General features: G+C 44.9%; 232 protein-coding genes, 9 tRNA genes, 1 other RNA gene, 1 pseudogene, 3 riboswitches and 3 other annotated features (1 of these 249 cut by a window edge). Of the genes and pseudogenes, 97 read left to right on the top strand and 146 right to left on the bottom strand.

Annotated features, from left to right (window positions below):
• Positions 1-1,668, bottom strand: the 5' portion of a protein-coding gene (locus ACSNJE_RS01215; RefSeq protein WP_495251771.1) for an S-layer homology domain-containing protein. Its footprint begins 1,230 nt before the window's first position; only the first 1,668 of its 2,898 coding nucleotides appear in the window; the start codon lies at positions 1,666-1,668; its stop codon lies off the left edge, out of view.
• A gap of 956 nt (positions 1,669-2,624) precedes the next feature.
• Between ACSNJE_RS01215 and ACSNJE_RS01210 the strand changes: the two genes are divergently transcribed.
• Positions 2,625-2,747 carry a hypothetical protein gene (locus ACSNJE_RS01210; protein ID WP_083779284.1) on the top strand — a complete coding sequence of 41 codons (123 nt, stop codon included), beginning with the start codon at positions 2,625-2,627 and terminating at the stop codon, positions 2,745-2,747.
• The gene (locus ACSNJE_RS01205; RefSeq protein WP_013121694.1) at positions 2,723-3,055 is read left to right on the top strand and encodes a nucleotidyltransferase domain-containing protein; all 333 of its coding nucleotides are present in this window, start codon (positions 2,723-2,725) and stop codon (positions 3,053-3,055) included. The genes ACSNJE_RS01210 and ACSNJE_RS01205 overlap by 25 nt, the downstream gene beginning before the upstream one ends.
• 35 nt (positions 3,056-3,090) lie before the next feature.
• Here the strand turns inward: ACSNJE_RS01205 and ACSNJE_RS01200 are convergent, their stop codons facing one another.
• The 62 genes from ACSNJE_RS01200 to ACSNJE_RS00895 form a co-directional block, all read right to left on the bottom strand.
• Positions 3,091-3,402, bottom strand: coding sequence for a hypothetical protein (locus ACSNJE_RS01200; protein ID WP_495251770.1), 312 nt, complete (start codon positions 3,400-3,402; stop codon positions 3,091-3,093).
• A 596-nt stretch (positions 3,403-3,998) separates the two neighbouring features.
• A complete protein-coding gene (locus ACSNJE_RS01195; protein ID WP_495251769.1) occupies positions 3,999-4,394 on the bottom strand; it encodes an AbrB/MazE/SpoVT family DNA-binding domain-containing protein in 396 nt (131 codons plus the stop codon).
• 67 nt (positions 4,395-4,461) lie between these two features.
• Positions 4,462-5,565: a polysaccharide pyruvyl transferase CsaB gene (csaB, locus tag ACSNJE_RS01190; protein ID WP_495251768.1), complete on the bottom strand. Its 1,104-nt coding sequence runs from the start codon at positions 5,563-5,565 to the stop codon at positions 4,462-4,464.
• Positions 5,566-5,582: 17 nt separating this feature from the next.
• A complete protein-coding gene (locus ACSNJE_RS01185) occupies positions 5,583-6,566 on the bottom strand; it encodes an LCP family protein (protein WP_495251767.1) in 984 nt (327 codons plus the stop codon).
• A gap of 190 nt (positions 6,567-6,756) precedes the next feature.
• Positions 6,757-7,500 (bottom strand): S-layer homology domain-containing protein, encoded by a 744-nt coding sequence (locus ACSNJE_RS01180; protein WP_495251766.1) that lies wholly within the window; start codon positions 7,498-7,500, stop codon positions 6,757-6,759.
• Between the two features lie 51 nt (positions 7,501-7,551).
• Positions 7,552-7,764, bottom strand: a complete 213-nt coding sequence (locus tag ACSNJE_RS01175) for a hypothetical protein (protein WP_013121700.1) — start codon at positions 7,762-7,764, stop codon at positions 7,552-7,554.
• Between the two features lie 100 nt (positions 7,765-7,864).
• Complete coding sequence (locus tag ACSNJE_RS01170) at positions 7,865-8,818, bottom strand: LCP family protein (protein ID WP_495251765.1); 954 nt, start codon at positions 8,816-8,818, stop codon at positions 7,865-7,867.
• Positions 8,819-8,913: 95 nt separating this feature from the next.
• Entirely contained in the window at positions 8,914-9,294 is a 381-nt protein-coding gene (locus tag ACSNJE_RS01165; RefSeq protein WP_495251764.1) for a rod-binding protein, read from the bottom strand.
• A 10-nt stretch (positions 9,295-9,304) separates the two neighbouring features.
• Positions 9,305-10,393 (bottom strand): flagellar hook-basal body protein, encoded by a 1,089-nt coding sequence (locus tag ACSNJE_RS01160; protein WP_013121703.1) that lies wholly within the window; start codon positions 10,391-10,393, stop codon positions 9,305-9,307.
• A 155-nt stretch (positions 10,394-10,548) separates the two neighbouring features.
• Complete coding sequence (flgF, locus tag ACSNJE_RS01155; protein ID WP_052219002.1) at positions 10,549-11,304, bottom strand: flagellar basal-body rod protein FlgF; 756 nt, start codon at positions 11,302-11,304, stop codon at positions 10,549-10,551.
• 83 nt (positions 11,305-11,387) lie between these two features.
• Positions 11,388-12,416, bottom strand: a complete 1,029-nt coding sequence (locus ACSNJE_RS01150; RefSeq protein ID WP_013121705.1) for a rod shape-determining protein — start codon at positions 12,414-12,416, stop codon at positions 11,388-11,390.
• A gap of 115 nt (positions 12,417-12,531) precedes the next feature.
• Positions 12,532-12,786 carry a sporulation transcriptional regulator SpoIIID gene (gene spoIIID, locus ACSNJE_RS01145; protein WP_013121706.1) on the bottom strand — a complete coding sequence of 85 codons (255 nt, stop codon included), beginning with the start codon at positions 12,784-12,786 and terminating at the stop codon, positions 12,532-12,534.
• A gap of 78 nt (positions 12,787-12,864) precedes the next feature.
• Positions 12,865-13,860 carry a stage II sporulation protein D gene (gene spoIID / locus ACSNJE_RS01140; protein ID WP_052219000.1) on the bottom strand — a complete coding sequence of 332 codons (996 nt, stop codon included), beginning with the start codon at positions 13,858-13,860 and terminating at the stop codon, positions 12,865-12,867.
• A 106-nt stretch (positions 13,861-13,966) separates the two neighbouring features.
• The gene (locus tag ACSNJE_RS01135; protein ID WP_052218999.1) at positions 13,967-14,377 is read right to left on the bottom strand and encodes a F0F1 ATP synthase subunit epsilon; all 411 of its coding nucleotides are present in this window, start codon (positions 14,375-14,377) and stop codon (positions 13,967-13,969) included.
• 2 nt (positions 14,378-14,379) lie between these two features.
• Positions 14,380-15,804 (bottom strand): F0F1 ATP synthase subunit beta, encoded by a 1,425-nt coding sequence (gene atpD / locus ACSNJE_RS01130; protein WP_013121709.1) that lies wholly within the window; start codon positions 15,802-15,804, stop codon positions 14,380-14,382.
• A gap of 27 nt (positions 15,805-15,831) precedes the next feature.
• The gene (atpG, locus tag ACSNJE_RS01125) at positions 15,832-16,683 is read right to left on the bottom strand and encodes an ATP synthase F1 subunit gamma (RefSeq protein ID WP_052218997.1); all 852 of its coding nucleotides are present in this window, start codon (positions 16,681-16,683) and stop codon (positions 15,832-15,834) included.
• A 79-nt stretch (positions 16,684-16,762) separates the two neighbouring features.
• Complete coding sequence (gene atpA, locus ACSNJE_RS01120) at positions 16,763-18,265, bottom strand: F0F1 ATP synthase subunit alpha (RefSeq protein ID WP_495251763.1); 1,503 nt, start codon at positions 18,263-18,265, stop codon at positions 16,763-16,765.
• 1 nt (position 18,266) lies between these two features.
• Positions 18,267-18,833 (bottom strand): ATP synthase F1 subunit delta, encoded by a 567-nt coding sequence (gene atpH / locus ACSNJE_RS01115; RefSeq protein ID WP_495251762.1) that lies wholly within the window; start codon positions 18,831-18,833, stop codon positions 18,267-18,269.
• Positions 18,827-19,333 carry a F0F1 ATP synthase subunit B gene (atpF, locus tag ACSNJE_RS01110; protein WP_052218994.1) on the bottom strand — a complete coding sequence of 169 codons (507 nt, stop codon included), beginning with the start codon at positions 19,331-19,333 and terminating at the stop codon, positions 18,827-18,829. Before atpF ends, atpH begins: the two co-directional genes overlap by 7 nt.
• A 128-nt stretch (positions 19,334-19,461) precedes the next feature.
• The gene (atpE, locus tag ACSNJE_RS01105) at positions 19,462-19,698 is read right to left on the bottom strand and encodes an ATP synthase F0 subunit C (protein WP_013121714.1); all 237 of its coding nucleotides are present in this window, start codon (positions 19,696-19,698) and stop codon (positions 19,462-19,464) included.
• 53 nt (positions 19,699-19,751) lie between these two features.
• Positions 19,752-20,441, bottom strand: coding sequence for a F0F1 ATP synthase subunit A (gene atpB, locus ACSNJE_RS01100; RefSeq protein ID WP_013121715.1), 690 nt, complete (start codon positions 20,439-20,441; stop codon positions 19,752-19,754).
• An 84-nt stretch (positions 20,442-20,525) separates the two neighbouring features.
• Positions 20,526-21,044, bottom strand: a complete 519-nt coding sequence (locus tag ACSNJE_RS01095) for a hypothetical protein (protein WP_495251761.1) — start codon at positions 21,042-21,044, stop codon at positions 20,526-20,528.
• 3 nt (positions 21,045-21,047) lie between these two features.
• The gene (locus tag ACSNJE_RS01090; RefSeq protein WP_013121717.1) at positions 21,048-21,275 is read right to left on the bottom strand and encodes an AtpZ/AtpI family protein; all 228 of its coding nucleotides are present in this window, start codon (positions 21,273-21,275) and stop codon (positions 21,048-21,050) included.
• A 283-nt stretch (positions 21,276-21,558) separates the two neighbouring features.
• Complete coding sequence (gene wecB, locus ACSNJE_RS01085; RefSeq protein WP_495251760.1) at positions 21,559-22,719, bottom strand: non-hydrolyzing UDP-N-acetylglucosamine 2-epimerase; 1,161 nt, start codon at positions 22,717-22,719, stop codon at positions 21,559-21,561.
• Positions 22,720-22,732: 13 nt separating this feature from the next.
• Positions 22,733-23,176 (bottom strand): deoxycytidylate deaminase, encoded by a 444-nt coding sequence (locus tag ACSNJE_RS01080; RefSeq protein ID WP_013121719.1) that lies wholly within the window; start codon positions 23,174-23,176, stop codon positions 22,733-22,735.
• Positions 23,177-23,196: 20 nt separating this feature from the next.
• Positions 23,197-24,444 carry a serine hydroxymethyltransferase gene (glyA, locus tag ACSNJE_RS01075; protein WP_474659006.1) on the bottom strand — a complete coding sequence of 416 codons (1,248 nt, stop codon included), beginning with the start codon at positions 24,442-24,444 and terminating at the stop codon, positions 23,197-23,199.
• Between the two features lie 17 nt (positions 24,445-24,461).
• The gene (gene rpiB / locus ACSNJE_RS01070; RefSeq protein ID WP_495251759.1) at positions 24,462-24,911 is read right to left on the bottom strand and encodes a ribose 5-phosphate isomerase B; all 450 of its coding nucleotides are present in this window, start codon (positions 24,909-24,911) and stop codon (positions 24,462-24,464) included.
• A gap of 89 nt (positions 24,912-25,000) precedes the next feature.
• The gene (locus ACSNJE_RS01065) at positions 25,001-25,477 is read right to left on the bottom strand and encodes a low molecular weight protein arginine phosphatase (RefSeq protein ID WP_495251758.1); all 477 of its coding nucleotides are present in this window, start codon (positions 25,475-25,477) and stop codon (positions 25,001-25,003) included.
• A gap of 14 nt (positions 25,478-25,491) precedes the next feature.
• Positions 25,492-26,034, bottom strand: a complete 543-nt coding sequence (locus ACSNJE_RS01060) for a manganese efflux pump MntP (RefSeq protein WP_495251757.1) — start codon at positions 26,032-26,034, stop codon at positions 25,492-25,494.
• A 102-nt stretch (positions 26,035-26,136) separates the two neighbouring features.
• The gene (locus tag ACSNJE_RS01055; RefSeq protein WP_495251756.1) at positions 26,137-27,222 is read right to left on the bottom strand and encodes an L-threonylcarbamoyladenylate synthase; all 1,086 of its coding nucleotides are present in this window, start codon (positions 27,220-27,222) and stop codon (positions 26,137-26,139) included.
• Between the two features lie 6 nt (positions 27,223-27,228).
• Positions 27,229-28,446: a cation:proton antiporter gene (locus tag ACSNJE_RS01050; protein WP_495251755.1), complete on the bottom strand. Its 1,218-nt coding sequence runs from the start codon at positions 28,444-28,446 to the stop codon at positions 27,229-27,231.
• A 23-nt stretch (positions 28,447-28,469) separates the two neighbouring features.
• Positions 28,470-29,321 carry a peptide chain release factor N(5)-glutamine methyltransferase gene (gene prmC, locus ACSNJE_RS01045; protein ID WP_474773521.1) on the bottom strand — a complete coding sequence of 284 codons (852 nt, stop codon included), beginning with the start codon at positions 29,319-29,321 and terminating at the stop codon, positions 28,470-28,472.
• Between the two features lie 42 nt (positions 29,322-29,363).
• A complete protein-coding gene (gene prfA, locus ACSNJE_RS01040; RefSeq protein ID WP_495251754.1) occupies positions 29,364-30,431 on the bottom strand; it encodes a peptide chain release factor 1 in 1,068 nt (355 codons plus the stop codon).
• Between the two features lie 34 nt (positions 30,432-30,465).
• Positions 30,466-31,362 (bottom strand): DUF1385 domain-containing protein, encoded by an 897-nt coding sequence (locus ACSNJE_RS01035; protein ID WP_474658999.1) that lies wholly within the window; start codon positions 31,360-31,362, stop codon positions 30,466-30,468.
• A 122-nt stretch (positions 31,363-31,484) separates the two neighbouring features.
• Positions 31,485-31,682: a 50S ribosomal protein L31 gene (gene rpmE / locus ACSNJE_RS01030; RefSeq protein WP_013121729.1), complete on the bottom strand. Its 198-nt coding sequence runs from the start codon at positions 31,680-31,682 to the stop codon at positions 31,485-31,487.
• A gap of 108 nt (positions 31,683-31,790) precedes the next feature.
• Complete coding sequence (locus ACSNJE_RS01025) at positions 31,791-33,050, bottom strand: radical SAM family protein (RefSeq protein ID WP_495251753.1); 1,260 nt, start codon at positions 33,048-33,050, stop codon at positions 31,791-31,793.
• A 490-nt stretch (positions 33,051-33,540) separates the two neighbouring features.
• Positions 33,541-34,371 (bottom strand): peptidoglycan DD-metalloendopeptidase family protein, encoded by an 831-nt coding sequence (locus ACSNJE_RS01020; RefSeq protein ID WP_013121731.1) that lies wholly within the window; start codon positions 34,369-34,371, stop codon positions 33,541-33,543.
• Between the two features lie 343 nt (positions 34,372-34,714).
• The gene (locus ACSNJE_RS01015; RefSeq protein WP_282432173.1) at positions 34,715-34,849 is read right to left on the bottom strand and encodes a hypothetical protein; all 135 of its coding nucleotides are present in this window, start codon (positions 34,847-34,849) and stop codon (positions 34,715-34,717) included.
• Between the two features lie 192 nt (positions 34,850-35,041).
• Positions 35,042-36,199, bottom strand: coding sequence for an acyltransferase (locus tag ACSNJE_RS01010; protein WP_495251752.1), 1,158 nt, complete (start codon positions 36,197-36,199; stop codon positions 35,042-35,044).
• A 247-nt stretch (positions 36,200-36,446) separates the two neighbouring features.
• On the bottom strand, positions 36,447-37,688 hold the full coding sequence (gene rho / locus ACSNJE_RS01005; RefSeq protein WP_052217813.1) for a transcription termination factor Rho: 1,242 nt from the start codon (positions 37,686-37,688) through the stop codon (positions 36,447-36,449).
• Positions 37,689-37,753: 65 nt separating this feature from the next.
• Positions 37,754-38,224 carry a DUF2062 domain-containing protein gene (locus ACSNJE_RS01000; protein ID WP_013121735.1) on the bottom strand — a complete coding sequence of 157 codons (471 nt, stop codon included), beginning with the start codon at positions 38,222-38,224 and terminating at the stop codon, positions 37,754-37,756.
• Positions 38,225-38,675: 451 nt separating this feature from the next.
• Positions 38,676-39,641 (bottom strand): class II fructose-bisphosphatase, encoded by a 966-nt coding sequence (glpX, locus tag ACSNJE_RS00995; protein WP_474660566.1) that lies wholly within the window; start codon positions 39,639-39,641, stop codon positions 38,676-38,678.
• A gap of 89 nt (positions 39,642-39,730) precedes the next feature.
• Positions 39,731-40,378 carry a fructose-6-phosphate aldolase gene (gene fsa, locus ACSNJE_RS00990; RefSeq protein WP_052217809.1) on the bottom strand — a complete coding sequence of 216 codons (648 nt, stop codon included), beginning with the start codon at positions 40,376-40,378 and terminating at the stop codon, positions 39,731-39,733.
• 107 nt (positions 40,379-40,485) lie between these two features.
• Positions 40,486-41,688, bottom strand: coding sequence for a DUF6612 family protein (locus ACSNJE_RS00985; RefSeq protein WP_474660564.1), 1,203 nt, complete (start codon positions 41,686-41,688; stop codon positions 40,486-40,488).
• 224 nt (positions 41,689-41,912) lie between these two features.
• Positions 41,913-42,767, bottom strand: a complete 855-nt coding sequence (locus tag ACSNJE_RS00980; RefSeq protein WP_013121739.1) for a class II fructose-1,6-bisphosphate aldolase — start codon at positions 42,765-42,767, stop codon at positions 41,913-41,915.
• A 91-nt stretch (positions 42,768-42,858) separates the two neighbouring features.
• Positions 42,859-43,557 (bottom strand): hypothetical protein, encoded by a 699-nt coding sequence (locus ACSNJE_RS00975; protein WP_052217805.1) that lies wholly within the window; start codon positions 43,555-43,557, stop codon positions 42,859-42,861.
• Positions 43,558-43,738: 181 nt separating this feature from the next.
• On the bottom strand, positions 43,739-44,122 hold the full coding sequence (locus ACSNJE_RS00970) for a response regulator (protein WP_052217803.1): 384 nt from the start codon (positions 44,120-44,122) through the stop codon (positions 43,739-43,741).
• 182 nt (positions 44,123-44,304) lie between these two features.
• The gene (locus ACSNJE_RS00965; RefSeq protein WP_495251751.1) at positions 44,305-44,988 is read right to left on the bottom strand and encodes a Yip1 family protein; all 684 of its coding nucleotides are present in this window, start codon (positions 44,986-44,988) and stop codon (positions 44,305-44,307) included.
• 14 nt (positions 44,989-45,002) lie between these two features.
• Positions 45,003-45,950 carry a signal peptide peptidase SppA gene (gene sppA / locus ACSNJE_RS00960; protein ID WP_474660559.1) on the bottom strand — a complete coding sequence of 316 codons (948 nt, stop codon included), beginning with the start codon at positions 45,948-45,950 and terminating at the stop codon, positions 45,003-45,005.
• Positions 45,951-46,076: 126 nt separating this feature from the next.
• On the bottom strand, positions 46,077-47,702 hold the full coding sequence (gene pyrG, locus ACSNJE_RS00955) for a CTP synthase (RefSeq protein WP_052217797.1): 1,626 nt from the start codon (positions 47,700-47,702) through the stop codon (positions 46,077-46,079).
• A 118-nt stretch (positions 47,703-47,820) separates the two neighbouring features.
• Positions 47,821-48,108 carry a DNA-directed RNA polymerase subunit delta gene (rpoE, locus tag ACSNJE_RS00950; RefSeq protein WP_052217795.1) on the bottom strand — a complete coding sequence of 96 codons (288 nt, stop codon included), beginning with the start codon at positions 48,106-48,108 and terminating at the stop codon, positions 47,821-47,823.
• Between the two features lie 115 nt (positions 48,109-48,223).
• On the bottom strand, positions 48,224-49,909 hold the full coding sequence (argS, locus tag ACSNJE_RS00945) for an arginine--tRNA ligase (protein WP_474660557.1): 1,686 nt from the start codon (positions 49,907-49,909) through the stop codon (positions 48,224-48,226).
• Positions 49,878-50,333, bottom strand: coding sequence for a YwiB family protein (locus ACSNJE_RS00940; protein ID WP_013121747.1), 456 nt, complete (start codon positions 50,331-50,333; stop codon positions 49,878-49,880). Before ACSNJE_RS00940 ends, argS begins: the two co-directional genes overlap by 32 nt.
• 119 nt (positions 50,334-50,452) lie before the next feature.
• A complete protein-coding gene (locus ACSNJE_RS00935; RefSeq protein WP_474660555.1) occupies positions 50,453-51,031 on the bottom strand; it encodes an indolepyruvate oxidoreductase subunit beta in 579 nt (192 codons plus the stop codon).
• A complete protein-coding gene (iorA, locus tag ACSNJE_RS00930) occupies positions 51,024-52,799 on the bottom strand; it encodes an indolepyruvate ferredoxin oxidoreductase subunit alpha (RefSeq protein ID WP_052217789.1) in 1,776 nt (591 codons plus the stop codon). Before iorA ends, ACSNJE_RS00935 begins: the two co-directional genes overlap by 8 nt.
• Positions 52,800-52,831: 32 nt before the next feature.
• Complete coding sequence (locus tag ACSNJE_RS00925; RefSeq protein WP_474660553.1) at positions 52,832-54,133, bottom strand: phenylacetate--CoA ligase family protein; 1,302 nt, start codon at positions 54,131-54,133, stop codon at positions 52,832-52,834.
• Positions 54,133-55,677: a sodium/proline symporter gene (locus ACSNJE_RS00920; RefSeq protein WP_495251750.1), complete on the bottom strand. Its 1,545-nt coding sequence runs from the start codon at positions 55,675-55,677 to the stop codon at positions 54,133-54,135. The genes ACSNJE_RS00925 and ACSNJE_RS00920 overlap by 1 nt, the downstream gene beginning before the upstream one ends.
• Positions 55,678-55,808: 131 nt before the next feature.
• Positions 55,809-56,975: an aminotransferase class I/II-fold pyridoxal phosphate-dependent enzyme gene (locus tag ACSNJE_RS00915; protein ID WP_013121752.1), complete on the bottom strand. Its 1,167-nt coding sequence runs from the start codon at positions 56,973-56,975 to the stop codon at positions 55,809-55,811.
• The gene (locus ACSNJE_RS00910; protein WP_052217832.1) at positions 56,972-57,463 is read right to left on the bottom strand and encodes an Lrp/AsnC family transcriptional regulator; all 492 of its coding nucleotides are present in this window, start codon (positions 57,461-57,463) and stop codon (positions 56,972-56,974) included. The genes ACSNJE_RS00915 and ACSNJE_RS00910 overlap by 4 nt, the downstream gene beginning before the upstream one ends.
• A 68-nt stretch (positions 57,464-57,531) precedes the next feature.
• Positions 57,532-57,748: a binding site (T-box leader), on the bottom strand.
• Between the two features lie 111 nt (positions 57,749-57,859).
• Positions 57,860-59,497: an ABC1 kinase family protein gene (locus ACSNJE_RS00905; RefSeq protein ID WP_495251749.1), complete on the bottom strand. Its 1,638-nt coding sequence runs from the start codon at positions 59,495-59,497 to the stop codon at positions 57,860-57,862.
• Positions 59,498-59,548: 51 nt separating this feature from the next.
• The gene (locus ACSNJE_RS00900) at positions 59,549-59,755 is read right to left on the bottom strand and encodes a heavy-metal-associated domain-containing protein (protein WP_013121755.1); all 207 of its coding nucleotides are present in this window, start codon (positions 59,753-59,755) and stop codon (positions 59,549-59,551) included.
• Positions 59,756-59,943: 188 nt separating this feature from the next.
• A complete protein-coding gene (locus tag ACSNJE_RS00895; protein ID WP_495251748.1) occupies positions 59,944-61,428 on the bottom strand; it encodes a two-component system sensor histidine kinase NtrB in 1,485 nt (494 codons plus the stop codon).
• A gap of 368 nt (positions 61,429-61,796) precedes the next feature.
• Between ACSNJE_RS00895 and ACSNJE_RS00890 the strand changes: the two genes are divergently transcribed.
• A complete protein-coding gene (locus ACSNJE_RS00890; RefSeq protein WP_495251747.1) occupies positions 61,797-63,755 on the top strand; it encodes a transglycosylase domain-containing protein in 1,959 nt (652 codons plus the stop codon).
• A gap of 10 nt (positions 63,756-63,765) precedes the next feature.
• Here the strand turns inward: ACSNJE_RS00890 and ypeB are convergent, their stop codons facing one another.
• The 3 genes from ypeB to ACSNJE_RS00875 all read right to left on the bottom strand — a co-directional run bounded on the left by ypeB (position 63,766) and on the right by ACSNJE_RS00875 (position 66,381).
• The gene (gene ypeB, locus ACSNJE_RS00885) at positions 63,766-65,133 is read right to left on the bottom strand and encodes a germination protein YpeB (RefSeq protein WP_495251746.1); all 1,368 of its coding nucleotides are present in this window, start codon (positions 65,131-65,133) and stop codon (positions 63,766-63,768) included.
• 18 nt (positions 65,134-65,151) lie between these two features.
• Positions 65,152-65,841: a spore cortex-lytic enzyme gene (gene sleB / locus ACSNJE_RS00880; protein WP_013121759.1), complete on the bottom strand. Its 690-nt coding sequence runs from the start codon at positions 65,839-65,841 to the stop codon at positions 65,152-65,154.
• Between the two features lie 81 nt (positions 65,842-65,922).
• Positions 65,923-66,381, bottom strand: a complete 459-nt coding sequence (locus ACSNJE_RS00875) for a demethoxyubiquinone hydroxylase family protein (RefSeq protein ID WP_052217777.1) — start codon at positions 66,379-66,381, stop codon at positions 65,923-65,925.
• Between the two features lie 280 nt (positions 66,382-66,661).
• On the opposite strand from ACSNJE_RS00875, the gene hcp reads away from it, so the two are divergent.
• Positions 66,662-67,951 (top strand): hydroxylamine reductase, encoded by a 1,290-nt coding sequence (gene hcp, locus ACSNJE_RS00870; RefSeq protein WP_052217828.1) that lies wholly within the window; start codon positions 66,662-66,664, stop codon positions 67,949-67,951.
• 171 nt (positions 67,952-68,122) lie between these two features.
• Here hcp and ACSNJE_RS00865 read toward each other — a convergent pair whose 3' ends face one another.
• From ACSNJE_RS00865 to ACSNJE_RS00790, 16 genes are all read right to left on the bottom strand, one after another.
• Positions 68,123-68,791 carry a DUF1638 domain-containing protein gene (locus ACSNJE_RS00865; protein WP_052217775.1) on the bottom strand — a complete coding sequence of 223 codons (669 nt, stop codon included), beginning with the start codon at positions 68,789-68,791 and terminating at the stop codon, positions 68,123-68,125.
• Between the two features lie 40 nt (positions 68,792-68,831).
• The gene (locus ACSNJE_RS00860) at positions 68,832-69,503 is read right to left on the bottom strand and encodes a DUF1638 domain-containing protein (protein WP_474660536.1); all 672 of its coding nucleotides are present in this window, start codon (positions 69,501-69,503) and stop codon (positions 68,832-68,834) included.
• A gap of 302 nt (positions 69,504-69,805) precedes the next feature.
• On the bottom strand, positions 69,806-70,450 hold the full coding sequence (mtgC, locus tag ACSNJE_RS00855) for a glycine betaine-specific corrinoid protein MtgC (RefSeq protein ID WP_052217771.1): 645 nt from the start codon (positions 70,448-70,450) through the stop codon (positions 69,806-69,808).
• A gap of 40 nt (positions 70,451-70,490) precedes the next feature.
• Entirely contained in the window at positions 70,491-71,942 is a 1,452-nt protein-coding gene (gene mtgB, locus ACSNJE_RS00850) for a glycine betaine--corrinoid protein methyltransferase (RefSeq protein ID WP_495251847.1), read from the bottom strand.
• Between the two features lie 70 nt (positions 71,943-72,012).
• Positions 72,013-73,509: a glycine betaine uptake BCCT transporter gene (locus ACSNJE_RS00845; RefSeq protein ID WP_495251745.1), complete on the bottom strand. Its 1,497-nt coding sequence runs from the start codon at positions 73,507-73,509 to the stop codon at positions 72,013-72,015.
• 25 nt (positions 73,510-73,534) lie between these two features.
• Entirely contained in the window at positions 73,535-74,455 is a 921-nt protein-coding gene (gene mtgA / locus ACSNJE_RS00840; protein ID WP_474774154.1) for a [methyl-Co(III) glycine betaine-specific corrinoid protein]--tetrahydrofolate methyltransferase MtgA, read from the bottom strand.
• A gap of 3 nt (positions 74,456-74,458) precedes the next feature.
• Positions 74,459-75,958, bottom strand: a complete 1,500-nt coding sequence (locus tag ACSNJE_RS00835) for a glycine betaine uptake BCCT transporter (RefSeq protein WP_495251744.1) — start codon at positions 75,956-75,958, stop codon at positions 74,459-74,461.
• 421 nt (positions 75,959-76,379) lie between these two features.
• Positions 76,380-78,161, bottom strand: a complete 1,782-nt coding sequence (locus tag ACSNJE_RS00830; protein WP_495251743.1) for an ASKHA domain-containing protein — start codon at positions 78,159-78,161, stop codon at positions 76,380-76,382.
• Between the two features lie 71 nt (positions 78,162-78,232).
• Positions 78,233-78,895: a cobalamin B12-binding domain-containing protein gene (locus ACSNJE_RS00825; protein ID WP_052217757.1), complete on the bottom strand. Its 663-nt coding sequence runs from the start codon at positions 78,893-78,895 to the stop codon at positions 78,233-78,235.
• Between the two features lie 23 nt (positions 78,896-78,918).
• On the bottom strand, positions 78,919-80,253 hold the full coding sequence (locus tag ACSNJE_RS00820) for a PocR ligand-binding domain-containing protein (RefSeq protein ID WP_495251742.1): 1,335 nt from the start codon (positions 80,251-80,253) through the stop codon (positions 78,919-78,921).
• Positions 80,254-80,467: 214 nt separating this feature from the next.
• Positions 80,468-81,214, bottom strand: coding sequence for an SDR family NAD(P)-dependent oxidoreductase (locus ACSNJE_RS00815; protein ID WP_052217756.1), 747 nt, complete (start codon positions 81,212-81,214; stop codon positions 80,468-80,470).
• A gap of 25 nt (positions 81,215-81,239) precedes the next feature.
• A complete protein-coding gene (scfB, locus tag ACSNJE_RS00810) occupies positions 81,240-82,625 on the bottom strand; it encodes a thioether cross-link-forming SCIFF peptide maturase (RefSeq protein WP_052217754.1) in 1,386 nt (461 codons plus the stop codon).
• Between the two features lie 109 nt (positions 82,626-82,734).
• A complete protein-coding gene (gene scfA, locus ACSNJE_RS00805; protein WP_013121773.1) occupies positions 82,735-82,875 on the bottom strand; it encodes a six-cysteine ranthipeptide SCIFF in 141 nt (46 codons plus the stop codon).
• A gap of 74 nt (positions 82,876-82,949) precedes the next feature.
• Positions 82,950-83,024 (bottom strand) — tRNA-Gly (locus ACSNJE_RS00800).
• 498 nt (positions 83,025-83,522) lie between these two features.
• Positions 83,523-83,598, bottom strand: a tRNA-Glu gene (locus tag ACSNJE_RS00795).
• A gap of 8 nt (positions 83,599-83,606) precedes the next feature.
• Positions 83,607-83,682 (bottom strand) — tRNA-Lys (locus tag ACSNJE_RS00790).
• Between the two features lie 151 nt (positions 83,683-83,833).
• Between ACSNJE_RS00790 and ACSNJE_RS00785 the strand changes: the two genes are divergently transcribed.
• The 4 genes from ACSNJE_RS00785 (at position 83,834) to ACSNJE_RS00770 (ending at position 85,907) form a co-directional block, all read left to right on the top strand.
• The gene (locus ACSNJE_RS00785) at positions 83,834-83,971 is read left to right on the top strand and encodes a hypothetical protein (protein WP_495251741.1); all 138 of its coding nucleotides are present in this window, start codon (positions 83,834-83,836) and stop codon (positions 83,969-83,971) included.
• Between the two features lie 178 nt (positions 83,972-84,149).
• The gene (locus ACSNJE_RS00780; protein WP_495251740.1) at positions 84,150-84,296 is read left to right on the top strand and encodes a hypothetical protein; all 147 of its coding nucleotides are present in this window, start codon (positions 84,150-84,152) and stop codon (positions 84,294-84,296) included.
• Positions 84,297-84,410: 114 nt separating this feature from the next.
• Positions 84,411-84,881, top strand: coding sequence for an IS21-like element helper ATPase IstB (gene istB, locus ACSNJE_RS00775; RefSeq protein ID WP_495251739.1), 471 nt, complete (start codon positions 84,411-84,413; stop codon positions 84,879-84,881).
• A 447-nt stretch (positions 84,882-85,328) separates the two neighbouring features.
• On the top strand, positions 85,329-85,907 hold the full coding sequence (locus ACSNJE_RS00770; protein ID WP_495251738.1) for a tyrosine-type recombinase/integrase: 579 nt from the start codon (positions 85,329-85,331) through the stop codon (positions 85,905-85,907).
• 318 nt (positions 85,908-86,225) lie between these two features.
• Here ACSNJE_RS00770 and ACSNJE_RS00765 read toward each other — a convergent pair whose 3' ends face one another.
• The 6 genes from ACSNJE_RS00765 to ACSNJE_RS00740 form a co-directional block, all read right to left on the bottom strand.
• Positions 86,226-86,912 carry a DUF3800 domain-containing protein gene (locus ACSNJE_RS00765; protein WP_495251737.1) on the bottom strand — a complete coding sequence of 229 codons (687 nt, stop codon included), beginning with the start codon at positions 86,910-86,912 and terminating at the stop codon, positions 86,226-86,228.
• Between the two features lie 388 nt (positions 86,913-87,300).
• On the bottom strand, positions 87,301-88,335 hold the full coding sequence (locus ACSNJE_RS00760; RefSeq protein WP_495251736.1) for an S-layer homology domain-containing protein: 1,035 nt from the start codon (positions 88,333-88,335) through the stop codon (positions 87,301-87,303).
• Positions 88,336-88,507: 172 nt separating this feature from the next.
• On the bottom strand, positions 88,508-89,125 hold the full coding sequence (locus ACSNJE_RS00755) for a reverse transcriptase domain-containing protein (RefSeq protein ID WP_495251735.1): 618 nt from the start codon (positions 89,123-89,125) through the stop codon (positions 88,508-88,510).
• The gene (locus ACSNJE_RS00750) at positions 89,107-89,478 is read right to left on the bottom strand and encodes an RNA-directed DNA polymerase (RefSeq protein ID WP_495251734.1); all 372 of its coding nucleotides are present in this window, start codon (positions 89,476-89,478) and stop codon (positions 89,107-89,109) included. The genes ACSNJE_RS00755 and ACSNJE_RS00750 overlap by 19 nt, the downstream gene beginning before the upstream one ends.
• Positions 89,479-90,079: 601 nt before the next feature.
• Positions 90,080-90,820, bottom strand: a complete 741-nt coding sequence (gene istA, locus ACSNJE_RS00745) for an IS21 family transposase (RefSeq protein ID WP_495251846.1) — start codon at positions 90,818-90,820, stop codon at positions 90,080-90,082.
• Positions 90,821-91,096: 276 nt separating this feature from the next.
• Positions 91,097-91,372, bottom strand: coding sequence for a TetR/AcrR family transcriptional regulator (locus ACSNJE_RS00740; protein WP_495251733.1), 276 nt, complete (start codon positions 91,370-91,372; stop codon positions 91,097-91,099).
• A 152-nt stretch (positions 91,373-91,524) separates the two neighbouring features.
• Between ACSNJE_RS00740 and ACSNJE_RS00735 the strand changes: the two genes are divergently transcribed.
• Positions 91,525-92,253, top strand: coding sequence for a putative ABC transporter permease (locus ACSNJE_RS00735; RefSeq protein WP_495251732.1), 729 nt, complete (start codon positions 91,525-91,527; stop codon positions 92,251-92,253).
• Positions 92,204-92,746 carry an HD domain-containing protein gene (locus ACSNJE_RS00730; RefSeq protein ID WP_495251731.1) on the top strand — a complete coding sequence of 181 codons (543 nt, stop codon included), beginning with the start codon at positions 92,204-92,206 and terminating at the stop codon, positions 92,744-92,746. The genes ACSNJE_RS00735 and ACSNJE_RS00730 overlap by 50 nt, the downstream gene beginning before the upstream one ends.
• Before the next feature lie 3 nt (positions 92,747-92,749).
• On the opposite strand, the gene ACSNJE_RS00725 is transcribed toward ACSNJE_RS00730, so the two are convergent.
• From ACSNJE_RS00725 to ACSNJE_RS00540, 38 genes are all read right to left on the bottom strand, one after another.
• Positions 92,750-93,421 carry a LexA family protein gene (locus tag ACSNJE_RS00725; protein WP_495251730.1) on the bottom strand — a complete coding sequence of 224 codons (672 nt, stop codon included), beginning with the start codon at positions 93,419-93,421 and terminating at the stop codon, positions 92,750-92,752.
• A 376-nt stretch (positions 93,422-93,797) separates the two neighbouring features.
• Complete coding sequence (hypD, locus tag ACSNJE_RS00720; protein WP_495251729.1) at positions 93,798-95,054, bottom strand: hydrogenase formation protein HypD; 1,257 nt, start codon at positions 95,052-95,054, stop codon at positions 93,798-93,800.
• Positions 95,055-95,096: 42 nt separating this feature from the next.
• A complete protein-coding gene (locus ACSNJE_RS00715) occupies positions 95,097-95,885 on the bottom strand; it encodes an ATP-binding protein (RefSeq protein WP_013121775.1) in 789 nt (262 codons plus the stop codon).
• A 93-nt stretch (positions 95,886-95,978) separates the two neighbouring features.
• Positions 95,979-97,889, bottom strand: coding sequence for an anaerobic carbon-monoxide dehydrogenase catalytic subunit (cooS, locus tag ACSNJE_RS00710; protein WP_495251728.1), 1,911 nt, complete (start codon positions 97,887-97,889; stop codon positions 95,979-95,981).
• A gap of 16 nt (positions 97,890-97,905) precedes the next feature.
• On the bottom strand, positions 97,906-98,478 hold the full coding sequence (locus tag ACSNJE_RS00705) for a 4Fe-4S dicluster domain-containing protein (RefSeq protein WP_474660421.1): 573 nt from the start codon (positions 98,476-98,478) through the stop codon (positions 97,906-97,908).
• Positions 98,465-98,848, bottom strand: coding sequence for a hydrogenase maturation nickel metallochaperone HypA (gene hypA, locus ACSNJE_RS00700; RefSeq protein WP_495251727.1), 384 nt, complete (start codon positions 98,846-98,848; stop codon positions 98,465-98,467). The genes ACSNJE_RS00705 and hypA (ACSNJE_RS00700) overlap by 14 nt, the downstream gene beginning before the upstream one ends.
• Positions 98,849-98,898: 50 nt before the next feature.
• A complete protein-coding gene (locus tag ACSNJE_RS00695) occupies positions 98,899-99,981 on the bottom strand; it encodes a hydrogenase large subunit (RefSeq protein WP_474660417.1) in 1,083 nt (360 codons plus the stop codon).
• Positions 99,978-100,514: an NADH-quinone oxidoreductase subunit C gene (locus ACSNJE_RS00690; protein WP_495251726.1), complete on the bottom strand. Its 537-nt coding sequence runs from the start codon at positions 100,512-100,514 to the stop codon at positions 99,978-99,980. The genes ACSNJE_RS00695 and ACSNJE_RS00690 overlap by 4 nt, the downstream gene beginning before the upstream one ends.
• 1 nt (position 100,515) lies before the next feature.
• A complete protein-coding gene (locus ACSNJE_RS00685) occupies positions 100,516-101,040 on the bottom strand; it encodes a 4Fe-4S dicluster domain-containing protein (protein ID WP_013121781.1) in 525 nt (174 codons plus the stop codon).
• Positions 101,041-101,052: 12 nt separating this feature from the next.
• The gene (locus tag ACSNJE_RS00680; protein WP_013121782.1) at positions 101,053-101,484 is read right to left on the bottom strand and encodes an NADH-quinone oxidoreductase subunit B family protein; all 432 of its coding nucleotides are present in this window, start codon (positions 101,482-101,484) and stop codon (positions 101,053-101,055) included.
• A gap of 16 nt (positions 101,485-101,500) precedes the next feature.
• A complete protein-coding gene (locus ACSNJE_RS00675) occupies positions 101,501-102,463 on the bottom strand; it encodes a respiratory chain complex I subunit 1 family protein (protein ID WP_495251725.1) in 963 nt (320 codons plus the stop codon).
• Entirely contained in the window at positions 102,438-106,286 is a 3,849-nt protein-coding gene (locus tag ACSNJE_RS00670) for a proton-conducting transporter transmembrane domain-containing protein (protein WP_495251724.1), read from the bottom strand. The genes ACSNJE_RS00675 and ACSNJE_RS00670 overlap by 26 nt, the downstream gene beginning before the upstream one ends.
• A 156-nt stretch (positions 106,287-106,442) precedes the next feature.
• Positions 106,443-107,108: a Crp/Fnr family transcriptional regulator gene (locus ACSNJE_RS00665; RefSeq protein ID WP_013121785.1), complete on the bottom strand. Its 666-nt coding sequence runs from the start codon at positions 107,106-107,108 to the stop codon at positions 106,443-106,445.
• A gap of 86 nt (positions 107,109-107,194) precedes the next feature.
• On the bottom strand, positions 107,195-108,046 hold the full coding sequence (locus ACSNJE_RS00660) for an aminotransferase class IV (protein ID WP_052217733.1): 852 nt from the start codon (positions 108,044-108,046) through the stop codon (positions 107,195-107,197).
• Positions 108,039-109,574: an anthranilate synthase component I family protein gene (locus tag ACSNJE_RS00655; protein WP_495251723.1), complete on the bottom strand. Its 1,536-nt coding sequence runs from the start codon at positions 109,572-109,574 to the stop codon at positions 108,039-108,041. The genes ACSNJE_RS00660 and ACSNJE_RS00655 overlap by 8 nt, the downstream gene beginning before the upstream one ends.
• 106 nt (positions 109,575-109,680) lie before the next feature.
• Positions 109,681-110,964 carry an adenylosuccinate synthase gene (locus ACSNJE_RS00650; protein ID WP_013121788.1) on the bottom strand — a complete coding sequence of 428 codons (1,284 nt, stop codon included), beginning with the start codon at positions 110,962-110,964 and terminating at the stop codon, positions 109,681-109,683.
• A gap of 284 nt (positions 110,965-111,248) precedes the next feature.
• The gene (gene dnaB / locus ACSNJE_RS00645) at positions 111,249-112,589 is read right to left on the bottom strand and encodes a replicative DNA helicase (RefSeq protein WP_495251722.1); all 1,341 of its coding nucleotides are present in this window, start codon (positions 112,587-112,589) and stop codon (positions 111,249-111,251) included.
• A 24-nt stretch (positions 112,590-112,613) separates the two neighbouring features.
• A complete protein-coding gene (lonC, locus tag ACSNJE_RS00640; RefSeq protein WP_474660407.1) occupies positions 112,614-114,563 on the bottom strand; it encodes a Lon family ATP-dependent protease in 1,950 nt (649 codons plus the stop codon).
• A gap of 35 nt (positions 114,564-114,598) precedes the next feature.
• Complete coding sequence (gene rplI / locus ACSNJE_RS00635) at positions 114,599-115,042, bottom strand: 50S ribosomal protein L9 (RefSeq protein ID WP_013121791.1); 444 nt, start codon at positions 115,040-115,042, stop codon at positions 114,599-114,601.
• Between the two features lie 29 nt (positions 115,043-115,071).
• Positions 115,072-116,046, bottom strand: coding sequence for a YybS family protein (locus tag ACSNJE_RS00630; RefSeq protein WP_495251721.1), 975 nt, complete (start codon positions 116,044-116,046; stop codon positions 115,072-115,074).
• A gap of 6 nt (positions 116,047-116,052) precedes the next feature.
• Positions 116,053-116,370 (bottom strand): MazG-like family protein, encoded by a 318-nt coding sequence (locus tag ACSNJE_RS00625; RefSeq protein ID WP_013121793.1) that lies wholly within the window; start codon positions 116,368-116,370, stop codon positions 116,053-116,055.
• Between the two features lie 191 nt (positions 116,371-116,561).
• A complete protein-coding gene (rpsR, locus tag ACSNJE_RS00620; protein ID WP_013121794.1) occupies positions 116,562-116,792 on the bottom strand; it encodes a 30S ribosomal protein S18 in 231 nt (76 codons plus the stop codon).
• Positions 116,793-116,813: 21 nt separating this feature from the next.
• On the bottom strand, positions 116,814-117,215 hold the full coding sequence (locus tag ACSNJE_RS00615) for a single-stranded DNA-binding protein (RefSeq protein ID WP_495251720.1): 402 nt from the start codon (positions 117,213-117,215) through the stop codon (positions 116,814-116,816).
• Between the two features lie 36 nt (positions 117,216-117,251).
• Positions 117,252-117,539, bottom strand: a complete 288-nt coding sequence (rpsF, locus tag ACSNJE_RS00610) for a 30S ribosomal protein S6 (protein ID WP_013121796.1) — start codon at positions 117,537-117,539, stop codon at positions 117,252-117,254.
• A 142-nt stretch (positions 117,540-117,681) separates the two neighbouring features.
• Positions 117,682-118,776, bottom strand: coding sequence for a redox-regulated ATPase YchF (gene ychF / locus ACSNJE_RS00605; RefSeq protein WP_013121797.1), 1,095 nt, complete (start codon positions 118,774-118,776; stop codon positions 117,682-117,684).
• Positions 118,777-118,848: 72 nt separating this feature from the next.
• Positions 118,849-119,052 (bottom strand): DUF951 domain-containing protein, encoded by a 204-nt coding sequence (locus tag ACSNJE_RS00600; RefSeq protein WP_013121798.1) that lies wholly within the window; start codon positions 119,050-119,052, stop codon positions 118,849-118,851.
• Between the two features lie 24 nt (positions 119,053-119,076).
• Positions 119,077-119,982 carry a mechanosensitive ion channel family protein gene (locus ACSNJE_RS00595; RefSeq protein WP_495251719.1) on the bottom strand — a complete coding sequence of 302 codons (906 nt, stop codon included), beginning with the start codon at positions 119,980-119,982 and terminating at the stop codon, positions 119,077-119,079.
• Between the two features lie 10 nt (positions 119,983-119,992).
• Positions 119,993-120,907 carry a HEAT repeat domain-containing protein gene (locus ACSNJE_RS00590; protein ID WP_495251718.1) on the bottom strand — a complete coding sequence of 305 codons (915 nt, stop codon included), beginning with the start codon at positions 120,905-120,907 and terminating at the stop codon, positions 119,993-119,995.
• 150 nt (positions 120,908-121,057) lie between these two features.
• Entirely contained in the window at positions 121,058-122,515 is a 1,458-nt protein-coding gene (locus ACSNJE_RS00585) for an aminopeptidase (RefSeq protein ID WP_013121801.1), read from the bottom strand.
• A gap of 87 nt (positions 122,516-122,602) precedes the next feature.
• On the bottom strand, positions 122,603-123,322 hold the full coding sequence (locus ACSNJE_RS00580) for a CvpA family protein (RefSeq protein WP_013121802.1): 720 nt from the start codon (positions 123,320-123,322) through the stop codon (positions 122,603-122,605).
• A gap of 143 nt (positions 123,323-123,465) precedes the next feature.
• Positions 123,466-123,621: a hypothetical protein gene (locus ACSNJE_RS00575; protein ID WP_495251717.1), complete on the bottom strand. Its 156-nt coding sequence runs from the start codon at positions 123,619-123,621 to the stop codon at positions 123,466-123,468.
• Positions 123,622-123,783: 162 nt separating this feature from the next.
• Positions 123,784-124,431, bottom strand: coding sequence for a hydrogenase nickel incorporation protein HypB (gene hypB, locus ACSNJE_RS00570; RefSeq protein WP_495251716.1), 648 nt, complete (start codon positions 124,429-124,431; stop codon positions 123,784-123,786).
• Complete coding sequence (gene hypA, locus ACSNJE_RS00565; RefSeq protein WP_474660583.1) at positions 124,421-124,774, bottom strand: hydrogenase maturation nickel metallochaperone HypA; 354 nt, start codon at positions 124,772-124,774, stop codon at positions 124,421-124,423. The genes hypB and hypA (ACSNJE_RS00565) overlap by 11 nt, the downstream gene beginning before the upstream one ends.
• Positions 124,775-124,922: 148 nt before the next feature.
• On the bottom strand, positions 124,923-125,549 hold the full coding sequence (gene cybH / locus ACSNJE_RS00560; protein ID WP_495251715.1) for a Ni/Fe-hydrogenase, b-type cytochrome subunit: 627 nt from the start codon (positions 125,547-125,549) through the stop codon (positions 124,923-124,925).
• Positions 125,550-125,811: 262 nt separating this feature from the next.
• Positions 125,812-126,546: an NADH-quinone oxidoreductase subunit B family protein gene (locus tag ACSNJE_RS00555; protein WP_495251714.1), complete on the bottom strand. Its 735-nt coding sequence runs from the start codon at positions 126,544-126,546 to the stop codon at positions 125,812-125,814.
• Positions 126,547-126,863: 317 nt separating this feature from the next.
• Positions 126,864-128,186, bottom strand: a complete 1,323-nt coding sequence (locus tag ACSNJE_RS00550) for a nickel-dependent hydrogenase large subunit (RefSeq protein ID WP_495251713.1) — start codon at positions 128,184-128,186, stop codon at positions 126,864-126,866.
• Positions 128,179-129,237 (bottom strand): hydrogenase small subunit, encoded by a 1,059-nt coding sequence (locus ACSNJE_RS00545; protein WP_495251712.1) that lies wholly within the window; start codon positions 129,235-129,237, stop codon positions 128,179-128,181. Before ACSNJE_RS00545 ends, ACSNJE_RS00550 begins: the two co-directional genes overlap by 8 nt.
• 28 nt (positions 129,238-129,265) lie before the next feature.
• Entirely contained in the window at positions 129,266-131,461 is a 2,196-nt protein-coding gene (locus tag ACSNJE_RS00540; RefSeq protein WP_495251711.1) for a sigma 54-interacting transcriptional regulator, read from the bottom strand.
• A 201-nt stretch (positions 131,462-131,662) separates the two neighbouring features.
• Here ACSNJE_RS00540 and yyaC point away from each other — a divergent pair, with 201 nt between their 5' ends.
• The 3 genes from yyaC to ACSNJE_RS00525 are packed head-to-tail and all read left to right on the top strand — an operon-like array spanning position 131,663 to position 132,914.
• Entirely contained in the window at positions 131,663-132,247 is a 585-nt protein-coding gene (yyaC, locus tag ACSNJE_RS00535) for a spore protease YyaC (protein WP_461570258.1), read from the top strand.
• Positions 132,248-132,299: 52 nt separating this feature from the next.
• A complete protein-coding gene (locus tag ACSNJE_RS00530) occupies positions 132,300-132,695 on the top strand; it encodes a hypothetical protein (protein ID WP_052217693.1) in 396 nt (131 codons plus the stop codon).
• A 30-nt stretch (positions 132,696-132,725) separates the two neighbouring features.
• Positions 132,726-132,914 carry a hypothetical protein gene (locus ACSNJE_RS00525; RefSeq protein WP_052217691.1) on the top strand — a complete coding sequence of 63 codons (189 nt, stop codon included), beginning with the start codon at positions 132,726-132,728 and terminating at the stop codon, positions 132,912-132,914.
• A 19-nt stretch (positions 132,915-132,933) separates the two neighbouring features.
• On the opposite strand, the gene ACSNJE_RS00520 is transcribed toward ACSNJE_RS00525, so the two are convergent.
• The 3 genes from ACSNJE_RS00520 to ACSNJE_RS00510 form a co-directional block, all read right to left on the bottom strand.
• The gene (locus tag ACSNJE_RS00520; RefSeq protein WP_495251710.1) at positions 132,934-133,578 is read right to left on the bottom strand and encodes a phosphoribosyltransferase; all 645 of its coding nucleotides are present in this window, start codon (positions 133,576-133,578) and stop codon (positions 132,934-132,936) included.
• Positions 133,579-133,582: 4 nt separating this feature from the next.
• Positions 133,583-133,873 (bottom strand): YkuS family protein, encoded by a 291-nt coding sequence (locus tag ACSNJE_RS00515; protein ID WP_013121814.1) that lies wholly within the window; start codon positions 133,871-133,873, stop codon positions 133,583-133,585.
• 107 nt (positions 133,874-133,980) lie between these two features.
• Positions 133,981-134,481: a DUF4446 family protein gene (locus tag ACSNJE_RS00510; protein ID WP_495251709.1), complete on the bottom strand. Its 501-nt coding sequence runs from the start codon at positions 134,479-134,481 to the stop codon at positions 133,981-133,983.
• 164 nt (positions 134,482-134,645) lie between these two features.
• Between ACSNJE_RS00510 and larE the strand changes: the two genes are divergently transcribed.
• The 3 genes from larE to larC are packed head-to-tail and all read left to right on the top strand — an operon-like array spanning position 134,646 to position 137,448.
• Positions 134,646-135,476 (top strand): ATP-dependent sacrificial sulfur transferase LarE, encoded by an 831-nt coding sequence (larE, locus tag ACSNJE_RS00505; RefSeq protein WP_495251708.1) that lies wholly within the window; start codon positions 134,646-134,648, stop codon positions 135,474-135,476.
• Positions 135,458-136,219 (top strand): nickel pincer cofactor biosynthesis protein LarB, encoded by a 762-nt coding sequence (gene larB / locus ACSNJE_RS00500; protein WP_495251707.1) that lies wholly within the window; start codon positions 135,458-135,460, stop codon positions 136,217-136,219. The genes larE and larB overlap by 19 nt, the downstream gene beginning before the upstream one ends.
• Complete coding sequence (gene larC, locus ACSNJE_RS00495; protein ID WP_495251706.1) at positions 136,216-137,448, top strand: nickel pincer cofactor biosynthesis protein LarC; 1,233 nt, start codon at positions 136,216-136,218, stop codon at positions 137,446-137,448. Before larB ends, larC begins: the two co-directional genes overlap by 4 nt.
• Before the next feature lie 153 nt (positions 137,449-137,601).
• On the opposite strand, the gene ACSNJE_RS00490 is transcribed toward larC, so the two are convergent.
• The 5 genes from ACSNJE_RS00490 to ACSNJE_RS00470 form a co-directional block, all read right to left on the bottom strand.
• Positions 137,602-138,744, bottom strand: coding sequence for an aminotransferase class V-fold PLP-dependent enzyme (locus tag ACSNJE_RS00490; protein WP_013121819.1), 1,143 nt, complete (start codon positions 138,742-138,744; stop codon positions 137,602-137,604).
• Position 138,745: 1 nt separating this feature from the next.
• Positions 138,746-139,960, bottom strand: coding sequence for a [FeFe] hydrogenase H-cluster maturation GTPase HydF (hydF, locus tag ACSNJE_RS00485; protein ID WP_495251705.1), 1,215 nt, complete (start codon positions 139,958-139,960; stop codon positions 138,746-138,748).
• 1 nt (position 139,961) lies between these two features.
• On the bottom strand, positions 139,962-141,242 hold the full coding sequence (gene hydE / locus ACSNJE_RS00480) for a [FeFe] hydrogenase H-cluster radical SAM maturase HydE (protein WP_495251704.1): 1,281 nt from the start codon (positions 141,240-141,242) through the stop codon (positions 139,962-139,964).
• 24 nt (positions 141,243-141,266) lie between these two features.
• Positions 141,267-142,682 carry a [FeFe] hydrogenase H-cluster radical SAM maturase HydG gene (gene hydG / locus ACSNJE_RS00475; protein WP_083436841.1) on the bottom strand — a complete coding sequence of 472 codons (1,416 nt, stop codon included), beginning with the start codon at positions 142,680-142,682 and terminating at the stop codon, positions 141,267-141,269.
• Positions 142,683-142,812: 130 nt separating this feature from the next.
• Positions 142,813-143,112: a zinc ribbon domain-containing protein gene (locus ACSNJE_RS00470; RefSeq protein ID WP_495251703.1), complete on the bottom strand. Its 300-nt coding sequence runs from the start codon at positions 143,110-143,112 to the stop codon at positions 142,813-142,815.
• Between ACSNJE_RS00470 and ACSNJE_RS00465 the strand changes: the two genes are divergently transcribed.
• A complete protein-coding gene (locus ACSNJE_RS00465) occupies positions 143,002-143,259 on the top strand; it encodes a hypothetical protein (protein ID WP_495251848.1) in 258 nt (85 codons plus the stop codon). The two genes, ACSNJE_RS00470 and ACSNJE_RS00465, sit on opposite strands and share 111 nt — an antisense overlap.
• A 662-nt stretch (positions 143,260-143,921) precedes the next feature.
• On the opposite strand, the gene ACSNJE_RS00460 is transcribed toward ACSNJE_RS00465, so the two are convergent.
• From ACSNJE_RS00460 to rpmH, 10 genes are all read right to left on the bottom strand, one after another.
• The gene (locus ACSNJE_RS00460) at positions 143,922-144,788 is read right to left on the bottom strand and encodes a ParB/RepB/Spo0J family partition protein (protein WP_495251702.1); all 867 of its coding nucleotides are present in this window, start codon (positions 144,786-144,788) and stop codon (positions 143,922-143,924) included.
• Entirely contained in the window at positions 144,781-145,542 is a 762-nt protein-coding gene (locus ACSNJE_RS00455; RefSeq protein WP_495251701.1) for a ParA family protein, read from the bottom strand. The genes ACSNJE_RS00460 and ACSNJE_RS00455 overlap by 8 nt, the downstream gene beginning before the upstream one ends.
• A 340-nt stretch (positions 145,543-145,882) precedes the next feature.
• Positions 145,883-146,617: a 16S rRNA (guanine(527)-N(7))-methyltransferase RsmG gene (gene rsmG / locus ACSNJE_RS00450; protein WP_495251700.1), complete on the bottom strand. Its 735-nt coding sequence runs from the start codon at positions 146,615-146,617 to the stop codon at positions 145,883-145,885.
• On the bottom strand, positions 146,610-148,514 hold the full coding sequence (mnmG, locus tag ACSNJE_RS00445; RefSeq protein WP_474773845.1) for a tRNA uridine-5-carboxymethylaminomethyl(34) synthesis enzyme MnmG: 1,905 nt from the start codon (positions 148,512-148,514) through the stop codon (positions 146,610-146,612). Before mnmG ends, rsmG begins: the two co-directional genes overlap by 8 nt.
• Positions 148,515-148,528: 14 nt before the next feature.
• Positions 148,529-149,905: a tRNA uridine-5-carboxymethylaminomethyl(34) synthesis GTPase MnmE gene (gene mnmE, locus ACSNJE_RS00440; RefSeq protein WP_495251699.1), complete on the bottom strand. Its 1,377-nt coding sequence runs from the start codon at positions 149,903-149,905 to the stop codon at positions 148,529-148,531.
• Positions 149,906-149,990: 85 nt separating this feature from the next.
• Positions 149,991-150,614, bottom strand: coding sequence for an RNA-binding cell elongation regulator Jag/EloR (jag, locus tag ACSNJE_RS00435; protein WP_495251698.1), 624 nt, complete (start codon positions 150,612-150,614; stop codon positions 149,991-149,993).
• On the bottom strand, positions 150,580-151,266 hold the full coding sequence (locus ACSNJE_RS00430) for a YidC/Oxa1 family membrane protein insertase (RefSeq protein ID WP_242843604.1): 687 nt from the start codon (positions 151,264-151,266) through the stop codon (positions 150,580-150,582). Before ACSNJE_RS00430 ends, jag begins: the two co-directional genes overlap by 35 nt.
• Before the next feature lie 37 nt (positions 151,267-151,303).
• Complete coding sequence (gene yidD / locus ACSNJE_RS00425) at positions 151,304-151,510, bottom strand: membrane protein insertion efficiency factor YidD (RefSeq protein WP_052218928.1); 207 nt, start codon at positions 151,508-151,510, stop codon at positions 151,304-151,306.
• Positions 151,507-151,860 carry a ribonuclease P protein component gene (rnpA, locus tag ACSNJE_RS00420; protein ID WP_052218927.1) on the bottom strand — a complete coding sequence of 118 codons (354 nt, stop codon included), beginning with the start codon at positions 151,858-151,860 and terminating at the stop codon, positions 151,507-151,509. Before rnpA ends, yidD begins: the two co-directional genes overlap by 4 nt.
• Positions 151,861-151,982: 122 nt before the next feature.
• On the bottom strand, positions 151,983-152,117 hold the full coding sequence (gene rpmH, locus ACSNJE_RS00415) for a 50S ribosomal protein L34 (RefSeq protein ID WP_013121832.1): 135 nt from the start codon (positions 152,115-152,117) through the stop codon (positions 151,983-151,985).
• Positions 152,118-152,760: 643 nt separating this feature from the next.
• On the opposite strand from rpmH, the gene dnaA reads away from it, so the two are divergent.
• The 30 genes from dnaA (at position 152,761) to ACSNJE_RS00265 (ending at position 183,486) form a co-directional block, all read left to right on the top strand.
• Positions 152,761-154,113: a chromosomal replication initiator protein DnaA gene (gene dnaA / locus ACSNJE_RS00410; protein WP_427916566.1), complete on the top strand. Its 1,353-nt coding sequence runs from the start codon at positions 152,761-152,763 to the stop codon at positions 154,111-154,113.
• A gap of 191 nt (positions 154,114-154,304) precedes the next feature.
• Entirely contained in the window at positions 154,305-155,417 is a 1,113-nt protein-coding gene (dnaN, locus tag ACSNJE_RS00405) for a DNA polymerase III subunit beta (protein ID WP_495251697.1), read from the top strand.
• 17 nt (positions 155,418-155,434) lie between these two features.
• Positions 155,435-155,659: an RNA-binding S4 domain-containing protein gene (locus tag ACSNJE_RS00400; protein ID WP_013118928.1), complete on the top strand. Its 225-nt coding sequence runs from the start codon at positions 155,435-155,437 to the stop codon at positions 155,657-155,659.
• An 18-nt stretch (positions 155,660-155,677) separates the two neighbouring features.
• Positions 155,678-156,790, top strand: a complete 1,113-nt coding sequence (gene recF / locus ACSNJE_RS00395) for a DNA replication/repair protein RecF (protein ID WP_052218924.1) — start codon at positions 155,678-155,680, stop codon at positions 156,788-156,790.
• 10 nt (positions 156,791-156,800) lie between these two features.
• The gene (remB, locus tag ACSNJE_RS00390) at positions 156,801-157,055 is read left to right on the top strand and encodes an extracellular matrix regulator RemB (RefSeq protein WP_474773849.1); all 255 of its coding nucleotides are present in this window, start codon (positions 156,801-156,803) and stop codon (positions 157,053-157,055) included.
• Between the two features lie 219 nt (positions 157,056-157,274).
• The gene (gyrB, locus tag ACSNJE_RS00385) at positions 157,275-159,182 is read left to right on the top strand and encodes a DNA topoisomerase (ATP-hydrolyzing) subunit B (protein WP_052218923.1); all 1,908 of its coding nucleotides are present in this window, start codon (positions 157,275-157,277) and stop codon (positions 159,180-159,182) included.
• Between the two features lie 177 nt (positions 159,183-159,359).
• Entirely contained in the window at positions 159,360-161,804 is a 2,445-nt protein-coding gene (gyrA, locus tag ACSNJE_RS00380) for a DNA gyrase subunit A (protein ID WP_052218922.1), read from the top strand.
• Positions 161,805-162,004: 200 nt separating this feature from the next.
• Positions 162,005-162,889, top strand: coding sequence for a pyridoxal 5'-phosphate synthase lyase subunit PdxS (pdxS, locus tag ACSNJE_RS00375; RefSeq protein WP_013118935.1), 885 nt, complete (start codon positions 162,005-162,007; stop codon positions 162,887-162,889).
• Positions 162,890-162,906: 17 nt separating this feature from the next.
• Positions 162,907-163,470 (top strand): pyridoxal 5'-phosphate synthase glutaminase subunit PdxT, encoded by a 564-nt coding sequence (pdxT, locus tag ACSNJE_RS00370; protein ID WP_474773851.1) that lies wholly within the window; start codon positions 162,907-162,909, stop codon positions 163,468-163,470.
• Between the two features lie 118 nt (positions 163,471-163,588).
• Positions 163,589-163,688, top strand: a riboswitch (glycine riboswitch).
• Positions 163,689-163,699: 11 nt separating this feature from the next.
• A riboswitch (glycine riboswitch) is annotated at positions 163,700-163,809 on the top strand.
• Positions 163,810-163,904: 95 nt separating this feature from the next.
• Positions 163,905-164,132: a binding site (T-box leader), on the top strand.
• A gap of 189 nt (positions 164,133-164,321) precedes the next feature.
• Positions 164,322-165,410, top strand: coding sequence for a 3-phosphoserine/phosphohydroxythreonine transaminase (serC, locus tag ACSNJE_RS00365; protein ID WP_013118937.1), 1,089 nt, complete (start codon positions 164,322-164,324; stop codon positions 165,408-165,410).
• A gap of 52 nt (positions 165,411-165,462) precedes the next feature.
• Entirely contained in the window at positions 165,463-167,034 is a 1,572-nt protein-coding gene (gene serA, locus ACSNJE_RS00360; protein WP_052218920.1) for a phosphoglycerate dehydrogenase, read from the top strand.
• 242 nt (positions 167,035-167,276) lie between these two features.
• Positions 167,277-168,548: a serine--tRNA ligase gene (serS, locus tag ACSNJE_RS00355; RefSeq protein ID WP_495251696.1), complete on the top strand. Its 1,272-nt coding sequence runs from the start codon at positions 167,277-167,279 to the stop codon at positions 168,546-168,548.
• 76 nt (positions 168,549-168,624) lie between these two features.
• Positions 168,625-168,714, top strand: a tRNA-Ser gene (locus ACSNJE_RS00350).
• Positions 168,715-168,871: 157 nt separating this feature from the next.
• A tRNA-Ser gene (locus tag ACSNJE_RS00345) sits at positions 168,872-168,966 on the top strand.
• A 6-nt stretch (positions 168,967-168,972) separates the two neighbouring features.
• A tRNA-Arg gene (locus ACSNJE_RS00340) sits at positions 168,973-169,049 on the top strand.
• A gap of 211 nt (positions 169,050-169,260) precedes the next feature.
• Positions 169,261-169,335: transfer RNA gene (locus ACSNJE_RS00335), tRNA-Arg, on the top strand.
• Positions 169,336-169,403: 68 nt separating this feature from the next.
• Positions 169,404-169,871 carry a tRNA adenosine(34) deaminase TadA gene (tadA, locus tag ACSNJE_RS00330; protein WP_052218918.1) on the top strand — a complete coding sequence of 156 codons (468 nt, stop codon included), beginning with the start codon at positions 169,404-169,406 and terminating at the stop codon, positions 169,869-169,871.
• 72 nt (positions 169,872-169,943) lie between these two features.
• Positions 169,944-170,038: transfer RNA gene (locus tag ACSNJE_RS00325), tRNA-Ser, on the top strand.
• Between the two features lie 486 nt (positions 170,039-170,524).
• Entirely contained in the window at positions 170,525-171,502 is a 978-nt protein-coding gene (bioB, locus tag ACSNJE_RS00320) for a biotin synthase BioB (protein ID WP_495251695.1), read from the top strand.
• 142 nt (positions 171,503-171,644) lie between these two features.
• Complete coding sequence (locus ACSNJE_RS00315) at positions 171,645-172,022, top strand: GntR family transcriptional regulator (protein WP_495251694.1); 378 nt, start codon at positions 171,645-171,647, stop codon at positions 172,020-172,022.
• Complete coding sequence (locus ACSNJE_RS00310) at positions 172,019-172,915, top strand: ABC transporter ATP-binding protein (RefSeq protein ID WP_013118943.1); 897 nt, start codon at positions 172,019-172,021, stop codon at positions 172,913-172,915. Before ACSNJE_RS00315 ends, ACSNJE_RS00310 begins: the two co-directional genes overlap by 4 nt.
• The gene (locus ACSNJE_RS00305; protein WP_052218914.1) at positions 172,893-175,016 is read left to right on the top strand and encodes a DUF6449 domain-containing protein; all 2,124 of its coding nucleotides are present in this window, start codon (positions 172,893-172,895) and stop codon (positions 175,014-175,016) included. Before ACSNJE_RS00310 ends, ACSNJE_RS00305 begins: the two co-directional genes overlap by 23 nt.
• A 150-nt stretch (positions 175,017-175,166) precedes the next feature.
• A complete protein-coding gene (locus tag ACSNJE_RS00300; RefSeq protein ID WP_495251693.1) occupies positions 175,167-176,651 on the top strand; it encodes a S41 family peptidase in 1,485 nt (494 codons plus the stop codon).
• A gap of 337 nt (positions 176,652-176,988) precedes the next feature.
• Positions 176,989-177,822 carry a pyrrolysine--tRNA(Pyl) ligase large subunit gene (pylSc, locus tag ACSNJE_RS00295; RefSeq protein WP_495251692.1) on the top strand — a complete coding sequence of 278 codons (834 nt, stop codon included), beginning with the start codon at positions 176,989-176,991 and terminating at the stop codon, positions 177,820-177,822.
• 135 nt (positions 177,823-177,957) lie between these two features.
• Complete coding sequence (locus ACSNJE_RS00290) at positions 177,958-178,914, top strand: phosphotransferase (protein ID WP_474773856.1); 957 nt, start codon at positions 177,958-177,960, stop codon at positions 178,912-178,914.
• Between the two features lie 276 nt (positions 178,915-179,190).
• On the top strand, positions 179,191-180,282 hold the full coding sequence (gene pylB / locus ACSNJE_RS00285) for a methylornithine synthase PylB (protein ID WP_495251691.1): 1,092 nt from the start codon (positions 179,191-179,193) through the stop codon (positions 180,280-180,282).
• Between the two features lie 13 nt (positions 180,283-180,295).
• Positions 180,296-181,480, top strand: coding sequence for a 3-methylornithine--L-lysine ligase PylC (gene pylC / locus ACSNJE_RS00280; protein ID WP_495251690.1), 1,185 nt, complete (start codon positions 180,296-180,298; stop codon positions 181,478-181,480).
• Positions 181,481-181,485: 5 nt separating this feature from the next.
• Positions 181,486-182,313, top strand: a complete 828-nt coding sequence (pylD, locus tag ACSNJE_RS00275; RefSeq protein WP_495251689.1) for a 3-methylornithyl-N6-L-lysine dehydrogenase PylD — start codon at positions 181,486-181,488, stop codon at positions 182,311-182,313.
• Between the two features lie 38 nt (positions 182,314-182,351).
• Positions 182,352-182,711 carry a pyrrolysine--tRNA(Pyl) ligase small subunit gene (gene pylSn, locus ACSNJE_RS00270; RefSeq protein WP_495251845.1) on the top strand — a complete coding sequence of 120 codons (360 nt, stop codon included), beginning with the start codon at positions 182,352-182,354 and terminating at the stop codon, positions 182,709-182,711.
• Between the two features lie 139 nt (positions 182,712-182,850).
• Positions 182,851-183,486, top strand: coding sequence for a cobalamin B12-binding domain-containing protein (locus ACSNJE_RS00265; protein ID WP_013118952.1), 636 nt, complete (start codon positions 182,851-182,853; stop codon positions 183,484-183,486).
• Positions 183,487-183,578: 92 nt separating this feature from the next.
• Here the strand turns inward: ACSNJE_RS00265 and mttB are convergent.
• Both mttB and ACSNJE_RS00255 read right to left on the bottom strand, forming a co-directional pair.
• Positions 183,579-185,039 (bottom strand): annotated as a pseudogene (mttB, locus tag ACSNJE_RS00260) ([trimethylamine--corrinoid protein] Co-methyltransferase).
• Positions 185,040-185,344: 305 nt separating this feature from the next.
• Positions 185,345-186,769 (bottom strand): sigma-54 interaction domain-containing protein, encoded by a 1,425-nt coding sequence (locus ACSNJE_RS00255; RefSeq protein WP_474774056.1) that lies wholly within the window; start codon positions 186,767-186,769, stop codon positions 185,345-185,347.
• Positions 186,770-187,211: 442 nt separating this feature from the next.
• Between ACSNJE_RS00255 and ACSNJE_RS00250 the strand changes: the two genes are divergently transcribed.
• The 50 genes from ACSNJE_RS00250 to ACSNJE_RS00005 all read left to right on the top strand — a co-directional run bounded on the left by ACSNJE_RS00250 (position 187,212) and on the right by ACSNJE_RS00005 (position 230,110).
• Positions 187,212-188,420: a phosphotransferase gene (locus ACSNJE_RS00250; protein ID WP_495251688.1), complete on the top strand. Its 1,209-nt coding sequence runs from the start codon at positions 187,212-187,214 to the stop codon at positions 188,418-188,420.
• Between the two features lie 102 nt (positions 188,421-188,522).
• Positions 188,523-190,202 carry a sodium:solute symporter family protein gene (locus tag ACSNJE_RS00245; protein WP_052218669.1) on the top strand — a complete coding sequence of 560 codons (1,680 nt, stop codon included), beginning with the start codon at positions 188,523-188,525 and terminating at the stop codon, positions 190,200-190,202.
• A gap of 42 nt (positions 190,203-190,244) precedes the next feature.
• Entirely contained in the window at positions 190,245-190,466 is a 222-nt protein-coding gene (locus ACSNJE_RS00240; protein ID WP_052218670.1) for a hypothetical protein, read from the top strand.
• An 84-nt stretch (positions 190,467-190,550) separates the two neighbouring features.
• Positions 190,551-190,901 (top strand): ethanolamine utilization microcompartment protein EutS, encoded by a 351-nt coding sequence (eutS, locus tag ACSNJE_RS00235; RefSeq protein WP_052218671.1) that lies wholly within the window; start codon positions 190,551-190,553, stop codon positions 190,899-190,901.
• Positions 190,898-191,335, top strand: coding sequence for a EutP/PduV family microcompartment system protein (locus ACSNJE_RS00230; RefSeq protein WP_013118958.1), 438 nt, complete (start codon positions 190,898-190,900; stop codon positions 191,333-191,335). Before eutS ends, ACSNJE_RS00230 begins: the two co-directional genes overlap by 4 nt.
• A 24-nt stretch (positions 191,336-191,359) precedes the next feature.
• Positions 191,360-192,724, top strand: a complete 1,365-nt coding sequence (locus ACSNJE_RS00225) for an ethanolamine ammonia-lyase subunit EutB (protein ID WP_474774058.1) — start codon at positions 191,360-191,362, stop codon at positions 192,722-192,724.
• Between the two features lie 16 nt (positions 192,725-192,740).
• Positions 192,741-193,646, top strand: coding sequence for an ethanolamine ammonia-lyase subunit EutC (gene eutC / locus ACSNJE_RS00220; protein ID WP_013118960.1), 906 nt, complete (start codon positions 192,741-192,743; stop codon positions 193,644-193,646).
• A 15-nt stretch (positions 193,647-193,661) separates the two neighbouring features.
• Positions 193,662-195,137: an ethanolamine ammonia-lyase reactivating factor EutA gene (locus ACSNJE_RS00215; protein WP_495251687.1), complete on the top strand. Its 1,476-nt coding sequence runs from the start codon at positions 193,662-193,664 to the stop codon at positions 195,135-195,137.
• A gap of 36 nt (positions 195,138-195,173) precedes the next feature.
• On the top strand, positions 195,174-195,836 hold the full coding sequence (eutL, locus tag ACSNJE_RS00210) for an ethanolamine utilization microcompartment protein EutL (RefSeq protein ID WP_013118962.1): 663 nt from the start codon (positions 195,174-195,176) through the stop codon (positions 195,834-195,836).
• Positions 195,837-195,875: 39 nt separating this feature from the next.
• Positions 195,876-196,643, top strand: a complete 768-nt coding sequence (locus ACSNJE_RS00205) for a cobalamin adenosyltransferase family protein (RefSeq protein WP_052218675.1) — start codon at positions 195,876-195,878, stop codon at positions 196,641-196,643.
• 20 nt (positions 196,644-196,663) lie between these two features.
• Positions 196,664-197,491, top strand: coding sequence for an ethanolamine utilization protein EutJ (gene eutJ / locus ACSNJE_RS00200; RefSeq protein ID WP_474660212.1), 828 nt, complete (start codon positions 196,664-196,666; stop codon positions 197,489-197,491).
• A 10-nt stretch (positions 197,492-197,501) separates the two neighbouring features.
• Positions 197,502-197,816, top strand: coding sequence for a BMC domain-containing protein (locus ACSNJE_RS00195; RefSeq protein ID WP_052218677.1), 315 nt, complete (start codon positions 197,502-197,504; stop codon positions 197,814-197,816).
• Between the two features lie 21 nt (positions 197,817-197,837).
• A complete protein-coding gene (locus ACSNJE_RS00190; protein WP_013118966.1) occupies positions 197,838-198,116 on the top strand; it encodes a EutN/CcmL family microcompartment protein in 279 nt (92 codons plus the stop codon).
• Positions 198,113-199,450, top strand: coding sequence for a 4Fe-4S dicluster domain-containing protein (locus tag ACSNJE_RS00185; protein ID WP_495251686.1), 1,338 nt, complete (start codon positions 198,113-198,115; stop codon positions 199,448-199,450). Before ACSNJE_RS00190 ends, ACSNJE_RS00185 begins: the two co-directional genes overlap by 4 nt.
• Entirely contained in the window at positions 199,447-199,995 is a 549-nt protein-coding gene (locus ACSNJE_RS00180; RefSeq protein WP_474774062.1) for a BMC domain-containing protein, read from the top strand. The genes ACSNJE_RS00185 and ACSNJE_RS00180 overlap by 4 nt, the downstream gene beginning before the upstream one ends.
• A 57-nt stretch (positions 199,996-200,052) precedes the next feature.
• Positions 200,053-200,742, top strand: a complete 690-nt coding sequence (locus tag ACSNJE_RS00175; protein WP_495251685.1) for a cupin domain-containing protein — start codon at positions 200,053-200,055, stop codon at positions 200,740-200,742.
• A 79-nt stretch (positions 200,743-200,821) separates the two neighbouring features.
• Entirely contained in the window at positions 200,822-201,103 is a 282-nt protein-coding gene (gene eutM / locus ACSNJE_RS00170; protein ID WP_242653755.1) for an ethanolamine utilization microcompartment protein EutM, read from the top strand.
• Between the two features lie 21 nt (positions 201,104-201,124).
• Positions 201,125-201,772 carry a BMC domain-containing protein gene (locus ACSNJE_RS00165; protein WP_052218680.1) on the top strand — a complete coding sequence of 216 codons (648 nt, stop codon included), beginning with the start codon at positions 201,125-201,127 and terminating at the stop codon, positions 201,770-201,772.
• Between the two features lie 53 nt (positions 201,773-201,825).
• The gene (locus ACSNJE_RS00160; protein WP_013118972.1) at positions 201,826-203,283 is read left to right on the top strand and encodes an acetaldehyde dehydrogenase (acetylating); all 1,458 of its coding nucleotides are present in this window, start codon (positions 201,826-201,828) and stop codon (positions 203,281-203,283) included.
• Positions 203,284-203,301: 18 nt separating this feature from the next.
• The gene (pduL, locus tag ACSNJE_RS00155; RefSeq protein WP_013118973.1) at positions 203,302-203,958 is read left to right on the top strand and encodes a phosphate propanoyltransferase; all 657 of its coding nucleotides are present in this window, start codon (positions 203,302-203,304) and stop codon (positions 203,956-203,958) included.
• Between the two features lie 61 nt (positions 203,959-204,019).
• Positions 204,020-205,213, top strand: coding sequence for an acetate/propionate family kinase (locus ACSNJE_RS00150; RefSeq protein ID WP_052218681.1), 1,194 nt, complete (start codon positions 204,020-204,022; stop codon positions 205,211-205,213).
• Positions 205,214-205,268: 55 nt separating this feature from the next.
• Complete coding sequence (locus ACSNJE_RS00145) at positions 205,269-205,937, top strand: UbiX family flavin prenyltransferase (protein ID WP_495251684.1); 669 nt, start codon at positions 205,269-205,271, stop codon at positions 205,935-205,937.
• A 29-nt stretch (positions 205,938-205,966) separates the two neighbouring features.
• A complete protein-coding gene (locus ACSNJE_RS00140; RefSeq protein WP_495251683.1) occupies positions 205,967-207,262 on the top strand; it encodes a PocR ligand-binding domain-containing protein in 1,296 nt (431 codons plus the stop codon).
• A gap of 21 nt (positions 207,263-207,283) precedes the next feature.
• The gene (locus ACSNJE_RS00135) at positions 207,284-207,919 is read left to right on the top strand and encodes a cobalamin B12-binding domain-containing protein (RefSeq protein WP_461567776.1); all 636 of its coding nucleotides are present in this window, start codon (positions 207,284-207,286) and stop codon (positions 207,917-207,919) included.
• Between the two features lie 314 nt (positions 207,920-208,233).
• Positions 208,234-209,439, top strand: coding sequence for a homoserine kinase (locus ACSNJE_RS00130; protein ID WP_495251682.1), 1,206 nt, complete (start codon positions 208,234-208,236; stop codon positions 209,437-209,439).
• A gap of 66 nt (positions 209,440-209,505) precedes the next feature.
• A complete protein-coding gene (locus ACSNJE_RS00125; RefSeq protein WP_013118982.1) occupies positions 209,506-210,951 on the top strand; it encodes a trimethylamine methyltransferase family protein in 1,446 nt (481 codons plus the stop codon).
• Positions 210,952-211,007: 56 nt separating this feature from the next.
• Positions 211,008-211,634, top strand: coding sequence for a corrinoid protein (locus tag ACSNJE_RS00120; RefSeq protein WP_461567767.1), 627 nt, complete (start codon positions 211,008-211,010; stop codon positions 211,632-211,634).
• 57 nt (positions 211,635-211,691) lie between these two features.
• A complete protein-coding gene (locus tag ACSNJE_RS00115) occupies positions 211,692-212,489 on the top strand; it encodes a methyltetrahydrofolate cobalamin methyltransferase (protein WP_013118984.1) in 798 nt (265 codons plus the stop codon).
• 159 nt (positions 212,490-212,648) lie between these two features.
• The gene (locus ACSNJE_RS00110) at positions 212,649-213,287 is read left to right on the top strand and encodes an HAD family hydrolase (RefSeq protein WP_052218687.1); all 639 of its coding nucleotides are present in this window, start codon (positions 212,649-212,651) and stop codon (positions 213,285-213,287) included.
• A 41-nt stretch (positions 213,288-213,328) separates the two neighbouring features.
• A complete protein-coding gene (locus tag ACSNJE_RS00105) occupies positions 213,329-214,954 on the top strand; it encodes an ASKHA domain-containing protein (RefSeq protein WP_495251681.1) in 1,626 nt (541 codons plus the stop codon).
• A 106-nt stretch (positions 214,955-215,060) separates the two neighbouring features.
• Positions 215,061-215,170, top strand: a riboswitch (TPP riboswitch).
• A gap of 184 nt (positions 215,171-215,354) precedes the next feature.
• Positions 215,355-215,642: a thiamine-binding protein gene (locus tag ACSNJE_RS00100; protein ID WP_013118987.1), complete on the top strand. Its 288-nt coding sequence runs from the start codon at positions 215,355-215,357 to the stop codon at positions 215,640-215,642.
• Positions 215,617-216,426, top strand: a complete 810-nt coding sequence (locus tag ACSNJE_RS00095; RefSeq protein WP_013118988.1) for an ABC transporter permease — start codon at positions 215,617-215,619, stop codon at positions 216,424-216,426. Before ACSNJE_RS00100 ends, ACSNJE_RS00095 begins: the two co-directional genes overlap by 26 nt.
• 30 nt (positions 216,427-216,456) lie before the next feature.
• Positions 216,457-217,479: an ABC transporter substrate-binding protein gene (locus ACSNJE_RS00090; protein ID WP_013118989.1), complete on the top strand. Its 1,023-nt coding sequence runs from the start codon at positions 216,457-216,459 to the stop codon at positions 217,477-217,479.
• 68 nt (positions 217,480-217,547) lie between these two features.
• Entirely contained in the window at positions 217,548-218,360 is an 813-nt protein-coding gene (locus ACSNJE_RS00085) for an ABC transporter ATP-binding protein (protein WP_495251680.1), read from the top strand.
• A complete protein-coding gene (locus ACSNJE_RS00080) occupies positions 218,336-218,980 on the top strand; it encodes a thiamine diphosphokinase (protein ID WP_013118991.1) in 645 nt (214 codons plus the stop codon). The genes ACSNJE_RS00085 and ACSNJE_RS00080 overlap by 25 nt, the downstream gene beginning before the upstream one ends.
• Positions 218,981-219,087: 107 nt before the next feature.
• Positions 219,088-219,540 (top strand): hypothetical protein, encoded by a 453-nt coding sequence (locus ACSNJE_RS00075; RefSeq protein ID WP_495251679.1) that lies wholly within the window; start codon positions 219,088-219,090, stop codon positions 219,538-219,540.
• Positions 219,541-219,735: 195 nt separating this feature from the next.
• Positions 219,736-219,829 (top strand) — tRNA-Ser (locus ACSNJE_RS00070).
• Between the two features lie 191 nt (positions 219,830-220,020).
• Positions 220,021-220,286, top strand: an RNA gene (gene ffs / locus ACSNJE_RS00065) — signal recognition particle sRNA large type.
• 197 nt (positions 220,287-220,483) lie between these two features.
• The gene (gene dnaX, locus ACSNJE_RS00060; RefSeq protein ID WP_495251678.1) at positions 220,484-222,097 is read left to right on the top strand and encodes a DNA polymerase III subunit gamma/tau; all 1,614 of its coding nucleotides are present in this window, start codon (positions 220,484-220,486) and stop codon (positions 222,095-222,097) included.
• 25 nt (positions 222,098-222,122) lie between these two features.
• Positions 222,123-222,446 (top strand): YbaB/EbfC family nucleoid-associated protein, encoded by a 324-nt coding sequence (locus ACSNJE_RS00055; RefSeq protein ID WP_495251677.1) that lies wholly within the window; start codon positions 222,123-222,125, stop codon positions 222,444-222,446.
• Between the two features lie 47 nt (positions 222,447-222,493).
• On the top strand, positions 222,494-223,090 hold the full coding sequence (gene recR, locus ACSNJE_RS00050; protein ID WP_013118995.1) for a recombination mediator RecR: 597 nt from the start codon (positions 222,494-222,496) through the stop codon (positions 223,088-223,090).
• Positions 223,091-223,162: 72 nt separating this feature from the next.
• Positions 223,163-223,480, top strand: a binding site (T-box leader).
• Between the two features lie 118 nt (positions 223,481-223,598).
• Positions 223,599-224,618 (top strand): 3-deoxy-7-phosphoheptulonate synthase, encoded by a 1,020-nt coding sequence (aroF, locus tag ACSNJE_RS00045; RefSeq protein ID WP_474774075.1) that lies wholly within the window; start codon positions 223,599-223,601, stop codon positions 224,616-224,618.
• Positions 224,615-225,778 (top strand): prephenate dehydratase, encoded by a 1,164-nt coding sequence (gene pheA / locus ACSNJE_RS00040; RefSeq protein WP_474774076.1) that lies wholly within the window; start codon positions 224,615-224,617, stop codon positions 225,776-225,778. Before aroF ends, pheA begins: the two co-directional genes overlap by 4 nt.
• A 71-nt stretch (positions 225,779-225,849) precedes the next feature.
• Positions 225,850-226,155: a DUF2508 family protein gene (locus tag ACSNJE_RS00035; protein ID WP_052218694.1), complete on the top strand. Its 306-nt coding sequence runs from the start codon at positions 225,850-225,852 to the stop codon at positions 226,153-226,155.
• 62 nt (positions 226,156-226,217) lie between these two features.
• The gene (locus ACSNJE_RS00030; RefSeq protein WP_013118999.1) at positions 226,218-226,478 is read left to right on the top strand and encodes a pro-sigmaK processing inhibitor BofA family protein; all 261 of its coding nucleotides are present in this window, start codon (positions 226,218-226,220) and stop codon (positions 226,476-226,478) included.
• A gap of 181 nt (positions 226,479-226,659) precedes the next feature.
• Complete coding sequence (locus tag ACSNJE_RS00025; RefSeq protein ID WP_083436944.1) at positions 226,660-227,352, top strand: hypothetical protein; 693 nt, start codon at positions 226,660-226,662, stop codon at positions 227,350-227,352.
• 75 nt (positions 227,353-227,427) lie between these two features.
• Complete coding sequence (locus ACSNJE_RS00020; protein WP_495251676.1) at positions 227,428-228,513, top strand: ferredoxin oxidoreductase; 1,086 nt, start codon at positions 227,428-227,430, stop codon at positions 228,511-228,513.
• An 18-nt stretch (positions 228,514-228,531) separates the two neighbouring features.
• Positions 228,532-229,293, top strand: a complete 762-nt coding sequence (locus ACSNJE_RS00015) for a thiamine pyrophosphate-dependent enzyme (RefSeq protein WP_052218696.1) — start codon at positions 228,532-228,534, stop codon at positions 229,291-229,293.
• On the top strand, positions 229,286-229,852 hold the full coding sequence (locus ACSNJE_RS00010; protein ID WP_013119003.1) for a 2-oxoacid:ferredoxin oxidoreductase subunit gamma family protein: 567 nt from the start codon (positions 229,286-229,288) through the stop codon (positions 229,850-229,852). Before ACSNJE_RS00015 ends, ACSNJE_RS00010 begins: the two co-directional genes overlap by 8 nt.
• 12 nt (positions 229,853-229,864) lie before the next feature.
• Complete coding sequence (locus tag ACSNJE_RS00005) at positions 229,865-230,110, top strand: 4Fe-4S binding protein (protein WP_013119004.1); 246 nt, start codon at positions 229,865-229,867, stop codon at positions 230,108-230,110.
• Positions 230,111-230,686 lie beyond the last annotated feature (576 nt).

Here is a 230,686-nt window from a genome sequence, read left to right as displayed (position 1 = left end):
TTCCTTACCGCTGACAGAGGTTAAGTCGTCTCCGCTTGCAGTATCAAAGGTTTTGTTGTTGTCGTCGGAGAACAGAGCCCCCGGAGCAACATCGTACTTCTTCCCAGCGATAGTGATGTCGTAAGTCGAAATGTTGTTTAAGTCGGAAGCAACAACTTTTTCAACCTTACCTTTTACTTGGGTGGAGGTTGCAAATACATAGTATTTGTCGTCATTGTTGGTCCATACGTTAATGACATCTCCGGCCTTGATGTCTTTCAGTGCTGCAGTATAACCATCTCTAATAACTACGTAATCAGCATCTTCCAGATAAATCTTGGTAGTAGAGCTGCCAGCATAGTATTCGATGGTTTCATCGTCGTTGTTAATTTCTTTTACGTAACCAGACTTAACAACCTGATCACTAAAGTTTGTAGTCTCAGGATCATAGTAGTCATCAATTACCATGTAGGTAATGATGTCATCATCATTCAGGATGAACTTAACGTTAGCATCCTTAACCTTATCAACATCGAGCGCTGCAAATGTGGTGGTATCTCCGGAAATGTTGTACCTTACAGTGGCCTCATCGAGAACTTTGAATTTCTTGCCAAGCTTGTCGAGCTTAATTTTATTGTTGATATGGTAGTCAGTACTGCCAACAGTATAAGTTTCAGCAGTGGTAGCCTCAACAGCATTAATCTTATCTACATAAAACTCTTCCTTGTCACTGGGAGCCATATAGTAAACTTCTTTTTGATCCGTATTTGCCCACACTTCCACATCTTGACCAACTAAGGCATTAGGATCAATATTCCTACCAACAACTTTGTAAGTACCGCTGCTGAGCTCACTATTGCCAGCAAACTCAACTTCATCAGCCTTCAAATTACCCAGATCAAACCTGGATACATTATTAACATAAGGCATTGTCTCATTCCAAGTATAATCTTCAATATCTCTTTCTTGATTGAAGATTTTCAGATCAAATACCTCTGTTAATAGGTTCTTATGCTCTTTCTTAGACCAATAATTGTCATCGCCCCAAGTAGTTTGTTCCATAATATCTGCAGTCAGGGCGTTAGCAGCCATAATGATTACATCGCCACGCGGAGTCTTGGTATTAGCAGCTAAGGATACTCCCTTAGTAATACCAGCACTTGCAGCTAAAGATATCGGAGTAGCAGGCCAGCTACCACCTTTTAATGCAGGCCCGTAACCAATCATTTGAACCAACATAACAGCAGCCTCAGCAAAAGTTACAGGCTGATCAGGCCTAAAGGTGCCATCCGGGTAACCATGGATAATACCTTTTCCAACTGCCAAGTTAATTGCACCACTAGCCCAATGAGTAGCAGGTACGTCTTTAAACTTGGTTGCAGTTGGAGTAACATCGCCAAGACCTAATTCCTTAGCTATAATAGCCGCAAACTGGGCACGAGTTACTTCGGAATCAGGCCTGATGGTTCCGTCATTGAAACCATTAATGATACCTAATGCAATCAATTTGCCTGCAGGTTTTTCATATTTCGTTCCTTTGACATCTGCACCAATGACTTTGGCAGATGCGGCTGCAGTAACAGTTGCAGCTGTGGCAGCAGTATCAGCAGCAAATGCAGCCGGTGCAGCGAAGCTCAGAACGAACATTGCTACGGTTACGAGCGCGATAAGTCTTTTGAACTTCTTCATTCTCTTAAAATCCCCCTTTTTTTTAGTATTTTTTGTTTCTCCTCTTTACTGCCTTTTTAAACAGCAAATAAACTTAACTCTTTCGGGCAACACCCCCTTCAATAGGTATATGTGAACCCAATATTGCTAAAGGTTGATACCTTTAGAACTCCGAAATAAAAAACAGCAAAATTTGCCATATTCCTGCATATTATTCTACGTTGTCTGCAGCTTCTCCTGCAAAACTTATGAAATTTTTGTCATCCGGTTAATTCTTTGGCAGTTTTGGTTTCGAACCGCCTGTACTGGCGGCAGTTATCCTCTGCCCCCTGTTTTTCCCACGTCTCGAACCCTATTATACCGAAGGGTTGACCGGTAAGTCAATACATTTTAACCAAACTCTGCATCGGTAAAAAGTGGGTATCTATCCTTGTCATTTATATTCATACTTATTCGGGGGCATGATATATTTTTCAGGGGTCGCCGGAGAAAAATTTTAGGCAATCTGGCAAAAAATTTTTCCCTGGCCTCCTCAGGTTTCTCGGTGTCCTCTTTTGTAAAGGGTGGGTGGGGTGTCTTGGCTACCCCGGAGCTTTGTGCTGGAGAATGGTGGCAGGGTAGGAGGGTGTCTCCGCTACCTGGGAGCTTGGTGCTGCAAAACCTTGGTTGCAGCCACACTGCGGCTTTCGAGGCCGCTGCGCCGGTGAAACAATAAGTTGCGACTTGGCGGAGGGCAGACTCAAATCCTATTGGTTGCTCACTTCTTTCAGGTCCTCCAAAATTTGAGTGGCGACTCCCTTTAACGTACCCTCTATTTTGGCCGTGCGGTGAGTAGTCCAACAGGGTTAACGATATATGTAAGGTTCTCTTGTTGTAAGGCTAAAATAAGGTTATAATAAAAATACAGAACTGGAAGCAAGCGGGAGTTGTGATAAAGTGATTTAAACAAACTACTTGCAGTATTAACTCAATGCTATATCGATTCAAGGTATCCGGAGTACAAGGACAGAATTTCCGGTTTTGCAACACAGGAAAATTGCCGCAACTACCTGGAAAAAACAGGAGAGGTGTTAAAATGGTTAAAAGAAATGTTGAAGTAACAATTAACCGCTATTTAGCAGTTTTAAAAGCCAGGAATATCCCGATTGACAAGGCGATTTTGTTCGGGTCATATGCAACCGGTGTCGCTGATAATGATAGCGATATTGACCTGGCTCTTGTATCTCGTAATTTTGGTAAAGACTATTTCAACGAAGGAGTACGGCTTAAACTTTTAACAGTCGATATTGATCCGGATATTTCTCCTCGGCCATATTCATTGGATGATTACCGGAAGGCAAAAAGTGGGGAATTCCTTTTTGATGAAATTATCATAAAAGGGAAGGTAGTTTATGATAGTGGGGTATAAAAAACAGATGCAACCCACAGAGGTGCTTCATATGCCTATTGGTTGCTCACTTCTTTCAGGTCCTCCAAAACTTGAGTAGCGGCTCCCTTTAAGGTGCCCTCAATTTTGGCCGTGCGGTGAGTCAGCTTATCAATTTCCCCGCGCTGTATTTCCTTGCTCTCAAGAATAGCCCTGAGCATCTGCCCATGTTCCTCTCTCATCCCGTTAACAGCAATCTCCAGGTTCTCCAGTCGCCGGCCATGGTCTTTAATACAGTTCTCTATGTTGTCCAGCCTCCGGCCGTGGTGTTTAACCTCACCTTTTAAATCTTTAAGTTCAGCAAGTATCTCTTTTAAAATCTTTTCCACGTCTTTCCCCCCTGGAAATGAAATTTTCGACCTTGCAGTTCAACCTTTCTCTTTTAAAGTCTTTTCCAAGCCGTTCCATGTTTTCTTCGTTGTAATTTAATTATATCCTCGTATCTCTGCATTCACAAGAGAGAGAGGCAAATTTTCCCTTTCACTTTTCTCTGCGTTTTCTCTGTGGTGGGTGGGTGAAGGGTGGGTAGGGTGGCCCGGCTACCCCGGAGCTTTGTGCTGCAAAACCTTGCCAGGAAGGCAGCGTTCCCGAACTCGATGGCTCATGTTGCATTTCTTATAAGTCAGGCCGCCTCCCCTCCCGGGCACTCAACCTGCGTTGAGCGCCGGACTTCCCGGCGGCCTTCGCCATCTTCAAACATGCGGGAACTCCCTGCCTTCCTGCCTGCGGTTTTTGCGGGCGCAGTCGCTCCTTAACGGTAGCCTCAGCACCCCACCCACCCTTCCTTAGGTAAGGGGGAGTAAGAAGCCGTTGTCCGGTGGAACAACAAGTTGCGACTTGGCGGAGGGCAGGTAGACAGTGTTAACGACAGTGAGGGCTTGAAATCACTGTTTCCGGCATGGACGCCGGAAACCCGGCCATTGAGTCAGGATGACGATTTGGCCGGGTTCAGTGATTTCAACCGAACGGAGTTTACACTGTCTCTGCCCGCAGACTCGGAGCAACGGTTGTTCCACCGGCACAGCGGCATAAAATAAAAAATTTCAGCCTTATTATCGCTGAATAATTCCTCCCTGTCCTCGTCGTCATTCCGAATCTCCAGGAGGTCCTTGTATAAGCTGTCCCGGTCCTTCAGGCAACCCGCAACTTTTTTTATAACACCGGCCCGGTCAGGTCTTTTGTAAGGCTTGATAGTTACTTTTCCATCCCTGATGGAAAATTCTATATGGTCTCCTTCTTTTACCCCAAAAGTTTCAACTACATTCTTTGGTAATGAAACCACATAGCTGTTACCGCTCTTAAATACTCTTCTGATCTCCATTTATCCAAACCCCCATGTATAGACCATCTATACATATTATAGCGCTTTGAACAAAAAAATTAAACAACTAATTGGCTTTTCTGTTTAAAAGTTCGATAGCCAGGCGGGCGTTTTCCAGGGCAGCTTCTCTCAAGCCTCGGCTGAATTCAGCCAATTGCCCGGAAACGGCTTCCCTGTTCCGAAGTATATAGTCTATAAGCCTGATCAAAGTTTCACTGCTGACGGAATCAACGCTTCCCGCCGAAAAACAGCCAGGGCTTTGCAGGAACTTATCCACTTTGGGGTCATAGCTGATACCGATCACCGGGACACCTTGCACAGCCCCGAAAATTAGGGCGTGCAGCCGCATGGCAATAACCAGTTCCAGCTTTCCGGTCAGGGCCATTAACCGGTCGGGCCCCAGGCTCCTGTCAAGCAAAACAGATTTATTCCCCAGTCGTTTGTGCAATTCTTTTGCCGCCGGTAAATCAACAGGATAATGCATGGGAATAATAACCACCTGCCGGCCCAGGCTCAGCAGGTAACCGGCGGCTTCAGCAAGTGCGTTGAGTGAACTTTCATAGTTGGGCCACGGCCGGATGGCTATGCCTACGAGAGGCCCTTTCTTTAAATCAATGCCAAATCCGGCCAGAACCCTTTCGCCCGGCTCCGCTTCTCCGGCGCCGCCCAGGCCAAAAACGGGATCCGCCGTCACTTTGACGACAGGTTTCCGGACCCCGATCTCTTTCAGCAGTTCTGCCGATTCCCTGTCCCGCAATGTGATCAGGTCCACCTTGTTCACAATATGCTTAATCAGGGTGCGGCCCAACTTTTTATTGACCGGGCCTACCCCCTGGGCATAAAACATGACCGGCTTGCCCAAAGCCTTCGCAATAGCAACAATCCCCAGGTAATAGGGGATGGTCAGAGGGCCCGTCACATCCTGCAGCAGGCTGCCGCCGCCGCTTATCAACAGGTCCGTATTTCTGATGGCCGCCACTATTTCCCGCAGGTTGGTCCGGCTTACCGCAGCCACACCGAGGCTGCGGCCCGTTTTTTCCGGTTGTGCGGAAAGGACTGTGATGTGTATTTTATTATCACAACTGCGCAGGGCATCGACTATGGCTTTGAGCAATGCTTCATCCCCGACATTGTCATAACCATAGTAGCCGGAAATAACTACTTTCTTCATTATAAAAAATTCCTTTCCTATCTTAAATCTGCCTCAATTTCCCTCATTAAATACTGCAGTTCCTCTTCATCCACAATAAAATAACTGGCGCCGTGTATGTAACTGGGCTTCCCGGGGAGCTGGTGAAACTGCACATCTGCCGCCTTCATCGAATGAAAGTTTTCGGCCAGAGATAAAAGGTCTGCTACTGACATATCGGTTTTAACATTTTCCTTTAATTGTTCGATAATATCCGGCAGCTTCAATAATGTTCCCAGCCGCAAATGCTGTTCGATGAGCGCCTTTAAAAACTTCTGCTGCCGTTCGATACGCCCCAGGTCGCCCCTGCCGTCACTGCGGTACCGAACGTAGCCCAAAGCGTCATGCCCGTCCAGCACCTGCCGGCCTTTTTTCACGTCTATATCTTCTGGAGGGTAATACATCCTTTGTTCCACATCTATCTCTACTCCCCCCAGCAGGTCAATAATATTTGCAAAACCGGTGAAGTTGGTTTCCACGTAATTATGTATTTTGATACCTAATAAATTTTCTATGGTGCCTTTAACCAGCTTTATCCCGCCGTTTGAGTGGGCATGGTTAAGTTTTGTTTTATGTTTGAACCCCTCTATTTTTACCCGGGAATCCCGCGGCAGAGAAATAAAATGGGCCTTTTTCGTTTTTAGGTTAAGCATCGCCACAATTATCGTATCGGACCGGGAAGGTTCATTTTCCCTTTGATCTGTGCCCATAATCAGTATATTTTTGACCGGATCTGCCGGTTTAGCCAGGGCCTCCGGCCTTTTTTCAATACTGTCTCCGGCAAAAGTTTCCCCGATGCGCCACGCCAGAAAATCCCTGGCCCGGTCCCCGTAACTATACACTGAATAAACCCCAAGCCCTATAAAAGCAAAAACGAGAAACAGGCGGAACACCAGTCTCCTTTTGTTTAGCCGCCTGATTTTTAACCTTTCTACCCGGGTAGCGGCAGCGTAATACTCCTGATCAAATCGGTAAAAGTCCATGGTTATGTACTCCTTAAAGCAACAAAATATAACACATTTTTAATGAATTCGAGAATTTTTGGCCGTTTCCTGTTTCACTTTTTAAATTTCCCTCACTTCGGCCGCATCATTTTCTGGATATTTAGGAAAAAAAATTGGCTTCAGGTATACCTGAAACCAATCGACTGCTTTTAAAATGTCTCCATGGAGATTATTTTCTCCTGGCCGGGTCCAGGCTTAAGGCCAGGAAAACACAAACCTCTGCCCGGCTGACCTTGTTGGCGGGCCGGAAGGTACCGTCTTCATACCCTCTTGATATACCGTTATCGGCCACCCGCATTATTAAATCGTAAGCCCAATACCCCGGCTGCACATCGGAAAACCGGGCAGCCTTGTTCAGGCGTTCCAGATTAAATGCCCTGACCAGCATAGCCGCCATTTCGCCCCTGGTAACGCTGTCGTTCGGCCTGAATTTTCCGTCATTACCTGAAATAATACCGGCTTTTTGGGCCGCGGCTATATGACTGTAAGCCCAATGAGATGCCGGAACATCTGTAAACTCAGCTTTGACACCCGTCGTTGGCAGTTGCAGGGCATTAACTATCATTACCGCCAACTGGGCCCTGGTAGTTTGGCTGCCGGGGGCAAATTTACCGGCCCCCACGCCTTTGACAATGTTTTTGTTCACCATATAAGTAATGCTGTCATAGGCCCAATGGGTAGTCGGCACGTCGTCGAACTTAACGGCCCTTTGAGCTTTTAATGCGGCCACTTCCGCTTCCAACCTGCTGATTTCGTCACGCAGCGGCTGCAGCGCTTTTTCCACATAGCTCCTGGAAACCACGGGATTATTTACACTGCCCGGAGGAGCAGTGGCAGCCTGAACAAACTGCGCTGCCAAAAAACCTGCCAACAAGGGCAGTAAGACCAGATATTTAAGGCGGATCCTCAACATATCACTTCCTTTAGTCGCTTCTATTCCGGCAAAACGTCTGGTTAAACGTTCTTATTTCTTCTTGAGCTGCTCAACTTCTGCCTTTAAGTCATTTAACTGGTTCTGCAGTTTGTTCAGTTGGGCATCAACATAACTTTTCGTTACCAAAGGGTCGCTGGAAGAACCCGGCCCGCTGATAGCTGCGTTAACCGCGTTTCCCAAGACAAAACCTAGCACAGTCAATATAATTACGCTGGTGAGAATTATGATTTTCCCCTTATTCATTTTCCTACCTCCTTTGGTTAATTTTACATTCGGCAGCGCCCGGGCCAAATCCTGCCCTGGCTATAAAAAAAAACGAGCTAAATCGACTCGTCTCTATGTATTATTGATTGGTCAAGTCATATAAAATGTTCTGCCAGGTATCGGCGGCCACCAATTGGCGGCGTTTCCCTTCTGAACATATTTCACGCCCGGGCAGGGCTTGCTTGCGCATGTTGTTTATATCCATTTGTCTTGTATATTGCAGTAACTGTAGTACCTGTTGAACGGATATATCACTTTCCACGTGTTGTTTGAATACTTTGACGATAGCCGGAAATTTGACCAAAGTTATAGGTTTGATAGCCTGTTTGGCTACAGCACGCACAATTCTTTCGTCATTTGGCCGTAGCCCTTTGGCCGATTCTTCCAGGACCTTCGCCATGGCAATCCTTTCATTTCCTAACTGCAAAGGCCCAAGGATATCACTTATTTCATACAAAGCTTCATTGTTTATGTGTACATAATTATCTATCTCTGTTTCCAGACGGTTTTCTAACCGTTTAATCATGCCCACTTTTCCCTCGGCTGCATAAATATCCTGGAGAGTCTCCCCGTTTTCTCCCAGGACAGTACTGAGAGGTATCACTACCAAAGCCGGTCGTCTACTGGTTTTATTCAGGGTCATTATAGATACAACCTTTAAATTGGCCTTGTCCGTCCAGATGTATAAAATATTTATTGCGTTTAAAGCCTTATTCAGGTGGCGAAAGGATACATCTTCCTTAAGTGGCTCGGAAACCTGTTCAGGAGAAAATAGTTTCCCGTCATCATGGTTCAGTGTCTTAACCTTATTATTCTCTTTATCTGAGCCTGGCTTTCCGGGGTCCGGGCTCGTCCGTAACCAATGCCCGGGTAAAGGCTTTTTCTCTGTAACGGCGGCCCGTGACGATATCCTGGGTTCATAGCGCAACTTTTCATCTATGTAATAAACCGTTGTCGTGGCAACAAAGGCCAACAAGCCGATAATCACCAAAAGCCTGGTACACATTTGCCTGGTTCTGCCCATTTGAAACACTTTATATTTCCCCGCTTTCAGCTCATATTTGCAACAACCTCATATTAGTATTGGAAAAATGTAAAAAAAATATGCCGGTTCTCCCGGCATATTTTTTATCTTTTACTTTTACCTTCTTCTTTATCGTCCTTCGGCAGCCCCGCTAGCTGTTCGTAAATTACATCGCCCAGCCCGCCCGCTCCGTTCAGGGCTGTCTGAATGCTGACTTCCTGATCAAACATGCTTTGGAAAAGCTCTGTACCAAAGCTTTTCTCGCCAAAGATTTCTGTACTGGGCACGGTCTTGCGCATGGCTGAAAACATTTGGTATAAAAGCAGTGCTTCCAATTGCTGGGCGGCTTCCCTGATTTGTTTGTCGCCACCGGCCGACTGGGCCTTTTCCAGGACCTGGGCAAAATCCGGCCGTTCCGGTTCAGGCAGGGCCCGACGGCTATCCTTGATAGGAATTGAGGTAAGCAGGTTATTATCTATTCTCACCCTTTGTCACCTACCGCTTGAGTAGTTGATTGGCCATCCCCAGCATTTCATCTGAAGTCCTGATGGACCTGGAGCTCAATTCGTAGGCCCGGTTGGCAATGATCATGTTGACCATTTCTTCCGCCACCTCCACATTGGAGCCTTCCAATGCTGAACTCCTCAGTGTATAATCGGCTGGTCCCGCTACAGTGGCTGCGCCGGAATTCACCGATTCGGCATACATATTCGAGCCAATTTTATTTAACCCGGCTGGGTTGACAAACTTGACCAGCCGTAGCTTGCCCACCTGTACTGCAGCCGTAAGGTTACCCTCCTTGTCAAGGGTCACAGACCCATCGGCCAACCGGAGATAAACTTCCGGCACAATGGGGTACCCCTTCTCCGTAATCAGCCTGCCGTTCTTATCAACGCTGACCTGAGTTTCCTTGGTGTAAGCCACCTTCCCGTCGGGCAGTAAAACTTGAAAATAAAGGTCCCTTCCTTCCTTATTGTTCTGTTCTGCAGGCAAAGCCTTGCCGGACTCCCTGGTCGGCCGGAAATAACCGTCTTCTACTTTTTCCAGTTTATCTGCCGCCTCGAAAACAAATCCGGGTATTCTGCCCACTGCTTGTTGTTCCAAAATGGCTCCCGCGTTGTCTATCTTCAAAGATTGCGGGCTGTCAAAGGTCAGGGGGTTAAGGTTTTCATCAAGGACCTTGGACCCGTCAGCCGTTACCAGTGTTCCCTTTGCGTCCAGTTTAAAAGAGCCGTCCCTGGTATAAGCAAGGCTGCCGTCCGGGCGCCTTACTGCAAAGAAGGCATTCCCTTCAATGGCGAGGTCCAACGGGTTATCAGTCTGTTGAATTATGCCCTGTCCAAAGATAACCGGCGTACCCGCCGGCCGGACACCGTTACCCGTCTGGAATCCGGTGGGAATGATTTCTCCCCGCAAAGTCTTTTTGCCGGGAGCGCGCATTTCAGAATAAAGCAAGTCCTGAAACTCTACTCTGGACTTTTTATAGCCGGTAGTGTTCACGTTGGCCAGGTTATTGGCTATAGAGTCCATAGCCAACTGCTGGCCCAGCATACCGGAACTTGCTGACCATAACGCCTGTAACATTATTTATTCCTCCCGTAATTTCCCTTTGCCGCCTCAGTCGGTCAGCGGCAGGAGAGGCTTCCGCGCTGCGGTCCGGCCTCTTTAATTTTACCTGATACTACCCATCTTTTAAATCTTCTTAATTTCGCCTGTTCCTATCCATCTTAACTAATGACCTACTTAAACCTGGCAACGTCGTTGATTGCCTGGCCCAGGGTCTGGTCGTGGGCCTGAATCATCTTTTGGTTGGCCTCGTAAGCACGCATAATTGTAATCAGGTCAACCATTTCTTGCACGGGATTCACATTGGAGGTTTCCAGTGCCTTTTGCATGATCTGACCGTTAAAACCGGCCACAGGTTGTCCACCCGCAAAAAGGCTGTCACCCTGTTTCACCAACCGGTTGGGGTCATTAAAGGAAACAATTCGTAAAGTGTCAATTACCTGTCCATTGGCCGAAATGTTGCCCTGCTTGTCCACCACTATATCATTATTTCCTATACGGATGCGGCCCCTTTGGCCCAAGACATAATTGCCCTCGGAGGTAACAAGGTACCCTTCGCTGTCCAGAGTGAAAGCGCCGTTTCTGGTGTAGCGTTCTCCGGCGGGTGTTTGTATCACAAAGTATCCATCCCCGCTAATAGCCATATCCAGTGGGTTGGTAGTCTCTTTCAGTTGTCCCTGGGTATGTATGGTGATAACTTCATCAACAATGACTCCCGTCCCCAACCACCCAACTTTTTCAGGCTTTAACTGCGCCGGATTGTCCGGTTTTTCCATGCGCTGAATCAACATTTCGGGAAATGACTTAAACACGGCAGTATCCTTTTTGTAACCGGTAGTATTTACATTAGCCAGGTTATTAGCCGCCACATCGTTTCTGGCTGATTCCGCCAGCATACCGGCAGCCGACGTGTAGAGACCCCTGATCATTATCCTTCACCTCCTTTTTTGACCGGTTTATTATTTGGCTCACTAAAGCGCTTAATCTAAATTAAACCAGTGGTCCGAAATATTTAAACTACCTTTTTTGTACCACGGTTATTTACTGATAATACATTAATCATATTTAGGGCCTTTCCTGTCCCCAATGCTACGCAGGACAGGGGATCATCAGCCACATATACAGGCAGCCCCGTCTCCTTACTCAGCAAAGTATCCAGGCCGTTCAGCAGCGAGCCTCCTCCGGTCATACAAATACCTTTATTTATAATATCTGCGGAGAGTTCCGGAGGAGTTCTTTCCAGGACTTCCTTAACGGCGCTGACAACAGATTCGATAACTTCCTGCATTGCCTCGTAGGTCTGCTGGCTGGAAACTTTAACGGTCTTAGGCAAACCTGTAACCAGGTCCCTACCCCTGATATCCGTAACGGTATTTTCCGTTTTACCCTGCGGATAGGCAGTACCGACTGTCATCTTCAATTCTTCGGCCGTTCTCTCACCGATCATCAGGTTAAATTCCCTTCTGATATAGCGGACAATAGCCTCATCAAACTTGTCCCCACCTACCCTGAGGGACTCACTGGTTACTATTCCGCCCAGGGAGAGTACTGCAATATCAGTGGTACCTCCGCCAATATCTACAACCATGCTGCCGCTGGCTTCGGAAATCTCCAGGCCCGCACCCAAAGCTGCGGCAAGAGGTTCTTCGATCAGGTGGGCTTGTCTGGCTCCAGCCTGCAGCGCGGCCTGTCGAACAGCCCTTTCCTCCACCCCGGTTACACCGGACGGAATGCAGACCATAATCCGGGGGCGAAAGAAAAAACTCCGCCCACAGGCCTTATTTATAAAATATTTAAGCATTTTTTCCGTTACATCGTAGTCAGCTATTACACCTTCTCTAAGCGGCCGGGTTGCTACAATATTACCGGGCGTGCGGCCCAGCATTTTCCGGGCTTCTTCTCCGACAGCAATGATACGGCCCGTCAATTTATCCATGGCCACCACAGAGGGTTCCCGCAATACAATTCCTTTTCCTTTTACAAATACAAGAACGTTAGCCGTTCCTAAATCTACGCCAATATCTGTACCAAAGAAAAACATTTATTTAATTCCCCTTTCAAACGTAACTGAGTCTAGGTATAATAGCCCAAAGTGGTAATAATTACCCTGAAAATTATAATTCTACGTATTTAGGGGAATTCCTTTTTTTTCTTGTCTATTCCACCATTTCCTGATATTTTTTTCGGGTTGCTTCTCCACCGCGGAGATGACGCTCTGCTTTGTTAAACTCCAGTATTTCCCTTATCTTTTGCGCCAGCTTCTTATTTATCATCGGCAGCCTTTCCGTCATATCCTTATGTACGGTACTTTTGCTGACTCCAAATACAGCAGCAGCTTGCCTGACCGTTGCCTTTGTATCCATGATATAATTGCTTATATCAAGTACGCGTTTCCGAATATAATCTTGCATTAATCTACCTCCCCGCAATTTACTAATAAATATATATGCGGAGGAGTGTAATAAATGCCGAAAAAGTATGGTCTTCCGTTACTTTGGCACAAATTTCACAAGACTGCTGATTTGTGTTCCTTTATAGTAATAAGCAAGAATTTCCCGGTAGTTTTTCCCTGCTTTGGCCATGCCGTTGGCGCCGTATTGACACATGCCAACTCCATGTCCTTTGCCCTTAGTTGTAAATGTAACTTTGTCGCCTTTTATTTCCCACGAAAAGACAGATGATGCAAGACCTAATTTGGTCCGAAAGGCGTTGCCGGAAATAACTTCACTCCCTGATTTTACTGAAATTAGGCGTTTGTTTTTTGAATAGATCCCGTTTTTCAATAAAGGGATTATTGCTTCAACTTTACCGGGCAGGTTTAATAAGGCTGCGAACTCTTTTACCGAAACAGTAGTCTTATTAATTAATCCCGGTTTTGTGAGGTCGTCCCATTGGCACTTTACGGCCTGCAAATATGGTATGTCATATTTCCACACGTTTCCCGATTTTTCTGTTCCCGCCCCTCCGCAGGACCCGTGGTAAACAGGGTCAGCTAATTGGTTGTTATAGACGAGAACTTTTCCTTTTGTTTCCTGCACTGCTTTTTTTATTTTATAAATGTATAAAGGATACTTGAACATACCCCACTTCTTTTTTAATTCCTCACTGGAAAACCAGGCCTGACAGTGGGTTGGGCGGTCGCACAATTTGGCCCCCTGAGTACCTGGATGTAAATCCGGATCAACCATCAGCATTCTCCTGATTGTATACGTTCTTGCCGCAACAGCTTGCGCTTTTAAGGCTTCTGTTTCAAAATTTGCCGGCATTTCAGCGGCCACAACGCCGATGAGGTATTCTTCCAAAGGTATCGCCACCGTTTTTTTCCTGGCACTGATATAAACATTTACAGTTAAAGGTTTTCCTGCGTATTCATTGAGCAGCCCCCGCTCCATGTCGTGATTTGCCGCAGGCCAATTTATTACTGCCGGAATTAATACGGTAGCCAAAACAAACATAAATAATACTGCCCAAATCAGTTTTTTCATAGTCCCTCCCTTTTTTTGTCCATCTTATGTTTAAAAGTATGAAACAGGGCCGCTTCTTATGACCAAAAAAAAAAACATGGTCCAAAGACCATGTTTTTTTTGTTTTCTAAACTTCGTAGCCGGCTGCTTTGATACGGGCGATAGCCCTGCGTAAGGCCAGCTCAGCCCGAACGAGGTCTATATCGTGGGTCCGGCTGGCAAGTCTCTGTTCTGCTCTTTCTTTAGCCGCCCTGGCCCGTGCGACGTCAATTTCGTCGCCCCGCTCGGCTGTATCAGCCAGTACAACAAGTTTATTTTTGCTTACTTCCATAAAACCGCCACTAATAGCAAGTTTTATTTCTTTTTGATTTTGGATAACCTTCATAACCCCAATTTTGAGCGCTGCCACGATAGGGGCATGATTGGCCAGGATACCGAGATAACCCTCTTCTCCGGGAACGACAACGAATTCCACCTCTTCTGAAAAAACGATGCGCTCCGGAGTAACTATCTCAACTTTTACCTGCTTGTCGGCCATAATTACTCACTTCCCTCTAGCTCTTTGGCCCTCGCTACAACCTCATCGATAGTCCCTGCCATCAGGAATGCTCCTTCGGGAATTGAGTCGTGTTTTCCTTCGACAATTTCTTTAAACCCACGGATAGTTTCTTTTAATGGAACATATTTACCTGGTGTTCCGGTAAAGGTTTCCGCAACGAAGAAGGGCTGCGACAAGAATCTCTGAATCTTTCTGGCCCGAGCAACAATAAGTTTATCTTCATCGGACAATTCGTCCATACCGAGAATCGCGATGATGTCCTGCAATTCTTTATATCTCTGGAGAATGTTCTGGACATCACGGGCTACCCGGTAATGTTCTTCGCCAACAATTCTCGGGTCAAGTACCCGGGAAGTGGAATCAAGGGGGTCCACAGCCGGGTAAATACCCAACTCGGCTATTTGCCGGGAAAGAACCGTTGTAGCGTCCAGGTGGGCAAATGCTGTGGCCGGAGCGGGGTCGGTCAGGTCATCGGCAGGCACGTAAATGGCCTGAACCGATGTGATGGAACCCTTTTTAGTTGACGTAATACGCTCCTGCAACTGACCCATTTCTGTGGCCAGTGTCGGCTGGTAACCAACCGCAGACGGCATCCGGCCCAGTAGCGCAGAAACCTCAGAACCGGCCTGGGTGAAACGGAAAATGTTGTCGATAAAGAGAAGAACGTCCTGTCCCTCTTCATCACGGAAAAATTCGGCTACAGTCAAGCCGGTCAAAGCAACCCGAAGACGGGCGCCCGGCGGTTCATTCATCTGACCGAACACCATTGCCGTCTTGTCAATAACTCCACCGGCAATCATTTCATGGTAGAGGTCATTACCTTCGCGGGTACGCTCACCAACGCCGGCAAAAACGGAGAATCCGCCGTGCTCATAAGCAATGTTCCGGATAAGCTCCATAATTAATACGGTTTTTCCAACACCGGCGCCACCGAAGAGACCGATTTTACCACCCTTTGCGTAAGGAGCTAACAGGTCAACGACCTTTATACCCGTTTCCAGTATTTCTGTAGCGGTTTCTTGGTCTTCAAATGCAGGTGCGGGCCGGTGAATCGGATATCTGACATCTGACTCAATTGGCCCCTTATGGTCAATAGAATCCCCAAGGACGTTCATCAACCGGCCAAGAGCCGGACGTCCGACGGGAACGGTGATAGGTGCGCCGGTATCTATGGCCTTCATACCTCTGACAAGACCATCGGTTGAACTCATGGCAACACAACGACACATATTGTTACCGAGATGCTGCATGACTTCAAGAGTTACATTAATATCAACTGTAGATTTCTTTTCGTCCTGGTCAGCTGATCTAATGACAATGGCATTGTATATATTTGGCAGTTTACCGGGTTCGAACTCAATGTCTACGGCCGGTCCAACTACCTGTACTACTTTACCTACGTTCATGCCGCGTTTTCCCTCCTATTCTGGCAATTAATCCAGCGCGTTTGCTCCACCAACGATTTCGGAAATTTCCTTGGTGATGGCTGCTTGTCGCGCCCGGTTCAGGGACAAAGTAAGCTTGTCAATCATTTCTGTGGCGTTGTCTGTCGCCGAACCCATAGCCGTCATCCTGGCGCCGTGTTCACTGGCCTTAGCTTCCAGCAAGGCCCTATATACAGTTGTTTCCACATATTTGGGCAGTAATTCTCCCAACAATACATCCGGTGCCGGTTCATAAATATAATCCACCTGGCTCGTTCCTTCCTTTTCCTTCGGCGTTTCAACAGGAAGGAGCTTGATGGTTTTGGGCTTCTGGGTAATAGCAGAAACAAATTCTGTGAAGGTCAGGTAAACCTCGTCAACAACGCCTTTTACATAATAGTCCATTAGGGTCTGGGCAATGTCTTTAGCCGTTGCAAATGGGATATCTTCCCCCAGCCCGATAAACTCGGATTTGATATCAAATCCGCGCCGCCGGAAATAATCCCTTCCCTTTCTGCCGATCGTAATCAGGCTTGCGCCTTGCATATTATTTAAATCCCGGTGGGCCATCCTTATAATGTTGGCATTGTAACCGCCACACAGACCCCGGTCCGCGGTAATAAGGACGTACCCGATACTTTTAGGCTCTCTCACCTCTAAAAGGGGATGAGAAACTCCCGAATTTGCCGCCGCTAACCTTGCCAGCACTTCTTGTATTTTGCCGGCAAAGGGTCTGGCCGCAATAACCCGTTCCTGAGCGCGGCGCAATTTTGCAGCAGCGACCATTTTCATAGCCTTGGTTATCTGCTGGGTACTCTTAACACTCTTAATCCTGCGCCTGATATCTCGCGCACTTGCCATGTGGACATCTCACCACCTTTTTTCTATGGCCTTACCTTAAATATCCGGATAAAAACCGCATTAGTGTACAGACTATAGATTAGAACATTTTCTTGAACTCAACAACTGCTGCCTTCAGTTTTTCAATCAACTCATCGCTGAGTACTTGTTTTTCGCGGATTTCTTTGCCGATTTCAGGCTTACTGGAATGCATGAATTTCAGGAAGTCTTCTTCAAACTTGCCGATTCTATCAACTTCCAAATCGTCCAAATATCCGTTAACGGCAGTAAACAGAACCATAACCTGGTCTTCTACCGGCATTGGTTTATATTGATCCTGTTTCAGAATTGCCATCATCCGCTCACCACGGGTCAGACGAGCCTGGGTTGCTTTGTCCAGGTCAGATCCGAACTGCGCGAAGGCGGCTAATTCCCGGTACTGCGCCAGGTCGATCCTCAGACGACCGGCAACTTGTTTCATGGCCTTGATCTGAGCGGCGCCACCAACCCGGGATACGGACAGACCAACGTGGATAGCCGGGCGCTGGCCCGCATAGAACAGGTCAGACTCCAGGAAAATCTGTCCGTCGGTAATGGAAATAACGTTTGTCGGAATATAAGCCGAAACGTCGCCGGCCTGGGTTTCAATGACCGGCAGAGCCGTCAGGGAACCGCCGCCGAGTTCATCGTTCAGCTTGGAAGCCCGTTCGAGCAAACGGGAGTGCAGATAGAAAACATCGCCCGGATAAGCTTCGCGGCCCGGAGGACGGCGGAGCAACAGGGACATCTCCCGGTAAGCAGCAGCCTGTTTGGACAGGTCATCGTAAATTATCAGCACATGCTTACCCTGGAACATGAATTCCTCGCCCATTGCGCAGCCGGCATATGGAGCTATAAAGAGCATCGGCGCCGGTTCACTGGCTGTTGCGGAAACAACGATGGTGTAATCCATAGCGCCGTGTTCCTCTAAAGTCTTCACAACACCGGCCACTGTAGAAGCCTTTTGCCCTATGGCTACGTAAATACAAATTACGTCTGTATCCTTTTGGTTAATGATGGTGTCAACGGCTATAGCAGTTTTACCTGTCTGGCGGTCACCGATTATAAGTTCCCGCTGTCCACGGCCAATGGGAACCATGGAGTCAATAGCCTTAATACCGGTCTGTAACGGTTCATGAACGGATTTCCGTTCGATAACGCCCTCGGCCCGTTTCTCTACAGGACGGAACTTATCAGTGTTGATTGGACCTTTACCGTCAATCGGTTGACCCAGAGCATTTACAACCCTGCCTAATAAAGCATCACCTACAGGAACCTCGACGATCCGGCCTGTACGCTTAACGGGATCCCCCTCGCGAATCTGAGTATAAGGTCCTAAAATAACGCAACCGATATTGTCTTCTTCGAGGTTGAGGGCCATTCCGTAAATGCCACCGGGGAATTCCAGCATCTCACCCGCCACAGCCTCTTCAAGGCCATAAATACGGGCAATACCGTCTCCTACCTGAATAACTGTACCGACATCAGATATCTCGACCTCGGTGCGATAACGTTCGATTTGTTGTTTAATAATCGAACTGATTTCTTCCGGTCTCAATTTCATCTTAGTTCCTCACCCCTATCTCCTTGACTGAAATTTGCATCAGTTTTTCTTTTAATAGATCAAGTCTTCTAAGAATACTGCCGTCCATTACTTTGTCCCCGATGCGCACTACAACCCCACCAATCAGGTTGGGGTCTACTTCGTTGATGAGTTTGATGTTTTTGCAGGTCGCTTTGCTCAATTTTTCCTGAATAGCGGCTAAATCTTTATCACCGAGAGGTTGTGCCGACTTTATGTAGGCTTCGGCAATATTTTTCGCTTCGTTAGCGAAACCTACAAACTGTTTGTAAATCTCTTCTATGTAAGGAGCCCGGTACTTCTCGGCAATAACCGCCAAGAAATTTAAAGTAATTTCCGACACTTCCTGGGAAAAAATATTGCTAAGTATTTCTTTTTTTTCTTCCGGAGCCACCAGTTGATGGTCAAGAACCATCTTCAGCTCCGGGTTGCTGTTAATGGTCTCAATAACAAACCGAAGTTCTTCTTCAAGTTTGTCCAACTCATTTTTTTCCTGGGCAATAGCAAAAAAGGCCTGGGCATAGCGGCGGGCAACAGCATTCTCTAACATTTTAAACCGCCCACCTCTTGTACAAAGTCTTTCACCAATTTTTCATGGTCCTCAACACTTATAGCTTTACCCAGTACTTTTCCGGCCGCCATTACAGCTAGAGTTGCCACCTCGTCACGCAAGGCCGCAACAGCAGCATCCTTTTCCCTCGCAATCTCCTCCTGTGCTTTACGAATTGCCTTATTAGCTTCTTCCTGGGCATTGGCAACAATTTCTTTTTTCATCTCTTCGCCCAGTTGAGCAGCCTTGGCTATAATGTCCTGGGCCTCCTTTTTGGCCTCAGCAAGCCTGGTTTCATACTCCTTCCTCAGGGCTTCCGCCTCGGCTTTGGCTGTCTCTGCGCTGTTTATAGCGTCTTCTATGGATTTTTTACGGTCGTCCAGCATTTGCAGCATCGGCTTATACAACAGCTTGTTCAGGATAAAGAGCAGAATGAGGAAGTTGACTATTTGCCATACAAATTTCAGGGGCGCAAAACCCAAGCTTTCCAATAATGCCATATTGTACCAATTTACCCCCTCTCTATAACCTTAAAAACTTTGTTTTAGGCGAAAAGAGACCAAGGTTATACCTTCCCTGATCTCCTCGCCCTAGTCGATATAACAACCAACACTTAACCGTGTTTTCATTAACCAATCTTACCTACTAACATGAATGCGATTAACAGACCGTAAATAGTTAAGGTCTCCATAAATGCTAAGGCAATAAACAGCAATGTTCTAATTGTACCACTTACTTCCGGTTGACGGGCAATACTTTCAAAAGCCTTACCGGATGCAATACCCTGACCGATACCGGCTCCTATAGCGGCAACACCGACTGCAAATGCGGCGCCAAGGGCGATAAGACCGTGAACTGTTGTCATTTATTTTCCCCCCCTTCCATGTTGAAAAGTTAACTTAACAAATTTTGTTTTGCTTAGTGATGTTCATCTGTAGCTCCCGCAATATATGTGGTAGCTAACAATGTAAAAACGAAAGCCTGAATTGCTCCCGTCAGAACACCCAAGAGCATCATTGGTACCGGCACCAAAACAGGCACCATTTCTGATAATTTGGCAATAATCATTTCCTCCCCGAAAATGTTACCGTATAGACGAAGGGAGAGAGATACCGGTCTAACCAGCTCTTCTATAATGTTCAGGATGAATAGGAAAGCCATTGGCTGAAAGAAATGCTTAAAAAATCCAATTCCTTTTGCCCGTATGCCAAAATAAAATACCGATAAGAAAACTAAAATTGCCAGACCTGCAGTAATACTGATGTTGTTGGTCGGAGGCACAAAACCGGGTATCATTGCCGCCCCCGGAAGCAAGCCGGAGTAATTGGAGAGAAGTATGTAAAGAAAACACGTTGCCAGAAACGGCCCATATTTTCTTGCCCTTTCTTCGCCCATGATGCCGCCAAAGAACCCGAATAATCCCTCCACAACAAACTCCATCACATTCTGAAGGCCTTGCGGCAATTTCTTCATATTTCTGGTTGCCAGGTAAGATAAAATTCCAAGCAAAAGAATAATTGCCCAAGACGTAATTACAAAGTGGGGTATTTCTATGCCACCCACATGGGCAAAAGGTTCCGGAAGTCCATGACCACCTTCTGCTGACACATTTCCACCTCCTTCGCGAAGCTAAGCTTCCAAATTTTTATATTGGTTTTTAATTTATGCGCTTCGTTGCAGCAAAATTTTTTCTCATAATTTGAGCTTATCGTCCGGTTCCTTGAATTCCTGGTTCTTAAATCTTTCGTCAAAATCCAGACCGGGGAACCTGAGACCGTCATCCCGCTTTTTTCCAGTTAAAGGAGCCTTATCAGCAGGGGCGGCATTACGCCACCATTCTTCATTGGTATTTATAACGACAAACACTCCCATCACTACTTTGGGCAGCAATATCCCAAAAAAACTGCCTACTCCGAACTGAAAACCCGCCTTCGGGATAACGAGATACATAATAATAACCATGATCCAAAAACGTATATGGTAACCGGCAAAGCTTAATACCTTTGCCAGGTCCGGCAGGGCAGACTTAAAAGCCTTGTTCAGGATTATACTAACTACACGATAATTGAGAATCATCAAGCCTACGCCAAAGGCCAGTCCGTATGCAAATGATCTAAAACCCGCAAAGTATGTAATGCCTTCGATAAATATGGCTATTATAAAGGTCCATTTGGTAATGCCGCGCTGAACTTCGGGTGTATCAACCGCCATAACTCAGTCCCCTCCTTTTCTAGGAAAGGCCAGGTCATATAGCGATTTGATACCGGCCGCGGTCCCCAGGAGAAACATTATTATTGTCAGCCACGGTTTGGTGCCAAATCGGCTATCCAGCCAATCACCCAAAAAGTAACCAACGGCTACCGACGCAGCCATTGTAGCGCCGGCAGACATAACCAACCCCAGCAACCTGTAGCCCTGGATTCTTTTATCATCATCCCCCATGGTAACACCTCTTAAACGGGGATTAGGCAATCAATAAATTATATGATTTCACTAAATTAATCATGTTATTCATGAAAATATTTCGCAAAATTTCAAAATTTTGCGAAATCCCAGGACTTACAAAAAGACATAAGCACTTTCCGCCTGACTTAAAGCCTGCAGCGGCAGTTTATGTCCTTGTACGAAAACTTATAACGCTCTTTATATTCTATCTTTTTTTACAAAATCCTTTTTTTTAAAGAATTTTTTTTGGCTTTTTTCCAGCAAAAATCCCTTTGACCGATTATTTAAGCTGATTAAAATCGGCAGGCTTGGCTTCCTGCAGCCCGAAATAGTAAAGCAGGGCCTCACTTATTCTTTGGGAAGCCCGCCCATCGCCATACGGGTTAACAGCATTAGCCATCCTCCCATAGGCATCCGCATCGGTCAAAAGCCTGTGGCAGGTTTCCACTATTTTATCTTTATCAGTACCTACCATAACTACTGTACCCGCTTCTACCGCCTCCGGTCGTTCAGTGGTGTCCCTGAGAACCAAAACGGGCTTGCCGAGGGAAGGAGCTTCTTCCTGCAGTCCCCCGGAATCGGTGAGAACCAAATAGGATTTGTTCATAAGATTCACAAATGGTTCGTAATCCAGGGGATCAACAAGATGTACACGCTCCAGGGAGCCCAGAACCTCGTCTACTACAGCTCTGACTTTGGGATTTTTATGTACAGGAAATACCACTTCTACGTCGTGGTGGGCCCTTAGGACCTCTTTCAATGCAAGGTATACGTTGCGCAGCGGACCACCCAGGTTTTCCCGCCTGTGGGTGGTAACTACCAAAACCTTTTTATTGGCAAAATCCACTTTTTGCAATTCCGGATCCCCAAATTCATATCCCTCTCTTACAGTAGCCATTAAAGCATCAATGACTGTATTTCCCGTAACAAAAATACTTTCTTTCTTAACATTTTCGGCCAGAAGATTGGCTTTGGCCGTATTTGTCGGGGCAAAATGAATATCTGCTATAGCCCCCGTCAGTTTTCGGTTCATCTCCTCAGGAAAGGGAGACAGCTTGTTGCCCGTGCGCAGCCCGGCTTCCACGTGGCCTACCTTAATCTGTTTGTAAAAAGCCGCCAAACTTGCCACAAAAGTAGTGGTGGTATCGCCATGGACCAGTACAATATCAGGTTCTTCTTTCTCAAAAACCCGCTGCAGTCCAAGGAGGGCTTTAACGGTAACATCATAAAGTGTCTGGTTGGCAGTCATTATATCCAGGTCATAATCGGGTGTTATGTCAAAAAGTTTCAACACCTGGTCAAGCATTTCCCGGTGCTGGGCAGTAACCGCTACTCTGGCTTCGATTTTTTCTTCCTTTTCCAGGATTTTCACCAATGGCGCCATTTTAATTGCCTCTGGCCTTGTTCCAAATACTGCCATCACTTTTAATCGCTCAGCCATAATTACCTCCTCATCACCCATCCAGGCAAACCAGTTCTACGCCGGCCTCTTCAAAGATTTCCAAGGCCAGGGCATCGGGGTATTTTCCCCGGTAAACAACTTTTTTAATTCCGGCATTGACAATCATTTTGGCACACAAAATACAGGGCTGGTGAGTTATGTAAAAGGTCCCGCCCTGAATATTGATTCCGTGCATCGCCGCCTGAATGATTACATTTTGTTCGGCATGTAGACCTCTGCATAATTCGTGTCGCTCACCTGACGGTATGTTTAACTTGTCCCGCAAACAGCCTGTTTCATCGCAGTGTCTAAGTCCGCGCGGTGGTCCGTTATAACCGCTGGCCAAAATCCTGTTGTCCCGTACTATAACAGCCCCCACTTTTCTTCTTAAACAGGTGGATCTGGTGGCAACCACATCGGTAATTTGCATAAAGTAGTCTTGCCAAGACGGGCGCACCTCATTTACCTCCCCAATGATTAATCCATATAAAGCGGGTATTCTTTGCTTAATTCTTCAACCATCTTCCCGGCCTGTGCCAATTTGCTCTCGTCAGAATAGTTACTTAAAGCCAAATCTATAATTTCGGCAATGCGGGCCATCGCTTCTTCTTTCATACCTCTGCTGGTTACGGCCGGCGTGCCTATCCGGATGCCGCTGGTCACGGCAGGGCTCTCCGGGTCGAAAGGAATGGCATTTTTATTCACAGTTATCCCGACCCGGTCCAGAACATTTTCCGCCACCTTGCCGGTAATTCCTTTGTTCCGTAAATCTACCAGCATCAGGTGGTTATCCGTACCCCCGGAAACCAGGTTAAAGCCCCTGTTCATTAATTCACGGGCCAGGGTCTGGGCATTATTAACCACCTGTTCCTGGTAAATCTTAAATTCAGGAGATAAGGCCTCCTTAAAGGCAACAGCCTTTGCTGCGATTACATGCATCAGCGGCCCGCCCTGAATCCCCGGGAATACAGCTTTATCTATAGCCGGTCCGTATTTGGCCTTGCATAAAATCATACCGCCCCTTGGGCCCCTGAGGGTTTTGTGGGTCGTGGTAGTGACAAAATCAGCGACCGGAACAGGGCTGGGATGTAAACCTGCAGCAACCAGCCCTGCTATATGAGCCATATCTACCACCAGGATGGCCCCTATTTCCTCGGCAATCTCCGAGAGCTGGACAAAATCTATAATGCGCGGGTAGGCGCTTGCCCCAGCCACAATGATTTTTGGTTTGTGCCGGAAAGCGATCTCAAAAACTTTTTCGTAGTTGATTCTCCCTGTGTCCTCTTCTACGCCGTAGGGTACAAAATTATAATAGGCGCCGGAAATGTTTACCGGACTGCCATGCGTCAAATGCCCCCCATGGCTCAGGTTCATACCCAATACAGTATCGCCGGGCTTTAACTGGGAAAAATAGACTGCCGTATTGGCTTGAGCCCCGGAGTGCGGCTGTACATTAACATGCTCAGCGCCGAAAAGTTTTTTGGCCCGCTCAATAGCCAGGCTCTCCACGATATCAACGAATTCACAACCCCCATAATACCTGCGGCCGGGATAACCCTCGGCATATTTATTGGTGAGTACAGACCCCTGGGCTGCCATAACCGCTTTGCTGACAAAGTTTTCCGAGGCAATCAGTTCAATATTGTTTTGCTGGCGGGCTTTTTCTTTTGCTACCGCCTCAGCTACTTCAGGGTCTACCTGTCCGATTTGTTGCAACTCATCCATCTTAAAATCCTCCCCACTTAATAATCACGTTTCTCCTCCAGTTGACATATTTTTTGCACCCTCCGTAAGTGCCTGCCACCGGCAAATTCTGTAGACAGCCATATCTTGACAATATCCCTGGCCAGTCCGGGACCTATTACCCGTTCGCCCATGGTCAGTATGTTGGCGTCATTATGCTCCCGTGATGCCCTGGCGGAAAAGGTATCGTGGCATAAAGCCGCTCTTATGCCGGGCAGTTTATTGGCTGCGATACCGATCCCGATGCCGGTCCCGCATATAAGGATTCCTCTGGTATATTCGCCTTTTTGTACCGCTTTTGCCACCGGATAAGATATATCAGGATAATCAACGGCATCCTCGGAATAGGTGCCAAAGTCTTTGAATTCAATATTTTCTTCCGTCAAAAATTTTTTTATTTCTTCCTTTAAACGGAACCCCCCGTGGTCGGAACCTATTGCTACTTTCAACTCAGTTTCCCCCCATAAGTTAAGCCTTATAAAATAATAAATTTTAAGTTTCTACAAAAATAGTTTTTTCCCTTTTAACTTTCAAAATTTTAACCATTTTTAACCATTAGGAATTTTTTCACCGCTTTTTCAACCAGAGTCCTTAATTCCGCCGCACATTCCCTGTATATTTCAACAGCTTGTCCGAAAGGGTCGCTAACGTCCTTGGCCCCGCAACCGTTGCCTGTATATTCAGCAAGGGTGTATACCTTCCGGGCATATTGGGGAAACCGGTTAACCAATATGCGCTTATGTTCAGCAGTCATGGTTAAAATCAGGTCATATTTATCCAGCATGTCAAGCGTCAAGGGCCGAGAACGGTGTTCTTTTAAACTGATTCCTCCTTCCGCCATTACTTCTACCGATTGCGGGGAAGCCGGACTGCCCGGCCAAGCCGCAAGTCCCGCAGAAGCAACTTCTACCTGGCTTTCGGGCGCATTGGCACTAAGCCAATTCCGGGCCAATGCTTCTGCCATTGGACTCCGGCAGGTATTGCCCGTGCAGACAAACAAAATGCCACCGGCCATTATCGCACCTCCGTTTATAATAACAACTTAATGCCTATAAAGATTAAAATTGCGCCCCCTAAAATTACAGCTTTTTCACCTATCCAGCCTCCCACCTGCTGCCCCAGTAGAAAACCGGCCATAGTCATTAACCCGGCTACAGGACCCATTATCAATACCGCCTGGCCCAAAGCCAAGTTCTGAGTACCCAGGGAAAATCCAACACTAAGAGCGTCCAAACTTACGCTGCCGGACAAAAAAACAATACCGGCAGTATTGGTCAGAAGTATGTTTGGTCCTTCCTGTTCACCATTTTTTAAGGCGCCGTACAGCATTTTTATACCCAGGTAGAGAAGCACAAGGGCTCCGGCAATACTTGCAGTACGCCCCGCAAAAGCGCCGAAAAGTTCGCCGGCATAAACCCCAGCCAAAGGCATGGCTATGTGGAAGAGCAGTACGGCAGTACTCATGACCAAAATTTGCCGCCTTGTTATTCCTCCCATCCCCAAACCAACTGAGAGAGAAAAAGCATCGGCTCCCAGCGCTGCCGCAATCAATAAAACCGTAACAAAGTCCACTTTTGGCCCTCCTCAATAAAATTCCAGCCTTAGTTTGCCCTAAAAGAACAAAAGTTTCTGCCGAAACCTCATGGAAACTTTTGTTGATTTCCGCTGTTTAGATTAGCTGTTTAGATTATATGAGGAAAAGGCCTGGTCAATTACCTGGGAGGCAGCCTTGGTCAAACGGTTCATGATGGCCATACCGATACCCGCCTCCGCAAAACCTTCAGCTATAATAACATCAGGTTTTTGGGCATCAACCTCTCTTAATACTTTAAACAAGTTCCCCGCTATTTCTTCAAGGTGGCCACGATGGCCCAAAATGCCGCAGAGCACATCTTCAAGTGGCAAAATCGCTGCCGTTTCCACACTTACCATAAGGGCTACTTTCATGCCCTTTGACCGGTACCGGTCGGCCAACGCCTGGATTATATCCGCCACAGCTTTCCCCGGCACGGGTTTAACCAGAATTAATTTGGCTTCCGGCGAATAATGACGGTATTTCATACCTGGCGCTTTTGGAGCCTGGTGGATAATTTTATCTACCGACGGTAGGTCCAGATCCACATGACCCAGAATGGCTTCCAACTGCTCCCTGGTTACTCCCCCCGGCCTCAAAATAACCGGCGTGTCGCCAGTCATATCCAGTACTGTAGACTCGACGCCTACCTGAGCCGGACCACCGTCAATTACTGCATCAATCTTGCCCGCCAGATCATCCATTACATGCCGGGCCTCAGTAGGGCTCGGTTTTCCTGAACTATTAGCGCTTGGTGCAGCGATAGGCAGCTTCGCCGCCTTAATCAAAGCCAACGCCACCGGGTGATTGGGCATCCGGACGCCAACAGTCTTTAACCCCCCTGTAACGGTCCGGGGAATATCATCGCGGCACGGCATAATAATAGTTAAAGGCCCAGGCCAAAACACTTCCATAGCGCGCCTGGCCGTTAAAGGCACTTCCGCTACCAGCATTTCTAACTGGCTAAACGCTGCAATATGTACAATTAACGGGTTATCGGAAGGCCGACCTTTGGCGGCAAAAATTTTTTGCACGGCCGGCCCGTCCAGGGCGTTAGCGCCCAAACCATATACCGTTTCTGTCGGAAAAGCTACAACCCCGCCCCGTTTTATAATCTCTGCCGCCTGGGATATGGTCTCTGGGTCGGGATTTTGGGCATCTACCTTTAATAAAAGAGTCTTTGCCATAACATTTTACCCTTCTTTGGGATTAACTAAAGAAGTATTTTCGTTTTTCCCCCGGCCCACAATTATGGCCTTGAGCAGCGGAGGGGTAATAATCGTCGTTATCAGCACCATAACCACGGAAGCGGTAAAAAGGGAATCGTTAATAAGGTTTCGGTTTAATCCGATAGTAGCAATAATCAAAGCAATCTCCCCACGGGATATCATACCGGCCCCAATGACCAGAGAATCACGGTTGTTAAATCCCGCAATTCTGGCACCAACACCGCACCCCAGAATTTTTGTCAGAATAGCGATCAGGGTTATGGCAGTCACAAATAGTATGCCCCCCTGCAGGGAATTTACCTGCGCCAATAAGCCTATACTTACAAAGAAAACAGGAATGACAGTTGTGAAACCTACCGTTTCAGTATGTTCCGTAACCTGGTGACCGAACTTTGTCATGCCGATAAGCACTCCTGCTATGTAGGCCCCGGTAATATTGGCTACACCACTTAATTCAGCCACATAGGCAAAAACAAAAGCCAACACAAGCCCAGCCGTTGTCAGCCCATGGTTGACAGGCATCTTGTCGGCAAATTTCAGGACCGGCGGAATAAGTTTTTTGCCTATAACCAATGCAACCACAAAAAATATTACCATTTTTCCGATTAAAATTCCCACTGCTCCTATGCCGGAGCCAGCGCCGGCCAAACCGAGCACGAGGGTCAAAACCACAATACCTAATATATCGTCAATAACTGCAGCCCCCAAAATAGTAAGCCCTACCGGAGTCTGCAGCCGTCCAAGTTCCCGCAGGGTAGTGGCAGAAATACTCACACTGGTAGCCGTAAGCAAAGTACCGATAAACAGGGAAATAAAAAGGTTGTGACCCGTTGCCAAACCTATGCCCAAGCCTGCCAATAGCGGTAAGATTACACCGCCAACAGCCGTTAAGGTAGAAGCAAAACCTGCTTTTCTGAATTCCTCCACATCCGTTTCCAAACCGGCCAGAAACATTAATACGATTACTCCCACTTCCGCCAGTTCTTTGATTATCTCCGTGGGCTGCAAAATTCCCAGCAGTGAGGGGCCGATAATGAGGCCCGCTAAAAGCTTGCCAAAAACGGTGGGCTGGTTCAATCTTTTACTGATGGTCCCGAACAATTTAGTGGCCGTCAATACAATAACCAATTGCAGTAATATACTTTCACTTACCGCCCTTTGCAATTCATGATACCAAGTCATTTATAAAGCCTCCCGTACTTAATTTATGCCATAGCTACGGAAACAACCCGGTCCCTGCCTGACAAGTCTTTTATCACCCTTATGCCGGAAAAACAAGGTATTTGGGTCAGGAAATCGGCCAGAAGGCCGCTTTGGTCATACCCTATCTCCATCAATAACCTGCCGCCTGATTTTAAAACCCGGGGAACCTGCCCGATTAAACTTTTATATAAGTCCAAACCTTCACAACCTCCGTCCAGGGCAAGGGCAGGTTCGTATTTTCGCACTTCATCGGGCAGTTCTTTGAGCACCTCACCGGGAATGTAAGGCAGATTGGCAGCTATCAAATCCACCCGGAAATTCGGGCGATTAATGAATGGAGTCAGCAGGTTTCCCTGTACAAACTCTATCCTATCGGAAACTCCTAAGTTGATAGCATTTTCCCTGGCCAGGTTGAGAGCCTCCGGTGAAATATCTGTGGCAAACACCCTCGTCTCCGGAAGGTAGTAAGCAGCAGAAATGGCTATCGCGCCGCTGCCTGTCCCTACATCAACCATCAGCGCCGGTTTGATGGCTAAAATCTCTTCTACCAGTATTTCTGTATCCGGGCGCGGTATTAGAACACTGGAATTTACTTTAAAGTCAAGGGACATGAATTCTTTGGTCCCAGTCAAATAAGCAACGGGTTCCCTAAGGCCCCGTCGTTCGACCAGATTGCGGAAGCGGCCAATCTGCTCGTCAGAAAGTACCGCTTCTCTATTCAAATAGAGCTTTGCCCGGTCCATACCCAAAAGATATGACAACAGTACTTCCGCATCAAGGCGGGGCTCGTCTATGCCCTTTTCTCTTAACCTGTTGGTAGCCCATACAAGGGCCTGTGACACAGTCTGAACCACAGAATTAACCTCTTTTACTGCAGATAATTTACTTATGTTTACTTATTGCACTTCTTTAAGTTTTTCGGCCTGATCAGTGGTAATCAGCGCTTCAATAATCTCATCCAGATCTCCTTCAAGAACCATGTCCAGCTTGTGCAGAGTCAGGCCTATCCGGTGGTCGGTCACCCTGCCCTGCGGAAAGTTATAAGTTCGAATACGTTCGCTACGGTCCCCGGTACCGACCTGACTTTTCCTGGTACTGGCCAGTTGATTCCGCTGTTCTTCCTGGGCTTTGTCCAACAACCTGGCCCGCAATACACGCAGAGCTTTCTCCTTGTTTTTATGCTGTGATTTCTCGTCCTGGCAGGAAACTACTATTCCCGTCGGAATATGAGTAACTCTGACGGCTGATTGGGTAGTATTGACCGATTGTCCCCCCGGGCCACTGGAACAAAAAACATCTATGCGCAAATCGTTGGGGTCAATATCCACATCCACTTCCTCCGCTTCGGGCAGAACAGCAACTGTTACCGTAGAAGTATGAATTCGGCCGGAGGATTCCGTTGTCGGCACCCTTTGTACCCGGTGTACGCCACTTTCAAATTTCAGCCTGCTGTAGGCTCCCTGACCCTCTATGAGAAAAATTATTTCCTTAAATCCCCCGATATCAGTAGGGTTGGAACTGAGAATCTCTGTTTTCCAGCCTTTGGCTTCAGCATACCGGCTGTACATGCGGAAAAGGTCACCGGCAAAAAGGGCAGCTTCCTCGCCGCCTGCCCCTCCCCGAATCTCCATAATTACGTTCTTTTCATCATTGGGATCTTTAGGCAGAAGGAGGATTTTCAACTGCACGGAAAGCTTTTCCTCTTTTTCTTTCAGTTCCGCAAGTTCCTGTTCTACCATTTCCCGAAATTCGCTATCCAACTGATCTTTCAATAACTCTTTGGCTTCATCTATTCCCTTTAAGACGGACTTATATTCCCGATATGTTGCAACAATTTCCGTGAGCGCAGCATGTGCCTTTGCATGGCGCTGCCATTGGCTCTGGTCCGCAATAATTTCGGGGTCGGCAATCAGTTTGCTTAATTCTTCGTATTTTTCTTCCAGACTCTGCAGTTTTGCAAGCATTCAACCACACCTCTACACCTTACTTTAACTATTATTATATGGCAACCTGCTCTTCGGTTTTAACTGTTTTTTCTTCCGGCAATATGGCCTTTAAAGCCTTAATCGCCACCTCAATCTGGGCGTCATCGGGTTCCCTGGTGGTCAATTTCTGCAGCCATAACCCCGGAGCTATAATTATTTTCATCAAAGGGTGGCGCGAATATTTCCCGGACAGTTTAATCATTTCATAAGAAATACCGGCCACAATGGGCAGCAAAGCTATCCTGGAAACAATCCTTACCAGGAGCCCCGGTTTACCTAAAAAACTGTATAAAAATATCATTATTACCATAACTATAAGTAAAAAACTGGTCCCGCAACGAGGATGCAAGGTAGAGTATTTTCGCACATTTTCTACCGTTAATTCTTCTTCATATTCGTAAGCATGAATTACTTTATGTTCAGCGCCATGGTACTGAAAAACCCTTTGAATATCTTTCATGCGCGAAATTAATGTCACATATAAAAGAAATATGGATATCCTGACCAAACCCTCAAGAAAGTTTAGCAGATAGACATTATCGATAAAATACAAAAACCTGGCTATTGTTGTAGGCGCTACAACAAACAGTAATATACCCAGCACCAAAGCCACAGCTATAGTTAAACCTAATTCCCAGTTGCTCAGTTCCTCTTCTTCTTCTTCAACAGCCTGATTGGCTGAAAAGGTAAGAGCCTGGATACCTATGATCATTGATTCAAAAAGTACTATAACTCCCCGTAAGAACGGCCACTTTAAAAACTTCAGTTTATCAGTAATTGATTTGATGGGACGTTCCTCAATGACGATGCTGTCATCTTCTTTCCGAACGGCAATAGCCAGTTCCTTCGGACCCCTCATCATAACTCCTTCAATAACTGCCTGCCCTCCATATTGACAAACCCTACTCAAGGTATCAACTCCCCTTTTATAAATGCGGCGGGACCTGCAAAAAGGGCAGAGCCTCCGCTCTGCCATGCCTCATTACATGTAAACTTTCTGTCATCCTTCATTAGATATAAATTTTATGTTTCTTATAAATTGAATTTTTTCTTAAATTTATCTACCCTGCCACCGGTATCAACAAATCTCTGTTTGCCTGTATAAAAAGGATGGCATTTAGAGCAAATCTCCACCCTAAGTTCTTTTTTGACCGAACCCGTCTCGAAGGTTTCGCCGCATGCGCAGATCACTCTGGCAGGCCCGTAGTCAGGATGAATATCTTTTTTCACGACCTTTCACCTCACTCCAAAGTTCTTTCGAAAGTCAACTTCAATAATTATAACACAACCTTTAGAGTTGCGCAAGATTTGCTTTCCCAAAGGATTTTATTCTATCCTTTATTTTAGAAATCTAGACCTGACGGGTTTGGAAAAACTGCCGATTAAAAGGTCCGGAAACTCTTCCCTGAGACATTCAATTAAATCGGGAATACCCATGGTCTGCGGCTCCCCCGGCGGAATAGCCTGAGCCAGCATTAACGGGTCTATATTTAAATTTCTAAACTGTATCATATCTATGCCAAATTCATCAACCAGATCGATCAAAGCTTCTACTTCCTTTTCCCTGTCGGTAAGACCGGGATATGTCAGCAGGTTTAATGCCACAAATACTTTTTCTTCTTTGGCAATGGCAATGGATTTCTTTACGTCTGTCAAAGAATAGTTGCGGGGACGGTAATAGGCATTATAAGTTTCCTCCAGGGCGCTGACAGTGCTGATACGCAGGGAATCTATCCCGGCTTTGCATACTGCCTTAATCCCCTCCGTAAACCCACCATTGGTATTCATGTTAATAGTTCCTAAGCCTGTACGGTCGCGTATTCTTCCAATTGCTTCAGCAATAACCTGATAAGCCAAAGCCGGCTCCCCTTCGCAGCCCTGGCCGAAACTGACAATCGCATCATCGGCTTTCACCAGGTGCTCGTATGCTATTTCTTCTATCTCCTTTACCGTAGGAGTAAAAGATATCCTGGTTTGGGGCGACGGACAACATTCAGCAGGCTGTTCGGAAATGCACCCCAGGCACCGGGCATTACACCGGGGCGATACGGGTATCCCCCCCTCCCAGCGTTCGTAAAATATGTTTTGTGCCGTAAAACAGGAATAGTGCAGCGCACACTTGGCCAGTTGGTCTAAAATCCGGTTATTTTTGTGCCTGGCAAGCTTTTGGGCGATTTTACCGGCCAAGTCTTCCGTATTATAGTTGACCGGGTCCCATTTATAAGGGTCATCCGTGGGATAAGCCGCTACATAAACAGTCCCGTCTTGCCAACCCACAGCGGCATAGCCAAACAGCGGCAGATAGGAATCGGTGACCGGTTTATAAGCCGGCACCAGGGTTCTCGTATACCCCTGAGGTAAAAGCGCCCCTACAGCCCACATGGGCCTTCCCTCACCCTTAGCCAGGGTAAAGTTGCCCTTTGCATCAAGGCCAACAGGTATCCTGTCCGGAAGCAGCACTAACGAAGCGCCTTCCGGCAGGGGGATCATTTCTTTAGCCACCGGTTCGACGAATATTTCACCAATACGGCCCACCATTTTTAGTTCCGGGTGGTCATAAAACCGCCCTTCACTATCGGCAAAAATCAAGTCGTACATTGAAATAGCTCCTTGTCCCTGATTCTGCCCTAATTATATCCCATCAGGAGCTGTCAGGCAAGCAGTTCGGGTTGGCACTGTAACGGTGAGGAGGGGTGGGAGAGGGTCTCCGCTACCAGGGAGCTTTGTGCTGCAAAACCTAGCCAGGCAGGCAGCGTTCCCGAACTCGATGGCTCATGTTGCAGTTTCGGCGGAAAAACCGCTGCACATAAAGTAAACGTTGCTTAAAACAACTCATCACTTTAATGTGCAGCGGTTTTTTGATATCCTGCAGAGTAAATGCAGTAGTAAAGCCTCAAAACGGTATTTTCGCCATCTTCGGACATGCGGGAACACTCTGCGTGCCTGGCTGCAGTTTTGCGGGCGCAGTCGCTCCCAAACAGTAGCCGGAGAACCCTACCCACCCCTCCCTTTTACCGGTAAGCGCTGTGTTTTCTCTGGGTTCTCTGAGCCCTCTGCGGTAATTCTTACCAGCCACCGCTAACCGGCGTTACCGGTTAACCGGTAAGTAATAAGCCGGGTTAAGGGGCCGCCCGCCGGCCAGCACTTCAAAATGCGTATGCGGACCCGTTGACCGACCTGTGTTGCCTACCAGAGCAATAACCTGTCCCTTTTCCACTACTTCGCCTTCACTGACAAGGACTTTAGAAGCGTGGGCGTATAGGGTTCTCAGGCCATCGCCATGGTCAACAATAACGGCATTGCCGTAAGTTCCTCTTTCCCCGGCAAATACAACTACCCCTTCCTGCACACAGTAAATAGGGGTCCCCTCCGGGGCGGCAATGTCCAATCCTTCATGCATACGTCCGTCCCGCATTCCATACATGCTGCTAACCTCGCCGTTGACAGGCCATAAATCAAAACTCCATACTTTCCGCATGGGCGAAATACTGATCGCCACCCTTTCCGGAGGTATGGGTATGGCTATTTTCTGCCCAGCCATCAATTGGCGCGGGTCGGTCATTTCATTTTCCCGCATGATTATCTGGTAATCTATGTGGTAATTCCGAGCAATACGCCATATGGTTTCGCCTTCCTGCACTTCGTGGGTTATGAGTTGGCCGAGCGGTATTTTTAAAACCTGCCCTTCTATTAGCCTGGCTTCCGGGTCCAGGCCGTTTATGCCGGCCAGTAATTCTCTGTCTATATCTCTTTGCGCTGCTAAATCCCATAAAGTGTCCCCGGGCTGCACCACGTATAACATGGTTTGATCAGCAATTGACGATCCCGCCCGCGGCACGCCAAAGGCCGGACAAGTTGCCGACAATATAATACCTATGCATATTAAAATTCGTATACTTTTCTTAGCTGTTTTATTCATGTAAGCTACCTCCTTTTGAGGAACCTTTTTCTATTCTAGCCATGAAAATCGGTATGTATACAAAAATTTTACGGCTGATAAGAGAGGCCGCTGTAGTAACTTGAGCCCCTGTAACGGTGGGACCGGCCTATTGGAAGGGTGGGTGAAGAGTTGGTAAAGGGTGGGTGGGGTTCGCAGGCTACCGTTAAGGAGCGACTGCGCCCGCAAAACCGCAGCCAGGCAGGCAGGGGGTTCCCGCATGTTTGAAGATGGCGAAGGGCGCTGTGCTAAGGAAAAAACTGCCGCTGTGGAAGTAAAACAACCGTTGCTCCGAGGCTACGGGCGGAGACAGTGTAAACCTCGTTCAGTTGAAATCACTGAACCCGGCCAAATCGTCATCCGTGACTCGTGGCCGGGTTTCCGGCGTCCGTGCCGGAAACAGTGATTTCAAGCCTTCACTGTCATTAACACTGTCTATCCGCCCTCCACCAAGTCGCAACTTATTGTTTTACCTCTACAGCGGCTATTTGTTTTCTTGGCCAGGTTTTGCAGCACAAAGCTCCTTGGTAGCGGAGAACCCCACCCACCCCTTCCGTGGTTGAAGGAAGGCGTAGCCTCCGAGCAACGGTTGTTTTACCGTATAGCGGCAAATTATTGTTCCGCCCGGCCTTCAAATTTCACATGAGCATGTTTATTCGTAGGCTTTCGAGCGATTTATTTTCACCCCTGTTAACAGATGCCCAAAGGGTAACCGGTTAAATAATTTTACCGCTAGTAACGAAAAAAGTATTGAAACCAAAAAGAGTGAAATTATAAACGAAGTCCTGTAAAAGCTAAAAAGACCTGGGGCATAGTAGCACATGATTGTTGAGAAAAAGTAAATTACCAGCAGGTGAATAAAATATATGCCAAAGGAATTATTCCCCATTTGCTCAAGAATGCCTACCGGAAGGCGAAGCTTATCTTTTAACATGTTTAACGATTTAAAGAAAAAAGGAACAGCCGCTAAAGTGTTTAAAAGCACCGATACTCTTAATGACGTCAGCCGTCCTATGTCATAAGGAGGATGCAAGAAGGCCTCTGCAACTACGAGGGCAAGGGTGACCAGATAGAAAATGCCACTGGCCACAAAGTACTTTTCTGCAAACCGTTGGAATGTATCCAAACGGAGTCCCATGCTTAAACCAAGTAAGAAATAAAAATACCATGCCACAAAAGTTTTCCAATAATATTTTACAAACCAGTCAACCAGGTAAATTCCGGTCAGTTTTCTAAAATGGAAAAAGTAGACCATTAACAACAGGTAAGCAAAAAAGGCCATCAATAAAATAACTGTGTGATCCCTGAACTTGCTCAGCCTTTTAATTAAAAACGGGTAAAGCAGGTAAAATTGTACAATTAAAATTACAAAATACAAGTGTACATAATTCCGGCCAAAGAGCAGATTTTTGGTAAATATGAGACCTATTTCCGCCCAGTTTGCAGAAAATGAGTTAAAGTCCATTATTTTCGCATCATTGGGAATCTTCCCAAGGACGGTCAGATAAAAACCGAAGTAAACCACAGACCATATTATATAGGGTATGAACACTTTATTAAATCTTTTTGTGAAAAACCGGGAAAGCTTGATATCACCCGTTTTTCTGTAGTTATAAGCCAAGCCGAAACCGGATATTATCAGGAAAAGCGGCAAACAAAAACGGACGGATTGGTTAAGGACCAAGGCCAACTTAAAGGATAAAAAATCCGCTCGTTCAGCAACCAAGAAATAGGCAGTAACATGTAGCAAAACAATGCCCATAATAGCCAGGCCGCGCATGAGCGCAATCTCTTCGACTTTCTGCTGCATTTAAAAACTCCCTTTCTTTGACACCCGGTTTTACCTTAGTCTGTCTTAAGTCTACCATTAAATTGTCTGTTTTTCCATATCTTTGTTAATGTTTTCCCTTTTTATGCCAACATTTGGTTTTGAAACATTTTAAGGTTATCGTCAGGCCCAGTGAACTGCTCTAACTTAGTTAGAAATAAAAAAAAGTAACTGCAATTAGACATAGCAAATTGCAGTTACTCTTCGTGTAGTTCTATACGGCCTTAGCCTAACTGACTGCGCGTACAAGCAGTTCCTTGTTGGTTTTCGTCTTCTTCAGGCTTTCGGCCAGTATCTCGATAGCTTCGCCATTTGTAACATTGGCAAAGCTCTTTCTGAAACCCCACATTAATTCCAGTTCCTCTTTGCTCAGCAGCAGGTCTTCTTTACGGGTGCCGGAACGTTTTATGTCTATAGCCGGGAAAATCCTCCGCTCGGCCAATTTCCTGTCCAGAATCAATTCCATATTGCCCGTACCTTTAAATTCCTCAAAAATCACGTCATCCATTCTGCTGCCGGTATCAACCAGGGCCGTGGCCAGTATGGTCAGGCTGCCGCCTTCCTCTATATTTCGCGCAGCGCCAAAAAACCTTTTGGGCTTATGTAAAGCGCTGGGATCCACACCGCCCGATAAAGTACGACCGCTGGGCGGCTCTACCAGGTTATATGCCCTGGCCAGACGGGTAATACTGTCGAGCAGAATCACCACATCCTTTTTATGTTCCACCAACCGTTTAGCCCGCTCCAGTACCATCTCCGATACTTTGACATGGTTTTCGGCAGGTTCATCAAAAGTTGAGCTGACAACTTCACCCCGCACCGATCTCTGCATATCTGTAACTTCTTCCGGCCGCTCGTCAATAAGCAGTACCATTAAATGAATATCCGGATAGTTTTTAGTAATGCTATTGGCAATTTGCTTTAACAAAACGGTTTTACCGGCTTTCGGCGGTGATACGATCAGCCCCCGCTGCCCCTTGCCCAGGGGAGCAATAAGGTCTATAAGGCGGGTAGATAACAAATCGGGACTGGTTTCCAGAGTAATTCTTTCCGTAGGATAAATTGGGGTTAAAGCATCAAAATGCACTCTGTCGCCTGCTGCCTCCGCATCAAAACCGTTTACCGTTTCCACCCTGAGGAGGGCAAAATACCTTTCATTATCCTTCGGCGGCCGCACCTGTCCGCTGATTAAATCACCTGTCATTAAATCAAATCGCCTGATCTGTGATGGGGATACATAGATATCATCCTGGCTGGGCAAATAACCAAAGGGACGAAGAAAACCGTAGCCGTCCGGCAAAATTTCCAGAACTCCTTGCGCAGTTAGAACTTCATCGTTTTTTGTCTTGTGTTTCATTATTTCGAAAATGAGTTCTTTTTTCCTAAGTTTGTAATATCCGGTGATTTCCAGTTCTTTTGCGATTTTATAAAGTTCGACCATTGTCATAGCTTCCAACATAGCTTCGTTCATAGAATACCTCCCAATAGTTGGTAATACCTGTATCATTGCCCCAAGAGGTAAAAATTATACAATATTTAATGAATTTTAGCCTTACGCCTTTGTCTTCCTTGTAAAAAATAATATACGGAAAGGTAAGAAATTAGACCAATAATCATGCCGTTGACAGAACCGGCCAGTAAGTACGGGAAACCATAACTGATTATCTCCCCAAAAATCCTGTGCAACAAAGAATTTCCTTGTGGCGCAGTAATCGAAACAGCTTTAAGACTGGGGAGAAGAGCAATCAGTTTCTTAGACATCAATATGTTCAACGTGACAATTCCGGCAAACAGCGGTTTAAATGCTGTAGCCGACATAACGGCTGCCAGGCTGTTCATTCTAAGGAATTTGGCTGCCACAAAGGCTATAAATATACTCACCAGTGGTATGGGAACCACAAAATCCATTGCCAACCCAAGGGCGAAACCCTGAGCAACCCTGGCCGGAGCATCTTTTAACCTAATCATTTTCAGGTAATGATATCTCAAGTACCTCTTTATATTCAACGGATATTTCCTCCCGGTCCATAATCATAAGGTCAAGGGTTTTCACAAAGTTAGTCTGTATCTTTTTATCAACAATTAAGCAAAAAACAACTTGGTTGTCCATTCAAAATACAAATGCTACAGGGAGAAAATTGCCTCGCCAAAAATATCTTCGGAAATACCGGAAGAAATGAGACCTGCTGTAAAAGCGGCGAAAAGAATTGCCAAACGGAAGGTAGGAACAAAATACAAAATACCTATTAGCGAACCAAGCAGACCTCCCCCTAACTCCTTCTATTCTGCTTTAACAGTTAAGAGAAGGCTGTTACTCAATGATTATAACACTTTTAAAAATAGTCAGTCAAGAAAGAACGGATTTTTGAAAAAAAAACCTGCAGCCATCCTTTCAAATGATGGCTGCAGGGCCGAAAACCATTGCCGGTTTGTATATCATCTGTATATTACCTGCATATTACCTGCGGAAAACAAAAGGTTTCAAATCGAGTCTGTGGATAGCATCAATAAATCTTACGGTACCCGTTACAGAACGCATAACTACTGTATGGGTTCGTCCGCCGTGAGCAAAAAACCTTACACCTTTTAACAGATCTCCGTCAGTAATTCCGGTAGCGGCAAATATCACATCATCAGATTTAACTAAATCATCCATGGTCAGCAATTTATTGATATCATTAATTCCCAATTTCTTGGCCCTTTCAACATCTTCATGATCTTCGGGCCAAAGTCGCCCCTGCATTTCCCCGCCCAGGCATTTCAGGGCCGCAGCTGCTACTACACCTTCCGGAGCGCCCCCAATACCCATCAAAATATCAACCCCGGTACCGGCCATACCTGCCGCAACAGCAGGAGCCACATCGCCATCCTGAATTAACTGAATACGGGCACCGGCTTCACGCACTTCTCGAATAAGCTTATCGTGGCGCGGCCTGTTTAGAATTACCACCGTTAAATCCTCAATGGACTTTCCTAATGCATCAGCCACAGCTTTAAGGTTTTCCTTAACGGGTGCGTCGAGGTTAATTTTACCTTTTGCCTTGGGGCCAACGGCTATTTTATCCATATACATATCAGGCGCATGCAGGAGACCGCCCTTTTCTGCGGCCGCCACAACGGCAATGCTGTTGGGTAGTCCCTTGGCTACGTTATTAGTCCCTTCTACAGGGTCAACGGCAATATCAACAGAGGGGGCGGTTCCATTGCCCACTTTTTCCCCTATATATAACATAGGAGCCTCATCCATCTCTCCCTCTCCGATCACCACTGTCCCATCAATGCAAACGGTATCAAAAACTGCCCGCATAGCGGTTACCGCAGCCTCATCAGCGGCTTCCTTATCCCCTCTGCCCATCCATCTGGCCGCAGCAAGAGCCGCTGCTTCTGTAATTCTAGCAAATTCCAGCGCCAATTCTCTTTCCAAGGTACTCCCCCCCAAAAAAGTATAGCATTAATTTGTTGATGTGTTATACTATATTCATTCTACTAATAAGTTTATGTTCCTGCATCAACTTATTTATTTTTCACCGTCTCCCAGTCAGCAAGGAATTTTTCAATCCCTATGTCCGTCAGGGGATGCTTTGTCATCTGCATAATTACCTTAAAAGGAACCGTCGCTATATGGGCCCCGGCTTTGGCTGCTTCGGTAACATGCATGGGGTGTCGGATGCTGGCAGCAATAATTTCCGTATTAAATCCATAAATATCAAAAATATCCACGATATCCCTGATCAAATCCATGCCGTTCTGACCCACATCATCCAGCCTGCCAACGAAGGGGCTGACATATGTCGCCCCGGCAATGGCCGCCAACAATGCCTGGTTGGCCGAGAAAACCAAAGTCACGTTCGTTTTTATTCCTTTACCTTTGAGAATTTTGGTGGCGGTTAACCCTTCGGAAGTCATAGGGATTTTTACAACTATATTAGGATGAATTTTGGCCAGTTCTTCTGCTTCTTTGACCATACCTTCAGCTTCCAGGCTGATGACTTCTGCGCTGATTGGCCCGTCCACAACTGAGCATATTTCCTCCACCACTTCCTGAAAATTCCGCCCTTCTTTTGCTATCAGCGAAGGGTTTGTGGTGACACCGCTTATAACCCCTAAACGGTTGGCTTTTCGGATTTCTTCCACGTTAGCTGTGTCAATGAATATTTTCAAAGCCTTGCTCCCTCCTTGACTTGTTTCATCAATGTTTATTTTTTAAAAAGAAACGGGTTTTTATCACGAAAACCCGTTCATTGGTCCGGCTAGAAAAACTGTCTGTGCTAGTTTACCTGTGGCATGGTAACTTCTTGGCCAAAGTCTGTCAGGTTCATGACCAAGTCTAAATACGTGACAATTTCCCCTTTGGTACCGGAGAATCCAGCCATTTTCATTTTCGTATAGCTGCCGACTTCCATCCTCGTTATGTAAAAGGTTTGCTTATCTATAAATATCTTGTATGAAACATCAAACTTCATATTACGGTAGGTATTTTTTAATTCTTCTTTCATTTTGGCTTCGTCTATTACTATTCCTTTATCCCCGGCAGGTAATTTCATCTGGTCAACCGTTTCTATAAGTTTATTTTTGTATTTTTCCTGATCTATCCTGGTATGGAGGACATAATAACTTTTCCCTTCTATCACGGCTTCATCGCCGTAACTGAAGATAAGGCCAAATTCCTCCAATTCCTTAAGCACCTGAGTGGGGTCCTGTTTTTGTGCACCGGGTTCGTTGTTTAAATTATCTGGTAGTTCTATATCGACCTTTTGCCAATCCTGGTCCATGACCCTGGTATATACTTCCTTATTATTACGGACATACATTTCTATGGGAATATCCATTTTTATAAACTCATTGGCCGACTTGACTACTTCTTTTAAATACATTTCTGCCGGCGCCTTGAAAGCGCCTTCTAACGTGACCTCGCCCTCCATGGTCTGCCCTAATGTGGTAGTCTTTGTTGTTCCTTTGCCGTTAAACCTGTAACTCTTTACATTCAGCATGGCCTGATTCGATTTTGCGTAAAGTTCTTCGGGCAGCATATTGTCTTTTTTCTCTTCGTGGATAATGCTGACGGTCCGGGTCTGAGCATCCCAATTTACCTGGGCTCCCAGGGTTTCGGATACGAAACGGACAGGAACCATGGCCCGACCGTCTATCGACCTGGCAGGCACTTCTAAATTTCCGCTCCGCTGACCATTGACATATACTTCTTTACTGTCCAGCTTCAATTTTATTTCCTTACCGCTTTTTTGAATCTTAACGGTGCCGGAATCATTTTCCCAAACAATGTTGGCTCCCAAAGCATCGCAGATTGCTCTTAACGGAACCAGTGTCCGTCCCGATTCTATGACCGGTTCCACATCCCCCTGCAGAGGTTTGTTATTGAACTGCAGCCCCACTTCTCCGGCAAAAGCCGGCGAAGCCCCTAAAAAGACAACAAAACATAAAGCAAACACTAATAACAATTTTTTATTAAACACAGTTTTTCCCCCCATTTTTTATTACTTACATAGTAAGTTTTTCATAAACACTGTGAGTTTTTTACATAACCACCCCTTCCGGCCAGTTGATAAGTCCCATAAAAAGCCATTCCTTTTTCCTTGTTACCAATTATACAACTGGTCAGTTAAGAAAAATGTCGAAAAAAATAGACTGCGGCATATTTTCAATAAGTTAGTAAAATAGAGCAGGTTGTCCTGCTCTATTATGCCTTGCCATTACTGCCGAAGACTCTTATCTTTTCCCTGATAATTTCAATTGCCGCCTCTTTAGCAGGCCCCAAAACCTTGCGTGGGTCAATTTCATCCGGATACTTGGCCAATACTTCGCGACATTTATCAACAAATGCTTCCCTGATATTTGTATCTATGTTTACCTTTCTAACCCCTAGTTCGATAGCTGTTTTGATAGCATCATCGGGTACGCCCGATGAACCATGCAGCACAATGGGGATATTCACCAGAGACCTGATTTTTTGCAGCCGTTCAAAGTCCAGCTTGGGTTCGCCCTTGTACCTGCCATGGGCCGTCCCGATGGCGACCGCCAAAGAATCAACACCGGTTTTTTCCACAAAATATTTAGCTTCCTCGGGATCAGTCATAAGGGCTTCCCGGTCTGTCACAGATATATCGTCTTCTGTTCCGCCGATTTTTCCTAACTCCGCCTCGACAGAAACGCCGACGGCTCTTGCCACGGCAAGCACCCGGTTGGTCAGGTCAATGTTCTCTTCCAAAGGTAGCTTGGAACCATCTATCATAACAGAACTGAAACCATGCCTGATACATTGCATTACCTGTTCAAAACTGGTCCCATGATCCAGGTGCAAAGCCACGGGTATGGAAGCCTTCTCGGCGGCAACCCTGGCCATGGCGGTTATGTAATCTATGCCGGCATATTTAATAGCCCCCTGACTTGCTTGCATGATAACCGGCGCCTTTTCAGCCTCTGCCGCGGCAATTATGGCCTGAACTATTTCCATGTTGTTGCAGTTAAATGCGCCGACAGCATATTTCCCTTCCTCTGCTTTCCGCAATAAATCACTAACAGGAACCAGTGACATTAATTGAACAACCCCCTTAAAATATTTAAACTTATGTATTTGTCTTTTCTATTATCTCCAAAAGCTCATATCCAAAACCCGTCAACGGCAATTACCGTTTATTTCTTTTTTTCGGTTTAGGACCGCTGTTTTTACCGGAATTGGAATTGTTATTCTTTATGGAATTAAGAAATTTAAAGCCGTTTTTAACCAATTCAATTTTCTTGATATTTTGGATATTGATTAAATCGTCGTCGGTTTCCGCATAGACTACCGATTCGGCTCCACAATCCTTGCACTGCAGCTCGATACGGTCAGGAAAGATATCAATTTCAATCTGAAAACTGCCGCATTCGCAGTAAAGATACCCCTCTTCAGCAAAATCATGCAGGTAATTTAACACTTCAAACATAACTTCCGGATTGAAGAAATAGTCATCGTATCCCAATTCGTCCACCAGGGTTTCCAGGTTATGTTCATAGTTCTCCGCCACAGCGCGTACTTTTTCATCAGGGCCAAAGAAACCCAACTCCACGTTGGTGTCGGAACAATAAAAGAAATTAACTTGCTCATTCCACAGTTGTCTGGCTCTATAGTAAACCAGGTGGTTTGTTTCACACAAAACACAGGGAATTTGCAGCCAGAATTGTTGCCGGTTTTTCGTCCCGATAATCAGTTTGGGCGCTCCGCAAGTGCAAGAAACCTTTACAGTATTGGTTCCGGCAAAATCGAACCGTGACAGTTTATGAAATTCAAGCTTCCCGCAAGACGGGCAGCGCATTGCAATCACAGTTTCAGTAGCGATAATCATAGAATGACCTCCTCAAGTATTCTTACTTCGCCACTAAACAAAAAATTCCTCTTTTTTGCGCACTATTGATATCCTCTTATTAGCTTTGGCAAGCTTAATGGCAGTTTTTATTGTAACTCCTTAATCCAAGATAGGACAGCACGCTAAAAAAAAAGTTTGTCCTTTAAACCGGACAAACTTCCTAACTGGCCTTTTCGCTGTTTTCCACCACTTTTTTTACCATTTCCCGTAATTCGTTAATATCAAAAGGTTTGGTGACATATTCTTTTACTCCCAGATTCATCGCTTCGGAAACTATATCCACTTCGCCATATGCCGTCATCATTATTATATTAGGATTGAAATCTAATTTCTTTATTTCTTTTAATGTTTCCAGGCCGTTCATACCCGGCATCTTCATGTCCATCAAAATTACATCCGGCTTTTTTTGCTTTATTTTATCTATAGCCTCAAGGCCGCTGCCGGCCAGTTCCACATTATAATCATCCTGTCGAAAAGCCTCAAACAGAAGCCGCCTTACACCTATCTGGTCGTCCACAACCAAAAGCTCCACTTTTTTTGTCACCGGTTCCACCTTCTTTCAAGGTCGGGTAGGATTTTCATTTGTATGAAATAGCTAGATATTGCTATTTATGCATTTATTTCGGTAAGAGCATTGTATTATCCTGCTAATTGCAAAAAAAAACAACGCAAAATATTGCGCTGTTTTTCGACAAATTTTGACCTCCATTTAATACCTTTTTACCCCTACATTATTCCACCTGTATTTAATACATTCAACAGCGGCATCATCAGCCCAAGCCCGGCTATGGAAATAACTATTAATGCTAAAGCTATCAAAAATACGGGCGCCGCAACAACAGCAACTGCCCTACCTGTTGTTAAGGAATGGGCCTCTCTAATGCCAATCACCATAAGCACAGCCCACCAGATAAAGTAAATAAACCCAGCCAAGATTGAAAAAAAGGTCGTCAGAAAAGGTTTGCCACTTACCGCTCCGATTACTTGCAACGGTAAAGTCGCCAGCCTTGGCAGTTCTACCAATCCCATCACGCTGAAAATTCCAAGAGCCGAACCCTGACCAGTAAAAAACTCCGCGAATAAACTAAACAACCCTGCCAGCACAACCCAGTTCAAATATGCAAAAACGGCTCCGATAATCGCCAAAAAAGGCAGTATGTCCCCAATAACTTCAGCAAGGTTCGCAGGTAATCCACCTTTCGCCAGCGAATGTGGCGCTAAAATAATGCCGGTGAGCATATTTAGTAATATTACCCCACTAAATACCAGGAAACATTTAAAAACCGGCTTTGCCTTGGCTACTTTACGGAATGTTTCACCAGGCTTAAATAACGTTCCATAAATAAGTTCGGTAAAGGTAATATTTACAGAGGCAGGTACTGTTTCCACAGTCTCATTCATATCTTCCATTTATATTCACCCTCTTACCGTCTTAACAGATCAGGCCATAGCAACATGTATCTGGGCAAATCCCTGGTCTCTGCCGCCTTCAGAATCCCTTCATAATCTCTAATACCAAAGCTTAGCATTGCTTTACCAAAAAAGCTTGCCCATGGATCTTTCGGCTTCAATTCAACCACTTCCGGTTCGCCTTTTATACCGGCCAGTTTGGCAGTTAATCTGACGGCGTCATAATAATTCCCCAGTTCGTCAACCAAGCCCAGTGATTTTGCCTGTCGCCCGGTAAAAACCCGTCCGTCAGCAATTTTTAACACATCTTCTCTTTTCATCCGGCGTCCCTTGGCCACTACATCAACAAATTGGTTAAACATGTCGTCAACCATCGACTGCAATATAACCTTTTCTTCCTGGGTTAACGGCCTGCTTGGACTGCCCATATCCTTGTGGGCGCCGCTTTTTATTGATTGGTCGGCTATCCCTACTTTGTTATATAAGTCAGACATATTCAGGGATTCCATAATAACCCCGATACTCCCGGTAACAGTACCCGGATTGGCCACAATTTTATCACCCTTGGCAGCAATCCAGTATCCTCCTGAAGCTGCTACATCTCCCATAGAGATTACAACTTTTTTCCCGGCTTTGCGGACTTTTTCAACTTCTTCCCCAATTTCCTGGGAAGCGGCAACAGTTCCCCCGGGACTGTTAATTCTGATAATCACCGCCTTCAATGATTTATCCCTGGCGGCCTCCCGCAGTTGTTCCATTATTGATTCTGCGCCGGCGCTAACTTCAAAAAGTCCTCCCGCATCACCACCCGTGATGGGCCCTTCTATGGAAATCAGCCCGATAGCGTTATCGTACTTTGGGCCGGAAATCAGCGGTTTTTCTCCCGGTTCCACAGCCAGGGCAACAACCAGAGATAAAATGCATATGCCCAGAATAATACCAACGACCAGCTTTTTCTGCACTATAAAACCCTCCTTATGGATCATTAAACAATTTATCAAACCCATAATATTAAAATTCCCCGCAACTGAACTAAATATCTTGTATAAATATGTATTTGGTCCGAATTTACGCAAAGAAAGCTCTGGTTATTCCAGAGCTTTGCCCCTTTTTATACTTAAAGCCATCCCCACAAAATCCCTGAACAACGGGTGCGGCCTGTGCGGCCTTGATTTGAATTCGGGATGGAACTGCGTAGCCACAAACCACGGATGATCGTTTAACTCTATCATTTCGACCAGTCTGCCGTCAGGAGAAACGCCGCTTATCATTAAACCTTTGGATATTAACCTGTCTTTAAATTCGTTGTTAAATTCAAATCTGTGTCTGTGGCGTTCATAAATTATCTCATCATTATAGGCCTTAAAAGCCAGGGACTTTTCACTCAATATTTTACATGGATAAAGTCCCAGGCGCATCGTGCCCCCTTTTTCTTCAATATCTTTTTGTTCCGGGAGCAGGTCTATAACCGGATATGGAGTCTTGGGGTCAAACTCTGAACTGTTGGCCTTTTTCAGTCCCAATACGTTACGAGCAAACTCAACCACTGCCAACTGCATACCCAAGCAGATACCCAAAAAGGGAATTTTCTTCGTCCGGGCATAATTAATAGCCGCAATTTTACCTTCTATACCTCTGTCACCAAAACCTCCGGGTACCAAAATCCCGTCAACCCCCGTAAAAAGCTCATCCAGATTCACATTGGACTTTTCTAAATCGACGGAATTTACCCAGCGGATTTCTATAGCCGATTCATGAAATAACCCGGCATGCCTTAAAGCCTCGGCCACACTCATATAGGCATCAGGTAGCTCAACATATTTACCGACCAGGGCAATAGTAGTGGAATATTTCGGATTTTTAATCTTTTCAACTATCCGTTTCCACTCGGTCATGTCAGCCTCGTGGCACTTCAGACCAAGCCGTTCGATAACAATGTCGTCGAGACCTTCCTGTTCCAAAACCAACGGAACTTCGTAAATAGTGGAAGCATCAACGGCCTGGATGACGGCTTCTTTGTCAATATCGCAAAACAAGGCCAGTTTTTCTTCCATTTCCTTTGACAGAGGCATCTCCGACCGGCACACAATAACATCGGGTTGTATGCCTATGCCGCGCAATTCCTTAACACTATGCTGAGTGGGTTTGGTTTTCAACTCTCCGGCCGCCCTCATATAAGGTACCAAAGTGACATGAATGTACATTACATCCTCACGGCCAATATCACTTTTCATCTGCCTAATAGCTTCCAAAAAAGGCAAAGACTCTATATCGCCCACAGTGCCGCCTATTTCGGTAATGACCACATCAGGGTTGCTTTCCTTGACTACCCTGTACAAACGTTCCTTTATTTCGTTTGTAACGTGCGGAATTACCTGTACGGTGCCGCCAAGATAATCGCCTTTGCGTTCTTTGGAAACTACAGACCAGTATATTTTACCGGCAGTCACGTTACTGCTTTTGCTCAAGTTTATGTCAATAAACCGCTCATAATGACCCAAGTCCAGGTCTGTTTCCGCTCCGTCGTCAGTTACAAATACCTCACCGTGCTGATATGGACTCATGGTACCAGGGTCAACATTTATATATGGGTCAAATTTTTGAATAGCTACTTTTAACCCACGGCTTTTCAGCAAGCACCCCAGAGAAGCTGCAGTAATTCCTTTGCCTAGTGAGGAAACCACCCCTCCGGTAACAAAAATAAATTTAGCCATACCGGTTCCTCCTTCTACCTCTTCGTCAAAATGTAGCTTGTCCTTGAACTATCTATAACATTCTATCTTGTTCAATAAATGCCTGTCAAGCAAAATTGCGTGGTGTTTCCACGCAATTTTAATTGTCATAATCGTCATCTAACGATTCGATATGTGTACCTTTGTCCGGCGCCCATTCCCGCAGGCCCCATACACCATGGCCAATATGGACAAATCGCCCATCGAGATTCAGTTCTGTGTGAATTCCGGCTATAATATGTCCCAGGTCTTTTCCTGTCACCGGTTTTACTTCCAACACCTGCTCTATCAATTCCCTGTAATAAAGTGGTTGACCCTTTGCTTTTAAAATAGCGTGGGCTAAATCCACTTCAGACATCTGAGCATGTAAACCAACCGTATTGCCCATATCATCACCTTCCAAACGGCCGCAGCCGGATTAAAGATATGGTGATGATATTCTACCCGGTGGGAACAATTTCCTTCTGAAATTGAAAAAAATTGGCGAAAATTGTAGTAATATCTTACATGCGTTCCGGCGCCGTCAAGCCTAACAAAGCAAGACCTGTCTTTAATACCTGCTGAACAGACTTGACTAAAACTAACCTGGCATCCCGGATGTCTTTGTCTTCGATTATAACCCGGTTACTGTTATAAAAACTGTGGAAAATGCCTGCTAATTCATGCAGGTAGCGAGCCATTCTATGCGGCTCCAGGTTAACAGCCGCTTCCGCCACTTCTGTCGGAAAATCGGCCAGCTTGCGCAATAGTTCCAGTTCCGCAGCTTGCTTCAGGACGGCAGGATTTATGTTTCGGGCCGAAGGAACAGAAATACCGCTTTCCTGTACTTGCCTGAAAATGCTACAAATTCTGGCATGCGCATACTGGATATAATAAACAGGGTTATCATTAGATTTAGACTTGGCCAGGTCCATATCAAAATCCAAATGGCTGTCAGGACTTCTCATAACAAAGAAATATCTGGCCGCATCTTTACCCACTTCCTCCACCAGGTCATCCAGGGTCACAAACTCGCCGCTGCGTTTGGACATCCTGACGATTTCCCCGCCTCGGAACAACCGGACTAACTGCATTATAACAACCTGAAGTTTGTCAGGGTCATATCCCAAAGCCTGCATGGCTCCTTTTAAGCGGTTGACATGTCCATGATGGTCCGCTCCCCAGATATTGATGACCCACTGAAACCCGCGGTCAAACTTGTTTTTATGATAAGCTATGTCCGCTGCAAAATAAGTCGGTGTCCCATTACTGCGAACCACTACTTCATCCTTTTCGTCCCCAAACTCTGTAGCTTTAAACCACAATGCGCCCTCATGCTCGTATATGTAACCTTTTTCCCGCAGTTCATTTAAAACCTGTTCCACCGCGCCGGAATCATGTAGGGTTTGTTCACTGAACCAAACATCGTATTTCACGCCAAAATCTGCCAGAGACTTCCTGATACCGTCCAGTTTTTCATTTAGGGCCTCCTTGACCAGTAATTCCCTTCTTAACCGGGAATCCAAAGAAAGGTATTTATTCCCTTCCCGGTCAATGATTCCCTGCACCGTATCTATAATATCCTGCCCGTGGTATCCGTCTTCCGGAAAAGCCACGTCCCGGCCAAGAAGTTGGAAATACCTCGCCTCCAGCGATTTGCCGAAGTTTTCGATCTGGTTACCGGCATCATTTATATAAAACTCTCTTTGTACGTCGAAACCGGCAGCCGCCAGCAGGCTGGCCATACTGTCGCCCAAAGCGGCCCCCCTGGCATTGCCCATATGTAAAAGCCCGGTAGGGTTGGCGCTGACAAATTCAACCTGGACTTTAAGGCCATTTCCTACGGAACTGTAACCGTATTTAGCTCCCTGGTCCTCTATCTCCGGCAAAACATCATATAACCATTCTGCACTTAGGTAAAAATTAATAAACCCCGGCCCAGCTACTTCTATGTTAACAATGGGCAAATCAGACTTATCAAGTTGTTTGACAATCGCTTCCGCAATTTGCCGCGGCGCCATTCTGGCCTGCCTGGTCAACAACATGGCAATATTGGTGGCAAAATCGCCATGCCCCCTCTCCCTTGGCACCTCTAAAACAAAATCAGGAATTTCTTCAAAGGAGATATCTCCCGCCTCTTTTGCTTTTATAACCGCAATTTTGATGACTTCAATAAGATTATCTTTCAGTCTTTCCAGAACACTTTTCATTTCCGGCCTCCCTGACAGTAATAATCAAAGCATTATCACTTATTTTTTGGTTTTCCACTTCCAATTCATATTCTAGCTTAATACTTCCCCCTGTGTCTGTCAAGTTAACCTCTACCCTGGAAGGCAGCACAGCCACAGACAGACCCCCGTAAGGGGTGATGTAATTTCCCCGATGTTTCAAACCCTCTTCAAAAACCTGTTTTTGTTCCGATGAGCCCATGCGGTTAAGAGTGACCCTGTTTGGCTCCACTTTCAGGGAAGTGGTGGTTCCCGCCATCCCGGTTACTTCCGATTCGTTATAAACAATAAAAAAAGCGCCTTTCTTTTGAAAGAGAGTGCCCGTCGTAAAAAAATCCTGACTGTCTTCTTCCCCATATTCATTGATTTGCTTGGCTTTTACCGTGACCAAAATATCCTTTCGCATTATCCTCGGCCTTTCTTTTTTTCTCAATATTATATTATACCAGAAAGATGTATTTTTTCACAAAAGTTAGATAAATTCAGGGCTGTCTCAATTCATTTTGAGACAGCCCCCCAATACCTTTAGCCTGCCATCCAGCCGGCCTCAAAGGCCTGCTTATTTAATTCAAGGAACCTGGCCGGAACCTTGTTATCTAAAGCCCTGTCCCATACTTCCCTGGGTATGTTCATTTTTTTGGCCAAAACTCCCATCAGGACCACATTAACCGCCTTTTTGTTGCCGCACTTACCGGCAATGTCCAAAGCATCCAGGTCAATTACGTCTTTTACGTGGGCCTTTAATTTTTCTATAATACCTGTCGGATAAGGCTGCAGGCCGAGTAATACAGGTACCGGTTCGATAACCTGCCTGTTAACAATTAGAGTACCTTCTTCTTTCAGGAAATGCACCCATCTCAAGGCTTCAAGCTGCTCAAAAGCCAAAATTATATCAGCCTGCCCTTCGGAAATTATCGGCGCATAAATCTTTTCACCCATGCGTACCTGGGTAACAACACTACCCCCCCGCTGGGCCATCCCATGTATCTCGGAAACCTTTACATCATATCCCTGCTGCTGGGCAACATCGGCTAAAATTTTGCTGGCCAGAATAGTTCCCTGCCCCCCTACGCCTACTATTAAAATGTTCATTTCTTTAAGCAATGCCTTCACCCTCTTTCCTGATAGCCCCTACATTACAGGTCTGGGCACATAATCCGCACCCCGTGCAAAGAGCGGCATTAACGGAAACCTTTTCAGGGCCGGCCACCAGGGCTGGGCATCCTAATTTCATACACCTTTTGCAGCCGATACACGCACCGGCATCGACCGTTAAGGGTTTGCCACCGGACTTATCCAGCAAAGCGCACGGCCTTTGCGCAATTATTACAGAAGGTTCCGCAGCTTCTGTTTCCTCAGCCAAAATTTTTTGCAGGTTATCCAAATCAAAGGGGTCCACTACCTTGATGCGGCGTATCCCCAAGGCCTGCACCAGTTTGGGAATATCTACTGCAAAGGTCTCCTCCTGCTGCAGGGTCTTTCCTGTTCCGGGATGTTCCTGGTGTCCGGTCATGGCAGTGGTCCGGTTATCCAAAATTATAGTAGCGGTGGTCCCTTTATTGTAAGCAATATCCAGCAAACCCGTGATGCCGGAATGCATAAAGGTAGAATCACCGATAACAGATACTATTTTACTGCGCATTTCCGGATGGGCCTTTTCCATACCCAAGGCGCTGCCGATGCTGGCGCCCATACATATGCAGGCATCCATGGCTTCCAAAGGAGGCAGTGTGCCAAGGGTGTAGCAGCCAATATCGCCCATAACGGTCAGCTTCATTTTATTCAAAACATAAAATACTCCTCGGTGCGGACAGCCGGGGCACATAACAGGAGGCCTGACAGGAATATTATCCTGCAGCGCCCAGGCCTGCGGCTGAGCCAGGAAGGCTTTTTCCACAAAGTCACGGGTTTCTTCCAGGGAATAAAATTTCTCGGCAATTAATTTCGGACTTAACTCGCCAATATTGGAAAACAGGTCTTTGCCCCTGACCTTTAATCCCATAAGAGCAACCTGGTCCTGCAGAAATGGGTCCAACTCCTCTACAACGAAGAGGTGTTTAACCCTGGCGGCAAAGTCCTTAATCAGCTTTTCGGGCAGGGGATAGGTCATGCCCAATTTTAATACGGATACATTGGGCATAACTTCTCTAACGTACTGGTAAGCTGCCCCGCTGGCAATAATGCCCACTCTGGCATCTCTCATCTGAATTTCATTGAAGGGACAACTTTCCGCATATTCTTTAAGCCGGGCCAGGCGTTCCTCCACTATAACGCGCCTTTGCCGGGCATGGGCGGGAATCATGACAAATTTTCCGCTGTCTTTTACATATTCTTTAACGGTAATTTCACCGGGTTCTTTAAGTTCCACCAGGCTTTGGGAATGCGCTATGCGGGTAGTCGTTCTCAGCATGACGGGTGTATCGTATACTTCGCTAACCTTTAAGGCTTCCCCCATCATTTCCTTGCATTCCCCGCTGTCACTGGGCTCAAACATGGGAATTTTGGCAAACCTGGCATAATTACGGTTGTCCTGTTCATTTTGTGAACTGTGCATCCCGGGGTCATCGGCGGAAATTAATACCAATCCCCCGTTTACACCGGTATAAGAAAAAGTAAAAAGCGGGTCGGCCGCCACGTTTACGCCCACATGCTTCATTGTAACAATAACCCTGGCCCCGCCAATAGAAGCTCCGGCGCCGACTTCCATGGCTACTTTTTCATTTGGCGACCACTGGGCTTTGATACCCTCATATTTTGCTATATTTTCCAATATCTCCGTGCTGGGTGTGCCGGGGTATCCCACAGCGACTTTGACTCCGTATTCGTATGCCCCTCGGGCAATTGCTTCGTTCCCTGTCAGTAATGCCCTCATCTTTTCACCTCATGAGAAATTTTTGCCTATTCTTAATCTTTCGAGCGCAGGTCAATAATCCGTTTGGCCTTACCCATAGTCCTTTCAATTGACCGGGATTCCACCAGTTTTACCCTGGCGCTGATGCCCAAAGTTCTGTTCAGCTTGCTCCGTAAAGAACTCTCCAATTCTTCCAGTTCCTTAAATTTGCCGGTAAAGTAATTTTCCGATACTTCCACCCGTACTTCCAAATCGTCCATATAACCTTTCCTGGTTACGATTAACTGATAGTGAGGGGCTACCCCTTCCGTCTCCAATAATACCGTCTCGATTTGTGACGGGTACACATTTACGCCCCGGATAATCAGCATGTCATCGGTCCGGCCCGTCAACTTTTTCATGCGGATAGTTGTCCGGCCGCATTTGCACGGTTCGTTAATAAGCATGGAAATGTCCCTGGTCCGGTACCTGATTATGGGAAAAGCCTCTCTTGTCAGTGAAGTAAAGACCAGTTCCCCCTCTTCACCATATCCCAATACTTCACCTGTTTCAGGGTTAATTATTTCGGGGTAAAAATGGTCTTCGTTGATATGCATTCCTTCACCGCACTCACACTCGCCGGCTACCCCGGGCCCACCAATTTCCGTCAGCCCATAGTTGTCAGTAACCCGTATATGCCAGCGGCGTTCCAGTTCCTTGCGCATGCTTTCCGTACAAGGTTCCGACCCAAATAACCCTACCCGCAGCTTTAACCTCGATGTATCCACACCCATATCTTCAGCAACTTCCGCCATATAAAGCGCATAAGAAGGGGTGGCCACCAAAGCGGTAGTCCCGAAATCCTGCATCATGGTAATTTGCCGTTCTGTGTTCCCCGTAGAGGCAGGAATTATAGTTGCTCCGATTTTTTCCAGACCATAGTGTAATCCAAAACCGCCGGTAAACAAACCGTAACCGAAACAAATCTGGGCAATATCTTCGTCAGTTACGCCGGCCATGGTCGCAATCCGCGCCACCAGGTTAGCCCAGGTACGGATATCACGTTTTGTATATCCCACTACTTTCTGCTTGCCGGTGGTTCCGGAAGACGCATGAAGCCGCACAACATCCTTCATGGGAACGGCAAACATCCCAAAAGGGTAGTTTTCGGCCAGGGCCTCTTTGCCGGTAAAAGGCAATTTATGAACATCTTCCAAACGTTTGATATCTTGCGGATGAACCCCGTGTTCATCGAAAAGCGCCTTGTAATAAGGCACTTTTTCATAAGCATAATTAACTGTTGCCTGCAAGCGATCCAACTGGATAGCCTGCAAATCTTCCCTGCTCATGCATTCGTAATGCGGGTCCCAAATCATTAGTTAACCAACTCCTCAGTCCCTTTCGCAAAAGTTAAATCATATTCTTCAACGGCTTTGGTACCAAATACTTTAAGGAGATGGGGTTCCGAAAATTTTTCGCTTACCAGGCTGATAGCAGGTACCACAACAAGCGGTATCAACATAGCCGCCGACCCAATCATAGGGCTAAATTTATTCAGCATTTGCGGGTCGAATTTAAAATAAGCGGAAACACCCAAGGAAACAGCGAACCCCGTCAAGGCGCCGGCCCAGGCTCCGGCCTTGGTAACGCCTTTCCAAAACAGGCCGTACAGATAAGGCGCCAGGAAAGCCCCTGCTACTGTCCCCCATGACAAAGCCATCAGAGTTAGGATTATCTGGGGCTTCATAATGGCTATACCGAGTGAAACGGCTACAAAGACCACACACAACACTCTCATTAATAAGACGGCAGTTCTTTTTGAGATATTGGGAGCGAGCCTGCCCTGTACCAGATCGATGGAGATAGCCGAACTGGAAACCAGAACAAGGGACGCAAGTGTAGACATAGACGCTGACAATACCAGAAGCAGAATGATTGTGACAGCTATTTCCGGCAAGGCATATGTTAAAATTGTGGGTATAACCATATCAAAGTATTTGGGGTCCAACGCCGGGTTAACACCTTTTTCCATTAAAACAGAATTGAATAACCGGGAAACAGCGCCGGTAAAGTACGCTCCGAAAGCAATAATGATGGCAAAGAAAGTAGAGACCCAGGTAGCTGCATTAATTGATTTTTCATCCTTAATGGCGTAAAATTTCTGTACCATCTGAGGAAGTCCCCAAGTGCCAAGGCTGGTCAAAATCACCAGCGAAGCGAGGGGTATTATACCGGGAGGCCCAACGGGTCCGGCCAGTTTCGGGTCTATTGCGGCCAGCCGGGAAACAGCCTCCGCAAAACCGCCTACTTCCGGCGCTCCCGTTATATAATAAAGCAGCATTCCAACACCGAAAATCATTATAATGCCCTGTACCAAATCAGTAAGGGCTACGGCAAAGTATCCGCCCATGGTAAGATAAACGGCTGTGAGCAAGGCTATGGCAATCAAAGCATAATTATAAGGAATATGGAAAACCGTTTCAAAAAGGTAGCTTAACCCCATGTAAACAGAAGCTGTATACGGTACGAGAAAAATAAAAATCAGCAAAGCGGCAAATATTTTAAAATTAGGACTGTCATAGCGTTTTTCCAGAAATTCGGGCATCGTCATAGTATTAAGGCGCAGCGTCATGTCTCTGGTTCTTTTGGCCAATAAACGCCATGCCAGATAGCAGCCTATAATGCTGTTGCCAACAGTCACCCATAATGCCGAAAGCCCAAAGCCCCACCCTACTTTACCAGCATAACCGATGAACAGTACAGCAGAAAAATAGGTTGTTCCGTACGCAAAAGCAGAAAGCCACGGTCCTACCCCCCGACCTCCCAAAAAAAAGTCATTGACAGTTCGGGTCTTTTTCATACTGATAAAACCGCAGCCGAGTAACACCAATACGTAGGCAAGAACTAACGCCAACTTCATATTCTACCATCCTCCCATTCTTCTTTTTTTCATACCTCTATCGGTGTCAGAAGTTTAGACATTATTTATTCAACATTTATGTGAATATTCCTGCAAATTTGGCAAATTTGTTTTAGAAGTTTTTGCCATGTTTATGTAATGTTCTTTAAAAACTTGCCTATTCTTTCGATAGCTTCCGATAGGTTTTCCACGGAAGCAGCATAAGAACACCGGATATGCCCTTCGCCGTTGGCGCCGAACACATCCCCCGGAACCACCGCAACTTTTGCTTCCTTCAACAGCCGCTCGGCAAATTCCGCAGAAGTCAGGCCCGTTTTCTTGATAGAAGGAAAAGCATAAAAAGCCCCTTTCGGTTCAAAACAATCCAGGCCGATTTCCGCAAAACCTTTCAAAACCAGTCGGCGCCGCCGGTCGTAATGCTCAACCATCCTGCGCATCTCTTCTTCACCGTTAGTCAGCGCTTCGAGAGCCGCCATTTGGGCCATGACAGGCGCACAAAGCATGGCATACTGGTGTATTTTGGTCATGGCCGCAATTATTTCATGATGCCCAGCCGCATAACCAATCCGCCACCCGGTCATGGCATAAGCCTTGGAGAAACCGTTTAACAGAATTGTCCGGTCCCGCATGCCGGACAGGGAAGAAAAACAGGTATGGCAACCTTCATAGGTAAGCTTGTCGTAGATCTCATCCGATATAACTATTAAGTCGTGTTTTTCTACAACCTTGGCGATTTCCACCAGTTCTTCCCTGGTGATAGTAGCTCCAGTTGGATTGTTGGGGTAACTGAGGATTAAAACTTTTGTTTTGGGTGTAATCGCATTTTCTATTTGTGCGGCGGTAACCCGAAATTCATTTTCCAGGGTAGTGGGAATGGCTACGGGAACGCCGCCCGCCAGAACGGTCGATGGTGAATAGGATACAAAACAAGGCTCGGGTATGAGTGCTTCGTCGCCGGAGTCCAATACGGCTCTAAGCGCCAGGTCCATAGCTTCACTGACCCCTACCGTGACCAGCACTTCGTTCTTTGGTTCATATTTTACTTTATAGTTTTTGTAAATATCCTGGGCAATAGCCTCCCGCAATTGCGGCAAGCCATAATTGGATGTATACATGGTATAGCCCTTTTCCAATGAATAAATACAGGCTTCCCTGATATGCCAGGGAGTAACAAAATCGGGTTCACCAACTCCCAGTGATATAACCCCGCTCATTTCGGAAACTAAATCGAAAAACCGTCTTATACCAGACGGTGGAATGCTTTTAACCCTGGGTGATAACTTTTGGTTCCAGTTCAAGGTGAAACCACCAACCTTCTGTCTGCTTCCTTGTCCTCAAAAATGACACCCTGTTGCTTGTAAGTTTTCAGCACAAAATGAGTAGCAGTACTTTGGACGTGGTCCAAAGTGGCCAGCTTTGTAGCAACAAAGAGGGCCACCTCTTTCATGGTTTTTCCCTCAATTAAGACTGCCAGGTCAAAGCCGCCGGACATCAGGTAGACGGTTTTTACTTCCGGAAACCGGTAGATACGTTCGGCCACTGTATCAAAGCCTACGCCCCTTTCCGGGGTAACGCGCACCTCGATAAAGGCAGTAACCTTATCATCTGTTACCTTCTCCCAGTTAATGATGGTATGATATTTGACAATTATTTTTTCGTCTTCCAGTTCCTTAATAAGTTTTTCAACCTGTGCCGTTTCAATATTTAACATGGCCGCTATCTGGGCCGGTTGAAGCCGGCTGTTTCCTTGCAATATTTCCAGTATTTGCTTTTTTGTTTCTTCCATAAACCTAACCCCCCAGTAGCAAATAAAATCTAAAATAATTATTTTATCAAAAGCAAAAACCCTCATCCCCAAGGGACGAGAGTTTCACTCACGCGGTACCACCCTAGTTGGCTTGCCCAGCCCACTCTTTGTCCCAGATAACGGTTGGGAATCCGACTGTCTTTACTCCGTTTTTCAAAACAGCAACTCCAGGGTGGCATTCCATATTGCAGCTTTACCGGCTTCCAGCTACCCCGGCTCTCTGGAAAAGCCCGCAATATCTACTATCCCCATCATTGTTTTGTCATTTATAAATTTCTTTGTATTATATCATGCCGTATTTTTTTGTGTCAATAATAACATTATGCCAGAAAAAACTTTGTGGTGCCAGCAAAATAATACAAATTTTATTTACATTTATTTTCTGGTGCGTAAAAGCTCAAAAACAATCCAAATCCCCAGCACGGTAGAAAATATAAATCCGATTGTCCCCAATGCCGGATAACCCAAAAAAAGGGGCCCTTTGCCCGTATGCATAATCAGAGCCGATCCCACAATAAGGGAAGCAATGATCAAGCTGTAGGATATCCGGGAAGAGGATTCATCCAACATTTCATATAACCAGTTCAGGTTGCGATGGTAAAAAGTTATTCTTGTATCACCCCTGGCCAGCGACTGCACTGCCTGGGCCAGGTTCCTGGGCAGGGCAAATAACCCACGGATGGCCTCCGACAACTGACGGTAAAATTGCCCTGTATTAAAATCAGGCTGCAGAGCATCTCTTAAATGGGAAAGAGCCAGAGGCTGCAGGATTTCTGTTAGGTCCAGGTGCGGAGCCAGTTTCCGGGCCATACTTTCCGTAATCATAACAACTTTACCCAAAATAAACATGTTGTCAGGCATTTTTATACCATGTTGCAGGGATATTTTTAACATGCCGTTAATCAATTGACCAAGTTCCATGCCACCGGTAGTAACACCGTTGGCCCGTTCAACAAGTTCAGCCACGTCTTCATAAAAATGCTGGTCATTAATGCGCCTGGTTACATTTCCCGTATCTTTGATGATTTCCATGACGGCATATATGTCCCGGTCATCCAATGCCAGAATAAGCTGGGATATCTGGTTTCTGAGCCTGGCATCAAGGCGGCCCGTTATACCAAAGTCAAGCATAATAACCTTACCGCTAGCATCAAACATGGCATTTCCCGGGTGCGGGTCTCCGTGAAATATCCCTTTGGTCAATAGCGGTTCAAATACGGCCCCGATCAGGTTCCTCGCCGCCCGTTCCCTGATCCCGATGTTCTTTGTTACCTTCAGGAATTCTTCAACACGCATTCCCTGAAGAAATTCCATGGTAATGACCCGTTCGCTGGTATATTCCCAGAAAACTTTCGGTACAGACACTTCTTCATCATCGGCAAACTGCCTAAAAAAGCAATCGGTGTTAAGTCCTTCAATGTTATAATCAATCTCTTTAGTTATCTGCCTTTCAAAAACATCGATTATTTCTTCAACATCACATACCTTTCCGACAATTGTCTTCTCCTGGAGCACCGGAGCAATGTTTTTCATAATGGCAATATCTCCGGAGATCAACTGCGGTAATTGAGGGCGCTGTACCTTCACAGCAACGGTTTCGCCCGAATGCAAAACCGCCTTATGCACCTGGCCAATAGAAGCTGTAGCCAAAGGCGTGCAAGAAAACTCCCTAAACAATCGGTGCGGAGAATCTCCTAATTCAGCTTTTATTTGCTGTTCTATTTCCGTATAGTCGACCTCTTCAACTTTATCCTGCAGATTTTCAAATTCCTTCACGTATTCTTCCGGTATCAGGTCCGGTCTCATGCTTAGCAGTTGCCCCAGTTTGACAAAGGTAGGTCCCAAGTCCTCAAAAAGCAGCCTCACCCTTTTGGGCAGGGGATTTTTTATGTTTTTGGGGATACCGTCTTGCTTCGCTTTTGTTTCAAAATTGTCAATCAGATATCCAAATCCATGTCTTATCAATATGCCTGCTATTTCCTGATACCTTGCAAAACTCTTGATTTTGCGCACCAAATGAACCCCCAACCATCTGTCATATCGTTTCAATGTTTGCGGGGTTTATTATTTCACTGCATACCCGGCATCCTTTATCGCATCCTTCAGGCGCTGCTCATTGGTTATCCGGGGGTCAAACTCTATATCTACAGTTTTTGCTTCCAGATTCAAGCTGGCGTTTTTTACCCCCTCCAACGTTTGTAATGCCATTTCCACTGCTTTTTTGCAATGCTGACAGGCCACACCCTCAACGGTAAATATCGTTGAAGTCATTACCACACCCCCTTTCGAAGTTAGTTTAACCTTATTCACGGCAAACATTCAGGGGAGGAATTGAACTATACTTAAGATGAAACAGCCATTACTCCGTAACTGTGGCCGGAAACCTTTTACCACATTAATAAAAAAAAGCGGCTTTTTACCGCTTACATTACTACTTATCCCGTTTTTACCGAGGATTTTTAATATGGCAGGAAGATAACGGTGGTTGTCCCAACACCGGGTTCGCTGTCTATTTCTATTTGCCCACCGTGGCTTTCTATAATTTGTTGTGAAACGGCAAGGCCCAGACCGGTTCCCTGCTCTTTGGTTGTAAAAAAGGGTTCAAATATTCTGCTCTGAGTTTCTTTGTCCATACCACAGCCGGTATCATTAAACTGAATTTTTATCTTCTTTTCTGTTTCCAAAGGCTCGGCGTGAATTGTCAAGCGCCCGCCTTGCGGCATGGCATCAAAGGAGTTTTGAATAATATTAATGAGAACCTGTTTTATCTGCTCCTTATCAATGTTAACGGAAGGAAGGTGGCAAAAGTTTTCTTCTATAATTACGTTCTTCAAAAAGGCCTCGCTCTCCATAAGTACCCTAATTTCTTCAAACAAGGCCGTTATCGAACAGGAGCTTCTCTTTGGTACAGCCGGTTTAGCCAGCTTCAAGAACTCGTTAACAATATTGTTCACCCGGTCTATTTCGGCAATTATAATATCAATATATTCTGCTTTCGGATTACCGGACAATTCCTGCTGCAGTAATTGTATAAAACCCCTGACAGAAGTAAGAGGATTTTTAATCTCATGTACAGCCCCGGCAGCCAATTGACCGGCTACGGCCAGTTTTTCCGAACGCGCCATATCGGCATCGGATGCTTTAAGAAAGTCACACGGAATAATGGTTGCCAAAACCCCTGCCTGTAGGCCATTTTCACCTGGAACACTATTTACTGCCACTTTTCCGTAAATGGTCCCTCCTTGGGCCAACCGTAAGCTAATTTCCATATTTTTAATTCCGCTTTCCTTTTGTAAACAGTCCTCTGCCATATCCCTTAGGGTATGCCAGAATGGACTGGCCTTAATAGTTGCCAATTCTGCTAAGGTATAGCCCTCTATCTCTGTATTTTCCAAATCCATCATTTTCTTAAAAGCTTTATTAGCAGTAATAATTTTACCATTTAACCCTATGTATACAACACCTATATCCAGTTGGTTGAAAACAAGTTCTCCACTGGAGGGTCCATATCTGCCCTTAAGATTTGCCAGGGTCCCTTTTTCAGCGGGCGGAGAAACTTCTTTTCCTGATTCCTGTCCATGGCGCCTTTCATAAAAAGCCGCAAGCTCTTTTGTACAAATGTAACTTAACTTAGGCAGATCCAGCGGCAGGAATAAAACGGCCTTGGCCCCTTTAGAGAAGACATATTTAATTAACTGTTCATCTTCATTTTTCACTACTGTAATAACAGGTATATAGGGAGCAATTTCTCTGATTTGGCTAAACAGAAAAGTTATTTTTGGGGAACCATTGAGGTGCATTAATATTAAACCGGGTGCTTCTGATATAATTTGTTCGGGATCCGGTAATTGGGTTAAATACATTACATCGATTTTGTCACCCATCAACCGCCATTTGGCAAGTTTTAATTTCCCGAAAACATCGATGATAACTACACGCTTCAAAGCAGGCACACCCTTCATAACTCCATATAAGCAGTGCGATTCCGGAGACTGAAACAGAAACATCCCCTCCCAAGGCATCATAAATACCATATGTTGGAATTAAGGCAAATTGCATTGTGAAAAAATATACAATGGAGTATTCGTCATGCTGGAAACTTTTCCTGCATAAATATACGAAATTTTCTAAAATTATTTTCCCCAACAACCGCCATTATTCGATTCACTATGCTTGACGCGGTCTGGTATAATAAAAGAAAATCCGAAAAAGGCCGGTGCTGATTTTGAAAATTAAGAAACTACTATTCCTAACTTTATCCTTAATGACTTTACTCTTCTTATTTCTCTCTGGCTGCACCGTCGGACCACGGTTGCCGGAACCTAGGTTTAACCAGGGTTCCAAGGTCTATGATACCAACGGTAAGCTGATTACCACTCTTTTTAAGGAAAAAAGAACTACCGTCAAACTGAAGGAAGTCTCTCCGATTACCCGCCAAGCTATTATAGCCGTTGAGGACAGCCGGTTTTATCAACATCACGGCATTAGCTTTACCGGTATTGCCAGGGCTGCCTGGAAAAACCTCCGGGCCGGCGAAGTTATAGAAGGCGGCAGCACAATAACCCAGCAAACAGCTAAAAATCTCTTTCTGGGTAATGAACGCACATTTAGTCGCAAATTCCTGGAGTTTTGGTATGCAATTCAGTTGGAAAGAAAGTATTCAAAAGATGAAATTCTGGAAATGTATCTCAACCAGATCTATTTCGGTGAAGGCGCTTACGGAATCGAAGAAGCGGCGCAAACCTATTTCGGCAAACCGGCCAGTCAACTGGACCTTGCCGAAAGCGCCATGCTGGCGGGATTGCCGAAAGCTCCCAGCAAATATTCTCCCTTTGTTAACTGGCAAGCAGCCAAAAACAGGCAGAAAATCGTTTTAGGCAGGATGGTTGAAACGAAGGTTATCAATCAAACACAGGCTGACGAAGCCTACAGAGAAGAACTGCACTTAAATAGCAACCGGAAACCAGCCAGCCGGGCGCCTTACTTTATCAATGAAATTGTTAAATATGTTACTGACAAATACGAAGACGGCGCCAAACTGTTGTATACCGGGGGACTGAAGATTGAAACCACGCTGGACCTTGAAGCGCAAAAAGCTGCAGAAACTGCTTTTTTAAAGCGCTTGCAAGGTCGGGATCCGGACCTTGAAGGAGGTCTGGTTGCTTTAGACCCTAAAACCGGGTATGTCCTGGCTATGGTAGGCGGCAAAGACTATGCAACTTCTAAATTCAACCGGGCTCTGCAGGCTTTGCGGCAGCCGGGCTCGGCCTTCAAGCCTTTTGTTTACACAGCCGCTTTGGAACAGGGTTACACAGCCGCAACCACCCTTACCTGCGAACCGGTGGAATTCCGTACAAACAGCGGGATATATAAACCGACAGATTTTGGTTCTCAGCAGTACCACTACAGACCCTTTACTTTAAAAGAGGCTGTTACCGTCTCCGATAATGTAATCGCAGTCAAACTGGCCGGCCAGGTAGGCCCTCAAAATGCGGTAAATGTGGCCAAAAAAATGGGCATTAACAGTTCTTTACGGCCTTATATCTCCATCGCCCTGGGCACTTCCGAAGTAAACCCGCTGGAAATGGCTGCGGCTTATGCGGCCTTTGCCAACGGCGGCTTTAGAATCAAACCGGTTTTCATTAAAAAAATTACTGATAGCCAGGGCCGGGTATTGGAAAAGAACCTGCCTTCCAGGACCCGTGTTCTCGATGAAAAGATTGCTTATATAATGACCGATATACTAAAAAGTGTTGTCCAGCCCGGCGGAACAGCCAGTATCGTCAGTTCCATCCTGCCCCGGCCGGCAGCCGGAAAAACAGGTACCACCCAAAACTACGCCGATGCCTGGTTTGTCGGATACACGCCGGAATTAGTAGCGGCTGTCTATATTGGTTACGATAACAACCGTAAATCCGTCGGCAGTACAGGGGGCCGCCTCGCTGCTCCCATATGGGCCGAGTTTGCCGCAAGGGCCCTGAAGGACAGACCGGTCCAAGACTTTCCAAAACCTCCCGGTGTTGTGGAAAAAACAATTTGCGCAGATACAGGGCTCCTGGCCACCCCTTACTCGGAAAAAACAATTAAAGCATTTTTTATCCAGGGCACGGAACCCACTCAATATTGCCCAATTCACGGAGGGTTGACAGAAAACCTGCCTTTTGGCGGCAAACAACAGGAAGAAAAAAATGTAGAAGACTTTTTCCAAATGCCCAGACGCTTCCCCAGAGGCAGAAAGTTCCTGGAATGGTTCTTTAATCAGGCTTTTTGATCAACCTCCATTACATGGTCATAGGACCGTCTTTGGTTTCTATTACTTTCAATACTTTTTCTTCCGTACCGTCCATGGCATTTATATAAACTATAAAAGTGTCGCCGTTAAGTTTTCCTTTGAATTCGTAAACCAGCTTCTCGCCAAGAGTATCTGTCGGTATAACCGCCAGCCTCGCTTCCCGGATTTTTAAATTGGGGTTTACCGCCCTTCGAGCTTCCGCCTGACTAATTTTAGGTTGCGGCAGGTTGCGCTTATGATGAGACATTAGAAATCCCAGCGTATCCAACCCAAGTATATCGCCATTATCCAGAGCCACTTTAACTTTTATCAGGTCCGGGTAAATCAACACGCCTTTCTGCCGGTACGCGTAAGAAATTACTGCATTGTTTCCTTGCACTAATGAATAAGTAGGCACCATGTCGATTAAACCTCTGCTTTTCAAATAACCATCCGCTTTATTTTCCGCCTGTCGGAGTGAAAAAGTCTTACCTCCGGTGTCCCGATTAACCATCAACATAACCACATGGCCGCCTTTTTTGCTGACATCTACTACGGCATTTGGGCCTGTCCCGGCAGCCGGGTCAAAATAAACCCGGTAGGCGGGAATTTTTCCTGTTACGCTTCTGACACGGACAGGCCTAAATAGCGGTTTATTCCCTTTGGCCAGGTACTGTGCAGCGATGTTCTTGGCTTCCGTCGCTGAAACAACCGCTCCCGTCAGTCCCTTTGGCGCTTTTTGTTCTATGTGGTCTGAAAAGGGACCATCATAAATTAAAGTGGGGAATTTTTGCATCTGCCCATCTATTTTCTCAAAACCGGCACTAATGCCGGTCAGACCGGCTTTCTTCAACTTGGGCGCCTGGTTTTCAACTTCACCCCAGGTCAGCAGCCCTTCTACCGCCTTAGCTCTTATTCGCTGGAGTTCAACGGCCAGGTAACCCGCTTCCCTGTGCAGTTGAGCCAGCTTTCTTTCTTCACTGGCGGTAATTTGCTGTTTATCCGGGTCTTTTTTAGCCAGAGCATAGGCAAAATCGCCAACCTGGTTCAAAAATTTCGCTGTCCTGGCAACCTGGAAATGCGCTAGGGGCAAGGTGCCCAGGTTGTTTTGGGCTCCGTTGGCTTGCATCCAGAGGTTGGAAAACAATAGGCTTCTTTGGTGCGGCGATCCGCTGGCTATGCTTTTGGCCAGGAGGACTTCCATGTTTTCCACCTGACTGACCATTTCAAAAAAGGCTTTTTGATTACGGTTGTTAAGATAGGTCAGCAGCCTTTGTTTATGTTGGTGTTGTGTATATCCCCAATAACCCGTTCCAACCACCAAAAGGCCTGCTGTCAAAACCGTTAATAACCATGTCCGACGTGAAATTTCCCTCAATTTATATCCTCCTTCCCCTTACCGGGCAAAGACGTGGTCGCCGATTCTTTGAATAATTTTTCTGGACCAAATCCATTTATTCACCGGTTTGCCAGGATTCCAGAAGTAAAGGGCGCCATAAACGGGGTCCCATCCATTCATGGCATCTTGCGCTGCCCTTAAAGATTCTTTGCTGGGCGGCTTGTTGATAGTTCCGTTAGAAACCGATTCAAAGGCCCCTGGTTGATATATTACGCCAGCCAGCGTATTGGGAAACGAAGGGCTTTCCACCCGATTTAATATTACAGCGCCCACAGCCACTTTACCTTCATAAGGCTCCGCTCCGGCTTCGGCGTTGATAACTCTGGCCAACAAGGTTATTTCGTCACGGTTGGATACCCCACGCGACGGAGTATAGTTGCTGCCTCTGGAAAAAGCAGAAATACCCAACGCCCGCCAGGTGGCCGGCCCTACTACCCCATCAGGAGTAAGACCGTGTTTTCTCTGGAAATTCTTTACGGCCCTGGACGTCGCTGCACCAAAAACGCCATCTACCGGGCCTTTAAAATAACCCCAATCCTTCAAACGAGTCTGCAGCTTAATTACATCTGAGCCTTTGCTCCCCCAGTACAAAGTTGCCGGCTGGGCAAATAAATGGACACAAAAAAGCGTGCCACTGAAAAGGGTTGCAAGCACTATTGACAGTATCAACACCTTTTTGTTTTTCATCGCGACCGTCCCTTCATTACCTGGATTTCAACGATTTTACTGTTTTTTACCGTGTTTTTATTTTGTTACCGAAGACAGGTTTTATACTTTCAACGATTGATTTTTGGCCAATTCTTCTATTTTGTTAACCATCCAAGCTGTATGAAGGTCTTCATCAAGCAGGTTGTTCCAAAGGGTCTCGAAAATATCTTCCCGGCCCGCCTTAAGGATTAAATCTTTATAATCCTCCATGGCCTTTTTCTCCAGAGCTATATTGAACTTTAGCTGGTTCTCCAGGCCTGTTATGGTGACAATTCTCCCTGATATTTTGCCAAAAATTTCTCCAACAACTTCACCTATTACCGTGGGCGTTCCCCCCAAGCGTTCTATGAGGCGTGCTATATTTTCAACATGGGTTTGCTCAATATCTGAAAACTTCCGCAATGCCCTTGACAGATATTCGTCATTCACCAAATTACTTTGTGTCTTATAAATGTCTACCTGGTGTACTTCCAAGGAATAAAACCAGTTTAACTTTGCTATCACTTCTTGATTATTCAAAGTAACTTTAACCTCTCTTTTTGTGCTTATTGTTTCCTGAAATAACGTCCAGTTATGTATGAATCAGGAAACTTCTCACACCTAAATGTGGGTTATTACACACCCAAAAGTGATTTATATCATATCTGCTACGAACGGATAACTGTAAAATGAAATCATAACGAACCGAAATTCGTGCCCGGGTACAAATTTTGAAAAAAACACATTAAGGAGGACGATAGGAATGATTAGTAAGCTTTTTAAAAAACCTGAAAATGAGGCCCCCAACGAGGAAAGAAAGATGTTCTGCTACCAGTGTGAACAGACTCCCCCGACCGGCTGCACCAAAGTGGGTGTATGTGGTAAAAACGAAGACCTGGCCAGCCTGCAGGATACCATTATCTTCGGCCTGAAAGGCCTTGCCGCTTACGCGCACCATGCCAGGGAGTTGGGCTATACTGACCCGGAAATCGATGCTATCACCCACGAAGCTTTATTTACTACTCTTACCAACGTAAACTTCAATGTTAATGAAACAATTAATACAGCGCTGAAAGTAGGTAAAGCAACGGTAAAGGCCATGGAATTGCTGGATAAAGCCCATACCGAAAAATTTGGCATTCCACAGCCCGTGAAAGTGACTTCCGATAAAATTGAAGGCAAAGCCATCTTAGTTACCGGCCACGACCTCTTCGCGCTGGAAGAATTGCTGAAACAAAGTGAAGGCAAGGGAGTAAATGTATACACCCACTCCGAAATGCTGCCGGCTCACGGTTATCCTGAACTGAAAAAATATCCGCACCTCAAAGGTAATATCGGCAAAGCATGGTACGACCAGAGAAAGCTCTTTGAAGAATTCCCTGGCGCCATTCTCGGCACTACCAACTGTGTAATGCCTATCCGGGGCTCCTATGCAGACCGTTTCTTCAGTTACGGTGTTGCCGGTTTGGAAGGCGTGCAAAGAATTGAAAACAACGACTTTACTCCGCTTATCGAAAAAGCTTTATCATTACCGGCAGCAAATGTCAACTCTGACAAATTCATGATTACCGGGTTCCACCATGAAACAGTACTGGCGCTGGCGCCACAAATTATCGCGGCTGTGAAAGCAGGCAAAATCAGAAGGTTTTTTGTTATCGCCGGATGCGATTCTCCTACTCCAGGAAGGGATTATTTCAGGGAATTAGCTTTGGCGCTGCCAAAAGACTGCATTCTGATTACCACTTCCTGCGGTAAATTCCGCTTTAACGACATAGACTTTGGTACCATTGAGGGAACAGAAATTCCACGTTTTATCGACTTCGGTCAATGCAACAACTCCATCTCAGCAGTAAAAGTAGCTCTGGCCCTGGCCGATGCCTTTAACTGTACCGTAAACGACCTACCGTTAACCATCGTACTGTCCTGGTTCGAGCAAAAGGCTGTGGCTATTCTACTTGGCCTATTTAGCCTGGGAGTGAAAAATATGTACATCGGACCAAAATTGCCGAGATTCCTTACCCCCGGCGTGGTAAAAGTTCTGCAGGATACCTTTAACGTACAGCTCATTGATACCGTAGAAAAAGATTTACCAAAAATGCTGGGAAAATAAAAAAAGGATTGGCTCTTATAAATTTCCTTTAGAAGTTAGGCCGCCCCGTCCAAGACACTCAACTTGAGTTGAGTGCCGGACTTCCCGGCGGCCTTCGCCATCTTCAAACAAAGTTTTATGTAGCAAAAAACCGTTGCTCCGAAATTGCAGGTGTAGCCGCTGTGCGGTGAATCAATAAGTTGGAGCAACGGTTGTTTCACTGTTACAGGGCGGTATGCTTACCATCGGGCATTGCCTGTTCAAAATGGCCTCCACAAAACTCAGATCGCCCTTTTCCTCGGAGTAAGCCTTACCAAACTTCTCGCAGGCAGCCATAGTATATTGCCTGTATTTTTCCAGGTCGTAACAGCCATTATCAATAAGTGTGAAGTGGGTATAGTTTTTGTACATTCTTTTGGTGACTTTCCACCCTTTTTCCTCACCGTAGATATTGATATATTTTTTACTGGAGCCCAAAGGATCCTCACCGGAATCTATCCAGGCTTTGTTGAGGTAGAAAGTGCCTGGTTTTTCCCTTTGCAGTTGCTTGTATCTGTCCATAGAACCCAGGATAACCGGAATGCAATCTGCTACGTCAGGATATATCAAGGTAAGGGTCCGCGATTTCAGACCGTTTAAGGCTCCTCCACAGTTCCCAAACATTAGTAATACGGTACTTCCCGGTTTTAGCTTTTTTTCAGCTTCTTCAATTTTTTTCATCAGCTCCAGTTTAAGTTGGTCAGGCGTATTATGCAACGAATGCCGAACCCATAAAACTTCCACATCTATGGAATCCTTAAAATAATCCAGCTCGCCCCTGAATGCTTCACAGGCAATTACTAGAGCTATGTTTTTGTCCATATTTTCACAATCACACTCCGCTTTAATGGAATATGGCTTGCTAACAGTTTCCGGCAGCAGACCGGAAATGGTTCTCGGTCACTTTCTCACCGGGCTGAACGTAAATAACACCGGGAACCCTGCACCCTTTTACAACAGACTCCAACAACCTTGTATCTCCATCTATCTCATCGACCTGCCACCCAAAAAAATCTGCAATTTCTTTTACTTTACGGCGGTAATAGTCGACATCCTTCATACCAGGAGTCTTTATCAGTATCGCCTTTGAATAACGCCCGTATAAGCTTTCTATCAAATGCCGGGCTTGCTTTTCACCGTATTTTTTTTCGTACTCCAGGTATTCCGCATAAGGCGTACGGCCATAATCAAGCCACCCTTGACTAAAATAGTAAGCGTCCACGTTTTCTTTCGCTATTTTTTCATGTTTCTTGTTGGAGCCAATTAAAAGGCCTATACAGTCATGGGTCGCCGGTAAAAGCACTGGCACCCTGGGAGAAACCAGGCCTACTACCGCATTTGAACACCGGCTGTAAGTCAAAATTATGAGGTCGTAATCCTGGCTCCTGTCTATAATCTCCTGCAGTTTGTTATGCAATTTTTTGGGGTTGGCATGATATGAGTAATCAAGAAATTCGCAGTCGATATTGTCAGTGGCGCCAAGCCACTCCACTTCATTTTTTGAAGAAGCGCAGCCGATAAGCTTAATTTTCATTTTTCTACTCCTTCGCTAAATTCAATGATAAAATTAATTTTATTATAGCAAAAAACCCAGAATTTACTCTGGGTTTTTTGCTTTGCCTTAGCCTTTAAGGAGATATGAGGGAGGGTAAAGTTAATGTCAAGATATTTGACATTAACAAAATTGTGAACAAATTGTCTAGTTTATTTATACCACTAACCACCGGCTAAAAACAGAACTAATATTGCCCCATTCTTGTACTATCTTGCTGATATTCAGAATATGAATAATTTTATTATATTTTCTTTATATTCTTACATTATCCATAGAGCCTATTAGGCAAGCAGTTTTTTGCATAATTCAACTGCTTCATCGCCGGTCTCTGCCCAACCATCGGCCTTTATTTCATCGGCCCAAGCCTGACTGGTGGGCCCACCGCCGACAATTACCTTATATTTGTCTCTTACGTTTTGGGCTTCCAGATATTCGATTAATTCTCTTTGGGCATTCATGGTAGTGGTTAATAAAGCAGTGGCAGCAATAATGTGAGCGCCAACCTCTTCGGCTTTGGCCAGGAAATTCTCGGGTTTCTGATCGATACCTAGGTCATATACCTTAAAACCGGCAGCCGTAAGAAGAGCTGCGACTATATTTTTCCCGATATCATGGATATCTCCCGCAACGGTTCCTATAACAATTTTTCCGGCTGCTTCATCTTCAGCACTACCCATCTCGGCAATAGCAGGTTCCAGAACAGCCATTCCTGCTTTCATGGCGTCGGCAGCCATCATAACGTCGGGCAGGAATGCCTCACCGGCTTTCCAACTGTTACCGATCTCTTCAATTCCTTTAATGTAACCGTTTTTTACGGCTTCAACAGGGTTGATGTTTTCATCCAACACCCTTTGTGCCAGTTCAGCCGCCAAATCTTCATCACCATCAATAACCGCTTCTTTGATTTCTTCAAATAATTGGCTCATAACCTATCCCTCCGTTGTTTAAATTGTTTATAGTTTAAAACTACTTAAGAAGTTCTGCTGTACGTTTTTCGATAAAATTCTTTAATGCTTCGTCAAGCCCCGCATCAAGAGCCGGTGGTTCGTAGTTGGCCAAAACTTCCTGCCATTTCCTGTTTGCGCGCGCATTGGTATCAAGTTTTTCTTTGGCCCAGCCGTCATAAGACTGCCTGTCGCTTAACAGGGCCCGCCGCATTTCGAACTTATGATTTTTCTTGGTATGCTTCTGGGTCAGGAAGTGACCGCCGGGGCCTACATCAGCAATTACGTCAAAGGCAAACTTTTCTTCAGCAAAGTCAATACCGTTAAGGTACCGCAAAACCATACCGGCTATCTCGTCGTCAATCATGAATTTTTCGTAGGACATAGCCATAAAGTACTGGAGTATGCCCGCTGTATGCAGTACAAAGTTAATGCCTGTTGCACTGGTCGCCAGTAAAGTCATCATTGATTCATAGCCGGCCTGGGCATCGGCAATCTTGGCATCCGATAAACCGCCACCCCCACGGCTCGGTACTCCATAAAACCTGGCTAGCTGGGCGCTGGCCGAAGTGAAGAGGGCACATTCAGGGTTGCCGATGGCCAGTGAACCTGTGGCCATATCAGTGATGGCGGAAGTTGAGCCGTAAACCACCGGAGTTCCAGGGTTTATACTTTGAGCGAGGGTAATGCCCGCCAGTACTTCGGCATTTTGCAAAGCTAAGGCTCCGGCCAGGGTAGCCGGTCCTGTTGAACCTGCCATAACCAGGGAAGCAATGACCATGGCCTGTCCGGCCTCGGCATAAGCCATTAATGCTCCCAGCATGCGGTCATCATATTTCAGAGGAGTCACTGAGTTGATCAGGCAAATCAAAGCGGGTTTTTCTTTTATTACATCCCTTCCCCCGAAGAGCATGGCAGCCATTTCAATGGAATCCTCGGCTCTTTCCCGTCCCGAGGCGCTACCCATAAAGCACTTATCAGAGTTTTTAATATGGCTGTATATCATTTTCAGGTGACGGATACGGTCATCTACATCAGTTGGTTCAACCACAGTGCCGCCGGTCATGTGCATGTTTTTGCTGGCGCCCGCCAACTTAACAAAATTATCATAGTCAGCCATGGTAGCATTCCGCCGCGTCCCGTCAGCCTCATGGATAAAGGGAGCGCCGTAACCGGGCATATAAATAATGTGCTCTCCGCCGCAAATCAGATTGTTTTCCGGATTACGGGCATGCAGGGTAAACTGGGCAGGGGCCTTCTTCACCTGTTCTTCAACAAATTCCCGTTTGAAGTGCACCCTGTGGCCGTCTACTTTTTGGCCGTGTTTTCTGAACACCTCCAGGGCAGGTTCGTACAAAAACTCGACACCAATTTCCTCCAATATTTTCATGGTGTGATCGTGTACGGCCTGCACTTGTTCAGGGGTTAAAATATTAAATTTTGGTAGCATAATGAACACCTCTCTTTTATTAATTTTCCTTCTATCCGCCGATACTTTTACCCCGGCTGCTCAATTATAAATTAGAAACTTGCATATACCCAGGCTAGATTGCTGCACCGTCTTCCCGCAAGGCTTTGTAAATGCTGTAACACATTACTAACATGATGAGCATAAATGGAAACGCAGCGGCTATGGAAGCTGTCTGCAGGGCCTTTAACGCAGCGGTACCACCAACCAGGATCAGCATAATGGTGAAAACACCTTGCGCGATCCCCCAGAAACCACGCAGTTTTTCACTGGGGTTCATATCTCCGCCCGAAGTGAGCATGGCCAGCACGTAAGTTGCAGAGTTTGCAGCCCCGATAAAGGAAGCAACAATCAAGACAATTGCCAGGGGAGCAGTAAGTGAATATACCGGCAACTGTTTCAGGGTCGCAAACAGTGCTGTAGTGTAGTCCGCATTAACAGCAGCCTGAATGGCTCCATTGGACAATTTGTCCAGGTTGAAGGCCGCCCCGCCGTATATGGACAACCAGATGAAGGAGAACCCAACGGGCAGCAAAGTTACGGCCAGGATGAACTCACGAATGGTCCGGCCCTTGGAAACACGGGCTACAAACTGTCCGACAAAAGGAGCCCAGGCAATCCACCATGCCCAGTAAAACACTGTCCAGCCCTTTATCCAATCCATGTTGCCCATCCATAAACTCTGCCCGATAAAGTTCTGGAAATAGGCGCCAAGGGTATCGGTGAAGTTATTCAGAATAAAGACCGTACCGCCGAAGAGAAAGATGAATACCATAAAGGCAACGGAGAGCCAGACCTTGATATTGGCAGCGGCCTGCATGGCTTTATGCAGCCCGGAAACGGTGGCCAGGGTAAAAATGACAGTAATTACCGCGATAATAATAGAAATGGTAACAGGTGTCGCCTTGATACCCCAGATATACTCCAAACCGGTGGCAATTTGACTGGAACCAAGACCCAGACTGGTAGCTACGCCGAATACGGTAGCAAATACGGACAAGATATCAATGGCTTTGCCGATTGGTCCGTAAATCCGGTCGCCAATGAGCGGATAAAAAGCCGAACTGATCAGGAAGGGTAGTCCTTTACGGAACTGGAAGTATGCCAGGGCCAACCCACCTATGGCAAAGATAACCCAGGCATGGATACCCCAGTGGAAGAACACAATCCGCATAGCTGTATGCATAGCCTCGGGAGTACCGCCTTTGCCAAAGGGAGGGGATAGGTAGTGCATTATTGGTTCGGCAATTGACCAAAAGACAAGACCGATACCCATGCCCCCGCCAAAAAGCATAGCAAACCACTGGAAGTTGGTGAACTCCGGCTTGTCGTCTTCTTTCCCCAGCTTTATGTTCCCGTAGCGGCTGAAGGCAATGCCGAAAGCAACAACAATGAAAATAACAACCGCCAGCAAATACAACCAGCCAAAATTAGTTGTCAGAAATGCAAATACACTATTAACTACTTCACCCATCTGGTTGGGCAGGAACATGCCGAAGGCTACGAACAACAGGACTATGGCTGCAGAAACATATAAAACTGTATTATTTTTCGAGCCGTTTCCTATTGACATAAATTAGAATACCCCCCTTTCACTTTTAGAATATTTTTAGTAATGGGTGTTCAGTTGTACCTAACTTGGTGCCAACCACTTTATTGGCATAAGCAATCATGGCATCGGTGGTGGCTACGGCGCGGTATACCCACGGAGCGTTTGCTATTGGACCGTAAAGGATAAAGTCTCCGCCCTGGGTGATGGGATAAGTGAATACGGACGCACCGGCAACCTCAAAGTACGGCGTGCCTTTAGAGCGCATCTTCTTCCACAGGTAAAGAGCGTTAGACGGTGCACAGCCACCGGGATAACCGAACTTCTCTTTCACATCGTAAATAGCTTTAGTAGTCCAGCTGTTGCTGGCCACGTCCAGTACACCAGGGTCGATAAGGAACTGTTCTATCCCGGCTCTCTTGGCAGCCGCGATAAGGCCTTCATGCTTATCATCACCGGTCAGTAGTTCAAGCCTCTTAGAAGGCTTCAGGTGTTTCTTGCTGAAAGCAAGTATTACTGCAGTTTTTACTCCTGCTTCTTTAATGGCCGCCAATTCTTCTTCGGTATAGTTCTCTTCAATTGAGTTATAAATAATCCTGTTAATAACCGATGGGTCCTTGGCAAAGTTCTTCAGAGCGCCAATACGAATTTCCGGACTTACACTATCCAGCAGGATAGGGCAATCGGTATGCTTGAGAACGAATTCCGCATGCCGGGTCAAAGCTTCAATGCTGTCTCCGATAACATCAACAATTCTTGGGTTACCTGTTTCAGCGCTCAATTCAGCTTCCTGGTCAAGCAGGGCTTTAGCTGCATCCTCATCAAAAATACCCTTCTGCGGGTCCTTTACTATTTTGTGTCCCCGGTAGAACATACTGCCGATTAACACAGTAGGGTATTCGCCCGGCTGACCTCCGATCTTTACTCCGTTGATGTCATATACATGCTGTTCGGTTGTAAATCTGAACACTAATCAATACACCTCCGTTTTTTCTCTTCGCAAATCCATGATCATGGAATAGGCCATTAAAACCATCACAAACATGAAAGGAAAAGCGGCAACAATTGAAGCCGTCTGTAAAGCCGTCAGGCCTCCCGTTATCAGGAGTACAACAGCTATGGCTCCCTGTATCACCCCCCAAAATACTTTTGTTGAAGCTGCAGGCTCCAGACTCCCATGGGACAACAGCATTCCGACAACAAATGTCGCCGAATCTGCCGATGTAACAAAGAATGTTATTATTAATATCAGGGCTAACCCTGACAGTAAGCCCGTTAAGGGGTAATAATGGAACACCATAAACAGTCCAGAAGCAATATCCTTCAGAACTGCAGGGACAATATTCTGCCGCTGGATTCCGGCTAAATGCAGAGCTGTCCCGCCGAACACGCCCATCCAGAGAAAAGAGAATATTACCGGCGCAATTAAAACGCCTAAAACAAACTCCCTGATGGTTCTCCCTTTTGATATTCTGGCAATAAATCCCCCAACAAAGGGCGCCCAGGCAATCCACCAGGCCCAATAAAAGACGGTCCAACTGTTCACCCATCCGGTTTGCTTTACGGGATCAGTATTCAGACTCATCGATAAAAAACTTTGCATATATTGACCGACAGTAGCCGTCATAAGGTTAACCAGAAAACGCGTCGGCCCTATTATGGCCATAAAAATCAGCAGCAGAACAGCCAAGGCCACGTTAGTATTGCTCAGTATTTTAATGCCCCGGCCGATTCCCGATAAGGCCGAAAGAGTAAACAAAATTGTGATTATTACTACAATCCCAATATTAGTCCAAATTGAATTAGGTATATTAAAAAGGTATTTCAGACCGCTATTAATCTGCATGGTACCTAAGCCCAAGGAAGTGGCCACGCCAAAAATCGTGGCAAAAACGGCCAGCCCATCAAGCGCTTTGCCTACCGGTCCCTTAATCCGCTCACCGAGAATGGGCTGAAAAGTTGAACTGATCAGCATGGGCAGGTCTTTTCTGAACCCGAAATAAGCCAGGGCCAAACCCACGATTCCGTAGACTGCCCAGGGATGAATTCCCCAGTGAAAAAAGGTATAACGCATCGCAATTTCTATGGCCTCATCGGAATAAGGTTTGCCAAAGGGAGGATTGCTGTAATGGGACAGGGGCTCGGCCACACTCCAGAAAACCAGCCCAATTCCCATACCCGCGCTAAACAGCATGGCAAACCAGGAAAAGGTGCTGTACTCGGGCTCATCTTCCGGCCGACCAAGTTTAACGTTACCATATTTGCTGAAGGCCAAAATCAGGCAAAAAGCAACAAATCCCAAAACAATAAGCAAAAAGGACCAGCCAAAGTTACCGGTGATGAACTGCAGGGCATTCTGCAAAGCCTGATTCATGCGTTGAGGAAAAATTGAACCAGCCAAAACAAATACAACCGCCAGTATCCCCATTACCCGGCTTAGTGTTTTATCCTTTCTGACCAGCCCATCCGACATGGCACCCCCTCCAATCAATGCGCAAATTTTGTTTAAGTTTTTCGAATTTACTCGAATATTGTCGCAATTCTTATCTTAATTAGATGATACAAAATCAGGGCATATTTGTCCCTGGATTAATGCTGTACTTTCAGGTACAATATTGACTTTTTGCAGTAGTACTTTTTAGCACTTTCCGGTATGATCTTGCCTTTTCACCGACTTAGCTCTATTTTTATTAGAATGCCCCAATTAAAGATAAAACCCCCTAAGGGGGATGCAGGTTATGGACAAAGGTCTCCTAGATAAATGGGGGAGCTTAAATGTTATCCGGAGCGGATGAATCATTTAAGCTCCCCTTATCGTACCAACTTGAAACTTTTTCTTCAATCTGAAACTCTCTTTAGGGGGGTAGCTCTTCGATTGGCGGATTCTTGTGTTGTCAACCCGCATGGGTAAAGAGCATGCCCTGGGCAAAAGCTCCCTGAAAATCGGCGGTACCCGCTAATTCCAGAAATTCTACCATGCTGTTAATCTCCGTGGCCTCACTGCGCTTATCGGCAGACAACAGGGCCATTTTGGCTCCTTCTCCGGCCGCGTTACCTATAGAACGCACTTTTCCCTTTGCCCAGTCCGGCAAAAGACCTATGACCAACGCCTGCTCAATGTTCAAAAAGTTGCCAAAGGCTCCCGCTAACAGTACTTCCTCCACTTCCAACCCGTCAACACCGACCTTTTCAACCAGTAACTCCACGGCTGCTCTTAATGCCCCTTTGGCCAACTGAAGCTGGGAAACATCTTCCTGTGAGAAATATATCTCCCGGCCTCCGTTTTCCTCAGCCTTGCGCAGCACAAAGTAATATCCTTTATCGCCTTTTACCAGACGTTCTTTCAGAAATTGGGGCCCATTGTAATCCTCTGGCGCAACAAACCTGCCCCGTCGATTAATTAATTTGGCCTTAATCAGTTCACCCAAAAGGTCCACCAGCCCCGAACCACAGATGCCTTTGGCATGCTCCTGCCCGATTATCTCCAGCCTGATTTCCGGCAAAAGCTGTACTTTACTTATGGCCCCCGTCTCAGCCCTCATCCCGAAGGTGATCTGAGCGCCTTCCAGGGCAGGCCCGGCTGCTGCTGAACAAGCGGCCATCCGACCGTGTGCATTAACAACCAATTCGCCATTAGTACCTATGTCAATCAAAAGGTTAACTCCTTTTTTTCGGTGCAGGCCGCTGGCCAGAACAGCGGCTACTGTATCCCCTCCCACAAAGCCTGCGATAACAGGAAATACCCAGACCCGGGCCCGTGGGTTGACATTTAGGCCAAGTTTATGGGCGTAAACCTCCACAGGATGTTGAATCACCGGTAAGAAAGGAGACCGACCCAGGTTCTTGGGGTTAAGACTAAGGGCAAGGTGATGCATGCAGGTATTCCCGGCCAGAGTTACCGCATAGATATTTTCCGCCGGTACCTCGGATTGTTGTATCACTTTTTCCAGCAGTCCATTAATAGTCCCTATAACCTTCATTTGCAATTGGGTTAAATTATCTTTATCCTGGTAAACAGCATTGATGCGGGATATTACGTCGGCGCCAAAAACCCGCTGAGCATTTAAATCGGCGCTTACAGCCAACTCCTCACCGGTATTCAGGTCCATCAAATACCCGACCACCGTCGTGGTCCCGATATCTACAGCCAGGCCATATAAGGCCCCGGTGGTATCGCCGGGTTCAACATCTATTACCTCGTCGCCCGCGCACACTAAAGTGAGACCTTTTGCCTTGCTACCCGTTTCAGCAAAATGCTGTAAAATTGTCAAATCCCGTGGAATCCGGTAACCAAGCCCTCTGACCTGTTCCTCCAGTCCGTCCCAAAAAGACCTGTTCCCCTGTACATTTCCTTCAATATAATGCTTGCTGAACCCGGGGTTTAGGGCGAAAGCAGGTTTACTGCCCGAAGATAAAATACGGGTGCCAAGGTTATCCAGGCCTTCAGGCAGTTCCACCCATGTATCTTTCTCAACTTTATAGGTACAAGCTAAAACCTGTTTTCTGTCAATGCCGTTCAGTAAGCCTATTGTTATTTTACACTGGCCACACTTGCCCTGTCCCCCGCAGGGGAAATCCATTTGAAACCCGGCGGTCTTAATAACCTCCGATAACCTGGCGCCTTTTTCAACCTGCCATTCTTGCCCGTTATTGAAAACAATTCTTACTTTGTCCATAATTCCCTCCAAGTGAATCAAGCCCCTGGCGGGGCTGTAATTTTAATATAAGGTCTGGTTTGACACGTTATTTAAGAAACCGAAATAAAACCTACTTCACCCGTTATCAGGCGGTTAGCCGCCTCAATGGCATGATATGAATCTGCCGCATAAGCATCGGCTTCTATCGCTAGGGCAAATTCCGGCGTTACAGGTCCGCCGCCTACCAGGACTTTGGTATGATGCCGTAAACCTTCTTCTTTCAACCGGGCAATGACATCACCCAGTTCGCCCATAGTAGTTGTTAACAGGGCTGACATGGCCAAAATGTCTGGCTTGTATTTTTTCACAGCCTTCACAAAATCGCCGGCCGGCACATCAATACCGGCATCAATAACCGAATATCCCGCTCCTTCCAACATCATGGCCACCATGTTCTTGCCGATATCATGCAGGTCACCGGCAACGGTTCCCACAACTACGCTTCCTTTAAATGCAAGCCTGCAAGATGTGAGAAGCGGTCGCAAGACATAAAGACTGGCATGCATAGCCCTGGAGGACATCAACACATCGGGAATAAAAATTTCGTTATCACGAAATTTTTGCCCGACAATTTTCATACCCGGCATTAACCCTTCTTTAATTATTATTTTGGCATTGATACCCACGGCCAGTGCCTTTTCCGTTAAATTTTTAACAACCTGGGCATCGCCTTCCAGCAGACCTTCCTGTATTTGTTTGATGATCTGTTCCATATTGTCTACCTTCCTTCAGCCTGTCACGCCATTTGTCTGAACTGGCTTGGCGTCATCCCTTCTTTGCGGCGGAATACCTTGGAAAAATAGCTCGGGTCATTGTAACCAATCTTTTCAGCTATTTCTTCAATCTGGTAAGCAGGGTTACGCAGCAGCTTTTTTGCCTCTTCTAACCTCACCTTAGTCAGATAATCCATAACAGTCAAACCCTGTTCTTCCTTAAATATGCGGCTGATGTAATAAGGACTGAGATATACAGACTCGGCTATTTCTTCCAACGTCAGGTTTTTGTAATAGTTCTTCCTAATAAAGGCTTTAACTTGATTAATGATATGGTGATTTTTTACCCTGTCATGCCGTTGAACGGCTTTAATGTATTTTTCCAATGCCTGAATGGCATAGAGGTCAATCTCTTCAATAGTGTTGCATCTGTTAATATCCTGGACAAATTCCGTATTGATGCCCAGGACCTGTTCTGAATCGGCTCCGCCTTCCACGGCGGCACGCGACATAAGCACTACCAGTTCCAGCACCCTGGCCTTGATAACGGGCAGTTTGGCCGCTCCTATAATAAAGATGTCAGCCAACAGGGCCTGGAAAATTTTCTTGGCTGTTTCGATATCACCAAGTTTAATTTTACTGACCAATTCCCGTTCCTTATCAAGGGAATAACTCAACTGCAAATTGCGGGCACTAAGTTTTTCTTCCAGCACCTTGCGGTTTTGAATCTCCTCATTCAGTATAGATTGCTGCACGGCCAGTTCATGCCGGTGCTGCAGGTTTTCCCAACCGGCTTTCATAATATAGTTAGCTGTTACGAACAGCAGGTCAGCGGCAGCCTTTACTTTTTTACCGGATACCACCTTTAATTCCTTGGCGGCCTCTATTAACGGGCCAAAGTCATCAGTGAGGTTTTTATTAAATTGCTTTAGTTCTATCCAGAAGAAATCTTCCGGTTCCCACATGAGAACCTGTCCACAAATAATGGAACCCAAATGTTCGCCGTCGATTATGATAGGCGCTGCCCATTCTATTAAACCGGCCGGGCAGCGAAAGATATAAGGCTCACCAAATAAAGCAGCCTGTTTGCCGGCCCTGGCGTAAGCCCCGGCACAACGATGAAGCCCTTTTTCCCGTTGGTATTGCCATATCAACTGGCAGAACTTACAGTTTTTCTGGGCATCCTCTTTACTGAATATGGACCGCCCTTCCGTATCAACTATATTGGCAGTCAGGCCGGTAGCATTTGTAAAAGAATCAAGAATTTTTTTCAGCACTTCTTTATCTACTATTTCCAAAAGACGGCTTCTTTTCGAGGCTTTTTTGAGTTGACTTTGTTTGGTTTTCATCTGAGCCATCTCGCCACCGCCTTTCCATCCTTAATACCAGTGTACATAATCTCCTTATTTTATTTATAACACCCACTCACAAATAATTACAGGTAAATATTTGTCCTTTCCGGTACAATCCTGCTTTATATTGAAAAGCGGCAATTTTCTTAATATTTGTTTCTCCACATTATTATCAAACCCTTTGGGTAAATGTTGCCAGAGTTGCAACAAAATAGCAGGTTCATGGTTCATAAATCATTTTTCTGGTCATGCCCCCGTCAATAACCAGATTAGCGCCTGTGATAAAATCGTTTCCTTCAGCGGTTAAAAAAAGGCAGGCACGGGCAATATCTTCAGGTTTACCCACCCGCCCGGCAGGATGTTGTAAATGGTCGATTTCCCGCAATAGGGCATAATCGCCCAATTCGATCCACCCTGGACTTACAGCATTTACCCGAATCTTATCTCGACCCAATGACACAGCCAAAGCATGCGTAAGGGCAACAATTCCTCCTTTGGAGGCGGCATAAGCTTCTGAATCGGGTTCGGACATTATTGCCCTGGTAGACGCAATATTTACAATGGCCCCTCCCCCGTGCTTTCGCATTACTTTGGCCGCTTCCCGCGCACACAAAAACACCCCGCGCAAGTTAATATTAATTATCTCATCCCATTCCGCAACGGTAATTTCGTAGGGCGATTTCCACCTGGAAACACCGGCATTGTTAATTAATATTTCAATGCGTCCATAAGTTTCTTCGGCAAACTTCATCAAGGCTAATATGTCATCGGGACGGCTGACATCAGTCTGGTAAAAAATAGCCTGACCGCCTGCTTTTTTTATAACCTGCTCCGTTTCTTTACCTGTTTCAGGATTTCTTTCTGCGATTATGACCCGGGCATTATGTTCCGCATACATCCGCGCCACCGCCCGGCCTATGCCACTGCCTGCGCCGGTAACAATAACCACTTTGCCGGTAAAGCTCATTTGATCCCCTACCTCTCAAGTTTCGCTAAATTTCGCCTTTCATCTTTTTCACCTGAATATATATAGCACACTCAACACGCTTTTTCTCCAGTTGGCACCCTATATCATAAGGTTCAAGCAGGGTCCCGTTAAAAGCATGGGCATTAGCGTGGCAGCCACCGGAACAGAAAAACTTAGCCCAGCATTCCCGGCACTTTTGCTTGTTATAAATATGGGCCTGCTGAAATTGTTTCATGATGTGCCTTCTGTCCTCAAAGATGCCGTCGAAGACAGTACCTAACCTGTATTCCCGTCTGCCGACAAATTGATGGCACGGATAAAGGTCGCCTTCAGGCGTAACAGCCAAATATTCGTGGCCGGCGCCACAGCCTGATAATCTCTTGGGCAGGCAGGGACCATGCTCTAATTCCAGGTTGAAATGGAAAAAGTTGAATTCATTCCTATTACTATAATGCTCCAGATAGCTTCTGGTCAGCTTTTCGTATTCCGCAAACAATACAGGTAGGTCTTCTTCGCGGAAAGCATAATCGTTCTCAGCCCCTGCCACAACCGGTTCAACAGACACATGTTTAAAACCCAGATCATCTACCAGGTGCAGTACATCAGCAGCAAAGTCCAAGTTAAACCTGGTAAATGTGCCCCGTACATAATAATTTTCATTATGGCGGGACTGCACCATTTCTTTTATTTTATGCGTGATGGTATGGTAGCTGCCCTTACCGGCGGGAGTCAGGCGCATGCGGTCGTTTACTTCCGGCCTGCCGTCCAGGCTTAATACCACAGCTATGTCATTATCATTCAGGTAATTGATTATTTCTGCATCCAGGCGGACGGCATTGGTTGTTAAAGTAAATTTAAATTCCTTGTCGTGTTTTGCTCCCTGTTCCCGTCCATAATGGACAATCTGCTTTACTACATCCATATTCAGCAATGGTTCGCCGCCAAAAAAGTCGATTTCACAATGCTTCCGGCGCTGGCTGCTTTGCACCAGAAAATCTATAGCCGCTTTGCCCACCTCAAAGGGCATAAGACCTTTTTCCCCACCGAAATGGCCCGTTCCGGCAAAACAATATTTACACCTGAGGTTGCAATCATGGGCAACATGTAAGCACAGGGATTTAACCACCGGGTTTTCCGGCAGACTGTATTCCCGGGGAATACTGTCCGCTGAGAACAAAAGCCCCTGCTCAATTAAATCTTCTATCTCGTTAATAACTTCCAGCAGTTCTTCATTTTTGTAATGCCGGCTCAGGTTCCTTAAAACAAGGTCCCGGACTGTCTCCCTGTCTTTTTCAGCATATTTTTCGTAATAATCCAAAACGTCCCAGGTAACGTCGTCCACAACATGGACCGCTCCGCTGTTTACATCCAAAACTATTTTTTTATCATCAAATTTAAATTTATGTATCACTTCTATCTCCCCTGATTAGCTTTTTCGCTATCCACAAAAAAAGGCCTACAAAATAAAAACCCAATCCCTCCGGGGATCAGGTTGTTTGCTTTTTTACTTTATGTACTGCTTACTTAGAGCAAACCTGATTACCTACTGTACAGGAAGTCTTGCAAGCTGACTGACAGGAAGTCTGGCACTCTCCGCAGCCGCCGGTTTTCAAGGTAACTTGTAAGCTCTTTTTGTTTACGGTTTTAATATGTTTAGCCATTAACCTATCCTCCCCGTTCATCTTTTTTATTTATGTTATTTTTCTAAATCAATTACTGATTATGCGCATAATAATGGAGCGGATGACGGGATTCGAACCCGCGACCTGCGGCTTGGGAAGCCGTTATTCTACCACTGAACTACATCCGCTCGTCTAGTCTATTATATATTATATGCAAGTTGGGCTTTTTATGCAAGTGGAGGAATTAGGATTATTGATTTGATACAAGTTTTTTAATTAGTTTGACGTCCGTTTCAAGTTGGCCTACTCTTGCAGCAATCTCATTGATTTTTACTTCCTGCTCTGTGTTATAAGCTACCTGCGCATAAATTAAATCTAAATTTCTTATAGATACCTTCAAAACCGTCATCAACTTTTTTCCAGGTTGTCAACTCTTTTGTCGAGGCCGTCAAACCTTTTTTCCAGGCTATCAACCTTCTTATCAAGGCCGTCAACCTTCTTGTCTACGCTATCCACCCTTTTATTGAGGGATTCTCTTCCGAAACAATACTTCCTTTCATATTTTTTCCCTGACTTAATTATATTCCTCGCTGTAAAAAAACGCAACGGTGTATTAATTCTTCAAAAACACATACAACAAAAAAAAGCGCTGAATTTCAATTCAGCACTTTCCGTAATATTCCACTTGGTGACCCCTACGGGATTCGAACCCGTGTTACCGCCGTGAAAGGGCGGTGTCTTAGACCACTTGACCAAGGGGCCGCATAAAATGGTGAGCCATGCTGGACTCGAACCAGCGACACCCTGATTAAAAGTCAGGTGCTCTACCAACTGAGCTAATGGCTCAAAAAAGCGTCTCACAGGTTTATATATTACTATAAGATATGGTTTATGTCAACAGTTTTTATATACGATTGTGTTTATTCTGTGATAATGTCACCTTGAAATATTTCTGAGAAAATGTCACTTCTGTTAAAATGAAAGGATGATATTATCAATGACACAGGATGAACGAAACAAACTGTATATGGCCCGTTGTCTAATCGACGGGAAAATGACCATCAGAGAAGCGGCGGAGATTTTAAGCCTAAGCGAACGCCACGGGCATGGCAGAAGGCGCTTAGTTATTGCATAACAAACAGTCTATACAGCGCTGTCGAATTTAGAGATGCCGCCCGTTATTTCCAAGGTACGATAGAGCAGGAAATTGAACGTCTTGAACAGGAACCAAAGGTAGTTATATTGCCACAGGTTACGACTCAAAAGCGGTCGTTATCCGAATATGCTGTACTGGCCAAAGGGGGTGAAACAGAATGAACCTTCTTTACACAGTACAGGAACAGCTTAATAGCCTGGCCATGGTATATGCTGCAAAGCAACTCGAAGATATACTTGAAAAAGCCCAAAAAGAAGAATGGACGCCGCTGAAGACGATTAAGGAATTGCTCGAAGCCGAATAAAATGGGCGACAGGACCGAGGCAGACTAAGACGGCTGAAAGCGGCAAATCTGCCGTATATGAAAACACTGGAAGACTTTGATTTCGGACTTCAAAACATTGTTTCGAAAAGATAGATGAAACAGCTCACTGATATGGCATGGCTGGAAGGCGCCTACAACATTATGTTCCTGGGCCCTCCCGGTGTTGGTAAAACCCATCTTGCTGTATCCCTGGGATTGGCAGCGATAGATGCCGGATACCGGGTATATTTTACAACCATGGATGACTTGGTACAGGCTTTAAAAACCGAAATGATATCGGGTAAAAGCCGGAAAAAACTTAAGATACTGTATGCAGCTAATCTTGTCATACTTGATGAAGTTGGTTTTCAGCCCATAACCAGACAGGAAGCCAATATGCTTTTTGGCCTGATAAACAAGCTATACCAGCAAACCTCCATCATCATTACATCCAACAAAGGCTTTGAGGAATGGGGAGAATTCCTGGGAGACCCGGTCATCACATCAGCCATGCTGGACCGGTTAATGCATAAATGCGAGCTGTTTAATATGACCGGTGATAGCTACAGGTTAAAACACCGATAAACAATACTGAACACGTAAAACAATTTCCAATTTTAAAGGCGAAAATGCTGTATTTTTATTGACCGTTAACAATTACTATTCTACTAATAACTGTTTGACAAAAGATGACGCAAATAAAGCCAAAAACTTAGAAACCACACTACAGAAACTTACAGAGGATGATTTTAATAGAGTATACCGCCATGGATGGGAAGTCACAAATTTTACTTTACAGTCTCGTTGCCCTGAGTTGTTCGGGCATAGATAATTTGAATTTATAAATGATTAAAAATGAAAGAAAAGGTCATGAGGTTAAGCCTACGATATTATCTGCCGCAAAGGCTCTTTCTGAAATATGAAGGTTTACATTCTGCTTAATTTTAACTTTTGACAATGTCTTAGCTGAAAAATTCACCCCTCAGTTTATCACAATGCATAATAAGATAAATTATTTCAGGCGGTGTTTCCATGGAAAAAGTTGAGCCCATCCGGGACCCCAAAAAGATCGAACACCTGAAAAAATATCTTTTAGGCGCCGGCAACATGAGGAATTATGCTTTGGTTGTCCTGGGACTTAATTCCGCCCTTCGGATCAGCGATATTTTATCACTTACCTGGCAGGACGTTTATGATTTTGAAGAAAAACGATTTAAGACCCATGTTTATATTAAAGAAAAGAAAACGAAAAAAGATAAAAAATTCCTACTGAATGGCAAGGCCTTAGAAGCCCTTGAGAGGCTTTTAAAAGATAAGGGCAGTATACAACCCTATGAATATATTTTTAAAAGCCGCGAAGGGGAAAATAAACCCATCACCAGAGTAATGGCCCTGAAAATAGTCAAAGAGGCAGCTGCAGCTGTAGGGGTCAAAGATAGGATAGGGTGTCATTCACTCAGGAAAAGCTTCGGTTACCATTCATGGAAGAAAGGCGTTCCTTTGCCCCTTCTCTGCGAACTATTCAACCATTCAAACCAGGTTATAACTAAACGTTATTTGGGAATAAACCAGGATGACATAGACCAAGTTTACCGGACAGTTGAGCTATGATTATAAAACGTAATGCGACCCAAAAGCGGTCTCGGCATATAAAATTTGGCAATTGCTATAATGTTTAAAACTTGTTAAAAATGAAAAAACTAAAGAAAACCAAAAAATAACTTCACGTTTTCGTGAAGTTATGCTATAGTGGTATTGAAGAGGTACTACCACCATAGTGGTATAAAGTTTATTTTTGTGGCTAATCGTGAGTTCCGCCGGTCTATTCCCTTATATCTTTTTGTGCGGGGAATTGCCTCAACTGAGGTTGAACGGGCTAAGGCGCAGGGATAACCTGAGACGCAAGGAACCCACGTGAGAATGCCACTTTTAATTCTTTCTGACTTCTTTTTCGCCGAAAATAAAACGGTGAATTTTTTTATAATTAAATGGATCTTGACCATGAAGATTCCTTCTGAAGGTGCCTGCTACGATATCAGTAGCCTGCAGAGGGAAGAAATTTTGAGAACTTTTAAATTCAATTGTAAGGTTAGGCTGGCCTAGTTCATTTATAAGGTATGCTTTTATTTGTTCCTGCTGGGTACGTTTCTCGCGCTTAAAATCGTCCAGGAAAATATCAAAATTAACCTGGTCTACATCTTGAACTCCGCAGAGAATTAACAGTTCCTTTGCCATGAATTTGTAGCGTTCAACTTCATTTGAAAATTTAACCTGGTTCATGTTAAACCATACAGCATAAATTTCGACTTTTCGTCTTTCATAAAAGAGGGAGTGTAACACCCATTTTTTAACTATAGGGTATTTACTATGTACCACATGCTCATGAATTTCCTGGAGCATGATTTTCTTCTTTCCCTTACAATTATGGTTATATTCCCGGATTTTTTTCCTTACTCCCTTGATAGCAGAAGATAAAACTTCAATATTTTCCGCTTTAAGCGCGGCCAACACGAAAAATCGGTTTCCGCCCGGGCCGTCAGTACTATCATAGCTTTCATCTATAAAAATGCAACGCATATTATCTCCTTTTTGTAAGTATGGATTGAAAATACTCATTACAATTATAAACTATATAAAAGGGAAGTGCTTATTTTTTAGTAATATGCAAACGAACATAGGCTACGCATCCCCAGCCAGGTCAACCCCCGGAGCAAAAAATTCCCACCCGGTTGAAATACAACCAGGTAGGAATTTTTTTGCGTAGCCGTAAGGCAGCCGGTATCGGCTGGAAGTTGATTGAGATTTACCACAATTACACATTTACATACATTATACAAACATATTGATTTTTTGCCGCAATTGAGCATATTGAGTAATTTTTTAACACCGGCAAGCCGTCACTGTGCCGGTGTTTTTGCATGCTCAACTGCGGAAACACGGCTTTATGTTAGGTGATGTCTCCCGGCATATTTCGGATTTTCTTTAACACATATCACAATTTTTACTATAAACTTTGTAATCCTGTTTGCTGGTCGTGGGCAGTAAAATAATCGGTTTTATTGCCCGTAGGAATATCGGGGTCTTCTACCCTATTTGGGTTATTTTCCAAATTAAAAAAGCGAACGAGTACAGTTGCTACCTCAGCTCTTGTTGCCAAATTTCCTGGTCTAAAGGTTCCATCAGGATACCCGTTTATTAGCTTAGCTTTACTTACAATAAAAACATGCCCCTTCTTTATGATGAAATTTTGATCCTTAAAGTCTAGATTCCCTGTGAAATCTCTTGCTTCATTTTCCTTATCCATTGCTCTCGCAAGCATTACAGCTATCTCTTCTCTGGTAATCTTTTTTTTTGGTTCAAATTTCCCTACATAATCTTCCTTCAAAATGAAGCCTGCCTTTAAAGCTGCTCCAATATAACCGTTACTCCATCTGGTGGGAGATACATCGTCAAATAAAGATGTTTTTTCGATATCAATTTTTTTTAGTTTAATCAAAGCAGTTACAAATTCCTCTCTAGTTATTGTGGAATTCGGTTTAAAGCCCCCATTTTTATACCCTGCCAAAACTTTTAAGTTACAAAGAGTTTTAATGTCTTTTGCTGCCCAATGCCCTTTAATATCAAATAAGATTTTATCTGCTTCAGCATCTGTCCAAGGTCTATCCCAAAGCGGAGGAAGGCCTCTGTTATATTCATTTGTAGAATAAGCGGTACTGGGATAGAATCTAGTAAAATATTGAAACACTCTTGTATAAGCCAGTGGTTTAAAATCTATCACCTCTCCGGTTGTATAACTGACTTTTTCTAAATACCAACGGGTATCCAAGTCATCACCCACCCGTTCCCAACTAACATAGTTCCAAACCCAGTAACCGTCTGTTTCATCTTTTTTAACCTCAACTACCTTATACGGTTTTTGACTTAAAATCTGATTATCCACAACTTTTGTCGGGTACATTTGCTTTGTCGATGCAAACGTTGGAAAAACAATTAATAAAAGACAAATCATCGTAACAACAGATAAAATCTTATTTCTCACTCAAAATCCCTCCATCAGTAAACTTATGGTTTTTTAATATTGACCCCAGAGTACGGAGATTTCACCGTCACGGTAGGACTGCCAGTTACCCGACAACCCCCGCACAGATCCCGGCGTGCGGAACTACCGCACCGGGCTCTTCAGCAATACTCACTTCCGTAATCAGACAAATTCAAATAATCCCATAGTAGTTGTAATAGCCTCGAAGTTTCGGGTTTAATTGCCCGAATAGCTTTAATAGCCGGTTGTTCCGGTTCTCCCGGCACCATTCTTTGAATGCCTGCAGGGATTTCCGAAGTTTCTTCCCGGAGGTTCTCCTCTTAATTATGTCTTTCCCCTGTCGTGACGTTCTCCATCGGTATTCGAAGCCCAAGAACTCAAAGCTTTGGTTTTCTTCCTTGCGAAATCGGGTGAACCGGATTATCCGGGTCTTTTCTTCTGCTAACTCCAGCCCGAATTTCTTTAGTCTTTCCCCCAGTAGCTTGTAGAAGTTCTCGGCATCTTTCTTATACCTAAAAGCGCAGAAAAAATCATCGGCAAAACGGCAGAGGTATGCCTCTCCTTCACAATTTGGCTTTATTCTCTTCTCAAACCATAAGTCCAGTACATAGTATAGGTAGATATTGGCCAGTATCGGACTGATAATACCTCCCTGAGGTGTTCCTGCCAGCGGGTATTCTACCTGGCCTTCCTCCAGTACTCCGGCCTTTAGCCACTTTTGAACTAACCGGATGAACGCCCGGTCATTTACCCTTTCTTCCAGCATTCTTATCAGCCAATTGTGGTCCAAGTTATTGAAAAAACCCCTAATGGCCGTGTTTTGCCTGGTTCTTTGGGGATGTTTACTCTTCTGACCAGTTTTGCCCGGTATCTTTTTGTCTTTAGTGCTGCTACTATGTCCTGTATATTGGTGTCTAGGTTTTCCGCAAATTCTTTTGCTGTCACCTTGTCGACACCAGCAGCAGCACGTTTGTTGATTCTTCTCCAAGCTTCGTGCAAGGCTTGATGGTTTAGTAGCCTATACAGGTTTCTGAACCGGTATTTCTTGAATTGCTTTGCCTTCTGCGCTATTCCCTGCAGTGAGTTTTGCATTAATTGCTCCGGTCCTGCATGTCCGGTTAATGTTTCCTTTGCAGGGTACATATTGCCGTCAACCCCTTTCCCATGTAGCCGGCTTTCCCGACTTCAGAGTAGTATGGGTTGATCCGACTTCCTGTAAGTCTTCAGCCTTCCTCTTTTTCGATTGTCAGGCCTACCAACCGAGTTGGTTGGAACCGACAATTCGGCGCAACACTCGATACAGGTGGCTGGTTAGGCCTTACCCGACAGGGACTTTCACCCTGCTAGAAGAACCAAGCTTTGCTTGGCGCACTAACGCATTGAAGCTAAATGAACTTGTCTCGCCCGCACGGCTGGTGCGGCTTTTGCTCCTGCATCTCTCACTTACCGCAAAAACTGTGACAGTAGGAGGACGGAAAAGTTGGGCCGGAGCAACAGCGGAGCCGTTTTGGCTGTTGTTAGATCAAGCACGGCGGCTTGCATTGAATCATAGATAAGTTTTTTTGTTTATAAGATGCCTTTAGCCTGTAGAACACCATAAATTGTAGTTCCAAAGTCATATAATTTTACCAAAGTATCAACGTCACTTGTTACTTGGCCAATCTTCTCCATAATCTTTCTATACTTCGATTGATCTACTGCTTTATTTTTTTCTTTAGCAATACTTAACATTTCAACAACTACATCAAAAATTTGAGTATTGCCTTTCCGTTACACCCCTTGGTAAAATGTTAGCAGATGTAATTTGTTGAGGGGATATCGGCTGTAAGTATTGCTTTTCGAGGATGAATACTTCAGCCGGTATCCTTTTTGTTATGCCATGGATATTGGCATTACCGGTTCTATCAAGCCATTCCAGGCATTCTGTGTTAAATGAAGCTAAATCAACAAAAATCCTGTGGGCTGCAAAGTTGTTCTTTACATATTTAACTACTGCTTCAACCTTGCCTTTGCTCTCTGGATCAGCTGCGCGGCATAAATGAACTTTGAATTTCGTGGCCTGGCGGTATCGTTCAAATTCATGGGTGTAAATAACATCACCGTAATTTTCACTAACAGCCACTATTTTATCTTGATCAAAGACCAATTCCTTTGGAACACCACCGAAGTACTCAAAAGCATGATTGAGCATTTCCACAAGCTTAGCCGTAGTTAAAGGCTTGTCCCACCACTCAGCGTATTTGTACCTGGAGTGTGATAAGACCATACCCATACAGTAAAGCTTGGTTGCTGACCCATCGGCTCGGTATACCACTTTTTCACCGAAATCAACTTGTGCCTGGTAACCTATAGGCGGGTCAGCCACAGCTTGATAATGTCTAGCCGGTGCACTTTTAGGAATATTGTGTTTTGCTCTTAACTTATGTACAAAATCTCTGACAGTTCGATCTTTACCATGGTATGAGTCTGGATATCGCTCTTTAATGAATTAAGCATATCAGACAACGAGGTTATTTTGGTCAAAAACATCCGTTTTTGTTTGCCGAAATTCATCCATTTTATTTTACCACTTACACTAATTAAACTATAGCCCACAATGTCAAGGGGAGCCGCGCCTTCTTTGGGTGTTTTAAATTTTCTTGCCTTGGAGGGGGGTGACATTTTTTCAGAATAAAACTACCCCTTTTTAGGTGACATTTTCATAGAATATTGACACACTTTTTATATACGAGCTTTTTTCTTTGTACAATTTTTTCGCTTTTTAAGGACATGATAAGGCTAACTTTGGAATTTCCCCTTTATCCAGACAGCGCTCTACTTCTACCAAATATTTTTCCATCATTAATTTTATTACTTCTTTAAAAAGGCCTTCTTTGTTGCCGTAATAATAATTTAGCTGGCTTAAAACAACCCCGGCTCTTTCTGCGATGTGTCTTAGGGAGACATTGGCATAGCCTTTAGCGGAAATGCACTCATAGACCGCATCAAGTATCTTTTGAGACTGGCTCACTCTTTCAGCCGCATCACCCATAGACATTGTAATACCCCTTTCCTGATAATTCGGACATCCGACTTACTAAATAAAAGTTCAACAATTCCTGTCTGCTTTGTCAAATTGACTTTTTTGGTTTTTTGGGTATAATTTTCTTTAGATAGAATTTTGTGTTGACCCAAAGGGAGAGATAGATCTTGAAAATCGATTTCTTAATAAACCTGTTATTGTTATTTTCGTTGTTTTCTTTTGCCGGATGGGTTCTGGAAACAGTTTATGCCAGTATTAAAGCAAAAAGATTTATTAACAGGGGATTCTTACGCGGGCCCTTTTGCCCGGTATATGGTTTTGGATCTCTCGCTGTCATTTATTCTTCCGCCGCGGTGGACAGTCTTTTTGAAATGCCTCTGCACTCCCAAATTGTCAAAATCATTGCGGCAATAATGATTACCACAATACTGGAATACTGTACAGGTTTCGTACTCGAAAAACTCTTCAACTGCAAATGGTGGGACTACAGCGACGAATTTTTAAACATTCAAGGGAAAGTCTGTCTGAAATTTTCTCTTTTATGGGGTTTTCTGGCCTATATCCTGATTGAAATCATATACCCGCCGGTTTCCGGGTTGAGCGCTTCCCTGCCGCAACCGGTAAGATTTACCGCAGTTTTCATTGTAACAGTTTACTTAATAATAGACACCGTAATAACAACAGGCGATATTTTGGATCTGAAACGAATTATCCAGGCTTATCACAAAAACCCGCTGGAGAAACCTATTGCCGCATTCGCCAGGTATAAAAGAATCTTTATGGCCTTCCCGCAGCTTTATTTTATAAATATCGGTAAACTAAATCACGAAATCAGAGGTTATATATATGACAAAACAGCAAAAATCAAAACCCAAATTAAGAAATTGCACGCCTGATAAACACGAATATGAACAGTGCGTAAGCGAGTTATTGGCCGACAATACTGTGCAAATGATGAAACGATTCAGGCATCATCATTCGGTAACATGTTTTGACCACTGTTTAAATGTATCGGTATACAGCTTTTTAATTTGCAGGGCCCTGGGCCTGGACTATAAATCGGCTGCCAGGGGCGGACTGCTGCACGACCTTTTCTTATATGATTGGAGAACTACGGAATTGAGCGACGGAAAGCACGCTTTCCGCCACCCAGAGATAGCCTTGACCAACGCAGGGAAAATATGTAAATTAAACGAAATCGAGCGCGATATCATAAAAAAACATATGTGGCCGTTAACTTTAAGGTTTCCGCTGTACAAAGAATCGTTTGTGGTCTGTTTTGTGGATAAATACTGCGCGGCGGCGGAAATTATCCACTCATCCGCAACAGTTCTGTCCATAAAGATATCAAAGCTGGTATTTAACCTGAAAAACTTGTCACTTTTTTAAAATTTACAGTTTAAACAAGAAATCGGTGAGAATTTCCGATTCTTCCGGGCTGAGTTCATCCAGACACTTGACGAACCTGCCGATTAATTCCGTTATCTGCAAGCTCATCTCCCTACCGGCGGTTTGTATGGCGGCGCCTGTTACCGTACCGACAAACAGTGTCAGTTGTAATTGCGGTTTTACCGAAGCGGAAGTTAGCCGCTTGATTAATTCCTTTTTCCTTTTTCCCAGTCCGCTAAGGTATACGCCAAGCAGCCCAAGGATATAGGCGCAAAATTCTACCCTTGTATGCACACCGGAAACCGCATTTACGATTTTTTCAACAGACTGGCTTAAATTTAGATTGCTAAGCCCTTCTAAGAAAGGCAGCACCTTTTCCCTAACCTTGTCCCACTCTTCCCGGCCTGAGATTTCTTTCCGGGATCGGCTAAACAGCCGCTCTGCCTCGGGCGTAGGAGAGAATACTATCAGCGATCGCCCTGTTTCATTAGGGTTCACTGTATAACCGCGCTGCAGGTAGCCTTTCTTTTCCAACTCCCTGAGCACATCGTAAGCCGTCCATTTGCTTACGCCAAGCGCTTCCGCAATAGCGCCGTAATGCACGGGCAGTTTCGTCTTCTCATATAGTTTCATAATCAACCCGAGAAACTGTTTTCTTCGTTCTGTAAGGCTCATTGAAAACATCCTCTGCAAATTTAATATGAATAATCATAAAACTGTGTGTAAAACATTCTTCTTTGCTGTTCCCGCGTTGGGTGTATCTCAAAACGCTAGGTAATCTGCATTATGTTACCTCTTTTTGCCTTGGGAGCCTATGTATTTCTTTATATTATACCGCAAGTTATAACCTATGGAAAGAAAAACCAGCCATTCATCCCTCTGCTTTTAGAAATGGGGGAATTCTGGCCGGACTATGTTAAAAATGTGCACAAAAAAAAACGGCTGTCATAAACCGTTGTTATCATTAACTTTGGTGGAGGTGAGGGGAGTGGAACCCCTATCCGAAAGAGAACCCACACAAGTTTCTCCGAGCTGACATACAAATTTCATCTCATTCTGTTCCATTATGGTAACTGGCGTAACAAGGTCCCTCCTGTGAGACCATACAGGGGCCTAAAGGATTAACCGGTGTACAAACAGTTCCGAAATGCGGGCACTGATGAGGCATAACACCTCGCAAAACAGCGCCACAAAAACTGTCGTCCGGTTGGCCCCTTTTCTTTTCATTAAGCCGGAGGTTAAATTTCTTTTCAGCGTCAAATTTACTCCACCACCTGTTCAGGACCAACCGTGACTTCGCCAACTTGGGAAAACCGCGCAAATAATCGTCCTGCACAGTAAATACCTGTTCAATTTTTTTCTGGGCTTCCAGGTTGCCCCCAGAGTTTACCACCCGTGTATATTGATTAAATACTTCCGGCTTTTCTTCATTTATCCGGATTAAAATATTTAATACAGAATGCAGAATATCTATAGGTTGAAAACCACTGATTGCAAAGGGAATTTTAAATTGTTTGTTAAGCTCTGCAAAAGGCTTGAGTCCCGTAATCATGGCCACGTGGCCTGGGGCAATAACGCCATCCACCTCGCAATTTTGCAGAACGCACTGAATTATGGGGCTCGTCATCCTGTGGGACGAAATTATTGAAAAGTTAGAAATCCCGCCAGCTTCCAGAATTGCCGCCGCTGTTGCCGGGGCCGTAGTTTCAAAACCCACGGCAAAATGAACTACCTCCCTGGAACACTCCCGCGCGATTTGTATGGCTTCGTTTATATCATAAACTATGCGGACGTCAGCTCCCGCGGCCCTGATTTCTTCGAGGGAACCGAGGCCGGTTGGCACCCTCATCATGTCACCGTGAACAGTTAAAATAATATTATCTGATTTTGCCAGTTTTATGCCCATCTCTATTTCTTCATTGGGAACAACACATACGGGACACCCCGGTCCCGATACCAGCTCAATATTTTCCGGCAGCAGTTGCCGTAGCCCATATCTGATTACAGTACTCTCATGGGAACCGCAAAAGTTCATCAGCCTCACATGACGATGGTGCATTTTTGTATTTTCCCGTTTAATAGCGTCTAGGATTTGCCCGGCCAAAGCATCTGTGGCAACCAAATCATGATAATAATTATTTGTATCCTTAATAATTTCAGACACAAAGCCCGCGTGAACTACGACAGAATCTCCCAATTTAACTCGCGGAACCAGTGAAATCGAAACTTCCCTGAGGACTCCTCTGAAACTGCAAACTGCCCTTTTCCCCCGGATCTCAACAACTTGTCCCACAGTTGCAACACACATGATTACACCTTCTTCCTGGCTGAAATGATGTGAAACCGGTATCTATAAGTGAACAGGTTTGTTAAGCAAATTCACTAACCTGTCTTTTATGGCCCTGATTTCCTGTACAACCTGCCCACCCAGGTCGTAGGGAGCTATCCCCTGCATATCTGCTTTAATTATCTGTTCATTTAATGAAACCTTGCCTAATATGGGAAGTCCCGGCAGGCTGTCCTTAATAAACTGCATATCACTTTCACTGCGTACTTTACTGCCGACTACATAAAGATTTTTAACACCCAAATCTTTTGCCAGGGCGCAAATTTGCCTGGCGGTTTGGATGCTCCGTTGTCCGGGTTCTACCACCACAATCATGGCATCAACAGCATCGGCAGTGCCACGGCCTAAATGTTCAATACCTGCTTCCATATCCATAATTACTACTTCGTCTTTTTGAACAAGAAGGTGGTGCATCAAGCGCTTAATAAGGGTATGTTCCGGGCATACGCAGCCACTGCCCCCCTGATCTACGGTGCCCATCACCAACAGTTTGACCCCTTTATAGTTGATACAGTATTTTTCAGGCAAATCATCTACCTTGGGGTTTAAAATAAAAAATGTGCCATATCCACCACTGGCCCCTGTACGTTCTTCGGCCAGCTTTTTCATTTTGGAAAAAGGGATAACAGACCGGTATTGTTCTTCCGGTATCCCAATAGCAGAAGCCAGGTTAGCGTCAGGATCACAATCAATAGCCAGTACCCGGTATCCATCGGCAGCAAAAATCCTGGCCAGAGTGCCGGAAACCGTTGTTTTCCCAACTCCACCCTTACCTGTAACTGCAATTTTCATAATTTCAGCTCCTTTTGGGGTTTGCATTGAGAGATTAGGGCTGAAACCAGCCCTAATCTCTTTTTAAGATATATTTTCAAACATAATCAAAGATTATATCCCCAAAGCCTTGCGCCTTTCCCGAATTACTTCGTAAAGCTTGCCTGCTGCCCGGAGAGGGTCAGTCTCGACTATGAAGTAGCCACCTACCAGGTCTTTCAACTTATCAGTTAACACCTCAGTCACCAAAGAAGACCCGGTAACCTGAGGTATTATCCCCAGATGAGTCGGTATACCCAAAGTCACCGCCCAGGTACCTATAGCAACGGCCTTTTCGGACATAGCCTCCGGTGCGGACGCCACCACAGGTAGCTTGTCTAAATCGACTCCTAACTTATTGGCCAGAGCTGTAGCTACGGTAACAGCCCTGGTATTATCAACACATGAGCCCATATGCAGAACCAATGGCAGGGGGCCATTTAACCCGGCGGCCTCCCCGACAGCGGTAAGGACCGCCTTAAGGGAATCCCCGGCGTAAGCCTCAGTGGCTTCCTGAGTCATGAGCCCAAGTTTTGCAAAGGCGCCGGCTCCACACCCGGTAGCTAACAATAACACGTTATGCCTGGCCAGTTCTCTGGCAATAGTAACAAAGTTATGATCCTGGGCAACTCTGGTGGTGCTGCAGCCGGCAAATAATGCCACCCCTTGAATATTGCCGTTGACAATATTATCTAACAAAGGTTTTAACGGGTCTTCCTTATTTAGCTTGCTCAATGCAGCAAAAACTGCCTCAGCGCTGAAACCTACAATTGCTGTTTCTTTGTACTGGGGAATATTAATTTTATTTTTATCTCTTCTTTTATAAGCCTCTATAGCCAGTTCAACAACCCGCCGGGCATCTTCCAGCGCAGTTTTTTCTGTAAACTCCACATGAACTGCCCCCGGTATCTTATTGGTGGCCATAGTAGTTATCAACTGGGTATGGTAGCACTCCTGCAAAACGCCTAATGACGGCATGATACACTGAACGTCAACAACCATGGCATCTACTGCCCCGGTGAGGACAGCCATTTCCTGGGAAAGGTAATTTGTGGCCAGCGGGATGCCGCGCCTGGCCATTACCTCGTTGCCCGTACAACAGACGCCGACAATGTTAATCCCTTCCTTTGCGCCGGCCTGCCTTGCCTCTTCATCCATTGACCCGGCCACATCACAAATAATTTCGCTCAATAACGGGTTATGCCCATGCACGGCAATATTCACCGCATCTTCTTTCAGAACACCGAGATTAGCCGTGGTTATGACCGGTTCAGGAGTACCGAAAATAACGTCAGATAATTCGGTAGACAAATACATTCCGGTATAGTCGGCCAGCGCCCCTTTCAAACCGCCAAGCAACAGGTTAACCGGATCAGCATCACATCCTACGTGAGTGCGATTCATAATGCCTGCTACAACAGCATCAATATTATGCGGCATGACGTCAAGGGCAGTCAGCTTTTCAGCACGCTCAGCGGTCATGGTTTGCCTGGCCCAACTGCAAGGAATACTGGAATTCTGCCGGGAAAAATCCTCCAGCGTAGCCAGGGCTACCTCTTTGGCCACCTGCCTGACATTTTTGCCTTCGGTGGACAGGCCCAGCCTGGCGGCGACGCTCATTAATTTTTTTTCATCTTTTATGCAGTACGCCGGGGCATGGCCCTCAGCTACTTCTAACAAAGTAAGAGCAATATGCCGTCCATGGTCGGAATGAGCGGCCGCTCCTGCCGCGATGCCCCTGATCAGATTTCTCGCCACAATGGTGTGAGCATCTGCCCCGCAAATGCCGCGCTGAGGCCCGTTACCAAAGGGGTCAATACGGCACGGCCCTTTCCAACAGATACGGCAGCAAATTCCCAGCTCACCAAATCCGCATTGTGGCTGCATGCTTTTGAACCTGTCCCAAACCGTGTCCAATCCTGCCTCCTTGACTTTCGGCAGCAGCTCTTCAATTGCCTGGTCAACAAATTTATAATCCTTATTCACGCTTCTCCCCCCAATTTTATGCCCGCTTCTGCTTAGTTACTGAATGAGCCTTGGCCAATTCTTTGGCCCTGGCTTCAAGAATCTTTGTCCGGTAACCCTCAGGATCAACCAGCATTACAGCCTGCGTGGGACAGGCTTCCACACAGGCGCAGGTTAGTTGGCCATCTTTCCGGACGCTGCTGAAGCATAGGTCACATTTTAAGGCCTTGCCCCTTTTAGTCTTCCGGTTTGGTTCAGCATTAGGAACCGGAGTCACAACAATGGCTCCAAAAGGGCAAACCATAGAGCACACTTTGCAACCAACACAATTTTGTTCGTTGATTTTGACTAATCCATCCTCCTGCCTGATAGCTCCCGTTGGACAGGCCTGGGCGCATGGCGCGTCTTCACACTGCCGGCACTGAATCGGCATAAACATGTCGCCTGCCTTGACCACTGAGTTGCGCGGCTGTAACTGCCGTTTTCCCGCTACAGCCGTTTGCAGGTCACAACCCGCGTGAGCCAGCGCACAGGCCAGTTCACAATTTTTGCATCCCAGGCATTTCTGCGGGTCTGCATAAATAAACGAGTTCTCCTTAATTTTGGCCACTGGGATTCACCTCCTCTTCAAACTTTTCTGCTTCAATGCTTTCAATGTACAGTTCCCTGCCTGAAATAACCTGTACATTTATGCCCCCGCAGCGGGAACAGCGAAAACTATAATTGAGCACAGGAAACTCCTCCTTGCACTCCTGACACCTTGCCTTGAGCGGAACCCGCTCGATGACCAGGTCTGCTCCCTGGACCGCGGTATTTTCAGCATAAACTTCGAAACAGGCTATCAAAGTGGTATTCTCTACAGCAGTCATTTCCCCAACCCTGAGTTTTACTTTCAATACTTTTTTTATCCGGTGCTCCTTTATTTGGGCATTGAGGACACTGAAAATACTCTCTACTATTGCCGCCTCATGCATGGGCATCCCTTCCTCCCGTATAGTGAAAACCTTCGGAGCTAATGCATTAAGGTTGGCTATCTCTCGGTGCAGGAAATACAAGGATCAATGCTGCCGATAATAACCGGAACATCGGCCAGTTTGTTCCCTGGAATCATGATTTTCAAAGCTTCCCAGTTCATATAAGTTGGTACGCGCCATTTAATGCGTTCAGGCAGATCACTGTTGGCCGTACGCACATAATACAGCAGTTCCCCCCGCGGCGCCTCAGACTTGGCAACTGCCTCCCCAGCAGGTATATCAGGCAAATAATCCAGGCAGGTTGGCCCCTCGGGCATATCACGGACACACTGTTCAATGATGCTTATTGATTCCGCAATTTCTCTTAACCTTACAATAGCCCTTGCCCTGACATCCCCGCCGGTTTCCACAGGAACAGTAAACTTCAACCGGTTATATGCTGCGTAAGGGTTTTTCACCCGTACATCATAATTGATTCCGGAACCCCTGGCGACAGGCCCGACTACTCCATACTCGACGGCTTTTTCTTTGGGTAATATGCCTACCCCTTCTGTTCTGAGTCTGACCAGGGGATTGGTACTGTAAATTTTGCAAATCTCCTGCAGCGGTTTTTTGAGCTGCTCTAAATTTTTCAGGAGGTATTTCGCTTTTTCTTCAGTAAGGTTGTACCTTACCCCGCCAATGCTGTTGGCCGCCAGGTCCATCCGGTTTCCATAAATTGTTTCTTTTGTATCCTGGACTATTTCTCTTAACTCCATTACGTGCATGAACAATGAATCGAAACCGATAATATGGGCTAACATTCCTGTATTAAACAAATGTGAGGCGATGCGTTTGATCTCATCAGCGATCACCCGGAGATATTCGGCCCGTTCCGGAACCTCAATGCCCGCCAGTCTTTCTAAAGCCATGCAGTAGGTGAAGGGGTGATTGTTGGAACAGAGTGAACATACCCGTTCTGTGAGGGTGATGTTCTGATAAATATTGCGTTTCAGAGCCAGATACTCCATTCCCCTGTGCACATGACCGGCAGTTATATCGATATCCGTTACTGTTTCTCCTTCGGCATGTATTTTGAAATACATTGGTTCCTCTAAGGCAACATGGAGGGGACCCACAGGGATTGTATAGGTGCTCAATTTTTATCCCTCCTTTCTGCATTAGCCAGGTTGACCTTTTCCCATAATGTCCTGGTTGTGGCTCCCTGCATAGCCTCAGACAAAGGAACCATCCCTGCTTCTCCAATATCGGTTCCCTCGGCCAGGAACAGGGGTTGGGGGTTGGGGTGTCCCAACACTTTTACAGGGTATAACTCCTGCATTTCTCTTTCATGCCAGTCGGCGCTCTTCAAAATGGGCGTAATCGATTTAATACTCCGGTCATCAGCAGGCAGTGATACTGTTACAGTGCAAGTACAGCCATCAAGATCGAAATGGTAAGCAATTTCCAGCACGTCAGTTGCAGTGTCTTTTTTTGTCCAGTAGGCCGTAATAGTAATTACCCGTCCCCTTAGACCGGCAACAATCAACGCTACCTGGTCTATTTTGTGGTGGTCAGCCAGCCTGCACCACCCCCAAACAGCGCCCTTATTATCTGTGTTCCATTGCAAACTTATCGCATCGCCAAAAAATGAGCGGAGTTTTTCTGAAAAAATTTCTTGTACTGATGCCACTTTATTTCACCTCTGAACGGTTACTACTTACCGGATCACAAATCTGCCGGCGGCACTCGGAACACAAATGAGTCAGCCTGGCTATATCGCCGTTGACCTGCCCGTAAGCCAGAGAAAGAAGGCGGGGACTTACGGGGACCATGGGTGTCCCGCAATTTGCACACGGTTGATATTTTACTAATCCGGTTTCCACGTAACCGTATTTGTCTTTCTGTAAATGTGCAGTATGATAATCCCCGGTCAGGTGAATAGCCTTGGTGGGACAGTAATATTCACAAAGCCCGCAAAAGGCACAGGTATTATGCCATAAAGTGAATTTAAGCCCGCTTTTATCAGGAACTTCACTGAACTGAATTGCTCCTCCGGCGCAAACATGTTCGCACATTCTGCAGGCAACACAATTGTGGGCGTCAAATTTCACTTTACCCCGCAGTCCTTTGGGAGCAGAAGCCTTGCCAAAAGGATATGGTTCTGTACTCGGTCCCCGGATCAAATTCCGGAGCACTATTTTTATAAATGAAAACATGTTTATCCACCCCTACATCCTGGATTTCCATATTTTGATGGCCTCTACTATGCCGTCTATGATAGCCTGCGGCCGCGGTGGACATCCTGGAACATTAACATCAACAGGTATATAGGAATCAACAGGGCCGTGAACTGCATAACTGTCCCTGAACACTCCTCCCGAGACCGGGCAAATACCGACAGCCACAACTACTTTGGGATCAGGTATCTCATCATAAACCCGCAGCACCTTGTCTTTCACCTTGGCGGTCAAAGGCCCCGTAACCAAAACAATATCTGCATGCTTTGGACTGCCACAATATTTACATCCCAGCCGTTCCACGTCATATCTGGGAATCAGGGCCGTAGTAGCCAGCTCCACATCACATCCGTTGCAGGAACCGGCATTAATACGGTATAACCAGGGAGACCTGGTGGATATTTGGGGCAACAGGCTTTTCATTCCTCAGCACCTCCCCTTACCATTTAAAAAGTATCAAAATCAGACTTACCAAAGCCAAAGCGGCCGGCACAGTCAGGTAGAATTTAAAGGCCTGGTCAATCCTCAGCCTGGCGGTAGTGGTCCTTACCAATGTGATTGAGCATATCATCAGCACGACGCACTTGGCCATAAACCACAACAAATTTAATAAGGGACTAACCCTCAAAACAGTAGGGTAAAAGAGCAAAACAGCCAGGGTCAAAACTACGACTAATTTCAGGGAGTAAGCAATTTTATACAGGGCAAGACCCGGACCTGAGTACTCCAGAAGCGGACCTTCCAATATTTCTGTTTCGGCTTCCGGTATATCAAAGGGGACAACACCAACAGTGCCCGGGATAAAGGCCAGAAAGGCCAGGGCAGCCGGTAACATTCTGTAATCAAATAGTAGCGGACCATGATTAAGCTGATATTCCGCTATTTTACTTAATGAAAAGGTAGCTGTTTCGCCGGTAGCCAGGCCAACTTTTAAGGCAACTGTAACTAAAACGATTAACAAAGGAATTTCATAAGCCATCATCATCAACATTTCCCTGGAAAACCCTCGAGCGCCAAAAGGAGAACCGGATGAGGATCCTCCGATCATTAATGCCACCGCAGGTAGGGTAAGCAGGTATAAAATAATCAGTAAGTCTCCGGGTTGCCGCAGCCCTGCGTATACGCCGGGGAGAGGCATTAACGGAATGGCTGCCGCTAACCCGGCAACACCTAACAAAGGGGCGTATTGAAAGGCTGTCGGGTGCGCAGCCCGGGGTATGACCGTTTCCTTGCGCATTAACTTCACCAGGTCTATAAAAGGCTGGTAAAGGGGAGGTCCCACACGTCGCTGGATCCGGGCCGCCAACTTGCGGTCAACTCCGGCCAGAAACAGGCCAAAACTCAGGGCAAACAGGAAGCCGGGAAATATGAGCAGATTAAGCGCAGTCATGATAATTTTCATTACGATTCACCCCCCTGAGAATGACCGGCCACTTGACTATTGCTCTCATTAACCAATGAGTTAACTGCTTAGGGGCAGCATACAGGTTATGGGAATTTACGTGCATCTCCTCACCCCGTATATCGGCAACACCGCAGGTATGAATTTCGGTAACCCTCACTTTGCTGTTCCCCAATAAATAAACGGCCAGTCCTACAGTCAGCGATGTTACTATCAGAACAGTTAAAATCCCCATATTACCCAAACCCGATTCAATTCCAAAGAGACCGGCAGGAATAGAAGGCAGACCTAACCATGTTATTATTGATGTAATTACATTTAAAGCGAGTCCTGGTACTATCCCAAGGACAAGGCACAATATGGCCAGAATCACCATTGGAACCAGCATAGTCCAGGGCGCTTCCTTTACAGATTCCAAATGCTCAGGTAATTGCCCGAAAAATGCCGAGTGTAAAAACTTCATAAAGTAGGCCAGGGTCAGTACACTGCCTAACATAGAAAGCAAGGTCAGCGCCGCGTATCCTTTCTCTATGGCAGCCAGATAAATAACCAGTTTGGAAACGAAACCGTTAAAGGGAGGAATTCCGGCCACGGAAAATGCCCCTATGGCGAAGGCCGTTAAAGTAACCGGCATTTTTTTACCGATTCCACCCAATTTATCAAGATTGTCTATACCTGTTCTGAACATTATGGCGCCTGCCGCCAGAAACAGCAGATTTTTGAACAGCATGTGGTTGAGCAGGTGCAGTAGTCCCCCTGCCATTCCTAACGATGACCCCAGACTTATCCCGAGAACAATATAGCCGATCTGGCTCACGGTAGAATAGATGAGTATACGCTTCAGTCCACTTTGCAGTAAAGCCAGGAAAGCAGCCATCACAAGAGTGATACCTCCTACCCAGGCCATACCATACATTATTACCGGCTGACCGCCAATCAGGCCAAATTTACTCAGAAGGGTAACCCCGCCAAAAACATAGAACAGCTTTACCATGCCAAAAGGAGCACTTTTCAGAAGCACAGAAGAAATATAACCGCTGACAGGTGTAGGCGCCGCCGGGGGATGCATCTGGTAATCTATCCTGAAGGGTAACATGGCTGCTTTCATGGCGAAACCGGCTAACACCAAAATTATGCCGGCGGCTACCTGTCCGGAGCTTAAGCTATTCAAACGGACAGCCAGTTCACTCATCTGAAAAGTTCCGGCATTCACCGTAAGGAGCAGCAGCCCCAGTAATACCAGGGTTGCGCCGGTATAATTGAAAAAGAAGTACTTAAAACCTTCGCGCAAGGCATCCTGAGTTTCCTCATGAATGATGACAAGATACAGGGACCAACTGCTCATGATTTCCCAAAATACAAAGAAACTAAACAAATCTTTGCTCAGGGCCACCCCAAGCAGACCGCCTATCATCAGTAAAAACATCAGGTAATACCTGGTTTGGGCATGGCTGTGATCCATATACCCTACAGAATAGACCAGATTTAAGATGCCCATGAAGGCGATCAATAAAGCGAAGGATGTTGAAAGAATGTCATAATGGGAGTTCAGGTAAATGACGGCAACAAATGCCCCCAACATCGCAGTTGCCGCCCCCCAGCCGCCTAATTTGATTGAAACTTTCCCCAGGGCAAAGGCCATAAACGCTCCCATTATGCTGATTATCACAGGCCATGTCCAGACCGGGTTAATTTGGGGAATAATTTGCAGAGGCATACCGCCCCGCAATGCAATCAAATCAGCGGCCTTTTTAACAAGGGCCAGTCCGCCTTGCGGATAGAGGCCGTTAACTAAAGCCAGCAATGCGAGAACAGTCACAGGTACCGACATGGTCCAGGGCGCTTCGGAAATCTTGGGGCCCACATATTTTTCATAAAACATAATTCTTATCAATTTCAGGTAATAAAAACTCCCTATTACGCCCCCCGCCAGCAGCACCACGGCAAAAGGTATCCGGCCGGCTTCCACCAGAGCGTAAACCATTAAAAATTTGCTGATAAATCCGTTAAAGGGAGGTAAGCCCATAATAGACAGGATACCCACGGCAAAGCACAAGGAAGTCCAGGGCATCACCCTGCCAATGCCTCTCAGTTTATCCACATCCTGGCTTTTCAGCCGGAAGATTAAAGCGCCTGCTGCAAGAAACAGCAAAGTCTTCATGATTGCATGGTTCAGAACGTGATACAACCCACCGACCATCCCCAGGTAAGTGCCCGTTCCCAGGGTAAGCACTATTTCGCCAACCTGGGCCAACGTCGAAAACGCCAATAATTTTTTCAGGTCTGTCTGCCGTAAAGCCATGATATCCCCATACAGAACTGTGATGGCTCCCATGACGGAAATGGCGTAACCTGTCATCGGTACCTTCCCGGTTGTACCCAGTTGGGCCAGCAACCCTGCGCCAAAAACAACAAATAATATTTTGATCAGTCCGTAAACTCCCGCCTTTGTCAAAATTCCTGACATTGGGGCGGATATGGATGATGGAGCCACCGGGTGAGCATCAGGCAGCCAGCTATGAAACGGAAACAGACCTGCTTTTACCCCAAACCCGGTAATAAACAGGATTAATATAGTTACTAAGAGAGCAGGGGATAACAAATGCAGGTTTGCGGAAATTGCAGACATATCAAAGGTACCAAGCTTAACATGAAGCGTTAATATGCCAAAATGCATAATATATGCCCCGGCTGTACACATCATGAAATACTTGAAACCGGCTTTTAGGGCCTTATCTGTTTGCTCGTGAACCACCAGGAAGTACGAAGACCAAGTCATCAGCTCCCAGAAGGTATAGAAGTTTCCCAGTTCCTTGCTTGTCGAAAGCCCTAAGAGGCTGCCCAACATCATGAGCAGGAAAAAGAAGTAGCGGTTGGAATGCTCTTTGCCTTTTAAATAATCCACCGAATATAGGGTTACCAGAAAAATTACTGCCGACATAATAAAAGCAAAGAGTCTTGATAAACTGTCCAAACCGGTATCATTCCACACAAAATATACCGTTAAAGCCGTTATGAAAACAGCCGAGAGATTCCTCAGCCTGTGTGAAATCAAACCAATCAGATAAACAGCAAAACCGCCTGCATAGGGTAATAAAACTAAAACCGGCCAAGGTGTCTCAAAAGCAGGCATTGGCTGGCCCCCGTTGTTGGCCGTTATCAGACTGGCTGTATTTTGGGCAAAATGGATGAAAGGTTCCGGAAAAAGGCTCATAACAACAGTCATTCCGGCTAAAATAAGCATTAACAGGTTGGCAAAGGGAGAAACTTTAGTATTTTGCTCTTCAACAACTGCCAAACTATCTTGCTGTTCAAAACACAGCTTTTGGACCACCACCAGGCAATACCAAGCTTCAATAATGCTGCCCAAGGTTGCAAGAGCAGCAAGCAGCAGGTGCCCGCTTTGAATTGCCGAATAAATTATTAAAAATTTGCTTATGGAGCCTTTAAAAGGAGACAATCCGATAACTGAAAACAACCCAAAACTGAAAAGTACAGTGCAAAGAGGATAGCTTTTGATAATTCCTCTTAGATGATCAAGGCTGCCGGAACGCCTTTTCATTATTAATACTGCTGCGGCTGCAAAAACCAACCCACGCATTACAGCCTGGTATTCCAGGTGAAGGATTGACCCTGTAATACCAGTGTAAGTACCTGTTCCAAATCCCAATAACACATACCCTGTTTCCGCAACCGTGGATAAGATAAGCAAAGCTGACAGGTTTTTAATGTACTTGAGTGTCAACATTTCGCCTGTCAACAAAATAAGTACACCCAACGCGGCAATCCATGGGTGAAAACCACTCAACAGATCAACGCCCACATTCTTTCCTCCTTTGTGAATTAAAGTACATCCTTCTCTGATTTAAAAACTATCACTTTTAATAACTAAATTCTGTCGGGCATTTGACAAAACCATAAAAAAAGAGCGACACGTTATGTCGCTCAAATCAAGATTGAGCTGCATTATGCCGCTCGATTAAGATTTAGTTGAGAGTTCTTTTAAAAAACTGATGTCCTTTATTAAAATAGTCTTTCTATCCAGTTTTTTAATTATTCCGGACTTTATCAGATCATTAAAAAGGGTCGAAACTGTTTGCCGGGTAATGCCCAAAACCATAGCAATTTCCTCAGTAGTCAAACCAAGCTTGACCTCAATGCCCTCCGGACTGTGTTCTCCCTTATCCTGTGCTGCGTGTACCAGGAATTCCGCCAACCTGACCTGGCTGTCCTTAAAAACCAGTCCATTTATTATCGTAATGGCGTTTTTCAGCAAGTCTCCCAACACTTTAACCATAGATAGAGCCAAAGCCGGAAATTTAGCAACGATTTCTCCAAACTCTCTGGTATCTACGAAGAATAAAGTAGTATCTTCCATAGCCTGGGTAAAGGCCCTCGTGTGTGTACTGTAAATGTCACCGGATTCCAAAATAGACAAGGTAAATTCTTTATCCTCATAAGCCAGGTAGACCCTGACTCTCCCGGACTTGACAAAGTACACTTTGTCTGGTTCTTCTTTGGGAAAAGAAATAATTTCTTTCCTGGAAAATTGTTTCGTCAAAAACGCTTTTCTCAATTCCTCATATTCCGGTGAATTAAGAGATTCCAAAAGATTAACATTTGTCAGTTTCATTCTTGTCGGCATATTATCCCCTCAAAATTGGTTGGGCTTTTTAACTAAAGTATAACCAGCTTTACATGAAATCAGCAAGTGCAAATTTAAAAGTTAATCTAATCAAAAATACCAAACAGCAGCTCCGATAATTTTGCGGTTACTTTTCCGGGCACGCAGCATAAGACCCGGTCGTTCACTTTCCGCACAGGCATAATCAACGAAAGGGAATTGGTCAGGAAAACTTCGTCAGCTTCATGCAGGTCCTCAGGCTTAAATTTGCCCTCGTTAATTTCCATTCCTTCCTGCCGGGCCAGTTTGATAACATGTGCGCGGGTGATTCCGGCCAAAAGCCCGCACGCCAATTCAGGCGTATTTAAAGTGCCCCTGCGGACAAAAAAGAGATTATTTACTGTCCCCTCAGTCAGGTAGCCTGCATAGTTCAGCATCAATCCTTCATATGCTCCTGTACCCTTTAATTCCTGTTTCGCGAAAATGTTGTTTAAAAAATTGCAAGATTTAATTGATACAGGAAATGCCTGGTCATAATTTCTTCTCGTCTTCAGGACAACAACGTCAACGCCTTTTTCATAGGTTTCCCCTCCCGGTTTGGCGGCAGGCCGGCAGGTAATGACCAGGGTAGGTTGTTGGCATACGGCCGGGTCGGGAACCGGCGGCCCTTCGCCGCGGGATACTGTCAACCTTACGGCTGCATGTTCCAGATTATTTGCCGCTACAGTGGCCAATACAGCTTTTTTTAGCTCCTCTTTGGTCCATGGAAGCTTTATTCTCATCATCCCGCAAGATGCAAGCAGTCTATCCACATGGTCATCCAGCCAAAAAACCGTATCCTTATAGGCCCGCATGGTTTCAAACAAACCGTCGCCATATAAAAAACCATGATCAAATACCGATATCTTTGCTTCTTCCGCCGGCACAATCCTATCGTTTAAATAAACAAAATCAGGCACTGGCTTCGGCCTCCCCTGCCAGTCGACTTTCGCCCAAAGCTTCCGCAATTTCCAGCGTCTTCAATAACGCCTCCGCCTTTTTACAGGACTCGAAATACTCCCGCTCAGGCACGGAATCATCCACTATACCTGCCCCCGCCTGTACATATGCCATACCCTCTTTGACAACCAGGGTGCGGATTACTATGTTCATTTCCATTTCACCGGCATAGCCGAAATAACCTATGGAACCGGTATACGGCCCCCGGCGGGTGGGTTCAAGTTCTTCAATTATTTCCATCGACCGTATTTTAGGCGCGCCGGTGATAGTCCCGCCCGGAAACACGGCTTTGAATAAATCGAACCGGTCTTTGCCGGGAGCAAGGTGACCCCGGACATTAGATACAATGTGCATAACATGTGAATATTCTTCGATAACCATCAGCTCATTCACTTCTACAGTCCCGTAAGAACAGACCCGGCCCAGGTCGTTTCTTTCCAGGTCTACCAGCATAATATGTTCGGCCCGCTCCTTTTCATTGTTAACAAGTTCCCTGGCCAGAGCCAGGTCTTCCTCCCTGTTCACTCCACGGCGGCGGGTACCGGCAATGGGCCTGGTCTCAGCCCAACCATCGCGGATTCTGATTAGCAGCTCCGGCGACGAGCTGACTATATGCATATCTCCAAAGTCCAGAAAGCTCATATATGGAGACGGGTTGACTTCCCTCAGCACCTTGTACAGAGTAAATGGCTCAACTTTGGAAGCATGTCCCAGCCGCAAAGAAAGATTCACCTGGAAAATATCGCCCGCTCTTATATATTCCTTCGCTTTCCTGACCATTTCTTCGAAACGTTCCTGAGTTACATTGCAGACGGGCTCAATTTTTCCACGGCAATTTAAATCCTCGGCAGTAATCCGGCGCCCGGACTTATTTTTGCGGATAGCTTCGGCTAACAAATGCAGTTGATCCAGCACCCGGCCATAAAGGTCAAACAGGTAATTCTCTTCTGATTTTTCTATGTAAGCACAAATAAAGATCTTGACCTTGCTTTCCTTATGATCAAGGCAAATGACCTTGTCTGTAAAGAGAAAATAACTTTCCGGCAGCGCAAGGTCATCTTTCGCAAGTACCGGCATTTTTTCAAAATAACGTCCCATATCATAGCTAAAATAACCCATGGCTCCGCCAACAAAGGGCGGCAGTCCTTCATATCGGACCATGGAGAGGTTATTCATTTCCGTCCGAAATTGTTCATATGGATCTGCTGTCACTTCTGTTGTTTTTCCTGCCAGGTAATTTTTTATTTCCACTGTCCGACCGAAAGAACGGTACACCTGCCAGGGTTCAAAACCAATAAAAGAATACCGGGCCGAACTTTCTGTTCCTTTACCGCTCTCCAGTAAAACCAGGGGTTTGCCCAAAAGCCCCAGTTTTTCAACAATTGTCACCACATTATCCTGTGGTTCCAGACTTGTCTCCAGGCCCAAGGGAATCCTTTTCCCTTTTTCAGCCAACCGTGCAAAGGTTGCAAAGTCCAAAGTATACATTAGGCTATACCTCCCTAGCGTCTTAATTTTTCCGGGCAAAAAGAAAACCGAATAGGATATCCTATTCGGTGGGATGTCCGCTTACGGGACTCAGAACATACCGAATTTAGAAAATATTTTCCCTGATTATCGTCTGGCTTCTCCTGGTTCCCACACCAATAATTGATACAGGCACTTCAACCAACTGGCGGATCCGCTCCAGGTAAGCCTTAGCTGCATCGGGCAAATCTTCATATCTGTTTACCTGCGAAATATCCTCCTGCCATCCTTTCATTTCTTCGTAAATAGGTTCACACTCAGAAAGGACCTTTAAGCTGGCCGGGAACTCGGTAATTATTTCGTTCCTGTACCTATAACCGGTACAAATTTTCAAAACCGGCAGTCCCGTAAGCACATCCAGTTTTGTAATTGCTATACTTGTTAAACCGCTGATTCTCGCTGCATACCTGACGATTACGGCATCAAACCAGCCGCAGCGCCGCGGTCTGCCGGTAGTAGTGCCAAATTCATTCCCATTTGTTTGAATAAGCTTGCCTGTTTCGTCAAAGAGCTCCGTTGGAAAAGGCCCTTCACCAACCCTGGTGGTGTACGCCTTAACAATGCCCAAGACTTTGCTTATTTTTGTCGGACCGATACCCGCTCCTATACAAGCCGCTCCGGCAATGGGGTGGGAAGATGTTACAAAGGGATATGTTCCGTGATCGAGGTCCAGCAAAGTTCCCTGGGCGCCTTCAAACAGCACCTTTTTGCCTGCTTTTAAAGCGTTGTTAATCAGCACCGATGTATCGGCAACATATTTGCGCAGCGCTTCAGCATAGCCCAGGTATTCATCAAGAATAGCCTTTTTATCAAATCCTTCGGTTTCATATACCTTGGTCAGTAAATGGTTCTTCTCCTCCAGGTTAATTTCCAGCAATTCTTCAAACTCTTCCCTGTCTAACAGGTCAACCACACGGATGCCAACCCTGGCGGCTTTGTCCATATACGCCGGTCCAATGCCCCGTTTAGTGGTGCCAATTTTTTTAGTCCCTTTACTTTCCTCTATTACTTCGTCCAGTTTCTTGTGATAAGGCATGATTATATGAGCCCGTGGGCTGATCCGTAAATTATCAGTCTTTATTCCTCGCCCAGCCAGGTATTCCAGTTCTTTTAACAAAACCAAGGGGTCAATAACAACGCCGTTGCCGATAAGGCACATTTTTTCCGGGTACAGGATACCGGATGGAATCAAGTGTAATTTGAATTCCTGATCCCCTACCACTACGGTATGGCCGGCATTGTTCCCTCCCTGATAGCGCACCACCAGGTCTGCCTGTTCGGCCAGAAAATCGGTAACTTTCCCCTTTCCTTCATCTCCCCACTGGGCTCCTATAAGCACAACAGCAGACATTTAAAAAATCACTCCTCCAAATTATCCTTTCCCTTCCCGTTGTAATCCGGTTTATTGGCCATTTCCCCAGCGTAAGCCTTTTCAATCGCCGTTAACAGTTAATTTTACTTTGCGCAATTTATTGAAAAATTAAGCAAATAAAATAACCCAAATAGAAAACTGAAAAGTTATCTATTTGAGCCATAAAACCAAATTACTACCTCCATTTACCTACATATAAAAGCACAGAATGACCAACATTAATATTTTACCAAACCCCTCTGTTGTTGTCAATGAACCTATCATTAATCAGCACGATGGCGTTCCAGGTTAACAAACTTTGTAAATTCCTTCAGAAAGCCGAGTTCAACGGTTCCCACAGGCCCGTTCCGCTGCTTGGCAATAATTAATTCGGAAATACCTCTTTTTTCAGATTCCGGGTTGTAATAATCATCTCTGTAAATAAACATGACCAGGTCCGCATCCTGTTCAAGAGAACCACTTTCCCTCAAGTCCGACATCATGGGCCGTTTATCCTGCCTTTGCTCCACGGCCCGGCTGAGCTGGGAAAGAGCAATTACGGGCGCCTGCAGTTCCCTGGCCAGTAATTTAAGGGAACGGGAAATCTCGGAAATTTCCTGCTGTCTATTTTCACTTCTTCTTGAGCTTGCAGACATTAACTGCAGGTAATCTATGACTATTAACCCCAACCCTTTTTCCGCTTTCAACCGGCGGGCCTTGGCGCGCATCTCGCTTACAGATAAACCGGGCGTATCATCAATATATATAGGCGCTTGCGACAATGGTCCCGCTGCTTTGGTAAGTTTTTTCCAGTCCTCTTCTTCCAGGTTGCCTGTTCTTATTTTCTGCTGGTCCACCATAGCCTGGCTGCAGAGAATTCTCTGTACCAGCTGCTCTTTGGACATTTCCAGGCTGAAAATTGCCACCGGTACCTGGCTGCGTACAGCGGCATGTTGGGCAATATTCAGGCAAAATGCCGTCTTTCCCATAGAAGGTCTGGCCGCCACAATAATCAGATCTGACGGCTGAAATCCCGAGGTCAGCCTGTCCAAATCCACAAAACCACTGGGCACACCGGTTATTTGGCCCTTGTTATTGTACAGGTCTTCAATCCGGTCAAAAGTCTGCATGAGAATCTTTTTTAATGGTGAAAAACCCTCCCGCGCTTTCCGCTGCGACAGTTCAAAAATCATTTTCTCCGCGGTATCTATAAGCTCCGTGGGTTCCTCATCACTTTCGTAACCAAGAGCCACTATTCTTGTAGCAACATTAATCAGGTTCCTAAGCAGGGCCTTTTCCTCGACTATGCGGGCATAATACTCCACATTGGCGGCAGTGGGCACCATGGTGGCCAAGCCGGCCACGTATGCCGCCCCCCCCACCTGGTCCAAAAACCCCCTCTGCCGCAACTCCTCAGTAAGGGTAATCAGGTCAACTGCCTCATTACGTTCACTGAGGTCCAGCATGGCTTCATAAATGTGTTTATGGGCATCCCGGTAAAAATCTTCAGGGCGCAAAATTTCGCTTACCTTGATTATGGATTCCTTATCAATGAGCATAGCTCCGAGAACGGATTGCTCAGCGTCCAGGTTTTGTGGAGGTATTTTTTCCAGTGGTAAACTCAAGGCCTATCCCCCCAAACCAGCAGGTTAACCAACAAGGGATTTTTCTTCGGCGGGGAACATGAACTCGATAACATCTTCCACTCTGCCGGCCAAAATAACCTCTATACCTTTTAAATCATAAGGCACATCTTTTTCATTCTCTTTTGGGACAATCACATACTTCATACCAGCCTGTTTGGCCCCGTAAATTTTTTCAAACACCCCGCCAACAGCCTTCACTTTGCCCTGGATGGAAATTTCCCCTGTCAGGGCCACGTCCTGGCGAATAGGTTTGTTTTGAATAGCGCTGATAATCGCGGTCAGGATAGCAATACCGGCCGACGGCCCGTCTATTTTGCCGCCACCCACCACGTTGACATGAATATCATAATTGGATATATCTTCACCGGTAATCTTCCTGATTACTGAAGCAGCATTAAAAACCGAGTCTTTGGCCATACTTCCCGCCGTTTCGTTGAACCGGATTTTGCCGGCCCCATCCTTGTTAACCGGGAAGGCTACTGCTTCAATTTCCAGGACAGACCCGACAAATCCAATAACCCCAAGGCCGAAGACCCGGCCTACTTCATAGGTATTTGATGCCTTAGTTATCACATAAGGCGACAGGCGGCTGACTTGCAGCACTTCCAACACATCATCAGCAGAAATAAAGATTTCTTTCCCCTCATCCCCCGCATTCTGCCTCTTATAAAGGGCGAGGCCATAGGCATCAGCCAGGATATTTATGGCCTTACGCCCTTCAATGGTATATTCGCTGATTATTTCGGGAACCCGGTCATCCAGTTGAACTTTTAATTTTACCGCCGCTTTTCTAATAATCTCTTCAATATCGGACGGTGTCAGCGGTTCAAAAAATACTTCTGCGCACCTGGACCGAATAGCCGGCGGAATATCTTCCTGGCCCCTGGTGGTGGCGCCAATCAATACAAAATCCGCCGGCGCACCTTCTTCAAATATCTTTTTAATGTACTGCGGAATATTGGGATCAGTAGGGTCATAATAAGCTGAATCGAAGGTAACTCTTTTATCTTCCAAAACTTTTAGGAGCTTGTTCTGTAACATCGGGTCCATTTCACCGATTTCATCAATAAAAAGCACCCCTCCATGGGCTTCCGTCACTAAACCCAGTTTGGGCTCAGGAATCCCTGTATCGGCTAAATCCCTGCGGGCGCCCTGGTAAATTGGGTCATGTACCGAGCCCAACAACGGATTTGTTACATCCCGGGGATCCCAGCGCAGAGTTGTTCCGTCCACCTCTACAAAGGGCGCATCTTCATCAAAAGGCGAACCGGGAATTTCTTTGGCTTTTTTCAGCGCCAGCCTTGCTGCCGTCGTTTTACCAACCCCCGGCGGACCATAAAGGATGATGTGCTGCGGAAACGGAGAAACTATCTTGGACAGCAGGGAACGTATGGCCCTCTCCTGTCCCACTATCTCTTCAAAGGACGTCGGCCGGAGCGCTTCCATCGCTGATTTAGCCAGCTTTTTATGCTCCATCTTCTCCAAAATGGCCAGTTTTTTCAGTGTTTGGGCGTTTTCCGGCCCGGCAGATTCTTTTAATATCTGCATTTTTATCTCTTTTACATATTCTTCATGCCGCTGCTGCATGCGGTCGGCAATCTTCTTTTCCAGTTTGTCTTCCACCGACCGCCGGGCTATCACATCAGCAATTTCATCCTGTATCTCATCCAGAATTTTGGGTATCTGGTCAAGGGAAGGCGGAATATCCAGGGTAGGGTCTTCAAAAACTATGCGCTGCAAACCAAGTACTTTTTCTTCCAACACTTCAGAACGTATGAGATTTAAGGCTTCTAATTTACTGGCCTTGAGTACGATTTTGTCCGACCCGTAAATATTGGTTAGCAGGCTAAAAATCGCTGCTACCTGCCTGTTTAAATGGTCCTCTTCAGTAAATTTCGCAGACAAGTCCGGCTTTTCGGTCCGGGTAATAAATTTATCCAAAAAGCTTTTCATCAACTTACTCCTTTCTTATTCCCCAACTACCTTTCTTATCCCTCAACTACCTTGACAGTAAACCGGGCTTGTACTTCCGGATGAATTTTAACGGAAGCCTGGTAAGTTCCCAGGGTTTTAATAGTATCAATTTCTATTTTCTTTTTGTCAACCTGAATCTTGTGCTGCTCATAGAGTTTTTCTGCAACATCCTTACTGGTAACAGAGCCAAACAGTTTGCCCCCATCGCCAACCTTGGTAGCCACTTTTATTTCCAGCCCTTCAATTTTTTCAGCCAAGTTTTTGGCTTCTTGTAACAGTTGGGCTTTTTTGGCCATTTCCGCCTGCTTTTTCTGTTCTAGATTTTTCAGATTGCCTTGTGTAGCTTCGACGGCTAAATTGCGCGGAAACAGAAAATTGCGGGCATAACCCTCAGCCACATTGACTATATCGCCTTTTTTGCCCAATTTTTTCACATCTTCCATCAAAATAACTTTCATAAAGTTGATACCCCCTCGAAAATACAAACCTAAATCTCACGGCCAAGCCGGCGGAAATTAACAAAAGAATCAAATACCCCCAATAAAGCAAATAGTACAAGGGTTCCTGATAAATTCAATATGGCTATAATAACCATAAAAACTTTAAACCATGCCGGCAGTTTCCAGTTTTTCATCAGATGTATAGTAATTGCCAATCCTATGACAGCGTAAACAAAGGATATTACAAATACCGTATTTTTGCCGATGATAGCCAACTTCTCGATATGGAAATGGTCACCTGCCAGGGTCAATACGAGTCCCCCAATTAAGACCCAAATAACATACCAGGGAAACTGCCATTCGGTAAACCTGGGAAGGCCGTTTACCTCAAATCCAAGCCTTCTCATTACCCTTTGCGAAACAACCCAGGTCAGGAAGGCCCGCATCACGGCAGACAATATCAGCGCTGCCGGAATCAGCAGTGTTATTAGCTCAACCGATTGATAAAGCGCATCTTTGAGCATAGATTCACTGATCCCTTTTTTCGCATATATATCCAGCAGTCCAAACTGCTTATACAATGCCAGCGCTTCGTCAACTTGTCGAATGAGCTCATTCTTCGCAGGAATAATATGGATTTTCGCCAAATATAAAAAGCCCAGGATAGTGACAATCTCTGCCGCAACAGCCACCATAGAGCCCACCACAAGGCTCTTCCCGGCAGCGTATTTCTTTTTTATTAACAACCCGTAGCATAAAGCCATGGGAGAGAGTTCTATGGCAAAAAGAAACACCGTCAAAGGGTCGAACATAAAAAGCAATAAAATTAGCGAAACCGCCAACACCATAAATCCGGATCTTAAGTCTCTTTTTGTGATTATTACTATAATGGGTATTCCCCATAAAAAATCAGTAATAAAACGCACCGGGGGTACGCCTAAAGATAAAATTCCCAAAAAAGTTGCCAAAGCAGCAAGTAATGCTCCTTCTGCCAAGGGCTGGACTGCCCGTTGTTGGTTCAAATGATTTCACCTCTTCTTACCGGTAACGTAGCGCAAAAAAGCTGATAAGTCCCCGTACCAGCGTTCTACCTCATGTCCTTCCTCAATACTGCCGCGCAACTTGCTTTCTATATGCAGGTCTAACCTGGAAAAATTTATGCCCAGGCGCCGCGCTATTATGTATGAGGTAATAATAATTGAGGCCAGAGCTTCAACAATAATTTCCTCAGTACCTTTAAGCATCGCCTTAAACAAAGCTGCCACCGAACCGGTCAGTTCGGCCTTTAGCCATTCTATAATTCTGATGTTTTTGGCAATATCCACGCCTTGATTATTCAGGGACACTTCGCAACACCTTCCTTGGTCGCACATGTCCTTTTACTATTCTGCATATATTTACGAATTTCCTCCCGCCCCAATTAATCAATTTATTCCTGCAAAACTAATTAAAAACAAGTTTTTGGGCAGCCTTTTTCCACCAGAAAACAAAAAGGAAGCACTGGCTTCCTTTCCGCTCATTTTTTCATAACAACTTATTATTCGGCTGTAAAGGGCAGCAACGCCATGTGCCTGGCCCTTTTAATAGCTGTTGTTAACTGTCTCTGGTGTTTCGCACAGTTGCCGGAAATCCGGCGAGGCAAGATCTTGCCGCGTTCGGTTATATACTTCCGAAGTTTGGCGCTATCTTTATAATCGATGGCTTCCACCTTGTCTACGCAAAAGGAGCAAACCCTTTTACGAGGTCTTCTGCCACGTTCACGCTTCATATTATCCCTCCTACAGGTTTACTAGAAAGGTATATCGTCATCGGAAAAGTCGACAGAAATACCCATCTCTTCAGCTCCACCAAAGGAAGCCGGCTCACTGCCGCTTTTGGGGCTCAAGAAACGAACCGTATCGGCTACTACTTCCGTAACCCAGCGGCGCTGTCCGTCCTGCCCTTCAAAGGAACGAATCTGCAACCTTCCGTCGACAGCAGCCAGTTTACCTTTTGATAAATAGTTAGCGCAATTCTCGGCTTGCGCTCCCCAAACAACTATGTTAATAAAGTCTGTCTCCCGCTCTCCCTGCTGATTTTTAAAAGGCCTGTCAACAGCAAGGGTAAAGCCGGCAACAGCTCTACCGTTAGGTGTGTACCGCAGTTCCGGATCTTTAGTTAACCGGCCAATCAGGATGATCCTGTTTAACATTAAATAACACCACCTGAGTTCTTCTCTCCAAACAAACTATTTATCTTCTTTAACGATCATATATTTCATTATGCCGTCGGTAATCCGGAATACCCGGTCTAGCTCCTGTGCGGTTGCAGGCTCACCGTTAAACTGCATCAAAACGTAGAATCCTTCCCGCTTATGATCGATTTCATAAGCCAATTTACGTTTACCCCACTTGTCTAGTTTGACGAGCTCACCGCCGGTGCCGGTCACAATACCCTGGAATTTCTCCACTATGGCATTGCTTTGTTCTTCATCCAGCTCCGGATTAATGATATACATAGCTTCATAAGCTCGCATATACGAACACCTCCTCCCTATGGACTAACGGCCCTACCACAATGGTAGAGCAGGGCAGTAAAAGACTCACAGGCCTCGATGAGTAATTATAACACAAAAACCTAGGTTCTGGCAAGAAATAGATGCGCAAATCCTATCGGACCTATACATTAAAACGGAAGTAAACAACGTCCCCATCCTGCATCACATAATCTTTTCCTTCCAGCCGGACCAGGCCTTTCTCCCTGGCCGCCAGTTGTGAACCGGCAGCCATTAGGTCATCATAGGAAACTACTTCCGCCCTGATAAAACCTCGTTCAATGTCGGAATGAATTTTCCCCGCTGCCTGGGGCGCCTTGGTTCCCTGTTTGATAGTCCAGGCCTTGACTTCCTGCGGGCCGGCGGTAAAAAAGGTCATCAGCCCCAACAACCTGTAGCCTGCCCGGATAAGTTTATCCAGCCCCGATTCCTCCAATCCCAGGTCCGCAAGAAATTCCGCTTTTTCGTCGTCATCCAGTTCAGCTATTTCCGCTTCTATTTTGGCACAGACCACGATAACTTCAGAATTTTCCGCTGCCGCTATTCTTTTCACCTCTTCCACATAAGGGTTTCCCTTTCCGTCGGGTAAATCTTCCTCGCCAACATTGGCGGCGTATAAAACCGGCTTGGCGGTCAGAAAATTAGCATCTTTGATTATGGCCGCTTCTTCCGGATTCAGGCCCAGGCCTCTAATAGGCTTGCCGGCATCCAAAGCTGCGTGAATCCGTTCCAGTAATTCCACTTCTGCCGCTACTTTTTTATCATTTGTTTTTAACAGCTTCCGGCTTCTGTCCAGCCTTCTCTCCAGAGTCTCCATGTCAGCCAAAATAAGTTCCATGTTTATTGTTTCAATATCCCTGGTCGGGCCGACACTGCCCTCAACATGGGTAACATTATCATCCCGGAAACAACGGACCACATGGACGATAGCATCCACTTCCCTGATATGGGACAAAAACTTGTTTCCCAAACCTTCTCCCTTGCTGGCCCCGCGGACCAGACCGGCAATGTCCACAAACTGGGTAACAGTGGGAACAACCCGCTGGGGATTAACCATTTCTGCCAGCTTGTCCAGCCTTGGGTCCGGAACTTCAACTACTCCTACATTGGGGTCTATTGTACAGAAAGGGTAATTGGCTGCTTCCGCACCCGCTCGGGTAATAGCATTAAATAACGTCGACTTGCCGACGTTGGGGAGACCTACGATACCAAGCTGCATATGTATTTCATCCTTTCTATTTAGTTCCACGCAAAAATTATACCCCAGTTAATATTGGGGTGCAAGCCTGCCTTAATTCTCTTCACTTTCGACAACAGACTTAACCACGGCCTTAACGCCTTTTTCAAACTTGGGCCGCGGCAGCATAACCTGGTGATTGCATTTCAGGCATTTTATCCGAAAGTCCATCCCTGTCCGGGTAATTTCCCATTCGTAACCGCCACAGGGGTGGGGTTTTCTCATTTTAACTATATCCCCTACTCTGAATTTGTGCATATCACCACCTCCATTCAACAGGAATCAGTAATTTCCTTCTTTCGCCTTCGGGGCTTCTGTTCGCTTATCCTCACTAATATATACTTGTTTTGGGTAGGGAATTTCGATGCCTTCCTTATCAAAGGCTTCTTTGAACCTTTTCCGCAATTCCCTTTCCACCCGCCATTGTTCCATCGGCTTAGTTTTGGCCACACAGCGGATAATTACTTCCGAAGGTCCAAAAGCTACAACCCCCAATATCTCAGGCCCTTCGACTATTACATCCTGTAGTTCTTCTGCAATTTCGCCGGCTACTCTGCTCATAACATTGATAGCTTTATCAATATCTTCCTCATAGGCAATGCTCATGTCTACCATAGCGCGCATACTGCCACGGCTGTAATTGGTCACGGCATTTAACATGCCGTTGGGGACGATGTGCAGTTCCCCACCCCAGTCCCTGAGCTTGGTAACCCGCAGGCCCATTTCTTCCACAAATCCCGAGTATTGACCTGTAGTAATGTATTCACCCACAGCATACTGGTTTTCCAGCAGGATAAAAAAACCTGTAACAATATCTTTTACCAAACTCTGTGCACCAAAACCCAGCGCCACGCCAATTATTCCGGCACCGGCCAAAAAAGTTTTGATATCTGTGCCCAGGGCCTCGAGTAATATCTGCAGGATACCTATAATTACCAGAAAATAAGCGGCATAGCGAATTACACTTTTCATCAGGGTACGCAGGGTATTGATCCTGCGTTCATCAAAGTAGGGCTTTCGTTTTACCGATCCAAAAAATTTATTTATTACGAAATTACCCACCATCAAACCAATTTTTGCCAGGATAAGAATACCAATGATTTTATATGCAACGGTAAAAATTTCTTTTAGGGTTTCCGCCGTAACAAAAGGAATTTTCTGCGCCCAGCGTTCAAACAGTTTGTCCATAGAAGTCCCCCTAACCGTCATTCTGACCATAAAATATATTTACAACTTTACCACGTTTCTTTCCTTTAGCTTGCAAAGCCTTCAAGGCCAATTCCTGTCCCGGGTGATGCAAATCTCCCGCTATTCGCGATAAAATCTCTTCTCCTTCATTTCCTATGCCAGCCAAAGCTCCTATAGCGCTTGCCACCACGGTCCACTCGTCGTCTTCGGTCGCTGCTGCCAACCGCTCAAGTACCCGTTTATCCTTAAAACGGCTCAGGGCTTTTATTGCGTGGATCCTTACCCTAGCATCGGAATCTTTTACGGCTGCCAACAAGTCTTCCTGCAACCCGGCAGGCTTTAATTCTGCTAAAACTGACGCCGCTGCCCTCCGCACCTCCACCGAGGAGTCTTGCAGACCCTTTTGAAATACCGGTTCCAGCCCGTTGGCATTTATCATACCCAAAATTTGAATAACATAGGCGCGTACCTTTTCATCAACATCCGCTGCTGCTTCCGTCAAAACAGGCACGGCCGGCTCTCCAATAGCCGCCAATACCTCTGCCACCCTGGCCGGCAACCATTTTCCCGGATTGCGAAGAGCTTCAACTAATAAGGAAATGGTTTCTACATCCCTCATTTTCAGCAGCGCTTCCGCGGCCACTATTTTAACTTCCTCGTTTTTATCGGCCATGGCCTCCACCAATAACTGCCCACAACCGGGCGGAGCCAGCTCAACAAGCTTTTCTATGGCCGCAATTTTTTCTTTAGCGTTGCCTTCTTTTAAGAGGTTTATCAAAGTTTCGCTGTCAACGGGAACTTTTTCCTCCGATTTCACTATGGAACCGTATTCATTACCGGAAAACGATTTATTACTTCGCGCCAAAAGAAACAGTACCCCTAACATCAAAACAAAAACAAGGGCACCAATTAAGGGCAAATTCATTTGAATATCAACCTGCCTTTCCCGTTCGCCAAGTAACTTCGACGCTTACCGGGTTTTTCCTGCCGACAAATTAACCTCTTTTTCACCATTGCCGGTACTGCAGAAAAAAGACCAAATGGCTGAACAACTTTCTGCCATTTGGTCTCTTTATCAATACTTTTCATTACCTGCTTGTTCAAAAAAGGCTTTATAAGCTTTGTATCCCATGTAAATGTCGCCTTTATGGGCCACTTCAAAGGGAGAGTGCATACCCAGCAGGGCCACGCCGCAATCCAGGACTTCCATACCGTATCTGGCGATATACTGGGCGATCGTGCCGCCGCCCCCCTGGTCCACTTTGCCCAGTTCGCCCGTTTGCCATATTACTTTATTTTCCTTAAAAATACGTCTCACCTGGTTAATAAAGCCGGGGTTGGCATCGCTGGTGGAATATTTTCCGCCGGAACCCGTATACTTGGTAATAACCACACCATACCCCAACCTGGCTGCATTGTATTTATCCAGGACATTAGGATAGTTGGGATCCATCCCGGCGCTGACGTCTGCCGACAATGCGCGGGAATGGGCCAGAGTCCTGCGACAGTATAGTTCGTTATAATCGCCGGCAACCAGGTACAGCATTTCAGCTACAGCATTTTCAAAAAATCTCGATTTCATCCCGGTATTTCCGGTGCTGCCAATTTCCTCTTTGTCGACAAAAATGGCTACTGAGGTATATATGGGGCTTTGCACATCTAAAATAGCTCTTAAAGAAGCATAGGCACATACCCTGTCGTCTTGTCCGTAACCCCCCACCATACTTCTGTCAAGTCCCACATCCCGGGCCGGTCCGGCAGGGACTAACTCGAGTTCAGCGCTGATAAAGTCTTCTTCCGTAATGCCATAACGCTCGTTTAACAATTTAAGGACAGTTAATTTTACGCGTTCTTTAACTTCTTTATCTTCTACAGGAATACTGCCTACAAGAATATTCAAATCTTCTCCCTTGATAGCTTCCCCCATTTTTTTGCCCATCTGCTCCTTGGCCAGGTGGGGCAGTAGGTCGGAAATGGTAAAAACAGGCTCCTCGGCCTTTTCACCCACCATCAGTTCGGCAACGGTTCCCCTGGCTGTATAAACTACCCCATGCAAAGCCAGCGGAATTGCCGGCCATTGATATTTCTTTATTCCTCCGTAATAATGAGTTTTCATTAAAGCCAGGTTTTGATCCTCATAAAGAGGTTGAGGTTTTAAGTCCAGCCTGGGGGCATCAACGTGGGAACCTACGATATTCAACCCTTCCCAAAGTGGTTCCTTCCCAACCACCACTAAAATGGCGCTTTTATTCTTATAGTTAATAAAAATTTTGTTTCCCGGTTTCAACTTTTTGCCGCCCTTGAACATCTCCTCCAGGCTTACAAATCCTTTGTCCCGGGCCTGTTGGATAATTTCTTTAACCGTTTGTTTTTCTGTTTTTGCATTACTTAAGAAGGTTTTGTAGTCTTCGTTAAACCGCATAACCTCCTCTTTTTCCTTCTTATCAATACTGTCCCACACGAGTTGGGTCTCAGCGCATAATTCTTCTTTCAACTTTTCACCGGGCGATTTGGTTTCTTCTTTCTTATTCATAAACTCGCTCCTCCAATTAGTTGCTTATATTTTGCGAAAGTTGAATATATAATATTTTACTTTATAATCGCCAAATTATAACCTTTTCTAGCTTAGGAAACTTATTACGGTATCCGAAAACGTGGTCATAAAAACAGAACTGTTGATTATTTCAGCCATTCTGCCCAGTAATCCTGTATCCGTACCCTTTATAGCGCCTGCGGCCGCCAGAGGAATCAACATGCCTATCGTTATCATCAGGCCTATTATGCCTGTGAGCAGCCCTAGAACCGCCCCTCCCAAATGGTCCAAGAAAGTAACCGGGGCCGGCGATGTTTTTTTGAACCAACCGGGAATGGTTTTACCAAGGAAACGCGAAACCAAAAAGTAAATGAAAGCAAAACAGATGGCCGTCAGCAAAAACATGGCCATTAGGTACCCCAAGGCATCCCCGAGCGTATGTATATTTTTAGTAGCAGGCATTTCAGCTATCTGCCCAAGGTAATCAATAAAAGCATCCCGGAAAGTTTCCGGCACTGACAAGTTGGCAGCCAGGTCCTGAGCTTTTTCAAAAGGTATGTCGGCAATCCGGGTCTTATTTACCGTGGCTGGCAGGGAGGCATTGTCCAGAAGCCAGGGCATCATTTTTTTCGTTATACCAAAAGAACGGTCTATAACCTTTGCTAAAACTTCGCTAAATAACAGCGCCGATACAAAACCCACAACATAACCCAGGAAGTTAAAAAAGCTGACCAGCATTCCTTTGCGGTATCCTCTAAAAATTGCCAAAAGCAGTCCGGCAGACAATAGTAGGTCCAGTAAGTTCATACCCGCTCCCCCTTTCATATTACTTTCTTAATATTTCCACCTATTACATGCAATTTCCTGTATAAGCGACAACATTTTCTAAAATGAATCCTCCGCTCCGATAGTTCTTAACCAGTCTATTGGAGGGTTGGGTGGGTTCTCCGCTACCACGGAGCTTTATGCTGCAAAACCTTGACAAGAAGGCAGCGTTCCCGAACTCGATGGCTCATGTTGATTTCCTTAAAAGCCAGGCCGCCTCCCGTCCAAGCACTCAACTTGAGCTGAGTGCCGGACTCTCCGGCGGCCTTCGCCATCTTCAAACATGCGGGAACCTCCTGCCTTCTTGTCTGCAGTTTTGCGGACGCAGTCGCTCCTTAACGGTAGCCTGAGAACCCACCCAACCCCCCATGAAAAAGCCGGCGCATTAAAATATAGCCCCGCTCCGGGCAACATTTAACCTCCCCTTGCCCTCAGGTCCGATTCTAATTTTCTACCTGCTGCAATAACCAGTCGGTCCAATCCCTTATTCCTTGCCCGGTACGGGCAGATACAAAAAATATCTTGACATGCGGATTGATAAGGCGTATATCTCTCTCCAGAGTCTCCAAATTAACGTCTGTGAATTCTAACATATCCACCTTATTTATCAGAACTGCCGCAGATTCTTTGAAAATAAGCGGGTATTTGAGGGGTTTATCATCGCCCTCCGTAATGCTTAAAACAGCTATTTTCAGATCTTCTCCCAAGTTAAATTCCACAGGACAGACAAGATTTCCCACGTTTTCAATAATCATGAGGTCCAGTTCGTCCAGGTTAAAAAAGTTTAACGCCTTCTCAACCATTCTGGCATCCAGGTGACAAGCCCCGCCGGTGTTGATCTGTTTTACCGGGATCCCATGCTTTTCAATTCTTTGGGCATCCTTGGCAGTATAAATATCACCTTCTATGACGCCCATCCTGATACGGTCCTTGAGCAATTCTATGGTCCTTTCCAGGAGTGTAGTCTTCCCCGCCCCCGGAGAACCCATGACATTTATTGTAAAAACCCGCTTTGCCTTTAACAGTTCTTTGTTGGCTTTGGCCGTTGCCTCGTTGGCTTCCAGTATTCCCGTATTCACTTTAATCTCCATCAGTTTCTACCTCCAGACTCTTGATTAACAATTCCCTGCCGGCAATTACACGAACATTAAAAGACCGGCACTTGGGACAAACAGACTGGTATATATCAACAGGCCCTTCCCACCCGCACTCATCACACTTTAATGTAAGAGGTACTTCCTGAATTTCCAAAACGGCTCCTTCTACAGGCGAACCTTTCGCAAAGACTTCAAAAGCCAACTGCAGTGCATCGGGAACCGCATTGGTTAAAGCCCCAACAACCAGTATTACTTTAGTGACTTTAGCATTGGGATAAGGCGCAATACTCTTGTTGATCACGTCGAATACACCGGCCATTAATGACATTTCGTGCATAACAACAACTCCTCGTCAAGCTACATTTTACCATGCCCGCAGACAAAGGTCAAAAAGCTTCACCGTTTCATTACGGGTGAAGCTTCTTCATAAAATCGCACTATAGGCAATTTTCCGAAAACGCAAAATACTTTAGTCAGCGGTTTGGCTAAAATGAAACTTCTTCTTGCTCAAGGGAAGCCGGCTGGAAATTCGCGCCTGCCGGCATGCAGCCGGTTATGATCGATTTAAGAACGTGTTTGCCGCCTACAAAGCTTAAATATACATGAATTCCTACGGTAGATACAAAAATCCAGGTAACCAGATAATGTACCTGCCGCATCGTCACAATTCCACCAAGTAAATTTCCCAACCAGGCCAACCCCGAAAAATACAGTATAAAACCTGTCAGCGCCTGAACCCCTAATAAAATAACCCAAGAAGAATAAACCAGTTTTTGTCCGGGGTTATATTTCCCGAAATTCGGGCTTTCTTTGCTCAAAAACAGATAGTATTTTGCCAAAGCCGGAAAGCCTTTTATATCCCCCGGTGTAAACATTATTTCTTTATAGTCTCCGCTGTAAAAGGAATAATACAGTCTTATTATCACACCGTAAATTACCAGGTACATAAATATAAAATGCAGTTTTCGGGCTACGTCCATATTGGGGAAAATATTGAACCTCAGCGGACTATGGATATAAAATCCAGTCAATATGAGCACAGTAATGCAGAGCATATTGAACCAGTGTAAAAACCTGGCGGTTCTGGTATGAACTAGAATCAATGGCTGCAATTACTGCCACCCCCAAAAAAAGTTTAGGCTAACTATTTTCTTATTATGTTATTCATCATTGCTCAACGGATATCCTGCTACTATTGAAGGCAGAATGCCTTTAACGCTAAAGAACTGCATCCCTTTCTACCTGGTTATCTGATTAAAATATCCCGCCTTAATTGCCTTGCCCGTTTTTTTCTCTTAAAAATCGACTTCCTTTTCGTTCTTCTTCCTTTCCTAAATCGCCGGAATTATCACCCCCTCTTTATATTCTCTTCTTTTAAGAAAAGGAGGTTTTTTTCAGGCTTTCAGTCAGGTAACCTAACGGTTCTTCCCCCTGAACCAGACCCTCATAAAATAAGGTTGGCCGCAAATCCCCGTCGAGGTCAGGTATTCCATAGCGCAAAACATGTACTAAAGTACCAATAACCCAATCGGAATGGGGAGGGCACCCTGGGATGTTTATAACTGTTTGGCCCGCCAGTACTTTGCTAACTCCCTGGCAGCCTGTTGGATTTGGCTCAATCGCCGGAACCCCACCAAAAGCCGCACAGGTTCCCAAAGCTAAAACCGCTTTGGCTGAAGCGCTCAACTTTTTGACCAGGTTGAGTAGCGAAATTGGCCGGCCGTCAGCATCTTCACCCACAATGCAGTACAAGCCATCTGCCCCTGTAGGGATAGCCCCTTCTATAATAAGATAAAACTGGCCTTTATAATCCCTGGCAATGGTAAGCACTTTCTCTACAAAATCATTTTTATTGGCCACAGGCTGTTGCAGAAAAGCCAGGCTTTTAATTTTTATTAAGGCATTTCTTAGCTTGGGATGAACATTATCCAACAGTGATATGGAACATCCCCCGCACGATGCCCCCTGCAGCCAGATAACCGGGGGACATCCCATTGCCACTTCTTCCAGGGTACGTACAATTTCGGGTATATATATTTGTGAAATCCCGCCTTCACCCAATGAACCAAGACATAACTGGCTGAAATCCTTTTTGCTCAGATAAGTCATTTTAGCCCTCCTTTAAACCGCGCCATCAGTAAAATGCAATATTTGTGCCAATTATCCGGTTTCCTGTTTAATTAAACAAAAAAAGGCCCACCTCAAAGGTTTCTAGGGTTAAGCCTTTTTCCAGCAATATGCAAAATAAAGTCAGGACGACGAAAATGTAAATAATGTTTATTTTTTATACACCAATAGCCTTGTCAAACATCCTTTTCCTTTATATTAACATGTAATTAGTCCGGTTAAAATAGTTTGTATATTTTTTATACATGTATATTATTTATACATTAACGTTCTTTTTTCTTAATAATTTTACCGTGATTTTACTCAAAAGCCCGCAAAACTCTTACTATTTCTATGGGGTACTGCAGGTTCGCCACTGTCAATCCGATCAACGCCTGTTCCACGGGACCACTGGCGCCCAATTTATCTTTGGGTGAATAATTGAAAACGAACGGATCAATTATCAGGTACTCCTTAATCAGCCCTTTTTCTAAAATGATTTTGTGCAATACCGGCCCGGCCGGAGATTCGACCGCGGCAACCCCTGTTCCGTCCTTGGGAACAATCAAAGGAGAGCCGGCTAAAGCTTTCTCCGGTTTAAGGTAATTTATCCAGTTTTTTATTGCATCCAAAAGGTCAATGCATTCGCCAGCCTTAATGAGCTCCCTACCCAAGACACTGTTCATTCTTTCATTCGGTTGCATCATAATGGACCTGCCATTTGCTATCGCCCTGGCCAGGGAACCAACTTCCACCACATTGCCCCGGTACCTGCCGGCTTTTAGCCAGGAATAAGCAGCAGCTTTATCGCCATTTTTATCTGTATCACCATGTGGATCCCAGCTAAAAGTGTCGTCCAGCTCAATATCCTCCGGTTGTACGGCATCCAATGAGCTGCCGCGCCAATACCACCCTTCCTCTTGGCCAGACTTGAGAAGTTTCTGGGGAAAAGAATGCACTGCCAGGTACCTGTTCTGGCCAACAGGAGTGGTAGCCCATTCCGGGTAATACTGCATAAGAATCTTAACGTCATTTATGTAAGTATTACTGACAAACCCTTTTATTTCTTCCAAATAAGCGAGTAATTTCAGTATTTTGCGCGTATCAAGGGTCTCGCTCAGTCCGCCGGGTACAACAGTAACCTGGTGCGGAACCCTGCCGGCAAGCAGGGCCATCATCTCCTGAAGCCGGGTCCGGAAATGTATTGCCTGCCAGTAATGTTCAATTAATACCTTGCTTTGCTGCACAGGGATACGGGCTGGACCGGGTAGCATATCTTCATCCTTTGGTCCCGGAATATAAGCGAAAAGAATCCCCTGGTAAAAATGATACAGATGGTAGTAAATAAATTCGCACCCTTGCAAAATATTTCTTGCCAGCATGCCATTAAAGGTTTTTTCCATGCCACTAATTGATTCCAGAGCTTTCGCAGCTGCCAGCCCATGCGCTACTGATAAGTGGCTGTTTATTCTTAAAGCCACCTGCAAGGCATCAAAAGGATGCCTGCCTACCAGCATTTTTTCAAAATTCCAGTACCCCCTTATGCCGACCCTCGCCGACCTTATACGAGCGCCCTCATATTCCAGTTCCACGGATAAAGGTTGGTTGCCGGTACTTATCGGATTAACGGTAAACCTATTCATCGGGCTCACCGCCCTTTTTTCGCCATCCGGCCAACCGTCCTGTCAAGGCATTACCCGCTAAATGAGCTGTAAGCCCGACCCCGGTAGCTATCCCTAATGTCAGTCCTATTGTATCGGCAGTTGAGTTTATGCCCGGCAGGTCAATCCGGGGCATCCTGGTATAAAAAGGCATTGTCAGATTGGGAAAGATGGGTTCCGTGCACCCAATGCACGGAGAACCGGACTGTACACACCAGCTCTTTCCGTTATTCCACAAGCGAACTGAACAGTCTCCGTGCGTCAAAGGACCTTTGCACCCCAGTTCGAGCAAGCATCCCTCCTCACCGAAAGACGTGGCAAAAATGCTGTTATCAAAATATTGGCGGCGAGGGCAGTTGTTATGGATTAAACCTCGGTAGAAGACCTGTGGCCGACCATAATCGTCCAGATCTGGCATGCCATATAGGATCAGGTGTGCCAGTGTCCCGACCACCCAGTCGGGATGAGGCGGGCAACCGGGAATATTGATAACTTTATTTTGGGTAAATATTTTATCCAGCCCGGTATTATCCAGGGGATTAGGCTTAACCGACAACAGCCCGCCGTAGCAGGCGCAGGAGCCCAAAGCTACCACACTTTGGGCCATATCACCCAGTTTTTTTATAAATTCAGTTAGGGCAACGGGCAAACCATTCTCGTCATCGCCCACAACAAAATATTGCCCCTTTTCTGCTTTCGGTATCGCACCTTCCACAACTAGAATAAACCTACCCTGATTCTCCCGGGCAAAGGCATATTGTTTAACAATTGATTTTAAACCCTGCAGTTCTGTCAAACCAGGATGAAAATGCAGATTTATCAGCTTTTTCAGTAATTCACGGGCTTCCGGTTCAACAGTATTCAGCATCGAAGAACTGCACCCTGCACAGCCGGCGCCCTGGACCCATACTACCGATTGCCTGGACTTTTGAAAAGCTTCCGCCGCGATAGCAAATAGCGTGCTACTGCCACCTACAGCTATAGCGCCGGCTGCACACAATTTTAAAAATTCCCGCCGGGTGAGCCGCCTCATCCCCATCCCTCCAAATAGTGAAATCCGGTTAAAGCAGGCCAAACTGTTTTAGTTTCTGGTATAAGGTAGCCCTGGGTATGCCCAACAACTCAGCCGCATTTACCCTATTGTTATTGGTAAGTTTCAGTGCATTTTCGATCATACTTTTTTCAAGTTCCTGAACTGCCTGTTTTAGAGGTTTAATTTTAACTTCTTCACCGGGCCGGGAATTGACTCTTACCTGCGCCGGTAAATGTTCTAATTTTATAATGTTGCCGTCTGCAATAATCATAGCCCTTTCTAATACATTCTCGAGCTCCCGCACATTTCCCGGCCAATCGTATGCCACAAGGGCTTCCATAGCCTCATCGGAAATAATTTTGGGAGAAACCCGTTTTTCTATCGACATCTTTTCCATAAAATGCCCGATTAAAAGCGGAATATCCTCTTTGCGTTCCCTGAGGGCCGGAACATAAATGGTTAAAACATTAAGCCGGTAATAAAGATCAATTCTAAACTTACCTTTTTGTACAAGCTGTTTCAACGGTTTATTGGTTGCAGCCAAAATCCTGACATCCATTTCTACGGTATTTGTACCGCCTATTCTCTCGAACTGGCGCTCTTGCAACACACGCAGCAATTTGGCCTGCATATTAAGGGGCATATCGCCTATTTCATCAAGTAAAATCGTTCCCCCATGAGCCAGGTCAAATTTACCCGGTTTGCCACCCTTTCTGGCCCCGGTAAAGGCCCCTTCTTCGTAGCCAAACAATTCTGATTCCAGTAAAAGTTCCGGTAAAGCAGCGCAGTTTATTCCGATAAATGGCTTGTCCCGGCGGGAACTTAAGTTATGAATGGCCTGTGCAATTACCTCTTTCCCCACACCGCTTTCCCCGATTACCAACACGGTAGAGTTAGTAGCCGCCGCCCTTTCAACCAACTGTTTCACTTTTTTCATGGCTAAGCTCTCACCGATAATTGCATCAAGTAAATCCTCGCGGCGCTGCATATTCAGGCGGTTTCGGTAATACTCAATCTCTCCGCGCGATTTATGCAACAGGTAGGGGAAGCACATGTCAATCTCCGCCAGTCCCTGGTAAGCAGCTATAGCCTGTTCCCGACAGGTATCATAACCGCAGGATCCACAGTTCAACTCGTCTTCAGGCCTTATTTTATACGTTAATTTTAGAATTTCTTTAATTTCTTCCTCACTTGGTACTGGATAATCAACATGCCTGTCCACAAAGCAGGTTTTTAAATCCAGCCCGGCGGCGGATATTTTTGCCTGTTCACCAAACCTTCGCGCATAAGCGCCCACCAGGTTGCGCCTGGTAATGAGATCAACATCTGAATCGATTTCCGGTCCATCTATACATCCGTTACAAAACAGGATATCTACAAATCGGGGCATAATTGCACCGGTACTTAAGTTTTTAATTATTTCAAAACAATTTTCCCTTCCTTCTATATTAAAGAACTCCTGATTAGAAAGGTCGAGTTTATAGCCAAGGTTGGCAAGCAACCCCCCAGGTAAGGGGAAAAGCTTGGCCTTGCCGTTGTGCAGAATGTTGGGATTTGATTTAATCTTTTTAAGATCGATGCCTTTTTCGTGAAACATTTTTTTCAGTTCTTTAAAAGTCAGAACCGCATCAATAACACCCCGGCCCCTTAACCGGGCTTCTTCTTTTTTGGCCACACAGGGCCCAATAAATACTACTCTGGCTTTTTTTCGATGCTTTTTAATGTATTTGCCGCAGGCAATCATGGCCGTATCTATGGGCGCCAAATATTTAATCAAATCAGGATAGTGTTTTTCTATCAAACCGACAACGGCCGGGCAGAAAGAACTTATGACCGGAAATTCCGCTTTTTCAATCAGCTTTTTATACTCCGGTATGGTCAGTTGGACCCCCAGGGAAACTTCCTCAACATCGTGAAAGCCCAATTCATAAAGCCCGCTCAATACGTTATCCGCGTGAAATTCCGGAAAGGCTGCCGGAAAAGAAGGCGCAACAATAGCAATAACTTCCTTTTCAACAGCCAAAAAGTATTCTGCTTTACTGATATCGGAAGCAACTTTCTTTGCTTTTTGGGCACAGACCCGCACGCAAGATCCGCAGGCAATGCACCTTTCTTCTATAATTTTGGCCTGTCCCCTGTCAACTTTGATCGCCTTAACCGGGCAGTTGCGGACACAGGCGTAACACCTTTGACACTTCTCACTTATTGTCGTAACAACCGACATATTTTTTCACCTCTACCTGCGTATATTGGCGCCAACAATCTGCAACCGTATATATGAAACAGGTGATATAATGTTTAATTTTTCGACAATATTCGCATAATTCCTTTTCTACATGCTTATATTAATTTCACCACAGCGTGTATAAATCTCCTTTAGCCTACATATAAATATTTGGAGCATTAACAACTTCAGGAGGTTGTAATGTCTTTGCTGAAACCTTTTTTTAACAGTAACAACCGGGCTTTATCCTGCCGGATCCATATGGAAGACCCCGAAGGCAGCAAAAAAATCAGTGATTATTTAAATTCCTGTTTTGCTGAAATCCCTGGTTTTAGTGAGAGACCAAAAGTAGTGGTTTGCATAGGCTCTGACCGCTCCACAGGCGATAGCCTGGGACCTCTGGTGGGCACTAATTTATTAAGAAAAAAAGACCACCCTTTCCAGGTAATGGGTTCCCTGGAAAGTCCGGTACACGCCAGCAACCTCGCTGAATACCTCAAAATTTTGGAAACAATGAATAACCCCGTTATTATGGCCGTTGATGCCTGTCTTGGTAATCTGGACAGTGTCGGGTTCATCAATATAGGCCAAGGCTCTTTAAAACCCGGCGCCGGTGTAAATAAATGCCTGCCTGCAGTGGGCGATTTACATATTACCGGTATTGTAAACGTTGGCGGCTTCATGGAATATTTTGTTCTACAAAATACCCGTCTTAACACCGTTATGAAAATGGCTGAACTTATTAGCGAAGGCCTGGTGATGAGCTGCAGAAATACGCTTGCATGATTTCCCTGCTGTTGGAACAAACTAAAGACAGCGATTTAAAGGGGGAATGATTATGCAGTTGTCTTCCGGCGAACGTTCCATACTGGCTTATTTTCCCAGCAGTTCCACAGCGAAAGAAGCTATGGCTGCTTTAAAAAAAGAGGGAATCAGTGAAATACAATTGGACAGAGTCAGCCGCTTTGGAGTTAGCCTGGACCGCGAATTTAATAACCCTATAGCCGGACAGGCGGATACTATAACAGGTCTTACACTTTATTCCAGCGACACAGACCAGTACACAAATAACGATGCCCGTGTTCTTATGGCTACCGACCCTTCTGTCAGCGGAATTGGCGCCGATGATTATGGAGTGGCAGGCGGCAAAGCTTTTTTACTGACCGTAGTTACAGACGAACATAATCTGGATAAGGCCGTGGCCATTTTAAAAGAAATGGGAGCTTATTTTTAACCGGTATCGGCTGATCGGAGGGAAAACTGTATGAATAAGAAGACCATTGATAAAACAAAAAACCGGTTGACTTCCAAAATAAAAAATGCTCAGGAAGTCCCGATCTTTTCTCAACAACAAATCAATACGTTTAATTCAAAATACGTGGATAGTTTAGATGAAGTGCTGGCTGTGTTAGATGAAACCAATGTTACTCCGGACTTGAAAAATATGGAGTAAGCTGTTTACAGTGGATTAACTACTTGCTGTTTAAAGCGGCCTCTCTTAAAGCCCGCATAACTTCATAGTCTGTGACCTGGTCAAAAACCATATAATATTGCCCCACAGCATAAAAATCATCAGGAGTAAGAGGACAAACCATTTCATCCAATTCATTGGCCAAAGAGAGTAAAGTATCTTTAGGAGCTACAGGAACAGCAAGAATAAGTTTCCCTGGGTTCCGGCCATTGATTGATTTTATGGCGGCCCGGACAGTATAACCGCTAGCTATGCCATCATCAACTAAGATAACAGTTTTATTAGACAATTCAGGGAAGGGCCTCTGGCCCCGATACCGCTCCATACGCCGGGAAATTTCCTCCCGCACCAGGCCTGCCTCTTCCACCAATTCCTGTTCGGAAATGCCCAGCATGGAAATCAGTCGTTCTTCGCAGATCATAGTCCCATCCTGGGTAATGGCACCAATAGCTACTTCCGGGTTAAAAGGAGCGCCAATTTTCCTTGGTATGATTATGTCCAGGGGGGCATGAAGAGCTTCAGCCACTTCCGCAGCTACAATCACTCCTCCCCGGGGAATACCCAGTATAATACAATCCTCGTTTTTATAATCTTTCAGTAATTCGGCCAACTGTTTGCCAGCCTCCTGCCGATCCCGGTACCTCAATTACTTATTCCCCCATCCCGCTGAATTTACTGTTTAATATGCCCGCAACTTCATGCGGCGAATATCCCTGGGCATTAATCAGCAATACTCCTGATGGGCTGTTTATCCCCATGGTTGTCCCGTCTCCAAAATAGTCTACGGAGTCAAAGCCGGTCAAATCATTGGAAACTCCGGAGTAAACAATAGCATCTACGGGCTCTTCATTTTCCTCAAGACTAACCACGTCATAACCGGAATCCTGCAAAACCCGTTCCGTTTCATAAAGGCCTTTCTGGACTGCAACTTTAAGCGACATATCCCCCAACCTCCTTATTTAGTCAGCAATTTTATTATGTTCACGGAGGGTAGAGGAATATTCCAAAATTCGCTTGACAATTAAATTTAAACAAAAAACCACTCTGGTTATTTTCGCTGTAAAGCTATTCTTATAGCTTCCAGCTCTTCGTCGGAAAGTTGATATGTAGAATTGCCGTTTTTTACCGGCTTGGCATAAGTTCTCTGGTCATCCCGGCCAAAAATACTGCTTAATACCACTCCGTCTCCAAATTTATCAAGCAGGGCAACAGCGAAACTCAAATCGCTTCCCGTGTCGGCAAAGGCGTTAAAACGGACTACGCCAACCTTTTGGATGGACTTCTCAGTTATGCTTTTCAGCTCCCTGCAAATAGCAGCAATTCCGTTCATCTCTCTTACAACTTCAGCCACCCGTTCCATATGGGCATGGAGAATATCTTCCAGATTCCTATTATCCATGCCCCTGACAAGCTTTTTATACCTTTTGTTTAAATTTATGTACCGGCCCAATAAGATAAAAAACAGTACTAAATTTAACGTCCCTAATACAATACTAAAAATTAACAAAAAAGGTCCGTTCATTTCAACAACTTGTATCAAAGTCTCCATAATTTCACCTCTACTGCGATGGGTTACAGGAAATATAAATTCAACAATCCAATATAAAATCCTCTTGGCACAGAAAATTTCTGTGACTTTGCCTGACCCCCTTAAGTTGACAAAGAAAAAGTCCCCATATTACAATGAAATCAAATCCTCAAGGGGGGTAAATAATGGCTACAAACAACAAACTTTCCGAATTAAAAAATATTGTCGCTGCATTTGATTCCGCGGTTATCGCTTTCTCAGGAGGATGTGACAGTACCTTGCTAGCCAAAGTGGCCCATGATGTTTTGGGTTCTAAGGCATTGGCCGTAACCGCCGTATCTCCAACATATACGCAGGCTGAAATCGAAGAGGCAAAAAAGCTGGCTGATTCTTTGGGACTTAACCATATGATTATATATACCAATGAGTTGGAAAACCCTGATTTCGTATCCAACCCACCGGAAAGATGCTATTATTGTAAAAAAGAACTGATGTCCCAGCTCCGTGAATTGGCCCGCAGCAAAAACATTGAAATAATCCTGGACGGCGCTAACGCCGATGACCGCCATGATTTCCGCCCGGGGCAAAAAGCCTCCAAGGAATTAGGTGTTCGTAGTCCCCTGCAGGAAGTCGGTTTAACTAAAGCAGAAATACGGTCTTTATCCAGGGAATTAAACCTTCCCACATGGAATAAACCGTCACTGGCCTGCTTGGCTTCACGCATACCTTACGGCACAAAAATAACCAGGGAAAACCTGGACAGAGTTGGTAAAAGCGAAGAATTTTTATTGTCTCAGGGGTTTGTGCCTGTCCGGGTACGGGACTATGGGCCTACTGCGCGGATAGAAATTTTACCTGACCAATTTACCAGTATGATTTCTAAAAAAGATGTTGTCCTCCGTAAACTTAAGGAATTGGGTTATATATACATAACTTTGGACCTGACCGGGTTTCGAAGCGGCAGTATGAATGAAGTTATCAGTAAGGAGCATAAGCTATGGACAGACAATATCTAAAAGATCTGCTGCAAAAAGTCAGAAACGGAACAGTCAGTATTGAGGAGGCTTTAGATTCACTAAAGGTATTGAAATACGAAGATTTAGGCTTTGCCAAGGTTGACCACCATCGTAATTTACGCAATGGGTTTCCCGAGGTAATTTTTGCGCAGGGAAAAACACCGGAACAGGTAGTTGCTATTTTTGCCAAACTGGCCGAAAAAAACAAAAACGTATTGGCCACCCGGGCTTCGCAGGAAATGTATGAGGCTGTAAAACAAATCTGTCCTCAAGCCGTTTACCACCCCGCAGCCCGCTGTATTACCCTGCGGCAAAAAGAGCTTCCCAAACGGCCTGGTTCCATACTGGTCATTAGCGCCGGAACAGCCGACCTGCCTGTAGCAGAAGAAGCGGCTGTTACAGGCGAAATAATGGGAAATACAGTGCTGCGGCTTTACGACGTAGGAGTAGCCGGTATTCACCGTCTGCTGGATAATCATCAACTGCTTTCCCAGGCTTCCGTAATAATTGTGGTCGCCGGCATGGAAGGTGCATTGGCCAGCGTAGTGGGTGGGCTGGTTGATAAACCGGTTTTGGCTGTACCCACCAGCGTGGGCTACGGCGCAAGTTTTGGCGGTATTGCCGCCCTTTTGGGCATGCTGAATTCCTGCGCTGCAGGAATAGCCGTTTTTAATATTGACAATGGTTTTGGCGCTGCCGCCATGGCTTCAAGTATATTACGCTTAAAGGAGTCTTCGGCATGAAAACGCTTTTTCTCGACTGCTTCGCCGGTATAAGCGGCGATATGTTTGTCGGTGCGCTTTTGGATTTAGGCGTTGATTTTAAAAGCCTTCAGGAGCAGTTACAAACTGTCCCTGTTAACAACTACCAAATTGCGGCTGAAAAAGTAATCAAGAACGGCATTACCGGCACCAAGTTTTCAGTGTTTACCATAGTTGCCGAAAAACAGCACCGGCATCTGTACCACATACATGATATCATAGATAATAGCGGCCTTAGCGCTTCTGTGAAAAGACAGGCCAAAAAAATCTTTTCTCACCTGGCCGAAGCGGAAGCCAAAATTCATGGCATAACACCTGATAAGGTACATTTTCACGAAGTCGGAGCCGTAGATTCCATAATTGATATTTTATCTGTCCTTATCTGCCTTGAGCATCTGGCTGTTGAAGAAATCATCTGTTCTCCTCTACCGATGGGAAAAGGCTTTGTGCAATGTGCCCACGGTATTATTCCCCTGCCTGCTCCGGCTACACTGGAACTGTTACATGGTTACCCGGTCACAGAAACGGATATTGAAGGGGAAACGGTTACCCCAACGGGAGCTGTACTTGCAGTAAACTTAGCTAAAAGATTCGGCCCCTTCCCCGCTATGAGTGTTGAAGGCGTTGGATATGGAGCAGGAACAAGGAACGGAGAAATTCCCAACCTGCTGCGGGTTGTGTTAGGCCAGACCCAATCGGCGGCTCCCTTTCAGCAGGATAAAGTGTCAGTCATTACAGCAACTATCGACGACATGAATCCGGAATTTTACGACTATGTTATGAACAGGCTTTTTACCGCCGGAGCCCTTGACGTGACACTTACTCCGTTGCAGATGAAAAAAAACAGGCCCGGCCAACAGCTAACCGTACTTTGCCCGCCTGATAGATTAAATCATCTCGCCAATATCATCCTGCGGGAAACTACTTCCCTTGGCGTAAGGGTGAGAGAAGAGACACGGTTTAAACTGAAGCGGGAATTAAAGGCGGTGGAAACTCCTTTTGGCCCGGTAATGGTTAAACTTGGAAAGTGCCCCGCTACCCAAAAAGTATGGAATATCGCTCCAGAATGGGAAGATTGCCGGCTTTTGGCCGTAAAACACGGGGTTCCGGCCAAAACCGTTTATGACCAGGCCAAATCGGTTGCCATGTCCCTTTACTTAGGTAATGACAAAACCGTTACCACGGAGTACACAGAGGACACGGAGAATTAATTATCAAAGTAAGGTTTATGAGTTATCCAGTAATGAAGTTTCAATCAGCTCTTAATAAATTTCTCAACCAGCTTCCTCTGTGCTCTCTGGGCCCTCTGTGGTGATTTTTGCCACAGAGCATAACCAGCTATGTTCTACCGACTACCGGTGAAATCAAACTTCTTCAGCAATCTGTTTGATACCTGCCACGGCTGCTTCAATATCTTTCTCCGTATTAAAATATGAAACACTCAACCGGACCGTTCCCTGTTCCAGGGTTCCCATTGTCCGGTGCGCCCTGGGGGCGCAGTGCAACCCACTCCGGCAGGCAATGTCAAAGACTTTGTCCAGCATAAAGGCAACTTCAGACGAACCGAGCTTTTCTATGTTAAAAGAGAGAACGGGGGCCTGCTTGTTTACATCGGCTGGACCGTAAAGGATCACACCATCTATTTTTTTTAGCCCGTCAATGAGCATCTGCATCAGGTGATTTTCATGTCTTCTAATGACATCGAGCCCTTTATCCATGATAAACCTTATACCCGCGCCCAGTCCGGCCAACCCCGGTGTATTGAGTGTGCCGCTCTCTAACCGGTCGGGCATAATGTCCGGATGCCAGGGAGATTCGGAGTTGCTGCCTGTACCGCCTTCTTTTAACGTCGTTAAATCAACCCCCTCGCGAACATATAACCCACCGGTACCCTGTGGACCATAAAGCCCTTTATGTCCCGGAAAAGCAAGCAGGTCAATATTCATTTTCTCAACATCAATATCGTAAACCCCTGCCGTCTGGGCTGCATCTACCATAAAGGTAATGCCTTTTTCTTTTGCTATTTTCCCCACTTCGGCAACCGGCATCAGTGTTCCCGTTACATTACTGGCATGCGTCATCACTATACATTTTGTATTGGGCTTTAAAGCTTCCGTAAGCTTACCGACATCCAGGAAACCTTCCCTAGAACAGGTAACCTCAGTGTATTCTATACCTTTTTTTTCCAGAACTTTCAACGGCCGGACCACCGAATTGTGTTCCATGGATGTGGTTACTACATGGTCTCCGGGCTGCAGCAACCCTTTTAAGGCAATATTTATTGCCTCTGTTGCGTTGGAGGTAAAGGCTACCCGCAACGGGTCTTTAATATTAAAAAGCTGCGCAACCAGTTCTCTTGTTTCGTAAACAATCCTGCCGGCAGCCAGGGACATTTTATGCCCGCCCCGGCCGGGATTAGCGCCGGTATGGCGAAGGCAATCGGTTACCGCCTGGATTACCTGTTCGGGTTTTGGCCAACTTGAAGCTGCGTTATCCAAATATATCAATTTATTCTTCTCCCTTCCACACCTGCAAAGCTTCCGGGAACGGTTCCAAAGCCTGTTCCAAAAATCCAAAATGCATAGCAAGCAATACGCCATAATTTACGGTTGGTATGCCTAAATTTTTCAGCATATTCAACCTGTATAACATTTCTTTTCTGTTCAACATACAGGCCCCGCAATGTATCACCAGTTTGAATTGCTCCAGGTTATCCGGAAAACCGTAACCGCTCGACCACTCATAGTTTATTTCCCCACCAACAATTTTGTTCACAATGCGGGGTATTTTTATACGTCCTATATCATCAGGCTGCCTGTGATGAGTACATCCTTCGGAAATCAACACCCGATCCCCAGGTTTTAGCCCTTTTATGGCCTTCGCTCCCGCCACGAGAAAGGGCAAATCCCCTTTATACCGGGCATACAAAACAGAAAACCCTGTCAACAAAATATCCGGTGGCACCAGTGGGCCCACTACACCAAAGGCCTGTGAATCGGTAATGACGATTTTAGGTTTCACCTTGGCCAGAACTTCTGCCAGGTTGTTTTCTTTAACCACTACCGCATGACCATCCCTGTCCAAAACGTCCCTGATTGTCTGGACCTGAGGTAAAATGAGCCGTCCTTTCGGAGCGCCCGTGTCTACCGGGACTACCAGCACAGCCATTTCATGAGGACCCAGAATACCATCCAGAATACCAAACGAATCATCGTTTAATAGTTTACTCATTTTCCCCAAAGTTTCTTTTAATTCGTGGATACCTTGCCCCGTTTTTGAACTTACCGGGGTCCACGGTATCCCTTTTCTCGAAAAAAGATTGTCTTCAGGAACCCCAAACTTATCTATTTTTGTTAAAACCCCAATGATTGGGATTTTCTTTTCCATTATTTTATGTAACAAATCTTCGTCAGACTGGTTACTGGAACCGGCATCGACCACAACTAAGGCCAGGTCCGCTTTTCGCAAAACTTCCAGGGTTTTTCCTTTGCGTAACTCCCCCAGGTCTCCGGTATCATCCAATCCTGCTGTATCTATTAAAACTACCGGTCCCAGGGGCAGCAGTTCCATGGATTTATATACCGGATCCGTTGTGGTCCCAGGATAATCGGAAACCACAGCCAGGTTCTGTCCTGTAAGGGCATTGATGAGACTGGACTTTCCTGCATTACGATTGCCAAAAATAGCTATATGTATACGGTCAGCTCTGGGAGTACCCTGCATTTTAAACCTCCTTTAAATAACGGGGCTTTTCCCTCCCCAATTCCTGTATCATACTCAAGGCCCATTCCAAATTAACATCAACTTTGTTACTATAGATACAATAATCCTTTTTATACTCCATGGGGGTCGATACTAACATTATAGTATTTGCTCCCACTGTTAGTCCAGTTTTCTGGGCTTCTTTGTTCAATGTCGCCAGTGCAGTAGTAGAAGGTATAAAAGAATTTCTGCAAACAAGCCTGGCCACGGCCATTGCTTTTAAGGTATCCAAAATATCACCGGCCGGCGCGTCTGCCAGGGGAGTCCCCTGCGCAGGAACAAAAGGCCCAATACCAATCATGTGCACTTCCATTTTTTTAAACCAAAGGATATCCCGGGCAATATCCAATGCATTCTGACCGGGCAATCCGATTATATTCCCTGATCCCACTATATACCCTAATTCCTTTAACCACAGGGTGTGCTGCATCCGCTCCTGCAGGTCGTCATCAGGATGGAGTTTTTTGAACAAATCTTCATTGGTGGTTTCAATTTTCAACAAATAGTTGTTAGCCCCTGCTTTGCGGAAGGCCGCGTATTCCCGCCATGGCCTTTCGCCCAGGCTCAGCGTTATACGCATACCTGTTTTATTTTTAATTTCTTTTATTAATCTAACTAGTGAATCCTGATCATATCGATAGTCTTCACCTGACTGCAGTATTACTGTCCTTATGCCCAGTGCAGCCAGGCGACAGGTTTGGTCCACTATTTCAGGCAAGGTCATCCGGTACCTTTTTAAAGCCCAATTGTGTTTGCGCAGACCGCAATAAAAACAGTTCTTTTGACAAAAATTAGAGAATTCTATGGCGGCTCTTATTTCTACCGTATCTCCAATTACTGCTCTTCTTAAGTTATCTGCTGCAGAAAAAAGCCCTGTCAAATCTTCCTTATCCTCAAGTTTAAGCAGGTATTCCAAGTCTTTTTCTTCATATATCAGTTCATTGACAATTTTTCGCAAAACTTTGGTCAGAAATACTTTTTGCCTGAGATTGCCCAAAAGGCGCTCTATTCCTATGTTATCATCCTTGATTAGTTTATCTGTGAGTACATGATTTTTTCGCAGGATTTCCAGGGCCTGTTTTAAATAAATACTTTCTAACTTCAATGCAGTGCTGCATACAGTACCTGCTGAAGGGGGGACCGGTACCTGGATAACAGGTATACCGTGCCCGGTCAGTAATTTGTGACTTCTGAGCATATGTGATGTTGACGGGCATAAAATCAGATAAAATTCTCTTGCCATTTTGCACACCCAGCCTGCTGTTATCTAAAAATACAAATCCCGTTCTCCCCGGTTCATTCTTTCAAATCGGCTTTTTAATTCATTGACGAGGGCTTCGTTTTTTAAAAGACACAGTTCTTTACCAATTAGGTTTTCCCCTAGTTTTTTTGTTTCCTGACTTGCATAATCCAGCAAATTCTCCTTAAAGGTAAGCAATGCATTAGGGAGGCACAACTCCTTAATATCGCCCACTTTAGCCAAAGACATAAACGCTTCACCTGTGCGGTGTCTTCTGTAACATGCTGTACAAAAACTAGGTATGTACCCGTCTTTACATAATGATGCTACAACTTCGTCGAGGCTTCGCGTATCATGAACTTCAAATTGTACATTATTGTCTCCACTGCTGCTGTATCCGCCTGGAGAAGTCGATGACCCGGCGCTGATTTGCGACACCCCAAGGCCCAATAATTCATTTCGCAGTTGTTGACTTTCCCTGGTAGAAAGTATAATACCCGTATATGGTAAAGCCAGGCGCAGAACAGCCACTATAATTTTCAGTTCCTCATCGTCTACCATCCATGGCGTGGTCTGTATTTCAGCGCCAGGCGCTCTCTTTAGTCGCGGCACTGATACTGTATGTGGTCCAACGCCAAATTTTCTTTCCAGGTACTCGGCGTGCTGGCAGAGAGCTAAAACTTCAAATTTATAATTGTAGAGCCCAAACAGCACGCCCATGCCTATATCATCTATACCCGCCTCCATAGCGCGGTCAAAGGCGGATATTCGCCATTGGTAGTCAGATTTTTTTCCGGAAGGGTGATAATATTTATACGAAGGTTGATGATAAGTTTCCTGGAACAATTGATAAGTGCCAATCCCTGCTTCTTTAACCATCCTGAATTCATCCACTGTCAAAGGAGCTACGTTTATGTTGACGCGTCTGATATCAGTGAGGGCATAAATGTCTCCTATCAGGTCCGCAAGATACTCTACTCCGCTTCCGGACGCTTCGCCGGTAACTAATAGCAGTCTCTTGTGGCCTTGTTTTTCCAGTAATTTTACTTCTTCCAGCGCTTCTTCCTTATTTAATTTCCGGCGCTTAATAATTTTATTGTCTTTTCTAAAACCACAGTAAAGGCAGTTATTCCCGCAGTAGTTGGATAAATATAGAGGTGCAAATAACACTATCCGGGTACCGTAAATTTGTTGCTTAACTTTCCCCGCTGTATTAAACAAGAGATGCTTTGTTTCTTCATCCGGAGGAGATAATAGAACAGCCGTTTCTTCTATAAGCAGCCCTTTGCCTTCTGCAGCTTTGCTCAGAACATCAGCATAGTGTTTTTTATCAGGTTTCCTGTGCTCCAAATACATGGCAATTTGTTCTTCACTGATATAATCAGTCATATTATTCACCACTTCAGTCAAAAAATTGTTAACAGCATGTTTCACGTGAAACATTTGTGACGTCCGTTGTGAACCTCCTCTGGGACAAGCCCGGAGGCTTCTCCGCGAAGGTTTCTCAAGTCATCGGAATGCTGCCTGCTAAAGTGCAGGTCTCACGCTTTCCTCGTGAGCTACATCCCGGCATTTATCCGAGAGGCCCGGTCCATGGGCGTCTACTACTTCGCCAAAAGGATACGTAGATACGTTTAAGCGGTTTTTTTGGCATTAATACCATTGGCCACATGTAATCCACCACTGCGGGCAGCTTACGGCCACTGGTGAATCCGCCGGTTACGCACTTATCCAGAATGCCGCTGGCTCCCTGCACGTCCCGGTGGATGTCGGTGAACCCGGAGGAAAAACTGCCACACCGGTATACGCGCCCGGTTTGTTTGGTGTATTCCCCGCATACCGGGCAGGTACCAGAGGTACTGCGTTCATCCACCGGTATCAGCTCAACGCCGTAACGTTAGAGCTTATATGCCAGCAGGTCACGCAAACTGCCGAAAGCCCACTGGCCAATGCGCTGGTTGTGGCGTCTGCCGCAGTCCCTTTACAGGTGCCCAGCGCCTACTATTTGCCCATAATGTGAACCGCAGATGGTAGAGAGTGAACTAAGGACACTAGGAACGCGGAACGGTCAGTACATCTACCCTTTAACACCGCAGGAGCAATGAAACAATAAGTTGTTCACTTTTTCCTTCACCATTACCAAAAAACCGACCGGGAGCCACGCCATTTTTTAAACCACTGAATACGCAAAGGACATGGAGAATTATTTAAAAAGAACAGGTTGTATCATCTCTGGTAATTAATTTTAAGTTGAAAATTAATTGTAAAAGTAAAGTTTATGTGTTCTCTGGTCGGAGTTTTAATTAATCGCGTGTAATTTTCTTCTTTTTTTTTTTTTTTTTTTTTTTTTTTTTTTTTTTTTTCTGTGGTTCCTCTGTATCCTCGGCGTCTGCTGTAGTAATTTTCTAAAACTACAAAGTATACCTGGAAAACAAAAGATTTCAAATAGTAAATTCTCTGTGGTAAACTGTTTCCAACAGTTGTTTAAACGTTTCGGTGATAATCACGACCGGAAATTTTGAAACCGCCCTTTGATAACATTTGGGTACCAGATACCCCGTTGCAGTGGTTTTAGTATTAAAGCCTCCGATAGGAGGCCGATTCAACTTTATAGGCATTGTTTCACGTGAAACAAACCATTTATTGTTACTTTATTCAATAACACACTTTTTATCACTACTTTCAACTGTAATTGTGCCCTAAAATAAGGTCTACAATCCTCTGCAAGTCATCATCACTGTAATATTCAATTTCAATCATTCCTCTTTTACTTCCATGTTTAATACGTACTTTTGTGCCAAGCTTGCCCTGCATCTGTTCCTCTATATCTTTAACTATCAAAGACTCTGACTCCCGTCTTTTTCTTGGAATTTTTTTCTTACCTTCGGAAGTTATTTTTTTTACAAGTTGTTCAATTTGTCTGACTGATAAATTTTTTTCCACTATCTTTTTGGCTAAATTAGCCTGGTCTATTGCCCGTTCAATAACCAACAAAGCCCTGGCATGACCGGCTGAAAGTTGGCCCGTCTGTACCATTTGCTGTGCTTCCGGTGGAAGATTCAACAATCTGACACTGTTGGCAATAAAGGAACGGCTTTTACCAACACGCTTAGATAATTCCTCCTGTGTAAGCCCAAACTCCTCCATCAACTGCTTATAGGCTAACGCTTCCTCAATAGGATTTAAATCCTCTCTCTGTATATTCTCGATCAAAGCAAGTTCTGTAATCTCCCGATCTGACACTTCCTTGATTACGGCCGGAATTTTATCTAATCCAGCCAGTCTGGCAGCGCGCCACCTTCTTTCACCGGCTATTAACTCATATTTCTTATTAGTTAATCTTCTTACTATTACAGGCTGGATAATCCCATACTGTCTAATAGAAGCAGCTAACTCTTCAAGCTTCTCCTGATCAAACTCCTGCCTCGGCTGTTTGGCATTTCTCACAATGTCGGAAATATTCAGTTCTACTATACCCACTCTATCTTCAAAATCATTATTACTGCGAATCAGGGCATTGAGACCCTTGCCTAAGCCCTTTTTATTCACGTTCAATCACTTCCTTTGCCAGCTCTTGATAAACTTCCGCACCCCTTGACCTGGGGTCATACAATACTATCGGTTTCCCGTGACTGGGCGCTTCACTTAATCTGACATTTCTTGGCACGATTGCCCGATAAACTTTATCCTTAAAATATTCCTTTACTTCATCAACCACCTGAATTGATAAGTTTGTTCTAGCATCAAACATAGTCAGCAAAACACCTTCAATTTCCAGGTTGGCGTTCAAATGTTTGCGCACCAGTTCGATGGTATTCATTAGCTGGCCTAAGCCCTCCAGGGCATAATATTCACATTGTATAGGTATTATCAAGGAGTCTGCAGCCGTCAGGGCATTAAGGGTTAATAATCCCAAAGAAGGAGGACAGTCGATCAAAACATAATCATACCTGTCACGTATAGGTGCGAGGGCTTTCTTTAACTTTGACTCTCTCGATATAGCGGAAACCAACTCTATTTCAGCTCCAGCCAATTGGATCGTGGCCGGAACCACTTCAAGGTTTTCTATTTCAGTTTTTGCAATGACACTTTCAATAGGTACACCATTAATAATCACATCATAAATGCAATGTAGAGTCTCATCCTTTTCAATTCCCAATCCACTGCTGGCATTACCTTGCGGGTCAATATCGAGCAAAAGCACCTTTTTATCATTTAAAGCCAAGCACGCAGCCAAATTAACGGCCGTAGTAGTTTTCGCCACGCCACCTTTTTGGTTGGCCACGGCAATAACCTTTCCCATTGAAACCACACCTTTTTTTTGTTGTTTTTCATTTATTCCACAGAAAGATGTTAGTTCCTTCTCTAATTTTATATTTCAGCGGCAATTTCACAGTTTGAATTAAAGGTTCTATTTTACCTCTTTATGCCAATTACCACCAGACGCTTTTTTTTGCCCTGGAGAAGGGTAAAAAATGCATAGCATAGAAATCCTTTGGCTTCACATTTTCGCCCTGTATACGGCAAAATAGGATGAGAACATTTGTTCGCACACAAATAGAAAATGAATACCACTTGGAAGATTATTTTCATCTTCGCAAGTGGTATTGGAATTTGTTAAGCCATTATTTGACAATAATTTTTTAAACTCCTAAAGGCTTCTTTTCCGGAAGACCCGGTTTTCTCGGATATTTTGGAGGAGTATGTTTTGTTTTTCTGTAAATGATCAAAGAACGCCGGTCTTCTATGAAAGGTAAGTAGGTTTCTTTTGCTTCCTCAAGTTCTGCCCCAAGTTCGAAAACGGCATTGGCAGCCAATTTCACTTCTTCGTCTGTTTCCGGCCCTTTAAAAGCCACAAATTGTCCGCCTACTTTGACAAAAGGAAGGTTATATTCAACTAAAACAGGCATTTTAGCAACAGCCCTGGCCACAGCCAAATCAAAGGATTCTCTGAATTCCGGGTAATGTCCCAGTTCCTCAGCCCTACCATGGTAGACTTCAATGTTTTTGAGTTGTAACTTATCAATAACTTCCCGTAAAAAAGCTACTCTCTTTTGCAAAGAGTCAACCAATACTACATTTAAGTCAGGTCTGGCAATCTTTAACGGAATGCCCGGAAAACCAGCCCCCGTTCCTATATCAACCACTCGGCATTGAACTTTTACTTCAATTTCCCCAAGTATAATCAAACTATCCAGAAAATGCTTGATGGCTATTTCGTTAACATCAGTAATAGAGGTTAAATTAATTTTTTGGTTCCATTCCAGTAATAAATCCTTATAAGTTTCGAACAGTAGTACTGCTTTTTTGTCCAAGTTCAAATTAAGTTCTTGTCCGCCTTGCTTTATCAATTCTGCAAAAGTTAAGTTTTTACTCATTTACACGGTCCTCCGGAAAACCCCGTTTTCTCCTTTGCTGTTCAATATAAACCATTAGTACAGAAATATCAGCCGGTGAAACACCGGAAATCCTGCCGGCCTGTCCAATTGATGCGGGTCTGATACTTGATAATTTCTGCTTGGCCTCTGTAGATAATCCCTGTATTTTTTCATATTCTACCCATTCGGGAATGGTCTTTGCTTCCATTTTTACAAACCGTTCAACCTGGGCCATTTGTTTTTTTATGTAGCCCTCATATTTAACCTGAATTTCCACTTGTTCTTTTACTTCTTCATCTAAATCTGCTATTCCGGCACCTAACTGTTCCAGTACAGAATAAGTAATCTCCGGCCTTTTTAAAAGTTCAAAGGCACTAATTTTTTGTTTCAGCTCCGTACTTCCCACGGAATTAATAACCCTCTGTGTTTCCTCACTGGGAGATATATTTTCATTGGCCAGTCTGGAAATTTCCTTTTCTATAGCATCTCTCTTTTGCACAAAAATTCGATACCTATTTTCATCGACCAGACCAATTTTATATCCCTTTTCCGTTAAACGCAGGTCGGCATTGTCATGCCTTAGCAACAACCTGTATTCCGCTCTGGAAGTCATAATTCTGTACGGTTCATTAGTTCCTTTGGTAACCAGGTCATCTATAAGGACGCCGATATAGGCCTCTGACCTTTTAAGGATAAAAGGCTCCATTTCTTTTATTTTTAAAGCGGCATTAATACCTGCCACTAACCCCTGGGCAGCAGCCTCCTCGTATCCCGATGTACCGTTAATCTGCCCGGCAGTATACAACCCTTCAATATTTTTTGTCTCTAATGTAAGTTTTAATTGAGTTGGTACCACATAGTCATATTCAATAGCGTAACCCGGTCGCATCATTTCAACCTTCTCAAGGCCTATAATCGTTCTCAGCATTTGTATTTGTATATCTTCGGGCAAACTGGTGGAAAAACCCTGCACATACATTTCTTCCGTATCTTTACCTTCCGGTTCTAAAAAGATTTGATGGCAGGGCTTGTCGGCAAAACGTACCACTTTATCTTCAATAGAGGGACAATATCTTGGACCGGTACCCTCGATTTTTCCCGTATAAAGAGGAGACCTGTGCAAATTTGCCAAAATAATTTTATGAGTATCTTCTGTTGTATAAGTAAGCCAGCAGGGTATCTGTTCCCGTTTCATTTTTGGCATAATGAAAGAAAAGGTATGGGGATAATCATCACCGGGCTGGATAATCATTTTGGAAAAGTCGACGGATTTCCTATGTACTCTGGCAGGAGTACCCGTTTTAAAACGTCCCAGCTCCAATCCTAATTCCTTTAAACTCTCGGAAAGTTTCTGAGCCGGAAACTGCCCGCTGGGACCTCCACTGTAATTAACGTCGCCTATAATTATGCGGGCTCTTAAAAATGTACCGGAAGTGATAATAACGGCCCTTGCTTGAAAAATTGCTCCCGTATTGGTGACAACACCGGTAACTCGGTTTCCTTGCAAAATAATTTTCTCAACCAGGGCTTGTTTGACGTCTAAATTAGGTTCTAACTCCAGGGTTTTTTTCATTTCCATCTGATATAGTTTTTTATCTGCCTGAGCTCTCAGAGCATGAACTGCCGGCCCCTTACCGGTATTTAGCATGCGCATTTGAATATGGGTCTTGTCCGTATTTATACCCATTTGGCCGCCTAAAGCATCAATTTCCCGTACCAGATGCCCCTTGGCCGGACCTCCTACTGCCGGGTTACAGGGCATAAAAGCAACATTATCCATATTTAAGGTTACCGCCAGTGTTTTGCATCCTAACCTGGCCGCTGCCAAAGCAGCTTCACAGCCGGCATGACCTGTCCCTATAACAATTACATCATATGTCCCCGCAAGGTATTCCATGACCTTCCTCCTAATTATTTTCCTATACAAAACTGGCTGAAAATTTGATCCAGTAAATCTTCGCCCACTGTTTCACCCGTGATTTTGCCCAATTCTTCCCATGCAGAATTCAGATCTATAGTCACACAGTCCATTGGCATATTGTTTTCCAAAGTTTCGAGAACTCCGGTCAAGTATTCAGAAGCTGCTGTTAATGCCCTTTCGTGTCTGACATTACTGACCAATATTTCATCAACGGAATGAAATTCATTATTATAAACAATATCCACAATCTTTTCTTCAAGTTCATCCAACCCCTGCCCGTTAAGCAACGACATTGCAACTACAGGTACATCAAGACCTAACTCTTTCTGTAAATCTCTATTTAAACCACCCGTCAGGTCGGTTTTATTTGCAATGATAATCCCGCTTAAACCCTTCAGAAGCGCTGCTATTTCCATATCTTCACTGCTAATTTCGGATGCAATATCTACAACAAACAGAAAAAAATCAGCCTGTTCCAGAGCTTCCTTGGAACGTTGTACACCAATCTTTTCAACCACATCTTCCGTTTCCCTGATTCCAGCCGTATCCAGTATTTTTAAAGGAATGCCCCGGACGCTGACAAATTCCTCAATCACGTCGCGGGTAGTACCTGGAATATCAGTCACGATAGCCCTTTTTTCCTTGACCAGAGCATTTAACAAAGAAGATTTTCCTACATTTGGTTTTCCGATTATAACTGTTTTCAAACCTTCCCGCAATATTTTGCCAGAATCAGCAGATTCAAGTATCTTATCAATTCTGCTTTTTAATTCTACCGTAGCAAACTTAATTTGTTCCTTGCTTAAGTCCTCAATATCGTGCTCAGGAAAATCAATTCCTGCTTCAATATGGGCTCTCAATTCCAGCAATTTAGCTCTAATGTCCTTGATTTGAGCTGAAAGTTTTCCTTCAAGTTGTCCAACGGCTACGCGCAAGCTGGCTGCAGTTTTTGCATTAATAAGGTCCATTATGGACTCTGCTTGGGCCAGATCTATCCTGCCGTTTAAAAAAGCTCTTTTAGCAAACTCTCCGGGCTCAGCCAATCTGGCGCCGGCTTTCAGCACAGCCTCCAACGTTTTCCGAACAGCCACAGTTCCTCCATGGCAATTAATTTCCACCACATTTTCGGTCGTAAAACTTTTCGGAGCCAACATTACCGTTACTAAAACTTCATCTATAACTTCACCTTTTTCATCAACAATATGGCCGTACACTATATTATGACTGGGTACTTGATGTAAATTCTTTTTATTTTTAGAACGAAAAATTCTATCCACTATTTCAATTGCATCTTCCCCACTCACTCTGATTATGCCAATTCCGGCAGCACCTATAGGGGTACCTATGGCTGCAATGGTATCATCCATATTAAAAGCCTCCAAATTTAATAAACGTAAAAAATCCATTAATTTTAGAAAAACCCAGTAATATTATTACTGGGTTGAAAGAAATTTATTTTTTTGGTGCGATTATAACTTTACGGAATGGTTCGTCACCTTCACTATAGGTAAAAACTTCTTTGTGGTCCTGGAGAGCCGTATGTATTATCCTCCGTTCATGCGGACTCATTGGTTCCAAAACTACATCTTTGCCTTTTCTCTTTACCTTTTCAGCTAACCGAAAAGCCAGCTTACCCAGGGTTTCTTCTCTTCTTTTTCTGTAACCTTCTACATCCAAAATAAATCTAACTCTTTCTTTGCTGTTTTTGTTAGCCACTAAGTTTACCAAATACTGCAACGCATCCAGAGTATCACCCCTGCGACCGATTAATACGCCCAAATCCGGTCCCTTAAAATTAATAACAATATAATCTTCTTTCTTTGAAGCTTCTATTTCTATTTTTTCTATATTCATTCTTTCGAATATCCCGGCTAAAAAAGCTTTAGCTTTTTCAACAGGATTATCTTTGACAATTACCAATACTCTGGCTGCCTTACCGCCTAAAATACCAAATAGGCCTTTGGTCGGTTCTTCGAGAACCTGCACCTCTACTTGATCTCTGGTGACTTGCAGTTCCGCCAAAGCGGCCTCTACAGCCTCTTCAACCGTTTTTCCGCTTTTTTCTACCTGCTTCATTAGGCCCCGTTTCCTCCTTTACCGGAATGTCAAGTGGCATCTTATTAATAAAGTACTGTTGAATGGCGCCGACCAGGTTTGTCACCACCCAATATAAAGCAAGTCCGGCCGGAAAAGACATGCTCAGCCAGCCAATAAACAGCGGCATAACAATTAACATTGTCTTTTGTGTTTGATCTTGCAGATTGGTAGTCATTCGCTGCAGCAAATATGTAGTCAGTACCGCCAGAATAGGTAATACTATTTTATCATGCTGGCTTAAATTGCTGATCCATAAAAACTTGGCATGAGCTTCATTTGTATATGGGAATTTCATTAATGCCCGATACAAGGCTATAATTATAGGCATTTGTAACAATAAAGGCAAACATCCTGATAAAGGATTGGCTCCATATTGTTTATATAATTCCATTATGGCCTGCTGAGCCTGTTTGGGATCCTTGTATTTTTCCTGAATTTCTTTTACCTTTGGCTGAAGCTGCTGCGTCATTTTCAACGACTTCATTTGTTTGATTGTTAAAGGCAGCAGCAGCATTTTTATCAATACAGTAATCAAAATTATAGCCAAACCATAATTTGGGATGCCCATACTTACTGTCAGTTTATAAAAGAACTCTAACAGCGCAGTCATCCCTGCCGTTAACTGTGCCAAAACCTTTCCCTCCTTTAACCCCAATAATCATATTTTTTTAAACAGGGTCATATCCACCGGGGTGGAAAGGATGGCATTTAAGAATCCGTTTCAATGCCTTAAACCCACCACGCATAACCCCATACCTTTCCAAAGCCAGTATAGTATACTCTGAACAAGTTGGATAAAACCGACAGGTTGCCGGCTTTAACGGCGAGATAAACGTCCGGTATATTTTAACAAACATAATTAATATGTACTTCATTTGTTGCCAACTTCCTCTTTACTCAAACCACTTTTTTTTATTAAATTAATAAATGCCTTCTCCAAACTGGTATAGCATAGTTTTTCAACAAAACGCGGGCGCACAATAATGATAATGTCCCAACCTTCGCTAATTTTATGCCAGGATAACCTGGTTATTTCAGTCAATAAGCGTCTAATTCTGTTTCGAACCACAGCTTTACCGACCTTTTTACTGATAGAAAAGCCAACTCTTGAATTAGGCTGGCCATTTTTCAGGTAATACAATACCAGATACCTGTTGGAAACAGATTTCCCACTAACGTAAACCTTTCTAAATTCTGAACTTTTCTTTATTTTATCAAGGGCCAATACTTGAAACCCCCGTTTTTTTGGTTATTTATGGTTAAACTAGCCATATTCTAACCCATATTTTTTAATTTTATCCACAACTAAAAACTTACTAAAAGAATGAAAAGGCCACTTTTGCGGCCTTATGCTGAAAGCTTCTTCCTTCCTTTTAATCGACGTCTCTTTAACACGTTCCGCCCGGATTTTGTGCTCATTCTCTTCAAAAATCCATGAACTCTTTTATGCTTTCTATTTTTAGGTTGGTAGGTTCTTTTCAAGTCTAAACACCCCCTTTTTATCTAGAGCGCGAGACATACATATAAAATTATATAGTAATTAAATGGCAACGTCAAGCAAAATACTTACACCTCATAACACCTTAGAAATTATCCCCATGTTAATAACTTTTTTCTTAAATTTATACACATGTGGATAACAGGTAAATTTCAAGTTGATTAACCCGGTTAAATTTGTTATTATAAAAATACCTTAAATGAGTTTAAAATCCTACTTTTTCTACTGGTAGAAGGGTTATACACTCTTTGGGATAAATATTGTGAACTTAATGTTATTATTGTGCATAACCATTTTTGAAATGGTTTTTCTTATGACAAATATAGATATTGTAAATTATTTCTATTTTTTTTCGCTAAATTTATAGTTTTTGGGCATGTGTATAACCTGTGGATAAGTTTGATATTTCTTTTTTTTATGGCTTTTATCAATACTTATATTTACCTATATTTTTTGTTTTTTATTTTTTTCAGAACACTTGGAGTTATTGTCGCTCTAAGATTTAGATTACTTTTTTAATATTATAAATTTTATAAACGATGGTTTTTTATAAATAATATGGAGGTTGTGGATAACTTTTAGCGAATAATACTTATTGCAGCAAATTCTGGGGAGGTTTACTATATGATAAAATCAGAATTTCACGAAATATGGCAAAAAACTTTGAATGCAATAGCAAAACAAGTAAGTAAACCCTCTTTTGAAACTTGGTTAAAATATATTAAACCTGTAAATTTTGTCAATGAAACGATGATTATAGAGGTACCAAATGATTTCGCCAAGGATTGGCTGGAAAGCAGGTATACTGATCTGATAAAATCCATTCTCTCCGATATTCTGAACAAAGAGGTCGGTGTTACTTTTTCATTGCCCAATGAAATAATTGATGTATCTGATTATTTGCCGGAATACAACATTGATATAAAAAAGAATTACAATGAAGATTTGTCCATATCTACCCATCTCAACCCCAAATATACATTTGATACCTTTGTGGTAGGCAACAGCAACCGATTTGCCCATGCAGCCGCTTTGGCAGTTGCTGAAGCCCCGGCTAAAGCTTATAACCCACTTTTCATTTACGGTGGCGTCGGTTTGGGTAAAACACATTTAATGCAGGCCATTGGACACTATATACTTGAACAGGAATACAGCCTCAGAGTAGTTTATGTTTCTTCCGAAAAATTTACCAACGAATTAATCAATTCTATCAGGGACGACAAAACCGTAGATTTTCGCAACAAATACAGGAACATGGACATACTTCTTATAGATGACATACAGTTCCTGGCCGGAAAAGAACGTACCCAGGAAGAATTTTTCCATACCTTTAATGCGTTATATGAAGCAAACAAACAGATTATTATCTCCAGTGACCGCCCACCTAAAGAAATACCTACTCTTGAAGATAGGTTGCGCTCGCGCTTTGAATGGGGGCTAATTACAGATATACAGCCTCCCGACCTGGAGACAAGAATCGCAATTTTAAGAAAAAAGGCTCAACTGGAGAACCTGATGGTACCTAATGATGTTATGCTGTACATTGCCAACCGCATTCAGTCAAATATCAGAGAACTGGAAGGGGCCCTGATTCGAGTAATGGCCTATTCGTCTTTAACCAATAGCGAAATTACAACTGATTTGGCTGCCGAAGCATTAAAAGATATAATTCCTATGCAGGCGCCGAAACAAATTAACATAGAAATCATTCAAAAAATTGTGGCTGACTACTTTAGCATGCGTGTGGAAGATTTTAAGGCAAAAAAGAGAACAAGAGCTGTAGCTTTTCCCAGACAAATCGCCATGTATTTATGCCGAGAACTTACAGACAACTCTCTGCCAAAAATAGGCGAAGAATTCGGAGGAAGAGACCATACCACTGTTATTCATGCCCACGAAAAAATTTCCAACGACTTAAATAATGATATTAAACTTCAGTCTATTATCAAAGAGTTACAGCACAGGATATTAAACGGATAGTGATTTGTGAACAACTTTCAAAAGTTATCAACAATTTTTTAACACTTGCCTATCCTTTGTGTTTTAATAATTAAATCGGATATCCACATTTTCACAGGCACTGTTACTATAGCTACTCTTTTTATTTAACTTATAATATATATGCTTACTTGAGCATCAATTAACAAATACTTGTGGACAGGAGGACACAAATGAAATTTACTTCGAACAAGAATAACATGGTTTACGGAGTGCAGGTGGCACAAAGAGCCGTCTCATCGAAGAATCCGCTTCCTATTTTGTCTGGAATACTGATGAAACTGAAAAACAATAACCTTTGCCTGACCGCCACTGATTTGGAGTTAGGTATTGAATGCACTGTTCCGGTAAATGGATCCAGTGAAGGTTCTGTTGTGTTGCCGGCCAAGTACCTGAGCGAAATTGTCCGTAAGCTACCCGATGTTTTGATTGAATTCAGTGTTGAAAAAGAAAACAATGTGGCCACTCTGAAATACGCACAATCAAAAACAACCATTCATGGTTATCCCGCTGACGAATTTCCTTTATTGCCGTCCCTGGATGGAGAAACTACATATGTTATCAAGCAGGAACTTTTCAAAAACATGATTAAACAGGTAACTTTTGCTACAGCCGCTGATGAAAACAGGCCTATTTTTACAGGCGTGCTCTTCGAGGTAGAAGGCGATGAACTGCGTTTGGTGGCTACTGACACACACCGTCTGGCTTTACGCATTGGAGCTATTGGAAGTCATGGTTACAGCGGTGAAAAAACCAGTGCCTTAATACCCGCCAAGGCCTTAAATGAAATTGTGAGAATTATGCCACCCGAAAATGAAGAAGTAAAAATTATTTTTAGTAACAACCAGGTCGTTATGGAACTGGATAACATTCGGTTAATTTCCCGTTTAATAGAAGGGCAGTTTCCTAATTACAAACAGGTAATACCCCAGGGATGCAAATCTAAAATTCGGTTAAACACCAGGGAATTTCTCGATGCCGTTGAAAGGGCTTCTTTGTTGGCCAAAGACGGTTCCAACGTAATTAGGTTGGCGGTGCAAAACCATACTTTAATAATTAATTCCAATAGCCCTGATATTGGTACGATTCATGAAGAACTTCCTATTGTCTTGGAAGGAGAGGAAACGCAAATAGCGTTTAATTCCAAGTATTTGATAGATGTATTAAGGGTAATTGATGCTGAAGAAGTATTTTTGGAGCTAACAGGTTCTCTTAGCCCCGGTATTGTAAAACCTGTAGAAGGAGATAATTATTTATATCTGATTTTACCTGTGCGAACAGTTTAACATGAGGGGTAAGTACATTGCAGGTCAAAAATATCTTTATTGAAACAGAGACAATAAAACTGGACCAGTTTTTAAAATGGGCTACCATTGTGTCAACTGGCGGGGAAGCAAAAAACATGATAGCCGGTGGCTCAATCAAAGTAAACGGGGAAATTGAATTGCGCAGAGGGCGACAGTTGCGCCATGAAGATATTGTTGAAGTTACCGGTTTTGGCACTTTTAAGGTGGTTACCTTGCGGTAGCAGAGGAGTTGTTCACCTTTGTTAATAGATAAAATAGCCCTGCTGAATTTTCGTAACTACCAGACGCTTACTTTAAGTTTTCATGATAAACTGAACCTGTTTGTGGGAGATAATGCCCAGGGAAAAACTAATATTCTGGAAGCAATCTATTATTCCGGGACCGGACGCTCACACAGAACCAATAAAGATGCAGATTTGATCAAATGGAACGAAAACTACTTTATCCTAAAAATTAGCGGCGAAAATCTACATGGTAGGTTTGTTTTGGAAATTGGTTTAAACAGAGAAGGAAAAAAGAAAATTAAATTAAACGGTGTGCAAAAAAAAAGAACAGGAGATATATTGGGAACAGTAAAAGTGATACTGTTTTCTCCTGAAGATTTAACGTTAGTGAAAGGAAGTCCGGTTGTAAGGCGTAAATTTATTGACACAGAAATTTCGCAAATAAGTCCGGGTTATTATTATAATTTATTAAAATACCAAAGAATTCTGGTCCAACGAAATGCTTTGCTGAAGGATATTAAGATGAACAAGAATTTGGCCGATAACTTACCTGTATGGGATCGGCAACTGGCCTTATTTGGGGCCAAATTGATTTATAAAAAACTAGATGTGTTAAAAAAACTCACTCCTTTAACACGCTTAATGCATAGGAAAATTACAAACGGTAAAGAAGAGCTGGAAACCAGGTATATTTCCAACGTTGTAGATAAAGATAACTTGAGTTTAGAGGAAATAGAAAAATTATTTTTGGAAAAAATAGCAGCAAACAGGGATGAAGAATTGGACAGAGGTATTACCATTATTGGTCCCCACAGGGACGATCTGGTTTTCTATATTAACGGTAAGGAAGTTAAACATTACGGCTCTCAGGGTCAACAAAGGAGCTGTTCTCTCAGTATAAAACTGGCGGAACTGGAACTGGTGAAAGGAGAAACAGGGGAATATCCTCTTTTGTTGCTGGATGATGTAATGTCTGAATTGGATGAAGACAGAAGACAATATTTATTGGAGTCTGTACAAAGTAAAATTCAAACTTTTATTACAACAACTGATGCAAGTTTGTTGGCAGAGAATCTGAAAAAAAATGCATCTTTGTTTACAATAAGAGAAGGGATAATACAGTTTTAGGAGGTGCGTAATGTTTCTTCATCTGGGAGGAGATGTAATAATTCCTAAGGAACAAGTAATTGCAATTATTGACATGCAATCTGCAAAAAAAGCAGAGAATAATAAAGAATTTATTGATCAGGCAGAAAATGAAGAATTAATTTTTGAAATAACGAAAAAATCAAAGGCAAAATCTTTTATTGTAACTTCAAACCATGTTTTCTTTTCTCCTATATCTTCACTGACCTTAAAAAAGAGGTCCGAAGAAAATTTAGGTATCGAATAATGCAGCATAGAATAATACAAGCCGTGGTTAACCACGGTTTCACTTTTTGAATATCTAGGAAATTGTGCTTTGAGGTAAAATTGTGAATAACCTCAAAGCATGGTTTCCGGACATCAACCAAAGTATCTATCAACTTGAGAAAATATCTATCAACTTGAGAAAACATCCGTATTGTGGTATAATTTGGATTTGGATGAATTACAGGAACGGAGGACAGGCATGGAACAAAATACTAATCACAATTATGGGGCCAGCCAGATTCAGGTTCTTGAAGGTTTGGAAGCTGTGAGGCGCAGACCCGGCATGTATATAGGCAGTACCAGCACCAGGGGTTTGCACCACTTAGTCTATGAAGTAGTGGATAACAGTATTGATGAAGCCTTAGCCGGATTTTGTGACAAAATTGAGGTTATAATTCATCATGATAACAGCATTACAGTTATTGATAACGGGCGCGGTATTCCTGTCGATATTCACCCCAAAATAGGTAAACCGGCTGTTGAGGTAGTTTTAACCATTCTGCATGCCGGAGGAAAATTTGGCGGAGACGGATATAAGGTTTCCGGCGGCTTACATGGTGTCGGTGTTTCAGTTGTTAATGCCTTGTCCGAATGGCTGGAAGTCGAAGTAAAAAGAGATAACCATATATATCACCAGAGATACGAAAGAGGTTTACCCGTTACTGAATTAAAAATAATAGGAGACAGTAACTCTACAGGTACAAAAATTACTTTCAAGCCCGACCATGAAATATTTGAGGACCTTGTTTTCAATTTTGAAACATTATCGCAACGTTTGAAGGAATTATCTTTTTTAAATAAAGGTTTAACAATTATACTGAAAGATGAAAGAGACGGCAATGAAAAAACCTTCCAGCATGAGGGAGGTATCATCGATTTTGTTAAACATTTAAATAAAAACAAGGATGTGCTGCATCCGGAACCAATCTATTTTGAAGGCGAAAAAGACGACGTAATGGTAGAAATAGCCTTGCAATATAATGATGGATATACAGAGAATATCTTTTCCTTTGTAAACAATATCCATACGCATGAAGGTGGGACTCATGAAGCAGGGTTTAAAACTGCGTTGACAAGGGTTGTCAATGATTATGCCCGTAAATACAACCTCTTGAAGGAGAATGAAAATAATCTCACCGGCGAAGATATCCGTGAAGGTTTAACGGCTATAATAAGTGTTAAAGTCCGGGAGCCTCAGTTTGAGGGGCAGACAAAAACTAAATTGGGGAATAGCGAGGTTCGTGGTATAGTTGATGCTGTAGTTGTCGAAGGTGTCGGTACTTTTTTGGAGGAGAATCCGCCCTTTGCCAAAAGAATAACTGAAAAAGCTATAAATGCAGCGCGGGCAAGGGAAGCGGCAAGAAAAGCCCGTGAATTGACCAGGCGCAAAAATGCTCTGGAAAGCACATCATTGCCTGGTAAACTGGCCGATTGTTCTTTGAAGGACCCTGCTGTATGTGAACTGTACCTGGTTGAGGGTGATTCTGCAGGAGGTTCTGCAAAACAAGGCCGGGATAGGAGATTTCAGGCTATATTGCCCCTCCGTGGAAAAATACTCAATGTTGAAAAGGCGCGGCTCGACAAGGTACTGGCCAATGAGGAGATTCGGGCAATGATAACGGCTATGGGTACAGGAATTTCAGATGATTTTGATATATCCAAGGCCCGTTATCATAAACTGATAATTATGACCGATGCCGATGTAGACGGCGCCCATATCAGGACTTTATTGTTAACTTTCTTTTACAGATATATGCGGCCACTCATTGAAGCAGGTTATGTTTATATAGCCCAGCCGCCTTTATATAAAGTTAAGAAGAACAAAATTGACAATTATGTTTATTCAGACCATGAATTGGAGAAGCTGCTTAATCAGATCGGGCGTGAAGGTGTTTCCCTGCAAAGGTACAAAGGCCTGGGTGAAATGAATCCGGAGCAGTTGTGGGAAACTACCATGAATCCTGAAACAAGAACCATTTTGCGGGTAAATTTAGAGGATGCCATGATAGCGGACGAAATATTTACTATCTTAATGGGTGATAAAGTTGAACCGCGCAGGGAATTTATCCAAACCCATGCCAAAGAGGTTAGAAACCTTGATATATAACAAATACCCCTGATATTTTCAGGGGTGATTTTTTTAGCCTGCCGGCATCACCGAAATGACCTGGATTGCATATTTAGCATGTTTTTGGTATAATACCTTTATAAGGAAAAAAGGGCGCGGCAGGTTTGAACATGCGAATCAGCGCATGTTTTAATTATTATGTAGAGGGATTAAGAGGTGAAGAATTTGACTGAATTTGAGCATGGCAAAATATTGCCCATCAATATCAACGATGAAATGAAAAACTCGTATCTTGATTATGCCATGAGCGTTATAGTCGGCCGGGCTCTGCCTGATGTCAGGGATGGTCTGAAGCCTGTACACAGGCGTATTTTGTATGCCATGAGCGAATTGGGCATGACTCCCGACAAACCGCATAAAAAATCGGCGCGTTTGGTCGGTGAAGTTCTTGGTAAATACCATCCGCACGGCGATACCGCAGTGTACGATGCCATGGTGCGTATGGCGCAGGATTTTGCCTGCCGTTATCCATTGGTAGACGGGCACGGAAACTTTGGTTCTATCGATGGCGATTCTGCAGCGGCCATGCGTTATACCGAGGCCAGAATGGCTAAAATAACCCAGGAGATGCTGGCAGATATTGATAAGGATACGGTAGACTTTGTTCCTAACTTTGACGACACCTTAAAAGAACCTGTTGTTTTGCCGGCAAGAATTCCTAATTTGCTCATCAACGGTTCTTCGGGTATCGCAGTGGGTATGGCTACCAACATTCCACCCCATAACCTGGGAGAAATTATAGATGGGGTAATTATGTTGATAGATAATCCTGATGCTACGCCACAGGAACTGATGATGGCGGTAAAAGGTCCCGATTTTCCAACCGGCGGTATTATTATGGGTCGGGAAGGTATCAAAAGCGCCTACAAAACCGGTCGTGGCGCCATAAGGATCAGGGCAAAAACCACTATAGAGACTATGTCCAACGGCAAGTCCAGGATACTGGTCCACGAGTTACCTTACCAGGTAAACAAGGCCAGATTGATAGAAAAAATTGCCGAATTGGTCAGAGATAAAAAAATTGACGGAATTACCGATCTACGTGATGAATCTGACAGAATGGGTATGCAGATTGTTATTGAGTTGCGCAAGGATGCCAACCCGCAGGTTGTTTTAAACCAGTTATTCAAACATACCCAACTGCAGGAGACCTTTGGTGTTATAATGCTGGCTTTGGTGGACGGCCAGCCAAAGGTATTAAATTTGCGCGATGCCCTGTTCTATTACCTGGAACATCAAAAGGATGTTATTACCAGGAGGACCCGCTTTGAATTAGACAAGGCAGAAGCCAGGGCGCATATTTTAGAAGGCCTAAAGATTGCTTTGGATCATCTCGATGAAGTTATTAAAACAATTCGTGAATCCAGAACAGTTGAAATAGCACGCAATGCTTTGATGGATAAGTTTGGTCTGTCAGAAAAACAAGCGCAGGCTATACTTGATATGAGGTTGCAGAAACTGACCGGTTTGGAAAGAGAGAAGCTGGAAGAAGAGTATAAAAATCTTCTGGAACGAATAGCATATTTAAAAGCTGTTCTGGCTAATGAACACATGGTCTTGGGGATAATAAAAGAAGAACTGCTGGTAATTAAGGAAAAATATAACGACCCCAGAAGAACGGAAATTTCCATGAAGGATGTAGATATTGACACTGAAGACCTGATTGCGGAAGAAGATATGGTTATCACCATAACTCATCTGGGTTACATTAAAAGAATTGCCCTGGACACTTACCGTAACCAGAAAAGGGGCGGTCGAGGAGTTACAGCCATGGGCACCAAGGAAGAAGATTTTGTAGAACATCTGTTTATTACGACTACACACCATTACCTCCTGTTCTTTACCAATAAGGGTAAGGTCTATAAACTGAAGGTACATAATATTCCGGAGGCTGGCCGGCAAGCTAAAGGCACAGCCATAGTAAACCTGTTGTACATTTCCGGTGATGAGAAAATTACAGCGGTGATTCCTGTCAGGTCCTTTGACACGGAAGAGTATTTGTTGACAATTACCCGGAAAGGAATTATTAAAAAGACACCCCTTGTGGAATACGGAAGCACCAGAAAAGACGGTATTATTGCCCTTTCCCTGGATGAAAACGATGAACTTATTGATGTGAAACTTACTAATGGAAAAAACGAAGTCATTATAGGCACCAAAGAAGGCAAGGCCATCAGGTTTGCCGAAGAAGAAGTCAGAAGTATGGGCAGGGCAGCCAGGGGGGTAAGGGGCATTTCCCTTTCCGAAAAGGATGAGGTAATCGGCATAGATACCATTGAACAAGGTGCCGATGTACTGGTTGTCACAGAAAAAGGTTTTGGCAAGCGTAGCCATGTGGATGATTATCGCCGCCAGGGCAGAGGCGGTAAAGGCATTATGACTATTCGCCCCACCAAGCGAAACGGACACCTGGTCGGCATTAAAGTGGTCAAGCCAGGAGATGAACTTATGTTAATTACTGCGGAAGGAATCATTATCAGGCTTGATGTTGACGGTATTTCCACCATGGGCCGGTCTACTCAGGGTGTACGGTTAATGCGCCTGGATGAAAATGACCATGTTGTTGCAGTGGCTAAGGTAGTTACTAAGGACGAGGATTAAAGTTGATTGTTCGGATTGTTTAATCAAGTAGGCCAAATGTAAAAAAAACATTTGGCCTTTTTTCTGTTGGAAAACATTTATGTAGTCTCCTACCGGGCAAAACTCTTGTTTATTGCTAAAAACTGTAGTAAAATATTATAGTATCTTGAAAAAGGTGTTTATTATTTATAAATTTTATTAGTATACAGGAGGGAATAACCGTGGAAGAAAAGGGTACATGGCGGGTAAAGAAAGGTCTGGCGGAGATGTTAAAAGGCGGAGTAATCATGGATGTTACTACTCCGGAGCAGGCGAAGATCGCTGAGGAAGCTGGAGCTTGCGCCGTAATGGCGCTGGAAAGGGTTCCGGCTGATATAAGGGCTGCCGGTGGTGTGGCCAGAATGGCAGACCCCAGTGTAATCTTAAGAATTATGGACGCAGTAACTATTCCGGTTATGGCCAAATGCCGGATCGGCCATTTTGTTGAGGCGCAAATTTTAGAAGCTCTTGGTGTGGATTACATAGATGAAAGTGAAGTATTGACTCCGGCAGATGATAAATTCCACGTCAATAAACATGAGTTCAAGGTTCCTTTTGTTTGCGGCGCCAAAAACCTTGGCGAAGCCCTGCGGAGGATTGGAGAAGGCGCTGCAATGATCCGAACCAAAGGTGAACCTGGGACCGGTGATGTTGTTGAGGCAGTTCGGCATATGCGTACTGTTATGGGCGAAATCAGAAGGCTGCAGAACCTGCCTGAAGAAGAACTTATGACAGCTGCTAAAGAAATGGGCGCTCCCTATGACTTAGTTGTAGAAGTGGCAAAAACGGGTCGGTTGCCGGTAGTCAATTTTGCTGCCGGCGGTATTGCTACTCCTGCTGATGCCGCATTGATGATGCAATTGGGCTGTGACGGTATATTTGTCGGTTCCGGTATTTTTAAATCCGGTGACCCCGCTGCCCGTGCAAAAGCTATTGTAGCTGCAACAACACATTACAATGACCCGAAAATTTTAGCGGAAATATCACGTGACCTGGGAGAACCCATGGTAGGTATCAATATCTCTACACTGCCGGAAATTGAAAGAATGCAAGAACGCGGATGGTAATTTAGGAGGAAGCGCAATTGAAAGTAGGTGTCTTGGCCCTGCAGGGGGCTTTTAGGGAACATGAGCAGGCTTTAAAGGCTTGTGGTTGTGATACTGTTCAGGTAAAAAAAGCGGATCAGTTGGAAGATATAAAAGGCCTGATTATTCCGGGCGGAGAAAGTACTACTATTGGAAAGCTTCTTGTTGATTTCGATATAATGGAACCATTAAGGAAAAAGATTGAGCAGGGTATGCCTGTGTTCGGCACTTGTGCAGGCATGATTGTCCTGGCTAAAGAAATTGTGGGCAGTAATCAGCCGCGCCTGGGAGTTATGGATATTGTGGCCAAGCGGAATGCTTTTGGCCGCCAGGTGGACAGTTTTGAAATGCCCTTGAAAATAGCAGGTTTTGATTCGCTGTTCACGGGGGTATTTATCCGGGCTCCCTACCTGGAATCTGTCGGGTCCGATGTGGAAGTTTTGGCGGAAGTAGAAGGAAAGATTGTTTTTGCCCGGCAAAATAACCTTTTAGCTGCTGCTTTTCACCCCGAATTAACTGATGATTTGCGTATTCATAAATATTTTTTGAATATGGTGGAATAGAGGGTATACCAGAAACGTATAATATTTTTGTAAAATTTTTCACAAACCAATTGACAAAAGGAAGACTAACTTCTATAATTAGAACATAATTAGAACATGTAAACTTCAAATGAACTGAATGAATGTTACAGGAAAAGGATTGTTGCAATCCGCCGAAGGGGCAAGGGCTTAAAACTCCCATTTAAGTCCCAATCTCTCAGGTATACTGAAAAGTATGATTACTGTAACAGGACAGACCTCTGGAGAGACTTGTGGTAAACAAGCGCCGAAGGAGCAACCCTTATTAGCAACCCTTATTGTATAGGGCAATCTCTCAGGCAAAAGGACAGAGAAAAGGGAAGTGTCTTTAATCATTTAAGACATTTGTTTCTCTTTGCTTGTTCAGAGGTCAAACAGATTGTTTGACCTCTGTTGTATATTTAAATAATTGCAAAACTAAGGCAATGAAAAGGCAAGTAGGTGAATTGGCTTCTACAGAGAGTCGGTGGTTGGTGCGAACCGATGAAGTAATTTACTGAAATCCACCTTGGAGCAGAAAGGCCGAACCCATTAAATAAATGGCTTAGGCTTTTCCGGGAAAGCCCGTTACAGCTAATTAAGAGGGCCGTCTATAGGCGGTCAAACAGGGTGGCAACGCGGGAAAACAACCTCTCGTCCCTGAGGCATTTTCGTAATGCAACAGGGCGAGAGGTTTTTTATTTGTACCGAATGTATTTGCCGCAGGAGGTGATATGTCAGTCTAAGCAGTTCAAGGTTTTAGAAATTAGTTCACTGTTAAAGGCTTTTTTGAAAAAGAATATTATTTTAAGAAAAAAGTTTTTAAAAAAATAAAAAATAGGGAGGATTAAAAAATGACAGAAAGAGTATTTAATTTTAACCCGGGACCGGCAACCTTGCCTTTAGCTATTTTGGAAAAGGCCCAAAAGGAGATGCTGAACTATAACGGAACAGGTATGTCCGTTATGGAAATCAGTCACCGGTCAAAGGATTTTGAAGCTATTATCCTTGGCGCCGAGGCTTTACTTAAAGAACTGATGGCAATTCCTGATAATTACAGGGTTCTGTTTATAGGTATGGGAGCAACAGGACAGTTTGATATGATCCCCATGAATTACATAGTAGATGGAAAAATCGGTAACTATGTTATAACCGGCAGTTTTGCCAACAAAGCTTATAAGGAGGCAGTAAAAGTAGGTCCTACGCATATTGCTGCTTCAACCAAGGACCTTAACTTTACCCGGGTAGCTAACCTGGATGAAATTCAGATGAGCGAAAATCCAGCCTACCTGCATATCACTTCCAACAACACAATTTTTGGTACCCAGTGGAAAGAGTTCCCTGATACAGGCGATGTTCCTTTAATAGCTGACATGTCCAGCGACATTTTATCCAGAAAAATAGATGTTTCTAAATTCGCTTTAATTTACGCCGGCGCTCAGAAGAATTTGGGACCGGCCGGTGCAGCGGTAGTTATCATTCGTGATGACATGATTGAGAAATCTAACCAAAACCTGCCTACTATGTTAAAATACGATACTTATGCCAAAAACAACTCCCTTTATAATACCCCGGCATCCTTCACCATCTATATGATTAAGCTGATGTTAGAGTGGGTGAAAGAACAGGGCGGCCTGGACGTCATTGAAAAGAGAAACGAAGAGAAAGCGAAAATTGTGTACGATGCTGTTGACGCCAGCAACGGCTTCTATAAAGGACACGCGGAAGTGGGCAGCAGGTCCCTGATGAACGTAACCTTCAGGCTGCCTAACGAAGACCTGGAAAAAGAATTTGTAGCTGAAGCGGCTAAAGTAGGTTTGGCAGGACTGAAAGGACACAGGGAAGTTGGCGGTATCAGGGCTTCCATTTACAATGCCATGCCCGTTGAAGGCTGCCGGAAACTGGCCGAATTCATGAAAGAATTCCAGGCTAAAAAGGCTTAATAAATTAAGACCTGAAAAAACATTTTACTGATAAGGAGAGGAGAATATGTCAATGAAGGTTTTGGTGCTTGATAACGTATCGGAAAAGGCCGTAAAAATATTAACAGAAGGCGGTATAGAAGCCGTAGTCAATAACGACAAGATGACTGAAGAAGAGCTTTGCAATATTATAGGCGAGTATGATGGGGTTATCGTTCGCAGCGCCACAAAAATTACTGCTCCCGTTATTGCTGCCGGCAAAAACTTAAAAATTATCGGACGTGCCGGCGTGGGTGTTGATAACATAGATATTCCTGCCGCCACCAATGCAGGTATCCTGGTAGTCAACGCTCCCGATGGCAATACAATTGCCGCTACAGAGCAAACAATGGCCTTAATGCTTGCTTTGGCCCGCAACCTGCCGCAAGCACATAAGGACCTGAAAGAAGGTCTGTGGAACCGTAAACTTTACACCGGTGTTGAATTGCGGAACAAGGTACTGGGCTTGATAGGTCTCGGTAGGATTGGTACTGCTGTGGCCAAAAGGGCTCAGGCTTTTGAAATGAAGACCATTGGTTATGACCCCATGGTTTCTCCGGAAACAGCAGCTGCTAACGGCATTGAATTTAAGCCGTTAGAAGATGTGATAAGAGAAGCTGATTTCTTAAGTTTACATATTCCAAAGACAAAAGAATCTTTGAACCTGATTAATAAAGATACCATTGCTATGATGAAGGACGGCGCCCGGATTATCAACGTGGCCCGTGGTGGTATTGTAAATGAACAAGACCTTTATGAAGCAGTTAAGAGTGGTAAACTTGCCGGAGCTGCACTGGACGTATTTGCAGAAGAACCTACTACTGAAAGCCCGCTCTTTGAGCTGAACAACGTTGTAGTAGCGCCGCACCTTGGGGCTTCTACCAAAGAAGCTCAGATTAACGTCGCCCTAGACGTGGCTGAAGAATTTGTAAATGTTTTGGTTAAGGGTGAAATGGCCAAAAATGCTGTAAACCTTGCTCCTATAAAGCCAGATGTGCTTGCGGCCATTAAGCCTTACCTGAATTTAGCTGAGAAGCTGGGTAAATTTCAGGCACAATTGGCTGCCGGAAATGTTAATAATGTAAAAATTACTTATTCAGGCGAGCTGGCCAAAGTAGAAGTTACCCCGTTAACAACTGCTTTCCTCAAGGGTTTCCTGACCCCGCAGGTTGAAGATTCTGTTAACTTTGTAAATGCTCCTGTCATCGCCAAGGAAAGAGGCATTGTTGTAGAAGAGACCAAATCTGCCGAAGAAGGCGATTATACTGCTTTGATTACTGTGAAGGTTAACGACAGGGTAGTAGCCGGTACCCTCTTCGGAGAAGATGATCCAAGAATCATACAAATTGATCAATTCCGCATTGATGTGGTTCCTGAAGGCAATATTGTATTTGTTCCTCATATTGATAAGCCGAAAATCATCGGTCCCGTTGCCAATATCATTGGGGAAAACAATATCAATATTGCCGGTATGCAGGTAGGCCGGAAGGAAATTGGCGGCAAGGCTGTTATGATGTTGGCAGTAGATACCCCTCTTCCGGATGTTCTGCTCGCTGAAATTGCCAAAGTTGACGGGGTAGAAGAAGTTAGAATGATTACCCTTTAAATGAGGTAGCAGTTATTCACCACTGAAGCATATTTATAAAATTAATAAAAAATCCTTCCTGAGGCTAAACTATTGAGGTAAAAACTTCAAAAACAGCGAACAATGATGTATAATTATCAGGAGGGGAATGGAAAAGAACTTTTTCCGGAGTGGTGATATGTCTTATTCACCTCTCATCCCTGATGGAAATGTCTATCAGTGATGAGAGGTTTTATTTACTCCAAACCTGAGAGGAGGATAATATGTTAGATATCAAGTTTATACGCAGCAATCCTGAGGCTGTAAAAGAAGCGCTATCCAAGCGTGGCGCTGTTTTGGGTCTGGATAATTTTTTAAAGCTGGATGAACAGCGCAGGGAACTGTTGGTAGAAGTTGAACAACTGAAAAACAAACGCAACGTTGTTTCTGAAGAAATAGGGAAATTAAAAAAACAGGGGCAGCATCCGGAAGAAATGATCCTGGAAATGCGCCAGGTTTCCCAAAAGATTAAAGAACTTGATGAAAAGGTTAAAGAGGTTGAAGAGAATCTTGCCGGCGCTCTGCTGACGATACCAAATATACCTCATGAATCTGTTCCGGTAGGAGCCAGTGATGCCGATAACCAGGAAATAAGGAGATGGGGCGAGCCCCGTCAGTTTGCCTTTGAACCCAAGGCCCACTGGGATATCGGGGAAAATCTTGACATCCTTGACTTTGAACGTGCGGCTAAGATTACGGGAGCCCGTTTCACTTTTTATAAAGGCCTCGGCGCCAGGCTGGAAAGGGCCATCATCAACTTTATGCTTGATTTACATACCAGAGAACACGGTTACACGGAGATATTTCCACCCTTTTTGGTCAACCGGGACAGTATGATTGGGACAGGCCAACTGCCCAAATTTGAAGAAGATATGTTCAGGATAGACAGTGTTGATTATTTTCTTATCCCCACCGCTGAAGTACCGGTGACCAACATTTACCGGGGAGAAATCCTGGACGGCGCACAACTTCCTTTATATCATGTTGCTTATAGCGCCTGTTTCCGGGCTGAAGCAGGGGCCCATGGCCGTGATACCAGGGGGTTAATCAGACAGCATCAATTTAATAAGGTAGAATTGGTGAAGTTTACAAAACCGGAGGATTCCTTTGAAGAATTGGAAAAACTTACGGCTAATGCAGAAAAAGTACTACAGTTACTTGGTCTGCCATATCGGGTAGTTACCCTGTGTACCGGCGATCTGGGCTTTAGTTCGGCGAAAACCTACGATCTAGAGGTATGGCTGCCTAGCTATCAGGCTTACAAAGAGATTTCTTCCTGTAGTAACTTCCTGGATTTCCAGGCTCGCCGGGCCAATATTCGCTTTAGGCGGGAAGCTGGTTCCAAGCCCGAATTTGTGCATACCTTAAATGGTTCGGGTTTGGCGGTAGGCCGGACTGTGGCAGCGATTTTGGAAAACTATCAGCAGGAAGACGGCTCGGTAGTAGTTCCCGAAGTTTTAAGGCCCTATATGGGAGTGGACAAGATCAACTTATAATTGCTAGATACTGGCAAAGTATATTCTTTGGTTGACAATATTTTTTCTTCGTGTTATACTCTAGTATGTATCGGACGGAGGGGTGTCCGAGCGGTTTAAGGAGGCGGTCTTGAAAACCGTTGAGCCCTTACGGGTTCCGTGGGTTCGAATCCCACCTCCTCCGCCATTTATTAGTTAACAGTTAACAGTTAGCAGTTAACAGTTAGCAGTTAACAGTTAACAGTTAACAGTTTAGCAGATGGCGGTTTGTTAGTTAACAGTTAAACAGTTAACAGATGGCGGTTAGCAGTAGAGCAAATCTACTGTCACTGTAAACTACAAACGGAGAGATGGCCGAGTAGGTCGAAGGCGGTCGCCTGCTAAGCGATTATACGGGCCAAAACCCGTATCGAGGGTTCGAATCCCTCTCTCTCCGCCATTATACGCGCCCGTAGCTCAGCTGGATAGAGTAACAGACTACGAATCTGGTGGTCGCAGGTTCGAATCCTGCCGGGCGCGCCATTTAATTTAAGCAAACAATAAGTCGTGCCTCAGGTACGCCTTTTTCAATGACAATCCTTTTGGCGATAATAGTCGCAAATCAGAGGCAACTCAAAAGCGAGTATAGCAAGGAAGATGGCCTGACGGCGACGGAGGCGTACTGGTGGTACGTCGGAGGAGCCGGCAAGACATCTGACGAAGCCAGACGAAGCTTTTCAGATGCCGTAACCCTGTCCTCGTAGTACAATGGATAGTACGGCCGCCTCCTAAGCGGTAAATCCAGGTTCGACTCCTGGCGAGGGCACCATTTTTCAATTGACAGTTGACAATTGACAATGAATATATAGTTTACAATGAACAATTAGCAATTGGCAGATGATTTGTTTGAATGAAAAGCATATACAGTATATGCAATTAGCCCTGGAGGAAGCCAGGGCTGCATTTAAATTAGGGGAAGTTCCTATAGGCGCTGTTATTGTGATTGGCGATGATGTAGTGGCCAGAGCGCACAATATGAAGGAACAGTGGAAAGATGCTACCGCTCATGCAGAATTGGTGGCTATTAAAGAAGCTGTGCAAAAACTGGGCCACTGGCGGTATTTAAAGGACGCTGCTCTTTATGTCACCATAGAACCGTGTCCCATGTGTGCGGGAGCAATGGTACAGTCCCGCATAGAAAAGGTGGTATACGGCGCCGCTGACCCAAAGGCGGGAGCTATGGGTTCACTGATGAACCTGGCTCAAGACCCTAGATTAAACCACCGGGTCGAGGTAGTAGCCGGGGTGCTTGAGGAAGAGTGTAGTAAATTGATGAAAGCGTTTTTCCGGAGATTGAGAAAATAAAATTGGAAGGTTTGCGGAGCAAACCAACCATGAGACCCCCGAGCCGCCAGGCGAGCGGGGTAATGTAGGCACGGAGAGATGGCTGAGCTGGTCGAAAGCGCTCGACTCGAAATCGAGTAGGCGGGATAACACCTGCCTCGTGGGTTCGAATCCCACTCTCTCCGCCATAAAGCAATATGAGTCAAGGGATGCCAGCCTTTTGAGGCAGGAATCCCTTGTTTGATTTTGACGGCTTTCGACCGGCTCAGCCCGGCGGTAGGTAGGCTGTTCAAAAGCGAGCATGACAAGGAAGCCCGACTGCCCACACCGGAGGCGTACCTGTAAGGTACGTTGAGGATGAGGGCTGGCGGGGTGACGAAGGCAGGCGAAGCTTTTCAACAGCCGTAGATGGCTGAGCTGGTCGGAAGTGCTAACTCGAAATCGAGTAGGCGGGATAACACCTGCCTCGTGGGTTCGAATCCCACTCTCTCCGCCATATTGTATATAACAAAAGGGATTTGGCAATTGGTGCCGAATCCCTTTTTCATTGCAGGACAATTTTTTGCGCAACAATTGTTAACCTGTAGCTAAAAATATGTTGACAATACTGTGGAGAATTTATACAATTAAAAAAACAATTGGTCCAATTTAATCTTTTGGGGAGGAAGAAGCTTATGAAAAAATTTGTTCAAGAAATGACAGCCAAGGTTTTAGGTGGGGAAGGGGTATGCTTTGACGAAGCCCTAAAAATGATAAATATTGATGAGGAGGATTTGAAAAGTCTCGAAGCGCTATTCGAGGGAGCCAATAAAATTCGAGAAAAATTTGTTGGGAAGAAAGTGGATTTATGTGCCATTGTTAATGGAAAATCAGGGAAATGTTCAGAAAACTGTAAATACTGTGCCCAGTCGGCTCATTACAATACTAATGTAAAAGAATACCCCCTTTTAGAACATGAGGAAATTCTGCCAAAAGCGTTAGAGGCTGAAGCAAAAGGAGTAACAAGGTTTTCCATCGTTACCAGCGGTAGAGGAATTAGTAATGAAGAACTGAGAAAGCTGACAGAAATTTACCGGAAACTTAAAAAGGAGACCAAATTAGAGCTCTGCGCATCCCATGGCATTATCTCCTACGAGCAGGCCCAGAGCCTCAAGGAATCAGGTGTAAGTACCTACCATCATAATTTGGAAACAAGCAGGAGATATTACCCTAATATATGTACGACGCATACATACGAGGACCGAATAAATACGATAAAAAACGCGCAGAAAGCCGGGCTGCATATATGCTGCGGAGGGATTATCGGAATGGGAGAAACTCCGGAAGACAGAGTTATGATGTTTTTTGATATAAAAGAACTTGGGGCCAGGTCCGTACCCATAAACATATTAAATCCAATCAAGGGTACCCCCTTGGAAAACAGAAAAGTTTTATCTCCCATCGAGATATTAAAGACAATAGCGGTGTCCAGGTATATCCTGCCGAAGGCTTATATCCGATATGCGGGGGGAAGAACAGCCCTCGGTGAAAAACAAATTCAAGGGTTTAAAGCCGGAGTAAATGCTGCCCTTGTAGGCGATTACCTGACAACAGTGGGGAACAAGATAGAGGAAGATAAGCAAATGATCCGGCAGGTAGGATTAGAAGTATAACGTTAAGAAAGAGGGGTTTGACAATTATTTTGCCAAACCCCTTACTTTTCTATTTACAAATTTCAAAAATATGATACAATATAGCTAACCGTATTATGTGTACTAACACAGTTAACAGTGTTAGGAAGGGAGTGAAAAAAGAATGCTACAACTGGATTTCAGGAGCAGGGTTCCGGTTTATGAGCAGTTGACTGAAAAAATTAAAGAGCTCATCATCCATAAGGTCCTGAAGAACGACGAACAGTTGCCTTCGGTCAGGGAACTTGCCCTGGAGCTGACTGTAAACCCCAATACCATTCAGAAAGCCTATCGTGAACTGGAACGCCAGGGCTATATTTATTCCATTCCGGGGAAAGGGAGTTTTGTGAAACCGAGAGAGAAACTTGAAAATAGCCCGCAAAAGGAAGAATTGATGAAACAGTTGCAAAAAATTGTGGCCGAATTGGTATACTTGGGGGTCCCTATCGAGGAAATTTTGGAGATTATTGAAAAAACGAAAAAAGGAGGGAGCGGCGTATGATCGAAGTACGACAGTTGGTTAAGAAGTTTGATAAATTTGAAGTATTGAAAGGACTGGACCTAAATGTACGCAGAGGGTCGATTTATGGACTCGTGGGATCCAACGGCGCAGGAAAGACCACTTTGTTAAAGCTGATGGCCGGTGTTTACCGACCGGACAGTGGTAGTATCATGGTAGATGGGCAACCGGTTTTTGAAAATAATCACGTAAAGGAAAACATTATCTTTATCCCTGATGAACTGTTTTATTTTAACCATTATTCTATCCGGGAGACGGCGAATTTTTTCCGCCAGGTTTATCCTACATGGGATGAAAACAGGTTTGATGAGCTTTTTAAGGTATTCGGCATAGATGTGAAACGCCGGGTAACCAAGCTTTCCAAGGGGATGAAACGGCAGGTTGCTTTTTGGCTTGCTCTTTCTGTAAAACCCCAGGTTCTGATCCTGGATGAGCCTCTGGATGGGCTTGACCCTATGGTGCGCAGCAAAGTAAAGAAGCTGCTCATGGCAGATGTGGCAGAGCGTGAGATGAGCATTATCATTTCCTCCCACAACCTTCGGGAATTAGAAGACATATGCGATTACATGGGAATTCTGCATGACGGCAAGATCATTATTGAGAGCGAATTGGATGCCTTAAAGAAAGGAATCAGTAAGGTTCAGACAGCTTTCCCGGAAGGGTTACCAGAGGAACTGTCAAGGGCCGGAAACGTTCTGTATCATGAAAAGAGAGGCAGCGTACATCTTTTAATTATGCGGGGAGACGAACAGGATATCAAAGCTCAGGTGCAAAAGTTTCGGCCTCTGCTGCTGGATGTGCTTCCGTTAACATTTGAAGAAATATTTGTATATGAGATGGGAGGGATAGGCTATGACATCCGGAACATCCTCTAGGAAATGGGTCGTATTTAAAGGTGCTCTAAAGAGGTTTAAATGGCTGAGCATCCTGTATGGGGTGGCGCTGTTTCTGGAAGTCCCACTGCTTTTGTGGATGGAGCTCAGCAAACAAAAATCTCTGCAGGGAAATCTTTGGACCGAGGTGGCCAATAAAAGCTTTGTACCGCAAATACTCTTTCACCCAATTGAACATTTTGTTAACATCATTGTTCCGGTAATCTTTGGATTGATACTTTTTCACTATTTGCAAACGGACAGAGCAAGTACATTCTTTCACAGCCTGCCAATTAAACGGGCATCCCACTATTGCCAGAACCTATTTGCCGGGTTAACTTTAATCTGGCTGCCCATATTGATTAACGGGCTGCTTATATATGTGATTTTTGCTGCCTTCGGAGTGACTGAAGGGCAGTGGTATGACCCAAACGTATACGGCCCAGCCATGGAACAGATGAACAGTAACGGTCCTAACATCATTCCCGTATGGCAGGTGATGGCCTACTGGTTGTTCTTGAATCTGTTGATGACAGGGTTGTTCTATGTATTTACAGTGTTTATCGGCATGCTTACCGGCAATGTCTTGCTTCAGGGGGCCCTAACATTTATCGGTTTGTTTCTGCCTTTGGGACTATATCTGCTGATAAAATTTAACTTATGGAAGCTGTTATATGGATTTCCCAGAGGAATCAATGGAAGGAACATAGAATGGTTGTCGCCTCTGGTCAGCTATCTGAACAATCAGAACTATCGGTTACTATTTACAGATATGACATGGTACGTTTGGTATTTAGTGATAGCTGTCCTATTATGTATTATCAGTATTTACCTTTATAAAAGAAGGCCTGCGGAGGCCGCGGGAGAGACCCTGGCTGCAGATTGGATACGCTGGATATTCAAATATGGAGTGGCGGTATGTGCTGCCTTGACAGGCGGTCTTTACTTCAGTTCGCTCAATGAACGGAGTATAGGCGTTTTATACCTGGGATATTTTATTGGGGCGGTACTTGGCTACATCATTGCTGATATGATTGCTTATAAATCTTTCCACTTCTATAAACGGTGGAAAGGGATGGCTGTTTTTGGCGCCATATTCATTTTACTTATCTCCTCTGTCAAATTGGACCTTGTTGGCTATGAAAGATATGTTCCGGACCAGAGTGGGGTAAAAGAGGTATTTCTCAGCACTCTAAACATGGAAGGCCTCATGGCTACTGAGGGACTTACCGGGCAGGACAATATTGGGAAGGTTCGTCAGCTCCACCGGCAGATTATAAAGATGGAGAAGGAGAACAAAGTCCGTGAACAGGCATTTTATGGGCAGCAAATGAATAGCGCTGTGGGGCCTGTAGACCCGATGCGCATGAGGTCGGTAGACATAACCTATGTTTTAGACAGTGGCGAGAAGGTTCAGAGAACATATTATATCGATATGTATCTGTACCGTGAATTCCTATACCCCATATTCAACTCTCAGGAAGCAAAACAGGTTATGTATGGGCGACTCTTCAAAATGGATGCGGGGAAAATTGACCAGCTAAACGTAAACAACCATCATTTGGGCAAAAACATCCGTATTTATAAACGGACAGAAATAGAAGAAGCCCTTACGGCTCTGAGGAAAGATGTCTTAAAGGTCTCCTATGAAGCTGCCATGGAAGGTAAGGTGGCAACCCGGGCAATTATTGAATTTATACCAACAAAAGATACAGAGCCGAATGGACCGGTTTATAATTTAAACTATTATGCTGAATTTAAAAATTTCGAGGCCTTTTTGGCGAAATACGGTTATCTGAAAGAGCTGTTCCTGGACCCGGCCGATGTATCGACAATAATTGTTAAAAAGACCCGTTCTGGTGAGACTATGGAAGTGAAGGATAAAAAGAAGATAAAGGTTCTCCTGGACTGGTGCAGTTTAGAGGACGAAAACGCTTTTATGGCGAGGCAGAAGCAGCCGGTAAACGGGAAAATGCCTGAAAATTATGGCCAAGTTGAATACTATGGCAAAATAGTAAAGAAAGACGGTAGTGTCATATATGTTGGGTTTGACAGTTCCCCCTTTGCCCGGCAACTGATTTATAAAATGCTGAACAGGAGTTAGTGGTTATACGGATTCCTGATATAACAGGCAGGAATCCTTTTTTTGTTTTAACAGGCAGGGAGTGGCGGTTAATTATCGAAATACTATACTGTGGAAAAACACGGCAGGGCATGCTGCGCATTTCAAAAAAATGAAAAGGAGCACGATATTATGAAAAAGTTGACCAAGGTCCTCTTATTTATATTTTTGATTATGTGTTTTATACCCGGTCAGAACGCAGCAGCATACGAGGCAACCCGGGATGAACAGTTAGATTATCTGCGAAGTGTTTTTGATTTTATCAAAGAAAATTATGGCGGAGAAATAAAGGCTGATATGTTCTCGGAAGGCGTTTTGGAAGGTATATTCGGCAATTTGGATCCATATACCGAATACCTTTCCTTAAAGGACGCAGAAAATTTTTTTAATTCTATAGAGGGAAATTATAAAGGCATTGGGATTGCTTTTGTTAAAACCGATGCGGCTGTTATAATTACCGATGTTTTCTCCCGTTCTCCGGCCGACGAAGCGGGTATAATTGCGGGAGATGAAATAGTCGCTGTGGACGGCCAAAATATTGCGGGTCTTTCTTCCGATGAAATTTCAGCAATGATCAAAGGTCCGGAAGGGACAAAAGTTAAATTAACCCTGAAAAGAAATGGGCAAAAGGCGCTGATTAACTTAGAATTAACACGTTCGGAAATTGAAATTAACCCTGTTATATATGATATAAGGGGTAACATCGGATACATAGCTATAACCACTTTTAATGCAAATACAAATAAGTATTTTTTGCAAGCTTTAAGCGAATTGGATAAGCGAAATATTAAAAAAATAATTTTAGATTTAAGAGATAATCCGGGCGGTGAAGTGTCTCAGGCGGTGGCTGTGGCGGAAAACTTTGTGCCTACCGGGTTAATTACCAAATTAGATTATAAATCGGAAAAACAACAGGATACGGAATATTATTCCAATTTAAAAGAGAAAAAATATGAAGTGGCTGTATTGGTAAACGGCTTTACGGCCAGCGCTTCTGAAATTCTAGCCGGCGCCATTCAGGATACCAAAGCGGGGGTTTTAGTGGGCACGAAAACCTTCGGCAAATCAAAAGTACAGCAGATGGTGCCCCTTTTGACACCGGAAGCTTATCAAAAATACAAAAAATTATATAATGCAGATACGGTAAGTGCTATAGATTTAATGCAACAGTATAAAATTATCCCGGCAGATGATGAAATTATCGGCTGGGCAAAAATAACTATCGGTGAATACTTTACTCCCAGGGGTAAAAGAATTAACCAGGTAGGACTGGTACCCGACGTAAGTGTACCCGATTATAAAGCTACAAACGGCATTGATGTACGGAACATCCAAAAACTTTCCAAGAAAACAAAAATGACTTTGCATACCAAAAGCGACGAAGTATATAACGCTGAAAAAATCTTAATTCTGTTAGGGTATAACCTTGATAAACCGGATACAAATTTAGATGCCAAAACTTTTGCCGCTATCAAGAAGTTCCAAAAAGACAAGGGGCTTTATCCTTATGGGGTCCTAGATTTTATTACCCAGCAGAAATTGAATGAAGCTTTAATTCAAATAATATTGCGGTACGATAAACAATATGCGAAAGCTGTGGAATTATTGGGGAAATAAATTGGTGTAGGCAAAAACGAAGAGGTTCTGTTTAAACAAGATAGAACCCCTTCGTTTTTTTTATGGCCTTTTTAAGTTAAAAATGACTGACCCAAAAGTCCCGGACGACTTACTTATTAGGCTAAAAGTGCTTGAAGGAGCTGGATATTCACAACAAAATTTTGTCCAATAAGATTGGAAAAGAAGTTTAATTTACGTTTAAATGGTTGGTATAGAATTTGCATAAATGAAATAGTGTCTTGGGGGGTGGATCGGATAGATCACACGGACTCTAAATTCGTGCAGCCGGGTGAAACTCCCGGACTCCCCGCCAAAAAGATTATAGGAGGTAGCGGTATTGGCCCTTGAATGGACACAGGTTCAGAAACAGCGTTTAAAAGAGTTAAACGCATCAAAAGAGCAACTAAATTTGGTTTTTGAGAGCCATGCTGACCGGGATAGGGCTTTTCAACAACAGGAGCGCTTACTGGTAAATCAAGCCAAGAAAAAGTTATCGAAATTCAGAGAGGTTCAGAGGCGACCTTCTCTGTGCGAATTGGAGAGCAAATTAGTTGAAGCCTTAACCGAAAAGGGTTTTGTTCAGGTCATCACGCCTACAATTATCTCTAAAGCTTCTCTTGCCAAGATGTCCATTACTGATGACCATCCGTTATTTTCTCAGGTGTTCTGGCTGGACAAAAAGAGATGCCTGCGTCCTATGCTGGCGCCTAACCTGTATACTTTGTGGAAAGACTTGGTGCGTTTATGGTCTAAACCTATCCGCATATTCGAAATTGGTACATGCTACCGCAAAGAATCACAGGGAGCCTATCATTTAAACGAATTTACCATGTTAAACGTTACAGAACTGGGCTTGCCTGAAAACAAGCGCCACCAGTGGCTGGAAGATATAGCTTCTTTGGTTATGGACACTGCCGGAATAACTGATTACCGGCTGGTCACCAAAAGCTCCAATGTTTACGGTGATACTCTGGACGTAATAAAAGGCTTTGAGCTGGGCTCAGGGGCCATGGGCCCTCATGTGCTGGACGAAAATTGGGGGATTATTGATCCCTGGGCAGGTTTTGGCTTCGGTCTGGAAAGGCTTCTGATGGCCAGGGAAGGTACCCAAAATGTGCAAAGCATTGGAAGAAGCCTCTCTTACCTTAATGGCGTACGTTTAAATATATAAATGAATTTTACTTAAAAAGTATTTTAATCTTTTTTAGGGGAGGGGTGAAAAAGCCACGAAGGTTGAGTAACTGTTGTTTTTGTAAAAGTCCGAAAAGTATAAAAAAATATAAACAGATAAGGAGAGATAGCATACATGAGTGAACAGGTTACTTTTGATAATTCCATCAGTCTGGACCACATTGGCCGCATTTACCAAATGATCGGCAACATCCCGTTTTTTGCAGAAAAAAAGGCCAGAATCAACAGTATTGAAGTTTTGCCGGGCGGGTTAACTAACAGCAACTATAAGGTGACCGTCAATAATGTGGCTTATGCCGTAAGGATAGCCGGCCCTGGTACCGAAGAATACCTCAATCGCCCTGCCGAAAAACATGCAGCTACCTTAATGGCCGAACTCAATATTAACGCTCCGGTAATCTGGTATGACGAAAAAACCGGCTGCCAGGTATGTCTTTATATCCACGGAAAAACCTTGCATATACCTGATATGCAGGAAGAGAAATATATCAAAAAAGCTGCCCAGGTATTTAAAAAATACCATCAGTCAGGGAAACAGTTTATTTCCAGGTTTGATTTGTTGAAAGAAACATATTCCTATAAAAACTTGCTTATCCAGAAAAACTTTGCCTTCTATGACGGCGCAGAACTGTTCGAACAAAAAATTGAAGAAGTGAGAGAAGCTCTGGAAAAGAATCCTCCGAAACTGGCGCCTTGTCATAATGACCCCCTCTGTGAAAACTGGTTGGATGATGAAAAGAACTTTTATCTTATTGACTGGGAATATTGTGGTATGAATGACCCCATGTTTGACCTGGCGGCCTTGTGCCTGGAAGCTGAATTAAACGAGGAACAAGAAAAGTTGCTGCTGACTGAATACTTCGGCGGAGAGTTAACTGAGAAACAATTCGGGTCCTTAATTATTAACAAGTTTTTATGTGATGCCTTATGGTCTTACTGGGCAGTTCTGCAGATTGCCACCGGAAAGCCCCACGAAGAATATTGGCCATATGGTTTGAACAGGTTTAACAGGGCTTACGCGTTAATCAACAATGGTAGCCTCGATAGGGCTTTAGCAGCTTATAACAAGTAGATCAAGGTCCGATTTAATATCGGACCTTTCATTTTTGAGTTAAGTTTGACTTAAAAAAGTAACTTGTGACTTAATCTGATTTGGGTTTATGGAATTTGTACCGGACTCTCTCAAAATAAATATTTGTTTCAAGCATAATTTGACCTTCTATCGTTAATTTGGCCGGGGAACCCTACTCTGGCATAAAAATTGCAATATTTTTATATTGGTCTGTCTTCGCAGTTGTTTTTCCCGAAGGGTTTGTGTAGTTGTTTAAAAGTAAAAGAAGGTGTTTACATGGTAAGGGGAGCTACAGACCAAAGGTTGGATGATATATTGAACAAGGCTCTTAAAGAAACACCTTTAACAAAAGAGGACTTGATATATCTGCTCTCATTAACCGATCCGGCAGGGATAAATCTAGTTTTTCAGACGGCCAGGACTTTACGGGAGCGATATTTTGGCAACAAAGTGTTTCTTTACGGCTTTGTATATTTTTCAACTTATTGTCGCAATAATTGTGCTTTTTGTATGTATCGCAGGTCCAACCGTAATTTTAAACGTTATCGTAAGACTGAAGCGGAGATATTAGATACAGCTAACAGATTGGTAGAATCGGGAGTTCATTTACTTGATTTGACTATGGGGGAAGACCCGGCGTATTTTTCTAACAATTGCGAAGGATTCGAAAAATTGATTAGGACTGTGGAGAACATCAAAAAGGCTACGCAAATACCCCTTATGATTTCTCCCGGCGTGGTTTCCGAAGAAATCCTCAGGGAATTTAAGAAAATCGGTGTTGACTGGTATGCTTGTTATCAGGAGACCCATAACTTAGATCTATTCAATAATCTCAGATTGGAACAGAGTTACGATACGCGTATGGAAAAAAAGATTTTTGCTCATAAGGTGGGTCTTTTGATCGAAGAAGGTATTATGACCGGCGTGGGGGATACGGCTGAAGACATAGCTCATTCTCTCGAAGTAATGAATGAAATAGGCGCTGAACAGGTAAGGGTGATGAGTTTTGTTTCACAGGAGTGGACACCCATGTATCCCTGGCCGGTTGTTCCCAGACTTCGGGAATTATTGATTATTGCTGTAATGCGTTTATGTTTCCCCAACCGATTGATTCCGGCATCTCTGGATGTGGACGGGCTTAGCGGCCTCCAACAGAGGCTGAATGCCGGCGCTAACATAGTTACTTCAATAATACCTCCGGGTGCGGGATTGGCCGGTGTGTCACAAAGTTCGCTGGATATCGAGGAAGGTAAGCGGACCGTCAGTAGTATCATTCCTGTATTGGAAGAGTGTAACTTGACCACGGCATCAAGGGATGATTATAGCGCTTGGGTTACTGATAAGCAGAACGGCATTTTCGCCTGGTAAAGGGGATAAAAAAATGCGGGTAGCAATTGTAGGAGGTAAATTACAGGGAGTCGAAGCCGCGTACCTGGCCCAAAAGGCCGGATGGGAAGTTATTTTGATTGATAAGGACAAAACAGTTCCTGCTGCGCGGCTGTGTGATTCGTTTCGATGTCTTGATGTCACGAGACAGGACGAACTGGTCAAGGTTTTAAATAAATGTGAACTGATAATTCCCGCCTTCGAAAACAAAGAAGCTCTGGCCAGTCTTCTTTTGTCCAGTCAATTAACAGGTATTCCTATGCTTTACGATGACGGCGCTTACAGTATTTCTTCGTCTAAGATCCGGTCGAATAGACTTTTTGCCGATTTGGGCGTGCCGGCGCCTGTACCATGGCCGAAATGCGGATTTCCCGTAATAGTTAAACCTTCCGATGCCAGCGGCAGTGAGGGAGTACTGAAAATACGCAACCAGTCTGAACTTAATCTGCAGAAAACGTTGTTAAAGGAAAACCACCCATGGGTAATTGAAGAGTATCTGGAAGGACCTTCCTATTCCATTGAGGTAATAGGATTTGCAGGTCAATATAAGGCAATGCAGGTTACAGAACTGCAAATGGATGGCAATTACGATTGTAAAAGAGTTCTGGCGCCTGCCAGACTTGAAAGGGGTCTAAAAAAACAATTTGTAGAAACGGCGCTAAAAATTGCCCGTAAGTTGCAGTTAAACGGCATTATGGATGTGGAAGCCATTTTACACAAAGGTCAACTGAAGGTAATCGAAATTGATGCCCGGTTACCTAGCCAAACGCCCACGGTTGTATATAAATCAACCGGTCTAAACATGCTGCAGATTATCGGGGAGGCTTTTGCCAAGGGACAGCCATGGAAAACTTTTGAGATTGAGGACAACCGGGGAGTGGTTTACGAGCATATTAACGTTTTTCCATACCGTATAGAAATTTCAGGCGAACATATCATGGCCGGCGCCGAAAACCTTCAATTATGTAATGGATTATTTGGCGCTGATGAAGTGATTACTGATTATATTCCCGGTAAAAAACACTGGGTGGCAACTTTAATCGTTACCGGAAAAAACAGACAGGAAGCCTGGAACAAACGGTGCCAGGTAATCCAGCGCATTAGGGAAGAAATGGGTATCAGCAGCTACCTGGATACGTCGCCTTATGAGAAAAGTTTATTTGAATTAAGGAGTATGTAACTGTTATGACAAGGCTAAAAACAAAAGACATTTGTCACATTAAGGCATCATTGGAGAAATATAACAGGGACTTAATTGCCAAAACGGGTGCCACTTTGGGACAAATAGCCGCCTATGCGGCAGAAACCAGAGAAGAAAAGGTTTGCCGTAATTTTAAGGTGGCCGTGATACCCCTTACCTGTGGGCGGGGAATAATAGAAGGTTTCACGCAAACTGTTGCCAGTATAACCGGTTTTTTGGGCTTTAACTCTTTTGTTACTAAAAATACCGATGCCGGGGGAGTGGCTGAAGCGGTGGAAAAAGGCGCCGAAATCTTAATGATGGCCGATGACGACAAGTTCGTGGCAATTAACCGCGTTACAGGGCGAGTATCTGATAACGGAGAAGCCACCGGCAGGGGATATGCCGCTGCCCTTGATTTGATGACCGGCGGCCTGAGAAACAAAAATGTCCTCATTTTGGGCGCCGGACCCGTTGGAAAGGGAGCCGCTTTAGCTCTGGCCAGGCTGGGGGCCAAAATATCGGTATATGATGTTGAACCAGGGTGCAGTAACAGACTTGCAGAAGAAGTACGCGAAAAGACAGGTATCACGGTAAGAACAGAAGAGAAACTTGATAGGGCTTTGCTGGTCAATAAAATTATTTACGATGCTACTCCCACACCAAGTTTCATTCATAAAAAGCACATAACCCCGGACACTTTTATTGCCGCACCCGGTATACCGTTGGGGGTTGACGGTGAAGCGCTTCCGGAGGTAGCCGACCGACTGCTCCACGATCCCCTAGAAATAGGGGTAGCTACTATGATTTATGACGTATGTAAACAGGCTTAAGTATCAGATAAAGAAGATTGGAGATGAACAATTGGAGTATGTGCAAAAAGGAGCAGGGTCACACCAAAAAAGTACAGGCGCTTGATGCAAAAGATAAAAAGAGGTATTACCGTAAGAACGTGGAGTTCTTCAAACTTCTTGAAAAGATAAAGCTTTGGCCTTCACGTTCTGGCACGTTGCACGGGATTAAAACTATTACCATCCGTGGTAATACTGCGGAAATTGTCACCCATTGCAACGAACGCTTCATTGTACGTAATTCCAGAAATAGCCGGGCGGCCAGATGGCTGAGAAACAAGTGGCACCTTGGCATCTGTAGGGCTTGCCGGGTTCCCGAATGGAAGCTGGAAAAGTATTCGGCTACAGGTTTAAATCAATTCTATGGGTCTAATCTTTAGGTTAAAGCACCAGTTTAACCTTTAATAACAAAATAAATCAAAACTTCAAAAAGGAGGGACAGGGGAAGCATATTATTAACCAACAATTTCACTGAATTTAGTTTACCAGATTATCAAAAACATAAGGGGGAAGAAAATTATGGCAAGTTTTGAGAGTGTTGCACAAAGTGTTATTGCCGGTCAGGAAGCTCAGGTGAAGGAGCAGGTGAAAGCTTTAATTGATGCGGGTACCAACCCGTTACAAATTATTAATGAAGGTTTAATTGCGGGTATGAACGTAGTAGGCGCCCGGTTCAAAGCTGGAGATATGTTTGTTCCGGAAGTACTTATGTGTGCAAAGGCCATGGCAGCAGGTGTTGAGATTGTAAAACCTTTAATCGCTGACAACGATGTACAGAGTAAAGGTAAAGTAGTTCTTGGAACGGTAAAAGGCGACCTGCACGATATTGGGAAAAACCTGGTTGCCATGATGATGGAAAGTGGCGGATTGGAAGTTATTAACCTGGGGATAGATGTTTCTCCCGAAAAATTTGCCGATGCCGTGAGAGAGCACGAACCTCAGATTGTAGCCATGTCTGCGCTGCTTACCACTACCATGCCGGCCATGAAGGAAACTATCGAGTACCTTGAACAAGCAGGCTTAAGGGACAAAGTAAAAGTTATCGTTGGGGGCGCTCCTATTACCAAGGATTTTGCTGATTCTATCGGCGCTGACGGCTTTGCTCCTGACGCTGCGTCTGCCACCGATCTTTGCAAAGAACTGATTGGTGCATAAGTTGCGTAGGGACTGCCCAAAAAGGGCAGTCCCTGCTTTATAGTAACTGGCCATAAGAGAAGGGACTGGCGCCTACCAGTCCCTTCTTCGTTTTAGAATTTAGGTTTCTTAAAGGTCTTTTCTTTCTCCTTTGCTTTAATTTCAGCAGTTTCTGCTTCGGCTTCCTTAACAATTTCTTTCAGTTGACGCTGGATATTTTCCGGAAGCGGACTTGGATTTTTAAAGTTTTCAAGAATGTCAATGGCTTTTTCGTAGGACTTCTGGACGATATCCTTACCGCCGTCAGCCATCCAACCATCGCGATTCTTGCGGTCGATCAGTTCGCTTCTGGATAATTCCTTGAAATTCTGGTAAGTATGCTGATGGCTAATGAATTCCCCGCCGGGTCCTACCGAACGGACTACTTCCAATGCCATCTTGGTATCATTTACCGGAATTCCTTTAATGGTATGCATAATCATCCTGACAAATTCATTTTGCATTACCAGAGTTGCGTAGTCCCAGGTCAAGCCTCCTTCGAGCAGGCCCAGACCATATATCATGTTAGCTCCTGCTAACGCTGGTATAATTCCGGTAAGGGCAAACTCGAAAGCTTGCTGGGGATCAGGAACTTTACTGTCAGTCTATCCACCGGCAACCCAGCTTGGAATGTTATAGAATTGAGCAAGTTTGGCGACAGCGGCGCTGAAAAGGGCTAATTCAGGACTGCCAACGCAGGCAACGGTGGTCCTGAGATCCATCATAGTGGTGGAAGTACCGTACACCATGGGATGGCCCTTCTTGACCAACTGGCTCAATACAAACATACTGAGAATTTCGGCATTGTGGGTTACCAAAGTACTTGCCAGGTGCACACAGGTTGTACCGCCGGCCAAACCCATGGAGTTGATTTTGGCGGGTACACCGCACTCAATGGCCTGCAGGAGGGTGTCGGTAGCGCCTTTGGAATGTACCAATGGGCTTACCGGGTCAGTACTCTGGGAAAAAAGGGGTCTTTGCCTGAACTTGTCCTCGCCCCCGGCTACAACGTAACCCATTTTGGCAACAGCCCGCATGTTCTCCGGGCGGTTCATGCCAATATATGCGTGTTTTGTGCTATAGTTGTAGAAGGATTCTGCAATATGCACCTGAGAAACGTCAGGATCTACTTCTGATGGGCCAATGGCTCTTTCGAAAACCACAATTTGGTCCATAGCTTCGCAGAATCTGGTTACATCGTCAACATCTTTTTTGGTGGGTTTCCGAATTTGTTTGGTGTAGGGATCGATCAACTGGACTGCCTCACCAAAGTTAACAAATCCGGTTCTGTTCCCTTCGCATACCCAATCATTTTCCGGATTTCTTCCGCAAGCCCGGAAAGTTTTCGGAATAGTGCGCAGAGCATCTTCTACAAGGTGTGCAGGGATTTTAACAATTTGCGTCTCCGGGTCGATAACACAACCGTTACTGTAGAAAATTTCCCGGGCCTTTTCGCTTTCAACTTTTACGCCAATGTTCCACAGTACATCCAGTGTAGCCAGGTGGATGTCGTAAAGTTCATCATCTGTAAACATTTTTAGCCCGATTCCTTCCATTCGAGTGGAACCGGCATGTAAAGCTCTGTACAAGAAATTCACCTCCGAAATAGTTCGAAATTTTAAAATATACTGCCTATGAAAGAGTCGAGAGGACTGAATTCACCCCCTTCCAAAGATAATTACCCCTGACAGACCGGTATTTAATGAAGTGTCTCATTTATCTCTAGAATGCAATTTTTATGCCATAAAAGTAAGCCCCGGTTATACCGGGGCTTCAGATTGAAGACAAAGTTAACCTTTGCTAACAGCCTGAAGCCCCGGTGATACCGGGGCATACTTTTTTAAGTCACTTTTGATTTGGTTTTAAGTTGTTTTTGGCCTGAGCAATATTTTCTTATCAGTCTGTTGGCTTTGCTTTGGCTTATGTGAAGGGCCTTTGCCACTTCATAGGAACTTCCCAGTTCCTGGTATGCTTTTTGAATTATTTCCTTCTCAAGCTGGCTTATTGCCTCACCCAGGGATGACGAATTTTTGGGTAAGTCTGGAGGCAGAGACTTCTGGACGCTTTGAAAACTTTTCGGCAGGTCAATGTCTTCTATAACTGGCCCGGGACTCACAACCACCAGGCGTTCGATCAAGTTTTGCAGTTCGCGGACGTTGCCCGGCCAGTCGTAATTTAAAAAGGCCTGCATGCATTTTTCTGAAATTCTGTGGTTCTGTTTATATTTTTTGTTATATTTCTCCAAAAAATAATTTACCAGAGGCTCTATTTCATCTTTGCGGAAACGCAGGGGCGGTATTTCGATTTCAAAAACATTGAGTCGATAATACAGGTCTTCCCGGAATTCTCCCTTTTCCACCATTTGCTGCAGGTTCCGGTTGGTGGCAGTTATAATCCGGCAGTTTACTTTTTTGATTTCCCGGCCGCCCACTTTGAAATACTGGTTATCCTGTAACACCTGGAGAAGTTTGGCCTGCATTTTCAGAGAAAGTTCGCCGATTTCATCAAGAAAAAGAGTCCCCTCCGCTGCCAACTCGATCAGACCAATATTGCCTTTTTCGTTGGCCCCTGTAAAGGCTCCCCGGGAATAACCGAACAGTTCCGATTCCATCAATTCCTGCGGGATGGAAGCACAGTTGACGGTGATGAAAGGCCCGTTTTTCCGGGGGCTGTTTTTGTGAATATATTTTGCCAGGAGGCTTTTGCCGGTCCCGGATTCTCCAAGCAACAAGACAATAGAATCAACGGCAGCCACGCGTCTTGCCAAACGAAGGATGCCTTCCATTTGCTTGCTCTGATGCATTATATCAGGAATAGCCATTTCTTTTTTCCGGAGCACTTCTAGCTCTGTTTTATAGCGTTTGAGCAGGCGGAGACTTTTTTCCAGTTCATGACGAATTCCTTCAGACTCTGTAATATCCCGTGAATTTTCTACGATATATTCTATATTACCGTTGCTGTCAAAGATAGGGGTGGCTGTGGTCAGTAGAGTTTTACCCGTGCAGGTTTTTTGTTCGAGGGTAAAGCTTCGCTTTCTTTTTAACACTATTGGGCTTACCCGAGGTGCCCAGTAGTTCATTTTGGATAATTCTTCCGACTTCTTTCCAATAATGTCTGAAGCCTTCACACCGTAATGTCTTTCGCAGGCATTGTTAACATAAATTACTATACCGTCTGCATTGGTAACGTAAATTTCATCATGGGAATTATCCAAAATTTTTTTTAGGGTTTCATAATCTAACTGCGGTATTTTTTCGTCAGCCATAGCATCCTCCCCCATTGAAATATGCTGATTGGCATCACATATTCTGTATAATGCAAATTTTCTTTTAATTTTAAGCATTCGACACAATTCGCCATATTCCTCTGTTTGCAGACAAAAAATGAGTCATTTTTGAATTACAGTTTCTGTAATAATGAGTTAATGCATACTTTGCCAGGAGGATAAAAAATGACTTAAAAAAAGTCAATATGGACTTTAGCGGACCACAAAAAAGAACGCAAAATATGCATAAAAAAACACAAAATACGTCAAAAAACCGGACAAGCAAGCCATGGGGGCGGGTAAACTTGAAAAAGGGGCCTGTCAGGTTCCGAGGATGGCATGGTTTTTGCATTAATTTAATAATACCCTGGAGGGATAAGAAAATTCAGAAAAAGGGGGTGGATTCAAAAAATTCAGACCCAGTCGGAAAAAGGGGGATGTTATGAATTTATCCAATATGCATCGCCTTACGCCGTTAGATACTGACCAGACATTGTCCCTGGTATCGCAGAGTGGGCAACTGAAAAACATTGCCATCAAACTCAGTGAGCTTCTTGAGGGAGCGTTGGTTTACAGCCAGATTGTCAGCGTTTTCACCCATTATGACCTGGGTACAGTAACCGACGTTTATCAAATGCTGGGGGGTTACGTTAACAAAAGTTATGGAGTCTGTACGGAAAAGAACGGGATAAAACACTGGTATTTTGTGAGGATGTATAAGTCCGGTATTACAGAATCAGAGATACAACTGGAGCATTCCCTGATTGATTTTTGTATTGCCAATGGTCTGGATATTGCTGCCGGTTTAATCCGCACTCACAACCAAAAAACCTACGTGAAAATCAGCGAAGACAATAATGGCAAGGCCGTTGACCGTTTCTTTGCCGTATATGATTTTCTGCCGGGCGAAGATAAGTATACCTGGGACAATCCCACCCTGAATGATAAAGAATATGTCAGCATGGCAGAGGCATTGGCTACCTTCCACAATGCGGCCAGGAACTTTGACCCCCAGGGAAGGGAAAGGGTAGAACCCAGGATTATGGAGCTTTTGCCCATGCTTCCGGTGTTATTTAAGGAATTTGCCGAACGGAAGAACGAATCAAAATTTCACGTTTATTATGTAAAGAATCTACCGGAATTTCTGGAAACAATTAATAGGACCCGGATCCCCGAAGAGGACCTGGATAAAATGCCGCTAAATCCTATACACTCGGATTTTCATCCGGGGAACCTGAAGTTCAAGGACAACCGGGTGGTGGGTATTTTTGATTTTGACTGGTGTAAAATAGATTTGCGTATTTTTGATGTGGCCTTGGCCATGGTGTATGCATGCTGTTCGTGGCTGGACGAGAGCGACGGTGTTCTATTGCTTGATAAATGCCGTATTTTTCTGGAATCGTATCAACGAACATTAAGCGCACTGAATGGGTTGGCTCCTCTGAATGAGACGGAAATACACTACCTGCCCACCATGATAGCCGCGGCCAACATGTATTTGATCAACTGGACAGTTACGGCGTTTTATACAGGCAGTGACCTGAATGTTTATGAATACCTGGCATATTTGCAGCATAACGTCCGGGTGATGAAATGGATTGAAAATCACGGGGATGAAATTCTGCAAGTGGGTAAGTCTCTCGAATACTAATGCTTAAATTAAATGCAAGATGAAAGTTTTGCTTTTAATCTTTATTTGCTTTATAATTTCCTACATGTAATAACTTAATATTAGCAAGGAAGGTGATTATTAATGGGCAACGATGTCAGTCCGTTATGGTATTGGGCCGTTTTACTGGTTTATTGTTTGTTTGTGGTTTATCTCGGATGGGATGCCTACAAAAAACAAAAAAGTGCCGGCAGTGCGGAAGAGGAACACCACGATTTCTGGATTACCGGCCGTTCACAGCCTGCTTACATGGTGGGTATGTCTGTTGCATCCGGATGGATGTTAATAGGCATGATTACCTGGATGACATGGGCCACTTACGACCAGGGTCTATCGGGGCTCTGGGTTGTGGCTATACCGTGGTTTCTGTCAAACCTGCTTCAGTTTGCTCTGGCGCGTCCGTTGAGGAGAATTAAAGCAATTTCACAGTGTGAGATGCTGCAAAACCGTTTCGGTTTACCGGCACGAACATTAGCTGCCATGGTAAATATATTCTCCTATACACTGTGGTCTGCGGCGGAGTTGTATGCTGCGGCTCTAATTATGGCGCCGGCCCTGGATATCTCTGTTAATGCCATGATTATCATATATGCAATTCCTATCGCGTTGTACATGTACATGGGTGGATTCCGTTCGGTAATAAATGCCAACATTATTCAGTTTTTCATGGGTGCCATCATATTGGTTGTAACGGCGGGTGCCATGTATTTCACTGCGCACGGAATTGCGGCAGAAAACCATACAACTATCTGGGAAATGCTGAAACAACAGGCAATTATCAACGAAATGGCTTATCCTTATCAGGAGGGAGCCAAAGCGACCAACCTGTTTGCTTTTGTATCTTTATCCTTCCCGTTGATAATCATGTTTGGCCTTGTACCCGGCTGGGGAGCTGCTGAAGATTTCTGGTTGAAGGCACAGGCTGCTGTAAGCACCAAAGAAGCTCGCAAGGGAGCCATATACAGCCTTATTTACAATACCACTCTGATTGTGGCCTGTTCTTCCATTATCGGGATATTCGGCTTGATTATTTTCAAGCCTGAAGTTAAAGACGGTGTTTTACATGCGGCAAAAGTTCTGGGAGACAAGGGTGGTTATAACGTAATATCTGTTTATATCAACCAGTATATGTCACCGTGGGTCAAAGCTTTACTGATCTTCCTGCTTTCCGCCCACAGTATGTCCACTGTAGCTAACTACAGTAATGTTTCCGCCATGAACGTTTCCTACGACGTTCTCCAGCCATTATGGTATAAGAGGAAAGGCTGGTCTGACGAAAAAATTGTTAAATGGTCACGTATTATCACCTTCTTAATGGTTATTATTAACATCGGAATCGCCATGCTTTATAATATGCCGACTGTCGGAGCAACACTTAACGATGCATACTTCCTATCGTCAGGCCTATTGACTGCCGGGGTAGCGGTAATGCTTTATGCGCTGTTCTGGAAACGCGCCAACCTCTTTGGGGTAATGGCAGGAGGTATTTCCGGACTTATCGGTACCATAGTGTTCTTTATTCTGGAATACAAGGTGTGGAATTTCTCCTATACCATGCCCATCTGGGACTGGATATTCGGTAAAGGCTCAATGGCTTCCTCATACCTGGGTTATTGCGTAGTGGGCCTGGTTTGCGGTCTGGCCGGATTAATCATCGGTACCTACCTGACTGCTCCTCCGACCGAGGCGCAATTGGCTGCTGTAGCCGATGAACCGATTGACGATAACGAGGAGTTTTTCAAGGCATTGCGGGAAAACGCATAAGGGTACTGATTTTCAAGGTTGTGAAAACAGAAGTGAATGTGGTTGTTGATTGAGTTGTTATCTTGCCGGACAATCAATTATGATCCTTTTTTATGGAATCAGATTGTTGTCCGGCAGATAATTTTTAGGCCAAAAGCTTTTGACTTAGAAGAAGTCAGAATTGACTTATTAATTTTGAAAAATTCAGGCGAATCTGCGGGTTATCCGCTGGCTGTACGGGATATGTCTATTGGCACGATTTTTGCTTCAATTAAATTAACGTAAGGTGATAATGACAGTGGTTAAAATTTCGGCAAACTGAACAAAAGGGGCAAGTCTATCACGGTTCCAACGGGAGATGAGGAGTTTTTGGATAAGGACAATTCCAAGAAACAGCGACTAATTCAGGAATATGTTCCGGGCAAGCAGGTCACTCTGGCCCATGTGATTGCCCATCCGGCCCGTTCCATCTTTGAGAAACTGGGACTTCCTGCAACCGGGGCAATAGGGATATTAACCCTGACTCCTGGTGAAACAGCGATTATTGCAGCTGATATTGCTACAAAGGCGGCCCCGGTGGACATTGGTTTCCTGGACCGGTTTACGGGTGCGGTAGTAATAACCGGAGATGTGGCCGGGGTAGAAGCGGCTCTTAGAGAAGTAAACAGTGTTCTGGAAAATGAACTTAATTATTCGCCCGCAAGGATGACCAGGTCATGAGCAAGCACCGGGTTATGGTCGTGGGAGCGGTGGGCAGTGGAAAAAGCACCCTGATTTCGGCTCTCTACGGGGGCCGGGGCGAAGTAAAAAAAACCCAGGCCCTAAATTATAATGCCGGGTCCATTGACACTCCCGGAGAGTATATGGAAAACCCCTTTTTTTACAGGGCCCTTTTTGCAACTTCTCTGGAAGCAGAAATACTCCTATTTGTTCAGGATGCCACCAGAACACAATCTGTTTTTCCGCCCGGTTTTGCCGGGGCTTTTTCCAGGCGAACCATAGGTGTTGTGACTAAAACAGACCATCCCGAAGCTGATCCCGAAAGGGCCCGGGGCTTTTTAAAAAGTTTGGGATTAAGCGGTCCTGTGGTTGCCGTTTCGGCATATACAGGGGACGGGATGGATGAGTTGAAAAAGTTGCTAACTCAATTTTAATTCTCACGGAGGGAGGTAATTTCTTTGAATTTAAAGGCCAAGGTTAACAACAAAGTATTTAGTTTCAAAAGCGTGAAAGAAGTGCTGGCAAAGGCGAACGAAGAAAAATCAGGTGATATGTTGGCAGGTATCGGGGCTTCTTCTGCTTCTGAGCGGGTTGCCGCCAAGCTGGTGTTAAGCGAGCTTACTCTCGAAGATATCTATAATAACCCGGTTATTCCTTACGAGGAAGACGAGGTTACCAGAGTAATCTATGACACGCTTAACCAGCGTATTTACCAGAAATTCAAAAATTTTACGGTAGGAGAACTGCGTGATTATATTCTGGACAGTGATACCACGGGTGAGGACCTTTTGCACCTGGGGCGGGGTCTTACCAGTGAAATGATTGCCGCTGTGGCCAAACTGATGTCCAATCTGGATCTGGTTTACGCCGCGAAAAAAATGAGGGTTCAGGCCCACTGTAATACCACCATCGGAATACCCGGCACTCTTGCCTTCCGCAACCAGCCCAACCACCCGACGGACAGCATTACCGGAATCATGGCCAGTGTAAAAGAGGGGCTTACTTTCGGCAGTGGTGATGCCGTAATCGGAATTAACCCTGTTGAAGATAATCCGGAAACCGTAGGCAGGATTTTGAGCACAATTAAAGAGTTTATGGAAAAATGGGAGATTCCCACACAGGTCTGTGTACTGGCCCATATTACCACGCAGATGAAAGCGGTAGAAAAAGGTGCACCGGCTGACTTGTTGTTCCAGAGCATAGCCGGTACCCAAGCGGCCAATGATGCCTTTGGGGTTACTGCTGCCATGCTGGAAGAGGCTTATCAACTGGCGTTAGTCAAGGGAACCGGTACTGGGCCGAACCTGTTGTATTTTGAAACGGGGCAGGGTTCAGAGATTTCCCTTGACTGTCACCATGGAGTAGACGAAATGACTCTGGAAGCCAGGACCTACGGTTTTGCCCGGAAGTTCAGGCCCTTCATGTTAAACAACGTCTCCGGCTTTATCGGTCCGGAAACCATTTATGACGGTAGGGAAGTTATCCGGGCGGACCTGGAAGACCTGTTCATGGGCAAACTGCATGGGTTGCCGATGGGTATTGCCCCCTGCTACACAAACCATATGAAGGCTGACCAGAATGACCAGGAAATCGGTACCATGCTGTGCGCCATGGCCGGGGCTAACTATTTCATGGGGGTTCCTGGGGGTGACGATGTCATGCTCAGTTATCAGGATACCAGTTATTATGATGATGCCAGTGTCAGGGAAATTCTTGGGTTGAGACCCCTGCCGGAGTTCGAAAAGTGGTTGGAAAAGATGGGTATTATGGAAAACGGGAAACTTACCAAACGGGCCGGCGACCCATCAATATTTGATGAATAATTAGGGGGTGACACCGATGGAAATGGAACAACTGATTATTGAAAATGTGGTAAAAGAGCTTGCCAAAAGAGGATTACTGGGAAATGCAGAAAGTACAGAACCGACGATACAGAAAAAAAGATTAGAGGTGAACACCGGTGCAGATGTAAATGATAATCCGGGCCAGGAACCTATTGAGGTCCCGGATATCAGTGGTGTATGGGTTCCCAATCCGGCTAACTATGAAGCCATTGTGGCCATGAAGAAAGAGACTCCTGCCAGAATCGGTTTATATCGGGCGGGCACAAGGCCGAAAACAAAGGCGTTTTTGAAATTTCTAGCTGATCATGCGGCGGCAATGGATGCTGTTTTCTTGGATGTGTCGGAAGAATTTCTCGAGCGAATGAACCTGTTCTGTGTACAGACAAAAGCAAAGGACAAAGAAGAATTTCTGAAACGGCCTGACCTGGGGAGAAAGCTTTCCGATGAGGCGGTCAAGACTGTTTTGGAAAAGTGCCAGAAGGACCCACAGGTACAAATTATTGTTGTTGACGGACTCAGTTCTTCTGCTATTGAGGCCAATGTGCCCGATGTTTTACCGGTATTGACCCAGGGTTTGACGGCTGCAGGGATCAAAGTGGGAACACCCTTTTTTATCAGAAACGGCCGGGTCGGGGTTCAGGACCATGTTGGAATGCTGTTAAATGCCGAAGTGATTATCTCCTTGATTGGTGAGCGGCCAGGACTTGTGACTGCTGACAGCATGAGCGCCTATATTATATACCGGCCAAACGAAAAGACTGTCGAAGCTGACAGGACTGCTTTCTCTAACATTCATAAAGGAGGCACTCCCCCTGCTGAAGCAGGCGCCCACCTGGTTGATGTAATTAAACAAATACTGGCAGCCAAGGCCAGCGGCATGAAACTCAATCTGCACGCATAAAACAGGTGGTTTCAGGTGAACAAATCAGAAAACGTGAACTGCCAGAGCATCATAAGCGTGGGCATTGACATCGGTACAACAACCACTCAACTGGTTATTAGCCGCATGACTATAAGAAATACGGCTCCCGGGTCGTCGGTGCCGCGCATGGAGATTACCGACAAGGAAGTGTTGCACAGGAGCAAGATTTATTTTACTCCCCTGCTGGACCACCATATTATAGATGCTGCTGCTGTTTCCGGTATAGTGGAAGAGGAATACCGGACAGCGGGGTTAACACCCGGAGATATTGATACAGGAGCTGTTATTATCACAGGCGAAACGGCCAAAAAGGAAAATGCCAGAAAGATTGTTGAGTCTATGGCTGGTTTGGCGGGAGATTTTGTTGTAGCCACCGCCGGCGTTAACCTGGAATCTATTCTTGCGGGCAAAGGCTCAGGGGCGGCGCAGTATTCAAAAGAAAAGCACCGCGTTACTGTAAACGTCGATGTTGGCGGCGGAACTGCCAATATAGGCGTTTTTAAAGAAGGCAGGGTAATTGACACGGCTTGCATCAATATTGGAGGGCATCTGATAGAACTGGAACCCTGCACTGATAAAATCATCTACATTGCCGATCCTGCAAGGATTGTGCTGCGGGAGTGCGGGTTTCAGTGGCAGGTGGGAGACCGTGTGGGGATTGAGGAACTGAAAACTGTGGCCCGGCATATGGCCGGAAGTATTGTAGAGGCTATCACATCAACTGACATCTCAGACATGACCCGTGAATTATTGATGACACCTCAGTTGAAACTGGATTATCCAGTGGAAATCGTTATGTTCTCGGGTGGAGTGGCGGATTATGTATACAGTGATTTCCAACCGATTTCCGTTGCCCAGGTTTCGCGATACGGAGATATCGGACCTCTGTTGGGGTGGGCTATCAGGGAAGAGTCAGCCCGTGCCGGCATCAGTCTGGAAAGACCCGGCGAAACCATCAGGGCTACGGTAATAGGCGCAGGCGCCCATTCTGTAGATATCAGTGGCAGTACCATCACTGTGGAAGATACCGCTCTTCCAATACGTAATGTGACTGTCGTTTCTCCCTTCAGCCGGGAAATGCCGCAGTCGACGGCAGAAATTGCTGACCAGATCAAAAGGGCTGTGCACCGGGTGATTTCCGACGGTTCTGCTGAGAGTGTGGCCTTGGCCATGGAAGGCCCAAAAACCATTTCATTCCAGGCCATTCAGGACCTTGCAGAGGGCCTGGTGCAAGGCATGGCAGGTTTTATTTCCAAAGAAAGACCTTTAATTGTTGTATTGCGCAAAGATTGTGCCAAGGTGCTTGGGCAGACTTTGCAGCTAAAATTAGGGCATGCTGCTGATGTAATATGTGTTGACCAGGTAGAAGTCGGTGAAGGCGACTTTATTGATATCGGAAAACCTATAATGGGTGGCAGAGTCGTACCGGTTGTGGTCAAAACGCTGGTATTTGAAAACCTGAAAATCTGAAATGAGCAATAAACAAAAGGAGGTTTAGACAATCCGATGGCAATTTTAGACCCTATTAAAGCGGAAATTCTGGCGGTAAGAATGATACCGAATGTGTCTAAGGATTTGGCCGAAAGTCTAAATTTAAGGCCTGACCAGAGAAGTATAGGGATGTTTACCTGTACTATAGACGATGTTGGCTATACCGCCATTGATGAAGCCACAAAAAAGGCAGAGGTGGAAGTTGTTTACGCAAAATCTTTTTACGCCGGCGCTGCCCATGCATCAGGACCTTTGTCCGGTGAGTTTATTGGTATATTAGCCGGCCCTGATCCGGCTGAAATAAAAGCGGGTTTATCGGCGGCTGCTCAGACTGTCAACGAGGAAGCCTTCTTCTATGCCGCTGATCCGGAGGGGAAAATAGCTTTTTATGCGCACACCATTTCCCGGACCGGCTCTTATCTCTCCAAGGTAGCGGGGATCAAAGAAGGGGATGCCCTAGCCTACCTTATTGCTCCTCCTCTTGAGTCTGTATTTGGCGTGGACGCAGCTCTTAAAGCTGCTGATGTAAGGATGGCCGTATGGTACGGGCCTCCAGGTGAAACCAACTTTGGTGGCGGATTGCTTACCGGTTCACAGAGCGCCTGCAAAGCAGCTACTGAGGCTTTCCGTGATGCTGTTCTTGGTGTAGCCCGTAGTCCCAAGGATTATGCCATTTAATTTACTGTCAGCCAAAAGGCTACGGGGAGGCCGGGTAATATGAGAGTAATTACGGAATCAGAGCTCAGGGAGCTGTATAAGCAAAAGGAATTTACTTCTTTCACAGTACCGGCCGGGGTAAAACTGACGCCTTCGGCACTACAGTTTCTCAGTGAGCGAAGGATAAAAGTTATTGAGGAATCGGCTAACAAAAAGGCAGCGGCACAGATGCCGAAGGCTCAGTTCCACGCGAACAGCAGTGGAAGCCCTCCAGGCGGAAGTCCGGCAACCCACGAAAACAGCGGAGAAAAACCTGAGCATATGACCCACTTGCGGGGCAGCACACTGGTGTTAAAAAACCATCCACGCATTAAATTCAGAGGCAAGTTAGATTCCTTCGAAGCGTTTTTAATCGAAGCTATCGTAGAAGCAAAAAATGCTGGATACGGGGATTTGGCCCAGGACCTGCACCAACTACTGGAGTACAGCCGGCAAATTATGAGCGCCGAGGTCAGAGAACAACCTTTACCTCCGCTAAGTTATCGCGGATTGTCGTTACAGGAAATCAGGGAACATTCACATAAACCGGACAAGTATTACGGGGTAGGCCACATTACGCCTCAGCCTGCCCACGGCAAATTGATGGCTCTGCTGAATCTTCTCCGGACCCAGTGCCGTGAACTGGAGTTGGCGGCGATGGATGCTTTTTGCGGGCAACCGGCTGAAGTAGAGCGCCCGGACATTATCCAGGCCTTAAATAGGTTAAGCAGCCTGATTTACATCATGATGATTCAGTTAACCGCAGGTCGCTATAAAGTTGGTTGTTGACAGATGGGAGAGAAACTACGTTGAAAAACTTGGACGACGTGAACAGGGTTATAGCGGAATTTGCCAACAGAATATCTAACCCCAAGCCTGTAAAAAAGGGTGCCAGGCTTTATACCGGGGTGGATTTGGGGACGGCCTACATTGTCCTGGCGGTTGTCGATGAAGAAGGGACGCCGATAGCAGGCGCTTCACGTTTTGCTCAGGTGGTAAAAGACGGCCTGGTGGTTGATTACCTGGGAGCCGTCGGCATTGTCAGAGAGTTAAAAAACAAGCTGGAAGAAGATTTGAATACCGAACTGGAACTGGGTGGAGCTGCATATCCTCCAGGGACAGAGGTAGGTGACCAGCGGGCAATTCGCAATGTTGCCGAGGCTGCCGGTTTCGAAGTAACGGCTCTGGTGGACGAATGTACAGCGGCAAACAAGGTTTTGGGCATCCAAAATGGGGCCGTCATTGATATAGGGGGCGGTACTACCGGGGTTGCCGTTTTAAAAGGTGGAAAAGTTGTATACGTTGCTGATGAGCCTACGGGAGGAACCCATTTTAACCTGGTCATTGCCGGGGCATGCAAAGTGTCCTTTGAGGAAGCCGAAAGTTTAAAACAGGACCCGCATAAACAGCTAGAACTGTTCCCTATAGTGAAACCCGTAATGCAAAAAGTGGCCTCTATAATCAACAGGCATATTCAAGGTCAAAATGTGGATGCCATCTACCTGGCCGGTGGGACAAGCTGTTACGCAGGAATTGAAAAGGTAATCAGGGACGAGACGGGGGTCCCTACCTTTAAACCCGAAAATCCTTTCCTGGTAACTCCGCTGGGAATTGCCCTCAGTGTTCCCAGGAGTTAGGAGGGATTAGATGCATATCCAGTTTATAAAATCCCCTTCCAGAGGCGCCTTGTCAATGTTGGCCAGGAGGAGTCCCGGTCAGCCGGATCTGGAACAAAATCCACCCGCGGCAATAGGGCTAGTACAGGGGAACCTAGCTGAAATGGTTGCGGCTGCAGATATTGCTGAGAAAGCGGCTCAGGTAAAGGTAGAGGAAATCAGAGGGGTTTGCCCCCAACATTTCACCATGATTGCCATATATGGCGATACCGCTGCCGTGGAGTGCGCCCTTAAGGATATAGCGGACAGATTTGAAATCCCGTGGGCCTCCGCCGGGCAGCGATGACGGGTGTGATGAGGTGAAAAGATGATTATTGGAAAAGTAGTCAATAGTATATGGTCGACACGAAAGCTTGACTGCCTAAACGGACTGAAGTTAATGGTGGTCAAAACCCTGGATAAGCCGCCCGGTCGCTATATTGTTGCCGCCGATTTTGTGGGAGCAGGGATTGGCGAAAGAGTGCTGGTTACCCAGGGCGGGTCCGCCAGACGAGCGCACGGCCTGGATAATACTCCTGTTGATGCCATAATTGTAGGAATTATAGATGAAAACCAGGAAGAGCCACTAAACGGGGTGGTTGAATGAAAGCGGAAACGATTAAACTCGTGCGAGAAGCAGGGGTAGTGGGCGCTGGAGGGGCAGGATTCCCTTCTCATGTGAAAATAGCGGCCGAGGCAGAATTTATAATTATCAATGGCGCTGAATGCGAGCCTTTATTGAGGGTGGACCAGCAATTGATGGCTGCCCGGGCAGAACGGTTAATTAAAGGCATAGAGGCAGTAATGGATGCTACCGGGGCTTCCAGAGCCTTCATAGCTCTAAAGTATAAGTATAAGGAAGCTATAGAGGTCCTGACAGAGGCAACAGCCGGAAAACCTGTAGAAGTTTTTAAGCTGGGGGACTTTTTTCCGGCCGGTGATGAACAGGTTTTAGTGTATGAGGTAACGGGCAGGGTGGTCCCGGAAGGGGGTATCCCCCTCAAGGTCGGATGCGTGGTCACTAACGTTGAGACTGCTATCAATATCGCCAATGCCATCGAAGGTATCCCTGTCACGGAAACCTACCTTACCGTAACCGGTGAAGTGGAACAGCCTGTTACTCTGAAACTTCCCATCGGAACAAGCATTTCCGAAGCGTTGGCCCTGGCTGGAGTAAAAGATATGCAGAATAAAGCTGTCATTGACGGGGGGCCCATGATGGGACCGGTTCTGCCTGATGTTTCTCAGCCCGTAACTAAGGTTACCAAAGGCTTGATAGTTCTGCCGGCAAACCATAAATTGATAGTCCTTAAAAGCCTGCCATGGGAAACGGTCGTAAAGAGATCCAGGTCAGTATGTATTCAATGTTCCATGTGTACCGAGGTTTGCCCACGTCATTTGCTGGGACACCGGTTAGCCCCACATAAAATTATGCGGGGACTTGCCTGGATGAGGCCAAATGAAGACACGAAAACGGCGTTACTCTGCTGTGAATGTGGAGCATGTGAATTATATGGATGCCCTATGCAGCTTTCTCCCAGGCAGGTAAACGCGGCAATCAAAAGAGAACTTGGCAAACAGGGTATAAAATGGGCCTCATCAGATAACTCCACCAATGTCTCCATTGTTCGTGAATACCGGAAAATACCGTCCAAACGGCTGATAGCAAGGCTTGGGTTAACTGCATACGACCAACCGGCCCCGCTCTCTGAGGAAACTTATGTTCCCAGACTAGTCCGTATTCCTTTGCGGCAACACATTGGCGCGCCAGGTATCCCGGTGGTGCATGTAGGTCAAAAAGTGCAAAAAGGAGATTTAGTAGCCGCAATACCGGAAAGCGCCCTGGGCGCAAATGTTCACGCCAGCATTAACGGTACTGTAACAGCGATAAAGGACTATGTAGAGATCGAATCGGATGGGGAGAGAGGTGGTGAATCATGATCCGGGCCATTGGTTTAGTTGAGTTTAACAGCATTGCCAAAGGAATAGAAGCAGCAGACATTATGTTTAAGGCAGCACAGGTAGAGCCCCTTGTCTGCCGGACTGTTTGTCCGGGTAAATATGTAGTTCTGGTCTGGGGTGATGTGGCTGCTGTGCAAAGCTCCGTTAAAGCAGGTATAAACCAGGGCTCAGCTTCCGTTGTTGATGAATTTGTACTGCCGAATGTTCACCCGTCCGTGATTCCTGCTATAAACGGCACGGCCCAGGTAAATGAAATCAGGGCTTTAGGCATAATCGAAACCTTTTCGCTGGCTTCGCTGATAGTGGCTGCCGATACGGCAGTGAAAGCTGCTGAAGTTGATTTACTGGAAATTCGTTTGGGGCTGGCTATCGGCGGTAAGTCTTTTGTCACCCTTACTGGGGATGTGGGCGCCGTTAAGACGTCCGTTTCAACCGGTGCGGCTACCGCTGCAGAGAAAGGGTTGTTGGTTAATCAGATAGTTATCCCTTCGCCGCACCCCAACCTTAAACCACACCTTTATTGATAAAATATGCGGAGATTTTGCACTGAGGTTTAAAAATATCGAAAGGGAGGTGAAAAGGTGAAAAAACTCATTACTGCTGCGGATGTCAAAAAACTTTCCGCTTCAGGGCAGGCGGTACTGTATGTTGAACCGGGCACCATTATTACACCTTCGGCCAAAGACCTGGCCAAAGAAATGAAAATTACAATCAGTTATGAGACGCCTCCTGAACAACCATCTTCTGGCATAAAAGGGCAGTTTTCGACAACAAATGAAGCTTTGGACACCAAGAAGCATACTGTCAGTTCTGTTACAAAAATAGAAGACATTCCTCCGCATCTGATTGCTGAAATTGTGAAAAAAGTGTTGGATTCTTTGCCCGGTGTGCCAAAGGAACCTAATCTGGTCAGAGAGGTTGATGGTTCCGGTGTTGTACTGGTAAAAGGCAATTCTGTAAAAATGGAACCTTTTGATGCGGGTAATCCGAACCTCAAAGTAGGCATTCGGGAGACCATGACCCGTGAATTGAGTCCCCACCTGGCTGCAGGGTTTATGGAAATGGAAGAATCGGCTTTTGATTGGACGCTAACCTATAATGAAATGGATTATGTGATTGAGGGCACCCTGGATATTACAGTGAACGGTAAAACGTACAGGGGCCAGGCCGGGGATGTGTTCTATATCCCGGAAGGGACTTCCGTCACCTTCTCTACTCCGGATAGATGCAAATTCTTTTATGTTACCACCCCGTGGCCCGCATTCCTTTAATACGAAGGACCGGAGTCCATGGAACATCATTGATTAAAATATAGGAAACAAAAAACTAAATTAATCAGGAGGGTTATGAATTATGACAAATGCATTAGGAATGATTGAAACAAAAGGCCTGGTTGCAGCAATAGAGGCTGCAGACGCTATGGTCAAGGCTGCTAACGTAACTTTAATCGGTAAGGAGCATGTCGGCGGCGGATTGGTTACTGTTATGGTAAGAGGCGACGTAGGCGCCGTAAAGGCTGCTACCGATGCTGGCGCTGCTGCTGCGCAGCGGGTTGGCGAACTTATTTCAGTACACGTAATCCCAAGACCTCACGGAGATGTAGAGTTTATCCTTCCCTCCATAAAAAAATAATCTTGCCGGGAGATTTGGGAAATGAATCAAAAAGCTTTGGGAATGATTGAAACCTACGGACTGGTTGCCGCTATAGAAGCTGCTGACGTGGCGCTGAAGACGGCTGCTGTCGAACTTATTAACTACGAAATTGTAAAAAGCGGCCGGATTATGATTGCCATATACGGAGAGGTGGCAGCAGTCCAAGCTTCTGTGACGGCTGGCGCTGCTGCTGCCGCCAAAATAAACACAGTTTTTAGCGCGCATGTAATTCCTAGGCCTCTTGCTGACCCACGGCTCCTGATTAAACACAGGGATTCGGAAGAAGGACCTCTCAATCCAGGTGATGGCAGTCCGGATTCAGGCGGTAATGGCCCGGGACCGGTGTCCCCGGAAGAATATACAGAAAAAGAAGGCATTAATGAAGGCATTAATAATGAGGCTCTGGAAGAAGAAGGGCCGGGAAATATTCAGTCAAGGGCACCGGAAAATTTGGGAAATAGCGGCATGACAGTTTCAGACGAACAGGCGCAGTTACCTCCCGGTTTAGAGCACTTAAAGTCTATGTCAGTAGAAGAACTGCGCAGGTTAGCCAGGCGAACAGAAGGTATTGCCATTAAAGGCAGGCAAATATCCAGAGCCAACAAAGAAAAATTAATAGCTGAAATTGTACGTGCCAAGAAAAATTAGAAAATGCATAATTTTACCCAGAGAAAACCCAGGAAAGGAGGCAAAACTTGGAAATGGCCTTTGATTATGATCTTATTTCTATCCAGGAAGCAAGGGACATTGCCCGCAAAGCCAAAGCTGCCCAGGAGATTCTGGCCGAATTTTCCGAAGAGAAAATTAACCGTATTGTGGCTGCTATGGCGGAAGCAGGCAAAGCCAATGCCGAGTGGTTGGCCAAGATGGCAGTGGATGAAACCAAGTTTGGGGTTTTTGAGGATAAGGTAACTAAAAATATTTTTGCATCAACTAATGTCTATGAATATATAAAAGACATGAAAACAGTAGGGGTGCTTAAGGAAGACCCCGATAAAAAGATAGTGGAAATAGCTGCGCCTGTTGGTGTAATCATGGGGATTATTCCCTCTACAAACCCGACTTCCACCACCATATATAAGGCTCTGATATCTGTTAAAGCCGGCAATGCTATTGTCTTTTCTCCCCATCCGAACGCTGCCCGGTGTACTTATGCGGCTGCCCAGGTCATGCATGAGGCGGCAGTCAAGGCCGGCGCTCCCGAAGGGATTATCGGCTGCCTGACCAAAACCACCATGGCTGCTACACAAGAGCTGATGCGCCATGATGATATAGCGATGATTCTGGCAACCGGCGGGTCCGCCATGGTTAAAGCGGCTTATAGTTCAGGCAAGCCTGCTTATGGTGTAGGGCCCGGTAATGTGCCTGCGTTTATTGAGCGTACGGCAGATGTTAAGCAAGCGGTCGCTGACATCATCAGGAGTAAAACTTTCGATAACGGCGTAATCTGTGCTTCTGAACAGGCCATAATTGTGGATGAGCCCATCAAAGACCAGGTAATAGCCGAATTAAAGGCTCAAGGCGCTTATTTCCTGAACAAAGAAGAAATAGAGGCTGTCAGCAGGGTGGTCATGACTCCCCGGGGCGGCATGAATGCGGCTATGGTAGGCAAGAGCGCTCAGGTTATTGCCGAGAAGGCGGGTATTAAAATCCCTGTTGGAACTCGTATTTTGATTGCCCCATTGGATGGGTATGGACCTGATTATCCGCTATCCTATGAAAAACTTACAACTGTGCTGGCTTTTTATACTGTTAAAGATTGGCATGATGCCTGCCTCCTGAGCATTGAACTGCTGAAACTGGGAGGTATTGGGCACAGTTTTGTGATTCATACTCAGGATGAACAAGTAGCGCGGGAATTTATTCGTAAACCGGTGTTCCGTATTCTGGTCAATACTCCGTCGGCACTGGGAGGCATTGGCTATACAACAGGGTTGGCTCCTTCCCTGACCTTGGGATGTGGGTCCTGGGGAGGTAGCAGCACGTCAGACAACGTCACTCCGCTGCACCTTATCAATATTAAAAGACAAGCCTACGGCTTGCGGCAGGCAGCGCCTGGAACAGCTCAGCTTTCCAATGCGGGGCGGTTCACCTCAGAAGATATTGCCGATGTGGTCAAGGCGGTTTTGACCCAACTTCAATGCAAGGCTACCGGCTGATAGGGCAGGTGGGAACCGTTGGACAGGGAAGAACTGGTTTCAATCATAACAGAACAGGTTATCAGCCAGTTACAGCAAATGGCTAAAGTTGCGCCTGCCGATCACAGGAATAAAAAAATCCCATTGGGTATTTCCAACCGCCATGTGCATATTTCGGCAGAAGACCTGGCAACGCTATTTGGTAAGGGCGCCCAGTTGACCAAGTTGAGGGATCTTTCACAACCCGGTCAGTTTGTAAGTGAACAGATGGTTACCCTGGTGGGTCCCAAGGGAGTCATAGAAAAAGTCCGCGTTTTGGGTCCCGTAAGAAAGAAAACGCAGGTAGAAATTTCAATTTCTGACTGTTTCAAGTTAGGCGTAAAAGCGCCTATCAGGGATTCAGGGGACCTGGAGGGCTCGGCGCCTATAACGGTGGTAGGGCCGGTGGGATCAGTAACCTTGCCGGAAGGCTGTATCATTGCTGCCCGGCATATCCATTTGCATCCTGCCGATGCCGAAATTTTCGGTCTAAAAGATGGCGACCGGGTCAATGTAAAATGTTCCGGCCCAAGAGGGATAATATTCACAGAGGTGCTGGCCAGGGTTAATGAAAACTACAGGCTGGAAATGCACCTTGACGTAGATGAGGCAAACGCTGCTTCCCTAAGGAACGGTGATTTGCTGGAGATTGTATAACGGGGGCCACACAGCCCTTCGGTTGTGTGACCGCCTTAAATAAGCAGAAGGAAGATGAAGCATGAAGGTTTTGGTAATTAATTCCGGTAGTTCATCATTAAAATACCAACTGTTCGACATGAAAGAAAGACAGGCAATAGCAAAAGGGCTGGTAGAGCGAATCGGTATTCCGGGGTCCCGCCTGACCCATTACCCTGCAGACCGGGAACCTTATAGGGTGGAGCGGGAGATTAAACATCACGGTATGGCCCTGGAGATTATTTTTGATGCATTGACCCATGCCGGGCATGGAGTGATAAACAACATTAAGGAAATTGACGCAGTTGGACACCGTGTAGTGCACGGAGGAGAGATATTCAAGGGGCCGGTCCTGGTGGATGATGCTGCCAAGGAGGGAATCAGGCGGCTTGCCGAACTGGCGCCCCTTCATAACCCGGCGAATCTGCTGGGTATAGAGGCATGTGAAAGACTTCTCCCCGGCATCAGGCAGGTGGCAGTATTCGATACCAGCTTTCATCACACAATACCGCCTCATGCGTACATGTATGGCTTGCCTTATAGATATTACGAGGAATACGGAATCCGCAGGTATGGATTTCACGGGACATCCCATAAATATGTGGCCCAACGGGCCGAAGCATTGTTAAGCAGACCGCTACAGGAACTTAAAATTATATCCTGCCATCTAGGGAGTGGTTCCAGTATAACCGCCATTCTGGGCGGATGTTCGATAGATACCAGTATGGGTTTTACCCCGCTGGAAGGTCTCACAATGGGCACAAGAAGCGGAGACCTTGACCCGGCCATTATCACGTATTTAATGGAGAAAGACAATTTGTCTCCGGCACAAATCAACAAAATTCTTAACCACATGGGCGGTGTGCTGGGGGTTTCCGGCTTAAGCAGCGACTTCCGTGACCTGGAAAAGGCTGCTGCTGAAGGGAATAAACGGGCCAAGCTGGCTATTGATTTGTTTGTACACAGGGTAAAAAAATATATCGGCGCTTATGCAGCTGAACTAAACGGCCTTGATGTACTTATTTTCACTGCCGGTTTAGGAGAGAATTCGCCCGAGATAAGAGCAGCCATCTGTCAGGGACTGGATTACCTGTATCTATGGGTCGATCCGGAGAAAAATATGGTCCGGGGCCGGGAAGCGGATATATCAACATCGGGTTCGAGGGTAAGAGTACTGGTGATTCCTACGAATGAAGAATTAATGATAGCGTCGGAAACAATGCAATTGATAAATTAATTGTTCCCCCGGTTATTCGGGTAATGACTTTCCCCTGCAATGAAAAGGCTTGCAAATGCTCCAAAGCATATTGTATACTAGGTTAACAATATCTGGCGATTTATGCCATGGTAGGAGCATAACAGGCCAGGGCTTGAGCAAAGAAAGAGAGGGGAAGGAAAAATTGAAATTGGTTGTTGCTATTACCGGCGCTTCAGGCGCTATTTATGGAATAAAAATAATGGAAGAAATTAAAAAGAAGGCCTTTGAAACCCACCTTATCATTAGTAAATGGGCAAGGACCACAATAGAAACAGAAACCAGGTATACAGTGGAAGAGGTTGAAAAGCTGGCCACCTATTGTTATAACGAAGATGATCTGGCAGCGCCTCTTTCTAGCGGTTCCTTTAAGTGGGACGGTATGGTTATTGCCCCTTGCAGTATGAAGACACTGTCCGGCATAGCCAATGGTTATACCGACGGGCTGATTGTTAGGGCAGCCGATGTTGCTCTCAAAGAAAAGAGGCCCCTGGTGCTGATAACCAGGGAAACTCCGTTGAATCCGATTCATCTGGAAAATATGTTAAAGCTAGCCAGGATTGGGGTTACAATTATGCCGCCTGTACCTGCTTTTTACGCGGCGCCGGCAACGATTGACGATATAGTAAACCAGATTGTTGGAAGGGCGTTGGACCTGTTAGGCATAGAGACTGATTCCGTGAAACGTTGGGGCGGAAAAACCTAATAACGACATAGGTCGCGGGAGGGAAAATTATGAGCGGACTTATGGATTTATTGCATCATGTATCGGAAGACGTTTTATTGAGAATTTTATCATCCTTTACTGCGGCTACCGGACTTAATGCAATTATTGTGGACAGGGACGGCCGGACGCTGCTCCCAGCAAACTCTGAAAAGGATTGTACATTTTGTAGGATTATTAAGGGTGACCCTGTCGGTTGTAATAAATGCAGGGGGTCTTATGCAAGGGCCGGCTTGCAGGCGGCCCAGTTCGGCGAACCTTATATTTTTCGGTGCCATGCCGGATTGGTAGCTTTTGCGGCCCCCATTGTGATTGAAGGTACACTTTTAGGTTCCATTATTTGTGGGCAAGTACTAATGTGGGAACCGGAAGACTTCTTTTGGGAAGAAATTTCAGAGATGACCGCCGGATTAAACGTAAAACAAGGCGAATTAATAAAGGCAGCCGGGGAGTTGGAGGTGCTATCCGGCCGCAAGGTACAAGCCGCAGCCGACCTGTTATTTGTTGTGGCTAACCATGTTATGCAAAGTAGTAACGTGGCGGTACAGCAGCGTAAGGAAATCGCTCGCCGGCAGGCGCAGTTAAACGATGAAATTCGCCAGCGCAAAGAGTTGGAACAAAAACTTGTCGAAGTGGAAGGCCGCATATACGGCCACTCTTTGTTGCAGAAGGAAAAAGAATTAATGGCGGCGGTGCGACTTGGCGACAAAGAAAATGCTATGAACCTGTTGAACTGGTTAGTTTCCGACCTGGTCGAAAAATTTGTGGCTAAACCGCGTGTTTTTAAGGTCCGTATTCTGGAATTAATGGTTACTATTTCCCGGGCTGCGGCGGAAGCGGGCGCAGACCCGGATAAGCTGCTCGATTTGAACTACCGTTATCTCGATGAATTTTCCCGGAATGAGCGGGTAGACGAGCTGTCCAACTGGATTTTCAAAGCTCTGGATAGTATAATGGAGATTATTTATGGTAATGTCAACCTAAAACACCTTGAGGTAATAGAAAGGGCAACGGAATTTATCCGGAAAAATTATGACCGCAACCTAAGTCTCAACGATATTGCCCAGGCTTGTTTTATCAGCCCGTATCATCTCAGCCACATCTTTAAGGAACAGTTGAATTGCACCATTATGGAATATTTGACCAGGGTGCGCATGGAAGAGGCCAAGAAAATGTTGTCCAATCCCCGTTTCACTATAATAGATATTGCTGAAAAAATCGGTTACAACGACCCCGGGTATTTTTGCCGGGTCTTCAAGAAAAAAGAAGGAATCACCCCGTCCGCTTATAAGAAGCAGTTGATGTAAGACAGAAAGGAAGAGAGGAATTTGTATCTTGCGCAGATAGCTTATGCCCTTAAAACAGGAGATACGGCGGAAATTCGGCGCCTGACCGCCATGGCTCTGGAGGAGGGCGTCTCGCCCGAACAAATTCTTAATGAAGCCTTGATTCCCTCTATGGAAGAAGTGGGCCAGCAGTTCAGGGGAAGTGAGATATTTATTCCTGAGGTTATGAAATCTGCCCGGGCTATGCATGGAGCTATTCGCCTGTTGCAGCAGAAACTTGTTTATCCACCGAAACAGGAAAAGACGGTTAAGATTCTCATCGGAACAGTAGCCGGCGACCTACATGATATTGGGAAAAACCTGGTCAGTATGTTTTTGACAGCTAAAGGGTATGAGGTTATTAACCTGGGGATAGATGTACCCGTTGAGGATTTTGTTTGGGCTGTACGGAAACATAAACCGCATGTTTTGGCCATGTCGGCACTGCTGACAACAACAATGCCGTCCATGCTCGATACAATTAACGAATTGAAGAGAGTCGGGTTAAGGGATAAAGTAAAAGTTCTTGTCGGTGGGGGGCCGGTAACGAAGCAATTTGCCGAAGAAATAGGCGCCGACGGTTACGGGTATGATGGTAAAGCCGCTGTTGACTGGGTGGCGGAACACGTTAAAATTTAGAATAAGTCTGTTACACCGGCTAAATATCAATGCTTATCCTGAAGTTTTTGCCTTTTAAAGGGACAAAGCTTCATTTTTTTATGCTTGTTAGAGTTGTTAGCAATATTCTACTCGAAAACGCAAGATGTTACATATTCTGCACAATATCATCTATGGGATTTAAAGACCTTTTATCAGATAATTTTAATAAAGAAAGGAACAAGCGGGACAAGCAGCAAGAAATTGTCAAAAAATTTTGAAAGGGGGAAAAATGGGGAAAATTATCGTCAACTTATTTTGGGGCAAACTAATGACAGGGGAAAAGGAGGATTTGAATGGACACATCAAAAATGCAGCAATTTCCCGAACTGACAACCGACAGGATTTTTGGCTTGTATATAGAGAGCGAAGAGAACAAAAAAAGGTCCGAAGAGCTATATAAAGCCCTGGACCAGGCCTTTATCTGGTCCATAATTTCCGAAGTCGTTGCTCATTATGACATTGGCAAGGTTACAGAGCTTTATGAAATTTTCGGCGGGTATGTGAACAGGAGTTTTGGGATCTATACCGAGAAGGACGGGCAAAAGCAGGAGTTTTTTGTGAGGCTTTACAAAAAGGGTGTAACTGAAAAGGAAATTATGTTTGAACATTCCCTGCTTGACTTTGTTAAGGCAAACGGTTTGGATATGGCTGCCGGAATCTACCGGACAAAAGACGGCAGGAGTTTTCTGAAGAAGATTATTGGAACCGGGGAAAAAGCTGAAGAGCGGTATTTTGCTGTTTACGAATTCCTTCCGGGCGAAGACAAGTATACCTGGGTTGAAAACGTGCTTACGGATGAGGAATTTGCCAGCATAGCAGAGATACTGGCCACGTTCCATAATGCGGCCAGGGGATTTGACCCCAAAGGTTTGGAAAGAGTGGAGCCAAAAATTCTGGAACTCATTCCCACTTTGAAAGCCAAATTCAAGGAATACGCAGAAACTGACTGGAAAGATAAGTTTACTGAATATTTCCTGAAAAACCTTGACTCTATTTTGGAAGAGATAGATCGCATAAAAATACCGGCCGAAGAATTGGCCAAAATGCCCATGAATCCCATCCACTGCGATTTCCATCCGGGAAACCTGAAATATGCTAACAATAAAGCCGTAGGTATTTTCGATTTCGACTGGTCCAAGATAGACCTGAGGCTGTTTGATATCGGGTTGGGTCTGGTTTATTGCTGTAGTTCGTGGATAGATGAAACAGACGGGACAATGATGCTTGACCAGAGTGCCATATTCTTGAAAGCCTATCAGAACAAACTCAAAGAGCTTGGCGGGTTAGAGCCTCTCAACGCAGTGGAAAAGAAACATTTACCCACTATGTTGGCAGCCGGCAATATGTATTTAATTTTCTGGGCTCTTAGGGATTATTACAGTAATTTAGGCGAGCTGAACGTGTTTGAATACCTGACCTATTTGCAGCACCAGGTTAAGTTAATGAACTGGATTCGGAAAAACTGGGATGTGCTCCTGGAAATTGCTAATAGCATTTAATCAATCCGCCTGGAAAGGGCCTATTGCCGGGAACACAAAATCATAACTAAAAGGGAGTGTTACATCATGCAACAATTTACCAGGTTTTTTACAGATGAACAACGTGTGCGGATTCACGAGGCTTCTCTGGAGATCCTCGAAAATGTTGGTCTTTTGGTCCGCAACAAAAAGGCGCGCGAAATTTTTGCCAAGCACGGGTGCGAAGTGGACAACCAGACAACCCTGGTGAAAATTCCGCGCAAAATCGTTGAAGAATGTCGAAAGTCTTTTGTCCCTACTTATACCTTTACAGCTCAAGACCCGCAGTATGATGTTACCTTGCCTGGGGACAGGCCGGTGGTGGTAACAGGAAGCTCTGCTCCGAACATCATAGACCCCATTACCGGGGAAGAAAGGCGCGCAACTTCTGCCGACATAGCCAACATAGCTTATCTGATTAACGAACTGCCTGGCTTTGACGTATTTTCTATTTCCACTCTGGCTGAAGATGCTCCTAAAGGCCAGTTCAGTTTATCCCGTTTCTACCCGGCATTGAAGAACTGCAAGAAACCTGTTCGTAGCAACACTCCGAGTATTGCCGACCTTGAGCAGGTTTTAGAACTGGGTTACCTGATAGCCGGCAGCAAGGAAGCTTATATGGAGCGCCCCTTTATTAACCATCACTATTGTCCGGTAGTATCTCCGTTGACTATGGATGTGGAATCAACGGAGGCTGTAATATACCTAACTGAAATGGGCCTTCCTGTATACGGTACAATAGTTCCAAACGCGGGGATGACCTCACCGATGACAATGATGGGAACCTTGGTTCTGGGTAATGCAGAATTCCTGGCTTTGGCTACCCTGATTCAGCTTATCCGTCCAGGAGCTCCAATGATTTATGCCGTATTGTCCACTGTTGCAGACATGCGTACAGGAAACTATGCTCCCGGCGCTGTAGAAACAGGCATTCTGCAGATGGCTCACACCGAAATGGCCAGGTTTTATAACGTACCATCCGGGGGTTATATTGGCTTAACTAACTCCCATGTAAATGATGCCCAGTCCGGTTATGAGACCGGTATTAATACCACCGCAGCCCTTTGTGCCGGAGCAGACCTCTTTAATATGGGCGGACTGCTGGGCAGCCTGATGGCCTTTGATTTTGCCAAGGCTGTAATTGACAACGAAATTGCTCTCATGCTCAAACGTATCAAGAGAGGCATGGAATTTAGCGAAGAAAACATGGCTCTCGACCTGATCAAGCAGGTAGGTCCGGGAGGTTCTTACATGGATCTTGAGCACACTATGGCCAATATGCGTACCACCGCTGTACTGCCCAAAGTTGCCAACCGTGACCCCAGAGGTCGTTGGGAAGATATGGGCCGTCCGGATGCTCATGCCCGTGCAATGAAAGAAGCTAAGAAAATATTGACCAAGGAAAACCCGGCCCGGTTCCCGGCAGAACTGGATGAAAAAATCCGGGCTCATTTCCCGGGCATAGTAGCAGGCGACGCCCGTTGGTATGAGTAAATCTATTGTTTGCCAGGTATTTGACCATAAATTTTTAAAAATAAGGAGCGATAAACATGAGCATTAAGGATATTTATCAGGCAGTAATTGATTTTAATAATGCAAAGGTTGTTGAGCTGGTTAAGCATGAACTGGCCAACGGGACTGATGTGTCAACCATTTTAAATGACGGCTTGATTGCAGCTATGGATGAAGTGGGCCGCCTTTTCAGCGAAGGAGAGCTATTCGTTCCGGAGATGCTGAGGTCTGCGCAGGCTATGAAGGCCGGTTTGGACGAATTAAAACCCCTCCTTGCTCAATCAGCGGCCAAATCCGCGGGGACCATTGTCATAGGTACAGTTAAAGGTGACCTGCACGATATCGGCAAGAACCTGGTGGCTATGATGATGGAAGGTGCTGGATTTGACGTAATTGATTTGGGTGTTGACGTTGACACAGAGAAGTTTGTGAATACTGCCAAAGAAAAGAACGCCAACGTTATTTGTATGTCGGCTCTTCTTACTACTACGATGCCCGGTATGGAAGAAGTTATCAAGGCTGTCAAGGCTCAGGGCCTGGACATTAAGACTATGGTTGGAGGGGCGCCTGTCACCCAGGAGTTTGCCAATAAAATTGGAGCCGACGGTTATGCTGAAGATGCGCCAGGAGCTGTTGAAAAAGCCCGTGAATTGGCATCGGCATAAGGAATAATGGCACGACCAGCACATTTATAAAAACTTACACACAGGAGGAATCGGTTAATGATAGTAGTGGGAGAACTCATCAATGCCAGCCGCAAACCTATTAAAGAAGCTATTGAGACTCAAAATGCGGATTATATTAAGCAGATTGCCAAAGAACAACATGAAGCAGGCGCAAACTATATAGATGTTAATGCCGGTATCTTTGTGGGCAAAGAGCCTGAATACCTGCAGTGGCTGGTTAAAAATGTTCAGGAAGTGGTAGACGGGCCTTGCTGTATTGACAGCCCTGACCCGAAGGCTATTGAAGCGGCTCTTGCCGTGCACAAAGGAACCCCGATGATAAATTCCATATCACTGGAGAAAGAGCGTTACGATGCATTATTGCCGATTATCGCCGGTACCGATTACAAGGTAGTAGCTTTGTGTATGAGTGATGGCGGTATGCCTGAAACTACAGAAGACAGGCTGAAAATTGCCGACGAACTGATTAACGGCCTGGTTAAAAACAACATTCCTATAGACAACATTTATGTAGACCCATTGGTTCAACCGATAGGAACCAACAGCAATTTTGGCATTGAATTTCTCAACGCCGTAGAAGCTATTATGACCAGGTTTAAAGGAGTTCATACCATGTGCGGGTTGTCAAACATTTCCTACGGTTTGCCTAACCGTAAATTCCTGAACCAGGCCTTTGCCATAATGGCTATTGCCAAAGGACTTGACGGTCTGATTATCAACCCGCTGGACAAGCAAATGATGGCCGGTCTTATTGCTGCTGAAGCTTTGGCCGGAAGAGACGATTTCTGTTGCAATTACCTTGGCGCATTCCGTGCAGGTAAATTTGAATTCTAAAAAACAAAACTTTGCTATCTAGAACCCTACTTAGCTCCTTTTCTTCTTGTCATTCCCCTTCCTCTACTGAGTAAGGGGATCTTTTTTCAGTTTTTAGCCAAGACATAAAAATGGTATAATTATTTATGTTCTTAAAACAAACCGGGAGGCGCTTTGGAGATGGCTTTGGTGATGTTTGATTATGACGGGGTTATTGTAGACTCCCTTGCACAGTTTACCAACAATTTTATTAGGGCTTGCCGGGAAAACGGCTTTCTTGGGTTGAAAAGTCAGGAGGATGCGCTGGCTCTTTTTGACGGCAATGTTTATGAAACGTTAGCCCGTTTTGGTGTAGATGCCGTTACTATAAATAAAATTCTGGTTCGCTATGAAGAACTGGCCAAAGGATATTTAGACAAAATCCGGCTCTTCCCCGGCATGGGACAGGCATTAGAGAGAATAGCCGAACAAAATACTATTTATATCATCACCTCCAACATATCCAGCGTCCCCGTAAAGGTACTGGGTAAGCACGGTATCAGTTGTTTTAAGGAGGTACTCGGGGCCGAAAAGGAAAAAAGCAAAATAAAAAAGATACAATCCACTATTAAAAAACATCCAGAATTACCCGCTTTTTACGTGGGAGATACCCGAGGAGACATCATCGAAGGTAGAGAGGGCGGTGCCAGTACCGTCGGAGTTGCATGGGGATGGCACGGAGCTCAAAAACTCAAAGAAGTTTTTCCTGATTATTTAGTGGAGACTCCGGAGGAACTTGCGGAATTATTATCAGAGAAAAGCAAGCAATCGGAAGAATAACAAAAATACAACCGGTTTAACCGGAAGAAGGGGCAGGAGAAATGGCTGTGAATAAAAACCTTTATGAGATAACCTTTCATCCTTTAAAATTGTCAGTAAAAATCCCCGCCGGTATTTCTGTTCTGGAAGCGGCGCTACAAAATAACATACCTTTGGAGGGTCCATGTAACGGTAAGGGTACCTGTGGAAAGTGCCGGGTCCGGTATAAAGGAAGGCTCTCCGCACCCACCGAAACGGAAACAAGGATTCTGGGGCCAAAAGTTGGTGCCGGATGGCGGCTTGCCTGCCAGGCCAGGGTAATGGGCGATGTAGAAATCTGGCTGGAAGAAAAACAGGCGTTTCATACCGTTGATGCTGGGCAGGCAAGTAATTATCCCTTTGATCCGCCGATATTATCCCGAGTGGCTTATAAAGAAATTATCTATGGAGTGGCCATAGATATTGGCACAACCAGTATCGTGGCTTCCCTGGTCGACCTAAAAAACGGGGGAAAAGAAATAGGTGTTGCTTCCTGCCTGAACCCGCAGACTCAATATGGCGGAGACGTAATAACACGTATCACTTTTGCTCATCAGTCAGAAGAAAACACAAAAAAGCTGCAGAGCGCCGTTATTGATGGCATAAACCGATTAATCGGGGAACTGGTTGCGAAGACAAAGGTGGATCCAAGTGATATTCTACACATGACTGTAGCGGCAAATACCACTATGCTGCATTTACTGGTGGGCATTGACCCCATACCTTTGGCCCGGGCGCCTTATAATCCCGTATTCATAGACTACAGGGAATACAAAGCTGCCGAACTCGGCATCAAAATAGCGTCCGATGCGGTAGTCAGCCTGCTGCCTTCCTTGTCAGCATTTGTAGGCGCTGATATTTTGGCAGGCATGATAGCCATTGATTACCATAAAGAAACGGCCCCTTCGTTGTTTGTCGATATCGGTACCAACGGTGAAATAGTAGCGAACGTAAAAGGCAAACTTGCAGCAACTTCCTCGGCAGCCGGCCCGGCTTTGGAGGGTATGAATATTCATCACGGCTGTAGGGCTGAGGATGGAGCCATATCTGAAGTAAAGATTAACGAAAAAGGAGAAGTAATCGTTAAGTCAATCGGTACTGCGCCAAGAAAAGGCATTTGTGGGAGCGGGCTGGTGGATTTGGTGGCTGAGTTGGTTAAGTCGAAAGTTATCTTATCCAGCGGAAGTTTTGCCGGGACAGCAGATTTACCGCCGGTTCTTGGGGAACGGGTAATCGAATTTCAGGGGCAGAAAGCATTTTTGGTCGACCCGGAAGCGGGAATAATTTTAACACAAAAAGATATCCGCCAGGTTCAACTGGCTAAAGCGGCCATCGCAGCGGCCATAGAAATCCTCTTTCAACGCTTGGAATTCGATATTAGAGAAGTGGAAAAGATTTATATTGCCGGCGCCTTTGGTTATCATTTAAAACCTGCGTCATTGAAAACTTTGGGCTTGTTGCCGGCAGGCCTGGGGGGCCACATTGCATTTGTGGGGAACACGGCCAAAGAGGGGGCGCGTCTTTGCCTGACAAGCAAGCTGGCCTTGGAGGAAATAGTGGCTGTACAGAAGAAAATAAATGCGGTAGAGCTTTCTTACGCGCCTGAATTTATGGATAATTATGTGCAACAGATGAATTTTCCCGATTAACCAGAATACGCCGGGCAAAAATTTATCTAATATCTATGTGATGCAGAATTTACAAAAGTTTTTCCCGGTGATATAATAAATTCAATAATTATTTATCCAAAACATAATATTGTATTAGGGGAGCCGGGAGAGCCCGGCTGAGAGGGTACCCAAAATGTACCGACCCTTGAACCTGATCTGGGTAATGCCAGCGTAGGGAATAGCTTTGCATGGTCAACGCTTGTTTTTTTAAGTATAAAAAGGCTGCCTTACGGCAGCCTTTTTGGCCTTGAAATTAAACCGGCGTTTATATTTCAAGCGCACGCATAAACCCAGCAGTGCGCTTTTACTTTTATTTAATATAAACAGATTTTTTCGATGGAAAGAGAGGCTTGTATCATACCTGAAAGGGGGGAAAGTAATGCCAGTGGTCAATGTAGGGTTTCAGGTGCTTCCTAAAGTGGCAGATGATAAAGTTTATGCTGTCGTTGATAAGGCTATCGAAGTGGTCCAAAAGTCTGGCGTCAAATACGAAGTCGGGGCTATGGAAACAGTTATGGAAGGGGAGCTGGACCATTTGATTGAGATAGTCAAAAAGGCCCAGGAGGTCTGCGTTGAAGCTGGGGCTTCCGAAGTTATGACCTACATAAAAATTCATTATCGTCCGGAAGGGGTTTCCATGGATGAAAAACTTGCCAAATACAGATAGGAGATTTAGCTTTTGGGCAGGATGGAAAGAACAATGGCTGTCCGTTTTGCTTCCGGGCCTGACCCTCTTTTTGCTTCTTGTGTTTTGGGAAATCTTTGTCCGGCAGGCGGCAATAGAAAAATGGCTATTGCCAAGCCCCTTACAAATCGTCCAATCCCTTTGGCAGTCAAAAGAACTAATTTTGCAGCACAGCCTGCAAACCCTTGCAGAAACAGCGTTGGGTTTTATAGTTGCTGTAGCAGCCGGCATCACTGCAGCTACTCTCATTGATTTATCCACCCTTTTACGAAAAGCCGTCTATCCGTTGCTGGTAATTTCGCAGACCATACCCATTATTGCCGTTGCCCCTCTTTTTATTATCTGGTTTGGTTACGGGTTACTCCCCAAAGTTGTTGTGGTTGCCCTGGTCTGCTTCTTCCCGATAACCGTCAACCTGGCAGACGGTTACCGCCAGGTTGACCCCGAGATGCTGCGGCTTATGGCGGCTTGGGGGGCAACCAGAAGCCAGGTTTTTCGCATAGTGAAAATACCTGCTGCCATGCCCTTTTTTTTCTCGGGTTTGCGCATCGCAGGGACATACAGTGTAATGGGAGCGGTAATTGGGGAATGGCTTGGAGCAAGCAAGGGCCTAGGGATACTGATGACCCGTTCTTCCCAGTCGTTTTTAACGGACCGGGTATTTGCTACTATCATGGTTATTTCTCTACTCAGCCTGTTGGTTATAGCGCTGATTGAAGGTTTGGCCCGGGTGGTTATGCCGTGGTATTACAGGCGGGGAGAGTAAAAATGTAGAGCTACAGGAGGAGATAAGGAAATGGCAAAAAGCATTTACCATGTAATGAAAAGGTTTCTCATAATATCTCTTTTACCGGCCCTGGTGGTTACCGGCTGCACAAAAAGCAACCTGTCCGAAAAGGCCGGAAAAGACAAAAAAGCAGCCCTCAAAAAAGTTACCATAATGCTGGATTGGATGCCAAATACAAATCATACGGGCCTTTATGTGGCCAAAGATAAGGGCTTTTATAAAGCGCAGGGCCTGGATGTAGAAATTATACAACCAGGGGAGGGAACAACCGCCGACCAATTGGTGGCTGCAGGCAAAGCAGATTTCGGCATCAGTTACCAGGAGAGTGTAACCCAGGCCAGAGCCACCGGTATTCCTTTAGTTTCCATTGCAGCAGTTATTCAGCATAATACTTCTGCTTTTGCCTCCCTAAAAAAAGATAATATTACATCGGTAAAAGATTTTGAGGGGAAACGCTATGGCGGATGGGGTTCGCCGGTAGAAGAGGCAGTGCTTAAAGCCATAATGACAAAGGCGGGGGCAGACTATGCTAAATTGAAAAATATAACTCTCGGAGCAACTGACTTTTTTACTTCTATTGGAAAAGACGCGGATATCGAGTGGATTTACTATGGATGGGACGGGATTGAGGCCAAACGCCGCGGCATAGAGCTAAACCTCCTTATGGTTAAGGACCTTGACCCGGCGCTGGATTATTACACACCGGTTATAGTTACCAACGAAAAACATATTGCGGAACAGAAAGAACTGGTGCAAAAATTTGTGAAGGCTACTGCCCAAGGGTATGAATTTGCTATTATGAACCCTGCAGAAGCTGCAAAAATACTTTTGAAAAACGCGCCGGAATTAAACCCTGAATTGGTTAAGGCCAGCCAGGAGTGGTTAAGTAAGAAATATCAGGATGACGCCGAAAAATGGGGTATCCAAAAAGAAGAAGTATGGAACAGGTATGCCCGTTGGATGTATGACCGCCAACTTATTCCCAGGATGATTGAACCCCAAAAAGCCTTTACGAATGAATTCCTCCCTTAAAGTTTTAAGGAGGTAACAGTTTTTCAGGGAGATAAAGAAGCAAATTTTTACGGTAGGTGAGGCTAAAAGTGCCAGGGTACAAGCTGGAAGTTAAGGGGCTGAGTAAAACATTTGATGGTCATGGAAAATTATCGATTGTAGCCTTGCAGGAGGTTTCGCTTTTTGTGCGGGAAGGGGAATTTGTCAGTCTGATTGGCCCGAGCGGCTGCGGGAAAAGCACGTTGCTCGATATAGTGGCCGGGTTAACCCGGCCTGATGAAGGGGATGTATTATTAGATGGTGCTTCCATTGTGGGGCTAAAAGGGAAAGTAAGCTATATGCCCCAAAAGGATGTGCTTTTTCCCTGGCGAACTGTGCTCGATAATGTGATTGTCCCCCTCGAAGTACAAGGAATTAACCGGAAAGAAGCCAGGGAAAAAGCCCTTTCACTTTTGCCGGTTTTTGGGCTGGGGGATTTTTCTGACAAGTATCCTCCCGCCTTATCAGGCGGCATGCGGCAGAGAGCCGCTTTTTTGAGAACTTATTTATGTGGTAGAGAAATCCTGCTTCTGGACGAACCCTTCGGAAAACTTGATGCCCTAACCAGAAGACAGATGCAGCAATGGCTTTTAGATATATGGCAGAATTTTCAACACGCTGTTTTACTGGTTACCCACGATGTTGACGAAGCTATTATGTTATCTGATCGGATTTATGTCCTATCGGCCAGGCCGGGCCGGGTAATTGCCGAGGTAGAGGTTCCGTTGCCGAGGCCCAGACATGCCCAAATGGCCTTAAGCCAGGAATTCACGGAGATCAAGGCTAGACTTTTAAAAGCCTTTGAAGAAGGCAGTTTTGGTGAGGTGAGCAATAAAAAATGTTTAGTGATAAGCGTATCTTGATCTTTTCCGGAGGCAATCTGGGCAATTGGGCGGTAGACGAGATTGAACAGGGTGATTTTCTTGTCGGAGCGGACAGGGGAGCATTATTTTTACTGCAGCATGGTATTCAGCCTGACTATGCTTTAGGTGATTTTGATTCCGTTACAGATAAAGAATTTGCAGAAATTAAGGATAAATGTAAGAACCTGTTTTCCTGTAACCCTGTTTACAAGGACTATACCGATACAGAAATGGCTTTTAACTGGGCATTGGCCAAAAGACCGAAAGAGATCCTTTTGCTGGGGGTAACGGGGACGCGCTTTGACCATAATATTGCTAATATTCATCTGCTAAGCAAAGGGTTAAAAGAAAAAGTACCGGTGAGATTAATAGATGAAAAAAACGAGATAACCCTCATAGATTCTTTTATAGAAATAAGCGGAAACCGTTTCAGGTACATTTCCATTTTGCCTTTTAGTTATGAGGTAAAAGGGGTTACACTTGAAGGTTTCAAATATCCATTGCATAAGGCCAGTCTAACTAGGGGGACTTCAATAGGAATAAGCAATGAATTAATAGAAGACAGGGCTACTATTAATATTGATTCCGGGCAATTATTGGTTATCAGGAGCATGGATTAAATATTCCATATTGTTATCCCCATTATTTTCCGGCAATAAATATTTCCCGAAAATGAAAATCTAACCTTAGAAACCATTTCAAAAAACCGGAAAAAGGATGGGGTGCAATGAAAGCGATAACCGACAGGTTTACGCGAGGTTGTATAGCAGGTATACTGGCCGGCCTGGTATCAAGTGTTTTTAATTTAACAGCCTACTACGTTGGTTATGCCAAACTGCGTTACCTGGATTTTGCCGGCGTGATGATTTATGGCAGGAAACCAACAAGTGCTTTGGAAGATCTGTTTGCCTGGCTTGGAATGTATATGTTCATGGCTTTGCTGGGTGCTATATTCGCTTATCTGATTTTGGGAATAACAAGCAAAAATTATTTATTTAAAGGCTGGTTCTACGGTGTAATTGTATGGTTTGCGGTGTATGCCATGGTTATCCTTTTTAAGGTGCCTGAGTTGTCCGTTTTTAATCTACCGACTACTTTTGCCAATTTTATAGGAGCTTCTCTATGGGGATTGGCATTGGGATATATATTCGATAAACTGGATGCCAAAGCGAAAGTTTAGAAGGATAAATTTACCCGATGATGATTTGGGTCGGAGACCTTTTAGTGGCATCCATACCAATTATTTTGTCCCTTAAAACGTTGGAAAACAATTAAAAGTACTTGCATCATAAACAAATAAATTGTATAATGATTAAGCGAAATCAGTTGACTCCTTTATCTGACAAAGAGGAAGCAACAAACTTAATCAGACCACGGAGAGATGTCCGAGTTGGTCGAAGGAGCACGACTGGAAATCGTGTAGTCGGGGAAAACCTGGCTCGAGGGTTCGAATCCCTCTCTCTCCGCCATAATGTATACAATGGTCAGTGACTAGCGGCTAGCGGCTGGAATTGGGCAGAGCGGTTAGTCTCTGGCCTTTAATAATATTCATTAGAATTTTTCCGGCTATCAGCCATTGGTTACTGGTCAAGGTCTATCGGCCACCGGTTATGACTACCGGCCACAGTTACTGACCTTCAGAAAAGCTAATAAAGTTTAGCCGTGCTAGACGGGGAGGTAGCGGTGCCCTGTAACCCGCAATCCGCTATAGCGGGGTTGAAGTCCTGCCTGCGGCCTTTTTTCATAAGGTCTGACCGGCGCAAGTGGCGTTGAAGAGCGGGTCCTGCGCAACGGAAACTTGTGAACCCCGTCAGGTCCGGGAGGAAGCAGCGGTAAGCAAGCCCTTTCGTGTGCCGCAGGGGAGCCTGTTCCGAGTTAACTACGTTGGTAACGCTTGGGAGAAAAGAGTCAAAGGCGGGTGCACGGCAAATTTTTATAAAAAGAGAGCTACAAATTATATTGGAGGCTCTCTTTTTTTAGTAAGTTAAATCTATATCTGTCAATAGAATTAACAGAAGGAGAATTGTTGTCCGACATAGAAATTAGATTGACATTAAGGTATAATATTAACATGTCAGTTTCGTTTAATTATCATAACCCGTATTAGAGAGGGAGTAACTTGTATGTCTTACATGGCCTTGTACCGGGAATGGCGGCCCCAGATTTTTCAAGATATAGTTGGGCAACAACATATCACCAGAACCCTGCAAAATGCTATTAAGGCCAATAGAATTGCCCATGCTTACCTTTTTTGCGGACCCCGGGGTACGGGTAAAACTACTACGGCTAAAGTTTTTGCAAAGGCGCTCAATTGTAAGGAAGGGCCGAATGCCGAACCCTGCAACCAATGCAACAATTGTATCCGAATTACAGACGGAGTTTCTATGGACGTCTTGGAAATAGATGCTGCTTCTAACAGGGGGATCGATGAGATCAGGGATTTACGTGAAAAGGTCAAGTTTTCCCCCACAGAGGGCCGCTATAGAATATATATAATAGATGAAGTTCACATGCTTACTACTGAAGCGTTTAACGCCCTGTTGAAAACCCTGGAAGAACCGCCGCATCATGTGATTTTTATATTAGCTACTACAGAACCGCATAAAATCCCAACTACCATATTGTCACGGTGCCAGCGGTTTGATTTCAGGAGAATCGGTACCGGGGAGATAGTGGACAGATTACGTGATGTCTGCGAGAGTTTGCAGGTGCAAACCGATGAAGAAACACTTACTCTTTTGGCGAAAACAGCAGAGGGCGGCCTGAGGGACGCATTGAGTGTTTTGGACCAGTGTATAGCATTCGGGGGTCAGCGAGTTACTGTTGAGGAAGTAAATACAGTTTTGGGAACCGTAAACCAGGAACTTCTTTTTAAAATGGTAGACTATTTTATTAACAAGGATTCTACATCGGCTTTGTTCCTGATCGACGATATTGTCAACCAGGGAAAAGACCTTCGGCAGTTCAGCAAAGATATGACAGAGCATTTAAGAAACCTGTTATTAATTCAGGTATCGGACAACGCCGGAGAATTGATTGCAGTTACGGAAAGCACCTTGCAAATGTTAGAAGAACAGGCCCAAAAGGTATCCCGCAATATGATTTTGAGGTTAATCGATATTTTTTCTCTTACCGAACGGGAGATCAGGTGGAGCAATCAACCGAGGTTAAACCTGGAACTGGCAGTGATCGAGGCCTGTAAGGCAGAACCTAAATATAGTTTTGAAGACCTGGCGGCCAAAGTTGAAGAACTGGAGGCTATAATCAGGCAGGGATATGTTACACCGGCCATTGCGGTTAATCCCAAAAAACAACCGGAAAAACAACCGGTTGACCAAAAAAATTCCGTTAAGCTTGCACCAAAGAATAATGTGCCTGGCAATAGTTTAACTCTGGAGGCTCTAAAGAATAGCTGGCCGGAAATTATGGAAAAATTAAAAAAAGCCAAACGCACGGCTCATGCCTTTTTGATTGAAGGCAACCCAGTAGGGCTATCAGGGCGGCGGCTAATTATCGCTTTTCCGGAAGACTATGCTTTTCATAAAGAAAATATAGAAAAGCCGGAAAACAGGGAAATTATAGAGAAGGTTATTAAAGATATTACAGGCGAGGAAATCAGAGTAAAATGTAAGTTTTTATCCGAAACAATGAGTGAGGAAAATGAGGAGGAAGAAAACTCTTTGGTTGAAACAGCTATTCAATTATTTGGCGAAAACGTCATTGAATTCAGTGACTAGTGATTAATAAAAAGGGGGAAATAAAATGTTTGGCAATATGGGGAATATGAACAAGATGATAAAACAGGTACAGAAAATGCAACAGGATATGACCAAGATGCAGGAGGAACTGGCCAATAAAACAGTAGAAGCTACTGCCGGCGGCGGGGTTGTTAAAGTAGTGGCTAACGGAAAACAAGAAATAAAATCTATAGAGATTAAACCGGAAGCTGTTGACCCTGAAGACGTGGAAATGTTGCAGGATTTGATATTAGCTGCTGTTAACGAGGCTTTACGCCAGTCCCAGGAGATGGTAGCCAACGAAATGGGTAAATTAACAGGCGGCATAAAAATACCGGGGTTATTTTAGAATAAGTGTTCTTAATTTAGCAGACGCCTTTAAGGTGGTGACTTAACTTGTACTATGCCGAACCGGTGGCTCGTTTAATTGAAGAATTTGCGAAATTGCCGGGCATTGGCCCCAAGACGGCTCAACGGCTGGCTTTCCATATACTAAACAGTGATGCGGAAAGTGCGCATGGTTTGGCAAAAGCTTTGATAAACGCAAAGCAAAAAATCAGGTATTGTTCCATTTGTTCCAACCTTACCGATACTGATCCTTGTAAGTTGTGTCAGGATAGCACAAGGGACAGAAATACCATTTGTGTTGTTGAACAAGCCAGAGATGTGGTGGCGATAGAACGGACAAGGGAGTATAAAGGCTTATACCACGTCCTGCATGGGGCGATTTCTCCTATGGACGGTATTGGTCCGGAACAGCTTAAAATAAAAGAGCTGTTGGAGCGGCTCCAAAAAAATTCTGTACAGGAAATTATCTTAGCCACGAACCCAAATATTGAAGGTGAAGCCACAGCTATGTACCTGGCCAGACTCTTAAAGCCTATGGGTGTCAGGGTTACCCGCATAGCCCACGGCTTACCCGTTGGCGGTGATTTGGAATATGCCGATGAAGTTACCCTGTCAAAGGCTTTTGAGGGGCGCCGGGAAATGTAAATTTTGGTATTAGGAAAAAATTATTTACATTATTGATTTGGTGTGGTAAAATATTTCACAAAATTAATAGTAGCAAAAGCGATGACAAAGATAAGTAAGCTGAATCATTTTGTTTCCAGGGAAAAAGGGTCGGCGACTGAGAGCCCTTTAACAAAAGTTCGGCTGAAATTCCCTTTTGAGCTGCAGGTTGAAGAAGCGTCAGCTTTTGTAGACTGAGCCGGGTCTTTCCCGTTAAAAGAAAGCGAGTATCGGTTTTTTTAGTGGTCAGTTACCGGTAACCGGTAAGCAGCATCAACTGAACGCTAAATTGACCCGTACTTTGAAATGAGAGGGTTGCTTTTTTCAACCAACTTAGGGTGGTAACGCGGAAGTAAAACTTTCGTCCCTGGAGGGCGAAAGTTTTTTTATTTGGCAACCAATTTGGGTGGTACCGCGGAAGTCTACGACTTTCGTCCCATTGGGATGATGTCGTAGGCTTTATTTTTTATTATAAAAGGGGGAGATTAAAATGGTAGTTGTAATGAATTTAAACGTATCAGAAAAACAAATTCAGGACGTGAAAAACAGGCTGACCCAATTAGGGTTTAAAACTCATTTGATCAGGGGGGTTGAGCGTATAGTTATCGGAGCCATCGGTGACAAAAAAAATATCGATACTTCTACTCTCGAAATGATGCCGGGGGTAGAAAAGGTTGTCCATATAATGCAGCCCTTTAAGCTGGTCAGCCGCGAAGCCAAAAGCGACGATACTATTATAAAAATTAAAAATGTGGAAATAGGTGGCAACCAGGTGGTAATAATGGCCGGGCCGTGCGCTGTAGAGAGCAGGGAACAAATGATGGCTGCTGCCAGGGCCGTTAAAGAGGCAGGGGCCCGGATTTTTCGGGGCGGCGCCTATAAACCCCGCACATCCCCTTATTCTTTCCAGGGGTTCGAGGAAAAAGGACTGGAACTAATGGCGGAAGCGGCCCAGCAGGAAAATTTGATTACGATTACAGAGGTAATCGATCAGCAAAGCGCCGAATTGGCAGCCCAATATATTGACATTCTGCAGATAGGCACCCGGAACATGCAAAATTTTCAGCTGTTGAAAAAAGTGGGGCAGCTCAAAAAACCTGTTTTATTAAAAAGGGGGCTTTCGGCAACTATTGAAGAGTGGCTGATGGCGGCAGAGTATATCATGGCCGAAGGGAATTACGAAGTAATATTATGTGAAAGAGGTATCCGCACTTTTGAAACTTATACTAGGAACACTCTTGATTTAACAGCCGTACCTGTTATAAAACGGCTTAGCCATTTACCGGTAGTTGTTGACCCCAGCCACGCCACAGGGGACTGGAAATTGGTGGCGCCTATGGCGAAAGGGGCTGTGGCAGTCGGTGCAGACGGATTATTGATTGAAGTGCATCCGGATCCGAGTAAAGCGTTATGTGATGGACCACAATCCCTGACACCGGAGAATTTTAAAAACCTGGTCCTGGAGTTAGAGCCTATAGCAAAAGCTACGGGGAGGTCTTTAGCTGTATGATAAAAATAGGGTATTTAGGTCCCAAGGGAACATATACTGAAAAGGCTGCCGAAAAGTATTTTACCGGTATCGATAAAGAAATGAGGGCTTATAGGACGCTGCCGGAGTTGTTTAGCGCCGTGAAAAGCGGAGAAATTGATAAAGCAGTAGCACCCATTGAAAATTCTGTTGAGGGCTCTGTAAATCAGACTCTGGATTTACTGGCCCAGGAAAAGGGAGTCGCCATACAAGGGGAAATAATTCTTACAATTAAACACGCATTGATGGCCAAGCCGGGGGTTAAGGTGAATGAAATTACAAAGGTAATCAGCCATGGCCAGGCACTGGCCCAGTGCAGCCGGTTTTTGGAAACATTCCTGCCTGATGCTGCCCTGGTTGAAGCGGTAAGCACTGCGGAAGCTGCAGTACAAATTGTCAATTCAGACCAACCCTGGGCGGTTATTGGAAATCCCGATATTGGAGAAATATATAGCCTAAACATTTTAGAATACGACATTCAAAACTGCACCGCCAACAGGACCCGTTTCGTTATTTTGGGACAGTCTGGCCAACCCATTACCAATGCTAATAAAACTTCTATTTTGATTTCAATTACCGATAGACCTGGCGGGCTATACCAGGTTTTGAAAGAGTTTGCCTTAGTCAATATTAATTTAACAAAAATTGAATCGAGACCGGCCAAAAACAAACTGGGAAATTACATTTTTTTTATTGATTTTATGGGCAATCCGGCAGACGGTTTAGTAGAAAAATGTTTAAACCGGGTAAGAGAAATGACCGCCGAATTTCGTATACTTGGTATTTATAAAGGGGCTGAAACAACCTACTCTTATAGCGTGGAAAAGTCCGTTTTAAATTTGGAGCAGGTCAGGGAAGACATTGATATAATAGACAGGCAGATTGTTGAGCTGCTTGCTATGAGAACGCAATTGGTGAAGATTATCGCTGATCTTAAGGGCGCGCATCAAAAAATACGCGACAGGAAACGGGAGGAACAAATACTGGAGCGTTTGACTGCTGAAGCGAGGAAAAAAGGTGTTAGCCCTAAATTAATAAAAGAACTTTATAATTTGTTGTTTACCCATTTTGTCGGGCTGCAAAAAATCCGGCGACAAAGAGGAAAGGCCTATCGCCAGGTTTCTACAAAACAATTACCATAAAATTACTTTAAATTGGTAATACCTTGTACACCTCCTAAATATAATTTACAAACAAAAAAGGAGGGGTACAAATGGGAAACAGGCAAATAAAGAAAGAAGCAGTTATTCATTTTTGTTCAACTTTGCTTGCTAAAATAGGGATCATTCCCAAACAAGAAACCGAATTGTCACCGGAAGATAAAACCTTTCAAGAGGTTTGGCAAGCTCATCAAGAATGGCAGAACGCTCTGAACAATTTTAATTTTATAAGTGAACCTGATCTTATTGATTATTTTGTATATAATATAGAAACTTCTGTGAAGAAATACATGTTTCTTTTGAAGCAGGCCAAAGAGCAAAACATATGCGTTTCCTCCCTAAAAGATTTAATTGAATGAATGTGTCGTCAGATTTACTTCTCACATACTTTAACATTTTTTACTTTTTAGGAGGGGTCGGAATGGATGGCGCTGTTTTAGCATTTACCATTGGCCTGCTTATACTGATTGTGGTCGGTAATGTTTTGGTGGTGCCGCTGAAATATGTAGTAAAGTTTGTTGCTAACGGTGTTTTGGGCGGCATACTTTTGTGGTTAGTTAATTTAGTGGGAGCAGGATTTTCTCTGCACGTTCCGATAAACATTGTTACGGCTCTGATAGCGGGGTTTCTGGGTATTCCCGGGGTAATAATGCTTATAGGTTTAAGATTAATTTTAGCCTAAATAGTCAGAAAATTAACTGGATTTTTCCTTGACTAGCAAAAATCGTTTTAGTATACTAGGTATAAAAGCTTTCGACAAGACACCCTATTTTTTAGGAATGTTTTGTCGGCTATTTTTTTAACCCAGTAAATAATTAACTGTTTTTTACAAATAATATAGCTGTGTATTCGACATACTTTGGGTGAGACTCTGTTCGGGGGGTGAAATTTCTATCAAAGGTTTAGCCGAAGCTTATGTTGGGGAATATGCCAGCGGAAAAAGTGAAGTAGCCATTAACAGGGCTTTGGAACTCTTAGCCCTGGACAGAGAAGTTACCTTAGTAGACCTGGATTTGGTAGAACCATTTTACACATTAAGACCATTAAAAAGGGCCCTGGAAGAAAAAGGTCTCCGTGTAGTGGCATGGGAAACTTCTCAAACCATAGGTCTTGGGGAAGCCGGTAACGTAATAAAACCGGAAATGCGGTGGGTTCTCAGAAGAAACGGAGATGTGATACTGGATGTGGGCTATGGGGTTGATGGATTACGCACCCTTAATTTATTAGAGGAAACACAAAACCGTAAGGATTTGAAGGTTTATGTTGTGGTTAATGTCGGAAGGCCTATGACATCTTCCGTTGAAGATATTGTTGCATATGTAAGTGATATGGGGAAAGTTGATGGTTTGATTAATAATTCTCACCTGGGAGACGAAACTACAGCAGATTTTGTACAAAATGGTGCGGTCGTTGTTAAAAATGCAGCAGATATCCTGAACATTCCCCTGGTTGCCACTTATGCCGAAGAGAGGATTCTGGATGCTCTGGGGACAAAAGATATTACCGGGACGCCGGTAAAGGGGATAAAAAGGCATATGAAGACTTCTTTTTGGTAACAAGAGGTGTTCAAAAAACACCCTTTTTAATATTATAAAATTTCATCTGTAATTTACAGGAGGTGTCTTGATACGATGGGTGATACTCCTATTCAGGGAGAAAAAAGGGTATTTATGACCGGGAATGAAGTGGTTGCCTGGGCAGCATTGGCCGCAAAGGCTGACATAATGTATGGATACCCGATTACACCGCAGAATGAAATTATGCATTATTGGACTCGCATGGCGCCCAAGTATGGGAAAAGATTTCTGCAAACTGAGGATGAACTCTCCGCAGGCTTTACGACTGTTGGAGGCGTTTTAGCCGGGAGAAAAGCATTTACTGCTACTGCCGGTCCGGGAAATACCTTGATGCAGGAACCAATGTCAATGGCTGAAATGATGCGCATCCCCACTGTTCTTGTTGTTCAGCAACGGGGAGGGCCTTCTACTGCTACGGTAATCTATTCCCAGCAGGAAGTAACAATGACCACCTATGGCGGAAATGGTGAAGGGTTAAGGATAGTATATTCAACTTCTACTCATCAGGAACTTTTTGATTATACTATTAAAGCTTTCAATACCGCCTGGAAGTACAGGTTTCCAACATTTATACTAGCCGATGGTTATCAGGCTAAGATGCGTGAGTCACTGACCCTATACAATCCTGAAGACAGAGGCATTAAATTGATTGATTCCGAACCTCTGCTGGGCAAGGAGCCTGTCAATGGAGAAAAGAAGCCTACTCATTTAAGAAATACATACAATACGGAAGAAGAATTGTATGAAGTTATAACCAAATACATGGATGAGTATTTAAAAGTCGCCCCTGAAATTATGGAGTATGAAGAAGGTAACGTAGATGATGCCGACATTATAGTTGTCAGCCATGGGGTAGTTACCAGGGCAGCGAGAGGGGCGGTACAGGAATTAAGAAACGCGGGCTTGAAAGTCGGTTATTTTAGGCCAATTACTTTACGTCCGTTCCCCGGAGAGCAGTTAAAGAAAGCTGTGGCTAATGCCAAAACTATGTTGATTGTTGAATCTGCATATGGGCAATTGGCGAAGTTAGTGAAGGATGCTATTTACGGAACTACTATTAATCTGGAGTATTTATTTAAACCGGGCGTTGGGATAACGGCAGAAGAAATAGTGGCCAAATGTAAAGAACTGTTGAAATAGGGAAGGGGGTACATGTAGATGTCAGTTGAACCGCAAATGCCAAAATCCTGGAACAGAGAGACCAAACCGCATAAATTTTGCCCAGGTTGCGGGCATGGATTGGTTTTAAAAGCGCTTGGCGAAGCAATAGATGAACTTGGCATTCAGGATAAAGTGGTTTTTGGTTGTGATATAGGTTGCTCATTGTTGGCATGGGACTTTTTCAATGTAGACACTGTACAGACTCACCACGGAAGGACTACGCCCGTTGTTACAGGGATTAAGAGAGCGAACCCTGATGTTATTTGTATAGCATATATGGGTGACGGCGGTGGATATGCTATCGGCTCTCAGCATTTAGTCAATGCTGCCGCGAGAAACGAACGTATCACTGCAATTCTTGTAAACAATACAAATTATGCTATGACCGGCGGTCAGATGGCTCCTACGACCCTTCCCGGACAGAAGACGGAAACGTCTCCTTATGGTCGGGATGTCCAGTTAATGGGTTATCCGACTCAGGGACCGGAAATGGTCGCCGCTATCACCAGAGAAGGAGCTTATGTGGCAAGAGGAACTGTGGCAAATTTGAGGCAACTTAAAAAATACCTGAAAAAGGCTCTGGAAAACCAGATGGCCGGAAACGGTTTTTCTTTTGTGGAAGCTTTGTCCACCTGCCCAACCAATTGGCGCACTAATGCTAAGGAAACATGGGCTTTTCTCGAAAACGAAATGCCCAAATACTTTAAGGTGGGGGAAATAAAAGTGCCCGGTCAGAAGGAGGCAGGTCAAGATGGCTAAAACGGTTAAAATAGCTCTTGCCGGTGAAGGGGGCCAGGGCGTCCAGTCAGTAGCGGAAATTATCGCCGAAGCTGCAAACGAAGAAGGCAAAGAAGCGTTATATATACCCAATTTTGGGGTTGAGCAAAGAGGGGGCGTTTCTGTTGCCTATTTACAAATTGGGACCGAGCCAATTGGTTCACCGAAATTTCAGATTGCAGACATAGTAGTGGCTCTCAGTGACCGCGCTGTTTTAAGAACGCAGAGATATGTCGGGCCTAATACTATTTTTGTATATGATAGTTCCATTGAGGGAGTGGAAGAACATTTGCCGAAAAATGCCGGCCGAATTCTTGCTATCCCGGCAATTGAGATTTCCAAAAATGAATTGCACCCAAGGGTATTCAACATTATTATCATGGGTGCGGTTATTAAGGCTACCGGGGTGGTAAGCCTGGAAGAAGCTAAAAAGGCTATAGAACAAAAACTTGGCTATAAGTTCGAACAGAACCCCAAGCTCAGGGAATTAAACTACAAAGCAATGGAACGTGGCATGGAGTTAGTGGAACAAGCCCAATAAGGAGGGTCTCCGGTGAGTGTGGCATATAAATTAAATACTTATCAGGGAGAAAAAGGTACAGTTACTGTCTATACAAGTTTATGCAAAGGATGCGGGCTTTGTATTCAAAAATGCCCAAAGGAATGCCTTAAATGGTCTAATCACTTAGGTATTTATGGAACTCCTTCCGTTGAACCTGATATGGAAATATGCATAGCTTGCGGTACCTGTCAAAATGTATGCCCTGATTGTGCAATTTCTGTCCAAAGGAATAAATAAAATTGCAGGAAAAAAATAATATAATAAAAAATAAAAAGTTGTTAAAGAAGCGTTGACAAAGGATAATCCGTATGCTATATTAGACAATGTCGGTCGCGGCAATAGCCGCGGCCAACAAATCAGAAATCACAGCAAATACAAAGGTTGCTGTTGATGCAAAAACTACCGGTTGACGAAAAGCAGCCAGTTATGGTAGTATGGAATTCCGCGGCTGGTTGAGAGCCGGTGCGGGAGAAGAAGTAAGAAATTACCGGTTGACCTGAAGAAGGTTGATGTGGTAAGATAAAGTTCCGCGGTTGGGAGACCGGCCGGGAAACAAAAGAGAGGGCGCTTAGAAACGAGCATGACAAGGAAGCTGAGCTGGCCGCACCGGAGGCGTACTGATGTACGGTGAGGATGCGGACGGCGAAGATGACGCAGTCAGGCGAAGGTGCTAAGCGGCCGGATGGTCCTTGAGAACTGAACAGTGTAGAAGGAGAGATGGTTGCAGAGCGGTTACCAGTTAACAGTAGACAGTTAACAGAAGTTAACGGTTGAAGGTTAGCGGGAACTGCAAAACCATCACACAAGTAATTA

It is taken from the genome of Thermincola sp. GK-1, assembly GCF_059412445.1.
The sequence above is the reverse complement of the archived record's forward strand: the minus strand, read 5'-3'. Positions and strand labels throughout refer to the sequence as shown.

Excerpts from the sequence above, each read along its gene's own strand:
- ACSNJE_RS00090 (WP_013118989.1), top strand. The coding sequence starts at position 216,457 with ATGGCAAAAAGCATTTACCATGTAATGAAAAGGTTTCTCATAATATCT.
- ACSNJE_RS00145 (WP_495251684.1), top strand. The coding sequence starts at position 205,269 with ATGCTCCAAAGCATATTGTATACTAGGTTAACAATATCTGGCGATTTA.
- rho (WP_052217813.1), bottom strand. The coding sequence starts at position 37,688 with ATGAACGAAGCTATGTTGGAAGCTATGACAATGGTCGAACTTTATAAA.
- ACSNJE_RS00525 (WP_052217691.1), top strand. The coding sequence starts at position 132,726 with ATGAATAAGAAGACCATTGATAAAACAAAAAACCGGTTGACTTCCAAA.
- ACSNJE_RS00030 (WP_013118999.1), top strand. The coding sequence starts at position 226,218 with ATGGATGGCGCTGTTTTAGCATTTACCATTGGCCTGCTTATACTGATT.
- ACSNJE_RS00750 (WP_495251734.1), bottom strand. The coding sequence starts at position 89,478 with ATGTACCCTGCAAAGGAAACATTAACCGGACATGCAGGACCGGAGCAA.
- ACSNJE_RS00105 (WP_495251681.1), top strand. The coding sequence starts at position 213,329 with ATGGCTGTGAATAAAAACCTTTATGAGATAACCTTTCATCCTTTAAAA.
- ACSNJE_RS00595 (WP_495251719.1), bottom strand. The coding sequence starts at position 119,982 with ATGGACAAACTGTTTGAACGCTGGGCGCAGAAAATTCCTTTTGTTACG.
- ACSNJE_RS00590 (WP_495251718.1), bottom strand. The coding sequence starts at position 120,907 with ATGAATTTGCCCTTAATTGGTGCCCTTGTTTTTGTTTTGATGTTAGGG.
- ACSNJE_RS00290 (WP_474773856.1), top strand. The coding sequence starts at position 177,958 with ATGAGTGAACAGGTTACTTTTGATAATTCCATCAGTCTGGACCACATT.
- csaB (WP_495251768.1), bottom strand. The coding sequence starts at position 5,565 with ATGAAGAAAGTAGTTATTTCCGGCTACTATGGTTATGACAATGTCGGG.
- ACSNJE_RS00265 (WP_013118952.1), top strand. The coding sequence starts at position 182,851 with ATGGCAAGTTTTGAGAGTGTTGCACAAAGTGTTATTGCCGGTCAGGAA.
- rpsR (WP_013121794.1), bottom strand. The coding sequence starts at position 116,792 with ATGAAGCGTGAACGTGGCAGAAGACCTCGTAAAAGGGTTTGCTCCTTT.
- spoIIID (WP_013121706.1), bottom strand. The coding sequence starts at position 12,786 with ATGCAAGATTATATTCGGAAACGCGTACTTGATATAAGCAATTATATC.
- ACSNJE_RS00130 (WP_495251682.1), top strand. The coding sequence starts at position 208,234 with ATGGACACATCAAAAATGCAGCAATTTCCCGAACTGACAACCGACAGG.
- ACSNJE_RS00455 (WP_495251701.1), bottom strand. The coding sequence starts at position 145,542 with ATGGGAAAGGTTATTGCCGTGGCCAACCAAAAAGGTGGCGTGGCGAAA.
- rpoE (WP_052217795.1), bottom strand. The coding sequence starts at position 48,108 with ATGGGCAATACGGTTGGTTTACATGCTCAGATGTCTGAAGTGGATTTA.
- ACSNJE_RS00140 (WP_495251683.1), top strand. The coding sequence starts at position 205,967 with ATGAGCGGACTTATGGATTTATTGCATCATGTATCGGAAGACGTTTTA.
- atpF (WP_052218994.1), bottom strand. The coding sequence starts at position 19,333 with ATGGCATTATTGGAAAGCTTGGGTTTTGCGCCCCTGAAATTTGTATGG.
- ACSNJE_RS00940 (WP_013121747.1), bottom strand. The coding sequence starts at position 50,333 with ATGCGAAAGGATATTTTGGTCACGGTAAAAGCCAAGCAAATCAATGAA.
- ACSNJE_RS00150 (WP_052218681.1), top strand. The coding sequence starts at position 204,020 with ATGAAGGTTTTGGTAATTAATTCCGGTAGTTCATCATTAAAATACCAA.
- ACSNJE_RS00920 (WP_495251750.1), bottom strand. The coding sequence starts at position 55,677 with ATGAAGTTGGCGTTAGTTCTTGCCTACGTATTGGTGTTACTCGGCTGC.
- ACSNJE_RS01010 (WP_495251752.1), bottom strand. The coding sequence starts at position 36,199 with ATGCAGCAGAAAGTCGAAGAGATTGCGCTCATGCGCGGCCTGGCTATT.
- atpA (WP_495251763.1), bottom strand. The coding sequence starts at position 18,265 with ATGAAATTGAGACCGGAAGAAATCAGTTCGATTATTAAACAACAAATC.
- serS (WP_495251696.1), top strand. The coding sequence starts at position 167,277 with ATGTTAGATATCAAGTTTATACGCAGCAATCCTGAGGCTGTAAAAGAA.
- ACSNJE_RS00010 (WP_013119003.1), top strand. The coding sequence starts at position 229,286 with ATGGCTAAAACGGTTAAAATAGCTCTTGCCGGTGAAGGGGGCCAGGGC.
- ACSNJE_RS01095 (WP_495251761.1), bottom strand. The coding sequence starts at position 21,044 with ATGGCGGTTGATACACCCGAAGTTCAGCGCGGCATTACCAAATGGACC.
- ACSNJE_RS01050 (WP_495251755.1), bottom strand. The coding sequence starts at position 28,446 with ATGACTTGGTATCATGAATTGCAAAGGGCGGTAAGTGAAAGTATATTA.
- argS (WP_474660557.1), bottom strand. The coding sequence starts at position 49,909 with ATGAAAAGTGTTCTGGAAAGACTGAAAGATAATCTTATTGAAGTCATC.
- ACSNJE_RS00245 (WP_052218669.1), top strand. The coding sequence starts at position 188,523 with ATGGGCAACGATGTCAGTCCGTTATGGTATTGGGCCGTTTTACTGGTT.
- ACSNJE_RS00725 (WP_495251730.1), bottom strand. The coding sequence starts at position 93,421 with ATGAGCCTTACAGAACGAAGAAAACAGTTTCTCGGGTTGATTATGAAA.
- ACSNJE_RS00115 (WP_013118984.1), top strand. The coding sequence starts at position 211,692 with ATGATAGTAGTGGGAGAACTCATCAATGCCAGCCGCAAACCTATTAAA.
- ACSNJE_RS01180 (WP_495251766.1), bottom strand. The coding sequence starts at position 7,500 with ATGTTGAGGATCCGCCTTAAATATCTGGTCTTACTGCCCTTGTTGGCA.
- ACSNJE_RS00780 (WP_495251740.1), top strand. The coding sequence starts at position 84,150 with ATGAACCTTCTTTACACAGTACAGGAACAGCTTAATAGCCTGGCCATG.
- yidD (WP_052218928.1), bottom strand. The coding sequence starts at position 151,510 with ATGAAGTACATATTAATTATGTTTGTTAAAATATACCGGACGTTTATC.
- ACSNJE_RS00080 (WP_013118991.1), top strand. The coding sequence starts at position 218,336 with ATGTTTAGTGATAAGCGTATCTTGATCTTTTCCGGAGGCAATCTGGGC.
- prfA (WP_495251754.1), bottom strand. The coding sequence starts at position 30,431 with ATGCTTGCAAAACTGCAGAGTCTGGAAGAAAAATACGAAGAATTAAGC.
- ACSNJE_RS00975 (WP_052217805.1), bottom strand. The coding sequence starts at position 43,557 with ATGATTATCGCTACTGAAACTGTGATTGCAATGCGCTGCCCGTCTTGC.
- aroF (WP_474774075.1), top strand. The coding sequence starts at position 223,599 with ATGGTAGTTGTAATGAATTTAAACGTATCAGAAAAACAAATTCAGGAC.
- rsmG (WP_495251700.1), bottom strand. The coding sequence starts at position 146,617 with ATGAGTAAAAACTTAACTTTTGCAGAATTGATAAAGCAAGGCGGACAA.
- ACSNJE_RS00195 (WP_052218677.1), top strand. The coding sequence starts at position 197,502 with ATGCATATCCAGTTTATAAAATCCCCTTCCAGAGGCGCCTTGTCAATG.
- ACSNJE_RS01195 (WP_495251769.1), bottom strand. The coding sequence starts at position 4,394 with ATGGAGATCAGAAGAGTATTTAAGAGCGGTAACAGCTATGTGGTTTCA.
- ACSNJE_RS00540 (WP_495251711.1), bottom strand. The coding sequence starts at position 131,461 with ATGTCGGTTGTTACGACAATAAGTGAGAAGTGTCAAAGGTGTTACGCC.
- ACSNJE_RS00600 (WP_013121798.1), bottom strand. The coding sequence starts at position 119,052 with ATGCACAAATTCAGAGTAGGGGATATAGTTAAAATGAGAAAACCCCAC.
- mnmE (WP_495251699.1), bottom strand. The coding sequence starts at position 149,905 with ATGGATGATACCATTGCAGCCATAGGTACCCCTATAGGTGCTGCCGGA.
- ACSNJE_RS00925 (WP_474660553.1), bottom strand. The coding sequence starts at position 54,133 with ATGATTTGGGACCCGCATTACGAATGCATGAGCAGGGAAGATTTGCAG.
- jag (WP_495251698.1), bottom strand. The coding sequence starts at position 150,614 with ATGAAGCAGGTAGAAAAAAGCGGAAAAACGGTTGAAGAGGCTGTAGAG.
- ACSNJE_RS00785 (WP_495251741.1), top strand. The coding sequence starts at position 83,834 with ATGACACAGGATGAACGAAACAAACTGTATATGGCCCGTTGTCTAATC.
- ACSNJE_RS00120 (WP_461567767.1), top strand. The coding sequence starts at position 211,008 with ATGAGCATTAAGGATATTTATCAGGCAGTAATTGATTTTAATAATGCA.
- ACSNJE_RS00580 (WP_013121802.1), bottom strand. The coding sequence starts at position 123,322 with ATGAACTTACTGGACCTACTATTGTCTGCCGGACTGCTTTTGGCAATT.
- ACSNJE_RS00815 (WP_052217756.1), bottom strand. The coding sequence starts at position 81,214 with ATGAGCTTTACCGGCAAAGTGGTTATTGTTACCGGCGCAGGCAGTGGC.
- hydF (WP_495251705.1), bottom strand. The coding sequence starts at position 139,960 with ATGCAGGGTACTCCCAGAGCTGACCGTATACATATAGCTATTTTTGGC.
- ACSNJE_RS00830 (WP_495251743.1), bottom strand. The coding sequence starts at position 78,161 with ATGGACAAAGTAAGAATTGTTTTCAATAACGGGCAAGAATGGCAGGTT.
- spoIID (WP_052219000.1), bottom strand. The coding sequence starts at position 13,860 with ATGAAAAAACTGATTTGGGCAGTATTATTTATGTTTGTTTTGGCTACC.
- ACSNJE_RS01175 (WP_013121700.1), bottom strand. The coding sequence starts at position 7,764 with ATGAATAAGGGGAAAATCATAATTCTCACCAGCGTAATTATATTGACT.
- scfA (WP_013121773.1), bottom strand. The coding sequence starts at position 82,875 with ATGGCTAAACATATTAAAACCGTAAACAAAAAGAGCTTACAAGTTACC.
- ACSNJE_RS01185 (WP_495251767.1), bottom strand. The coding sequence starts at position 6,566 with ATGGACTTTTACCGATTTGATCAGGAGTATTACGCTGCCGCTACCCGG.
- ACSNJE_RS00825 (WP_052217757.1), bottom strand. The coding sequence starts at position 78,895 with ATGGAACAGATCATCAAACAAATACAGGAAGGTCTGCTGGAAGGCGAT.
- ACSNJE_RS00095 (WP_013118988.1), top strand. The coding sequence starts at position 215,617 with ATGAAAAACTTGCCAAATACAGATAGGAGATTTAGCTTTTGGGCAGGA.
- istB (WP_495251739.1), top strand. The coding sequence starts at position 84,411 with ATGAAACAGCTCACTGATATGGCATGGCTGGAAGGCGCCTACAACATT.
- ychF (WP_013121797.1), bottom strand. The coding sequence starts at position 118,776 with ATGCAGCTTGGTATCGTAGGTCTCCCCAACGTCGGCAAGTCGACGTTA.
- ACSNJE_RS00585 (WP_013121801.1), bottom strand. The coding sequence starts at position 122,515 with ATGAATAAGAAAGAAGAAACCAAATCGCCCGGTGAAAAGTTGAAAGAA.
- pylB (WP_495251691.1), top strand. The coding sequence starts at position 179,191 with ATGGTAAGGGGAGCTACAGACCAAAGGTTGGATGATATATTGAACAAG.
- glyA (WP_474659006.1), bottom strand. The coding sequence starts at position 24,444 with ATGGATGAGTTGCAACAAATCGGACAGGTAGACCCTGAAGTAGCTGAG.
- ACSNJE_RS00255 (WP_474774056.1), bottom strand. The coding sequence starts at position 186,769 with ATGGCTGACGAAAAAATACCGCAGTTAGATTATGAAACCCTAAAAAAA.
- tadA (WP_052218918.1), top strand. The coding sequence starts at position 169,404 with ATGATTTGTTTGAATGAAAAGCATATACAGTATATGCAATTAGCCCTG.
- ACSNJE_RS00555 (WP_495251714.1), bottom strand. The coding sequence starts at position 126,546 with ATGACTTATCTGAGCAAAAAGGATTTCAGCCAGTTATGTCTTGGTTCA.
- serC (WP_013118937.1), top strand. The coding sequence starts at position 164,322 with ATGACAGAAAGAGTATTTAATTTTAACCCGGGACCGGCAACCTTGCCT.
- ACSNJE_RS00770 (WP_495251738.1), top strand. The coding sequence starts at position 85,329 with ATGGAAAAAGTTGAGCCCATCCGGGACCCCAAAAAGATCGAACACCTG.
- ACSNJE_RS00230 (WP_013118958.1), top strand. The coding sequence starts at position 190,898 with ATGAGCAAGCACCGGGTTATGGTCGTGGGAGCGGTGGGCAGTGGAAAA.
- ACSNJE_RS00165 (WP_052218680.1), top strand. The coding sequence starts at position 201,125 with ATGAATCAAAAAGCTTTGGGAATGATTGAAACCTACGGACTGGTTGCC.
- ACSNJE_RS01025 (WP_495251753.1), bottom strand. The coding sequence starts at position 33,050 with ATGTACGACTTGATTTTTGCCGATAGTGAAGGGCGGTTTTATGACCAC.
- ACSNJE_RS01055 (WP_495251756.1), bottom strand. The coding sequence starts at position 27,222 with ATGGCAAAGACTCTTTTATTAAAGGTAGATGCCCAAAATCCCGACCCA.
- ACSNJE_RS00910 (WP_052217832.1), bottom strand. The coding sequence starts at position 57,463 with ATGGAAGAAACAAAAAAGCAAATACTGGAAATATTGCAAGGAAACAGC.
- ACSNJE_RS00055 (WP_495251677.1), top strand. The coding sequence starts at position 222,123 with ATGTTTGGCAATATGGGGAATATGAACAAGATGATAAAACAGGTACAG.
- ACSNJE_RS00665 (WP_013121785.1), bottom strand. The coding sequence starts at position 107,108 with ATGCCGACAAGAATGAAACTGACAAATGTTAATCTTTTGGAATCTCTT.
- ACSNJE_RS01160 (WP_013121703.1), bottom strand. The coding sequence starts at position 10,393 with ATGTTACAGGCGTTATGGTCAGCAAGTTCCGGTATGCTGGGCCAGCAG.
- gyrB (WP_052218923.1), top strand. The coding sequence starts at position 157,275 with ATGGAACAAAATACTAATCACAATTATGGGGCCAGCCAGATTCAGGTT.
- ACSNJE_RS00655 (WP_495251723.1), bottom strand. The coding sequence starts at position 109,574 with ATGTATACTTTGGACTTTGCAACCTTTGCACGGTTGGCTGAAAAAGGG.
- ACSNJE_RS00765 (WP_495251737.1), bottom strand. The coding sequence starts at position 86,912 with ATGAGTATTTTCAATCCATACTTACAAAAAGGAGATAATATGCGTTGC.
- eutL (WP_013118962.1), top strand. The coding sequence starts at position 195,174 with ATGGCAATTTTAGACCCTATTAAAGCGGAAATTCTGGCGGTAAGAATG.
- ACSNJE_RS00865 (WP_052217775.1), bottom strand. The coding sequence starts at position 68,791 with ATGGACAAAAACATAGCTCTAGTAATTGCCTGTGAAGCATTCAGGGGC.
- ACSNJE_RS00820 (WP_495251742.1), bottom strand. The coding sequence starts at position 80,253 with ATGGCTCAGATGAAAACCAAACAAAGTCAACTCAAAAAAGCCTCGAAA.
- ACSNJE_RS00015 (WP_052218696.1), top strand. The coding sequence starts at position 228,532 with ATGTCAGTTGAACCGCAAATGCCAAAATCCTGGAACAGAGAGACCAAA.
- yyaC (WP_461570258.1), top strand. The coding sequence starts at position 131,663 with ATGTCTTTGCTGAAACCTTTTTTTAACAGTAACAACCGGGCTTTATCC.
- dnaN (WP_495251697.1), top strand. The coding sequence starts at position 154,305 with ATGAAATTTACTTCGAACAAGAATAACATGGTTTACGGAGTGCAGGTG.
- ACSNJE_RS00110 (WP_052218687.1), top strand. The coding sequence starts at position 212,649 with ATGGCTTTGGTGATGTTTGATTATGACGGGGTTATTGTAGACTCCCTT.
- ACSNJE_RS00300 (WP_495251693.1), top strand. The coding sequence starts at position 175,167 with ATGAAAAAGTTGACCAAGGTCCTCTTATTTATATTTTTGATTATGTGT.
- pheA (WP_474774076.1), top strand. The coding sequence starts at position 224,615 with ATGATAAAAATAGGGTATTTAGGTCCCAAGGGAACATATACTGAAAAG.
- mnmG (WP_474773845.1), bottom strand. The coding sequence starts at position 148,514 with ATGGAATACCTTGCGGGGACATATGATGTAATTGTTATAGGGACAGGT.
- iorA (WP_052217789.1), bottom strand. The coding sequence starts at position 52,799 with ATGAGGGCATTACTGACAGGGAACGAAGCAATTGCCCGAGGGGCATAC.
- ACSNJE_RS00515 (WP_013121814.1), bottom strand. The coding sequence starts at position 133,873 with ATGTCGCTTAAAGTTGCAGTCCAGAAAGGCCTTTATGAAACGGAACGG.
- eutC (WP_013118960.1), top strand. The coding sequence starts at position 192,741 with ATGGAAATGGAACAACTGATTATTGAAAATGTGGTAAAAGAGCTTGCC.
- ACSNJE_RS00615 (WP_495251720.1), bottom strand. The coding sequence starts at position 117,215 with ATGTTAAACAGGATCATCCTGATTGGCCGGTTAACTAAAGATCCGGAA.
- ACSNJE_RS01065 (WP_495251758.1), bottom strand. The coding sequence starts at position 25,477 with ATGGCCGGTGGCATTTTGTTTGTCTGCACGGGCAATACCTGCCGGAGT.
- ACSNJE_RS00250 (WP_495251688.1), top strand. The coding sequence starts at position 187,212 with ATGAATTTATCCAATATGCATCGCCTTACGCCGTTAGATACTGACCAG.
- atpE (WP_013121714.1), bottom strand. The coding sequence starts at position 19,698 with ATGACAACAGTTCACGGTCTTATCGCCCTTGGCGCCGCATTTGCAGTC.
- ACSNJE_RS00980 (WP_013121739.1), bottom strand. The coding sequence starts at position 42,767 with ATGTCACTGGTTCCTGTTAGTGATTTATTGCGGAAAGCAGAGGAAGGG.
- hcp (WP_052217828.1), top strand. The coding sequence starts at position 66,662 with ATGTTCTGCTACCAGTGTGAACAGACTCCCCCGACCGGCTGCACCAAA.
- ACSNJE_RS00075 (WP_495251679.1), top strand. The coding sequence starts at position 219,088 with ATGAAAGCGATAACCGACAGGTTTACGCGAGGTTGTATAGCAGGTATA.
- ACSNJE_RS00160 (WP_013118972.1), top strand. The coding sequence starts at position 201,826 with ATGGCCTTTGATTATGATCTTATTTCTATCCAGGAAGCAAGGGACATT.
- ACSNJE_RS00315 (WP_495251694.1), top strand. The coding sequence starts at position 171,645 with ATGCTACAACTGGATTTCAGGAGCAGGGTTCCGGTTTATGAGCAGTTG.
- larC (WP_495251706.1), top strand. The coding sequence starts at position 136,216 with ATGAAAACGCTTTTTCTCGACTGCTTCGCCGGTATAAGCGGCGATATG.
- ACSNJE_RS00730 (WP_495251731.1), top strand. The coding sequence starts at position 92,204 with ATGACAAAACAGCAAAAATCAAAACCCAAATTAAGAAATTGCACGCCT.
- larE (WP_495251708.1), top strand. The coding sequence starts at position 134,646 with ATGGCTACAAACAACAAACTTTCCGAATTAAAAAATATTGTCGCTGCA.
- ACSNJE_RS01135 (WP_052218999.1), bottom strand. The coding sequence starts at position 14,377 with ATGGCCGACAAGCAGGTAAAAGTTGAGATAGTTACTCCGGAGCGCATC.
- larB (WP_495251707.1), top strand. The coding sequence starts at position 135,458 with ATGGACAGACAATATCTAAAAGATCTGCTGCAAAAAGTCAGAAACGGA.
- atpG (WP_052218997.1), bottom strand. The coding sequence starts at position 16,683 with ATGGCAAGTGCGCGAGATATCAGGCGCAGGATTAAGAGTGTTAAGAGT.
- ACSNJE_RS00715 (WP_013121775.1), bottom strand. The coding sequence starts at position 95,885 with ATGAAAATTGCAGTTACAGGTAAGGGTGGAGTTGGGAAAACAACGGTT.
- flgF (WP_052219002.1), bottom strand. The coding sequence starts at position 11,304 with ATGATCAGGGGTCTCTACACGTCGGCTGCCGGTATGCTGGCGGAATCA.
- remB (WP_474773849.1), top strand. The coding sequence starts at position 156,801 with ATGTTTCTTCATCTGGGAGGAGATGTAATAATTCCTAAGGAACAAGTA.
- ACSNJE_RS00205 (WP_052218675.1), top strand. The coding sequence starts at position 195,876 with ATGAGAGTAATTACGGAATCAGAGCTCAGGGAGCTGTATAAGCAAAAG.
- hypA (WP_474660583.1), bottom strand. The coding sequence starts at position 124,774 with ATGCACGAAATGTCATTAATGGCCGGTGTATTCGACGTGATCAACAAG.
- sleB (WP_013121759.1), bottom strand. The coding sequence starts at position 65,841 with ATGAAAAACAAAAAGGTGTTGATACTGTCAATAGTGCTTGCAACCCTT.
- lonC (WP_474660407.1), bottom strand. The coding sequence starts at position 114,563 with ATGAAAAGCTTTTTGGATAAATTTATTACCCGGACCGAAAAGCCGGAC.
- pyrG (WP_052217797.1), bottom strand. The coding sequence starts at position 47,702 with ATGGCTAAATTTATTTTTGTTACCGGAGGGGTGGTTTCCTCACTAGGC.
- pylC (WP_495251690.1), top strand. The coding sequence starts at position 180,296 with ATGCGGGTAGCAATTGTAGGAGGTAAATTACAGGGAGTCGAAGCCGCG.
- rpsF (WP_013121796.1), bottom strand. The coding sequence starts at position 117,539 with ATGCGAGCTTATGAAGCTATGTATATCATTAATCCGGAGCTGGATGAA.
- ACSNJE_RS00550 (WP_495251713.1), bottom strand. The coding sequence starts at position 128,186 with ATGAATAGGTTTACCGTTAATCCGATAAGTACCGGCAACCAACCTTTA.
- ACSNJE_RS01090 (WP_013121717.1), bottom strand. The coding sequence starts at position 21,275 with ATGGGGGATGATGATAAAAGAATCCAGGGCTACAGGTTGCTGGGGTTG.
- ACSNJE_RS00510 (WP_495251709.1), bottom strand. The coding sequence starts at position 134,481 with ATGGAGACTTTGATACAAGTTGTTGAAATGAACGGACCTTTTTTGTTA.
- ACSNJE_RS00545 (WP_495251712.1), bottom strand. The coding sequence starts at position 129,237 with ATGAGGCGGCTCACCCGGCGGGAATTTTTAAAATTGTGTGCAGCCGGC.
- ACSNJE_RS00650 (WP_013121788.1), bottom strand. The coding sequence starts at position 110,964 with ATGTCTGCTGTTGTGCTTATAGGAGCCCAGTGGGGAGATGAAGGAAAG.
- serA (WP_052218920.1), top strand. The coding sequence starts at position 165,463 with ATGAAGGTTTTGGTGCTTGATAACGTATCGGAAAAGGCCGTAAAAATA.
- ACSNJE_RS00310 (WP_013118943.1), top strand. The coding sequence starts at position 172,019 with ATGATCGAAGTACGACAGTTGGTTAAGAAGTTTGATAAATTTGAAGTA.
- ACSNJE_RS01150 (WP_013121705.1), bottom strand. The coding sequence starts at position 12,416 with ATGTTTTTCTTTGGTACAGATATTGGCGTAGATTTAGGAACGGCTAAC.
- wecB (WP_495251760.1), bottom strand. The coding sequence starts at position 22,719 with ATGGCTGAGCGATTAAAAGTGATGGCAGTATTTGGAACAAGGCCAGAG.
- dnaX (WP_495251678.1), top strand. The coding sequence starts at position 220,484 with ATGTCTTACATGGCCTTGTACCGGGAATGGCGGCCCCAGATTTTTCAA.
- bioB (WP_495251695.1), top strand. The coding sequence starts at position 170,525 with ATGAAAAAATTTGTTCAAGAAATGACAGCCAAGGTTTTAGGTGGGGAA.
- hydG (WP_083436841.1), bottom strand. The coding sequence starts at position 142,682 with ATGTTTCACGTGAAACATGCTGTTAACAATTTTTTGACTGAAGTGGTG.
- hypD (WP_495251729.1), bottom strand. The coding sequence starts at position 95,054 with ATGTGTGTTGCAACTGTGGGACAAGTTGTTGAGATCCGGGGGAAAAGG.
- ACSNJE_RS00860 (WP_474660536.1), bottom strand. The coding sequence starts at position 69,503 with ATGAAAATTAAGCTTATCGGCTGCGCTTCTTCAAAAAATGAAGTGGAG.
- ACSNJE_RS00685 (WP_013121781.1), bottom strand. The coding sequence starts at position 101,040 with ATGTTTTCATTTATAAAAATAGTGCTCCGGAATTTGATCCGGGGACCG.
- hydE (WP_495251704.1), bottom strand. The coding sequence starts at position 141,242 with ATGGCAAGAGAATTTTATCTGATTTTATGCCCGTCAACATCACATATG.
- ACSNJE_RS00305 (WP_052218914.1), top strand. The coding sequence starts at position 172,893 with ATGACATCCGGAACATCCTCTAGGAAATGGGTCGTATTTAAAGGTGCT.
- hypB (WP_495251716.1), bottom strand. The coding sequence starts at position 124,431 with ATGGAGATTAAAGTGAATACGGGAATACTGGAAGCCAACGAGGCAACG.
- ACSNJE_RS00845 (WP_495251745.1), bottom strand. The coding sequence starts at position 73,509 with ATGTCAATAGGAAACGGCTCGAAAAATAATACAGTTTTATATGTTTCT.
- rplI (WP_013121791.1), bottom strand. The coding sequence starts at position 115,042 with ATGAAAGTTATTTTGATGGAAGATGTGAAAAAATTGGGCAAAAAAGGC.
- ACSNJE_RS00035 (WP_052218694.1), top strand. The coding sequence starts at position 225,850 with ATGGGAAACAGGCAAATAAAGAAAGAAGCAGTTATTCATTTTTGTTCA.
- ACSNJE_RS00180 (WP_474774062.1), top strand. The coding sequence starts at position 199,447 with ATGATCCGGGCCATTGGTTTAGTTGAGTTTAACAGCATTGCCAAAGGA.
- ACSNJE_RS01205 (WP_013121694.1), top strand. The coding sequence starts at position 2,723 with ATGGTTAAAAGAAATGTTGAAGTAACAATTAACCGCTATTTAGCAGTT.
- ACSNJE_RS00740 (WP_495251733.1), bottom strand. The coding sequence starts at position 91,372 with ATGTCTATGGGTGATGCGGCTGAAAGAGTGAGCCAGTCTCAAAAGATA.
- hypA (WP_495251727.1), bottom strand. The coding sequence starts at position 98,848 with ATGCCCATGCATGAGGCGGCAATAGTAGAGAGTATTTTCAGTGTCCTC.
- ACSNJE_RS00675 (WP_495251725.1), bottom strand. The coding sequence starts at position 102,463 with ATGAAAATTATCATGACTGCGCTTAATCTGCTCATATTTCCCGGCTTC.
- ACSNJE_RS00680 (WP_013121782.1), bottom strand. The coding sequence starts at position 101,484 with ATGAAAAGCCTGTTGCCCCAAATATCCACCAGGTCTCCCTGGTTATAC.
- pylSn (WP_495251845.1), top strand. The coding sequence starts at position 182,352 with ATGTGCAAAAAGGAGCAGGGTCACACCAAAAAAGTACAGGCGCTTGAT.
- atpD (WP_013121709.1), bottom strand. The coding sequence starts at position 15,804 with ATGAACGTAGGTAAAGTAGTACAGGTAGTTGGACCGGCCGTAGACATT.
- ACSNJE_RS00530 (WP_052217693.1), top strand. The coding sequence starts at position 132,300 with ATGCAGTTGTCTTCCGGCGAACGTTCCATACTGGCTTATTTTCCCAGC.
- ACSNJE_RS01020 (WP_013121731.1), bottom strand. The coding sequence starts at position 34,371 with ATGAATAAAACAGCTAAGAAAAGTATACGAATTTTAATATGCATAGGT.
- ACSNJE_RS00185 (WP_495251686.1), top strand. The coding sequence starts at position 198,113 with ATGAAAGCGGAAACGATTAAACTCGTGCGAGAAGCAGGGGTAGTGGGC.
- ACSNJE_RS00900 (WP_013121755.1), bottom strand. The coding sequence starts at position 59,755 with ATGACTTCAACGATATTTACCGTTGAGGGTGTGGCCTGTCAGCATTGC.
- ACSNJE_RS00020 (WP_495251676.1), top strand. The coding sequence starts at position 227,428 with ATGGGTGATACTCCTATTCAGGGAGAAAAAAGGGTATTTATGACCGGG.
- ACSNJE_RS00125 (WP_013118982.1), top strand. The coding sequence starts at position 209,506 with ATGCAACAATTTACCAGGTTTTTTACAGATGAACAACGTGTGCGGATT.
- pylD (WP_495251689.1), top strand. The coding sequence starts at position 181,486 with ATGACAAGGCTAAAAACAAAAGACATTTGTCACATTAAGGCATCATTG.
- ACSNJE_RS00190 (WP_013118966.1), top strand. The coding sequence starts at position 197,838 with ATGATTATTGGAAAAGTAGTCAATAGTATATGGTCGACACGAAAGCTT.
- ACSNJE_RS00965 (WP_495251751.1), bottom strand. The coding sequence starts at position 44,988 with ATGGAAGATATGAATGAGACTGTGGAAACAGTACCTGCCTCTGTAAAT.
- ACSNJE_RS00835 (WP_495251744.1), bottom strand. The coding sequence starts at position 75,958 with ATGTCGGATGGGCTGGTCAGAAAGGATAAAACACTAAGCCGGGTAATG.
- ACSNJE_RS00100 (WP_013118987.1), top strand. The coding sequence starts at position 215,355 with ATGCCAGTGGTCAATGTAGGGTTTCAGGTGCTTCCTAAAGTGGCAGAT.
- mtgC (WP_052217771.1), bottom strand. The coding sequence starts at position 70,450 with ATGAGCCAATTATTTGAAGAAATCAAAGAAGCGGTTATTGATGGTGAT.
- atpH (WP_495251762.1), bottom strand. The coding sequence starts at position 18,833 with ATGTTAGAGAATGCTGTTGCCCGCCGCTATGCCCAGGCCTTTTTTGCT.